This window comes from Parvimonas parva (assembly GCF_045866535.1).
Taxonomy (GTDB): Bacteria; Bacillota; Clostridia; order Tissierellales; family Peptoniphilaceae; genus Parvimonas; species Parvimonas parva.
The window spans coordinates 1,268,771-1,447,534 of the sequence record NZ_AP038371.1 but is presented as its reverse complement, the minus strand read 5'-3'; the positions used below and the strand labels follow the sequence as shown (position 1 = coordinate 1,447,534).

Annotated in this window: 169 protein-coding genes, 4 tRNA genes, 3 pseudogenes and 1 riboswitch (1 of these 177 running past the window's edge); of the genes and pseudogenes, 123 read left to right on the top strand and 53 right to left on the bottom strand. The window is 29.4% G+C overall.

Translation table 11 applies throughout. From position 1 onward, the window contains the following. Positions 1–672: 672 nt before the first annotated feature. Positions 673–1,314, bottom strand: a complete 642-nt coding sequence (locus ACKTSI_RS07160) for a hypothetical protein (RefSeq protein ID WP_311525770.1) — start codon at positions 1,312–1,314, stop codon at positions 673–675. Positions 1,315–2,236: 922 nt separating this feature from the next. Further along, a pseudogene (locus ACKTSI_RS07155) lies at positions 2,237–3,218 on the bottom strand (DDE-type integrase/transposase/recombinase). Between the two features lie 210 nt (positions 3,219–3,428). Between ACKTSI_RS07155 and rpmH the strand changes: the two are divergent. From rpmH to ACKTSI_RS07120, 7 genes are all read left to right on the top strand, one after another. Beyond that, positions 3,429–3,563, top strand: a complete 135-nt coding sequence (gene rpmH, locus ACKTSI_RS07150) for a 50S ribosomal protein L34 (RefSeq protein ID WP_068473295.1) — start codon at positions 3,429–3,431, stop codon at positions 3,561–3,563. A 67-nt stretch (positions 3,564–3,630) separates the two neighbouring features. Next, positions 3,631–3,972 (top strand): ribonuclease P protein component, encoded by a 342-nt coding sequence (gene rnpA / locus ACKTSI_RS07145; RefSeq protein WP_068473299.1) that lies wholly within the window; start codon positions 3,631–3,633, stop codon positions 3,970–3,972. A gap of 8 nt (positions 3,973–3,980) precedes the next feature. Then, positions 3,981–4,181, top strand: a complete 201-nt coding sequence (yidD, locus tag ACKTSI_RS07140) for a membrane protein insertion efficiency factor YidD (protein WP_068473624.1) — start codon at positions 3,981–3,983, stop codon at positions 4,179–4,181. Positions 4,182–4,190: 9 nt separating this feature from the next. After that, complete coding sequence (locus ACKTSI_RS07135) at positions 4,191–4,889, top strand: YidC/Oxa1 family membrane protein insertase (RefSeq protein ID WP_407862814.1); 699 nt, start codon at positions 4,191–4,193, stop codon at positions 4,887–4,889. Positions 4,890–4,905: 16 nt separating this feature from the next. Then, entirely contained in the window at positions 4,906–5,583 is a 678-nt protein-coding gene (jag, locus tag ACKTSI_RS07130; protein WP_407862813.1) for an RNA-binding cell elongation regulator Jag/EloR, read from the top strand. Positions 5,584–5,668: 85 nt separating this feature from the next. Continuing rightward, a complete protein-coding gene (mnmE, locus tag ACKTSI_RS07125; protein ID WP_407862812.1) occupies positions 5,669–7,039 on the top strand; it encodes a tRNA uridine-5-carboxymethylaminomethyl(34) synthesis GTPase MnmE in 1,371 nt (456 codons plus the stop codon). A 306-nt stretch (positions 7,040–7,345) separates the two neighbouring features. Further along, positions 7,346–8,590 carry an MFS transporter gene (locus ACKTSI_RS07120; protein ID WP_407862811.1) on the top strand — a complete coding sequence of 415 codons (1,245 nt, stop codon included), beginning with the start codon at positions 7,346–7,348 and terminating at the stop codon, positions 8,588–8,590. Between the two features lie 51 nt (positions 8,591–8,641). Here ACKTSI_RS07120 and fni read toward each other — a convergent pair whose 3' ends face one another. From fni to ACKTSI_RS07105, 3 genes are read right to left on the bottom strand one after another with little or no spacing between them, the layout of a single operon-like run. Beyond that, complete coding sequence (gene fni, locus ACKTSI_RS07115) at positions 8,642–9,658, bottom strand: type 2 isopentenyl-diphosphate Delta-isomerase (RefSeq protein ID WP_407862810.1); 1,017 nt, start codon at positions 9,656–9,658, stop codon at positions 8,642–8,644. Positions 9,659–9,669: 11 nt separating this feature from the next. Next, positions 9,670–10,659 carry an LCP family protein gene (locus ACKTSI_RS07110; protein ID WP_201274877.1) on the bottom strand — a complete coding sequence of 330 codons (990 nt, stop codon included), beginning with the start codon at positions 10,657–10,659 and terminating at the stop codon, positions 9,670–9,672. A 12-nt stretch (positions 10,660–10,671) separates the two neighbouring features. Further along, on the bottom strand, positions 10,672–11,214 hold the full coding sequence (locus tag ACKTSI_RS07105; protein WP_407862809.1) for an isochorismatase family protein: 543 nt from the start codon (positions 11,212–11,214) through the stop codon (positions 10,672–10,674). 291 nt (positions 11,215–11,505) lie between these two features. Here ACKTSI_RS07105 and ACKTSI_RS07100 point away from each other — a divergent pair, with 291 nt between their 5' ends. From ACKTSI_RS07100 to ACKTSI_RS07085, 4 genes are all read left to right on the top strand, one after another. After that, the gene (locus ACKTSI_RS07100) at positions 11,506–13,257 is read left to right on the top strand and encodes an NTP transferase domain-containing protein (protein WP_407862808.1); all 1,752 of its coding nucleotides are present in this window, start codon (positions 11,506–11,508) and stop codon (positions 13,255–13,257) included. Between the two features lies 1 nt (position 13,258). After that, complete coding sequence (locus ACKTSI_RS07095; RefSeq protein WP_407862807.1) at positions 13,259–14,785, top strand: BCCT family transporter; 1,527 nt, start codon at positions 13,259–13,261, stop codon at positions 14,783–14,785. Between the two features lie 180 nt (positions 14,786–14,965). After that, a complete protein-coding gene (locus tag ACKTSI_RS07090; RefSeq protein ID WP_407862806.1) occupies positions 14,966–15,247 on the top strand; it encodes a BrnT family toxin in 282 nt (93 codons plus the stop codon). Positions 15,248–15,259: 12 nt separating this feature from the next. Then, the gene (locus ACKTSI_RS07085) at positions 15,260–15,475 is read left to right on the top strand and encodes a BrnA antitoxin family protein (RefSeq protein ID WP_057257280.1); all 216 of its coding nucleotides are present in this window, start codon (positions 15,260–15,262) and stop codon (positions 15,473–15,475) included. Positions 15,476–15,545: 70 nt separating this feature from the next. Here the strand turns inward: ACKTSI_RS07085 and ACKTSI_RS07080 are convergent, their stop codons facing one another. The 15 genes from ACKTSI_RS07080 to ACKTSI_RS07010 all read right to left on the bottom strand — a co-directional run bounded on the left by ACKTSI_RS07080 (position 15,546) and on the right by ACKTSI_RS07010 (position 31,963). After that, a complete protein-coding gene (locus ACKTSI_RS07080) occupies positions 15,546–17,624 on the bottom strand; it encodes an MBL fold metallo-hydrolase (RefSeq protein ID WP_407862805.1) in 2,079 nt (692 codons plus the stop codon). A 134-nt stretch (positions 17,625–17,758) separates the two neighbouring features. Next, entirely contained in the window at positions 17,759–19,756 is a 1,998-nt protein-coding gene (locus ACKTSI_RS07075; protein ID WP_407862804.1) for an ABC transporter permease, read from the bottom strand. Next, positions 19,746–20,510 (bottom strand): ABC transporter ATP-binding protein, encoded by a 765-nt coding sequence (locus ACKTSI_RS07070; protein ID WP_407862803.1) that lies wholly within the window; start codon positions 20,508–20,510, stop codon positions 19,746–19,748. Before ACKTSI_RS07070 ends, ACKTSI_RS07075 begins: the two co-directional genes overlap by 11 nt. Before the next feature lie 165 nt (positions 20,511–20,675). Next, positions 20,676–21,326, bottom strand: a complete 651-nt coding sequence (locus ACKTSI_RS07065) for an MmcQ/YjbR family DNA-binding protein (protein ID WP_407862802.1) — start codon at positions 21,324–21,326, stop codon at positions 20,676–20,678. Between the two features lie 520 nt (positions 21,327–21,846). Next, the gene (locus tag ACKTSI_RS07060; protein WP_201274885.1) at positions 21,847–22,125 is read right to left on the bottom strand and encodes a GIY-YIG nuclease family protein; all 279 of its coding nucleotides are present in this window, start codon (positions 22,123–22,125) and stop codon (positions 21,847–21,849) included. Between the two features lie 9 nt (positions 22,126–22,134). Beyond that, positions 22,135–22,740 (bottom strand): hypothetical protein, encoded by a 606-nt coding sequence (locus tag ACKTSI_RS07055; protein ID WP_201274886.1) that lies wholly within the window; start codon positions 22,738–22,740, stop codon positions 22,135–22,137. A 17-nt stretch (positions 22,741–22,757) separates the two neighbouring features. Beyond that, the gene (locus tag ACKTSI_RS07050; protein ID WP_201274887.1) at positions 22,758–23,660 is read right to left on the bottom strand and encodes a sensor histidine kinase; all 903 of its coding nucleotides are present in this window, start codon (positions 23,658–23,660) and stop codon (positions 22,758–22,760) included. A 3-nt stretch (positions 23,661–23,663) separates the two neighbouring features. Next, positions 23,664–24,341: a response regulator transcription factor gene (locus ACKTSI_RS07045; RefSeq protein WP_068473343.1), complete on the bottom strand. Its 678-nt coding sequence runs from the start codon at positions 24,339–24,341 to the stop codon at positions 23,664–23,666. Between the two features lie 197 nt (positions 24,342–24,538). Further along, positions 24,539–26,275: a Na+/H+ antiporter NhaC family protein gene (locus tag ACKTSI_RS07040; protein WP_407862801.1), complete on the bottom strand. Its 1,737-nt coding sequence runs from the start codon at positions 26,273–26,275 to the stop codon at positions 24,539–24,541. Between the two features lie 101 nt (positions 26,276–26,376). Next, positions 26,377–26,547: riboswitch (Lysine riboswitch) on the bottom strand. 282 nt (positions 26,548–26,829) lie between these two features. Beyond that, positions 26,830–27,801: a phosphate acetyltransferase gene (gene pta / locus ACKTSI_RS07035; protein ID WP_201274889.1), complete on the bottom strand. Its 972-nt coding sequence runs from the start codon at positions 27,799–27,801 to the stop codon at positions 26,830–26,832. Positions 27,802–27,810: 9 nt separating this feature from the next. Continuing rightward, positions 27,811–28,689 (bottom strand): diacylglycerol/lipid kinase family protein, encoded by an 879-nt coding sequence (locus ACKTSI_RS07030; protein ID WP_407862800.1) that lies wholly within the window; start codon positions 28,687–28,689, stop codon positions 27,811–27,813. After that, positions 28,686–29,186 carry a DUF4446 family protein gene (locus tag ACKTSI_RS07025; protein WP_407862799.1) on the bottom strand — a complete coding sequence of 167 codons (501 nt, stop codon included), beginning with the start codon at positions 29,184–29,186 and terminating at the stop codon, positions 28,686–28,688. Before ACKTSI_RS07025 ends, ACKTSI_RS07030 begins: the two co-directional genes overlap by 4 nt. After that, positions 29,186–30,334 (bottom strand): aminotransferase class V-fold PLP-dependent enzyme, encoded by a 1,149-nt coding sequence (locus ACKTSI_RS07020; protein WP_407862798.1) that lies wholly within the window; start codon positions 30,332–30,334, stop codon positions 29,186–29,188. Before ACKTSI_RS07020 ends, ACKTSI_RS07025 begins: the two co-directional genes overlap by 1 nt. Position 30,335: 1 nt before the next feature. Beyond that, on the bottom strand, positions 30,336–31,169 hold the full coding sequence (locus ACKTSI_RS07015; protein WP_201274893.1) for a ParB/RepB/Spo0J family partition protein: 834 nt from the start codon (positions 31,167–31,169) through the stop codon (positions 30,336–30,338). Then, positions 31,169–31,963 carry a ParA family protein gene (locus ACKTSI_RS07010; protein ID WP_407862797.1) on the bottom strand — a complete coding sequence of 265 codons (795 nt, stop codon included), beginning with the start codon at positions 31,961–31,963 and terminating at the stop codon, positions 31,169–31,171. The genes ACKTSI_RS07015 and ACKTSI_RS07010 overlap by 1 nt, the downstream gene beginning before the upstream one ends. A 357-nt stretch (positions 31,964–32,320) precedes the next feature. Here ACKTSI_RS07010 and ACKTSI_RS07005 point away from each other — a divergent pair, with 357 nt between their 5' ends. Continuing rightward, positions 32,321–33,550: an NlpC/P60 family protein gene (locus tag ACKTSI_RS07005; protein WP_407862796.1), complete on the top strand. Its 1,230-nt coding sequence runs from the start codon at positions 32,321–32,323 to the stop codon at positions 33,548–33,550. Between the two features lie 202 nt (positions 33,551–33,752). Here ACKTSI_RS07005 and ACKTSI_RS07000 read toward each other — a convergent pair whose 3' ends face one another. From ACKTSI_RS07000 to ACKTSI_RS06985, 4 genes are all read right to left on the bottom strand, one after another. Beyond that, the gene (locus ACKTSI_RS07000; RefSeq protein ID WP_068473372.1) at positions 33,753–34,670 is read right to left on the bottom strand and encodes a DMT family transporter; all 918 of its coding nucleotides are present in this window, start codon (positions 34,668–34,670) and stop codon (positions 33,753–33,755) included. Between the two features lie 10 nt (positions 34,671–34,680). Continuing rightward, entirely contained in the window at positions 34,681–35,394 is a 714-nt protein-coding gene (rsmG, locus tag ACKTSI_RS06995) for a 16S rRNA (guanine(527)-N(7))-methyltransferase RsmG (RefSeq protein WP_407862795.1), read from the bottom strand. Further along, a complete protein-coding gene (gene mnmG, locus ACKTSI_RS06990) occupies positions 35,387–37,273 on the bottom strand; it encodes a tRNA uridine-5-carboxymethylaminomethyl(34) synthesis enzyme MnmG (protein ID WP_407862794.1) in 1,887 nt (628 codons plus the stop codon). The genes rsmG and mnmG overlap by 8 nt, the downstream gene beginning before the upstream one ends. A gap of 114 nt (positions 37,274–37,387) precedes the next feature. Further along, positions 37,388–37,936, bottom strand: coding sequence for an RNA polymerase sigma factor (locus ACKTSI_RS06985; protein WP_407862793.1), 549 nt, complete (start codon positions 37,934–37,936; stop codon positions 37,388–37,390). Positions 37,937–38,146: 210 nt separating this feature from the next. Here ACKTSI_RS06985 and rpiB point away from each other — a divergent pair, with 210 nt between their 5' ends. Genes rpiB through ACKTSI_RS06970 form a run of 3 tightly spaced genes read left to right on the top strand, consistent with a single transcriptional unit; the run spans position 38,147 to position 39,973 of the window. After that, the gene (gene rpiB / locus ACKTSI_RS06980; RefSeq protein WP_201274901.1) at positions 38,147–38,578 is read left to right on the top strand and encodes a ribose 5-phosphate isomerase B; all 432 of its coding nucleotides are present in this window, start codon (positions 38,147–38,149) and stop codon (positions 38,576–38,578) included. Between the two features lie 8 nt (positions 38,579–38,586). Then, positions 38,587–39,546 (top strand): NAD(P)H-dependent glycerol-3-phosphate dehydrogenase, encoded by a 960-nt coding sequence (locus ACKTSI_RS06975; RefSeq protein WP_407862792.1) that lies wholly within the window; start codon positions 38,587–38,589, stop codon positions 39,544–39,546. Between the two features lies 1 nt (position 39,547). Continuing rightward, a complete protein-coding gene (locus ACKTSI_RS06970) occupies positions 39,548–39,973 on the top strand; it encodes a hypothetical protein (RefSeq protein WP_407862791.1) in 426 nt (141 codons plus the stop codon). A gap of 238 nt (positions 39,974–40,211) precedes the next feature. Here the strand turns inward: ACKTSI_RS06970 and ACKTSI_RS06965 are convergent, their stop codons facing one another. Together ACKTSI_RS06965 and ACKTSI_RS06960 are read right to left on the bottom strand one after the other, a co-directional pair. Continuing rightward, positions 40,212–41,372 (bottom strand): hypothetical protein, encoded by a 1,161-nt coding sequence (locus tag ACKTSI_RS06965; RefSeq protein WP_407862790.1) that lies wholly within the window; start codon positions 41,370–41,372, stop codon positions 40,212–40,214. Positions 41,373–41,668: 296 nt separating this feature from the next. After that, positions 41,669–42,355, bottom strand: a complete 687-nt coding sequence (locus ACKTSI_RS06960; RefSeq protein ID WP_407862789.1) for a lysoplasmalogenase family protein — start codon at positions 42,353–42,355, stop codon at positions 41,669–41,671. 246 nt (positions 42,356–42,601) lie between these two features. Here ACKTSI_RS06960 and ACKTSI_RS06955 point away from each other — a divergent pair, with 246 nt between their 5' ends. The 15 genes from ACKTSI_RS06955 to ACKTSI_RS06885 all read left to right on the top strand — a co-directional run bounded on the left by ACKTSI_RS06955 (position 42,602) and on the right by ACKTSI_RS06885 (position 55,460). Further along, entirely contained in the window at positions 42,602–42,787 is a 186-nt protein-coding gene (locus tag ACKTSI_RS06955) for a hypothetical protein (protein ID WP_407862788.1), read from the top strand. Positions 42,788–42,797: 10 nt separating this feature from the next. After that, positions 42,798–43,013, top strand: a complete 216-nt coding sequence (locus ACKTSI_RS06950; RefSeq protein WP_407862787.1) for a hypothetical protein — start codon at positions 42,798–42,800, stop codon at positions 43,011–43,013. A 48-nt stretch (positions 43,014–43,061) separates the two neighbouring features. Beyond that, positions 43,062–43,196 carry a YvrJ family protein gene (locus ACKTSI_RS06945; RefSeq protein ID WP_082713903.1) on the top strand — a complete coding sequence of 45 codons (135 nt, stop codon included), beginning with the start codon at positions 43,062–43,064 and terminating at the stop codon, positions 43,194–43,196. Between the two features lie 8 nt (positions 43,197–43,204). Beyond that, the gene (locus ACKTSI_RS06940) at positions 43,205–43,990 is read left to right on the top strand and encodes a peptidoglycan amidohydrolase family protein (protein WP_407862786.1); all 786 of its coding nucleotides are present in this window, start codon (positions 43,205–43,207) and stop codon (positions 43,988–43,990) included. A 148-nt stretch (positions 43,991–44,138) separates the two neighbouring features. After that, entirely contained in the window at positions 44,139–45,680 is a 1,542-nt protein-coding gene (locus ACKTSI_RS06935; protein ID WP_407862785.1) for a C69 family dipeptidase, read from the top strand. A gap of 145 nt (positions 45,681–45,825) precedes the next feature. Next, the gene (locus ACKTSI_RS06930; protein WP_407862784.1) at positions 45,826–47,373 is read left to right on the top strand and encodes an ABC-F family ATP-binding cassette domain-containing protein; all 1,548 of its coding nucleotides are present in this window, start codon (positions 45,826–45,828) and stop codon (positions 47,371–47,373) included. A gap of 162 nt (positions 47,374–47,535) precedes the next feature. Continuing rightward, positions 47,536–47,730: a hypothetical protein gene (locus ACKTSI_RS06925; protein ID WP_068473420.1), complete on the top strand. Its 195-nt coding sequence runs from the start codon at positions 47,536–47,538 to the stop codon at positions 47,728–47,730. A gap of 66 nt (positions 47,731–47,796) precedes the next feature. Beyond that, on the top strand, positions 47,797–48,717 hold the full coding sequence (gene pyrB / locus ACKTSI_RS06920) for an aspartate carbamoyltransferase (protein ID WP_407862783.1): 921 nt from the start codon (positions 47,797–47,799) through the stop codon (positions 48,715–48,717). Continuing rightward, on the top strand, positions 48,717–49,160 hold the full coding sequence (locus tag ACKTSI_RS06915; RefSeq protein WP_068473426.1) for an aspartate carbamoyltransferase regulatory subunit: 444 nt from the start codon (positions 48,717–48,719) through the stop codon (positions 49,158–49,160). Before pyrB ends, ACKTSI_RS06915 begins: the two co-directional genes overlap by 1 nt. Then, the gene (locus tag ACKTSI_RS06910; RefSeq protein ID WP_288981045.1) at positions 49,144–50,331 is read left to right on the top strand and encodes a dihydroorotase; all 1,188 of its coding nucleotides are present in this window, start codon (positions 49,144–49,146) and stop codon (positions 50,329–50,331) included. The genes ACKTSI_RS06915 and ACKTSI_RS06910 overlap by 17 nt, the downstream gene beginning before the upstream one ends. Continuing rightward, positions 50,331–51,185: an orotidine-5'-phosphate decarboxylase gene (pyrF, locus tag ACKTSI_RS06905; protein WP_407862782.1), complete on the top strand. Its 855-nt coding sequence runs from the start codon at positions 50,331–50,333 to the stop codon at positions 51,183–51,185. The genes ACKTSI_RS06910 and pyrF overlap by 1 nt, the downstream gene beginning before the upstream one ends. After that, on the top strand, positions 51,175–51,903 hold the full coding sequence (locus ACKTSI_RS06900) for a dihydroorotate dehydrogenase electron transfer subunit (RefSeq protein WP_407862781.1): 729 nt from the start codon (positions 51,175–51,177) through the stop codon (positions 51,901–51,903). Before pyrF ends, ACKTSI_RS06900 begins: the two co-directional genes overlap by 11 nt. Beyond that, positions 51,903–52,799 (top strand): dihydroorotate dehydrogenase, encoded by an 897-nt coding sequence (locus ACKTSI_RS06895; RefSeq protein ID WP_288981036.1) that lies wholly within the window; start codon positions 51,903–51,905, stop codon positions 52,797–52,799. Before ACKTSI_RS06900 ends, ACKTSI_RS06895 begins: the two co-directional genes overlap by 1 nt. A 21-nt stretch (positions 52,800–52,820) precedes the next feature. Beyond that, positions 52,821–53,402, top strand: coding sequence for an orotate phosphoribosyltransferase (gene pyrE, locus ACKTSI_RS06890; RefSeq protein WP_407862780.1), 582 nt, complete (start codon positions 52,821–52,823; stop codon positions 53,400–53,402). A gap of 204 nt (positions 53,403–53,606) precedes the next feature. Next, positions 53,607–55,460 carry an LPXTG cell wall anchor domain-containing protein gene (locus ACKTSI_RS06885; RefSeq protein WP_407862779.1) on the top strand — a complete coding sequence of 618 codons (1,854 nt, stop codon included), beginning with the start codon at positions 53,607–53,609 and terminating at the stop codon, positions 55,458–55,460. 175 nt (positions 55,461–55,635) lie between these two features. On the opposite strand, the pseudogene ACKTSI_RS06880 reads toward ACKTSI_RS06885, so the two are convergent. Then, a pseudogene (locus ACKTSI_RS06880) lies at positions 55,636–55,794 on the bottom strand (phage major capsid protein); the annotation flags it as partial. Positions 55,795–55,950: 156 nt separating this feature from the next. On the opposite strand from ACKTSI_RS06880, the gene ACKTSI_RS06875 reads away from it, so the two are divergent. Beyond that, on the top strand, positions 55,951–58,278 hold the full coding sequence (locus tag ACKTSI_RS06875) for a hypothetical protein (protein ID WP_407862778.1): 2,328 nt from the start codon (positions 55,951–55,953) through the stop codon (positions 58,276–58,278). Between the two features lie 266 nt (positions 58,279–58,544). Here ACKTSI_RS06875 and ACKTSI_RS06870 read toward each other — a convergent pair whose 3' ends face one another. From ACKTSI_RS06870 to ACKTSI_RS06855, 4 genes are all read right to left on the bottom strand, one after another. Continuing rightward, positions 58,545–59,759: an IS256 family transposase gene (locus tag ACKTSI_RS06870; protein WP_407862556.1), complete on the bottom strand. Its 1,215-nt coding sequence runs from the start codon at positions 59,757–59,759 to the stop codon at positions 58,545–58,547. Positions 59,760–60,307: 548 nt separating this feature from the next. Then, positions 60,308–64,732: an InlB B-repeat-containing protein gene (locus ACKTSI_RS06865; RefSeq protein WP_407862777.1), complete on the bottom strand. Its 4,425-nt coding sequence runs from the start codon at positions 64,730–64,732 to the stop codon at positions 60,308–60,310. A gap of 384 nt (positions 64,733–65,116) precedes the next feature. After that, a complete protein-coding gene (locus tag ACKTSI_RS06860) occupies positions 65,117–65,680 on the bottom strand; it encodes a hypothetical protein (protein ID WP_407862776.1) in 564 nt (187 codons plus the stop codon). A 64-nt stretch (positions 65,681–65,744) separates the two neighbouring features. Beyond that, entirely contained in the window at positions 65,745–66,647 is a 903-nt protein-coding gene (locus tag ACKTSI_RS06855) for a ribonuclease H-like domain-containing protein (protein ID WP_407862775.1), read from the bottom strand. 395 nt (positions 66,648–67,042) lie between these two features. Between ACKTSI_RS06855 and ACKTSI_RS06850 the strand changes: the two genes are divergently transcribed. Then, entirely contained in the window at positions 67,043–67,204 is a 162-nt protein-coding gene (locus tag ACKTSI_RS06850) for a hypothetical protein (protein ID WP_288980679.1), read from the top strand. Next, on the top strand, positions 67,191–67,790 hold the full coding sequence (locus tag ACKTSI_RS06845) for a GNAT family acetyltransferase (protein WP_407862774.1): 600 nt from the start codon (positions 67,191–67,193) through the stop codon (positions 67,788–67,790). The genes ACKTSI_RS06850 and ACKTSI_RS06845 overlap by 14 nt, the downstream gene beginning before the upstream one ends. Before the next feature lie 121 nt (positions 67,791–67,911). On the opposite strand, the gene ACKTSI_RS06840 is transcribed toward ACKTSI_RS06845, so the two are convergent. From ACKTSI_RS06840 to ACKTSI_RS06830, 3 genes are all read right to left on the bottom strand, one after another. Beyond that, a tRNA-Leu gene (locus ACKTSI_RS06840) sits at positions 67,912–67,995 on the bottom strand. Positions 67,996–68,000: 5 nt separating this feature from the next. Next, positions 68,001–68,077, bottom strand: a tRNA-His gene (locus tag ACKTSI_RS06835). Between the two features lie 81 nt (positions 68,078–68,158). Next, complete coding sequence (locus tag ACKTSI_RS06830) at positions 68,159–68,662, bottom strand: Fur family transcriptional regulator (protein WP_311526253.1); 504 nt, start codon at positions 68,660–68,662, stop codon at positions 68,159–68,161. A 114-nt stretch (positions 68,663–68,776) separates the two neighbouring features. Here ACKTSI_RS06830 and ACKTSI_RS06825 point away from each other — a divergent pair, with 114 nt between their 5' ends. The 6 genes from ACKTSI_RS06825 (at position 68,777) to ACKTSI_RS06800 (ending at position 74,372) form a co-directional block, all read left to right on the top strand. Then, complete coding sequence (locus tag ACKTSI_RS06825) at positions 68,777–69,850, top strand: metal ABC transporter solute-binding protein, Zn/Mn family (RefSeq protein ID WP_407862773.1); 1,074 nt, start codon at positions 68,777–68,779, stop codon at positions 69,848–69,850. Between the two features lie 9 nt (positions 69,851–69,859). After that, positions 69,860–70,531: a metal ABC transporter ATP-binding protein gene (locus tag ACKTSI_RS06820; protein WP_407862772.1), complete on the top strand. Its 672-nt coding sequence runs from the start codon at positions 69,860–69,862 to the stop codon at positions 70,529–70,531. Further along, the gene (locus tag ACKTSI_RS06815; RefSeq protein WP_308577207.1) at positions 70,531–71,334 is read left to right on the top strand and encodes a metal ABC transporter permease; all 804 of its coding nucleotides are present in this window, start codon (positions 70,531–70,533) and stop codon (positions 71,332–71,334) included. Before ACKTSI_RS06820 ends, ACKTSI_RS06815 begins: the two co-directional genes overlap by 1 nt. Before the next feature lie 103 nt (positions 71,335–71,437). Continuing rightward, complete coding sequence (locus ACKTSI_RS06810) at positions 71,438–72,424, top strand: lipoate--protein ligase (RefSeq protein WP_407862771.1); 987 nt, start codon at positions 71,438–71,440, stop codon at positions 72,422–72,424. Between the two features lie 10 nt (positions 72,425–72,434). Beyond that, entirely contained in the window at positions 72,435–73,289 is an 855-nt protein-coding gene (gene lipA / locus ACKTSI_RS06805) for a lipoyl synthase (protein ID WP_068474057.1), read from the top strand. A 162-nt stretch (positions 73,290–73,451) separates the two neighbouring features. Next, positions 73,452–74,372 (top strand): alpha/beta hydrolase, encoded by a 921-nt coding sequence (locus ACKTSI_RS06800; RefSeq protein WP_311526256.1) that lies wholly within the window; start codon positions 73,452–73,454, stop codon positions 74,370–74,372. A 37-nt stretch (positions 74,373–74,409) separates the two neighbouring features. Here the strand turns inward: ACKTSI_RS06800 and ACKTSI_RS06795 are convergent, their stop codons facing one another. The 4 genes from ACKTSI_RS06795 to ACKTSI_RS06780 form a co-directional block, all read right to left on the bottom strand. Further along, the gene (locus ACKTSI_RS06795; protein ID WP_407862770.1) at positions 74,410–74,628 is read right to left on the bottom strand and encodes a DUF1858 domain-containing protein; all 219 of its coding nucleotides are present in this window, start codon (positions 74,626–74,628) and stop codon (positions 74,410–74,412) included. A gap of 230 nt (positions 74,629–74,858) precedes the next feature. Further along, positions 74,859–74,935, bottom strand: a tRNA-Pro gene (locus tag ACKTSI_RS06790). A 106-nt stretch (positions 74,936–75,041) separates the two neighbouring features. Continuing rightward, positions 75,042–75,644 carry a YdcF family protein gene (locus ACKTSI_RS06785; RefSeq protein ID WP_068474068.1) on the bottom strand — a complete coding sequence of 201 codons (603 nt, stop codon included), beginning with the start codon at positions 75,642–75,644 and terminating at the stop codon, positions 75,042–75,044. Between the two features lie 10 nt (positions 75,645–75,654). Continuing rightward, entirely contained in the window at positions 75,655–76,140 is a 486-nt protein-coding gene (locus ACKTSI_RS06780; RefSeq protein WP_407862769.1) for a GAF domain-containing protein, read from the bottom strand. Positions 76,141–76,469: 329 nt separating this feature from the next. Here ACKTSI_RS06780 and ACKTSI_RS06775 point away from each other — a divergent pair, with 329 nt between their 5' ends. Further along, positions 76,470–77,780, top strand: coding sequence for an NCS2 family permease (locus ACKTSI_RS06775; protein WP_407862768.1), 1,311 nt, complete (start codon positions 76,470–76,472; stop codon positions 77,778–77,780). Positions 77,781–77,967: 187 nt separating this feature from the next. Beyond that, positions 77,968–79,560 (top strand): ABC-F family ATP-binding cassette domain-containing protein, encoded by a 1,593-nt coding sequence (locus tag ACKTSI_RS06770; RefSeq protein ID WP_068474119.1) that lies wholly within the window; start codon positions 77,968–77,970, stop codon positions 79,558–79,560. 40 nt (positions 79,561–79,600) lie between these two features. Here ACKTSI_RS06770 and purD read toward each other — a convergent pair whose 3' ends face one another. Then, a complete protein-coding gene (gene purD / locus ACKTSI_RS06765; protein ID WP_407862767.1) occupies positions 79,601–80,827 on the bottom strand; it encodes a phosphoribosylamine--glycine ligase in 1,227 nt (408 codons plus the stop codon). Positions 80,828–81,097: 270 nt separating this feature from the next. On the opposite strand from purD, the gene ACKTSI_RS06760 reads away from it, so the two are divergent. From ACKTSI_RS06760 to ACKTSI_RS06745, 4 genes are all read left to right on the top strand, one after another. Further along, on the top strand, positions 81,098–82,123 hold the full coding sequence (locus ACKTSI_RS06760; protein WP_308577190.1) for an aminotransferase class V-fold PLP-dependent enzyme: 1,026 nt from the start codon (positions 81,098–81,100) through the stop codon (positions 82,121–82,123). Between the two features lie 136 nt (positions 82,124–82,259). Beyond that, positions 82,260–82,571 carry a PadR family transcriptional regulator gene (locus ACKTSI_RS06755; RefSeq protein WP_407862766.1) on the top strand — a complete coding sequence of 104 codons (312 nt, stop codon included), beginning with the start codon at positions 82,260–82,262 and terminating at the stop codon, positions 82,569–82,571. Further along, positions 82,564–83,823: a DUF4097 family beta strand repeat-containing protein gene (locus ACKTSI_RS06750; protein WP_407862765.1), complete on the top strand. Its 1,260-nt coding sequence runs from the start codon at positions 82,564–82,566 to the stop codon at positions 83,821–83,823. The genes ACKTSI_RS06755 and ACKTSI_RS06750 overlap by 8 nt, the downstream gene beginning before the upstream one ends. 161 nt (positions 83,824–83,984) lie before the next feature. After that, positions 83,985–85,358: an aminopeptidase gene (locus tag ACKTSI_RS06745; protein ID WP_308577188.1), complete on the top strand. Its 1,374-nt coding sequence runs from the start codon at positions 83,985–83,987 to the stop codon at positions 85,356–85,358. 228 nt (positions 85,359–85,586) lie between these two features. Here the strand turns inward: ACKTSI_RS06745 and ACKTSI_RS06740 are convergent, their stop codons facing one another. Next, complete coding sequence (locus tag ACKTSI_RS06740) at positions 85,587–86,801, bottom strand: IS256 family transposase (protein ID WP_407862556.1); 1,215 nt, start codon at positions 86,799–86,801, stop codon at positions 85,587–85,589. Between the two features lie 786 nt (positions 86,802–87,587). On the opposite strand from ACKTSI_RS06740, the gene pflB reads away from it, so the two are divergent. The 5 genes from pflB to ACKTSI_RS06715 all read left to right on the top strand — a co-directional run bounded on the left by pflB (position 87,588) and on the right by ACKTSI_RS06715 (position 94,199). Continuing rightward, on the top strand, positions 87,588–89,834 hold the full coding sequence (gene pflB, locus ACKTSI_RS06735; RefSeq protein ID WP_407862764.1) for a formate C-acetyltransferase: 2,247 nt from the start codon (positions 87,588–87,590) through the stop codon (positions 89,832–89,834). A gap of 90 nt (positions 89,835–89,924) precedes the next feature. Next, positions 89,925–90,653 (top strand): pyruvate formate-lyase-activating protein, encoded by a 729-nt coding sequence (gene pflA, locus ACKTSI_RS06730; RefSeq protein WP_288979219.1) that lies wholly within the window; start codon positions 89,925–89,927, stop codon positions 90,651–90,653. Between the two features lie 106 nt (positions 90,654–90,759). Then, a complete protein-coding gene (locus ACKTSI_RS06725; protein ID WP_288867974.1) occupies positions 90,760–91,440 on the top strand; it encodes a response regulator transcription factor in 681 nt (226 codons plus the stop codon). Continuing rightward, positions 91,430–92,644 carry a sensor histidine kinase gene (locus ACKTSI_RS06720; protein WP_407862763.1) on the top strand — a complete coding sequence of 405 codons (1,215 nt, stop codon included), beginning with the start codon at positions 91,430–91,432 and terminating at the stop codon, positions 92,642–92,644. Before ACKTSI_RS06725 ends, ACKTSI_RS06720 begins: the two co-directional genes overlap by 11 nt. 130 nt (positions 92,645–92,774) lie before the next feature. Continuing rightward, entirely contained in the window at positions 92,775–94,199 is a 1,425-nt protein-coding gene (locus tag ACKTSI_RS06715; RefSeq protein ID WP_407862762.1) for a carbohydrate-binding domain-containing protein, read from the top strand. A gap of 127 nt (positions 94,200–94,326) precedes the next feature. On the opposite strand, the gene ACKTSI_RS06710 is transcribed toward ACKTSI_RS06715, so the two are convergent. After that, positions 94,327–94,731 carry a GNAT family N-acetyltransferase gene (locus ACKTSI_RS06710; RefSeq protein ID WP_068474162.1) on the bottom strand — a complete coding sequence of 135 codons (405 nt, stop codon included), beginning with the start codon at positions 94,729–94,731 and terminating at the stop codon, positions 94,327–94,329. An 8-nt stretch (positions 94,732–94,739) separates the two neighbouring features. Continuing rightward, positions 94,740–96,062: a PLP-dependent aminotransferase family protein gene (locus ACKTSI_RS06705; protein WP_407862761.1), complete on the bottom strand. Its 1,323-nt coding sequence runs from the start codon at positions 96,060–96,062 to the stop codon at positions 94,740–94,742. A gap of 87 nt (positions 96,063–96,149) precedes the next feature. On the opposite strand from ACKTSI_RS06705, the gene ACKTSI_RS06700 reads away from it, so the two are divergent. The 16 genes and pseudogenes from ACKTSI_RS06700 to ACKTSI_RS06625 all read left to right on the top strand — a co-directional run bounded on the left by ACKTSI_RS06700 (position 96,150) and on the right by ACKTSI_RS06625 (position 108,628). After that, on the top strand, positions 96,150–96,710 hold the full coding sequence (locus ACKTSI_RS06700) for an ECF transporter S component (RefSeq protein WP_353887915.1): 561 nt from the start codon (positions 96,150–96,152) through the stop codon (positions 96,708–96,710). Beyond that, entirely contained in the window at positions 96,710–97,492 is a 783-nt protein-coding gene (locus ACKTSI_RS06695; RefSeq protein WP_407862760.1) for a bifunctional hydroxymethylpyrimidine kinase/phosphomethylpyrimidine kinase, read from the top strand. Before ACKTSI_RS06700 ends, ACKTSI_RS06695 begins: the two co-directional genes overlap by 1 nt. A gap of 310 nt (positions 97,493–97,802) precedes the next feature. Further along, entirely contained in the window at positions 97,803–98,057 is a 255-nt protein-coding gene (locus ACKTSI_RS06690) for a hypothetical protein (protein ID WP_068474167.1), read from the top strand. 18 nt (positions 98,058–98,075) lie between these two features. Continuing rightward, positions 98,076–98,375 (top strand): annotated as a pseudogene (locus ACKTSI_RS06685) (thioredoxin domain-containing protein); the annotation flags it as partial. Beyond that, the gene (locus ACKTSI_RS06680; protein ID WP_308577176.1) at positions 98,365–99,057 is read left to right on the top strand and encodes a cytochrome c biogenesis protein CcdA; all 693 of its coding nucleotides are present in this window, start codon (positions 98,365–98,367) and stop codon (positions 99,055–99,057) included. The pseudogene ACKTSI_RS06685 and the gene ACKTSI_RS06680, both read left to right, overlap by 11 nt. A 174-nt stretch (positions 99,058–99,231) precedes the next feature. Then, complete coding sequence (locus tag ACKTSI_RS06675) at positions 99,232–99,597, top strand: GntR family transcriptional regulator (protein WP_068474177.1); 366 nt, start codon at positions 99,232–99,234, stop codon at positions 99,595–99,597. A 2-nt stretch (positions 99,598–99,599) separates the two neighbouring features. Continuing rightward, positions 99,600–100,430: an ABC transporter ATP-binding protein gene (locus ACKTSI_RS06670; protein ID WP_068474180.1), complete on the top strand. Its 831-nt coding sequence runs from the start codon at positions 99,600–99,602 to the stop codon at positions 100,428–100,430. Continuing rightward, complete coding sequence (locus tag ACKTSI_RS06665; protein WP_407862759.1) at positions 100,431–101,021, top strand: hypothetical protein; 591 nt, start codon at positions 100,431–100,433, stop codon at positions 101,019–101,021. It abuts the gene before it with no gap. Between the two features lie 5 nt (positions 101,022–101,026). Continuing rightward, entirely contained in the window at positions 101,027–101,638 is a 612-nt protein-coding gene (locus ACKTSI_RS06660) for an ABC-2 transporter permease (protein WP_407862758.1), read from the top strand. 9 nt (positions 101,639–101,647) lie between these two features. Beyond that, complete coding sequence (locus tag ACKTSI_RS06655; protein ID WP_407862757.1) at positions 101,648–102,250, top strand: ABC-2 transporter permease; 603 nt, start codon at positions 101,648–101,650, stop codon at positions 102,248–102,250. A 9-nt stretch (positions 102,251–102,259) separates the two neighbouring features. Then, positions 102,260–102,865, top strand: a complete 606-nt coding sequence (locus ACKTSI_RS06650) for an ABC-2 transporter permease (protein WP_407862756.1) — start codon at positions 102,260–102,262, stop codon at positions 102,863–102,865. A 317-nt stretch (positions 102,866–103,182) separates the two neighbouring features. After that, positions 103,183–104,469 carry an ABC transporter permease gene (locus ACKTSI_RS06645; RefSeq protein ID WP_407863128.1) on the top strand — a complete coding sequence of 429 codons (1,287 nt, stop codon included), beginning with the start codon at positions 103,183–103,185 and terminating at the stop codon, positions 104,467–104,469. A 10-nt stretch (positions 104,470–104,479) separates the two neighbouring features. Then, positions 104,480–105,124, top strand: a complete 645-nt coding sequence (locus ACKTSI_RS06640; protein WP_009447539.1) for an ABC transporter ATP-binding protein — start codon at positions 104,480–104,482, stop codon at positions 105,122–105,124. Positions 105,125–105,134: 10 nt separating this feature from the next. Continuing rightward, a complete protein-coding gene (locus ACKTSI_RS06635; protein ID WP_201275774.1) occupies positions 105,135–106,514 on the top strand; it encodes an ABC transporter permease in 1,380 nt (459 codons plus the stop codon). Positions 106,515–106,643: 129 nt separating this feature from the next. Next, positions 106,644–107,300, top strand: a complete 657-nt coding sequence (locus ACKTSI_RS06630; RefSeq protein ID WP_407862755.1) for a response regulator transcription factor — start codon at positions 106,644–106,646, stop codon at positions 107,298–107,300. After that, positions 107,297–108,628, top strand: a complete 1,332-nt coding sequence (locus tag ACKTSI_RS06625; RefSeq protein WP_407862754.1) for an ATP-binding protein — start codon at positions 107,297–107,299, stop codon at positions 108,626–108,628. Before ACKTSI_RS06630 ends, ACKTSI_RS06625 begins: the two co-directional genes overlap by 4 nt. Positions 108,629–108,805: 177 nt before the next feature. On the opposite strand, the gene ACKTSI_RS06620 is transcribed toward ACKTSI_RS06625, so the two are convergent. After that, the gene (locus ACKTSI_RS06620) at positions 108,806–110,173 is read right to left on the bottom strand and encodes an MATE family efflux transporter (RefSeq protein ID WP_407862753.1); all 1,368 of its coding nucleotides are present in this window, start codon (positions 110,171–110,173) and stop codon (positions 108,806–108,808) included. Positions 110,174–110,367: 194 nt separating this feature from the next. Here ACKTSI_RS06620 and ACKTSI_RS06615 point away from each other — a divergent pair, with 194 nt between their 5' ends. From ACKTSI_RS06615 to ACKTSI_RS06605, 3 genes are all read left to right on the top strand, one after another. Further along, on the top strand, positions 110,368–111,348 hold the full coding sequence (locus tag ACKTSI_RS06615) for a DDE-type integrase/transposase/recombinase (protein WP_407862668.1): 981 nt from the start codon (positions 110,368–110,370) through the stop codon (positions 111,346–111,348). Between the two features lie 408 nt (positions 111,349–111,756). Next, the gene (locus ACKTSI_RS06610) at positions 111,757–111,924 is read left to right on the top strand and encodes a GlsB/YeaQ/YmgE family stress response membrane protein (protein WP_197415929.1); all 168 of its coding nucleotides are present in this window, start codon (positions 111,757–111,759) and stop codon (positions 111,922–111,924) included. 59 nt (positions 111,925–111,983) lie between these two features. Beyond that, a complete protein-coding gene (locus tag ACKTSI_RS06605; protein WP_068474207.1) occupies positions 111,984–112,187 on the top strand; it encodes a CsbD family protein in 204 nt (67 codons plus the stop codon). A 106-nt stretch (positions 112,188–112,293) separates the two neighbouring features. Here the strand turns inward: ACKTSI_RS06605 and ACKTSI_RS06600 are convergent, their stop codons facing one another. The 5 genes from ACKTSI_RS06600 to dnaX form a co-directional block, all read right to left on the bottom strand. Next, a complete protein-coding gene (locus ACKTSI_RS06600) occupies positions 112,294–112,617 on the bottom strand; it encodes an AzlD domain-containing protein (protein ID WP_068474210.1) in 324 nt (107 codons plus the stop codon). A 10-nt stretch (positions 112,618–112,627) separates the two neighbouring features. Further along, on the bottom strand, positions 112,628–113,344 hold the full coding sequence (locus ACKTSI_RS06595; RefSeq protein WP_068474214.1) for an AzlC family ABC transporter permease: 717 nt from the start codon (positions 113,342–113,344) through the stop codon (positions 112,628–112,630). Between the two features lie 27 nt (positions 113,345–113,371). After that, positions 113,372–113,980 carry a recombination mediator RecR gene (recR, locus tag ACKTSI_RS06590; RefSeq protein ID WP_068474218.1) on the bottom strand — a complete coding sequence of 203 codons (609 nt, stop codon included), beginning with the start codon at positions 113,978–113,980 and terminating at the stop codon, positions 113,372–113,374. A gap of 1 nt (position 113,981) precedes the next feature. Then, positions 113,982–114,323 (bottom strand): YbaB/EbfC family nucleoid-associated protein, encoded by a 342-nt coding sequence (locus ACKTSI_RS06585; RefSeq protein ID WP_068474221.1) that lies wholly within the window; start codon positions 114,321–114,323, stop codon positions 113,982–113,984. 220 nt (positions 114,324–114,543) lie between these two features. Beyond that, positions 114,544–116,214 (bottom strand): DNA polymerase III subunit gamma/tau, encoded by a 1,671-nt coding sequence (gene dnaX, locus ACKTSI_RS06580; protein ID WP_407862752.1) that lies wholly within the window; start codon positions 116,212–116,214, stop codon positions 114,544–114,546. A gap of 207 nt (positions 116,215–116,421) precedes the next feature. Between dnaX and ACKTSI_RS06575 the strand changes: the two genes are divergently transcribed. Together ACKTSI_RS06575 and ACKTSI_RS06570 are read left to right on the top strand one after the other, a co-directional pair. After that, the gene (locus ACKTSI_RS06575) at positions 116,422–117,102 is read left to right on the top strand and encodes a YitT family protein (protein ID WP_068474227.1); all 681 of its coding nucleotides are present in this window, start codon (positions 116,422–116,424) and stop codon (positions 117,100–117,102) included. Between the two features lie 170 nt (positions 117,103–117,272). After that, on the top strand, positions 117,273–118,451 hold the full coding sequence (locus ACKTSI_RS06570) for a M20 family metallopeptidase (protein ID WP_407862751.1): 1,179 nt from the start codon (positions 117,273–117,275) through the stop codon (positions 118,449–118,451). 37 nt (positions 118,452–118,488) lie between these two features. On the opposite strand, the gene ACKTSI_RS06565 is transcribed toward ACKTSI_RS06570, so the two are convergent. The 3 genes from ACKTSI_RS06565 to ACKTSI_RS06555 all read right to left on the bottom strand — a co-directional run bounded on the left by ACKTSI_RS06565 (position 118,489) and on the right by ACKTSI_RS06555 (position 121,865). Continuing rightward, the gene (locus tag ACKTSI_RS06565) at positions 118,489–119,235 is read right to left on the bottom strand and encodes a hypothetical protein (protein ID WP_407862750.1); all 747 of its coding nucleotides are present in this window, start codon (positions 119,233–119,235) and stop codon (positions 118,489–118,491) included. 41 nt (positions 119,236–119,276) lie between these two features. After that, the gene (locus tag ACKTSI_RS06560; RefSeq protein ID WP_201275955.1) at positions 119,277–120,431 is read right to left on the bottom strand and encodes an NADP-dependent malic enzyme; all 1,155 of its coding nucleotides are present in this window, start codon (positions 120,429–120,431) and stop codon (positions 119,277–119,279) included. 141 nt (positions 120,432–120,572) lie between these two features. Continuing rightward, complete coding sequence (locus ACKTSI_RS06555; protein WP_407862749.1) at positions 120,573–121,865, bottom strand: 2-hydroxycarboxylate transporter family protein; 1,293 nt, start codon at positions 121,863–121,865, stop codon at positions 120,573–120,575. Between the two features lie 280 nt (positions 121,866–122,145). Here ACKTSI_RS06555 and radA point away from each other — a divergent pair, with 280 nt between their 5' ends. Then, entirely contained in the window at positions 122,146–123,504 is a 1,359-nt protein-coding gene (gene radA / locus ACKTSI_RS06550; RefSeq protein WP_407862748.1) for a DNA repair protein RadA, read from the top strand. 115 nt (positions 123,505–123,619) lie between these two features. On the opposite strand, the gene ACKTSI_RS06545 is transcribed toward radA, so the two are convergent. Continuing rightward, positions 123,620–124,165: a DUF6648 family protein gene (locus ACKTSI_RS06545; RefSeq protein ID WP_068474244.1), complete on the bottom strand. Its 546-nt coding sequence runs from the start codon at positions 124,163–124,165 to the stop codon at positions 123,620–123,622. Between the two features lie 40 nt (positions 124,166–124,205). After that, positions 124,206–124,631: a hypothetical protein gene (locus ACKTSI_RS06540; RefSeq protein WP_407862747.1), complete on the bottom strand. Its 426-nt coding sequence runs from the start codon at positions 124,629–124,631 to the stop codon at positions 124,206–124,208. Between the two features lie 319 nt (positions 124,632–124,950). Here ACKTSI_RS06540 and ACKTSI_RS06535 point away from each other — a divergent pair, with 319 nt between their 5' ends. The 51 genes from ACKTSI_RS06535 to fusA form a co-directional block, all read left to right on the top strand. Next, entirely contained in the window at positions 124,951–125,655 is a 705-nt protein-coding gene (locus ACKTSI_RS06535; RefSeq protein ID WP_068474250.1) for an ABC transporter ATP-binding protein, read from the top strand. Between the two features lies 1 nt (position 125,656). Beyond that, on the top strand, positions 125,657–128,878 hold the full coding sequence (locus tag ACKTSI_RS06530; protein WP_407862746.1) for an FtsX-like permease family protein: 3,222 nt from the start codon (positions 125,657–125,659) through the stop codon (positions 128,876–128,878). Positions 128,879–128,926: 48 nt separating this feature from the next. Continuing rightward, on the top strand, positions 128,927–129,919 hold the full coding sequence (locus ACKTSI_RS06525; RefSeq protein ID WP_068474255.1) for a Fic family protein: 993 nt from the start codon (positions 128,927–128,929) through the stop codon (positions 129,917–129,919). Between the two features lie 132 nt (positions 129,920–130,051). Beyond that, the gene (gene gltX, locus ACKTSI_RS06520) at positions 130,052–131,500 is read left to right on the top strand and encodes a glutamate--tRNA ligase (RefSeq protein ID WP_201275133.1); all 1,449 of its coding nucleotides are present in this window, start codon (positions 130,052–130,054) and stop codon (positions 131,498–131,500) included. 6 nt (positions 131,501–131,506) lie between these two features. Continuing rightward, positions 131,507–133,213 (top strand): DUF2207 family protein, encoded by a 1,707-nt coding sequence (locus ACKTSI_RS06515; protein ID WP_407862745.1) that lies wholly within the window; start codon positions 131,507–131,509, stop codon positions 133,211–133,213. A 20-nt stretch (positions 133,214–133,233) separates the two neighbouring features. Further along, entirely contained in the window at positions 133,234–133,779 is a 546-nt protein-coding gene (locus ACKTSI_RS06510) for a LemA family protein (protein ID WP_201275131.1), read from the top strand. Positions 133,780–134,230: 451 nt separating this feature from the next. Beyond that, complete coding sequence (locus ACKTSI_RS06505) at positions 134,231–135,193, top strand: metal ABC transporter solute-binding protein, Zn/Mn family (protein ID WP_407862744.1); 963 nt, start codon at positions 134,231–134,233, stop codon at positions 135,191–135,193. A 67-nt stretch (positions 135,194–135,260) separates the two neighbouring features. Next, a complete protein-coding gene (locus ACKTSI_RS06500) occupies positions 135,261–135,971 on the top strand; it encodes a metal ABC transporter ATP-binding protein (protein ID WP_288979266.1) in 711 nt (236 codons plus the stop codon). 2 nt (positions 135,972–135,973) lie between these two features. Then, positions 135,974–136,867 carry a metal ABC transporter permease gene (locus tag ACKTSI_RS06495; protein WP_201275128.1) on the top strand — a complete coding sequence of 298 codons (894 nt, stop codon included), beginning with the start codon at positions 135,974–135,976 and terminating at the stop codon, positions 136,865–136,867. Beyond that, a complete protein-coding gene (locus tag ACKTSI_RS06490; RefSeq protein ID WP_407862743.1) occupies positions 136,855–137,964 on the top strand; it encodes a metal ABC transporter permease in 1,110 nt (369 codons plus the stop codon). Before ACKTSI_RS06495 ends, ACKTSI_RS06490 begins: the two co-directional genes overlap by 13 nt. A 344-nt stretch (positions 137,965–138,308) precedes the next feature. Beyond that, positions 138,309–139,985 carry a hypothetical protein gene (locus ACKTSI_RS06485; protein ID WP_407862742.1) on the top strand — a complete coding sequence of 559 codons (1,677 nt, stop codon included), beginning with the start codon at positions 138,309–138,311 and terminating at the stop codon, positions 139,983–139,985. 244 nt (positions 139,986–140,229) lie between these two features. Then, the gene (locus ACKTSI_RS06480) at positions 140,230–141,288 is read left to right on the top strand and encodes an ABC transporter substrate-binding protein (protein WP_407862741.1); all 1,059 of its coding nucleotides are present in this window, start codon (positions 140,230–140,232) and stop codon (positions 141,286–141,288) included. Between the two features lie 89 nt (positions 141,289–141,377). Beyond that, complete coding sequence (locus tag ACKTSI_RS06475) at positions 141,378–143,063, top strand: ABC transporter permease (protein ID WP_407862740.1); 1,686 nt, start codon at positions 141,378–141,380, stop codon at positions 143,061–143,063. Between the two features lie 8 nt (positions 143,064–143,071). Continuing rightward, positions 143,072–144,142 carry an ABC transporter ATP-binding protein gene (locus ACKTSI_RS06470; RefSeq protein ID WP_407862739.1) on the top strand — a complete coding sequence of 357 codons (1,071 nt, stop codon included), beginning with the start codon at positions 143,072–143,074 and terminating at the stop codon, positions 144,140–144,142. A gap of 193 nt (positions 144,143–144,335) precedes the next feature. Further along, entirely contained in the window at positions 144,336–144,998 is a 663-nt protein-coding gene (locus tag ACKTSI_RS06465) for a hypothetical protein (RefSeq protein WP_407862738.1), read from the top strand. A 333-nt stretch (positions 144,999–145,331) separates the two neighbouring features. Then, on the top strand, positions 145,332–147,296 hold the full coding sequence (locus ACKTSI_RS06460) for a hypothetical protein (protein WP_407862737.1): 1,965 nt from the start codon (positions 145,332–145,334) through the stop codon (positions 147,294–147,296). 183 nt (positions 147,297–147,479) lie between these two features. After that, a complete protein-coding gene (locus ACKTSI_RS06455; RefSeq protein ID WP_407862736.1) occupies positions 147,480–147,932 on the top strand; it encodes a hypothetical protein in 453 nt (150 codons plus the stop codon). A gap of 214 nt (positions 147,933–148,146) precedes the next feature. After that, positions 148,147–149,130: a hypothetical protein gene (locus ACKTSI_RS06450; RefSeq protein ID WP_407862735.1), complete on the top strand. Its 984-nt coding sequence runs from the start codon at positions 148,147–148,149 to the stop codon at positions 149,128–149,130. A gap of 71 nt (positions 149,131–149,201) precedes the next feature. Beyond that, positions 149,202–149,450 carry a hypothetical protein gene (locus ACKTSI_RS06445; RefSeq protein ID WP_068474294.1) on the top strand — a complete coding sequence of 83 codons (249 nt, stop codon included), beginning with the start codon at positions 149,202–149,204 and terminating at the stop codon, positions 149,448–149,450. A 228-nt stretch (positions 149,451–149,678) separates the two neighbouring features. Next, positions 149,679–149,963 carry an Asp-tRNA(Asn)/Glu-tRNA(Gln) amidotransferase subunit GatC gene (gene gatC / locus ACKTSI_RS06440; RefSeq protein ID WP_068474297.1) on the top strand — a complete coding sequence of 95 codons (285 nt, stop codon included), beginning with the start codon at positions 149,679–149,681 and terminating at the stop codon, positions 149,961–149,963. Then, complete coding sequence (gene gatA, locus ACKTSI_RS06435) at positions 149,963–151,369, top strand: Asp-tRNA(Asn)/Glu-tRNA(Gln) amidotransferase subunit GatA (protein ID WP_308577714.1); 1,407 nt, start codon at positions 149,963–149,965, stop codon at positions 151,367–151,369. The genes gatC and gatA overlap by 1 nt, the downstream gene beginning before the upstream one ends. Position 151,370: 1 nt before the next feature. After that, the gene (gatB, locus tag ACKTSI_RS06430; RefSeq protein WP_407862734.1) at positions 151,371–152,798 is read left to right on the top strand and encodes an Asp-tRNA(Asn)/Glu-tRNA(Gln) amidotransferase subunit GatB; all 1,428 of its coding nucleotides are present in this window, start codon (positions 151,371–151,373) and stop codon (positions 152,796–152,798) included. Continuing rightward, positions 152,798–153,400 (top strand): RdgB/HAM1 family non-canonical purine NTP pyrophosphatase, encoded by a 603-nt coding sequence (rdgB, locus tag ACKTSI_RS06425; protein ID WP_068474307.1) that lies wholly within the window; start codon positions 152,798–152,800, stop codon positions 153,398–153,400. The genes gatB and rdgB overlap by 1 nt, the downstream gene beginning before the upstream one ends. Next, positions 153,381–153,851 carry a metallophosphoesterase gene (locus tag ACKTSI_RS06420; RefSeq protein WP_288979288.1) on the top strand — a complete coding sequence of 157 codons (471 nt, stop codon included), beginning with the start codon at positions 153,381–153,383 and terminating at the stop codon, positions 153,849–153,851. Before rdgB ends, ACKTSI_RS06420 begins: the two co-directional genes overlap by 20 nt. 169 nt (positions 153,852–154,020) lie before the next feature. Next, positions 154,021–154,338 carry a nitrous oxide-stimulated promoter family protein gene (locus ACKTSI_RS06415; RefSeq protein WP_407862733.1) on the top strand — a complete coding sequence of 106 codons (318 nt, stop codon included), beginning with the start codon at positions 154,021–154,023 and terminating at the stop codon, positions 154,336–154,338. Between the two features lie 451 nt (positions 154,339–154,789). Further along, positions 154,790–155,116 (top strand): ATP synthase subunit G, encoded by a 327-nt coding sequence (locus ACKTSI_RS06410; protein ID WP_068474317.1) that lies wholly within the window; start codon positions 154,790–154,792, stop codon positions 155,114–155,116. Beyond that, on the top strand, positions 155,103–157,022 hold the full coding sequence (locus ACKTSI_RS06405; protein WP_407862732.1) for a V-type ATP synthase subunit I: 1,920 nt from the start codon (positions 155,103–155,105) through the stop codon (positions 157,020–157,022). The genes ACKTSI_RS06410 and ACKTSI_RS06405 overlap by 14 nt, the downstream gene beginning before the upstream one ends. Positions 157,023–157,068: 46 nt before the next feature. Then, positions 157,069–157,554 (top strand): V-type ATP synthase subunit K, encoded by a 486-nt coding sequence (locus tag ACKTSI_RS06400; RefSeq protein ID WP_068474321.1) that lies wholly within the window; start codon positions 157,069–157,071, stop codon positions 157,552–157,554. Between the two features lie 33 nt (positions 157,555–157,587). Further along, positions 157,588–158,139, top strand: a complete 552-nt coding sequence (locus ACKTSI_RS06395; RefSeq protein ID WP_068474323.1) for a V-type ATP synthase subunit E — start codon at positions 157,588–157,590, stop codon at positions 158,137–158,139. A gap of 13 nt (positions 158,140–158,152) precedes the next feature. Then, positions 158,153–159,139: a V-type ATP synthase subunit C gene (locus ACKTSI_RS06390; protein WP_308578063.1), complete on the top strand. Its 987-nt coding sequence runs from the start codon at positions 158,153–158,155 to the stop codon at positions 159,137–159,139. Beyond that, positions 159,132–159,440, top strand: a complete 309-nt coding sequence (locus tag ACKTSI_RS06385) for a V-type ATP synthase subunit F (protein WP_068474327.1) — start codon at positions 159,132–159,134, stop codon at positions 159,438–159,440. Before ACKTSI_RS06390 ends, ACKTSI_RS06385 begins: the two co-directional genes overlap by 8 nt. 16 nt (positions 159,441–159,456) lie before the next feature. Next, positions 159,457–161,226, top strand: coding sequence for a V-type ATP synthase subunit A (locus tag ACKTSI_RS06380; RefSeq protein WP_288979524.1), 1,770 nt, complete (start codon positions 159,457–159,459; stop codon positions 161,224–161,226). Further along, entirely contained in the window at positions 161,219–162,595 is a 1,377-nt protein-coding gene (locus tag ACKTSI_RS06375) for a V-type ATP synthase subunit B (protein WP_068474331.1), read from the top strand. Before ACKTSI_RS06380 ends, ACKTSI_RS06375 begins: the two co-directional genes overlap by 8 nt. Positions 162,596–162,608: 13 nt before the next feature. Continuing rightward, positions 162,609–163,244, top strand: coding sequence for a V-type ATP synthase subunit D (locus tag ACKTSI_RS06370; protein ID WP_068474334.1), 636 nt, complete (start codon positions 162,609–162,611; stop codon positions 163,242–163,244). A gap of 158 nt (positions 163,245–163,402) precedes the next feature. After that, a complete protein-coding gene (locus ACKTSI_RS06365; protein WP_407862731.1) occupies positions 163,403–163,768 on the top strand; it encodes a hypothetical protein in 366 nt (121 codons plus the stop codon). A gap of 56 nt (positions 163,769–163,824) precedes the next feature. Further along, positions 163,825–165,573, top strand: coding sequence for a hypothetical protein (locus ACKTSI_RS06360; RefSeq protein ID WP_407862730.1), 1,749 nt, complete (start codon positions 163,825–163,827; stop codon positions 165,571–165,573). Positions 165,574–166,111: 538 nt separating this feature from the next. Beyond that, positions 166,112–166,414: a DUF1292 domain-containing protein gene (locus ACKTSI_RS06355; RefSeq protein ID WP_068474341.1), complete on the top strand. Its 303-nt coding sequence runs from the start codon at positions 166,112–166,114 to the stop codon at positions 166,412–166,414. Positions 166,415–166,469: 55 nt separating this feature from the next. After that, positions 166,470–167,318, top strand: coding sequence for a Cof-type HAD-IIB family hydrolase (locus ACKTSI_RS06350; protein ID WP_068474343.1), 849 nt, complete (start codon positions 166,470–166,472; stop codon positions 167,316–167,318). Between the two features lies 1 nt (position 167,319). Next, a complete protein-coding gene (locus tag ACKTSI_RS06345) occupies positions 167,320–167,760 on the top strand; it encodes a peroxiredoxin (RefSeq protein WP_407862729.1) in 441 nt (146 codons plus the stop codon). Continuing rightward, the gene (locus ACKTSI_RS06340; RefSeq protein ID WP_068474347.1) at positions 167,760–168,707 is read left to right on the top strand and encodes a TIGR01212 family radical SAM protein; all 948 of its coding nucleotides are present in this window, start codon (positions 167,760–167,762) and stop codon (positions 168,705–168,707) included. The genes ACKTSI_RS06345 and ACKTSI_RS06340 overlap by 1 nt, the downstream gene beginning before the upstream one ends. Then, positions 168,707–169,369, top strand: coding sequence for an L-serine ammonia-lyase, iron-sulfur-dependent subunit beta (gene sdaAB / locus ACKTSI_RS06335; protein WP_201275102.1), 663 nt, complete (start codon positions 168,707–168,709; stop codon positions 169,367–169,369). Before ACKTSI_RS06340 ends, sdaAB begins: the two co-directional genes overlap by 1 nt. An 8-nt stretch (positions 169,370–169,377) precedes the next feature. Next, a complete protein-coding gene (gene sdaAA / locus ACKTSI_RS06330; RefSeq protein ID WP_407862728.1) occupies positions 169,378–170,259 on the top strand; it encodes an L-serine ammonia-lyase, iron-sulfur-dependent, subunit alpha in 882 nt (293 codons plus the stop codon). Between the two features lie 33 nt (positions 170,260–170,292). Beyond that, positions 170,293–170,378 (top strand) — tRNA-Leu (locus ACKTSI_RS06325). A 335-nt stretch (positions 170,379–170,713) separates the two neighbouring features. Beyond that, on the top strand, positions 170,714–172,039 hold the full coding sequence (gene rsxC, locus ACKTSI_RS06320) for an electron transport complex subunit RsxC (RefSeq protein WP_288981516.1): 1,326 nt from the start codon (positions 170,714–170,716) through the stop codon (positions 172,037–172,039). Positions 172,040–172,049: 10 nt separating this feature from the next. After that, positions 172,050–173,612 carry an RnfABCDGE type electron transport complex subunit D gene (locus ACKTSI_RS06315; protein ID WP_407862727.1) on the top strand — a complete coding sequence of 521 codons (1,563 nt, stop codon included), beginning with the start codon at positions 172,050–172,052 and terminating at the stop codon, positions 173,610–173,612. Beyond that, positions 173,612–174,190 carry an RnfABCDGE type electron transport complex subunit G gene (locus ACKTSI_RS06310; RefSeq protein ID WP_407862726.1) on the top strand — a complete coding sequence of 193 codons (579 nt, stop codon included), beginning with the start codon at positions 173,612–173,614 and terminating at the stop codon, positions 174,188–174,190. The genes ACKTSI_RS06315 and ACKTSI_RS06310 overlap by 1 nt, the downstream gene beginning before the upstream one ends. 10 nt (positions 174,191–174,200) lie before the next feature. Continuing rightward, complete coding sequence (gene rsxE / locus ACKTSI_RS06305) at positions 174,201–174,815, top strand: electron transport complex subunit RsxE (protein ID WP_068474358.1); 615 nt, start codon at positions 174,201–174,203, stop codon at positions 174,813–174,815. Beyond that, positions 174,815–175,390, top strand: a complete 576-nt coding sequence (gene rsxA / locus ACKTSI_RS06300; protein WP_068474366.1) for an electron transport complex subunit RsxA — start codon at positions 174,815–174,817, stop codon at positions 175,388–175,390. The genes rsxE and rsxA overlap by 1 nt, the downstream gene beginning before the upstream one ends. A 10-nt stretch (positions 175,391–175,400) precedes the next feature. Then, complete coding sequence (locus ACKTSI_RS06295) at positions 175,401–176,234, top strand: RnfABCDGE type electron transport complex subunit B (protein ID WP_068474369.1); 834 nt, start codon at positions 175,401–175,403, stop codon at positions 176,232–176,234. A 157-nt stretch (positions 176,235–176,391) separates the two neighbouring features. Beyond that, complete coding sequence (locus ACKTSI_RS06290) at positions 176,392–176,556, top strand: hypothetical protein (RefSeq protein ID WP_308577859.1); 165 nt, start codon at positions 176,392–176,394, stop codon at positions 176,554–176,556. A 356-nt stretch (positions 176,557–176,912) separates the two neighbouring features. Next, positions 176,913–178,764: the 5' portion of an elongation factor G gene (gene fusA / locus ACKTSI_RS06285; RefSeq protein WP_308577860.1), read on the top strand. Its footprint extends 212 nt past the window's final position; only the first 1,852 of its 2,064 coding nucleotides appear in the window; its start codon is at positions 176,913–176,915; the stop codon falls past the right edge of the window.

Sequence of the window (178,764 nt, the reverse complement as noted above, 5' to 3'; positions counted from 1 at the left end):
TTATTTAAAGATTTTTAAAAGTTATCCACAAACATTTAAAAGTTATCCTGTTTATAAAAAAATGCTTAAAAATACAAATTTTAAAAAAATTTTTCAAAATTTATTAAAAAATAATAAACAATTTATCCACATTTTTATTCCACTTATCCACATATTACGATTTTGTAAAAAATAAAATCAAAAAAAATTAAAGCCCAAACGAACTTAAATTTCAAAAAAATTTTAAATATTTAAAGATTTTTATACAATTAAATTATACCAAAAATCTAAAAAAAACTCAAATTAATTACATTTAATGTGCAAATTATTGTAAATATATAAACAAAAATATTACGTTAAAAATTTTTTTGCATAAAAAATCCACTCACATTTTGCAAGTGGATTAAAAAATATTTATTATGAAATTTCACAGTCCAAAATAATACCAATGTATTTATCTGAAAATTTTATTTTTTAAATATATTTTCATAAAAAATATAAAGTATTAATAAAAAATTAAAAATACATATTAATATAATATTTATAGTTATAAATATTAAATATTTTTTATTACTTTTTTTTAATGTTTCATCCCTTATCAACTCAATAAAAGAATTAAAATTTATAAAAGTTAAAATAATAAACAGACTTCCTCCAACGTATTTTATTAGACTATATATTGAATTATACATTTTATTTTAAAATAAGTCCTCCCGTTATTATACTGTGTCCTGAAGTTTTCCAAGTTAATTTTACATACTTTATAGTAACTTCACGCTTCTTTGTATCTAAGGCTTTATATAACAAATCTCTTCCGTCCTTTAGCCATCTAGTCATGACACGTTTTTCGCTAATTCCAAGTAATTTTGGAGGTAATGTGGCAAGAATATAGATAATTGAAACTTTAGCTCCAAATGTTTTTTTTAGTATACTTAAGATAGAAGAACTTGCACCTTGTATAAGCGAAGAGATTAAAAATTTGCACTCTGTTTCTGTTATAGCATCTACATGTGCATCATATAAAGCTTGTTGAATATTATACATATATAATAATTCTTTCCAAGTAAAAGTAGTTGTCTCTATAGATTCAGATGGTATACCAATATGATCATCAAACATATATTGGTCATTTGAAAGAATTCTGTTAACAGCATCAATATCAATATTAGAAAATTCAACATCTGATGGGTCTACACCTAATTTTTTTGCTATATTTTCATCAATAGTAGTTTTGCTTTCTTTAGCAAAAGATGTAGATTTATTTATAGAAGTCAAAATTGGAGTAGTTCCCAAAGACAGTACTAATAATAAACAAAGTTTCCTTTTGATGTTCATAAAAATCCTCCTAAAATTTTAGTACAACATTTGTTGTAATCATAATTTTTATTTTTCAAATATTTTTGTCAAAACTGATTTTTTAAAAATATCAATTGCAGTTAAATTATAAAAGATTGAATTTAAATAATAAAACTACAGGCGTCTCCGTTTTTGTACCTTTGAAAATTTGTAAACATAGTAACCTCCAATATTATACACTTTATAAAATTATTGTATTATATTTGCACCTTTATTATAACATATTTAAAATTAACTGTAAATACTTATATTTTTTTGTAAAATATGATATACTAATAAGGTAAAGAAAACCCAATTACAAGACATAATGGCATAATATACAAATTTTAATCAACAATATTAATATATATTGATATTATCATATAAAAATTCTTATGTTTTATAAAAAGAATAGTTAAATATCTATTTTTTAGCAAAATTGATACAGTAAAACTTTTTATTTTAACTAAATTTAATATGCAAAGTAGAAATATTTTTAAAATTAATCAAAAAATTACCTTAAAAATATTTTTTTCCACAAAAAAATCCACTTGCAAAAAGCAAATGGATTGATTTTTTTTTATTGCATTATATGTAAACTATAAAATACAGTCAAAAATATAAATAGTAAAAAGAGTATTCTTATTAATTTTCTAAATGCATAATTATTTTTCATTTTTTTATCTCCTAAAAACTTTGTAAATATAATCTTTTATTTTCAATAAATTCCAATATCACTTTAAATTAATGATATCATCTTTTTTGTTAAATGTAAATACTTGTATTCTGAATTAAAAATTTTGCTTTGAATCTGTATAAAAATTTGTAATTTTTTTGTATTTTTACTTGATGTACATTTGTAAATGATGTGAGACCAAAAATTATAAAAAAACATAACCTGTATGTTAGAATTAAAGGAGAATTAATTCTCCTTTAATTCTAATAATTCTTTACGTTTTTCAATAGGTGAAAGCCAATTTAAAGTTTGCATAGGTAATCTATTAGATTTATAGAGATATTTTTTCATTTGTACAACCAAATCTTCATAAGAATAAAAAGATAAATTACTGTAAAATCTTTCATTGTCATTTCTATGACTTCTTTCAACCTTGCCATTGTGTCTAGGTGTTCTAGGTCTGATTAATTGATGTTTAATACCCAATTCATTACATAGTTTGTCAAAAGGATGAACTCTTTTAGTATCTTTAAAATGTGTAAATTCAAAGCCATTATCTGTTTGAATAATTTCAGGAGTATAACCAAAGTGTTTAATAGCCATTTTAACAAAAGTAACAGTACTATAAGAAGATTGTTCCTTAAAAGGATAAATAAACCTTTCACGAGTTGCCTCATCAATAATTGTATATTGGTAGAATTTGTCAGGATATTTACCAACATAACAAGAATTAGGAACATATTTAACATCAAGTTGCATTTTAACACCAATTTTAGTAGGAGTATGATAAGGTTTAGGAACATAGGGTTTGGAAGGTTGTTTAATATCTTTAAAAAAAGCCAAGTTTTCTAAGGAATCTAAAAAGGGAGCAAGGGTGTCTAGTATAACCTTTATTTAGTTTAAGTTTAGCATAAAGTTCAATCAAAGAAATATTAGGATTTCTTCTAATGAGATTTTTAATCCAATAAATTTCAGTATCAGTATGAGAATTAGGGTGTTTAGATAAAGGTCTATGAGATTTATCCCTAAGGGAGTCAATAGAGCCATCAAATCTTTTATTCCAACGCATAAGGGAGGCTTTAGATATTTTATATCTTCTACAAACAAAGCTAACAGAATTACCATTTCTGTAAGTTTTAACAGCATGGTATCTTGTTTGAAGTAAATGAGGGATATAACGTTGGTTGTGTTTTATATTTTCTTGATTTTGTGATATAATATTATTCATAAAAGAGAGTTCCTTTCTAGTTATTTTTTTTGTTATTTTAATTATACAGGATATTCTCTTTTTTTGTACCCTTGGTCTCACATCAATTGTATCATAACAGTAATTTTTTTGTATTTTTACTTGACAATTACACTCTAAATAGATTATAATTTATGGTAGTGTTTTATTAAATAACCTAAAGGTGATTATAACAAGGAGGTGTCATCTATAATGAAAAGAACTTATCAACCAAATAGAAGAAAAAGAAGTAAAATTCACGGTTTTAGAAAAAGAATGAGTACAAAAGCAGGTAGAACTGTATTAAAGAGAAGAAGACTTAAAAATAGAAAAGTTTTATCAGCATAGGCCAACATTAGTGTGGCCTTTTTCTAAACTTCACATTTGTGCTTTTTAATGTATAGAAAGATGATGTATGAAAAAGGAAATTAGATTAAGAAAAAATAGAGAATTTCAAACAGTTTATAGACGTGGTAAGAATTTTTGGAATAAGGAATTCACTATTTTTATTAGACCAACAAATAAAAAAAGAGCTAGGTTTGGGGTTTCCATTACTAAAAAGTTTGGAAAGGCAAACAAGCGTAATTTGATTAAGAGAAGAATAAAAGAGATTATTAGACTTAATGTGTGCGATTTAGGTTTAGGTTATGAAATGGTAATTTTACCGAAAAAAAACACTTTAGAGATTGATTACATTGAACTTGAGAAGTCTTTATTAAGACTTATAAATTGTGCTTTGAAGAAGGTTTTAAATTGAGAAGATTAATGATTTTACTTATAAAGTTTTATAGAAAATATATTTCAGGACTTTTGGGTTTTGGTAAGTGTAAATTTACTCCAACTTGTTCGGAATATGCGATTTTAGCATATCAAAAATATAATTTTTTCAAGGCGACTTTTTTAGTTATATGGAGAATTTTAAGATGTAATCCTTTTGGAAAAGGTGGGTATGATCCACTAAAATAGGAGGAATTAATGGCGTTTTTAAGAAATTTAATGGGGTCATTATTGAAATTTATTTATGAAGGGGTAGCGTCAATTTTACCTACTGAACCGGCTAGTATTTCATATTTAGCTATTAGTATTATTATAATTTCAATAATTTTTAAGGTTGTACTTTTCCCTGTATTTTTAAGTACTATAAAAAATCAAAAGATTCAAGCAAAATTTGCTAAAGAACAACAAAAGATAAGAGAAAAATATAAACATGACCAACAAGCTATGAATATGAAGCTTATGGAGTTCAATAAGGAGCATGGAATTAAACAATTAGGTGGTTGCCTACCTATGGTTTTCAACTTGATTCTAGTTTTAGCTATGTTCTCAGTAATGAGAGAACCTTTGTTATATATCTTTGGGAATGCAAATGCTGATGTTATGAAAAATTTCTTTTGGATAAAGGATTTATCTGCACCGGACCCACTTTTATATGGACTTCCTTTGATAAATGCTGTTACTCAATATATTTATCTTGATTTGAGCAATAGGGACCAACAAGATAACCCTGCTGCAAAATCTATGGATACTATGAAATACATATTTCCTTTGATAATATTTATTTCAGCTAGAAGTTTCTCAGCAGGTCTTGCTCTTTACTGGGCATGTACAAATGTTGTTGAAATTCTATTAAGATTAGCTTTAACTGCTTATGAAAACAGAAAAGAAAGTAATTAGTAGAAAGGGGCAAATGATGAGCGTTAAAAAATCAGCAAAAACTATTGATGAAGCTGTAAAACTTGCGTTAGATGAATTAAATGTTGACATTTCTTGTGTTGATGTTAATGTAATTGAAAAACCAAAGAGCGGTTTTCTTGGCTTTGGCTCAAGAGATGCTTTAGTTGAAGTTACATTAAAAGATGAAAAAATAGAAATGTCTAAAGAAACTTGTTGTAAAGAAGAAAACAATATAGATAAAAATGAAGATATAGAAAAAATAGAAGTTTTCTTAAAAGATTTAATTTCAAAAATGGGAACAGATTGCGAATTAATCTTTAGTGAAGATGAAGAAGCAATCAGTATAGATATTGAAAAATCTGAAGATTTCAAGATGTTAATCGGAAAATCAGGAGAAACTTTAGAAAGTATCCAATACATTTTAAATATTTTTGCCAGAAGAAATACTTCTTTAGAAAAAAGAGTTTATTTAGATGTAAATGGATATAAGAAAAGAAAAGAAGAATCTATAAGAGAAATGGCTATGACTTTTGCTAAAAAAGCTATTAAGTATAGAAAAGTTATGAGACTTAGACCTATGAATGCTTACGAAAGAAGAATTGTTCATGCAACTTTACACAATATGAAAGGTGTATTTACAGTTAGCGAAGGTGATGAACCTTATAGAAAGGTTGTAATAAAACCTAAATTTTAATATGCAACAAAAAAGAACGTTTAGGCGTTCTTTTGCTTTATTGTGAAACAATATTCCCGGGCACCCACCCGTTGAAGGAGAAAATATGGAAAATACTATTGTTGCTATTGCAACTGCTACCGGAGAGGCCGGTATTGGCATTGTAAGATTAAGTGGAGAAAATTCAATAGATATTGTAAAAAAGATTTTTATTCCTTTTGATAAAAAAGAAATAGATAAAAACTCCAACAGAATGATGAAATACGGACATATCTACGACCAAGAAGAACTTGTTGATGAAGTTATGACTTGTTTTATGTTTGCACCTCATACATACACTAGAGAAAATGTTGTTGAAATTTTCACTCATGGAGGGATTGTCTGTCTTAAAAGAGTTTTAAATCTATGTCTTGAAAATGGAGCGGTATTGGCTGAAAAGGGAGAATTTACAAAAAGAGCTTTTTTAAATGGTCGTCTCGATCTTTCTCAAGCTGAAGGTGTTATCGACTTAATAAAGGCAAAGACTGAATTTTCTCATAAGAGCGCTATCAATCAATTAGAGGGACATTTAAGTAAGAAAATTAAAGAATTTAGAGAAAAACTTCTTGATATTTTGAGTTTTGTAGAGTATTCTATAAATTTCACAGAAGATATGCAAGAGGAATTGCCACTTGATAATGTAATTTTAAAAACTGAAAACTTAATAAGCGATATGGAAAGTCTGCTTGGAGAGTCAAACAAGGGAAAAATCTTAAAAGAGGGGATAAATGTTTCAATAATCGGAAAGCCGAATGTTGGAAAGTCCTCCCTACTTAACAGAATCCTAAGACAAGAAAGAGCAATTGTAACAGATATTGCAGGAACTACAAGAGATTTAATTAAAGAGGATATTGAACTTGCCGGAATCAAATTAAATATAAATGATACTGCAGGTATCAGAGAAACTGCAGATGTAGTTGAGAAAATCGGTGTGCAAAAGTCAATTGAAGCGAGCGAAAATTCAGATTTGAATTTAGTTTTGTTCGACATTTCAAGAGAATTGGATGAAGAAGATGAAAAAATAATCGAACTTGCAAATCTGAATAAGTCAATTGGAATTTTAAATAAGGTTGATTTGGATAAAAATTTGAATGTAGAAAAATTAAAAGAAAAAATTAATTTTGAGCTTATAGAAATCTCTGCACTTAAAAATGAGGGCATTTCAAAACTTGAAAAATCAATCATAGATATGTTTTTCGATGGAAAAATAGAAATAAAAGATAAGGCATTAATCACAAATGTTAGACATGAAAACAGCCTTAAAACTTCATTGGAATTTTTAAAATCATTCTATGGAGATATTAAAAATATGGTACCAATCGACTGTTGCGAAGTTGATTTAAGACGTTCCTACGAATTGCTTGGAGAAATAATCGGAGAAAATATTTCAGAGAATATATTGGACAATATATTTTCAAATTTCTGTATTGGAAAATAAAGACGGTGCACCGTCTTTTTTTATGGGAAATTATTTATGTATCTGTGATACATTCACTTATGCTTGTGTGCAAGCATAAGTGTGAGATTTCCGCAGTCGATTGTACTCAAATCAAAGATTTGAACAATCTTTGCGTCAGACATACTATTGCTTGTGAACAAGCAATAGTATGTCCTGTAAAGGACTTAAATAATAATTACAATCCCCCAAACTAATCACCAACAAAAAAATTCTCAAAAAACTATTGACATATTATATTATATGTTTTATAATATAATCAAAATAAAGTGTTAAGAGGTAAAAGTTATGGATATTGTAAAAGAATCAAGAAAACAGATGATAAAATTAATTATGACAACTATAACGGGAAATTTTGGTAGTTCTATTTTGTCATTTATTATTGGACTTTTGATTTTAAAAAAGACTGAGTCTGCTTTAAATTTTGGTATTTCTCAAGTTATAGGACCTTTGGTTGCTCTTGTTTTAGTTCCTTTTGTTGGAGCTGTTGTAGATAAGTATAATAAGAAGATTGTAATTGTAATTGCTCAGCTTTTTAGTATTGTAAGTTTGCTTTTATATGCTTTAAGTTTAAATTCTAATGCCGAAACTAATTTAATTAATACCTATATGTTATTAATTTGTTTAAAAGTTGCAGATCAATTTTTAAATAATGCTTTTGCATCTTCTGTAAAAAAAGTTGTATGTGAAGAGTATATTCAAAAGGTAAAATCCTTTCAACAGATAGCATCTTCAGGAGTTTATATTATTTCTCCGGTTTTAGCAGTTTTTTTACTTACAAAATTAGAGTTAATCTATTTTGTGCTTTTGGAAGCGGTTATTGAGTTTATAACTATTTTAATTGTACTTTTTATTAATTTTAATCTTATTAAGACTGAAGTAACAGAGAATTATGAAGAAAAGAAAGTTTTAAAGATGTTCGTCGAAGGTATCAAATATATAAGAAACAAAGAAGTTTTAGTTTTTATTATCTTCTTTGCGATGTTTATAAATTTCATTTTTGCGTCTGTTTCGGTTGGACTGCCCTATGTTTTGATTAATGAGATTAAGATTTCTGATTATCTTTACGGTATTGTAAATGCGACATTTCCAGTAGCAATGATAGTTTCATCTATAATTTTGTCAATGATGAAAGATATAGAAAGTCCTTTGGAGTTTTCTTTTAAATGGATACGTGGAACTGCTGGAGTTTTATTATTTTTAGGAATTGCCCTTTTATTTAAACTTAGCACTTTTTCATATTTTATAGTATTTGTGATATTTGCATTTGGAGTTAATTTTGTTGGAAATTTTGTAAATACTCCGATGTTTGTATGGTTTACAAAGGCTGTTCCACATGAATATCAGGGTAGAGTTTTTAGTATTATTGAAACGGGTTGTCAGCTTTTAAATCCACTTTGGATATTATTCTATTCTATTTTATTTGATAATTTCAAAAGCTCATATATATTCATTTTTTCAGGATTAGTTTTATTGGTATTTGTATTTGTACCATATATTTTAAAAGTAGATTTAAAGACAAAGAGTTTTTAAGGTCTCCCTTTCTTAGTATAAAAAAATGAGAGTTATCAAAACTCTCATTTTTTAATATTCACATATATCTTTTAATTTTCCAAATGTTTTATATTCAACTTTTTTTAATTCTTCGATATTTTTTACTCCAAGTAGTAACATAATCATCTTTGTTTGATAGATTAAAGATTTTAAGTAATCTTCTGCGAATTTGTATCCTCCATGGATTAAATATCTTAATATTTCTCCTGCAATGGCAACCATATCGCTACCAAGCACGATTGCTTTTACAATATCCTCTCCGGTTTTTATTCCACCCGAGCCGATTAATGTAAAATCATCAGAAATTTTTCTGCAATCTATGATACATTTTGCAGTTGGTATTCCCCAACTGTAAATATTTGTAAAGTCCAAGTCTGTTCTTCTTAAATCTTCGATTTCAATAAAATTTGTTCCACCAAAACCGCTTACATCAATGTATTTTACTCCAACGCTAAGTAGTTTTTCACAAGTTTTCTTTGAAATGCCACAGCCCGTTTCTTTTACAATTACCGGTACATCAATATTTTTTACAATATTTTCAATATTTTCTAAAATACCGAAAAAATTTCTATCTCCTTCAAACTGAACGATCTCTTGAGCGGGATTTAGGTGAAGAGAAATTGCATCAGCATTAATCATTTCAATGCTTTTTTTGACATCATCAAAACTTGATAATGCAGAAAGATTTGAAATTAAAATATTTTTCTTGTCCAGTACATCATTTACCACCGTAAAGGTTTCAACAAGCTCCTCATCTTTTAGAGCTACCTTTTGGCTACCTACTTCAAATGCAAGATTGAAATTTTTACAAAGTCTTGAAAGATCCTCATTCACATCAAAAGAAGTTTCATCGCCCCCTGTCATTGCATTTACAAGAAGTGGAAAAGATAGTTTTTTTCCTAAAAATTCAATCGAAGTGTCGATTTCATCGAAGTTTAAGTCTGTTAATGCAAAGTGTTCGATATACACATTTTCAAACAAAGTATTCGATTTAAAATTACTCTTTAAAAAATTTTCTATATGTTCTTTTTTTCTTTCGTTTTCCATATCTAACCTAATTAATTGTTATTGTTGTTATTATTAGTATTGTTGTTTGTATTTTTGTTTTTATTAGTATTTATTTGTGAGCCGTTATTTTGATTAATTAAATAATCACCAAACATTTCTTTAACAATTGTATTTAATTTTGAACGGTTTGGAATAAAATAACTTATGTTATTTATATAAGCAGGTTCACCCGGAACAATTTGTGTATTCATCTTATCTACATTTAAATTACCTGCTTTTAAAGCTGATTTTGCTATTGTAGAGAAAGGAATATTTGTATTTACAGTTTTCTTTACAACATCTAAAATTTCCGGAATTTTCGCAAGATTTTTAGGTTTAGTCAATTCTTTTACAAGAGCTTTTATGATTAATTGTTGAGATTTAACACGACCCATATCTCCTTCAGCATATCCTGCTCTAAATCTTGCAAATTGTAGAGCTTGCTTTCCGTTTAAAACTTGTTTACCCGGTTTTAAATGAACATTATCTTCTGCTACGTCAACTTGAACGGGAACATCTACTTCAATACCGCCAAGTACATCTACAATATCTTTAACTGAGAAGAAATTAACTCTTACATAGTAGTCAATATCCAAGTTTAAGAAATCTCTTGTAGTTTTCATAGCAAGTTTAAGACCGCCAAAGTGATGAGCGTGGTTAATTTTGTCTAACTGTCCTCTAACCATAACTCTTGAATCACGAGGGATGGATAAAATATCTACCTTTCCCGTTTCAAAATTAACTTTTGCTAAAATCATCGTATCTGTTCTATTTTGCTCAGTAGTAGCACCACTAAAGTCATCGCTATCAAGTCCAAGAACTAAAAATAAAAGTTCATTATCAACAACTTGCTCAATAATGTTGCCTTCGCCTAAATCATGGCCTAAAAATTCTACCTTTGAAGTAACTTCCATAACATCTAAAACTTTATTAGCTACCCAAAATATTCCTGCAAATAAAGCTAAAGATATTACAAAAGTTATTATAAATTTCTTTTTCATATAACGCTCTCCCTATTTTATTAATTTACTAATTACCTTAAAACTACTATGCTCTGACGTTTTTATCAAATCAAAAAGGATAGTTTCAACATTAGTAACACTTGCACCCAATTCTTTAATTAAATCCAAGCCGTTTTTAAAATTTTCTTCACTTCTTGAGCCGACAGTTTCAAAAGGAACAAAAACTTCAAAATGCTCTTTTAAATCTCTAACTGTTTGATATACACAAATATGAGTTTCTACACCCGTAACGATTATAGAAGTTTTTCCGTTTTCTTTAAGTTTCAAAAGCTCATCTTCAATAATCGGATAAGCAGAGAAACAATTTTTAGAAAAATATTTTGCATTTGCATCTAACAAAGAGGATTTAATTTCTGTAACAGTTTCTCCAATCCCCTTAGGATATTGTTCGGTATAAATTATCGGGATGTTAAGCTCTTTACAAGCCTTAATCAAAATATCTGTGTATTTTATTATTCTTTCATTATTTTTTATTACCGGCATTAGCCTTTCTTGAATGTCCAACACCAATAAAATCATATTTTCTATTTTCATAAAATTCTCCATTCTAAATTTAAATATAAACCGTTGGTAACTATTTTATCATTTTATAGATATTTTTTCAACAGAAATGGGAAATTTTTTCATATTTTGTGAAAATGTTGGTAAAATTCTATTAAAAAAAGCTACTATTTTAATTAAGATATTGTAAATATTTGTTATTAGAATTTTAAAGCAAAAAAATTTTATAATTTTTTAAATTTATTATTCAATTTTAGATAAAATTTGTTGACTTTTAGTAATATTTAATATATAATGTTCATAAAGTAATATTAAGAGGTGTTTATGAACAGAATTGATTTAGATATACTAAAGCATATTTATAAAAATAAATATACTAATCAAAGAGAATTGTCAAAGTTAACAGGATATTCTCTAGGAGCTGTAAATAAGGCTATAAAAAATTTATTGGAAAATGAATATATTGATGAAAATATCAATTTGACAAATATTTCAAAAAAATTAATAAAAGATAACAGTCCAAAAAGTGCCATTATTTTGTCCGCAGGTTTCGGTATGAGAATGGTACCTATAAATTTAGAAATGCCAAAGGCTCTGCTTGAAGTTAATGGAGAGGTTTTAATAGAGAGAACTATAAGGCAATTAAAGGAAAAAGGAATAAATAAGATATTTGTTGTTGTAGGTTTTTTAAAGGAAAAATTTGAGTATTTAATAGATAAATTTGGTGTTGAACTTATTATTAATCCGGAGTATGCTACTAAAAATAATTTATTTTCATTAAATTTGGTTTTGGAAAATTTAGATAATTCATATATAATTCCTTGTGATATTTTGTGTAAGGAAAATCCATTTAATGAAGTTGAAACATATTCTTGGTATATGGTTACAGATGAGCTTGATGAAAATAGTACTGTAAAGGTAAATAAGAAAAACAATCTTGTTTCTGCAAGTGAAACGGAAAATGGAAATAAAATGATTGGGATTTCTTATCTTTGTGGAAAAGAGGCTGATTTTGTAAAGAAAAGAGTATCTGATTTAGTTAAATTTAATAAAAATAGAAATTTATTTTGGGAAAGTGCATTGATTAAGGATAATAAATTTTTAATTTATCCAAAACTTGTTAGTTCAAAAAAATATTTTGAAATAAATACTTACGAACAGCTAAGAGAAATTGACAGCGGTTCTAATAATTTGCAAACAGATGCGATAAATATAATATGTGATTGTTTAAATATTGGAATTGAAGATATTAAGGAAATTAAAGTTTTAAAAAAAGGAATGACAAATCGTTCATTTATTTTTACTGTTAAAGGTGAAAAATATATTATGAGAATTCCGGGAGAGGGAACTTCAGAACTTATAGATAGAAAGCAAGAGGCCCAAGTGTATTCTGTTATAAAAGATAAAGGAATTTGTGATGATTTAGTTTATATCAATCCCGAAAATGGCTATAAAATTACAAAGTTTATTGAAAATTCAAGGCCTTGTGATGATAAAAATAATGATGATTTAAAAAAATGTATGGAAAAAATAAAGCTATTGCATTCTTTGAATTTAAAAGTAAATCACGAATTTGATATTTTTGAAAAAATAAATTTTTATGAATCTTTATGGAAAAATAAAAAATCTATTTATTCTGATTACAAGGATACAAAGGAAAAAATTTTTTCTTTAAAAGATTTTATAGAAAAAAATGTAAAAACTAAATGTCTAGCTCATATTGATGCAAATTGTGATAACTTTTTGTTTTCAACAGACTCATCACTTCGTTTAATCGACTGGGAATATGCCTCTATGCAAGATCCGGATATAGATATTGCAATGTTTTGCATATACTCTCTTTACGATAAAAAACAGATTGATAATTTGATTGATATATACTTTGAAGGATCTGTTCTCAAAAATACTAAAATAAAAATTTATGCATATATTGCTTGTTGCGGATTACTTTGGAGTAATTGGTGTGAGTATAAGTTAGATTTTGGTGTCGAGTTTGGAGAGTATTCTCTTAAACAATACAGATATGCCAAAGATTATTATAAGATTGTAAAAGAATTATTAGGAGAGGATTTTTAATATGAAAAATAATTTAAAGAATCAAATAGACTGGATAGCTACGATTGTTCCATTGGTAGGAGTTGTAATAGTAAGTATATTATTTTTATTTCAATCTGAAAGTTCTACTTTTGTTTTGGAAAGTATAAGAACATTTTTAGGTGATGATTTTGGAATTTACTATGCAATTTTAGGTGTTGGAATACTTCTTTGCAGTTTGTATATTGCTTTTTCAAAATATGGAGAAATAAAACTTGGAAAAAAAGACGATAAGATAGAATTTTCATCTTTTACTTGGGGAGTTATGATTTTTACATCCACAATGGCAGCAGATATTCTATTTTATTCATTATGTGAATGGGCTTTATATTCAAATGAAGCACATATTAAAAATATGGGTGGAATTCAAAAATGGGCATCTACCTATCCCCTATTTCATTGGGGTCCAATAGCTTGGAGTTTTTACATAATCCTTGCAGTGGCTTTTGGTTTTATGTTACATGTTAGAGGAAGAGAAAAACAAAAATTCTCAGAAGGTTGTAGAGCAATTTTGGGAAATAGGGTTGACGGAATTGTTGGTAAGATTATAGATTTGATAGCAGTTTTTGCACTTATAGCAGGAACGGCGACTACTTTTTCACTTGCAACACCTTTATTATCTTCATCAATAGCAAAAGTTTTTCACATTCAAAACAGTACCATTTTAACCGTTTTAATTTTGCTTTTGATTGCCTTTGTATATACTTTTGCAGTTTTATTTGGAATGAAAGGAATCTCAACACTTGCAAATTTCTGTTCATATTTTTTCTTTGCACTACTATTTTACTTTTTGTTTTTAGGAGGAGAAACAAGATATATTCTAGAGACGGGTTTTAGTGCAGTTGGAAACTTGTTACAAAATTTTATCGGATTATCAACTTGGATGGACCCACTTAGAGAAAATTCATTTCCACAAAATTGGACAATTTATTATTGGGCTTATTGGATGGTTTGGTGTGTTGCAACTCCGTTTTTCATTGGGAAAATTTCAAAAGGAAGAACTATTAAACAGACAATTCTAGGTGGATATTCCTGGGGAATTTTAGGAACCTTTACGTCATTTATAATTCTTGGAAATTATGGAATGAGTGTCCAATTAAAAAAAGGAATTGATATATCAGGATTTATATCAAACGGAGGAAGTCATTCAGATGCTATCCTTAAAATTTTTGACACATTACCTTTTACCGAAATAGGACTTTTGTTGTTGGTTATAACTATGATAGCTTTTTATTCAACAACATTTGATGCATTAACAATGGTAATAGCATCATATTCATATAAAAAATTGCCAATAAACGAAGAACCTCATAGATTGGTAAAAGTATTTTGGTCAATAGTATTTATATTATTTCCAATTTCATTGATATTTATGGAAAAATCTATGTATAGTTTACAATCCATTGCTATTATTTCAGCATTTCCGATAGGAATAATAGTTTTATTAATAGTTTTTAGCTTTTTTAAAGATGCTAAGAATTACTTAAACGAGAACAAAAAATTCCAGTAAAAAAACATCAAAATTTTGTGGTTAAGAGTAGATTTAAGGTAGATAAATTTAAATTTTGAAAGAATAATTTCTTAAATATTTCCATATAAGATTGAAATCTATATGGATAAATGATTTAATTTGTAAATATATTATAATTATGATATAATTATAATACAATTATTGAAAGTTGGTGATTTAATGATTTTTGAATGGGATGAAACAAAAAATCAAATAAATAAAAATAAACATGGAATATCTTTTGAACAAGTACAATCAGTATTTGAAGATGATTTGGCCATTCTTTTTGATGACCCGGATCACTCACTTGACGAAGAAAGATTTTTAATAATTGGAATGAGTAATGAAAAAGGTGTTTGTATTGTTAGCCATTGTTATCGTGGAGCAGATGAAAAAATTAGAATAATTTCTGCAAGGAAAGCAACTAAAACAGAACAAGAAATTTACAAAAATGGAATTTAAGGAGTTGAGAGTATGAGAAAAGAATATGATATTAGAAAATTAAATCCTAGAAAAAATCCTTATTCAAAATTAATTAAAAAGCAAGTAACAATAAAACTTGATGAAGATACTATCATATATTTCAAAAATCAAGCTGAAAGTACAGGTATTCCATATCAAACCTTGATTAATTTATATTTAAGAGATTGTGTTAAAAATAAACGTAATTTAGAATGTTCTTGGATTTAAAAAACAAAAAATTTTTAAAGATGCTAAGAATTACTTAAACGAGAACAAAAAAAGGGGATAGCCCCCTTTTTTATTTTATCCATCTTCCGTTTTTATCAACTTTGTAACCGTCAGGAGTAGTAGTATTAGTTAGCATATAGCCACCCTTACCTAGATAGTAATATCCAATCCATTCATTCTCAGCCATAGCACCACTATCTTTAAGATAGAACCAATCATTTCCTAATAGTTTCCAACCTGTTACCATATAGCCTCCGGAATTGAAATAATACCAACTTCCACTAATATACTTCCATTCTTCTTTTAAATAACTTCCATCAGAGTATTCATACCACCAAATACCATTATATGATTTCCAAGCTCCTGTAATCCATCTTCCGTTTTTATCAACTTTATAACCGTCAGGAGTAGTAGTATTAGTTAGCATATAGCCACCCTTACCTAGATAGTAATATCCAATCCATTCATTCTCAGCCATAGCACCACTATCTTTAAGATAGAACCAATCATTTCCTAATAGTTTCCAACCTGTTACCATATATCCTCCGGAATTGAAATAATACCAACTTCCACTAATATACTTCCATTCTTCTTTTAAATAACTTCCATCAGAGTATTCATACCACCAAATACCATTATATGATTTCCAAGCTCCTGTAATCCATCTTCCGTTTTTATCAACTTTATAACCGTCAGGAGTAGTAGTATTAGTTAGCATATAGCCACCCTTACCTAAGTAATAGTAACCAATCCATTCATTCTCAGCCATAGCACCACTATCTTTAAGATAGAACCAATCATTTCCTAATAGTTTCCAACCTGTTTCCATATATCCTACGGAATTGAAATAATACCAACTTCCACTAATATACTTCCATTCTTCTTTTAAATAACTTCCATCAGAGTATTCATACCACCAACCTGTATCGTTCTTTTTCCACGTTGCTTGTCTTTCTTCTATCCACTTTCCGTTTTTATCAACTTTATAACCGTCAGGTGTAGTAGTATTAGTTAACATTTTTCCATCTTTACCTAAGTAATAGTAACCAATCCATTCATTAATAGCAACTAAACCATTTCTTATATAATACCAATTATCTTTAGAGAATTCCCAACCGTTTGTGTATTCACCTTTCCAATTTTTGAATTTTAATTTATTTCCGTCTTTATAAACACCATACTTTACTTTTGTTATATCGTTAATTCCGTTTCTAGTAATTTCAAAAGTTAAAGCTGTAACATCATTTCTTCCGGCATTTAAAACTTTAATTCCTTTAGCGTCTAAAAATTTAAGATAATTATCATCTACATTATAATTGGAAGTTTTAAGCATATATTTTGGATTTAATGTATTTATAAAGTTTTTTGAATTTGATTTAATTGTGTCTACATGATGATTAAATTTCATAAAATCTACTTTTCCGATTAATGGAGCATATTTATCTTCTAAACCATAAACATTATTTTGTAAATCTCCTCCAAAAAATAATCTTTTACCATTAACTTCTACTATAGAAAGAATGGAATTAAAATTATCATCATAAACTTTTTTTAAATTTTTATCTTCTTTTGGAAGATTAGGCTCATATTCATTTTCATAATTGAGCATAGAAATTTTCATATTTCCTAGATTAATTACAGAATCTTCTTTTGAAATATCTTGTATAACTTTAACATAATTTTCCTTTGCTGATTGTAAGGCTTTATCATATCCATATAAATTATCCCACAACCTAGCCTTATCAGTTATTCTTGAATCAGAATATCTTTTCAAATAAAGTTTTTCAGTAGGAATTTTTTTCATTACCTTATGACAAGCACCTATATGGTCGCTATGTGAATGTGTTACGATAATGAAATCAAATTTAGTAATGCCTAGCTCATTTATTTTATCAAATAATCTATCTTCAGTTATGTCATTAGGATTAGTAGTGATTCCTTTTCTAAAAGGATATTTTGGATTTGAACCGTCAGGATATTCATAATCCTCTCCGGTATCAATCATCGCAAAATGACCATCACTTTCTAAAATAATAGCATCTGAGCTAAGTGAAACAGTTATAACATGAATTCTATCTTGAGCAAAAATACTTTTTGGCAATATCATTAAACTAATAAAACATATAGTAAATAAAAAGAATTTTTTCAAAACAATCCCCCCGTATTAAAAATAAATTTCAAAAGCATTTTATCACAAATAAATTTATATTTCAAGTAAGCAAAAAAATCACTGGGAGTAACAGTGATTTTTGATTGTTTAAATAAATATATCCACATCGAGTATTATTTTACAATTTTGTAATAAATTCTTGAGGTTATTGTGTATATTATAAAGTATAAAACTGTAAAGGCTAATACGACTACTCCGAAGTTCATTGCAAATAGTTTTGAATTGTTTAATCCAAGTCCTCTTAGCATATTGTAAAGAATTGGAAATGCAAATGCTGAATGTGTCATTGCAACGATGAGTGGTAAGAAGAATATCCAAAGTATTTGTGTTTTAAGGCTATTTTTAATCATCTTGTCCGGAAGTCCTACATTTTTCATTATTTGGTAATTTTGTCTGTCCTCAAAGCCTTCTGAGATTTGTTTGTAGTAAGTTATTAAAATAGTTCCTGTTATGAAGATTAGAGAAATTATTGCTCCTAAGAATAAAAATCCTCCATTTATTTCATACATAATCTTTTTATTTATTTCTTTTGATGAAAAGCGTATTCTCATACCATCTTTTTTGTCTGTATCACGATAGTTAAAAAAATTGTTTTGTAATCTTTCAAAAAATTCACCTTTATCTTTTACATTTTCGGTATCAAAAGAGAATCTTAGGTAATAAAAATATCCAGCTCCTTTTTCATACGCTTTTTCCATTTTGGCAAAAGTTTCATCGTCTTTTACTATAATTTTAATTGAATCGGCAGCTATGTGTTTTGGAGTTTCATCAGGGATTTTTACTAATTTGTAGTTTTGACCTGCTAATTCTAAATTATCATGTTTGTAAAGACTTTTTAAATTTGATGAGTATAAAACTTCGTCATCTTTTAGAGTGTAATTTGTATTGTTTTTTTCGTTGTACTCATCTAGTATTTCAACGAATAAATATTGAGCTGTGGCTCTTTTTTTGCCTAGTGGAACAAGTTTTCCATTTTCATTTAAAACGGGTTGTAGGGAAATATGTTTGTAAATTTTCAAATCTTTAATTTTTTCGTCATTTTTTAGAATTGTATTTAGAAATTCAGTAACTTCTCTTTTTTTTCTATTTCCTATTTCAATCCAATCTTTATCTCTATCATCGTCAATTAAAAATTCTACAAAAAAATCTTGAGGGTCGATTGACTTTGCAACTTCTTTTATGCCTGAGTTTATAGTCAAAGTTGAGGATAATGTAACGATGATTGAAGTTGCAAGGAGTGCAATACTTGCAAGCGAAACTGCATTTGACTTCATTCTGTATAACATTCCTGAAATTGAAAGGAAATTTTTTGCTTTGTAATATAAATTTCTATTTCTCTTTAACAGTTTTAAAATTAAAATACTAAAAGCTATAAATAGAAGATATGTCCCGAATATTACAAGAATAACTGCAGGAAAAAATTTGTAAAAGCTTTCCAATCTTCCTTCTGAAGTTATTGAAATATAATATCCGTAGCACAAGATGATAAAGCCTAAAGTTCCAAGGATAAATTTGCTTTTTGGCTCTCCCTCCGCCTTTTTTTGACTTGAAAGCAATTCTATAGGAGTTGATTTTCCGATTTTAAATATTGTCAATAAATATATAAAAATGAATGTAATTCCCAAAAAAGCGAACGTTAAAATAGCTGAAGGGGTTGAAAAGCCATAATCTATTACTTTTGCAGTTATATTTTTTGTTACTCTGTTGAGTATAACAAAGGATAATTTTCCTAAGACGAAACCACCAATTACTGAAAAAATACTAATTACAAAAAAGTTTAATATATATTCGATAAATACAATTTTTGCAATATGTTTTTTCTCTAAACCTAAAATTCCGTAGAGGGCAAACTCTTTATTTCTCCTCTTAGTTAAAAATCCATTTGCATATAAGATGAATATAAAAGTAAAAATTCCGGCTAAAATATTTCCAAATCTTATAAGCATAAGAATGTATTCAAAATTTTCTTCAACATATTTATTTTGTCCAAGAGATGACATTATGAAAAATAACGCACTCATAATACTACTTGCAATTAAAAATGGAGTTAATAATAAAGAATTAGCTCTCATATTTTTAAAAGCAAATTTAAAAGCCATTTTATTGTTCATAATCGTTCACCCCGTTTAACATAATTTGAGATTGATTTATTTTTTCTAAGAAAGTTAAATTATCATCGTCGCCTTTGTAAATTTCGTGATAAACTCTACCGTCTTTTATAAAAATTACCCTTTTAGCAAAAGAGGCACATTTCACAGAGTGAGTAACCATTAAAACAGTTTGACCATTTTTATTTATATCGCAGAAAGTTTTCATAACCACATCGGCAGATTTTGAATCTAAAGCTCCAGTTGGCTCGTCAGCAAGCAACAAGTCCGGTTTAGTTATGATTGCCCTTGCGATAGCAACTCTTTGCTTTTGACCACCCGAAACTTGATAAGGAAATTTATCCAAAAATTCACTTATCTTTAAAATAGGAGCAATCTCTCCGACTCTTTCGTTCAATTCTCTAGGCTTAACACCTGACAGCACAAGAGGAAGATAGATATTATCTCTGTTTGAAAAAGAGTCTAACAAGTTAAAATCTTGAAAGACAAAACCCAGCTTTTCACGTCTAAAACTTGCGATTTGTGAATTGTTAAGAGAGCTGATATTCTTTCCTCCGATTAAAACAGTACCCTCTGTTGCCTTATCCAAAGTTGCGATTATATTTAAAAGAGTTGTTTTACCACTTCCGGACTCTCCCATAACAGCTATAAATTCTCCCTCCTCAACGGAAAAGTTTACATCTTTAAGAGCTTCAGTTTTAACACGACCCATTCCTCCATAAATCTTTTTTAAATTTTTAACATCTAATATATTCATAATTACCTCCAAAAAATATTATTTTCGTTTACAATAATATTTTAGCAAAAATTTTTACGCCTAACCTTTATCTAACATTACAAAAATAAAAATAACCTTACAATTTTGTAAGGTTATTGAAATGTTGGGGATAAAAACAGTTCTAACGACAAGGTTAGTATTAGACTATTTTTCAACTAAGTTAAAACTCTCGTCGATTAAGCTCTTGACTAAATTTAAATCCGTATCTGAATCCAAAACAATTGAAATCCAGTATTTTTTATTCATATGGTAGGCAGGGAAAAAATGCTTTTTATCAATTAGACTTTTTATAACTTCCGGATTAAGTTTTACATTCAAAACATCAATCTTTCCACTTTTATCAAGTCCCAAAGTCTTATAAGGAAGGTACATAAAAATTCCATACCATTTTTTACTATTTGAAGTCTTTATCGTCGCATGATTATTATCTTCCCAAGGCTCTTCAGGAATTGTTCCGTATTTTTCCTTTACATAGTTTAGTAATATTTTTCTATAATCCAAAGATGTAAAACAGCTTTTTACAATATCCTCAATAAGTTCATTAACTTTTTTTCTAATTTGTGAAACGAATTTACCCTTGCTGTCTAAAACATTGAATAAAATATATTCTTCATTAAAAGGTAATTCAATAACATTTACCTCAAAAGAGTCCTTGCCTATTTTAACAATCACATTAAAATTTTCTACATCAATATCTGATTGTAAAATATAATAATCTCCAACCTTTGAAAAACCATATGCAATTGCAAGTTTAGAATTAAAAATATTTTTATCGAATATTTCATTGTAAAACATAAAAATCTCCTAATTAGTAAATAAACTTCAAAAATTTTTTAAAATTGCATAGAAAACAAAAAATTCACGTCAAAGTTCTTTGCAAATAAATTCTCCCAACACGTCATTTCGACCGAAACGGAACATAGTGAAGTGAAGTGGAGAAATCTCAACTATTGCTTGTTTGCAATCAATAGTATTTATAAAAGAAATAAAAATTAAAATTTCTAAATGTATCTATGATACATTTACTTTTGCTAAAGCAAAAGTATGAGATTTCTCCACTCCGTTACACTCCGGTCGAAATGACGTATAAGGAGAAAACTTCGTTTAATATCTAGACGTTAAAAGTAAAGAAGTCTCAAATATTATTTAAAAGTTGCATTGAAAATTAAATATTTCACGTCATAGCACTTTGTAAAGAAATTTTCCTGACCACGTCATCTCGACCGAAATGAGTGAAACGAATGAAGCGGAGAGATCTCATTACAATTATTTGTTTACAAATAATTGTAAGTCCTGTAAAGGATTCGTATAAGAATCACCAATCTTCTGATAAATCTCTTAATTTAGGATTTACAGATTTAATCAAGACAAATTTTTTATCTCTATTCCACTTCTTCAACTGTTTTTCTCGAGCGATTGCATCTAAAGCATATTCTGTAGTTTCATAAAAAAGTAATACATTCAAATTATATTTTTTAGAAAAGCCATCAATTAATTTGTTTTTATGTTCATATAATCTTCTTTCAATATTTCTTGTGACACCAATATACAAAACATTTCTAAAATTATTAGAAATTATATATACATAAAACATAAAATTCTCCTAATCTATATTAAAATAGCTATCACAAAAATCAATCCACAATTTTTTATAATCACTATGAGATACAAGTTTTAAATCTTTTATTGTAAAAATATTTTTGTTTTTTGCTTGAGAAACAAAGTAGGCAGTATCCTTGTCAAAATCTGTTTCTATTGCATAAACATTTTTAAAATTTTTTAGCATAGCCATAAAAAGCCTTGTATGTCCGTCAACACATACATATTCGTCATTGTAATTCACGACTTGAATTACAATATCTTCCGACTTTTTTATAAAATTTTCAAGTGCATTGACTTTGTCTTTATCTACATAAAATTGAGATGGCTGAATTGTATTTATTTTCAATTTTAAAATATTTTCTTTTTCAAAGGAACAAATTTTTTTGTTTTCTTCATCAAAAAAATTAGTTATATGAGGTGAATAGTACCTAAATTCTTCAATAATTTTTTCAAAAAAATTACTATTTTTACCTCTAACAATAGCGCTATCATTTGAAATAATTTCTACCTCATAAGGCTTTTCATCAACTAAAAAAGCACCTCTCTGATTTAAAACAATTTGTGAGAATAATTCGTTTGTATAGTTATCAATCCTTTTGATTTTCATTTGTTTAAAATTTCCTCCTAATCCATATTGAAATAGACTTTTACAGTCGTTCCTTCGCCTATTTTTGATTCTAATAGTATTTTCTGTCCAAGTTTTTCCAAGATTTGTTTTACTAAAAACAGACCTATTCCGGTTGATTTTTGGTTTTGTCGTCCGTTAAAGCCTGAATATCCTTTGTCAAAAATTTTTGGAAGGTCGGATTCTTTTATCCCGATTCCGTTGTCCTTTATTTCAAGGTAATTTTCGTCTTTGTTAAAAGTTATTGAAACAACTCCGTTTTTACTGTATTTTATTGCGTTTGATATAAGTTGCTCGATTACCACCATACACCATTTGCTGTCTGTAATTACTCTTGTATTCAGCTTTTTGTATTCCAGCTTTATATTGTTTGAAATGAAAAGAATCGCATATTTTTTGATTAACGGACTTATTATATCGTCTAAATTTACAAAAGAAATATCCATATCCGTATTGTGATTCATCATTTTTAGATAGCTTAAAGCCATATTTGTATAATCCTCAATGTAGATTAATTCTTTTTTTACATTTTTAGCATTTTCGTTTTCTACGTCGCTATCACAAATGAGTTTCCCTGCAGTTATCGGAGTCTTTATCTGATGAATCCAGATTAAAAAATATTCCTGTAATTCTTTTTCTTTTGCTAAAAATTCATTTCTAAGGCTTAAATTTTTCTTTTCCAAATATTTTATTTGCTGTTTTAAATTTTCTTCTCGATTGTGTAAAAATACCATAAATATTAAGTAGATGAAATAGAAGAAAACAATAATGTCAAAGGCTAAAAAATAGCCTTGCAGGTCTATATTTAAAAGTAAAAAAACAATCAAAAAAATAGATAATATTAGGATTGTAGCAACAGTTACGGGTAAAACTTTTACAAAATATTTTTTCAATTTATCCATTTTTTACTCCTTAAAATTTAGATAATATCCACTTCCTTTTTTAGTTTGGATAAAATCTTTCAACTCAATATCAAAAAACTTCTTTCTAAGTCTTGTTATATTAACCGCCAAAGTGTTGTCGTCTATATAATCATCTCCATGCCAACATTTTTCCATAATGGACTCCCTCGATGCGATAGAGCCTTTGGCTTTAAAAAGAGTTTCCAAGATTAATTTTTCTGTATTTGTCAATGAAATTTCTTTTTCTTTAAATTTTATTTTGTTTTTGTCAAGATATAGATAAACTTCGCCAAAGTTTAAAAAATCAATGTCTTTTGTGAAGTCGTAACTTCTTCTAAGAATCGCCTTAATCTTTGCCAAAGTAACATTCAAGTCGATAGGTTTTGTGATATAGTCGTCAGCGCCGAATTGAATACCCATAACAATGTCGATATTCTCGCTCTTTGAAGAAATGAAAATAATCGGAACATTGGAAAGCTTACGAATTTCTTCGCACCAAAAATAGCCATTATTGTATGGCAACATAATGTCCATTAAAACTAAATGTGGCTGGCAGTCCAAAAATTCTTCAACTATTTTATTAAAATTTGAAATACCACAAACTTCATAATTCCAAAGCAAAAGTTCCCTTTTTAGCATTTCAAAAATATTCTCATCATCTTCAACAATTAAAATCTTCACAAAATCACTCCTTTGTAATATTATATCATATTTCCTCTTTAGATAATTTTTTAATGGTAAATATGATGAAATAAATATATTTTTGTAAAAAACACAAAACTACATTTATTATATCATATTTTCGTTTTAGATAATCTTTAAATAGTAAATATTATGAAACTTTAGCATCAAAAAAGGTGATAAGTTAAACTTACCACCTAAATTTCAAATCCTTCTTTTCTTAATTTTTCTTCAAATTTTGTATCATCTATGTCAGTTCTCTTTCCTATAATTCTAAGTCCTGCAACTACAACAAATATTGCAACGGGTAGTGTTACATAGAAAGGTAATCCGAAACCTGAAGGGATATATCCACATAAAATAGTTATTATTGCAATATAAATCGCATAAGGCATTTGTGTCTTTACGTGGTCGATATGATTGCAACTTGCTCCCATTGAGGATAAAATCGTAGTGTCGGATATTGGAGAACAGTGGTCGCCGAATATCGCTCCGGTTAAAACTGCTGAAGTTGAAACTATTATATAGTTCATATCAGGGGAAATTGAATGTGCAAGAGGTATTGCAAGTGGCATCAAAATTCCCATTGTACCAAAGGCAGTTCCTGTTGAAAAAGATATGATTGAGCCTAAAATAAATATTATGCTTGGCAATATAAATTTTGGTAAGGTTCCTGAAAGATAACTTATCAAGAATTTTGCCGTTCCAACTTCTTTTATTACAGAGCTTAAAGACCAAGCTAAAATAAGGATAACTCCTGTAATTATCAATGTTTTCATTCCATTTATCCACTCATCAATCGCCTCGGATAGAGTGTAAATATTTTTAACCTTAGCTAAGAAAATGGCAACTATTGATGAAAATACTGATGATTGGAAAAGAGCGTTTGAGGCGTCAGCTGATGAAAAACATTCTCTAATTGAGCTAAAAGAGAATGGATTTTTAGTTAAGTCCACGATTAATTCCTTATTTTCTCCAGATAAAATTGTTGAATATCCACTGTAATAAAAAGCCATAAGTGAGCTTATGATAAGCACCCCGATTGGGATAATAGCATTCCAGATGCTAAGTTTTATTCCGTCTTTAGGTTTTAAATCATTCATTTGCTCGCTGTTTGTAGTTGTTTTTTCATTGCCTTTTCTTCTTGCTATATATTCAACTTTTCTCATAGCACCAAACTCTCTAACCATTAAAGCGCTGGCAACGATAAAAATCAAAATTAAAATATTGTAAAATCTGTAAGGAATTGTGCTTAAAAATATACCAAAGGAATCCACTTCAATATTAAGACCATTAAAAGCATCGTGAATAAGCCCAACTTCAAGACCAATCCAAGTTGAAATGATTGCAAGACCTGCGATTGGAGCAGCGGTTGCATCGATAACAAAAGCAAGTTTTTCTCTTGAAATTTTCATTTTATCATAAACCGGTCGCATAATAGGACCTACGATTAGAGAGTTGGCATAGTCATCAAAGAAAACTAAAATTCCTAAAAGTATGGAAATGATTTGAGCTCCTTTTGAGGATTTTGCCTTTTTTGAAAGAGATTCGGCAACTGCTTTTGCACCACCCATTTTCCCAACCAAGTTTATAACTCCACCGATACATAAAACTTGCAAGATTATTCCTGCATTCCAAGGGTCAGCTAAAGAGTTTAAACAACGTGAGATTAAATCCATAAAAGCAAAAACAAGACTTGGCAAAAAGCTCATACCCGACCTGATTTGTAAAATTAATGAGCCGAATAAAATACCTAAAAATAGGGAAACGACTACATTCTTTGTGATAAAAGCTAAAACAATAGCTAAAAGTGGTGGAACTATCGTGATAATTCCATTTGCATTTACAAGCTCTCTAATTTGAGTTCCAAAAACACATACAAAAACAAAAATTAGAACAGCCGAAGAAATAAAAATTAAATTTTTTCTGTTCATATTGAACCCTCCTAAAAATATTTTGATAATTTGTTCATAGAGGATTCAATTCATAGGATAAAAAAACACCTCGAAGGACATTCGAGGTGTAAAATACATACTCCAATGATAGCCCAACACAATAAAAATCGTGACAGTCGAACACATATTTTGTGAACGCCCAGCAATATGACCCTAAAGCAAGTCATACACTTCGGCGAAAATTCCTTTCACTGTGGACGCTTTAATCCATTTAATCAGCTACTGATAAGTTTCGCTCCTCTATCTTCTATTAAATTATCTTAAAGCATTATACATCAAAAACAAAATAAAATCAAGTATTTTAAAAATAATATTTCACTTTGTAGTACTTTTAAAAACAAAAGCCTCAACACGACGAATAGGAACTTTAAATGTAAATCTTAAAACGTGAAACTTTCCTTAACTTTAGCTACAAAATTAGCTGTAGCTTTAAGTGATGTTTTGCATCAGTTATATACTAAGGAAACCTTGTTGTTTAACAATAAAATTTATTCTATAAAAAAAGTAGGAAATTTCCTACTTTTTTGTTTTTTCTATAAACTTTGAGCTGCTGTTATTATTGCAAGTTTGTAAACATCTTCTTCGTTACAGCCTCTTGAAAGGTCTGAGATTGGTTTGTTAAGTCCTTGTAAGATTGGGCCTATTGCCTCAAATCCACCAAGTCTTTGTGCAATTTTGTATCCTATGTTTCCTGATTGTAAATCCGGGAAGATAAATACATTTGCATATCCTGCAACTTTTGAACCTTTTGCTTTTTGTTCTGCAACTGATGGAACTATACTTGCATCAAATTGTAGTTCTCCGTCCAATGCTAATTCAGGAGCTAATTCTTTTGCTATTTTTGTAGCCTCCGCAACTTTTTCAGAGAATTCGTGTTTTGCAGAGCCTTTTGTTGAGAAACTAAGCATCGCAACTTTTGGGTCGATTCCAAAAATTTCGGCAGTTTTTGCAGTTTCAACAGCTATTTCAGCTAATTGTCTAGCCTCTAATGTAATATTTATCGCTATGTCGGCGAATACATATCTTTCTCCGTTTTTTCCAAGCATAACCATTGCTCCACTTGTTCTTGAAACATTTGGTTTAGTTTTTACGATTTGTAAAGCAGGTCTTACTGTATCTCCTGTTGAGTGAATTGCACCACTAACCATTCCGTCAGCTTTTCCAAGTTGTACTAACATTGTTCCGTAGTAATTTACGTCTTTTATAAATTCAACAGCTTGTTCTTTTGTGTTCTTTCCTTTTCTTAACTCTACGAATTTATCAACCATTTCGTCAAAATCACTTGCTTTTAATGGGTCGATAATTTCTATATCATCAATAGAAACATTTAATTTTTCGGCAGTTTTTTTAACTTCTTCAACATTTCCCAACACTATCGGAGTTATAAGTCCGTCTTTTTTTAATCTAACACAGGCTCCTAAAACTCTTGCATCTTCTCCTTCCGGAAAAACAATTTTTTTGTTTGTTCCTTCGATTTTTCCAACTAATTCTTTAAAAATATCCATAATTTCCTCCTACATTATAACTTCAATTTTTTTATCACTTATTGTAAATTCAACCTCATTAACTCCCGACATATACTCTCCGTCAAAGTTTATTTCAATATTTTCTGAGAAAATTTTGATTTTCTTAGCCTTGAAATATGAGGTAATATCCTCCTTAACATGAGTTGCATTTACAATTGTTTTTATCTTCTTTATTATATCAAATTTTGACTTATATTTGATAGCGCATATATCAAGAAGTCCGTCATACATATCGGCCAAAGGCAATATATTTATCTTTCCACCGTATTTGCTACCAATCCCAATAGCTATTAGAAAATAGTCATCTTCATATTCTACATCATCAACGATTATTCTGTATCTCTTTCTCTTGTGTTTGAAAAGAGCCAAAACTATTGCAATTTTGTAAGAAAGACCACTTTTTATAAATTTTTTGACTTTTAAAGCACAATCATTAACTTCTGCATCAAAACCGACAGATGCAATGTTGAAAAACGACTTGCCTAAAAATTCTCCATAATCGACAAATCTTGTTTCACCCTTTATGATTCTTTCCATACAGATTATAAAATTACAAGTTTCGCCTAAACTGTTCATATAGTCGTTTCCCGTACCTGCAGGGATTACACCAAGTTTAAGATTGTTTTTTACAACCACATCTCCAACTTCATTTATCGTTCCGTCGCCACCCACTGCAATTAATTCTGTAAAACCGTCTTTGACTGCATTTTCTGCTATTAAAACGGAATCTCCCTCTTTTGAAGTGCATTTGATTTCATATTCAAAATTTAATTTTTTACCCCTAAGATACTCTTCGATACCCTCTTTAAAATCAAATTTTTTAAAACCTGAGGCGTTCGGATTTAAAATAAACATTAACTTTCTCATTTTCTTTCTAAAGCCGTCCTTAGTGCTGTTTCTTCTTCTTTTGACAACTCTTGAGTAACAGAGCCAGCTTTTACTTCTTTTGCGTAAGTTATACAACTTTCTCTTCCGTAAATTGTAGTTAGCAACAGTCCATTATTAAAGCTGTCCAACATAGCTATTGAATAAGATAGTTTGTTTTTTAAATCATAAAAAGCATCATATTTTACAAATCCGATTTTTTGGATTGAAAAGGCTGATTTGTTCTTTGCAAGTTCAATTTCAGACTTGAACTCATCAACTTTTTTGCTAAGCTCAAAAATATCTGAAGAATGTGCTTGAACCAATTCTCCCATATTCAAATCACCACGTCCTCTTAAAAGCATATCGTATTTTTTCTTTTGCAAACTTAATTTTTTATTAATTTGGTTGAATGTATATGCTATAAATATAAGGACAAATAACACCAATATTAAAAATATTCCTGAATATGAATTTAAAAATTCTAATATTGCATTCACTATTTTTTATTCCTTTCTATTATACTAATTAAAGCATTTACACAAGTTTCAATTTCTTCAATGGTATTAAAATACCCAAAACTAAAACGGACTGCACCTAATTCTTCAGTTCCAAGGCTTTTATGTGCAAGTGGTGCACAATGAAAACCCGGTCTTGTATAAATGTCGAATTCATTATTTAAAATGTAGGAAACCTCAGAGCTGTCCATATCTTTTATATTTAAGCTGACAACGGCACCTTGTCTGTCGTCTAAAGTTCCATACAAAATAATATCCTCATTATCTTTTAACAATTCTATAAAATGATTTTTTAAACTTATCTCGTGATTTCTGATATTTTCAAGCCCAACTTCGTTTATAAAGTCAATTCCCTTGCCTAGAGCCACGATTCCAAGACCATTAGGAGTTCCACTTTCTAAGCTGTCAGGGTACAATTCAGGTTGGTCGATACTATGTGAATAGCTACCCGTTCCACCTTGTTTTAATGATCTTACTTTAATTCCTTCTTTTATATATAGAGCACCCGTTCCCATTGAACCGAATAAGGCTTTATGTCCCGGAAAAGCAAGCAAGTCTATATTCATATCTTGAACGTCAATATCCAAAACTCCGATAGATTGTGCAGAATCTACAAGATAAATTATATTTTTTTCTCTACAAAAAGCACCAATGCTCTTTATATCTACAATAGTTCCAAAAACATTGGACATATGAGTTGTTACGATTAATTTTGTATTTGGCTTAACGGCATCAAAGATTTTTTGTGTATCCACATAGCCATACTCATCTGCATATACAATGCTTAAATCGATTATACCGTCTTTTTTTAGCTGATTAAGAGGTCTTAAAACAGAATTATGCTCCATAGAAGTTGTAATCACATGGTCGCCCTTTTCTAAAACTCCCTTTATCGCCAAATTAAGACTGTCCGTACCGTTAAAAGTAAAGATTACATTAAGTGGCTCAGTTCCGTTTATAAGTTTACAAATTTTTTCTCTAGTTTCGTATATTTCTAAATCCATTTTCATAGCAAGTTTATGCCCACTACGACCGGGATTTCCTGCGTAATATAAAGAACATTCCATAATTTTGTCAGTTACTACTTTAGGCTTAGGAAAAGTAGTAGCTCCATTATCTACATAAATCATATTAATCCTCCAAATCGTAAATATTCATCAAACTGTCAATTATTCTTTGCAAATCTGCCTCATTTAGATAGTCAATTTCTATTTTTCCACCTTTTTTCTTAGCGTGAATTTTAACCTTCGCGTCCAAAACTTCAGTTAATCTCTCGCAAATATCTTTTACAAAAATATCTTCGCTTTTATTTCTAGTTTGTTTTGCCTTTTTCTCAACATCTCTAATATTTACTTCCTTAACTAATAATTTTTCAAGATATTTCTTTCTTTCATCTTCATTTTCTAAAGAAAGTAAAGTTCTTGCCTGGCTGGAGCTTAACTCTCCACGAATTAAATATTCTTTTATATAGTCGGATAGATTTAAAAGTCTTAAATTGTTTGCAATATATGACCTGCTCTTTCCAATTATTTCGGATAATTCTTGTTGAGTAAGTTTATATTCCTCCATTAGAGTTTTTAGGGAAATTGCCTCCTCAATAGGATTTAAGTCCTCTCTTTGTATATTTTCGACTAATGCAAGTTCTCTTGCCTTTCTATCATCAACATTTTTTACAACCACAGGTACTTTTTCAAGACCTGCAAGTTTTGAGGCTCTAAATCTACGTTCCCCTGCTATTATTTCGTATTTAGCTCCAACTTTTCTAACAACTATCGGTTGGATAACTCCGTCCGCTTTGATTGAGTCTGCCAACTCTTTTAAACTGTCGTCATCAAAGTTTTTTCTAGGCTGGTCTTCTCTTGCTACAAGTTTATCCAAATCAACAGTTAATAAATTTTCATCAGTAATAAAGTCTTCTTCTCTTAAAAGAGAGCCAAGACCTCTACCTAAACCTTTTTTCTTCATCACTTCCTCCTATTTTTAATTAATTCCTTAGCTAAAGATAGGTAACTTTCAGCCCCTTTAGAATTTTTATCATAATAGATTATACTTTCTCCAAAACTTGGCGCCTCAGCAAGACGAATATTTCTAGGAATAACAGTCTTAAATAATTTATCTTTGAAATAATTTTCCGTTTCGACCTTAACATCGTCAGATAGATTATTTCTTGAGTCGTACATTGTAAGGAGAACTCCCTCAATTTCAAGTTCAGGATTTAAACCTTTCCTTATTATATTAATAGTATTCATAAGCTGGCTAACTCCCTCAAGTGCATAATATTCACATTGAATTGGAATAAGCACACTTTGAGATGCAACTAAAGAATTTATACTTAAAATACTTAAAGACGGAGGACAATCTATCAGAACATAATCATAATTTTGAGGGATTTTTTCTAATTCGCTTTTTAATAAAAATTCTTTCTTATCAGCACTTAAAAGCTCAATTTCAAGACCACAAAGGTCTGAATTTGAAGGAATTAAGTCAACATTTTTAGATTTTGTCTTATAAATAGTTTCGTTTATGTCTTTTTCTCCAGTTAGAACGTCATAAACAGTAGCATTAACATCTTCAACACCTAAGCCTGAAGTTGAATTGCCTTGAGGGTCCATATCTATAACTAGAACTTTTTTCTTGTTAAAACCCAAAGCAGATGCTAAATTTACAACGGTTGTAGTTTTTCCTACACCGCCCTTTTGATTAAAGACAGAGATTATTCTCATTTCTTTTTTCTTTTTAAAAGCATCAAAAATTTTCATAATATCTTCCTTTTATAATTAATATACCTTTATATACTTAAAGCTATATTAATTATACCATATTTTCTTTTAAAAAGTTTAAATCCAAATAAAAATTTATAAAATGTTTCACGTGAAACATTCGGTTTTGTTTTTTATGAATAATATTCTCGTGATAGCACTTGATTAAAAACGTCATTAAATGATTGAATAAAAAATAGAAATTAAATTCTTTAAATTGTTTCACGTGAAACATTAAAAATAACAAAAAAAACAACTTTTGTAACCGATTTGTAACTTTTTGTAATTTTTTTGTAACTTTTTGTTGACTTTTTTCAATGCTTGTTGTAAAATAAGTCTATAAGTTAGGAGGTAATTATGAAACTAAAAAAAGTGTTAACAACATCTATGTTATGTGCATTAGTTTGTACTGCTTTACCGGTAGCAAATTCTTATGCAGATGAAATGGAAAAGGTTGAAGTTAAAATTCATAGTACAAGTATTGAAGAAATAAATAGTTCAATAAGTAATAAATCAGAAAATTTCGTTACGGCTCCTTCTGTTTTAGGATTACAAAAATTATCAAATAGAAATGATATATATTCATTAGTTACTGAAGAAGATACTATAATGCCGGAATTAGAAGAAAATTCTTTTTACATAAAAGAAGATGTTGAATTAAAACCTGTTTTAGCCGAAACAGAAACACCAATAGCAAAGATTGAAAAAGGTGCTGTTGTTAAGGTTGAAATGAGTGGGGATAAAAAGGCAACTGTTTCTGTTGATGGAAAAGTTGGGGTTATAGACGTTTCAGTATTAACTAAAGAAAAAGTTGAGCCTGAAAAGAAAGAAACTGAAGTAAAACCTGAAGAAAAGAAAGCGGAAGAAAAAGCTGAAACTCCAAAGGTGGAAGAAAAGAAAGCGGAAGAACCTAAACAAGCTCCTGTTAAAAAAGTAAGTCTTTATGCGACAGAAACTTTAAACGTTAGAGCTGAACAATCAGCAACTTCAAACAAACTTGGACTTTTATCAAAAGGTGAAAAAGTAAACGGTATTGATAAAGGGGACTGGGTAGAATTTGAATTTAACGGACAAACTGCTTATGTTATAAAATCATATCTTTCTGAAACTAAACCGGTTGTTGAACAACCAAAGGTAGAAGAAAAAGCTGAAACTCCAAAGGTAGAAGAAAATAAAACTCCAGCGCCAAAACAAGAAAATAAATCTTATAGCGCTGATATTGAAACAGTTGTAGATATTGCTTTAGCACAAGTTGGAAAGCCTTATGTTTGGGCAAGTGCTAATCCAAATGTTGGATTTGACTGTTCAGGTTTAGTATATTATGCTTACAAACAAGTTGGAATTAATTTAAGTAGAACATCATATACTCAAATTAATGACGGTACTAGAATTTCAGCATCAGAATTGAGAAAAGGTGATTTAGTATTCTTTAACAATGGTGGAGATAGTGTTGGACACGTTGGAATCTATATTGGAAACAATAAATTCGTTCACGCATCAAGTCCTGGAACAGGTGTTATCGTAAGTAATCTTTTTGGAAGTTACTTTGGAAATACATTCTGTGGAGCTACTAGAATTATAAAGTAATTAAAAAATAACTATGAATTGAAAGACGGTTTTTACACCGTCTTTTTCTATTGGAATTTGATAAGTAATTAAAAATAAAATTTTAATAAAAAATAAAATTACAAAAAAAACGAGGGCAAAAACACCCTCGTTTTTTAAATATTTTTCATCAATTCATATAATTACATCAAAAACATATAAAATTTAAAATAATGCTAATTTTTTACGATTTTAAACTATTACCCTTATTTCTTGCAAGATTGAATCCTATTGTACCAATTAGTACTGCAATTATTCCTATGTGATCATAAATTGTTAGCAAATCTCCAAAGATAAAAACTCCAACTAATATATTTACAACCGTTGTTACATTTTGAAATAGAGAAACTGTTGTTGACTCTAAATGTGAAAGAGAAAAAGCTACAAGTATCATAGTTAAAAAAGTAGTTATGACTGAAAGATAAAATAATGAAATCAAAAATTCTACATTTGTAAATCCGTTAAAAAATAAATGCAAATTTTTATTCATCATTCCATCTCCAACTGCAACTACATTAAAAAACACAAATCCACATAAATTAACTACATAAGCTATTTGAATAGGAGAGTATTTGCTTGCTATTTTTCTAACAAATACATTATATATCCCAAATGCCCCTGCTGAAATTAAAATTATAATATTTCCAAGTAAATTAAAATCCGCACTGTTTGAATCTTTCATTAAGTTTATAAAGGCTATTCCTAAAATAGAAAGAATCATAAATAAAAATTGTTTTAAATTGTTTCTTTCTTTTATGAATATTTTTGCAAATACAAATGTTAAAATCGGAGTAAGTGCATAGATTATTCCTGATTGTGATGAAGTAACCATTGTGTAACCGACTGTTTGGTTTAAGAAAAATATAATCGGAAACGCTAAGCTAAGAGGGGCAATGCGTTTAAAATCTTCCATTTTTATTTTCAAATTTTCTTTTTTAAAAAGCATAAATAATATCATACAGATTAATGTTACTGTAAATCTATGAGCCAATAAGTTTATGGTATTTGTACTTTTTAACGCTATATTTATGAATAAAAATGAAAAACCTATAGAAACAGATTGAATAAGCATTGCTAAATATGATTTTATTTCGTTACTCATAATACCTCCTTTATAAAGTTTTCTTCTTTATTTGTCCCATATTTCTTGGGAATTTTTCAGAAGTTTTTTCTATTTTTCTTATAATTAAAATATTTCTTTCAGAAGTTTCTCCATTTTGTGAAATTTTAAAATTCAAAACTTTTTCCAATTTGCAATTTAATTTTTTTAATGCGTTTTTTGAATTTTCAACTTCTTCAAGATATGACGGACCTTTCATCGCAAGGAAAAGTCCACCAACTTTTAAAAACGGGATTGTAAATTCTAAAAGTAAACAAAGAGATGCAACCGCTCTTGAGCTAACTATATCAAAATTTTCTCTATATCCTTCTTGTCTGCCAACTTCTTCTGCACGTCCATGAATTGCAGAAATGTTTTTTAAATTCAAATCACCAATTACAATATTTAAAAATTTTATTCTTTTATTTAAACTGTCAAGCATTGTTACATTTAATTTCTCGTTATAAAGTTTAAGTGGTATTGCGGGAAAACCGGCTCCTGTTCCAACGTCTAAAACTTTTTTATCATCTTCAAAAAATCCCGTTTTTGTAAGCAATAGGCAATCTAAGAAATGTTTTATATTCATCGATTCTTCGTCAGTTATTGCCGTTAAATTTATTTTTTCATTCCACTCAACGATTAATTTTCTGTAAGTTTCAAATTTTTCTAAAGCCTCATCACTTAAAATTATATCCTCTTTTTGGGTCAAAGTTTTTAAATTATCCATTTTTTCTCCTCATGGTTTCAAGATGTATAAGCAAAACATTTATATCTGCCGGGCTAACTCCTGAAATTCTACTTGCCTGTCCAACTGTTTCGGGTCTGAATTTTGAAAGTTTTTGAACAGCCTCGATTCTAAGACCTGATAGGGAATTGTAGTCGATATTTTCAAGTTTTTTGTTTTCAAGTTTTTTGAAAGCCTCAATTTGATGACTTTGTTTTTCGATATATCCCTCATATTTTATCATAGTTTGGACTTGCATTTTAATTTCTCTGTCCAAAGGCTCACGAGTTGTATCCAAGTCTTTTACCATTTCGTAGTCAAGCTCAGGTCTTTTGATTAAATCGTAAAGACTAACAGCTGTTTTTAGTTTCATACTTCCTAAGGATTCCAAAGTGTTATTGATATTTTCCTTTGGGGTTAGGATATTTTCTTTTAATCTTTTGATTTCATTTTCGATTAAATTCTTTTTATTTATACATTTTTCAAAACGTTCTTTAGTAGCAAGTCCTATGTTAAAACTCTTTTCTGTAAGTCTTAAATCTGCATTGTCTTGTCTTAAAGAAAGTCTGTATTCAGTTCGTGAAGTCATCATTCTGTAAGGCTCATCAGTTCCTTTTGTAATCAAATCGTCAATCAAAACCCCGATATATGCATCACTTCTTGTAAGAATAAAAGGCTCTTTTCCTAAAATATTCAAAGACGCATTTATTCCGGCAATGATACCTTGACTTCCTGCCTCTTCATATCCCGAGCTACCGTTGATTTGTCCGGCAAAGAAAAGATTTTTAATGTCTTTGTGTTCAAGTGTCGCTCTTAAGATAGTAGGGTCGATACAATCGTACTCAATCCCATAAGCAGGACGCATTATCTTAACATTTTCAAGACCTAAAATGCTCTTATACATTTGTTTTTGCACTTCAAGAGGTAGGGTACTGCTAACCCCTTGAACATACATTTCGGCCGTATCCAAGCCCTCAGGCTCAATAAAAACTTGATGCTCATCTTTTTCGTTAAAGCGAACAATTTTGTCCTCAATAGATGGACAATATCTAGGGCCTACACCCTTAACGATACCTGCATACATTGGACTTCTATGAAGATTATCCTCAATAATTTTTTTAGTTTCCAAAGTCGTATAAGTCAAAAAGCAATCTTCCTTATGATTTCCAATATCCTTTCCCTCATTCATAAAAGAAAAGGGAATTATATTTTCATCGCCTTTTTGAATATCCATTTTTGAATAGTCGATACTATCTCTATGCACTCGGGCAGGAGTTCCAGTTTTGAAACGTCTAAGAGGAATACCTAAATTCTTTAGACTTTCACTTAAAAAAGTCGAACATTTCCAGTTGTTTGGACCACTTTCATAACAATTTTCTCCCATTAAAATCATAGATTTTAAGTAAGTACCCGTACAAACTATAACAGCTTTTGCAGGGAAAATCTCGTTTGAAGTAGTCAAAACTCCTGTTATTTCATTGTTTTCAGTTAAGATTTCCTTAACCTCTGCTTGAATTAAGTCTATATTTTTTTCGCTTTCCAAAACTTTTTTCATCTCTGTGTGATACATTTTTTTGTCTGCCTGAACACGCAAACTGTGAACGGCAGGGCCTTTCGAAGTATTTAACATTCTGGATTGGATAAAAGTTTTGTCGATATTAATCGCCATTTCTCCACCAAGAGCGTCGATTTCACGAACTAAATGTCCCTTTCCTGTACCACCTATATTTGGATTGCAGGGCATATCTGCAACTGAATCCATACTTATTGTAAGAATCGCTGTTTTAAGACCAAGTCTGCCACTTGCAAGACCCGCCTCACAACCGGCATGTCCAGCACCGATTACAACAACATCATATTTTTCATCTATAAAATTTGTCATTTTTTCTCCTTAAAAATTTAAATAAATATACATATTATATTGTACCATATTTTTGTAAAAATTTCATAGAAAAATTATTCCACAAAAAAAGAACTCCGTTGAGCTCTTTAAAATTCACAAAACATTGACATCATTTTCTAAAAATTTTGTTTTTAGTTTTTTCTTTGCGATTTTGTAATATTCTTTGACTGTATCTTCTTTTATTTTCATTTTTTCTGCGATTTCCTTGTTTTTTAAGTTTTCATAAAATTTATATTCTATCACCTGTTTTTGCTTTTCGGGTAGGGTATTTACAATTTCTTTTACTTTTTCACTCATTTCATTTTCTGTTATTTCCTTTTCGGTATTGGCATTTTCATCTACAATTAGGTCTAAGACTTCGATTGTTTCATCGTCTTTTGTTTGATAGATTTTTGTGATTGTTTTTTCTGTTTCTCTTTTTCTTTTGGCAAATTTTTGCATATAAAAAAATTTTAATTGATATTTTAAATAACATTCAAGTGAAACTTTTCCACCACCAACATAGCTTTCTAAAAGCTCTAAAATTTTTACAACTCCGTCCTGATACGCATCTTCATAGCTTGTGTGATTTTTGAAATATTTTTTTATACTCGCTTTTATCAAAGGGCTAAAGTCTTTTACAATTTGTTCTTTATCGTACATTTTTCCTCCTAGATATGACGGCATACAGTAGTTGGGTTAAGTTTTGCTAATTCTATGACATAATTATACTCCTTTTTTTATATTAAGTCAATTATAAAGTTACTTAAATTTATATTTTTATATTTCAGTATCTTTATAAGTTACTACTTGACTATAACTTGGAAATATATTATTATAAGGTGAGTAAATAACATATTTAAGGAGAGTTTTATGAAGATAATAATAGGTAATGACCATTCAGCGGTTGAAATGAAAAATGAGCTTGTAAAATTTTTGGAAGAAATGGGCCATGATGTGATAAATGTAGGAACAGATGAAACTAAAAGCGTGGACTATCCACTTTTTGGACAAGCTGTTTGTAAAAAAGTTTTAGAAAACGAAAATTCTTTGGGTATTGCAATCTGTGGAACGGGTATTGGGATTTCTATTGCTTGTAATAAGGTTAAAGGTATTCGCGCAGGGCTTTGTAGCGAAAGTTTTTCTGCGAAAATGACTAGAAAGCACAACAACGCAAATGTTCTTTGCTTGGGTGCAAGAGTTACGGGGATTGAACTTGCAAAGGATATTGTCAAGACTTTCATTGAAGAGGACTTCGAGGGTGGTCGTCATCAAAGAAGAATTGATATGTTAGAAGAAGTTTAGGAGTTTTTATGAGAATAGGTGTTATAGGCTGTGGAAGATGGGGAAGTTTTATCGCTTGGTATTTGGATAAGATAGGCAACGATGTAACTTTATTTGGTAGAGAAAATTCAAAAAATATGCAAAATTTTTTAGAAAGTAGAAAAAATAATTTTCTTGAAATTCCAAAATCCATTGCTTTAACTACAAATATAAAAGATATTTTCGATAAAGATTTAATCATAATCTCTGTTGGAACTCAAGGCCTTAGAGATTTGCTTATCGAAAATGAAAAACTTTTTAAAGAAAAAAATATTCCAATCATTCTTTGTATGAAAGGAATTGAAATAAAGACGGGATTTACTCCTACAAAAATTGTAAGGGACATTTTGGGAGAAAATTTTTCTTGTGGTGTTTGGATTGGACCGGGACATGTTCAAGATTTTACAAATGGAATTCCAAACTGTATGGTAATAGATTCTGATGATAGGGAATTGGTTAAGAAATTAGTTGACGCTTTTTCAAGTGATTTAATCAGATTTTATTATGGTACAAATCTTTTGGGAAATGAGATTGGTGCAGGTGCTAAAAATGTCATCGGAATTGCTGCCGGAATGCTTGACGGAATGAATTTAAGCTCTTTAAAAGGTGCGCTTATGTCAAGGGGTACAAGAGAGATTGCAAGGCTTATCGGCAAAATGGGTGGCGATGAAACTTGTGCTTATGGACTTTGTCATCTTGGTGATTATGAGGCGACTGTTTTTTCTGAATTTAGCAATAATAGAAAATTTGGAGAAAAGTTTGTAAAGGGTGAAAAGTTTGAAAAACTTGCAGAGGGATATTTCACAACGAAGGCTTTAATGGATTTGTCTAAAAAGTACGATGTTGAATTGCCGATAACAAATGCAGTTTACGAAATAATATATAATGAAAAGAATCCAAAGGAAGTTTTGGAAAATCTTTTTAAAAGAAGTATAAAAATGGAGTTTTAGTATGTTACCGATAATTTTATTACCTTTGCTTTTGTGTGTTTTCAATATATATAGAAGACTAACTTGTGTAGTAAAGGCGAAATTTACAAAATTTACATTCTTTACCCTTTTAATCGTTTTGGTTGTAATGCTCTCTTTAGGTTACAAATTTAGAAACGACTTGAGTAGCTATGTCGTTATAATGTCTTGGTGGCTTGCGTTCTTCACAAGCATAATGAGTGCAGGAATAACTGAAAAAGGACTTGTTCACCCATGGCAATTAATCGCAAAGCTATATAAATGGGAAAAGATTAGAACTTTTTCGATTGAAAAAAGGGAAAATACAGTAATGGTAAATTTCAAAGCGATAAGAGATTTACGCCAAGAATACGACAAAAGCGATTTGGAAAAAATTAAAAAAATTGCAAAACAAAATAAATTGATTTAAAAGACTCATCGAAAGATGAGTTTTTTAGTATAACAATCACTTTAAAACGACTCATAGATTACAAGACTATTAATGTGGAAATAGTATTATTTTAAAGTATTGGCATTTATAATTAATTATTTATTGAATTTAATAAATGTTTAATTAGTAAATATAAAAATAAAGGATAATTTTATTAAATATAAATTAAGGCATAAAAAAGGTAGCATTTGAAATGCTACCAAAATTTTTTATTTATTTAGAATAAATTGAACAACATATATAGAATATGTGCGGCAACACCTGCAACAAGTCCGCCGATTGTATGACTGATTAATGCTTTTCCTGTTGCTTCTTTTGTTCCAAGAGCGTCCATCATTGCGATATGTGTTGAGATATATCCGCTCCAACACATACAGATTGCTGTGAATACTGCAATGTCGTTTCCACTAACTTTTCCAACTTCTGCCATTTTTGTAACGGTTCCGATTGCAGCACCTGTTGAGCCAAGTGCAGTTATAGGAACGGCAATGGCCTCCGGTGAACTGAAACCGAATAATGGAGTTAAAATGAAGGACAATTTTTTTCCTATCCAAGGAAGAACTTCGACGCCTTCATTAGCTGCTCCGGTATAAATACCGTTTGCCCCAGGTCCTTTTGTTAGGATAATAACTAAAGTACAGATTATTACAACACCCGGAATGATTGAAACTCCCATATCAACACCAACTTTTCCTCCGTCAAGGATAGATTGGATAAACCTTGAGCCGACACTTCCTTCTCTTACGATTCTTGAATTTTCAGGAATTTCAACTTTGCTATTTACTTCTACAAACTCAGTTGTTCCATACATTTTTTTACAAGAATGAATCATAAGTCTAACAGAAACGATACTACCAACAATGGCTCCTAAATTTCCGATTAATGCACTTGTAACAGCACCTTTAACATTCATTCCCATCATTGTAGTTGTAGTGATAAGTCCCATACCAAAAGCAGTTCCAAGATTTGTAAGAGCAGGCATTTGGTATTTTTTGAAATAACGTCTAAAGTTATCATCATGAGCTAATGTTAAGATAGCCGGGTTATCTGAAAGGTAGCAATTTAACATACCAAGAGATGATGCACCTGGTAAATCATAAATAGGTTTCATAATTTTTGACAGAAGTTTATTGACAAGAGCTATAACTCCAAATTCAGAAAACAAACCTGAAATTGCTCCAGCCAATACGGCAATCGCCATTAAATAAAGACATACATTAATAAGTAGGTCAAAACCTGTATTCATCATAGTTTTAACCATATTTATTCCACCCATTTTTCTACCGATCAAAATGAAAAATGTTAGAAATAAACCAAGACAAAGGAAGTTTTCCAAACCAATGTCCTTTTTAAATTTTCCGAAATTTTTTTCTTCCAATATAAATACCCCCAACAAATAATTTCAGTAATTATTTTATCATATTTCCATTTTAATAAATTTAAAGAGGTAAATATGATGAAATAAATATTCTTTTACACAAGAATTGTAAATTCATATTTATTTTAACATAAAAAAACTAAAAACACAACGAAAAAAATTTTTGTTGAAATTTACTTGTAATTATATATTGCGACATTTCGATTAAAAAACTATAAAGCACAAAAATTTTTAAAAAAAATTGAGTGTTAAATTGCAAGAATAACTTAGCCACAAAAAAACGACTATCTAGTCGTTTAAATTAAAAATATTCCAAATCCTATAATTATTAGTAATTGTGAGATTGAGTAAATTAATGTAGCACATATATTAAAAAATCTATTGTTTTTTATAAATATCGAGTAGGAAAAAGCTGAGTTTGAAAGTAAAAATAAATTACTTCCTAAAATCAAATACCATATTCCGTTTTGATAAGCAGAAATTGCTGTTAAAATTGTAAATATACATAGTATTGAGTTTAAACCTGCAAAAATGTATAAAAATATTATATCTCTTTTAAAGTATTTTTTAGCATATTCATAGGAAATTGCAAATTCAAAAAATACAAGTCCAGAGTACAAGATGATAATAAACAATGTCATCAAGTAGTTTAGGTTTGAAATTTTTATTAGAGTAGCGAGTTTTACTATGTAAAAAATTATTCCGATAAAAAATAAATTAAAACCTAAGATTATATTTTTTTTGATTTTTTTTGTGAAGAATATATCTCCAAGCCAAAAAGAAAAAATTGCCAAATATATAAAAATACTGTGGTTTTTAAATGCTAAAAAATAAAATAATGCCAATAATGGCATTAGAAAAACGTTGAAAAAACTTCTTTCTGTATCTTTTTTTTGTAATATCATATATAAATTAAAGGTTGTAAAAATCGTATAAATAAATAAAATTATGTAGGAAAAAATTCCAAGTAGTCCTTTGTTCATATTGCCTCCAAATCTCTTATTATCAACTATTTGAACATATTTCCTTTTTGATAAATTTAAAGGGGTAAATATGATGAAATAAATATTCTTTTACACAAGAATCGTAAATTCATATTTATTTTAACATATTTATACTAACCAAACAAGTTAAAGGAATAATATTTTTTTATTTATCCCCCCTTTTTTATTCTAAATTTTATTATATAAGTGTAAGGCTTACAACAAAATAAAAAAAGGAGAAAAGATATGGCTAAAAAGTATTTAAAGGTTAGTTTCAACCTTGCTAATTCTAAAAAAAGAAACATAACAGTAAAAGATGTTCAAAGTGAATGTTCTGATGAGAATTTAAAAAAATTAGGTGAATTTGTTGAAAAATTCATCGATGGAACAAAAACTGCAACAATCAAAGTTGTAGAAACAAATTTAGCTTAGGAGGTAGGATATGAGAAAGACATTGAGCTTAACTCTAACTTTAGAGGACGGAAAAAATGCAAATTTTTCAATTTCAAATATTAAAAATATTTCAGCTGATGAGGCTTCTGATATTATAAAGGCTTTTGATTTTAAGTCTGTTTTAGCAAAAGACGACTTAAAAGTTATTGGAATTAAAAAGGCAGATATAATTTCAACAAGCCACGAAGAAGTTACAGTGCTTTAGTAAAAAAGACCTTTTGGTCTTTTTTTACTATAAACGAAAGGGGTTAATATGGAAAATATAATTTCAAATATCTCAAATGTTGGTTTTCCGGTAGTTTTATCTGTATTTTTGTTACTCAGGTTTGAAAAGAAGATTGATGAGTTGACAAAGGCAATAAATGAATTGGTGGTTAAACTTAAATAGGAGATTTTATGATAGATATAGAAAAGACGATACAATGGTTTGAAAATAGAAAAGGCAAGATTTCGTACTCTATGCAAAACAGAAACGGACTTTACAGTTACGACTGTTCATCTTCGATTTACTATGCTCTTAGAAGTGGTGGAGCAAAAAGTAACGGCTGGACGATAGATACGGAGCGTGAACATTCTTGGCTTTTGCAAAACGGTTTTGAAAAAATTACGGACAATGTTCCTTGGAATGCTAAAAGAGGTGATATTTTTGTTTGGGGAAGAAAGGGAAATAGTAGTGGAAGTTTTGGTCATACGGGAATTTTTATTGATGAAAATAGAATTATCCACTGTAATTATTCTGCAAATGGAATTTCTGTGGATAACCACGATAGATTGTGGATAAATGCAGGAAAACCACATTTTTATGTGTATAGATTAAAGGAACAACAAGGAGAGGAATATATGGAGATTTTGAATGTAAAAAGCAAGGTAAAAGGAGTCTATTCGATAGATAGTCTGCCCTGGTTTTGTGAAGATAAAAGTATGATTGGAACGACTGAAAAACACCAAAATGAAGAAGTTACACTTACTAGAAAATGGGGAAGTTATTACTATGTTAAGGAGCTTAAAGGCTGGGTTGATTACAGAGCTTTCATAAACGAAAAAGCTATAAATGACATAGCAAAAGAGGTCATACAGGGAAACTGGGGCAACGGAGAACTAAGACGTGCAAAACTTGAAAATGCAGGTTACAACTATGGAGAAGTTCAAAAAGAAGTTAATAGATTATTAAAAAATAAATAGTTTTATATTATGAAAGACAATTAATGGAGAAACCGTTAATTGTTTTTTTTTGTGAAACAACAAAAATATTTTTACTTTTTTGTAAATTTGAGTTATAATATAAGTATGGTTAATAATTATTATTAACATAATTTTAAGGAGGTTTGTTATGTGTACTACAATTCTTATCGGAAAAAAAGCAAGTTATGATGGGTCAACTTTAGTTGCTCGTATTGAAGATTCTTCAGCAGGAATGTTTAAATCAAAAAAATTTATTGTTGTTGAACCTAAAGATCAACCAATTCATTACAAATCTGTTCGTACAGATTGTGAAATTGAATTACCTAAAAACCCTATGCGTTATACTTGTCTTCCAAATGTAAAAAAATGGCGTGGAGTTTGGGGAGCTTGTGGCGTTAATGAAAAAAATGTTTCAATGACTGCAACAGAAACTATTACTACTAATGAAAGGGTTTTAGGAGCGGATCCTCTAATAGAATTTGAACCGGGTATTATAAAAAAAGGTGGAATAGGGGAAGAAGACTTTGTTGTAATTACTCTACCATATATAAATAGTGCTAAAGAAGGCGTTGAAAGACTTGGCGCTCTAATAGAAAAATACGGAACTTATGAAAGTAACGGAATTGCTTTTCAAGATGTTGATTCTATTTGGTGGTTTGAAACAATAGGCGGTCATCATTGGATAGCAAGAAGAGTTCCTGACGATGTTTATGTTGTAATGCCGAACCAATTCGGACTTGATCATTTTGATTTTGAAGATGCTTATGGAGAAAAGAATGACTTTATGTGTTCATCAGACTTGATAGAATTTATTGAAGAAAATTTCCTTGACTTATCTCCTGAAATGTCTCTTGAAAAAATTCTTGATGATTTTGAAGAAGGTCTTGACTATGATGAAGATAAAGACTATAAAGATCCTTTCAATCCGAGAGTTGCTTTTGGAAGCCATTCCGATGCGGATCATACTTACAATACACCTCGTGCTTGGGTAATGCTTAGATATTTTAATCCGAATACTTTCGATTGGAGTGGAGCAAATCCTCGTTTTAGACCGGATAGTGATAATCTTCCTTGGTGTATGATTCCTGAAAAGAAGATTACAATAGAAGATGTTAAATATATTATGTCTAATCACTATCAAGGAACTCCTTACGACCCATATCTAAAGAGTGGAGACTTATCACAAAAAGGAAAATTTAGACCTATAGGTATAAATCGTAATGATGTTTTGGCTTTAGTTCAAATAAGACCATACATGCCTGAAGAAATCAGAAGTATTGAGTGGCTATCTTTTGGATCAAATGTATTTAACGCAATCGTTCCGTATTATGCAAATATTACAAAAACACCTGAATATTTAGAAAATACAACACTTACTCCAACAACAGATAATTTCTATTGGATAAATCGTATTATCGGAGTAATTTGTGATGCGCATTTCCCATCAACTGCATCTCATATTGAAAGATATCAAAATGCAGTTCAATCAAAATGTCGTACAATTTTAAATAAATATGATAAAGAATTTTTAAAGAAAAAATCAAAGATAAAGAATGTTCACGAATTTTTAGAAAAAGCAAATGATGAAATAACAGACTTTGTAAAAGACCAAACAAATGATTTACTTGATAAAACACTTTTCACAGCAAGTTGTGAAATGAAAAACGGATTTTCAAGATCAGATGCTTAAAAGACTTTAATTTAAAAAATTGCCGTCAGAAATGACGGCTTTTTTTGTTGGAATATACTTTCTTTTAAATCAGTCCTTAAAATTTTTACTAAATACAAAAAATATGGTAAAATATGTAGAGCTATAACATACAAAGGAGAAAAAAATGAGTATCTTAACTGTAAAGAATTTAAGCCACAGTTTTGGTGGGCGTCAAATACTTAAAGATGTAAATTTCAGATTATTAAAAGGTGAACATATCGGTTTTGTCGGTCCGAATGGAGAGGGAAAGAGTACCTTTTTAAATCTTGTTACGGGAAAACTTGAGGCTGAGGAAGGAACTATCGAATGGGCAAAGCGTGTTAGAATCGGTTATCTTGACCAACATTCTGTAATTTCTTCTGAAATGACTGTTCGTGATGTTTTAAAATCTGCTTTTTCATATCTTTTTGAAGTTGAAAGTGAGCTTAATGATATTTATATGAAGATGGGCGAATTAACCGGTAAAGAGCTTGACGATATAATGCTTGAGGCTTCCGAGCTTCAAGAACTTCTTGAAACAAATGACTTTTATATGATTGATTCAAAAGTTGATGAAATTGCTCATAATATGGGACTTAAAGACTGGCTTGAAAGACTTGCATCAGACCTTTCAGGTGGACAGCGTTCCAAAATTCTACTTGCAAAATTGCTTTTAGAAAAGCCTGATATTTTGCTTCTTGACGAACCTACAAACTATTTAGATGAAGAACATATAAATTGGCTTAGAAGATATTTACAAAACTATGAAAATGCCTTTATTTTGATTTCTCACGATATTTCATTTTTAAACTCAGTAATAAATTTAATATACCATGTTGAAAATTGTGAAGTAAATAGATATGTTGGGGATTATGACGAATTTTTAAGATTAAAAGAGTTAAAACAAAGACAATTGGAGTCTGCATATAAAAAGCAACAACAGGAAATTCAAGAGCTTGAGGACTTTGTTCAACGTAATAAGGCGAGAGTTGCTACAAGAAATATGGCGATGTCAAGACAAAAGAAACTTGATAAAATGGAAAAAATTGAACTTGTTAGAGAAAAACCAAAGCCTGAATTTTATTTTGAAACTGCTCCGTCAACGAGTAGGCTGATTTTTGAAACAGAGGACTTGGTAATCGGATATGATAAGGCGATAAGTAAACCGTTAAATCTTCGTATGGAAAGAGGCGACAGAATTGCAATTGTCGGCGCAAACGGACTTGGAAAAACAACTCTTATAAATACAATTTTAGGTAATATTAAAGCCATTTCAGGCTCTGTTCATTTCGGACAAAATTTATCTATCGGATATTTTAAACAAGAGGAAAATTATGATAACAACAAGACTCCAATCGATGAAATGTGGGAAAAATTTCCAAGCTGGGAGCAATTTAGAATTCGTGCCGCCCTTGCAAAATGTTCGTTGACAACTGTTCATATTGAATCACAAATGAGGGTACTAAGTGGTGGAGAACAGGCAAAGGTAAGACTTTGTAAAATATTAAATGAAAAGACAAATATATTAATGCTTGACGAGCCTACAAACCACCTTGACCCTGAATCAAAAGAGGAACTAAAAAGAGCTTTAAGAGAATATAAAGGAGGAATTTTCCTAATCTCACACGAAAAAGACTTTTACACAGACATAGCAACAGAAATTTGGAAAATGGAGGACTTTTCATTGCTTTAAATTGATTTGATTACAATCGAATGTAAGTGTTTGATTACTTAAATATAGAATGTTGGGAATAATTTTTTTCAGATTATTTTTTGAAAAACTGTCAAAAATGTATTGACAAAACAACTTCGTTGGTGTATAATAGTCAAAGAAAATTGAACGGAGGTAAAATTTATGTCAAATACAGTTAAAAAATTGGTTACTAATATCAATAAGACTTACTTAACCGACTTTTCTGTTTTTGGTTTTAAATTTTCTCATTTTAATAATTTTAATATATTAGCCGGAAATTCATTTTTTAAAAGTTGGATTACCGGCTTTTCTTTTAATTCAATATTTGTCTTTAATAATTTTAATTTTAGGAAATAACTTTTGTTATTTCCTTTTTTTATGTATGACAAAATATGATTAAATAAATTTAATAGGAGGAAATGTATGAAAGAATTTAGAAATTTGGTTAGTAGTGAAGATTTTTCATGTGAAGAGTTACTTGAGCTTATGAAGTTAGGGGCAGAAATTTTTAACAATCCTGAAAAATTTTCTGAAAAATGTAGAGGTAAAGTTTTAGCATCTCTATTCTTTGAACCGTCAACTAGAACAAGACTTAGTTTTGAGGCTGCTATGCTTAGACTTGGTGGAAGTTGTATAACAGTTCCTGACCCAAAGGTTTCATCAGCAACTAAGGGAGAAAGTCTGCAAGATACTATAAGAACTGTTGGGTCTTATTCAGACATAATTGCTATGCGTCATCCGCACGAGGGTTCTGCTGAACTTGCAAAGGAAGTAACTCCTGTTCCTTTCATCAACGCGGGGGACGGCGGTCATCAACACCCAACTCAAACTCTTACAGATTTACTTACAATCTCTCAAACTAAGAAAACTTTGGAAAATATGACTATCGGTCTTTGTGGGGATTTGAAATTTGGTAGAACTGTTCACTCTCTTGTAAAGACTCTTTCAAAGTTCAAGGGAAATAAATTCATCTTCATTTCACCTGTTGAGCTTGTTATTCCTGAATATATAAAAATGTACCTAAACGAAAAAAATGTTGAGTTTATAGAAGTTAGAACTATTGAAGAAGTTATGGATAAGCTTGATATTTTGTATATGACAAGAGTTCAAAGAGAAAGATTTTTCAATGAGGCTGATTATGTAAGACTTAAAGATACTTACATTTTAGATAATCAAAAGATGAAAAATGCAAAAGATGATATGATAATTCTTCACCCGCTACCAAGAGTAAATGAAATTGCAACTGAGGTTGATACTGACCCGAGAGCAAAGTATTTCAATCAAGTTAAATTTGGGATGATAATCAGAATGGCGCTAATCTTAAAATTATTGGAGGTAAAATAATGTTAAATATAAATAGTATTTCAAACGGAATTGTAATCGACCATATTAAACCGGGTCTTGGTTATGAAATTTTTAAACTTTTAGAATTGGATAAGGCTGATTACACAGTGGCACTTATAATGAATGCAGATTCTAAAAAATATGGAAAAAAAGATATGATAAAAATTGAAAATGTAATAGATGTTGACCTTGCGATTTTGGGATTAATCGACAGAACTTTAACTGTAAATATAATTGAAAATGAAAAAATTAAAGAAAAACTTTCAATGATTTTACCTGAAAAGGTTGAAGGTTTTTTAAAATGTAAAAACCCACGTTGTATAACTTGTCATGAAAATGTGCAAAATAAATTTGTGCTTGTAAATAGAGAAAAGGGAATTTACAGATGTAATTATTGTGATAACTTATATACTTGTGGAGGACATAGTGAAAAAAATAATTAAAAATGCTGTTTTAGTGGATAAGGATACAAATAAATTCGGAGAAATTAAAATTGAAAATGGAAAGATTATAGAAATTGGAGAAAATTTAAGTTTTGATGAAAGCTTTGAAGTTATAGACGCTAAGGGAAAAGTTGTTATGCCGGCTTTTGTAGATTTACATGTTCACTTTAGAGACCCTGGCTTTACTTACAAGGAAGATTTAAAGACGGGCTCACTTTCTGCACTAAGAGGTGGTTACACAACTGTAAACACAATGGCAAATACAAAGCCTATTTGCAGTGATTTAGAAACTTACAACGACATAATGAAAAGAGCTAAGGAGCTTGACTTAGTTGATATAAATCAAATAGTTGCAGTAACTCAAAACTTTGACGGAGAAAATTTAGTTGATTATTCAAAATTTGAAAATGCAAAATTTTTATCCGATGACGGTAAAGGTGTGCTTTCTGAAACTACAATGTATAGGGCGATTTTGGAGGCGAAAAAGTTTGATAAGGTGATTATGATTCACGCCGAAAGTGAACTTTCAAAGGTTGATTACAGAATTGCAGAGGACTTAATGACTTTAAGGGATATTTACCTTGCAAAAAGACTTGATGGAAGAATACACATGTGCCATGTAAGTACGGTTGATTCGTTAGAGGCTGTAAGACGTGGGAAAAAAGAGGGCGTCCGTGTTACTTGTGAAATAACTCCTCATCATATTGCACTTTGGGATAATTCATACAGAGTTAATCCACCGATAAGAGAAAAGGCTGATGTAGATGCTTTGATAGAGGGAATTTTAGACGGAACCGTTGATGCTATCGCAACAGACCATGCACCACATACAATGGAGGATAAGGCAAACGGAAGTCCGGGACTTGTTGGGCTTGAAACGGCATTTGCAATCTGTAATACAAAGCTTGTAAAAGAAAGAAATATCGATATGAGAGTGCTTTCAAAAGTTATGTCCTACGGTGGAGCAAATTTAATGGGAATTAAAAAAGGCTTAATCAAAGAGGGATATGACGCAGACTTGGTTATAGTTGATGAGAATAAAAAAATCGTAGTTGATGCAAGTAAATTTGCATCAAAGAGTAAAAATACACCATTTGATAAGATGGAACTTTACGGCGAAGTGCTTATGACAATAAAAGCCGGAGAAATAAAATATAAAGGAGAAATGTAATGATAATAGATAGATTATATGAGGCAGTAAAAGAAAAAGGTTTTGTTTGTGTTGGTCTTGATAGTCATTTGGACTACATTCCAAACTATATAAAACAAAAATATGAAAAAATTTCTGATATAATTTTTGAATACAACAAGGAAATAATTGATGCAACCTCAGATATTGTTGCAATCTACAAGCCACAAATTGCATACTATGAGGCAAACGGACTTGAGGGTCTTATCGCATATCAAAGAACTTTAAGATATCTTAAAGAAAAAGGACTTTTAAGTATCGGCGATGTTAAAAGGAGCGACATTGCAAGTACTGCAAAGGAATATGCAAGGGCGCATTTTAAAGGAGAGTTTGAGGCAGACTTCATCACTCTTAACCCATATATGGGAATGGATAGCATAACTCCGTATTTAGATTACTTAAAGACAGGAGAAAAGGGAGTTTTCGTTTTACTTAGAACTTCAAACGAGGGCGCAAAGGACATTGAATGTCTTGAATATCAAGATGAACCACTTTATTTTAAAGTTGGAGATGAGCTTAAAAAATTTGCTGATAGTTTAACTTCAGAATGTGGATATTCTCCACTTGGCTATGTTGTTGGAGCAACTCATAGTCAAGAGGCTAAAAAAATTAGAGAAAGATATAAAAATATTTTCTTCTTGTTACCTGGATATGGTGCGCAAGGAGCAAAGGCAGAGGACATTAGAACATATTTGAACGACTTTAATGGTGGAGTTGTAAACTCTTCAAGAGGTATCATAAAATATTACCAAAAATTTGAAGACGGCGAAAAAAGATTTGCTCACTACACTAGAGAGGCTGTTTTAAACATGAGAAAGGATATTTATGGAAAATAAATCATACGAAAAAGTTGAAATAATTTTAAACGAAAAAATTGCCACAGATATTTATAAAATGGTGGTTAAGGGAGAGTTTAAAGCTAGAGTTGGACAATTTTATATGGTTAAATGCTTTGAGGACGGGAACATGCTTCCTCGTCCTATAAGCATCTGCGATATGGAAGATGACAAGCTTACTTTTCTTTATGCAGTTGTCGGCAAGGGAACGAAGATTATGTCCGAAAAGAAAGCCCACGACTTTATAGAAATTTTAGGACCTTTAGGTAACGGATTTTCTATTGATGAGTTTAAGGGCAAAAAAGTTGCACTTGTTGCAGGAGGAATCGGAATTGCACCGATGTTGTATTTGGCGAAAAAATTAGATGCTAAAACTGATTTATACGCAGGTTTTAGAGATGAAACATATTTTACTGAAGAATTTAAAGAATTTACAGAAAATACATATATCGCAACAAATACAGGAAGTGTTGGACATAAAGGTTTCATAACAGAAATAATAAAAGAAGATTATGATGTAATTTATTGTTGTGGACCAAATCCGATGATGAATTCCGTTAAAAACTTAAGTCTTGACATACCGGTTTATGTTTCACTTGAGAGTAGAATGGGTTGTGGAGTAGGTGCTTGTTTGGCTTGTAGCTGTAAAACAAAAAACGGAATGAAAAGAATCTGTAAAGAGGGACCTGTTTTTGAAGTTAAGGAGGTGAATTTTTAATGTTAGAAGTGGATATTTGTGGAGTAAAGTTTAAAAATCCGGTTATCACAGCCTCAGGAACTTTTGGTTTTGGTAGAGAATATGCAGAGTATATCGATTTAAACAGAATCGGTGGAATTTCAACAAAAGGACTTACATTTGCAGGAAAAGACGGAAATACGGGAATTAGAATTTATGAAACACCTGCCGGGATAATGAACAGTATCGGACTTCAAAATCCGTCCGTACCGACTTTTATTGAAGAAGATTTACCTTTTATGGAAAGCTATGATACACAAATCTTGGCTAACATTGGAGGCTCACAGCTGGAAGATTATTTGAAATCTATTGAATTAATCAATAAGACAAATATAAAAATAATTGAGTTGAACATTTCTTGTCCGAATGTAAAATCAGGCGGAATGGCTTTTGGAATAAAATGCGATATAGCAGAGGGAATTGTTAGAAAAGTTAGAGAAAATACAGACAAAGTCCTTATGGTAAAGCTATCTCCAAACGCCGAAAATATAAAAGAAATGGCAAAAACTTGCGTTCAGGCGGGAGCTGATTGCCTTTCACTTGTAAATACATTCAATGCATTGGCGATTGATATTTATAAAAGAAAAGCAGTTTTCGACAATGTAACAGCAGGACTTTCAGGTGCTTGCATAAAACCGATAGCACTTAGAATGGTTAGAGATGTTGCCTCAGTTGTAGATGTTCCTGTAATTGGAATGGGTGGTATAATGGATTGGAAAGATGCAATAGAATTTATTATGGCAGGAGCAACAGCAGTGCAAGTCGGTACAGCGAACTTCATCAACCCGAAAGCTTGCATTGACATAATTGAGGGAATGGAAAAATTCTGTAAAGAACAAAACATAAAAAACTTACAAGAAATAAGAGGAATTATTTAATTTTAGTATAGGAGGAAAATTATGGAACAAAGAGTATTAGAATTATTAAAAGAAAGCGAAGCGTTATTAGAAGGACATTTTTTATTATCATCAGGAAAACACAGCGACAAATATGTTCAATGTGCAAAACTTTTGATGTATCCAAAAAAAGCAGAAGAAGTTTGTAAAGTAATTAAGAAAAAAATAGAAGATGCGAAAGTAAAAGTTGACGCAGTAGTTGGACCTGCAATGGGTGGAATCGTAATTGCTTACGAATTAGGAAGAGCATTAGGCGTTAGAGCCATGTTTACCGAAAGAGAAAATGATGTAATGACATTAAGAAGAGGATTTTTCATCAACGAGGGAGAAAATGTACTTGTGGTTGAGGACGTAGTTACAACTGGAAAATCTTCACTAGAAACAATCAAAGTATTAAAAGAACATGGAGCCAATGTTGTAGGAATCGCATCAATCGTAGATAGAACAAACGGAAAATCAAATATCGAATATCCACTTTTTCCCGCAATCGCATTGAATGTACAAGCTTTTGAAAAAGAAGAATGTCCACTTTGTAAAGAAGGAAAAATCGAACTTGTAAAACCTGGTAGCAGAAAGAAATTTTAGTAAAATTTATTTGAGCATCTAGTTTTAGATGCTCTTTTTTTGCGAAAAAACATAACAGCACTTTTTACGATAATTATCCAAGCAAGATTAAAAAAATTTTTTTCATTTCATAAACATTTCATTTTTTATTGTTAAAATAATATCACAAATAAAAAATAAAAATAAAATTAAAAAAATAAAATTAAAAATTAATGAGATTAATTTATGAAAAAACAAAAAATAGAAAAATGCGCAATGATTGCAGTACTATCAACAAGCATACTTTTGTCAAAAGTAGATTTGGCAATGGCTAAAGAAAATGTTGAGCTAAATCCTACAAAAATTGACTACAAGGCTGAGATTAAAAATAAAATTGAGATTATAAAAAAAGAAATAGCGAAAATGGAAAAAGAATTATCAGAAAAAATAAATGAAAGAGAAAGATTACTTGAAGAAAAATCTGAAATTTCTGATAAATTATCCAAGGGAAATGACAAATTATCCAAGGGAAATAATAAATCAACTAAGAAAATTGATGAATTAAAAAATAAAATCAAAGAACTTGAAAGTAAACAAGAAGAAAACAAAAAAATGCTTGAGTCTTTAAAAGAAAAACTTCAAAAAGCTAATGAAGAAAAAGAAACTTTAGCAAAAGATCTAAAGGCAAAAGACCAAATGATAGATGAAATAAAAAAACTTGATCCGGCAAGTAAAAAATCTATTGAAGAAACTTTAGTAACAGAGAAACAAAAAGAAAATGAAAGTTTAAAAAGTGTAGCAGAATTAAAGACAAAACTTGAGTCTGCAAAAAAGGTTTTAGAGAAAAAAGAAGCTGATTATGTAAAAGAAAATGCTCTTGTTGAAAGAGATAAGACCGATTTAGAAAGGTGTAAAAAAGAAATAGCTAAAGCAAGGGACAAAAAGCAAGTTATAGAACAAACTATAAACGATATAAATGCAATTAAAGATAAGCTTACTAATGAAAATAAAGACCTTGAAAGAAAGTTAGAAATAAATAAAAAAAACACAGAAAATATAAAAACACTGCAGGAACAAATTAAGGAAAAAGTAAAAACAAAAAAAGCTGAATTAGAAAAATTAAAAAAGCAAAATTCATCAACGAATGCTGTAGCTCAAATTAAGCAACTGGAAAAAGAAATAGAAGAAGAAGAAAATAAGATTAAAAATGGAGAAACTCTTCTTTTAAATTGGCAAAGAGAAAAAGACAACTTTGAAAAACAATTAAAAGAAAATCAAGAAAAATTGGAAAAACTTAAAAATTTATTGACTGAAAAAGCTAACCTTGAAAAAGACATTCAACGCCTAGAAAAAGAAATTTTAGATATAAATAATAATAAAGAGCAATTAAATCAAAAAGTAGAAAAAGCTAAAAACGAAAGAGATATTCAACAAGAACTTGTAAATAAATTAAGTACAGATTTATCTGAAGAAGAAGAAAAACTTGAACAAATAAAGAAAAGCATAAAAGATACAGAAATGAAATTAGAGGCTTTGAAAAACAAAGCTCAAACTCTAAAAAATCTTGAGTTAGAAAAAGAGGTTATTAAAAAGAAAATTGAGAGTAACAAAAATGACTTGGAAAGATTGAATCAAGAAAACAAAAAAGCACAAGAAATGTACCAAAATGCTGAAGCTTCTATAAAAATTCTAAAAGAAAAACTTTCAAAACTAGAAGGAAAAACGGGACTTGAAAGTACTATGCCAATGGCAGTATCACTAGAACAAGTGAAATTAGATAGAAAAGCTCTCGAAGATAGAATAAAAGAGATAGATGAACAAATCAAAAAGTTAGATATAGAAATTAAAAATCTAAGAGAAAAAGTTGCAAAGAAAAAATTACTATTGGCTAGTTTAGAACAAGAAGAAAGGGAAAAACAAAGAAAAGAACAAGAAGAAAAGGCAAAACAAAGAAAAGAACAAGAAGAAAGGGAAAAACAAAGAAAAGAACAAGAAAAAAAGGCAAAACTTCCAAAAACGGGAATAGAAAGCCAAGGTTCGATTATATTAAGTTTAATCGCATCAGCTGTTGGCGCATTTGCTCTTAAAAAGAGAAAATAATTTAACAAAAAAAGAGGAGAAACCCTCTCATAGCGTAGATAAAGTCTAATTATTAAGGATCATTAGTAATTTAGAATTAAATAAATTTGACCATAGGAAATAAGATCTCTTAGGGGCTGTAAACTAGGGATTTAATTTCTTAAAAAATTATCGGCATGATTAGTAGAAATACTAGTTATGCCGATTTTTCTATATTTTTATTGCCATTGGAATCCTTTAGCTTGTGCAGGAAAAGTGCCGTCTTACCATTCATAAGCCACACAGCATCTTTCCTATAGTCAGCATCTAAAGTAAAGAAGAACTCCAAAAGACTATCAAAGGTAATTTCAGAGACTTCTTTTTCAGCTGTAGTACCTTAATTTTTATGCAAGATTTAAAAAATTTTTTTCATTTCATAAATATTTCATATTTTATTGTTAAAATAATATCGCTAATGAAAAAATGAAAATAAAATTTAAAAAATAAAATTAAAAATTAAGGAGAGTAATTTATGAAAACTAGAAAAATTATAGGATTATCACTAACAGCTGCAGTTTTAGTAACACAAAGTGTACATGCACAAAAACTTACAAATAACGAACAATTAAACAATTTAAAAAAAGATTTAGAACAAAAAAACAAAGACTTAGAAGCAAAAACTAAAAAACTTAATGAAAATAAACTTTCTAATTTACAAAATGAACTTAAATCTTTGCAACAAGAAAAAGCAAATATAGAAAGTAAATATAATAACGAACTAAAAAACTATGGAGCTTTATCTTCAGATAAAGAAAAGAAAGAGTCAGAAAAAGAAAATTTACAACAACAACAAAATACATTAAAGAAAAAGTTAGAAGAAACAAATAGAAACTTACAAGAAAAAGAAACAAAAATAAAAGAATCTAAAACAAAAATCGATAATTTTAATAAGGAAAATGACAAACAATTTAAGATACAACAACAAAAAGATTTAGAAATAAATAAAAAAAATGACGAAATTGGTAAAAAAGATAAAGAAATAAAAGAAAAAGAAGAACAATTAAATGCTAAGAACGACGAAATTGGTAAAAAAGATAAAGAAATAAAAGAAAAAGAAAAAGAAATACAAACTTTAAATCAAGAAAAAGCCAAAAAAGATGAAGAATTAAAAGATATAAACAATAAATTAGAAGCTCATAAAAATAAAAAAAATGAAATAGAACAAAAGTCTAAAGAAATAGTAAAAAATATAGAAAAAGAAATAGATTCTAAAGAAAAAGAAATAAACTCTGAAATAGAAAAATTAAAACAACAAAAACAACAAAAAGATACAGAAATCCAACAAATCGTTGAACAAATAAAAGAATTAGAAAGTACAATAAATAATCTTGAGCAACAAAAAAAACAAAATGAAACTAAAAAACAAGAACTTGAAAAAAAAGAAAAGAGTTTGTTAGGAAAAGCTGATAAGTTAGAAGAGTATCAAAAAGTAGAACAACAAATAGTAACAGTAAATAAGGAAATAGAAGCACTTACTAAACAAATACAATCTAAAAAAGCTGAAAAACAACAAAAAGAAGAAGAAAAATCTCAAAAAGAAGGACAAAATAAATCAAATACACAAGATATTGATAGACAAATAGAAGAAAAAAACAAAGAACTTGAAAGCTTTATAAAAACTAAAAATGCTGAAAAAGAACAAAAACTAAAAGAAATAAACGAACCATATGAAAATGAAGAAAAGGAACTAGAAGGTCAAAAAAACACTTTAGAGAGATCTATAAAGGAATTAACTAGTCAATTAGAACAAAAATCATCTGAAAAAACTGCTTTAAGTGAGGCTTTAAAAACTTTACAAGATAATAGAGCAACTTTAGATGGAGAAAAAAGTAATTTAGAAAAAGAAAAAGTTAATTTAGAACAAGAAAAATCAAAAGCCGAAAAAGAAAAGACTACTGCTTTACTTGAATCAAAAAGACTTGAAAGCGAAAGAGATGAAGAAATTAAAAATAATCAAAATATTGAAAAAGAAAAGAAAGATTTGGTTAAAACTAAAGAAGAAACTACAAAGGATATAACTGAAAATGATACAAAGATTGGTAATTTAGAAAAAGAAATTTCAGATCTTACTAACAGATTTAATTCTTCTTTAGCTGAACAAAAAGAGTTACAAGCTAAAAAAGAAAAGTTAGAAAAAGATATAAATACTAAAGAGGAAGCAGTTAAGTTAGCAAAAAGCGAAATGGAAAGTTTAACAAAAGAAATTTCATCTTTAAGAGAAGAAATACAAAAAGTTAAAGCTCAAATCATGGCGCTTAATGCACAAATAGAACAAGAAGAAAAAGAAAAACAAAGAAAAGAACAAGAAGAAAGAGAAAATACAGAAAACAAAGATATTAAAGTGTTAAACGGAAAAAATCAAGTTTTTGATAAATCAAAACAAAAGAGAATTTCTTTTAGAATTTCAACAGATGTAGTTGATTTTAAAGGAGCTTATCTAGATGGAAAGCTTATTTCTCCTTCAAATTACACTTTAAAAAGAGGAAGTACAATTATAAGTTTTAATGAAGATTTTTCTAAGAATTTAAAAGAAGGTTCTCATGAATTTAAGTTTAAGTTTAATAAAGGTTTTACAAAAACTACAATAGTTGTTCAAAATAGCAAAAATAATAACAACAACAATAACAACAATAATAACAATAATAACAATAAAAACAATAATAAAGATGGCAATAAAAACAATAATAAAGATGGCAATAAAAACAAAGTGCCAAAAACAAATGTACAAGCTACTTCTTCTTTATTTTCACTTCTTACTTTAGCACTATCTGCAGTATCTTTTAAGAAAAGAAGAAAATAATTTAATAATTGCCTTTAATAATAAGTAATAAAGTGCTGAAAATCAAAAAAATAAGCTGTGAGAAATTTATCTCATAGCGGGTCTGTAAATAATTTTGTGTATCAACCTAAATCCTGACACAAGGGTAAGGGTTGATACATTTTTATATGTATCAATGTTTGTCCATTCCTATAGGAATGGAGCTTGTCTTAATTTAACACAACTTTAATAAACTGTCAAATTTTTTAAAAATTTGCAGCTAATTTTATACTCTATTTTTAACTTATCTAAAACCTCCCCTCAAAAAATATTGATAATTGCGATAAGATTTGATCCCAACCACGAATTCTACTTGTCCACTTGCTTGAGGCATCTACCATTGCCAAATACAGACTTTTTTGTAGGGCATAGTCATTTGGAAATATGGTTTTATTTTTCGTTACTTTTCTTAGTTGCCTATTGAAGTTTTCCATGGCGTTTGTTGTGTATATTAGCTTTCTTATTCCTTCTGGATACTTGAAATATGTTGATAATTCTGTCCAGTTGTTTTTCCAAGAACTTACACACATTGGGTATTTTTTACCCCATTTTTCTTCAAAGATTCCTAGATTTGTTAATGCTAAGTCTTCGGTTGGTGCTTTGTATACTGCTTTTAGGTCTTTCATCAGCTCTTTGATGTCTTTGTATGACACATATTTAGTTGAGTTTCTTATTTGGTGGATTATACATTTTTGAATTTCTGCTTTTGGGTATACTGCTTCTATAGCCTGGCTAAATCCTGGTAGGTTATCTGTTGAAACTATTAGGATATCTTCAAGACCTCTTTCTTTTAGTTGATTTAATACTAAGAGCCAGTATTTGCTTGATTCATTTTCTCCTACCCACATTCCTAGTATTTCTTTAAAGCCTTCTAGATTGTAGCCTAGGGCAATGTATACTGCCTTTTTGACTACTATGTTGTTTTCTCTTACATGATAGTGTATAGCGTCTAAGAACACCATAGGATAGACTTTTTCTAATGGTCTATTTTGCCACTCTTCTATTGTTGGTAGAATTTTATTTGTTATTTTTGACACCATTGTTTCTGATATCCCAAAACCATAAATATCTTTTATGTGACTTGATATATCTCTTGTTGTCATACCTTTTCCATACATTGATATTATTTGATTTTCTATGTTTGATATGTCTTTTTCGTATTTTTTTAATGCCTGAGGCTCAAAGGATCCTTCTCTATCTCTAGGAATATTTAAATCTATATTTCCATATGATGATTTAACTGTTTTTTTACTTGAACCATTTCTAGTATTTAATGATAGTGGTTTTTCTCCATATTCATAATCTAAATGCTCATCTAATTCTGCTTTTAATAATTGCTCCATTGTATCACCTAAAAGGTCTTTTAAAGCATCTTGTAGATCTTGAACTGTTTCCGGTTGATATTCTTCGATTAACATCTTAGAAATTTTGTTTAATTTTGTTTCTGATCTCTTTCTTGGCATAAAAATTCCTCCTGATTAGTTTTTCTTTACCCTAATCAGGAGGTTTCTATACACAAAATTTTACACAGTCTCCTCATAGCTTATTTTTTATTTTAATTTAATTCTCTTTTTAAACATAGCTTTTGCCTTAATAGTGAAAATACTAAACATACAACCATTGGGATAACCCATCCGTTTTGCTTGCCTTAATCAGTTAGTTTACTATTTAATTTAAATTTATTTACTAGTTTTTCATATTTTTTATCTATATTCTCATTTTTTGTCTCTAAAAATATATAAAAATATTTTTAATTCATTCAAAAATATCACTTGCCTTATATTATTTTAATATAAAATAATATACAATACAACCAAACAAACTTGTTATATTACTAAAATTTTTTATATAAAATAGATAAAATTAAAAGGATTAACTAATATTTTACTACAAGTTAATCCTTAATAATTTTTAATTTAAAGAAAAAATTTATAAATTTAATTTTATAATTATTTACCAAAATTTAAATTATAAAAAAGTAAATAATATAACATTGTTAATTATATGAAAATTATTTTTTCTTTTTCTTTACAAATGATACTAAAACTCCACTTGCCAAAACTAATAATATTGAAGATTGTGAAATATTAGTTTTTACAAGTTTTTGTTTTTTATTAACTGAAGGTTTATCTTTCGGATTTTCATCCGGCTTTTTATCCGGTTTTTCATCCGGTTTTTTACCTGGATTTTCACCCGGTTTTTCATCCGGTTTTTCATCCGGTTTTTTACCTGGATTTTCACCCGGTCTTGTTTCTTCTTTTACAATTACTGTATATTGAATTGTTTTATTATCTTTTTGATCTTTAATTAAAAAGTCTTTTCCATCTTCAGTTTGCTCTGCAGTCCAAAAATAATTATAACTTTCTTTTTTACCAGATTGCAAAGTTGCCTTTCCTTTAAAATTACCATGAACCTTACCTACAACAGTTAACTTGCTTCTATCAGCTACACTATCATTCACTTTAATTCCGGGCACTTTTAAATCTAAGGTATCTGGGACAGATATTACATCATTATATAAGTCAGTAAATTTAGTATAATTTGCATTTTTTAAAGTCATTTTTACAATGATTTTATTTCCATCACTCTTAACATCTCCAGCTTTAACTTCAAAAAGTTTATTTTCTGTTAATGTTGCTTTTAAATCAGCTGGTATTTCTAAACCTTTAGGAAATTCTAGGGTAGCTGTAAATTCACTTTTAATATCTTTTGTTGTTATAGTGTCAGAATTTCCTTTATAATTATCTTTTAAAAGTTTTATTTGGTTTTTAATACTGCTTACGTCAAGTCTTCCAGTATATTCAAGAACATCTCCTCGTTTAACTTCATGTAAAGCATTATGTTCAGTATCGTCACCTATTAAAATATCTCCAGCTAAAGTAAGTTCTTGTGGAAGCTTAACTGTAAGATTAATTGAGTCATTATCATCTTTACTCTGAGTGAAATCTTTCCCGTCTGGTGTTTGTTTTCCAGTCCATTTATAATTAAATACTTTTGTATTTAAATCTTTTTTTGTTGCAACACCTATAAATGTACCTGATACTTCTCCTTTTACTGTTAAATTGCCTTTAGCTGTATCTTTTACTTTAATATTTGGAATTTCTAAATCTAATTTATCATTTACACTTATTACATCTGTATATAAGTCGATAAATTTAGTGTAGTCTTTTTTTAGCGTCATTTTAACAATGATTTTATTTCCATCAATTTTGACATCGCCATTTTTTATTTCAAATAAATTGTTATTTGTTAAAGTAGTTTTTAAGTCTTTTGGTATTTCTAAACCTTCAGGAAATTCTATACTTGCTACAAATTCACTTTTTACATTCTTTGTTGTTATTTCATTTGAAGAATTATTATTGTTTTTATCAAAGTCATCTTTTAAAGATTGTATTTGACCTTTAATTGAAGAAACATCAAGTTTTCCATCAAATGTTAAAAGGTCTCCATTGTTTACTGGATAAACCATGTCATGTTCTGTGTTATATGCTTCTTCTCCTTTTTTAACAAGCAAATCTCCACCAAGAGTTAATTGAACGGGTTTTGATACCATTATTGTATATTGGATAGCAGAATCATCTTTTGATTCAACATCTTTTCCTTCTTTTGATTGGTTGCCAGTCCACTTAAAGTCGAATTTTTTAATTGTATCGCCATCTTTTGCTACTGCAGAAAAATCCCCTTTAACTTCTCCTTTAATCGTGAATTTTTGACCGTCTTTTATTTTATCAAAATCTTTTAATTTTAGCCCATTAACTGTTACTGAAAGTGTATTATCTTTATCACCTGTAGATAAGACTGCTTCTTTTAATTTTTTATAATCAGTCATTCCGTCTTTAAGTTTAAATGTTACAGTTATTTTTTGCCCATTTACTTTTGTTTCACTAACTTCAAAACAATCTCCAAGTCCCTTAGCTTCTACTTGTAAATTTTTAGGAGCTTCTACTTCTTTAGGTAAAGTTAAAGTAGCAGTAAAAGTTGATGTTGCTCCAGTTAGGGAAATTTTATCAAAATCTTTTTCTTCTTTATTAAACATTCCCTCAATTGCTTTCATTTTATCTTTTATAGAAGAAACATTTACTTCTCCTGTCAAAGAAAATTCTTTATTTTCAGAAATGATTTTTATATCTTTACTTGTTTGTTTACTGCCTGACCAAATATCAGAGTCAATTGTTTCTTGTGAAGAAATTTTATTTTCATTAGGAATAGCAGGATCATCTTTCCAACTTAAATAGTAAGTTGTGTCAGCAGTTATTTGTGGATTTTCACCTTTCTTATCTAAAAAGCCAAATAATTTATGATCATCAAATCTTATTGCTTTTCCGCCAGCTTCTGCACTATCTGAAAAATACTCCAGATTTGAAATAACAAAGCCAGTTTTTGTTGCATTTGTATCTGGTTTTAAACTGTTATGGTCAAAGTTAAGAGCATTTAACAAATCAAATAACTTATCATTGTATTTTGCAGTTTTCTTAAGTACTGCAACATCACCACCATTTGCATCTTTTTCTATAGTAAAGACATCTGTTTTAGTTTTAAAGATTGAACCCGCACTAAAAGTTCCGCCATTTGCTGAAAAAGAAACTTTATATTCATCATCAGTGTATTTTGCGTATAAATCTATTTGACTTTGACCTTCAGTAAAGTTTATCTTTTCTTTTGCATTATAAACTTTTCCACTTCCATCAGAAGCTGTTGTCCAGCCTACAAATTTTTTACCTTCTACTTTAAAATCATCTTTTTCTTTTAAGATATCATCAAAAGATAAAACTTCTATATTTTTTGCATCTTTGCTTACAGAAGATATATAGTCTTTACCAGCTCCGTTATGATAAATAGCTGTTTTTCTTTCCCATTTTGCGTAAACTTCTGTGTCAGTCGTTAGTTTTCCATTCCAATCAAATGCTTTTTCTTCGCCTTTATCTGTCTTGTAGTACCAGCCTAAAAATTTAACCCCATTTTTGTCTGTTGGATCACCAGGATTAACATTTCCTACAACATCATCAAGTTTATAACCTCTTATTGTTTTAAATTCTTTATCATCATTAGTTTTATCACTAAAACTTGCGTCATTATTATTTAATTTAAAAGTAGCTTTAGCTGCTGGAGTCCAGACATATTTATTGCCATCATCGGATGGATTTTTTACAGAATAATCATAAGTTTTTCCATTTTTATTTATTGGAGTAAGCTTTTCTATACTTTTATCTTTTAATTGAAACCAAGTAAGTTTTTCATTACCATTTTCTTCTCCATTAACTGGAATAGCAAGTCCTCCTTGATAATTAGGAGAGTACTTAACTTTATGTGAACCCCCTATTACAATGTAGTTTGTTCCACTTTGACCAAGTCCATTATCAGAATCAGATTTCATCGGTGTATTTACAACTGAATCTGCTCCAAAAACTATCTTAGTATTTGCTTTATATTGTGCGCCAAATAATGAACCGCTATGTCCTTCTCCTTCAAGATAGCCACCATTAAAGGTTGCTATACCTTGATTTGCATTAAAACCACCGTTTTTATTATTTTTAACAACTATTTTAGCTCCATTATCTACAAGCACTTTATTATCATAACCAAAAGTTATGCCTTTGCCTCTCCAATTTGTATTAAAGTTTTTTACCTCAAAAATAGATTTATTTGTAAAATGAAATACTCCTACTTCCCAAGAGTTTTCAAAATATGCTCCTGTTTGATAGTTAACACCTGTTCCGTCTATTACAAATTTTGTGTTGTCAAGGTATAAAGGACCTTTAAAATAAACTGGTAGTCTATATAAATTGATTTCTGAATTAAAAGCTTTAAAACCGTTCCATTCATAAAGTTGCCACTTATCTCCCTCATATCTCTGATTAATAGTAGCATTTCTTAATTCATTATCTTTACTATGAAACATAAAATATCCATTTGTTATGTCCATTTTAAGCTTGTCTTTGCTTGTTCCTACAATATTTCCGCTTGTTTCAAAAGCAAAACCATTATCAGGAAATTTAAAAACATAATTTCCGTCGTTTATCTCTGCTCCTTTTTTAACATTAATTGCTGTTTTATAGCCTGTCATTGTTAATGTTTTTCCATTAGATACAGTTAAATGACTTCCTTCTGGAAGGTCAATCCCAGTTCCAGTTCCTTGCATAGTTACATCAGAGATAAATTTTAATGTTATTTTTTTATTAACTGTTATATTTGTTTCAGTAAGGCTTATAACATTAAGCGTATCTCCGTCTTTTGCCTTTTCAATTGCCTTAGCAAAAGTTTTCACCGGCTTTTCTTTTGTACCGTCACTATTATCATCACCCTTAGCACTATCAAGATAAATTTCATTTACCTTTACATCAGCATTAGAAATGTGTTTAAACGGTAAAAATCCAACAATCATGATAATTGCTAATAAAAATGATAAAAATCTTTTTTTAAAAAATTGATTTTGCACTTTTTTTCTCCTTTCAATAAATGCTAAAAATAAACATCTCTTTATTAATTATATATACATTATATATATATATATATATATAATTGTCAAGTTTTTTATAGCACTTTTTAAAATAAAAAAATATGGACTAAAATTTCTTAAATTGCAAGAATAAATTAGCCACATATCATTTTGATACTTGATATAATTAAACACAAGAAAACGACCACACAGGAGCATTTTTACTCTTGTATGGTCATTATTTTTTTACCGCTTAAAGGTCATCAGTTAAACTTTGATTTCCATAAATCCATAACTGAACGCTCCTAAAGCGCTCTTTTTTATTTTTTAAAAAATATAATTTAGAAACAAAAAACCACCGAGTGGTGGCTTTTAGCTTTCGATTTAATTATCTTCTTCTACCATTTCTAAACATTCATCTAAATCAAATTTTTCTGTGAATTCCGGATCCATATGGGTTAAGAAGTGCCAATCTTCTGAATCTTTTTTTCTAAATAGGATTGCTTCTCCGTCTTCTGATCCGAAGTAGGCTCTTTCTACTTGGTAGCCTTTCTTTTCTAGATTTTTCTTTACTTCTAAATAATTATTTTCTCTCGCTTCGATATATTCTCTTAAATCTGAATTCGCTACTGTGTAGGCATCCACTCTAGTTGCACCTTCTACGATTCCTTTTCCTTTTTTAGATAGGTTTGGAATTTCTTTCCAATATACTTCTACATTGCCATCTTCTGTAAACATAAACTTAGTTAGTGGTACTATGTTGCCATTTATTTCTAGTTCCATGTAGTCTGAGATTGAATCTAGCTTTATAGTTTCGTATTCAAATCCGCCTATCTCTTCAAATTTGTATCCTTTAAGTTGAGATACAAATTTTCTTCCTTCTTCTATGGTGTCAAATAGTCCTAGCTCTGTGCTAATTCCATCTTGGTATAGTTCTAATATAAACATTTTTTCTCCTTATCTATTTAACTCTATTTCCATAAATCCCTAACTGAATGCTCCTAAAGCTCTCTTAAATTAAATTTAGTAGAAAAAGTAAGTTTTCTTTTATTATTTTTTTGTCTTTTATGATTAGAATGAAATTTTCGTTTAGGTTTTTGGAGTCTTTAAAGAGTTTGTTGTCGTACTTTGATTTAAAGACTTTTGCTTTTGTATTGTTTTCGATTATTCCGTTTTCTAATTCCAATTCGACTTTTATTTCATCAGAATTGCTTGTTATATTGTAGCTTTTTTGATGAAAATTTATGTTTTTCTTTTCTGTATTTGTAAGCCTTGTAACAAGATTGTTCTTTTGAAGATAAATTGTTTTTATCGTTCCTGTAAAGTTTTTGTTTTTTATCGTCAAAATTTTATCCAAAATATTTTTTTTGTATTCATAAATGTAGCTTAAAACTTTAAGGTCGATATAATTATGGTAAATCAACTTTGATAGCATTTCTTTGTCTTTAAGCTCCTGATACATTTGAAAAATTTTCGGCATTTCCTCTTGGTTTACATGGTCGTGAACGTCAAGACCCAATCTTTTTCCTAAATTTATCGCTTTAAGACTTGGTTCATCAAGAAAAAAGTTTAATTTTTGAAATTGTCTATAAATATCCACATTTTCAAAACTATTTTGAGCAATATTGTATTTTTCCATTTTTTTTCTAATAAAAGGAAAATCAAACCTATCTCCATTATATGAAATAACTTTTTTAGAATTTAAAACTTCAGTAACTTTTAAAATAAGCTCTTTTTCTTCGCTCTCATCTTCGATATAATATTGGGAATAAATTAGCTCATTACCTTTTTTTTCACAAATTCCAAACATATACATAAAATCTTTAGTTCTGCTAAGACCTGTCGTTTCTATATCAAATAAAATATAATCTTTAAAATCAGAATCTGTCTTTTCAATGTTCCGGACTTTTTTCATAATTACTCCTTTACTAAAATAATTATATCATATTTCCATTTTGATAAATTTAAAGAGGTAAATATGATGAAATAAATATTCTTTTACACAAGAATCGTAAACTCATATTTATTTTAGCATAAAAGTAAGCGAAAAGGAATAAATTTTTCAAAAGTTTTAACCGAAAGTATATTAAAAATGTAATAAGCCTTATTAGTTAAGGATAGTAACACAAAAAGCAATTATCAAAAATGATAGTTGCTTTTTTAATGCGAGAGTGATTAAAAATATTACACAAAAAGTGCAAAATATACTATAAAATGTGTTGAAAGCTTTCTAATTATAGGGTATAATATAAGTACATTAGATAGCTTATTTGTGTAAAAAAAATAAAAACGTAGGGTTAGGAGGTTAATATGGCTACAAAGAGTTTTACAAGTGAATTGAAATTTAATAGAAAATCAGTAGATAATCTTTTAAAAGCATTAGACAAGGATAGTAAGGCAAATGTTGTAAATGTTAAATCTTCTAATGTTAGTAGTAATGAAGATATAAGAAAGATGTTTGTTAAAAAGTAGTATGGAATTTAAAATAATTTTACTACAAGACCTTTTAGATAGTTTAGGAGATTCAGAAACTGAAAAGATATTAAAAACATTTAAAAGCATTCCATCAGATAAAATAAATGATGTTGAATGCTTTTTACATGATAAAGCTATACAATTTGAAAAATCGTCAATTTCTACAACTCATTTAGTATTTAAAAATTCAAACCTTGTTGGATATTTTTCTTTAGCTAATAAAAAGCTAATTATTGGAGATAGAAATTATAGAAAATTATCAAATAGTCAAAAAAGAAAATTATGTAAAAAGGGTGAAAAGTTGGAGAATGGATCTTATTATATAAATAGCTATTTAATCGGACAATTAGGAAAAAATTACTCAAATGTTTTAAATGGAAATGCTATAAGTGGGAATGAATTGTTAACTTTAGCTTATAATACTTTGTTAAAAGTTAAGAGTTTAATCAGTGCAAGATATGTATGGCTTGAATGTGAAGATAATCCTAAATTAATTAATTTTTATGAAAATTTTGGATTCTCTTTAATTCCAGAGTTTGAATCGACTAACGGATTAAAAGTTCTTATTATGAAATTAAAATAAATATAAAAATTAAGCAATTATCAAAAAATGATAGTTGCTTTTTTAATGCGAGAAAGGAAAAAATGAAATTAGTTTTTTTCTTTTTTATTTAAGCACAAAAAAAGCTCGATTTCTCGAGCTTTGGTGCAGGAAAGAGGACTTGAACCCCCACGTCAATGACACTAGATCCTAAGTCTAGCGCGTCTGCCAGTTCCGCCATTCCTGCATAAATGGGGTGGATGATGGGATTCGAACCCATGACCTTCAGAGCCACAATCTGACGCCCTAACCAGCTAGGCCACACCCACCAAACTTTATCATTTTTCAATGCTTGTATATTATACCAGTTTATAAAATTTTTGTCAATACTTTTTTAAAAAAATTTTTATTTATATGCAATGTTCGTCTTTACAAGTGTGTGTATGATGTTTTTCTTCTTCTTTTGAATGTTTTATTTCTTCAAGTTCTTCTTCTGACAGTTTTTCCCTACAATTTTTGCAAAGTCCTTTTATTTCTAGGTGATGACTTGTTACGATAAATTCTGTTTTGCTTTCAATGTCGTCTATCAAGCTATGTATCGGGCAATGATTTATCGGAATTATTTTTTTGCATTTTTCACAAATCAAGCTATGTATATGTCCGTTGTTTAATTGGAAATATGTTGTTCCGTCAATTTCTGCGGTCTTTTTTGCAATATTTTTTTCGCAAAATTGATTTAATGCTCTGTAAACACTTGATATGCTATATTTTTCGTCTTTTGTTGAGATTGCGTTGTAAATGTCTTCGGCTGTTGTCGGAACTTCTCTTTTTTGTAATTCTTTTAGTATAGCTAATCTGTTTTTTGTGATTTTTAAATCATTATCTTTTAAAATTTTCAAAAAAACTTTTTTCATAAATAAACTCCTTTGCTTGATTTTTGTTTAAAATAGTTATATAATAATGTTTATGTAAATGCGTTTTATTTGCAAATGCAAATATTCACAAAATAAAATTTAAAGGAGTAGATTATGAAAAAAATCTTATCAAAAATCATTTCCTTTGCCCTTATTATATCACTTTTTACAGCTTGTGGCAAAGATAATGTAAAAAATAAGCAAAAAGAGGAAAAACAAACAATATATACTTCATTTTATGCTTTGCAAAGTGTAACAAAAGAAATTGTTGGAGATAAAATGGAAGTTAAAAATTTAATTCCAAATGGGCAAGGTGTTCATCATTGGGAGCCGACCGCTAAGGATATGAAAGACTTATACAAAGGTAGTGTTATTTTAGTCAACGGTTTAAACTTGGAAACTTGGACTGAAAAATTCAAATCAGCACTTACGGATTTAAAATTGGTTGAGGTTTCAAAGGGTGTTAATTTGTTAGAAACAGAGCATCATCATGAAGAAGGTGAGGATCATGAGCACGAACATAAGCACGAACACGAACATGAACACGAACATGAACATGAACACGAACATGAACATGAACACGAACATAAAGGCGAAAATAAAGGCGAAAATAAAGACGTTGTAAAACCGATGACTGAAAAGGAAGAAAAGCATCATAGTCATGGGAAATATGACCCACATATCTGGTTAAGTCTTAGAAATATGAAGGTTGTTGCAAAGAATATTTGCGAGCAAGTTATTTCTATGGATAAGGCTAATGAAAGTTACTATAAAGAAAATTTAAAAAAGGTTGAAAATAGACTTGATGAGTTAGATAAAAAATATTCTGATGAATTGAAAAATTCAAGAACAAAGTCAATCATAACTTCTCACGAGGCTTTTGCATATCTTTTCAATGATTATGGTTTAAAACAAATTGCAATCGAAGGTTTGAATTCAGAATCAGAACCGGATTTAGCAAAGATGAAATCAATCGTTGAACAAGCTAAAAAAGAGGGCTTAAAATATGTTTTCTATGAAGAACTTAGTGAAAGTAAAGTTGAAGAAACTATTGCAAAGGAAATTGGTGGACAAGTTAAGATGCTTTATACAATAGAAGGTCAAACTGAAGAACAAGCTAAGGAAAATAAAGACTATTTTAAAATGATGGAAGAAAATTTAAAGGCTTTAGTTGAAGCTACAAAATAGGAGAATGGTTTGGAGAGTATTATTTCTATAAAAGATTTAACTTTTTCTTATAATGGAGGCGTAAACATTTTAGAAAATCTCTCTTTTGATATTCAAAAGAGGGATTTTATAGCTATAATCGGGGCAAATGGTAGTGGAAAATCTACTTTGTTAAAACTGATTTTAAAAGAGCTTACCCCTTCAAGCGGAGAAATTGTTATTTCAAATACAAATATTAAAAATTTTAAAGATTGGAACAAAATCGGTTATGTTCCACAGATAAATGCAAGTAGCATACCTAATTTCCCGATAACGGCTTTGGAGATTGTAACCTTAAATCTTTATGATAAAATGGGATTTTTAAAATTTTCAAGAAAAAAACATATTGAACTTGCAAAGAGGGCTTTGGCTCAGGTTAATATGCTTGATTTTGCACATACGCCGATAAATAAAATGAGTGGTGGGCAACAACAGAGGATTATGATTGCAAAGTCTTTGATAAACAATCCGAAGATTTTGATTTTTGACGAGCCTACGACAGGAATAGATAAAGAGAGTAAAGAACAACTTTTTAAGATTTTAAATCATCTTAACAACGCACATGGAATTACAATTTTACTTGTAACTCACGAGCTTGAGATTATGAAGGACAATGTTACAAAAGTTGTGGAAATAAAAGATAAGAAAGTAGTGGTGAGATAATGTTTCAACTTGAATTTATGAGAAGAGCTTTTTTAGTTGGAATTATGTTATCCATTGTTATACCTTGCATTGGGGTTGTTATGGTAAATAAGAGAAATTCTATGATAGGAGATGCTCTATCTCACGTTTCTCTTGCAGGGGTTACAATCGGACTTATCTTTAGAGTTAATCCAATTATAACGGCGATAATATCTTGTGCGGTTGCAAGTTTTTCCATAGAAATTATGAGAAGATATTTTCCAAAAAATTCGGACATATCAACTGCTATAATTATGAGTTTGGGGATTGGACTTGCAGCAGTGCTTTCTGATTTTGTAAAGGGTGCTGCCAATTTCAACAGCTTTTTATTTGGTAGTATTGTTGCGATAAGCGACTTTGAAGTCATTCTTGTTACACTTGTATTTTTAGTTGTTATGGTGGCTTTTGTAGTTTTATACAAGGCGCTTTTATATGTTTCGTTTGATGAAGTTGGAGCAAGACTTGCAGGAATTAAAGTTCAAGCTGTTAATATAGTTTTTACATTTTTAATTTCTTTAACAATTTCTATTGCATCAAGAACTGTTGGGGTTTTAATGGTTTCATCACTTATGGTTGTGCCTGTTGCTTGTGCTTTAAGGCTTTCAAAATCTTATCTTCAAACAGTTATTTACTCTGTTTTGTTTGGAACGATATTTACAATTTCAGGAATTACAATTTCATTTTATAGAGGTTTAAAACCTGGTGGAACAATGGTTTTAACCGGTATTGTAGTTTTGGTTGCGATAGTAATTTTACAAAATTTAAAAAAGTTTTTAAAAATTTAGGAAAATCAAAATGATTTTCCTTTTTGCTTTAGGACTATTTTTATATTCTAATTTGTGGTAAAATATATTTGATTTAAAAAATTTAATTTTATGGAGAGATGATATGATTTTTGTTGAAAATAACAATTTTGACCCTGCGTTAAATCACGCTATAGAGCTTTATCTAATGGAAAATTATGATGAAGATATTTTTATGCTTTGGAGAAATAGACCTTGTATTTTGATTGGAAGGTATCAAAATATTGACTTGGAAGTTAATTTGGACTTTACAAACGAAAACAATATGGATGTAATTAGAAGATTATCAGGCGGTGGTGCGATATATTGCGATAAGGAAAATATGCAATATAGTTTTATCACTAAAAAAACAGGAGAAGATGTAGATTCTTCTTTTAAAAAATTTGCAAAGCCTGTTGTTGACTTTTTAAATTCTCTAGGACTTAATGCTGAATTTACTGGAAGAAATGATATTCAGATAGACGGAGCAAAGGTAAGTGGAAATGCTCAATATCAAAATAAAGAAAAAATATTACATCACGGAACATTTTTATTTAAAGCAAATTTATATAATTTGACAAATTCATTAAAATCAAGAGATATAAAATTTAAAGGAAAAGCCGTTCAATCAGTTAGGTCAAGGGTTGGATTTATCGGAGATATGGTTGATATGGACGTTGAAACTTTTATGGATAAAGCTATCGAATACATAAAAGGGGAATATGAAATTACAAATACTACAATTTTAACCGAAGAAGAGATGAAAAAAATTTACGAAATTCGTGATTCTCTTTTTGCAACAAAGGAATGGAACTACGGAAACGGCTCGCTAAAGAAGAATAGAAAAGCTGAAAAATATTCTTGCGGTGTTGTTGAGATAGGGCTTGATGTTGAAGATGATAAAATTAAAGATATTTCTATTGAGGGAGATTTTTTTAGTGAATTGGGTATAGATGAATTATGTAGTATATTAAGAGGTGTTCAATGTTCTAAAGAGTCGGTTGCAGAGGCACTTAAAGATATTGAAATTGATAGATATATTAAGTCAATGGATAAAGAAATTTTTATTGGCGACATAATTAAATTATTTTAAGAGGTGCTATATGCTAAGAAAAAAAGCAGAAATAATGAGAAAGCCTGAATGGTTAAAATTAAAAATTCAGGGAGATAAAAATACATCAGATGTTGAAAGTATGGTTGAAGGACTGAAATTACATACTGTTTGTCACGAAGCAAATTGTCCAAACAAAATGGAATGTTATTCAAGAAGAACTGCAACTTTTATGATTCTTGGAAGAAACTGTACAAGAAATTGTACATTTTGTAACGTAACAAGACATACGCCTGACCCGATTGATTTAAACGAACCGGAAAATTTGGCAAAAGCAGTTCAAATCCTACAATTAAAACATGCTGTTGTAACGTCAGTTACCAGAGATGATCTTCCAGACGAAGGTGCGCATCAATTCGCCGAAGTTGTAAGACAAGTTAGAAAATATAATCCAAAAACGACAATAGAACTTTTAATACCGGATATGTCAGGAAGAAAAGAACTTTTGGATATAATTTATGAAACAAGACCTGACGTGTTAAACCACAATGTTGAAACAATTCCAGCGTTTTATCCAAAAGTAAGACCTGCTGCAAACTTCCAAAGAAGTTTAGAAGTTTTAAAATATGCAAAAGAATGTGGACTTAAAACAAAATCAGGACTTATGGTTGGCTTTGGAGAAACAGAAGAACAAGTTGTGGAAGTATTCCAAGCACTTAGAGATGTTGACTGTGATATGGTAACAGTTGGACAATATTTACAACCTACAAAATTCCATATCGCTGTTAAAGAGTATGTTCACCCACAACAATTTGACAGATATAGAGATATAGCTTTTAAAATGGGATTTTTAAGAGTAAATTCAGGACCATTAGTAAGAAGTTCATATCACGCAGAAGCGCTTTAGTTTTTAAACTCATTTTTAGTTTACTAGAAATGAGTTTTTTTTATGTGTTATCTTAAAGCGTGGTACTCTATTTAACTATTTGTTTTAAATAAATTTTTATAAAACTGTATTTTTCAAAGGTTTTGTGGTAAAATAAAGGTATCATATGGTTAGAGGTGTTTTATGAAGAAGTTTTACATATATTCTAGTATTGATGAAAAGAGATTGCATTGTGTTGACTTTGCTGAAAATTTAAAGAATCCTAAAATGATTTTACAGATTTGTCACGGAATGGCTGAGCATATAAAGAGATATAAAGACTTTGCTTTATTTTTAGAAAAGCAAGGAATAAAAACTTTTGGAATGGATAATAGAGGACATGGAGAAAGTGTAGAATATGATGAAATTCAAGGGCATATTGCTGATGAAAAAGGGAATATAAAACTCGTTGAAGATGTCTATGCACTTAATAAGTATATAAAAAATGAATTTCCCGGTAGGCAAATTGTAATTTTTGGTCATAGTATGGGCTCTATAATCGTTAGAAATTTTTTAAATGAATACTCTGACCAAGTTGACGGAGCAATCATTTGTGGGACTACCGGAATTTATGGAATGAAACATAGAATAGCTATGTTGTTAGCTAGAATATTCAGTTCAAGAGGGGCAACTAAAAAGAGTGAATTTGTAAATAAACTTGCTTTTAAGGGATATAATTCCAAAATAAAGGATAAAAATACTGATTTTGATTGGCTTTCAAGAGATGAAAAAGTTGTTGAGGACTATATTTTGGATAAAAATTGCGGTTTTCTTTGTACGAATAAATTTTATTTGGATTTAATGACTTTGATAAAAGAAATGTCTGATAAAAATAATGTTCAAAAGGTGAGAAAAGACTTACCCATACTTTTTATTTCAGGCAAAGCTGACCCTGTTGGAGAATATGGGAAAGGCGTTTTAAAGAGTTACAGAATGTATAAAGAGCTTGGCATAAAGAATGTAAAATTAAAACTTTACGCTAAAATGCGCCACGAAATATTAAACGAAATCGATAAAGAGAAAGTATATATAGATATTTGTAAATTTTTAGAGAGTATAAACTAAAAGAGAAATGATTTTTTTCATTTCTCTTTTTTAGTGCTTAGGCATTAATAAAATTTTCTATTTTTTCTTTTAAATCTTCAAACTCAAAGCTACCTTTTATGGCAATCATTTCAAGTGTTGTAATGTCTTTTATCATTTCAAAAAGTTCTTCATTATCAAGGTTTTTATATTCTTCACTTAAAGATTTTAAAAAGTTTTTAACTTTTGGATATTTTTGAGTTAATTCTCCGATTTTTGTAGTTTTTTCTAAATTCATTTTATATCTCCTTTATATTTTTGTTATACTAAACACATTAAAATTACTTTTTTTATAAAATAAAATTGACTAAAGGTAACTAAAGTAGCATGAATGAAGATACTTCGACACATTTGCTACGCTAACCCTACGCTCAATATGACCCTACGGCTACACTATTGTTGACAAGTCAACGAAGTTGGGCTAGAAAATTTGCAAAAAAAAATTCCTATGAGAAAACTCATAAGAATTGGTCGGGGTGAGAAGATTCGAACTCCCGGCCCCATGGTCCCAAACCACGTGCGCTACCAAACTGCGCTACACCCCGTTACGATTACCTGTATATTATACAACTTTTATTTTGCTTTGTCAACACTTTTTTAAAAAATTTTTCAAAAAAATTTTCAATATACAAGTCGTAGTTTTAACGGGGATTATCTGTTTTTTTGATGCAGTTTTTCTATATCTTCATTTGTAGGTTTATCAAACAAAAATGTCTTTATAACGGCAAGAGTTTCTCTTGTATATGATATAAGAATTGAATTTGTTGGAGTTTTTGCAGGAACTGTCTTTGCTAAAATTCCAAATCTATGAAAAATCAGTTTAGCTCTAAACAAATGATAACTTGAAGAAATTACCATAATTTCATTTGGCTTTTTATCCAACATTTCAAGCCCGAATTTTATATTTTCAAAAGTATTTTTGCTATTTGGTTCTACGATTAGTCTTTCTTTTTCGATTTCTTTTTGTAGCAAATATTTTTGCATATATTCAGCTTGAGAAAATTCATTTCCTTTTTCTGTGCCACCACATAAAACTGCTTTGGCTTTTTTGTGTTTGTTTAAGTATTCAACGGTTGTATCAAGTCTTGAAATTAAAGTTTTTGAAAGTTTTCCGTTGTTTGCTTTTGCTCCGAGAACAAAAACATAATTTTCAAAAGTATCCATATTATTTTTTTGTGAATGAAAAATTAAAGATTGAATTAAAACAATTATACATAGTCCTAAAAATATGATAAGTTTTAAAAATTTTTTCAAAACAACCTCCTTAAATATGAGTTTCTAGTTGCTTAACAAATGCCTCAAGGTAAGTTTCTTCTTCTTTTGAAAATCTGTTAAAAATAGGGGAGTCAATATCTAAAACTCCAAAAAGTTTTTCATCTTTAAAAATCGGAATTACAATTTCAGAATTACTTTTTTTGTCGCAAGCAATATGTCCTTCAAAATTATGAACATTTTCGATATTCAAAGTCTTTTTTAGACTTGCACTTGTTCCACAAACTCCATTTCCTACTTTGATTCTAACACAAGCAGGAAGTCCTTGAAAAGGTGCAAGCACTAAATTATCGCTTTCTTCTTCTAAAATGTAAAAACCTACCCAATTTATATCTTCTAAGAAAAAATTTAGAAGTGCAACTGCATTTGATAAATTTGCAATTGTATTTGTTTCTTGATTACATAATTCATATAAATCTCTTATTAAATAGGAATATTGTTCTCCTAAAGTTCCTTCGTATTTTATCGGATTAAACATAAAAATCTCCTTAACTATTTATTAACTATTATATTAACATAAAATCTTTTAAAATACCAGATTTATATAAATAATGTATTGACAAAATATCTATTTATTGTTATCATATTAGAGTAATATTGATAACTCAAAAGAGAAAGTGCACATAGGGTTCCGAAGATTTTTCTTGCTGGACCAAGCTGTGCAGGTGCTTTGCACTACACCTAAGGGAGAAAAGCCCAGAAGGTAGGTTTCGCTTGAAGCCTACTTTCTGGGCATTTGTTTTTTGGATTTTAATTTCTTTAAGAGTTATTTTTGTTTTTATGAAAAAAATTTATTTAGGAGGACTTATGAGTACATTTTTGGAAAAGTTTTTTAAACTTAAAGAACACAAAACAAGCGTTAGAACAGAAATTTTAGCAGGTATTACTACTTTTATGACTATGGCTTATATATTAGTTGTAAACCCTACAATTTTATCTGAGGCAGGAATGGATAAGGGAGCAGTTTTCACAACTACCGCTATCGCATCATTCATCGGAACTGTTATAATGGGTCTTTGTGCAAATTATCCTTTTGCATTGGCTCCTGGCATGGGCTTGAACGCATACTTTGCATATACAATCGTAATTGGTAGAGGATATAGCTGGCAATTTGCTTTAACAGCTGTTTTATTAGAAGGTATTATATTTTTAGTTTTAACATTTACAAAGGTTAGAGAAATGATTGTAAATTCTATGCCTTATTCACTTAAACAAGCAGTTAGTGCAGGTATTGGTATTTTCATCGCGTTTTTAGGTTTATATCAAGCAGGACTCGTTAAACAAGGAAAGGGAATACCACTAGATTTAGGAGTTATTACAAGTGCAACTTCATTAATCACAATTTTTGGTATTTTATTTACAATTTTATTACTTGTAAAAAAAGTTCCCGGAGCTATTTTATTTGGTATGCTTGCTACAACTGTTGTATCAATCATCTGTGGAGTTTCTGAACTTCCAAAAGCAGTTGTTGGAACGCCTTCAAGCATAGCACCAATTTTTATGAAATTTGATTTTAGTAAAATTTTTTCAACAGAAATGTTTGTAGCGCTTTTTGCATTCTTATTCGTTGACTTATTCGATACAGTTGGAACTCTTGTAGGAGTTGCATCAAAAGCTGATATGCTAGACAAAGACGGAAATCTTCCAAAAGCAAGACAAGCACTTTTCGCCGACTCAATCGGAACAACAGTTGGGGCAATACTTGGAACATCAACAGTAACTACATTTGTTGAAAGTGCATCAGGGGTTGCTGAAGGTGGTAGAACAGGACTTACAGCTATCGTTACAGCTTGTCTTTTCTTACTAGCTTTAATCTTCCAACCAATTTTTGCAGTTATTCCAACTTATGCAACATCTTCTGCTTTAATCGTAGTAGGATTATTTATGATTACAGGAATTAAGAAAATTAACTTTGAAGATTATACAGAAGCATTACCCGCTTTCTTAACAATTATTATGATGCCATTATCATACTCAATCGCAAACGGAATTGTTTTTGGTATAGTTTCTTATGCCATATTAAAATTAGTTTCAGGAAGAAGAAAAGAGGCCTCACCCGTTGTTTATATCTTAGCTTTATTATTCATACTAAAATTTGTTGCAGAATCAGTTATGTAGATAAAATGAGCCTTAAAGGCTCGTTTTTTTTGTGGGAAATTATAAAGTCAAAGTTTAAAAAAAATTTAACTTTATCCTATTTGTTTTTTTAAAATTAATATCAAATTATTTGCTTATTTACACGAAATATGTTACAATTAGCCTTGTGTTAATTTAACAAAATGAATATTTTTATGAGGTGAATGAATTGATAAATGTAATAGATTTAAGTTTAAGTTTTCAAGGTCAAAAGCTTTTTGATGATGTAAATTTATCTTTTACTCCGGGTAACTGCTACGGAGTAATTGGAGCAAATGGAGCAGGAAAATCTACTTTTTTAAAAATTTTAGAAGGTAGGCTTGAGCCTGATACAGGTTCTGTTTCCATAAAACCGAATACTAGAATGAGTTTCTTAGAACAAGACCACTTTAAGTTTGAAGATGAAAAAGTTATTGACGTTGTAATTATGGGAAATGCACGTTTAATGGAAATCATAAAACAAAAAGAGGCTATCTATGCAAAAGAGGATTTTTCAGATGAGGACGGAATTTTAGCGTCTGAACTTGAGGCTGAGTTTGCAGATATGGACGGTTGGAGTGCAGAGGCTAATGCCTCATCATTACTTCAAGGACTTGGAATCGGAACAAATTTACATGAAAGCAAGATGAGTGAGCTTTCCGGTAAGGAAAAAGTTAAAGTTTTACTTGCAAAGGCACTTTTTGGAAATCCTGAAATTTTAATCCTTGACGAACCTACAAACGACTTAGATATTAAGAGTATTTTATGGCTTGAAAACTTTCTTATGGATTATGAAGGAACTGTTATCGTGGTTAGCCACGATAGATATTTTTTAAATAATATTTGTACTCATATGGTGGATATTGATTTTAGAAAAATTAAAATTTTCGTTGGAAATTACGATTTTTGGTATGAATCAAGTCAGCTTATGGCACAAATGATAAAAGACCAAAACAAGAAAAAAGAAGATAAGATTAAGGAATTACAAAACTTTATCGCAAGATTCTCTGCTAACAAGAGTAAATCAAAACAAGCTACAAGCCGTAAAAAATTACTTGATAAAATTCAAATTGAGGATATACAACCATCAACAAGACGTTATCCATTCGTTGGTTTTGAAATGGAAAGAGAAGTTGGAAACCAAATTTTAGAGGTAAATGAAATTTCAAAGACCATTGAAGGAAGACTTGTCCTAGACAAAGTTTCGTTTATGGTTAATAAAAATGATAAAATCGGTTTTATCGGTGATGAATTAGCTATATCAACACTTTTTAAAATTTTATCAGGAGAAATGGAAGCTGATAGTGGAAACTTTAAATGGGGTGTTACGACTTCAAGGTCATATTTTCCAAAGGATAATACGGAATTTTTCAAAGATACTCCTTATAATTTAATTGATTGGTTAAGACAATATTCAACAGAACAATCTGAAATATATATCAGAGGATTTTTAGGAAGAATGTTATTCTCAGGAGATGATGCCTTAAAACCGGCACAAAAACTTTCCGGGGGAGAAAAGGTTAGAATGATGCTATCATATATGATGCTTAAAAATTCAAATGTTCTAATTCTTGACCAACCGACAAATCACTTAGACCTTGAAAGCATCATTAGTTTGAATAACGGACTTAAAGCATTTAAGGGAAATATCTTATTTGCAAGTCATGATACTGAATTTATGAATACAATCGCAAACAGAATTATACACATCGAAGAAAATGTATTTGAAGATAGACTTATGACTTACCAAGAATACATCGAAAGATTTGTAGAAAATCAATAAAACAAAAAGGTACGCAAAATTTTTAGCGTACCTTTGTTTTTTAAAATTTACCAATATCTTCTCTGTAAAAGAATGAATCTGTTTTTAGTTTTTCTATGTCTTTATATGCAAGCTCTCTTGCTGTTTCAAAGTCTTTTGCCATTGCAGTTACGATTAAATTTCTTCCGCCTTTAGCAAAAACTTCTCCTTCTTTTTCTTCAATTCCCATAAAACAAATGTCATTATCGACAGGAACAAGATTCATTTTATCTTGACATTTTTCTTTTGAAGGATAACCGTTTGATGCAAGTACAACTCCGATGCAAACATCATCGCTCCAAACTATTTCAGGTTCTTTGTCATTCATTACGTCAAGAATATTTTGAACGAAGTCGGATTTTAATCTAGGAAGTAAAACTTCTGCCTCAGGATCGCCAAGTCTTGCATTAAAGCTTAAAACTTTTATTCCGTCTTGTGCGATTACAATTTCTCCATATAAAAATCCTTCGAAACCGTAACCGTCCTCGTACATTGACTTAGCCATCGGTTTTAAAATTTTTTCAACAACTTGTTCTATTTCATTATCCGTAACTTTAGCAACCGGGCTACAAGCACCCATACCGCCAGTATGCTCTCCGTCCTCGCTGTCTGAAGTTCTCTTATAGTCTTTAACTATTTGTAAAGGATAAATTTTTTCGTTTTTAACTAATGCAAAAATTGAAAATTCTTTACCCATAACAAATTCTTCAACTAAAATCTTTGAATTTTCATTTTCGTCAAATATTTCATTTACTATATCATTTGCCATTTTATTACTTCTTGCAATAAAAATGCCCAAATTTTTTGATAAAGAGTCGATTTTTATGGTTACAGGGAATTTTTCAAGAGTTGAAACAAATTTCAATGCTTGTTCTCTGTCTGTGAATACAACATATTTAGTTGTAGGAATTTTTAATTTTTCCATAAGTTGTTTAGTAAAATACCTGCTTGATTCGATTCTTGTAGCAGATTTAGTCGGAGCAAAAATGTTTAAACCTACTTTATCAAATTCATCTTTTATTCCAAGAGCCAATACATCGGAAGGGCCTACCAAAGTTAAATCAATCTTTTCTTTTATTGCAAAATCTTTTATTGCCTCAATATCATACATATCAATATCTACTCTTGTCGCATCTTCCATTTTACAATTTCCCGGTAGAACATAAATTTTTTCAACCAAATTGCTTTTTTTGCAAGCCTTTAACATTGCGTGTTCACGACCACCTTTACCTACAATAAGTACCTTCATAAAATCACCTCGTTTATATTTTTTTATTATATTTTTCTTTTTGATAACTGAATTAATGTAACTATAATGAAATATAATAACTCTATTTCATAAAGTTATTCATATTATATCACTCTAATAAAGTTTTTTCAACTTTAAAAGTATAAAGCAAAGTTTTTGGATTTTCTAATAAAAATTGATAAAAAAACAGCATTGTTATTTACAATTTTTATATTTTGTTTTATAATATTAATGCTGTGTATTTTACAATTATTTATTAGGGGGAAAGATATGTTATTCTTTGAAAACGATTATTCAACGGCAACGCATCCGGAAATTTTAAAGAGAATTGGGGAGCTTAATTTGGAAAAATTATCCGGTTATGGTTGTGATAAAGTTAGTGAGAGTGCTAGAGAAAAGATAAGAAAAGTTTGTGAAAGAGATGATTTGGAAATTTTCTTTTTAGTTGGTGGAACTCAAACTAATGCTGTTATGATAAATTCTATTTTAAGAGCTTATGAGGGTGTTGTAGCTGTTACTACTGGACATATAAGTACTCACGAGGCAGGAGCGATAGAACATACCGGACATAAGGTTTTAACAATTCCTCAACATCAAGGTAAGATGAATCCAGATGAATTAAAAGATTATTTAGTAAGTTTTTATAATGATGATTTACAAACTCATTCTGTTTATCCGGGAGCTGTTTATGTTTCTCACCCAACAGAATATGGAACATTATATACAAAAGCTGAACTTGAAAAAATTTCTTCTATTTGTAAAGAATATGAAATTCCTTTTATCCTAGACGGAGCAAGACTTGGTTATGGAGTTTCAGCAAGAGAAACAGATGTTACAATGGCTGATATAGCAAGATTATGCGACGTGTTTTACATAGGTGGAACAAAACTTGGTGCATTGTTTGGAGAGGCTCTTGTTTATAAAAAAGAAAATTGTCAAAAACATTTTTCAACTTTTATAAAAACTCATGGAGCATTACTTGCAAAAGGTTATGTAACAGGAGCACAATTTGATGAATTTTTTACAAATGATTTGTATTTTAAAGCAGGTAAACATGCAATTGATATGGCTGAAAAGCTAAAAGCTGGTCTTAAAGCAAAGGGATACAAATTCTACTTTGAATCTCCGACAAATTTACAATTTCCTATTTTAGAAAATGAAAAAGTTGAAGAGCTTTTGAAAGAGGTTGTATTTAGCTTTAGAGAAAAATATGATGACAATCATACAATCATTAGACTTGTTACTGACTGGTCAACAAAAGAAGAAGATGTTGATAAATTGTTAGAATTATTTTAATTTTAATTTAAATTTTAAAACTGTTACCCTTGGTAGCAGTTTTTTTGTGCAAAATTTTAAAAAATATATTGACTTTATATATTATACACTATATAATATAGATAAGTTAATAATAGATTTTTAGAAAGGAGCAATTATGTTTTCGATACAAGGGCAAATTTTAGATTTTTGTGTTCTTGCGATAGTTAATCGAAGAGATACTTATGGTTATGAAATCACTCAAAAACTTATGGCGACTATTGAAATTTCAGAGTCAACTTTGTATCCTGTCTTGAGAAGGCTTTTAAAGGGTGGACTTTTGGAGAGTTATGATGTTTCTTTTGACGGTCGTAATAGAAGATACTATCGTATAACTAGAGTGGGACGAGATGTTTTGATTTTTAATAAAGAAAAATGGGATTTATATGTTGAACAGGTAAATCAGATTATTGGAGGTAGTGATGAATAGACGAACTTTTATGAAAAAACTTATGTCTTATTTAAAAAACATTTCAAAAGATGAAAGAGAAAATGTAGAAAATTTTTACAATGAAATGTTTGATGAGCAAGGTATAGGATTTGATGACGAGGTGCCAAGCAGTTTTGGAAATCCAAGAAAAATTGCAATGGAAATTTTAGCTGATGATATTGAAATGGAGGAAAAGAAGAGTAAGAACAACGGCAAAAAGAAAAGTAGTTTTTGGAAAAAGTTGTCTTTGGTTGGTCTTGGGATTTTCTCATTCCCTGTTTTAGTTCCAATTTTTGTTATTGCTATTGTTTGTTTTGCGTTATGGGTTACTTTTTCGATTATAGGTTTACTTATTTCGCTGTTCACTCTACCGTTTTCTATAGTTTTTAATATTACTTCCGTATTTAACTGGGGCTTTAGAGTTTTATGCTTTATAATTTTGCTTTACGCCTTTATATGGCTTATAAAGTTTTTATATAGAACTTTGGTAAGAGATATTTCAAATAATCCGGGAAAATATGCTAAAAAATATGTTAGAGTTAAATATCAACCTAGTGAAGATGATTATGAAATTTATGATGAGGATGAAATGGACTATTCAAATGAAAATATGGATACCTTTTTTGAGGGTATTGATTATATAGATATTGACTTAAATACATTAAATGTAAAATTTGAGAGAAGCGATGATGAGCTTGTCAGAGTAAAGGCAAAAAATGTAAAGAGAACAAAACTTTTCTGCGAAAAGAAAGGAGATAAGTTAAAGATTTACAATAAAGGCTTGGTTGGAAAAGTTAATAAAAACGGAATTAAAATAGATGATGAGTTCATTAAAGATTCTACTCTTGTGATTTGTGTGCCTGATGATATTACAATTAGTGGAGAAATCAATGCAAGTAATATCAAGATGAATGAATTGGAGCTTGAAAATTTCAAATTGGAAATAAATGCCGGAAATGTTACTTTAAATGATATGGAAGTTGAATATTTTGATGTTGTTGTAAATGCAGGGAATATTAAAGGAAGTCTTGAATATGATGAAATGTTTAAGCTGTCAGTTCATGCAGGAAATGCAACTTTGGATGTAGATAAAATGAGTGGTGAAATTTATTACGATTATAGAGTTGAAATGGGAAAGGTTAAAATGTTTGGCGACTCATTTACAGGAATGCAAAGTAGTGGCGGAAATTATCATGGAGAAGAGCCGAATATGAAGATAATTTGCGAAGTGGGAAAAGTTACGATAAATTAGAAATAAAAATGCTTTTTATGGCACTATAAATATGTTAAAATAAATATGAATTTACGATTCTTGTGTAAAAGAATATTTATTTCATCATATTTACCTTTTTAAATTTATTAAAATGGAAATATGATATAATAAATAAGCAAATAATTTTTAGGAGGAAGAATATGACTAACAAGAGTGCATGGTTACAAATTGAAGATGCAGAAAAAAATTTAGTTTTTGATTTCTGTGAAGACTATAAAAAGTTTTTGACAGTTGCAAAGACAGAAAGACTTGCTTGTACAGAAATTATTCGTCAAGCGAAAGAAAAAGGCTTTAGAGATTTAGAAGAACTTTACAAAACAGGGGAAAAATTCAAAGCCGGAGATAAATTTTATCTAAATCATAAAAATAAGTCAGTTGCTCTTTTTGTAATGGGAACTGAACCTTTAGAAAATGGACTAAATATCGTTGGGGCGCATATAGACAGTCCACGTTTAGATGTTAAACAAAATCCTTTGTATGAAGCGAATAATTTAACAAAAATGAAAACTCATTATTATGGTGGAGTTAAATTATATCAATATGCAACAATTCCTCTAGCAATTCATGGGGTTGTTTACAATTCTGCCGGAGAAAAAATTGATATACATATCGGAGAAGATAAAGACGATCCAGTATTTTGTGTAACAGATTTATTGATTCACTTGTCAAAAAATCAATTAGCTAAAACAGCTCGTGAGGCTCTTGTTGGAGAACAAATGAATATCTTAATGGGCAATATGCCTTTAAAGGATACTGAAAAAGATGCTGTTAAAGAAAATGTTCTAAAATTGATAAAAGAAAAATATAATTTTGAAGAAGAAGATTTTAGAGTTGCAGAATTGGAAATTGTACCGGCAGGAGAAGCAAGAGATTTAGGACTTGATAGATCAATGGTTTTAAGCTATGGTCAAGATGATAGAGTATGTGCTTTTACAACAATGCGTGCTATTTTTGAAATTGAAAATCCAAAGAGAACAGCTTGTGGATTATTCATGGATAAAGAAGAAATAGGTTCAATGGGTAATACAGGAATGGCATCATATTTCTGGGAAAATACAATGACTGAACTTGTAAATCTTGAAGGAGAATTTTGCCAATTAAAAGTTAATCGTTCATTAAAGAATTCTAAAGTATTATCTGCAGACGTTGCAGCAGGTTTTGATCCTGACTTTGCGGATGTTAGTGAACAAATGAACTCTGCATTTATCGGTTCAGGTATTTCAATTTGCAAATATACTGGAAGCGGTGGAAAATTCGGTTCAAGTGATGCAAATGCTGAATTTTTAGCAGAAGTTAGAAAAGTATTCAAAGAAAATAAAGTTATATGGCAAACTGCAGAACTTGGTAAAGTTGACCAAGGTGGTGGCGGAACAATCGCTCTACTACTTGCAAAATATGGCGCTGAAGTTTTAGATGCAGGCCCTGCTACATTAAGTATGCACTCACCTTACGAAGTTACAAGTAAAATAGACGTTTATATGAGTTACAAAGCATACAAAGCATTTATGCTGTAAAAAAATTAAAGAGTGTTAGTTTTAACTAGCGCTCTTTTTTGGGTCTGTAAATAATTTTGTGTATCAACCTAAATCCTGACACAAGGGTAAGGGTTGATACATTTTTATATGTATCAATGTTTGTCCATTCCTATAGGAATGGAGCTTGTCTTAATTTAACACAACTTTAATAAACTGTCAAATTTTTTAAAAATTTGCAGCTAATTTTATACTCTATTTTTAACTTATCTAAAACCTCCCCTCAAAAAATATTGATAATTGCGATAAGATTTGATCCCAACCACGAATTCTACTTGTCCACTTGCTTGAGGCATCTACCATTGCCAAATACAGACTTTTTTGTAGGGCATAGTCATTTGGAAATATGGTTTTATTTTTCGTTACTTTTCTTAGTTGCCTATTGAAGTTTTCCATGGCGTTTGTTGTGTATATTAGCTTTCTTATTCCTTCTGGATACTTGAAATATGTTGATAATTCTGTCCAGTTGTTTTTCCAAGAACTTACACACATTGGGTATTTTTTACCCCATTTTTCTTCAAAGATTCCTAGATTTGTTAATGCTAAGTCTTCGGTTGGTGCTTTGTATACTGCTTTTAGGTCTTTCATCAGCTCTTTGATGTCTTTGTATGACACATATTTAGTTGAGTTTCTTATTTGGTGGATTATACATTTTTGAATTTCTGCTTTTGGGTATACTGCTTCTATAGCCTGGCTAAATCCTGGTAGGTTATCTGTTGAAACTATTAGGATATCTTCAAGACCTCTTTCTTTTAGTTGATTTAATACTAAGAGCCAGTATTTGCTTGATTCATTTTCTCCTACCCACATTCCTAGTATTTCTTTAAAGCCTTCTAGATTGTAGCCTAGGGCAATGTATACTGCCTTTTTGACTACTATGTTGTTTTCTCTTACATGATAGTGTATAGCGTCTAAGAACACCATAGGATAGACTTTTTCTAATGGTCTATTTTGCCACTCTTCTATTGTTGGTAGAATTTTATTTGTTATTTTTGACACCATTGTTTCTGATATCCCAAAACCATAAATATCTTTTATGTGACTTGATATATCTCTTGTTGTCATACCTTTTCCATACATTGATATTATTTGATTTTCTATGTTTGATATGTCTTTTTCGTATTTTTTTAATGCCTGAGGCTCAAAGGATCCTTCTCTATCTCTAGGAATATTTAAATCTATATTTCCATATGATGATTTAACTGTTTTTTTACTTGAACCATTTCTAGTATTTAATGATAGTGGTTTTTCTCCATATTCATAATCTAAATGCTCATCTAATTCTGCTTTTAATAATTGCTCCATTGTATCACCTAAAAGGTCTTTTAAAGCATCTTGTAGATCTTGAACTGTTTCCGGTTGATATTCTTCGATTAACATCTTAGAAATTTTGTTTAATTTTGTTTCTGATCTCTTTCTTGGCATAAAAATTCCTCCTGATTAGTTTTTCTTTACCCTAATCAGGAGGTTTCTATACACAAAATTTTACACAGTCTCTCTTTTTTTATCTTTTTTTTGTAAAATTGTAATATTTTTTTCTACTTATATTCTTCAACAGTGTTTTTTCTATATTAAATACTTTTAAAGCTGATTTTCTAAGTTTATCTTTTTATTCAGCAGATGTTTGGTACCAAGTAACAGCCATCATACCTTGAGTAGGTAATTTAACTCTATCTTTTTTTCTTGAGTTTTAACTTGTTTCTTAGGAGCCTCAGCCTCTTTTTTTGCCGATGCAGAACAAGTGCTTAATAATAGCATAGATAATGCTAAACAAGATTTTTTCTTTAATATAATATCCTCCTAAATTTATTACAATCCTACGCAGGTGTATATCATAATTTTTATCGTTTTTTGAATGTTAAAAAGTGTATTTTTCATTAAAAATTTGAAAAATATCGTTTAATATGTTAAAATAAATATGAGTTTACGATTCTTGTGTAAAAGAATATTTATTTCAATATATTTACATCATTAAATTTATCGAAACGGAAATATGTTCAAATAAAATTAAGTTAATATAAAATTTTGTAAGCATTAATTTTAAAATTGACTTTTTGTGTGATTTTTTTAAAAATAAAAACGTTTTTTGCTGTTTTTGTGATTGCAATCACTGATAAATGTAAAAAAATATTGTAAAATATATATACAAAGAAAAATAAATTACATATTTAGATAAATCTAAAAAATGAATGATTAATAGGAGATGATTTTATGGACGCATGGAGAGGTTTTAAAACTGGTAATTGGACTGAAAATATTGATACAAGAGATTTCATTCAATTAAACTATACTCCTTATGAAGGAGATGAAAGTTTCTTAGCAGAGCCAACTGAAAGAACAAAAAATTTATGGAAAAAAGCTGAAGATTTAATTTTAGAAGAAGTTAGAACAAAAACTGTTAAAGTTGATACTACAAGAGTTTCTGGAATTAATAACTTCCCGGCAGGATATTTAGATAAAGAAAATGAATTAATCGTAGGTTTCCAAACTGACGAACCAATGAAGAGAATTGTAAATCCTTATGGTGGATATAGAATGGTAACAAATTCTTTAGATGCTTACGGATTAAAAATGGATCCAACTATTGAAAAGTATTTCAATGAATTTAGAAAAACTCACAATCAAGGAACATTCGATGCTTACACTTCTCAAATGAGAAAAGCTAGAACTGTTGGTCTTTTAACAGGTCTTCCTGATGCTTACGGACGTGGAAGAATTATCGGAGATTACAGAAGAGTTGCTCTTTATGGTATCGACAGATTAAGAGAAGATAAATTAAATGAATACAAAAAATTAGAAAGTGAATTAGCTTCTGAAGATATAATAAGACTTAGAGAAGAACTTTCTGAACAATACAGAGCTTTAGATGAAATGAAGAAAATGGCTATGGAATATGGATGTGATATTTCTGTTCCTGCTAAAAATGCTAAAGAAGCTATTCAATGGTTATACTTCGGTTACTTAGCAGCCGTTAAAGAAAACAACGGAGCTGCAATGAGTCTTGGTAGAAATGGCGGTTTCTTAGATATCTACATCAAGAGAGATATTGATGAAGGAACTTTAACAGAAAGCGAAGCTCAAGAATTAATCGATCAATTCGTTATGAAACTTAGAATGATGAGACATTTAAGAACTCCTGAATATGATGATTTATTCGCTGGAGATCCTACTTGGGTTACTGAATCTCTAGGTGGTATGGGTCTTGATGGAAGAACATTAGTTACAAAGACAGCTTTTAGAATTTTACACACTTTAACTAATTTAGATTCTTCACCAGAACCAAATATGACTGTTCTTTGGAGTTTAGATTTACCGGAAGGCTGGAAAAATTATTGTTCAAAGATGAGTATTCAAACAGGTTCATTACAATATGAAAATGATGATGCAATGAGACCGGTTCATGGAGATGACTATGCAATTGCTTGTTGTGTATCTTCAATGGTAATTGGTAAACAAATGCAATTCTTCGGAGCAAGAGCAAATCTTGCAAAATCACTTCTTTACGCTATTAACGGTGGCGTTGACGAAATGAAAAAAGCAAAAGACGGTTCTTTAATCAAAGTTTTAGATGGTATTGAACCAATTAAAGATGAAGTTTTAGATTTTGATAAAGTTTATGCTAACTACAAATTAGTTTTAGAAAAAGTTGCAAAACTTTATGTAAATACAATGAATACAATTCACTATATGCATGATAAATATGCTTACGAAGCAGGACAAATGGCTCTACACGATACTTTTGTTCACAGATACATGGCTTTTGGTGTAGCAGGTATCTCAATCGTAGCAGACTCACTAAGTGCGATTAAATATGCAAAAGTTAAACCAATAAGAGATGAAAACGGATTAGCTATTGACTTTGAAATAGAAGGAGATTTCCCAACATACGGAAACGATGATGACAGAGTTGACTCATTAGCAGTAGAAGTTATCGAAGGCTTTATGAATGAACTTAGAAAAACTCCAACTTATAGAAATTCTGAACATACACTTTCAATCTTAACTATAACTTCAAACGTAGTTTATGGTAAGAAAACTGGAACAACTCCAGACGGAAGAAAGAAAGGCGAACCATTTGGACCGGGAGCAAACCCAATGCATGGAAGAGATAAGACAGGTGCGATTGCATCACTTAACTCAGTTGCGAAAATTCCTTTTGCAGGATGTTGTCAAGACGGTATTTCAAATACATTCTCAATAGTTCCAACAGCATTAGGAAATAGTGAAGATGAAAGAAAAGTTAATTTAACAAACTTAATGGACGGTTATTTTGAACAATTAGCATTCCATTTGAATGTTAATGTACTTGACAGAGCAACTTTATTAGATGCTTACGATCATCCGGAAAAATATCCAAACCTTACAATTCGTGTTTCTGGATATGCAGTTAGATTTAACAGACTTACAAAAGAACAACAAATGGAAGTAATTCATAGAACTTTCCACGAAAGTCGTTAAGAAGTTGCAAAGTAAATGATAAAATAAACAAAGCAGGCTGTCCTGCTTTGTTTTTTCTACATTTTTTTAAAATAATTAAAAGGTGATTTTATGGTAATAGGCAGACTACATTCAATCGAAACGATGGGTCTTGTTGACGGACCGGGCATAAGGACAATTTTCTTTTTACAAGGTTGCCCTCTTAGATGCCTTTACTGTCACAATCCTGATACTCAAGCATTACAAGGTGGTACGGAGATAACACCTGATTTTGTGCTGTCTAAAGCTAAGAGATACAAAACCTATTACAGAGGAAACGGGGGAATAACTTTTTCCGGAGGAGAACCTCTTTTACAAGGAGAATTTTTAGCTGAAACCCTAAAATTACTAAAAGAAAACGGATATAATACTTGCATAGATACAAGTGGTTACGGAAATGAAAAATATTTTAAAGACATTTTAGAAAATACGGATACAATTCTTTTGGACGTAAAAAGTTTTTCAAACCAAGGCTATATTGAAATGGTAAAACAAAAAATAGACGGATTTTTTACATTTTTAGAATATATTGAAAAATATTTTAAAGGAAAAATTTGGTTCAGACATGTAATGGTGCCCGGCTTTACAGATAATAGAGAATCAATGGATAAATTTATCGAAATCATAAAACCATATAGAGATAAAATCGAAAGAGTTGAAATCTTACCATATCACATAATGGGCGTTGCAAAGTATAAAGAAATCGGAAAAGATTACAAACTAAAAGACGTTCCAGCGATGAATAAAGAAAAAGCTGTTATGTTCGAAAGTTATGTAAGAAGCAAATTAAATCTAAATTAATGATTATATTTAAAATCACTCGCTTGAGTGATTTTTTAATACTTGATTTTAAGTTGTTTTAAGGTTATACTTGTATCATATATTTGAGAAAGTACGGGGTGATTTTATGAGAATTTTAATTTGTGAAGATGAAATTGATTTAGCTGATGGTCTTTGTGCGATTTTGAAAGGCAATAAGTATTCTGTTGATGTTGTTTATGACGGAGAGGAGGCTCTTACTTATCTTGGTGCAGAGAATTATGATGCTGTTATTTTAGATATTATGATGCCGAAGGTTGATGGAATAACTGTTTTGAAAACTATAAGAGAAGAGGGAAATAGTATTCCGGTTATTATGCTTACTGCAAAGTCTGAACTGGATGATAAGATTGTTGGACTTGATAGTGGAGCAGATGATTATCTTACTAAGCCTTTTGAAGTTAAAGAACTTCTTGCAAGACTTAGAGCTATAACTAGAAGAAAAGAAAATATTACGGATAATGTTTTGACTTTTGGAAATATTACTTTGAATAGGACTAACTTTGAGTTATCTTCTAAAAAAGGAAATTATAAACTTGCAAGCAAGGAGTTTCAAATGCTTGAAATGTTTATGTCTGCTCCTTCTACTATAATTTCTGCAGATACTTTTATGGATAAGATATGGGGTTATGACACAGATTCTGATATAAGTGTTGTTTGGGTTTATATTTCATATATTAGAAAAAAACTTGCAAAGTTGGAGGCTAATGTTGAGATAAAGGTTACTAGAAATGTTGGTTATTCTTTGGAGGAATTAAATGGAAAATAAACTTCGAAAAAAGTTTGTATATTTTTCTGTTGGCATTATAACTATTGTGCTTTTATCTATAACTGCGTTTGTGAATATTACAAATTTTTATAATATTAAGTACAGTTCGGACAATTTGCTTAATATTCTTGTTTTAAATGACGGAGAGATGCCGAAATTTACAATGTTTGAGGATTCTTTAGAGGAGGATAAGGCTTCGTATGCTAAGAGTTTTTCAAATAGATTTTTTACTGTTAAGACTGATGTTAAGAAAAATATTGTAACGGTTAATACTGATGATGTTTTTTTGACAAGTTCTTCTGAGGCTGTTGATTATGCTAAAGCCGTATTGTCAAAAGGGGATAAGACGGGTTATTATAAGGGATTTAAGTATGTTGTGTCGTCAGCTGAAAATGGCATTTTGATTGCATTTGTAGATGTTGTAAAGGATTATGACGTTTTTTATTCAACTTTGAAAAATAGTATAATTATTAGCTTTTTTGTATTAGGACTTGTTACATTCTTTTCAATTATTTTATCTAAAAAAGCTGTTTCTCCTATGGTTCAGGCTTATGAAAAACAAAATGCTTTTATTACAGATGCGAGCCATGAGTTAAAGACGCCACTTGCTATAATAAATACAAGTGCCGATGTGCTTGAAATGGAAAGTGGACAGAGCAAGTGGACGGACAATATTCATAAGCAAGTAAGCAGATTAAACGGTCTTATTGGAAATTTAATTTCACTTACAAAGTTAGAGGAATTGAATTCTTTGGAAATGTTGGATTTTTCACTTTCTGATATTGTAGAAGAATCGACAAATGAAGTTAAAGACTTGGCTTTAAGCTTGGATAAAAATATTCTGGTTGATGTTGAAAAGGACATTTCGTTTAAAGGCGATGAAAAACTGATTAGACAACTTGTAAATATTCTTCTTGACAATGCAATTAAGTATGCAAGAGAAAAAACTGATATAAAAGTAAAACTTTCAAGACAAAATAGAAAAATTACATTGACTGTCGAAAATGAAGCAGATAATTTAGAAGTTAAAAATTATAATGTTTTATTTGAAAGATTTTACAGAGCGGATTCGTCAAGAAATAGTAAAACAGGTGGCTATGGAATAGGGCTTTCCATTGCTCAGTCGATTGTTCAAAAACATAAGGGGAAAATTTCTGCTGATAGTTTTGACGGAGAAAGAATTGTTTTTACAGTTAAATTTTAAAAGTAGCGAAAGCTACTTTTTTTGTATAAAAATTCATTTAAGGTTTGTTAAAGGTTTGGGTTGTAAAATATTAGCATAAGGATAATTAATTGGGAGATTTTATAGTGTCAAGAATATTAAGGAGGGCAATATGAGGGCTAATAGATTGGTAGTTGAACTATTTAGTTTGGCTATATTGTCTGGTTGTTTGGTTGCTTGTAGCAAGCCTACAAAAAAGGTAAATATGCAGACATTACAAGCTATGAAGTTAAATAAAGAAAATAAGGCAAATCTTTTTGAAGACGATGATTATGATGCCATGATTGACGAAAAAAAAGGAATAAAAATAGATTTAAGTGATATTTCAAATGTTAAAGGGAAAAATGTTAGTGTTTCTGGAAATGTTTTAACAATTTCTTCCGGTGGAACTTACATTTTGACCGGCAGACTTGAAGAGGGACAAATTGTAGTAAATGCAAAAAATAGTGATAAAGTTAGAATTGTTTTAAATGGTGTAAATTTATCTTCTTCTACAAATACACCGATTTTTATAAAAAATTCTAAAAAAACTATCATAACTCTTGCATCGGAAAGCGAAAATGTATTGGCTTTAAAAGGCTCAATAGATGAAACAGAGAACAACAAGAATTCAGTTATTTTTTCAAAAAGCGATTTAAGTTTTAACGGTACCGGAGTTTTAAATCTTTCTTCTCTTTATGGTAGAGGGATTATATCTCAAGATAAAATTGTTTTTGTTGATGGAAAATATGCAATAGATACTGCTACGGATTCTGTAAATTCAAATAGTTCAGTAGCCATTGCAGGTGGGAAATATAAAATAAAAGCCGGAGAAAAAGGAAATGGATTAAAGGTAAGTCACAACACAGATAAGGATAAAGGTTGTGTTTATATTTCAAGTGGGAAATTTGATATTTCAGCTGGAGAGGACGGAATTAAATCAAATTCAAGCGTAACAATAGCAAGTGGCGAACTTGATATAAAAAGTGGAGATGACGGCATCGAAAGCAAACGCATAGACATAAAAGGTGGAAACACACAGGTTGTTTCAAAAAGTGATGGGATAAAAGCGAAGAGCAAAAAAGGTGCCAACGCTGACTTATATATCAAAATCAGTGGCGGAAATGTAAATATTTTAGCAGATAAAAAAGGTTTAGATTCTGAGGGAGATATTTTTATCGCCGGAGGAGAAACTTTTGTTGAGGGTTCACAAAATAGTGAAAGCCTCGCAATGGGCTACGACGGTACAGCCAGTATAACAGGTGGAAAGTTTATTGCAACAGGAAATGACTTGATGGTTAAAAGTTTTGGGGAACTTTCAACACAAGGAAGTGTTTTGATGAGCTTTTCAAAAGAAACTAAAGAAGAACTGAAAGTTTTAGATAAGATGAGAAAAGTTATAGCAAAATACAAGCCAAAGAGAGCTTATAAGAATGTAATAGTGAGTGTTAATGATATGAAATTAGGACAAACATATAAATTAATGGCAGGAAGTGAAGTTTTAAACATAACATTGGATAAAATTAATTACGGAAGTGCCAAACTTGTTGAAAAATAATTGAAATAAATAGAAAAAATAACTGAAGATTATATAAAGATAGCTGTGATAAAATCACAGCTATTTCTTTTTTAAAAAGAGCAGTGGAGAAATCTTCAAATATGGTACTTTCTTTAACTTCAGCCACTTATCTGATATAAGAAACCATATTTTTTTCTTCTATTTTTACCATTCCAACCGATTTGTAAAACTCATTATCCCTTATATCCTCAATATCTGTAAAAAGGCAAAATGCTCTAGCATCTTTAAATTTTTCAGAAGTCAAATTAAATAGCTTTGTTCCAATTTTTTGCCTATAAAATTCTTTATCCACAATCAAATCTTGGACAATAACTATATGTTCTCCATCTCCTACACAACGGATAAAGCCAACTAATTTATCTTCTTTAAAAGCACCTAAAAAACACAGAGAATTTTCAAAAGCTCTTTTCAATTTTTCATCATCATTTAGATAGGTAAGCCAATCTGTTGATTTATAAATTCTTTTTATATCTTCAAAATATTCATTAAAATTAAATTCTTTAAATTTCATAAAACCTCCTAAATTTCTAAAAACAACTTAATTCCCTCTTTTAATTTTTCTTCGCTAAGCGTTGCAAAGCCTAATAAAATTGATGGTATTTCTCTTTTTGTTCCATAAGAGCTAAGTCCATAGACTTTGATTTTTTTCATCTTTGCCCTTTCTACGATTAATTCCTCTGAATAGCTTTTAGGATATTCCAAAACTATATGAAGTCCGGCGTCTGCACCTCTTATTGTAATATCTTTTCTTTCACTTAACATATCCATAAGTAATTGTCTTTTTTTAGAATAAATTTTTCTCATTCTGTTTAAATGTTTTTCAAACTCACCTGATTCAATAAAGCTGGTCAACATTTTTTGTACCATAATTGAAACGGGGCAGATAAAAAATTTAAAAATTTTATTATATTTTTCAACCAAATTGAAAGGTAAAACCATAAAACTAACTCTAAAACTTGGAGAAATGGACTTTGAAAAAGAGCCGATATAAATTACCTTGTCATTTATGTCAATTGATTTTAAAGCAGGTACGGGTCTTTTTGAATATTTGAATTCGCTGTCGTAGTCGTCTTCGATTACATACTTTATCTTTTTCATATTCAAAAGCTCAACACGTCTTTGCATATTCATTATAACGCCGGTAGGGAATTGATGAGCCGGAGTTATAACGCAAAAGTCGGATTTTGAACTTTTAAGCGCCTTCAAATTCATTCCGTTTTCATCGACAGGGATAAATTCATACTTTATATCATTTGTATCCATTATATTATGTAGCATTTTATATCCAGGGTCTTCGATGCCAAATTTTCCAGAAATTAATTTAAAAATTATTTGGAAAAGATATTCTGAACCACTTGAAATAATAATTTGAGACGGGTCGGCTTTAAAACCTCTCGACTTATTTAGATACTCTGCGATTTGTACTCTAAGAGGCATATAGCCTTGATAGTCAACTTTTTCTAAAATGTCTTTGTTGTCAAAAATAGTTGCAGAAATTTTTTTAAATGCTTTGTATGGAAATTCCGCGCTTACTCCATTGTATGAAAAGTCGTATTCGATATTTTCTTCTTCCTTTTTTATATGTATAGGCTTGTTATCCAAGACATAGAGCTCTCCAACGTCTGCAACAAAAAATCCCTGTCTTTCTTTCGAGTAGATAAAACCCTCCTCTAAAAGTTTTGAGTAGGCATTGTCAACTGTGTTGAGCGAGATTTTGTATTCCTTTGCAAGATTTCTCTTGCTCGGAAGTTTTGTATTTGCCTTGTATGTTCCATTTATTATTTCATTTTTGAAATATTCATAAATTTGTAGGTAAATTACACCATTATTGATTACTAACATTCTGACCCCATAAAAAAATACAATTTTGACACTACAAATAGTATCAATAAATGTATTATACTATATTTGACCAAATTAATCAAAGGAGTGTTTTATATGGAAAGCAAACTAAATATAAAAAAAATAACATTAATAGGAGTGATGGCAGCAGTTGTTTTTGTAGCTTCACAAATTCAAATCCAAATACCGCTTGGAGCGAGTATGACAAGAGTACATATCGGAAACGGATTTTGTCTTTTATGCGGATTATTGTTGGGACCTATTGCAGGGGGACTTGCATCAGGTTTGGGATCAGCAATTTTTGACCTTATAAATCCTATTTATTTACCTTCTGCCCCATTCACATTTACATTTAAGTTTTTAATGGCTTTTATCTGTGGAACAATTGCTTATTCTAATGGAGCAAATGCCGAAAACTTTAAGAAAAACTTAATCGGTTCAATTACAGGAGCAGTAACTTATGTGATTTTGTACCTATCAAAAAGCTACATTACAGATATATATGTAAAAGGCCTACCACAAGCCGGAGCAATAGCAAAAGGTATTCAAAGACTATGGGCTTCATCAACTAATGCAGTAGTTGGAGTTATAATCGCTGTGATCTTGGTTAAGGCTTTAAAACCAATCGTAAAGAAAACTATCAGATAATGAAAATTTTAGTTTTTAACGATTATTGTTGTGTTGGAAATTGTGCCTTAAAGGTCAATATTTCCATATTAACACAAAATGGGAATGAAGTTTTTGGTATTCCAACAAAAATATTTTCTTCACATATGGCTTATAAAGACTTTTTAAGTTTTGAAATGCCGAATTTTTCAGAAATATTTGAAAAAATCAAAAAAATTCAAAAATTTGATGCAATTTATATAGGCTTTGTGGATAGCAGAGAACAGTTTGAAGTAATAAAAAACTTTTTGAAAGAATTTAAAGGAAAAGTTATTTTAGATCCAATACTTGGCGATAATGGAACAAAATATTCAGGAGCAACAGAAGAACAAATCGAATTTTACAAGGAATTTGTTAAGTTTGCAGATATTGTAACTCCAAACTTAACGGAGAGCATTTTACTTACAGATTACAAAAAAGATTTTTCAGAAATAAAAAAAGAAGATGTAGAAAAAATTGCAGAAAAACTTTTTGAAATGGGAGCGAAGCAAGTTCTAATCAAAAGTTTTGAAGAGGATAATAAACTAAATACTTTGTATTTCTCAAAAAATTCAAAAAAATGGTTTGAAACAGAAAAAATCGACATAAAAATCTGTGGAACAGGCGATACATTTTCTTCCCTTGTTACAAGTGAATTGCTAAAAGGAGAAAATTTAGAAAATTCCATTGATAAAATTCAAAAATTATTGCTTGAAAACATTCAAAAACAAGAAAAAATTGACGGACTAAACGAAATAAATTTACAAAATTTTAAAATAGGCTAAGGCCTATTTTTTTATGAAACTTATAGTATCTTAAATATAAAAATGGCAGTTGAATTAGTATTTTAATAATATTTATTTAGAAAATCCATCTAGTAGGTGGATTTTTTTGTTGGTAATATTAATCGTTATGAGGTATTAAAGTGTGCAACTTAAGATTAATTAATAGTCCATACTTGAAGATTTTTAAATATGGAACTTTTTTTACTTTAGCCATAAATTAATTGAACTTGTATAATTTCTTCGGTTAATTATGATTATTCATTTCTCTTGGTGGGTATATTTGTATCAAATTTTATCAAGGAGAGAGAATATGAAAAAGAAAATTACATTGATAGTTTCGGTGTTGGTATTAGTTCTTGGAATTTTTGTTTTTAAAAAATTGTCTATGAACAATAAAATGGATAAAAATGAAAATTTAAGTAGTAACACTATTACTGAAAAAAAATCTTCAAATGGAAATAAAGAAGATACAAAAAAAGAATCTAATTCAAAAGAGGAGTTGACTTTAGAAAATCTAAAAAGTCAAAAGAAACCAATCATTTTGGATTTTAGTCAAAACGGATGACATGCTTGTGCTGTTCAGCACCCGGTTTTGGAAAAACTGAGAGAAGAATATAAAGATAAAGTCATCATAAAAACAGTAGATATTAGAAAAGAACAGAAGTTTGCTTCAGAGTTCCCTATAAGAGTAACACCTACATTGTTCTACTACAATGCAGATGGTACACCTTTTAAGGCATCAGAAGATTTAGCTAAAAAAATAAATTACGTTGCTTACCAAGATAAGAAAACTGATGAATTAAAATTTGGTGGTTCTGAGAGTGTTGTTGAGTATGAGGGCTTAAAAGAAGTCATTGAGGAGATGTTAAAAAATGTTAAATAATTTAGAAAGCATTATTGGGGAAGGCTTAAAATCATTTAGTATTTTTGCACCAATTCTTGCATTGCTTGGTGGTATATTAACTTCAATTTCACCTTGCTCATTGGCATCAATTCCTTTAGTTATCGGTTTTATGACCGGAACAAAAGAGAATGATACAAAGAGAGCTTTCAAGATTTCTGTCGTATTTGCAATCGGGATGGCGATAACTTATACGACACTTGGAGTTTTGGCAGCACTTCTTAGCAAGATTTTTAACCAATCAGGACAACTTTGGAATATATTTTTAGGTATTGTAATGATTTTAATGGCATTACAAACTTGGGAAGTAGTAAATGTTGTTCCAAGCAAAGTTTTGACAAACAAGAGTGGAAGAACGGGTTATGTCGGAGCTTTAGTTGTAGGAATAATGGCAGGACTTTTTTCAAGTCCTTGTTCAACGCCAATCTTAGTTGCATTACTTGCCATAGTTGCAGGAAAAGGCAGTTTAGTTTGGGGCGTGTTACTATTTTTACTATACTCAATTGGAAATAGTATTCTGGTTGTAGTTGCAGGAACAAGTACAGGATTTGTTGGAAAAGTTATGTCAAACAAATCATACGGGAAAATTTCGGATATTGTAAAAATTGTATTTGGAATAATAATTTTATTAATAGGATTGTATTTCTTATACTTAGGATTTTAAGATAAAAGTCGTTACGAAAGTAACGGCTTTTTTTTGTAACATTATTAAAATTCAATATTTAATAAAAAAATACTTAGTTAAATAAAAAATAAACAAGAAAATTTTAAAAAAACTGTTGACAAATTATTTTTAAGTGTATATAATGTATATATACAGTAGAAGAAGGAGGGTTATATGTTAATTAATTTATACAAAGACGACAAAGACCCAATTTATTTGCAGATTGTAAAACAGATAAAAAAAGAGATTATGAATAAAAACTTACAGCAAGGCGATTTACTTCCTTCGATTCGTGCTTTGGCAACCGACTTAAAGGTTAGTGTTATTACGACCAAGAGGGCGTATATGGAGCTTGAAAAGGACGGTTTTATTCAAACTGTTACGGGAAAGGGAACTTATGTTACGAATAAGACTGTGAATGTAATTGAGGACGAGTATTACAGATTGCTGGAAGAATCAATTAAAAATGTTTATTCTTATGCAGATGCTTTGGGTCTTTCAAAAGAAGAAATTAGAGAAATTTTTGAAAATTGGAGGTAACTATGTTAAGGGTTAAAAATCTTGAAAAAAATTATAAAAAATTTAATTTGAATATGACTTTTGATTTGGAAGAGGGTTGTATTATGGGTTTAATTGGGAAAAACGGCTCAGGTAAGACAACTTTAATTTCTACAATTTTAAACATAGCAGTAAAAGACGGAGGAAGTTGTACGATTTTCGGTGTTGAAAATAATAAATTAACTCCGCTTCAAAGAGAGGATATCGGAATTGTATTTGATGAAATTCATTTTCCTAATAATTTTAAAATTTATGAAATTGAAAAGTTTTGTAGTTTAGTTTATAAACATTGGGATGCAAATCTTTTTAGAAAATTACTTGCCGATTATGAAATAGAAATTGTAAAGGAAGTAAGTGAACTTTCAAAGGGAATGAAGATGAAATTACAATTAGCCGTTGCATTTTCACATAATCCGAAATTGTTAATTTTAGACGAGGCAACTTCCGGACTTGATCCAATCGTTCGTGATGAACTCTTGGATTCACTTTTTGAATTTGTTAGAGATGGAAAACATTCAGTTTTAATGTCCTCACATATTCTATCAGATATTGAAAAAATTTCAGATGTAATAACTTATATTGATAACGGAAAATTACTTTTTTCAGAGTATAAAGATGATTTACTTGAAAAATATTGCATAATAAAAGGTGATGAAAGTATTTTAAACGGAATTGCAAAATGTGATATTTTAGGAGTTAAACAAGGTCATTATGGCATAGAGGCTTGTGTAATTAGAAATGCCTTTAGAGGAGAAAATTTTGACAAACCTACAGTAGAGGATATAATGATATTTTTAAACAAAGGAGTGATTTAGATGAAAGAGCTACTTTATAACGACTTTTTAAGAATTAAAAAATTTTCGATAAATATTTTAATTGATATTTTAATCACATTGATATCTGTATATTCTAAAAATATTCCGATATTGTTATTAGGACTTTTTGCACTTACTGGAGATTTAATCTATATAAGTGTTAAAGAAAAGAATATCGGCTTTACAAGAGCTAAGATAAGAGATTTAAAACAAATTTATTCTGTTAAAGACATAGTATCAGAAAAATATGCTTTGGTATATATTTCAACAGCTTTATTATTTGTAATTGATTATATTTTAATTCATCTATTTGGAAGAACGGAATTTATTTCGGCTTTTCAAGTACAAATTATAATTTTCTATTTGTTTTTACCAATTTTACTTCCGATTTTACTTAATACAAGTGAAGTTGTATCAACTGTGTCTGTATTGTTAATCGCTTTAATTGATGCAGGATTTTTCTTTAGAATGGAGGAAGAATTACTTCGATATTTTACAAGTACAAATGTTTTAATTTGTGTGATTTTAAGTTTCATTTTTGCAAGTTTATCTTTTTTAGCCAGTTTAAAGATGTTAGACAAAAAGGAGTGATTTAGATGAAAGCGCTACTTTATAAGGATATGTTGAATTTAAAAGGGGACATTTCAATTTTTGTTCTTTTAATATTTTTAGCAACATTGATTGGAAGTGTTATGACTGACGTGAATTATTTGATTGTACTTGCCTATATTTTTCCAATAATACTTCTTATAAAAAGTTTTAATTCCGATAAAAATGCAAATTTTGAAAAATTTTTAATCTCCGGTGGAATTGAAAGAAAAAATATAGTATTTTCCAAATATTTGTTAGTTATTGGTATGGAAGTTATAAGCTTGTTTTTCACATTTTTAGCTGTTTATTTAAGTGGAAATCTTACTTTTTTACGAACTATAAGTATTTTGTTTTTGATTATGTTTATATCTTTTATAATCATTCCTATTTATTACAGATTTGGTTATAAACGTATATTCATTTCAATGGTTATTGCTTATTTAGGAATAGTAATGTTTTTTGCTTTATTTCCTGAAGAATGGAAAGAGTTTGAAATTGTAAAAATTTGGCTAAATAATGAATTTTTAATATACTCATCTTTTGCTTTAGTTACTTTATTAACATTTGGCATTTCAATATTTTGTTCACTTAGGATTGTTGAGAAGAGAGATTTTTAGGAGGTTGTTATGAAAGCATTGTTTTATAAAGATATCATAGCTTTAAAGGGAAATTTAAAAGCTCTTTTGATTGTATTGGTATTCGACTTTGTTGTAATAAAAGCAGGATTTCCTGATATGGCTTATTTAATATCAACTTTTTGGCTTATAGATTTTGTTTCTAGAACTTTTGATACAGAGAATAAAAATAATTTTTATAAATATGTAATTTCAAATGCAGTTGATGAAAAAATTATAGTGATATATAAGTACATTTTGGTATTTTTAGCGATTATTTTAATATTCCTGATTGATTTTTCATTTGCTTTTCTTACAGGAGTTGACAAAACTATTTACAGATTTTTAATTTTTTCAAACTTAAATATTTTGCTTTATGAGATCTTAATTCCGATATTTTTTAGATTCGGAAAAATTGCAAGAGAAGTGATTAGAATTTTAGTTGGAATTGTATATGTTTTAGGAATATTTTATATGGTAAAAGATGGAAGACTTTTTAGTTTTGATATTTTTACTAATATGAATATATTTTTAATAGGATGGCTGATTGCTTTAGTTTTGTTTGTATTTTCTTTTGGATTGAGTTTGAAATTTATAAAAAAGAAAGTAGAGTAGGAGGTTGTTATGAACGGTTTATTATATTTAGAATACCTTGAAATAAAGAAAAAGTGGTACATTTATTTCATATCATTGATATTACTTTGTTTTGGCGTTTATTTTGAATTTTGGTTTGCCTATATGTTTATATTCGCTCTTTTAGGAACGAGAAATATGGTAACTTCCTTTGAAAGAGAAAATAAAATAAACAGACATATCTTGACAACCGGGGCCTCAAGAAAGGACTTAGTATATACAAAGTTTTTTGTTTCAACTTTAAAGATTTTGTTCTGTTTTGCCTTATTGCTGGTAATTACTCTAATTTTTAATTATAACTTTTTGTTGACACTGTTATTCTATTTCTTGAGCGCATTAATTATAAATCCGATAATACAGTCAATGTTCTTTAAGTTTAGAGAAGAATCCGACGTTCCTGCAATGTGGATTGTAATTGGGTTTTTAGTTTTATTTTGTATGCTACCTTTAAAATATATTTTTGGGGTTGACGGAATTTATAAAAGCATAAATGTTACGACAATTTCTTATACAATTATATTTTTTGCAAGTATATTTTGGAATATTTATATCTGCAAATTAACAGCAAAGAAAATAGAAAACAGAGATTTTAAATAAGAGGGAAACTTGTTGTACGATAAAAAAGCCATTTAATTAAAGCCATTTTTAATTAAGTGGCTTTTTGTTTAAATAATTTTTTTAATTTTGTTCCACTCATTATTGATATTTTTTCAAGAGTTTTTTGATGAGTATTTATGTGAATGTTGCACTTGAATTGACAAATTATCGTTAAGAAAAATTTTTAAAAATTTTTCGTTTCATAAGTATTTCATTTTCATTTCATAAATATTTCATAAATCGGGTTTAAAATAGCTACTGTAAAGAAAATACTTTGAAATTAAAATAAATTTGAGAGAGGGGAGTTGAATAAGACAGTGGTAAAAAATGCGATAGCATATGTTTTAAGAAAAAAGAATAGAACGCTGATAGTTTTTATTATTTTAGCAGTAGTTCTTTCATGTTTATACGCTTGTCTGAATATTTTGAAATCAGGAGCCAGTTTGGAGAAGTCTTTGTATAAGTCATCAAATTCATCTTCAACCATAGCCAGAAAAGATAGTCAGGGATATTTTGACAAAAATGAGTTAAAAGGTATAAATGATATAAAGGAAATTGAAGAGATAATTACTCAATATGATGGCTTGGCAAGATTGTCAAATACTAATGCAGTTGACAGCGGACAACAAATAACAAGAGATGATATTCCAAGTTACTTAAAAAATATTGTATCAATACAAGCTACAAGCAATGTAAAAAGAAATGTTTTGTTTAATAGTGGAGTTTTTACAATAAAAGAGGGCAGAAATATTGAAAAAAATGACAAAAACAAGATATTAGTTCATGAGGAGTTTGCTGAAAAGAATAAATTAAAATTAGGAGATAAAATCAGTTTAGAGTTTATAAATCCAAATCAAAATGATAAAAGTAATAAGCAAACTGAATTTGAAATTGTTGGAATTTTTTCAGGAAAGAAACAGGAGACACAAACAGGATTGTCTTCAGACTTGAGTGAAAATATGATGTTTACTGATTATGATTCAGCACAAAAGGCTTTGAATCTTGAAGGAAACAAAGAACTTGTAAATAAGATGACATTTTTTACAAGTACTCCTGAAAAGATGGACGAGGCAATAAATAAAGTTAAAAAGCTTAATGTAGATTGGGAAAAAACTTATACTGTTGATAAGGATTCAAACTCATTTAAAGAAGCTTTAGAGTCATTGAGCGGTGTTAAACATATAATAAAAATAATGACTTTTGCAATTATGATTGGTGGTTCTGTAGTTCTTTCATTAATATTGATATTATGGTTAAGAGAAAGAATTTATGAAATCGGAATTTTGTTATCCATTGGGGTAAGTAAATTAAAAATTATAGGTCAATTCATAATGGAATTAATATTTATATCAATTCCGGCAATTTTCGTATCGTTGATATTTGGAAATTTGGTAGTAAATCAAATTATTGGAGGATTGATTAGTTCTGAGGATACTACATCAATTACATCTAATTTTGTAAGTAGTGGATATAATATGAACAGTTTAATAACTTTTGCACAAAGCTATGGAGTTTTATTACTAATTATTGTATTATCAGTAGTTTTTGCATCAGGATTGATTTTAATAAAGAAACCGAAAGAAATTTTATCACAAATTAGCTAGGAGGAAATAAATGAACACATTAGAAATTAAAAACGTAACATATAGTTATGCGAATTCAAAAGAAAAAGTTTTATCATTAATAAATCAAGGATTTGAACTTGGAAAATTTTATGCGATTATCGGTAAATCAGGAACAGGAAAGTCAACATTACTTTCATTGTTGGCAGGATTGGATAAGCCGAATAGCGGAGAAATTTTGTTCAATAACGAAAATATAGAAAAAGCAGGTTATAGTAATCACAGAAAGAATAATATATCTTTAGTATTCCAAAACTATAATCTTATAGATTATCTATCACCATTAGAAAATATCAGATTGGTAAATAGTAAAGCCTCTGAGGATATTTTACTTGAATTGGGACTTGATAGAACTCAAGTTAGAAGAAATGTAATGAAATTATCAGGTGGACAACAACAAAGAGTTGCTATTGCAAGAGCTTTAGTATCAGAAGCACCAGTTATTTTGGCAGACGAACCTACAGGTAACTTGGATGAAACTACTGCAGGAGAAATAATAGAAGTATTGAAAAAACTTGCAAAAGAGAGAAATAAATGTGTAATAGTAGTAACTCATAGTAAAGAAGTTGCAAGTGCAGCTGATACAATACTTGAGCTTAATAATAAGAGATTAAAAGAAGTAACAAAAAGTAATTAGGAGGTAAGCAATGTTTAAAAATGCTTTTGCATACGTAACCAGAAAGAGTTTAAAATCATTAATTATATTATTAATTATCTTATCAATGTCAGCGCTTAGCTTGATAAGTTTATCTATAAAAGATGCTACAAATAAGGCGTCAGAAGAAACTTTTGGAAATATTACAAACAGTTTTACAATGGAAATAAATAGAAGAGTAAATCAAGGTACTGCCAGAGGTGGTGGTAATGTAAGAGGTCAAGATATCAAGAAAATTGTTGATTCAGGACATGTAGATAATTTTGTTAAAAGAATCAACAGTGTTGCCAATCTTGATGACAATTTAGATATAGTTCAAGCACCGGGAGCTGGTCAAAACGAATCAGCAGAAAGAGCTAAAAACTTCAAAAGAGCAGTTATGTTAACAGGTGTAAACAGTTCTCAAAAAGAAACAAAATTTGTTTCCGGAGCATATAAATTAGTTGAAGGTGAACATTTAAACAGCGAAGATAAAAACAAAATTTTAATGCATAAAGATTTAGCTGCAAAAAATAATTTAAAAGTTGGGGATAAGATTAAATTAAAATCCAATTTATATGATGCAGATAATGAAAAGGGAGCAAATGAAACTGTAGAGGTAGAAATTAAGGGTCTTTTTGACGGACATGGTAAAGGTGGAGTAACTTATTCACAAGAACTTTATGAAAATACTTTAATTACAGATGTTCATACAGCTGCCAAAGTTTATGGAAATACTGAAGATACAGCAACTTACCAAGATGCAACATTTTTTGTAAAAGGGAATAGAAATTTAGATCAAGTAATAAAAGATCTAAAAAAATTGGATATTAACTGGAGATCATATAATTTAATTAAGAGTTCTTCAAACTTCCCTGCATTACAAAAATCAATTTCAGGTATATATTCAATTGCAAATCAATTATTTGCAGGTTCTCTAATATTTGCAGGTTTAGTAGTTACATTACTATTATTCTTGTGGATGAACGCCAGAAAGAAAGAAATTGCAGTATTGTTATCAATAGGAATTTCTAAAACTAAGATATTCGGACAATTTGCTATTGAATTACTTTTCGTTGCGATACCGGCATTCATAGGTTCATATTTCCTAGCAGGATATACAGGAAAAATGCTTGGAAATAGTATATTAAAGAAAGTAACAGGAAGTATTGCAAAACAAATTGCTAGACAGTCAGCATCAACTAAATTAGGAGGCGGTGCAGAAGTTGACGGATTTAATAAGACATTAACAAGTTTAGATGTTAGCATTAACCCAAAAACACTTCTTTATGTAGTAATATTCATGTCAATTGTACTTGCAATTGCATTGGTAATATCTTCTTCAAATATTTTAAGAAAGAAACCAAAAGAATTATTAATTGATACAAAATAGTTTTTATCATAGAGAGTACTTCGTAATATTCTAATGCGATAGCAAAAATTATCGGTGTATATACATCGATAATTTTTGTTTTTTATGGTAAAATAATATTAGTAAATTTTTTATATAAAAGGAGGGTTTATGAGAATATTAGTTGTCGAAGACGATGAAATTATCAGAGAGGGAATTTCTGAATATTTATCTGAATTCGGTTATGACATCATTCAAGCAAAAGACGGGCAGGAAGCCTTAATAAAATTTAATAACAATGAGATTAATTTAGTAATGTTAGATATACAAATTCCTTTCCTAAACGGGTTGGAAGTATTAAAAGAAATCAGAAAAAAAAGTAATTTGCCTGTGTTGATGCTTACAGCATTTAATGATGAGGAATATAAGATAAATGCTTTTTCAAGTTTGGCGGACGGTTATATGGAAAAGCCGTTTTCACTCCCTGTCTTAAAAGCCAGGATAGATTCTTTAATTAAAAGGCATTATGGAAGTCGTGAGAAATTTGAATATAATAATGCTGAAGTTAATTTCACAAGTTATACAGCCAAGTACAACGGTGAAGAAGTGGATATAAACGCAAAAGAACTTGAGATATTGAAATATTTATTGGAAAACGAAGGACATGCTTTGACCAGAGTACAGATAATAGATAATGTGTGGAAAGAAACGGACGAAATTCCTTTTGACAGGGTTATAGATGTCTATATAAAAGAGTTGAGAAAAAAACTTGGTTTGGATTGTATTGTAACAATCAGAAATGTTGGTTATAAATTGGAGAGAAAATGAAGAATTTAAAAATATTTCCAAAAATGTTTTTGCGGACATTTAGAATTCTAGCAACTGTAATTGTATTAATACATTTATTGGTGTTTTTTATTTTTCCGAGAACTTATTTAGAGACGAGAAAGCAGGAACTTTATGCAAAAGCTGATGAAATCTCAAATAATATTAAGGGAAAAGATTTAAAATTTGTAGAACGGTCTTTGGAGTTTTTTTCTAAAAGTAGCGATATAAAGGTTGTAATAAAAGGAGAAAACGGAGAGGATGAAGTACAAATAGGTGATAACATCAATGTAAATTTAAAGAGTAAAGATAATTCTTTAATCATTGAAGAAAGAGAAGTAGAACTAAAGAACGGTAAAAAAATCTTCGTACAATTTATCTCTACTGCAGACATGAAAAAGGATGCCAAAGAACTCAGCTTTAAATTCTTGCCATATTCATTGGCTATATCTTTTGTTTTTTCAATCATAGTTTCGCTTATTTATGCAAAGGAGATAACTAATAATATAAAAGAAATAAAAAATGTTACTAAAAAAATGATGAATTTGGATAGAACTGCCTATTTAAAAATTGATTCTACAAATGAAGTTGGAGAATTAAAGGAACATATTAATGATTTGTATAGTACTCTACTAAAGTTGATAGACGATTTAGAGCTTAAAAACGAAGAAATAGTAAAATTAGAAAAATTAAAATATGATTTCTTTAGAGGAACATCTCATGAATTAAAAACTCCTCTTGCAAGTTTAAAAATAATATTGGAAAATATGAAATACAATATCGGAAAATATAAAAATAGAGATTTATATATCGAAAATTGTATTGACATAGTCGATCATTTAACTAGAAGTATTTCACAGATGCTGTCAGTTTCTTCCTTTGAACATTTGAAAAATGATGAAGAAATAATAGTTGTTAATGATATATTAGATGATGTCTTGAAGCAATATATGTTACTTGCAAATCATAGAAATATAAAAGTCAACAATAATCTGAAAAATGAAAAAATCTATATAGGAATGACGGCACTTAAAATTGTACTGTCCAATTTAATAAACAATGCAGTTAAATATTCCGATGAAAATGGTGTAATAAACATCGGAACAAAAGATGATTGGCTTTATATCGAAAATTCATATAAAGATAATGAAAATTTGGATGTAAATAAAATATTTGAAATTAGTTTCAGCTTAAATAAAGAAAACAGTAATGGTCTGGGTTTATATATTGTTAAAAATATTTTATTGAACTATGGAATAAAATACAAAGTAGAAAAAAGTAAAACGGGAATTATATTTTTGATTGAGCTGTCAAGTAATATGGATAAATAAATGTATCGAAGATACATCCACTAATAAAACAGTAAATTGGATTTGCAAAATATTATAGATTTAAATTCACAATAAGAACCCCACCCTTCCACGATGCTTTGCATCGGGTGGGTACCCGGGAACCTTGTTGCTTCGCAATAAAAAAAGCAGACATTTTTGTCTGCGTTTTAAGGAGCGTTAAGCTCCTTTTTTAATTTCATCATTTTGTTTTAGTAATTTTTTTCTTATTACTAAGTAGCAACAGATATGTGCGATTGTTGTCAATATCCAAGAGATTGGATATGAAATGTAAAGAGATTCTTGTGTTTTGTAAATTTGAAATATTGTAAATATCCAAATTACTCTAAAAAGACAAGCTCCGGTTAGTGAAACAATCATTGGGAGAATTGAGTAGCCCATTCCTCTTAGAGAGCCTACTGTTACGTCCATTAGTCCACATAGTAAGTATGTTGCAGAAACGATCTTCATTCTGTTAAGTCCAAAAGTTATTACTTTGGGGTCGTTTGTAAAAATTCCAAGTAAAAAATCTCCACATATATATGCACCGATTCCAAGCACAAGTCCTACGACTGAAACAATGGCAAGTCCTTGTAATAAAATTTTATCTATTCTATGATATTTTTTTGCTCCCATATTTTGACTTGTAAAACTTAGAGTTGATTGGTAAATTGAATTCATTGACATATATACAAATCCTTCGATATTTATTGCAGCTGTATTTCCTGCTATAACAAGTTGCCCAAAGGTATTTATTGAAGATTGAATTAATACATTTGAAATACTAAATACGATGCCTTGAACACCTGCCGGTAGTCCGATTCTTAAAATAGTTTTAACTTTTTCTTTTTGTAATTTTATTTTTTTAATATCCAAGTGCATATATCCTGTACTTTTTTTCAAAAATAATATCATCATAATTGCTGAAATATATTGTGCGATTATTGTTGCTATCGCAACTCCTTCAACACTCATCTTTAAAACTATAACAAAAAATAAATTTAGGACAACATTTACTATTCCTGAGGTGATTAAAAAGTATAGCGGTCTTTTAGTATCTCCGATTGAACGTAAAAGTGCTGCTCCAAAATTGTATAAAGCTGCAGCGGGACTTCCTAAGAAAAATATTTTCATATAAAGTACAGATAGGTCGATTATTTCATTTGGCGTTCCCATAAGTTCAAGCATAGGTCTTGAGGCGATAATTCCTACAAAAAGCAAAATTGTTCCAGCAATTATTGCAAGTCCAATTGCATTGTGAACAGTATCTGATGCGTTTTTGTAATCTCTTGCTCCACAATATTTTCCCATTGTAACGCTTATTCCCATAGAAATTCCAATCAGCAAACTGATTAATAAATTTATTAAAGAAGAAGTAGCACCAACTCCTGCAAGAGCAGTGCTACCTGAAAAACGCCCAATTACTATTATATCTACTGTATTAAAAAGTAATTGAAAAACACTTGTAAAAATAATTGGAATTGAAAAAAATATCATTTTTTTCAAGGTCTTTCCATTTATCATATCTATTTCATTGCTTTTAACCATTATATCCTCCGTAAAAAGTCTAAAATCATTCTAAATATAATATCATATATTCACACTTTTTGCAATGATAAAAGAGAAACAAAATTTATTTTTTTGTTATGATACAATTGATGTGAGACCAAGGGTACAAAAAAAAGAGAATATCCTGTATAATTATTAAAACAAAAAAATTAACTAGAAAGGAACTCTCTTTTATGAATAATATTATATCACAAAATCAAGAAAATATAAAACACAACCAACGTTATATCCCTCATTTACTTCAAACAAGATACCACGCTGTTAAAACTTACAGAAACGGCAATTCTGTTAGCTTTGTTTGTAGAAGATATAAAATATCCAAAGCCTCTCTTATGCGTTGGAATAAAAGATTTGATGGCTCTATTGAATCCCTTAAGGATAAATCTCATAGACCTTTATCTAAACACCCTAATTCTCATACCGATACTGAAATTTATTGGATTAAAAATCTCATTAGAAGAAATCCTAATATTTCTTTGATTGAACTTTACGCTAAACTTAAACTAAATAAAGGTTATACTAGACACCCTTGCTCTCTTTTTAGGTTTCTTAGAAAACTTGGATTTTTTAAAGACGTTAAACAGCCTTCCAAACCCTATGTTCCTAAACCTTATCATACTCCTACTAAAATTGGTGTTAAAATGCAACTTGATGTTAAATATGTTCCTAATTCTTGTTATGTTGGTAAATATCCCGATAAATTCTACCAATATACGATTATTGACGAAGCTACTCGCGAAAGGTTTATTTATCCTTTTAAGGAACAATCTTCTTATAGTACTGTTACTTTTGTTAAAATGGCTATTAAATACTTTGGTTATATTCCTGAAATTATTCAAACCGATAATGGCTTTGAATTTACACATTTTAAAGATACTAAAAGAGTTCATCCTTTTGACAAACTATGTAACGAATTGGGTATTAAACATCAATTAATCAGACCTAGAACGCCTAGACACAATGGAAAGGTTGAAAGAAGTCATAGAAATGACAATGAAAGATTTTATAGTAATCTATCTTTTTATTCTTATGAAGATTTGATTGTACAAATGAAAAAATATCTCTATAAATCTAATAGATTACCTATGCAAACTTTAAATTGGCTCTCACCTATTGAAAAACGTAAAGAATTATTAGAATTAAAGGAGAATTAATTCTCCTTTAATTCTAACATACAGGTTATATTTTTTTATAATTTTTGGTCTCACATCATTTACAAATGTACAAAAAGAGAAACAAAATTTATTTTTTAGTTTATTTGTTGAAATATATGAGCATATAATTATTTTAAAATTAAAGATATTAAGAGAATAATTTAATTTACTAATTCAAATTGTTTTAATTTTCGGTCAAAATAATTAGTAATAATATAAGATATAGTTTATTTTAAATAAAATAGGGTATTAATATAGTGAATAGATATAATTAAAAAAATTAGTTTGTTTAGTATTTTAATTTATTTATAAATATAATTTAAAAGAGAAAAATTTATGATTTAGTCACTTATTATTGGAGGGTTAATAGGTTTTATAGCTGGTGGAATAACTAAAAAAGGTGGAGCAATGGGAATAATCGCTAATATAATAGCAGGATTGTTAGGTTCATCTGTTGGTCAAGCGTTGTTTGGAACATGGGGTCCTAAATTAGCTGGTATGGCAATAGTTCCATCTGTATTAGGAGCAGTAATTGTTATTGCTGTAGTATCATTTTTCTTTGGTAAAAAAGAATAATTTAATTTATAGAATATTTATTAAAATAGAATAATATATAAAATGAAAGGGGAATAATTATGTCAGTTAAAGAAAAATTAGATCAAGTTAAAGGTTCAGTAAAAGAAAGCGTTGGAAAGCTAACTGGAGATAAAAAAACAGAAAAAGAAGGAGCTACTGAAAAAGTAATTTCAAAAGTTAAAGAAGTAGCTGAAGATGTTAAAGACGCTGTAGAAGGAACAATCGAAGGTGTTAAGAATATGGTAGATAAAGATAAAAAATAGTCAATAAAAAAGAAGCGAATATTCGCTTCTTTCAGACTGATGACAAAGGTGCCAATGATTGCTCATTGACACCTTTGTCATCAGTCTGAAGGAACCTGTGGGTTCCTTAAAAAATACTTAAACAATATAAGTAAATAAATGTTGTAAATATTGATGCGAAAACTGTTAATACCATATTTTCAGTTATATATGAAACAATCGCTGAAATTGCGATTGTTACTATAATCATCAATCTGTTATATGGGTCAATAGTTAAAACTTCTTTTAAGATTAGTACCGTCATTGACGTGAAAGGTACAATTTTAAAGAAAATCATCAATCTTTTATTAAAAGTTTTTCCTCTAAGAAAGAATAATGGAAGAACTTTTGGAATTATTGTTATCGCAGCTGCAACTAATGTAGCTACAACATAGTAAGCATATCTATCCATAAATTTCTCCTTATCCTTTTATTTCTTCTTTATCTTCTAAAGTTTCATCACCAATTAAGAATATACCAACTATTGAAGAAAGGATTATTGAGACGACAATATCCCAACCCATAGGGAATAAATTTGTATAGTAAATAATGGAATATATAATCCCTGTTGCAATGACAACTCTAATTGTTACCATATGTTTTTTTACATTTGGAACGAGTATGGCAACAAATAGTCCAAGTAATCCCATACTAAATGAGGCTTTTAAATACATCGGTAAAAAATCACCTATATAATAACCTACGATTGTAAAAATTCCCCAAACAAAATATGGAGGAATTTGCACTCCTAATGCAAATTTTGTGTTTACTTTATCTTTGTTAAATGAAAGTATTGAAAAACTTTCATCTGTTAATAACCAACCCACGATCGGAAATGCTAAATGATTCACTTTATCTACTGTCGCTCCAAGTGATGCAGACATTAAAAACAGTCTTGAATTTAGTAAGAATACAGAAATTGCAATTCCAAGAATCGGAACTCCCGACATTATAAATCCGACCAACATAAATTGTGCTGCTCCTGAATACAAGACAAATGAACTTAAAAAAGCATGTACTAAACCTGCTGTACTTGTATTACATAGAATACCAAAAGTAATAGCAGACGGTATATAACCTATCAATATAGGAATTGAGTGTCTAACACCCAACATATAATCATTTTGTTTTGATTTCATATCTTCCCCCGTAAAACAATAAGAAATCTAATACTCTATCTCTCTTCTATCTTCTAATGCTTTTAAAAATGTAAGCTCATCATAGCTATCTACACTTCTACCTATCGGAATACCATTTGCAATTTTAGAAATTTTCAAATTTTCAAATTTTTTCAACAAATCTACTATATAAAGCTCTGTCAATTCACCGTCAATAGTTTGACTTATGGCAAAGACAATCTCTTTTACATTGCCATTTTCGATACGGTCTAAAAGAGATGCTACATTTAAATCATCTAAAGTTATTCCCTCTCTTGGAGTAACAAGACCGTTTAAAATGTGGTAAGTGCCTTTATAAACCTTCGTTTTTTCCAAACTAACAACACCTTGAATATCCTCAACAACAGTTATAATCGACTTATCACGCTTTTCATCTGCACAAATATTACAAATTTCATCTTCAGTTAAATTTCCACAAATTTTACAATGATGAGTATTTTTTTTCATATTTATAAGACTTTTTGCAAATTCAATCGTATAGTCATCGTCCATTTCTAAAATTTTTAAAGCCATTTTAGTGGCTGATTTTCTTCCGATAGTAGGAAGTTTTGACAAGTAATGAATAACTTCATCTATCGATTTTGTATAATTATTCATTTTATAATCCTGGGATATTTATTCCGCCAGTTATTTTATTTATTTCTGAATCATGTTTTTCTTGAGCTTTTCTATTAGCCTCATTAACAGCTGTTATGATTAAATCTTGTAACATTTCTATATCATCCGGGTCAACAACCTCAGGAGAAAGCTTTATACTTAAAACTTCCTTTTTGCCATTAACAGTTACTTCAACAGCTCCACCACCGGAAGTAGCTGATACCTCTTCTTCATCTAAAAGCTTTTGAGTATTTTCTAATTCTCTTTGCATCTTTTGCATTTGTTTCATCATATTACCCATATTCATTCCGCCACCGAATTTAGGGAAACCACCTTTAGCCATAAAATACCTCCTAAAATAAAAAATATTTAAAAATTATTTATTCAAAATTTTGCAATTAAACTCATTTTTAGAAATCTAATAACAAAATAATTATACCATTTTTTTTATTTAAAATCAAATTTTTACAATACTTAGATAAAATATAAGCAAAGTTTTTGCAAAATTAAAAGTAAAAGCTATTGTGAAATTACACAATAGCTTTATATGTTTTTATTAAATTTTAAGCTACAAAGTTAGCATAAATTGTTAATGAATTTCTTGTAGGCAAATTAACTCTTGTAAAAAACTCATCAAGAATTGCTTTTTCTTTTAATACAAAAGCGTTGTTTTCATCAAGTTTGTAAGAACCAAATTTAAATAAATAGGCTTTACAGTCAATATATAAGAAGTTTTCCTTTGTTACATAGTGAATTTCCTTTACACTTTCGTCAAAAAGTTTTGATACAGTTTTTTTGAAGATAGTTTCTTTAAGAACGTCTTTAAAAGGAGTTAAGTCTATATTTTCATCAACAATTTCATTTTGTTCTTCAACTTGTGGCTCTTGCTTGGCTGAAATTTTTTCTTCTTTTTCAATATTTTCAGTATTTTTTTCGCTTATGTTTTCTTTTGTTTCAAAAGGATTTTCGTTTTGCAAAATTTCATTGTATATGTCAAAAGTTTCATCAGAATTGAAGTCGTCTATTTCATCAGTTTTTTCAGACTTTTCTTCTTTTTTTTCTTCTACTTTGTTTTCTACAACTTCTACTTTTAAATTTCCACTTTTGATAATTTTTTCAAGAGTTTCAATTCGTTTTTCAAGCTCTGATTTTTCTTTTTTAAATGAATTTATTTTTATGATTAAAAGTTCAGCTAATGCGTTTTGCATATCACTTTTTTTCATTTTGTCCTCAGTTTCTAAAAGATTTTCTAAAATGAAAATAAGCTCTTCAATAGTAAATTTATTTGCATGTTCTAAATATCTTTTATATTCGACATCATTTAAAGAAGTTAAGCTTTTTTCGATGCTTTTTACCAAAATTATATTTCTAAAATGCTTAACTAAATCTACTATTATGTTATAAGGAGTCTTTCCATTTTTAACTAAGTTTCTAAAAATTTCTATGGTTTCATTCTTTGAAGAATTTAAAATTGACTTTGAAAATTCAAATAACATATTTAAATTTACAAGACCCAAACATTCATTAATATCCTCAACAGTTATTTTTTCCTTTCCTGTTGCAACTACTTGGTCTAAAAGACTAAGAGCATCTCTCATCGCTCCGGAGGAAAGCTCTGAAATTAAATTAACCCCCTCAGATTCTATTTCGACATTTAGATTTTTTAAAATGTAATTTATATTTTGGACTATATTTAAATTGTCAATTCTTTTAAATTCAAACCTTTGGCATCTTGAAATAATAGTGTCCGGAAGTTTGTCGATTTCAGTTGTAGCAAGAATAAAGATTAAATGCTTTGGAGGTTCCTCCAAGATTTTTAAAAGAGCATTAAAACCCTCATTTGTAATCATATGAGCCTCATCGATTATATATACTTTGTATTTTACAAGTTGTGGAGGATAGATTACTTTTTCTTTTAATTCCCTTATATCATCTATACGTCTATTACTTGCTGCGTCCATTTCTACAACTTCAAGAGCTTTGTCATTTAGAATCATTTTACAATTTTCACATTCATTACAAGGATTACCGTCGATTGGATTTAGACAATTTACTGCACGAGCAAAAATCTTTGCACAACTTGTCTTTCCCGTACCTCTAATACCTGAAAAAAGATAAGCATGACCTAAGTTTCCTGTTTTTATTTGATTTTTTAAAATTTCAACAATATGATTTTGACCAACAACTCTTGTAAAGTCCTTTGGTCTAAATTCTCTATAAATAGCTTGTTTCAAAATCTCACCTCTAAGTTTATGTTATTAATATTGTTTGTTTTTTATATAATTCTAGGGCAAATTTTATTATACCACACTTCTTTTTATATTGCCACTAATAGAAATTTAACAAAGTTATTTATAAATAAATCACTTTAAAAACATAGTTTTTAACATTGACAGTTGTTTTTATTTTTTATAAAATATTTATAGAGGGAGAGGGATAAAATGAAAAAAGATAAATTATTTACTAGAATTATTATGACCTTAGTAGGTATGATTATACTTGGAATAGGTGTTTTTTTTACAATACAAGCAAACTTGGGGGTTGACCCTGCAAGTACAGTAGAACTTGGAATGGTGAAACATTTGGGAATTAGTTATGGAACTTGTGCAGGAATTTTTAATATAGTATTTTTAACTATAATATTTTTTGTGGATAAAAAATATATAAATATAGCATCAATCTTGGCTATTTTTAGTATAGGCTATACAGTTGAAGCAATGAATTACTTTTTCGGTTGGCTTAATTTAAGTTCTTTAAATTATATTTATAGAATCATAATTTGCCTTATCGGAGCTTTTATTGTTGCTATCGGTGTTACCGTTTATATTTTTGCTGATTTGGGTGTTGGAGCGACAGATGGAATTTCTGAGCTTATAAGCGATAAGACAAAATATTCTTACAGAAATGTTAGAGTTATTTCTGATTTTCTGCTTGTTGTAACAGGATATTTACTTGGAGGAGTTGTAGGACTTGGAACTTTAATTATAACTTTTTCAGTTGGACCATTTATTCAATTTATAAGAAAAGTTATTTCACCATTTTTGAAGAAAATTTTAGGTGAAGAAATGGTTGATAATGTAAATTCTGATGAAAAAAATTTTGAAAAAGAAATAGTTGCTTAAAATAGGGGGGGGAACCCTATTTTTTTATTATGAAATAACAAGGTTCTCGGGCACCTACCCGATGCAAAGCATCGTGGAAGGGTGAGGTTCTTATTATGAAATAACAAGGTTCTTATTGGGAAAAGTGGTATTATATAAAATAAAGATTGCATTTTATCAAGGAGGTTTTTATGGATATTTTAAAATTAGTTAAAGAAAAAGAAGAAGAAGTTATAAAGATAAGACGTGATTTGCATCAAATTCCAGAGTTGGAATTGGAACTTCCACAAGCTATGGAATATATCTCAAAAGTTTTAGATAAAATTGGAGTTAATTATAAAAAGTTATTAAATGGAAATGCAATAGTCGTTCAAATTGACGGAGCACAAAGTGGGAAATGTATTGCTATAAGGGCAGACAGTGATGCTCTGCCTGTTGTTGAAGAAACGGGACTTCCTTTTGCATCTACAAATGGAAATATGCATGCTTGTGGGCATGACGGACATACTGCAATGGCACTAGGAGCTTGTATGATTTTAAATGAAAATAGGGATAAGTTAAAGGGAAGTGTAAAAATATTTTTCCAACCGGGAGAAGAAACACCCGGAGGTGCTTTACCTATGATTGAAGAGGGTTGTATGGAAAATCCGAAGGTCGATGCAGTTATAGGACTTCACGAAGGTTGTTTAATTCCTATTGAATATGGAAAAATCGGCGTAAAGAGTGGTGCTATTATGGCATCAGCAGATATTTTTGAACTTTATGTAAGAGGTAAGTCATCTCATGCAGCGACTCCTCATCTTTCAGCTGACCCGATTGTAGTTGCATCAGAAATTGTTCTTGGACTTCAAAAAATAACTTCAAGGGAAATAAATCCACTTTCAAATGCAGTTTTAACTATTGGAATAATAAATGGAGGAACTGCTCATAATGTAATTCCTGAAACGGTTTATATAAAGGGAACGGTCAGAACTTTAGATGAAAATGTTAGAAAATTTATAGCAAAGAGGATTGAAGAGATTGCAAGTGGAATCGCAGGAGCATATAATTGTGAGGCTGAAACAATTTACCACTTTATGTATCCGGTTGTTATGAATGATGAAAAATTTACAGAATTTTTTATAGAAAATACAAAAGAAATTTTAGGAGAGGACTCCGTTGAAATCATAGAAAACCCAAGTATGGGTGGTGAGGACGTTGCGTATTTCTTGCAAAGAGCAAAGGGAACATATTTTATGTTATCAAATCCAAAAATTTATGAGGATAATAAAATATATCCACACCATAATAGCAAATTCGACGTGGAGGAAAGTTTATTCTACAAAGGAATGTGTGCAGTTTTAGGAACTGTTTTTAAATATTTAAGTTAAAAAAACGGATTGCGTATTTGCAATCCGTTTTAAATTTCTATTCATATATTAATTCATCTAATTCAGCATTGAACATAGGTTCTATTGTAATTATCACTGTTGATGTTAACAAAATGATGACAAAAGAAATAAGCATATACAAACTAATTCCACCAAATATAGCTTCATCTGTAAGCATAGCCACTCCTATACCCCAAACAACAAATATCATTGTTGGAATAACTAAAAGTATAAAAGGAATAACTCCGGCTAAAAACTCCCAGCCGAATAAACTTAATTTTTTTCCATCCATCTCATCTTTAGCCCCTATGAAACACTCACCGTTACTAATAGTTGGGTCTGATACTTTTATATAAATGGCTCTTTGATATTCTAAAGCTTTTATGATTCCCGGAATTACAAATAGTAAAGTCCAAAGGAATGTTTTAAATAATATCATTAATATTAATGTAAACATATCAAAACCAAAGTTAAATATATTCTTAAATGCACTAATTACTGAAGGAGATCTGTCCTCTTTTATTGCACTATAAATTTCAATATTTATATATTTATAAAGAATTGATGAAAGTATAGTCAATAAAAGTGATATAGGAAAAATAAGTTTTACCTTAAATAAAACTTTAAAAGGCGCAGGCAAAACATTGCCGTCTTTTAGAGTTTCTTTGATTAAAATTACAGGGTTTCCATCATTTGCTACCATAGTTGAAACAAATGTAATCAAAAGCATACTCCAAAAGTGTCTTTTTACAAAATCAATACTTTTAACAAAAATGTTTGACATAAAATCCCCCCCTTAAATTTTAAATTTGTAGTTTTTAAATATTATTTAACTTTATCTGCAACTGCTTTTGCAACTGTATCAGCTACATTTTCTTCAAATGCAGATACTATTATATAATCTTCTCTAATCTTGTCGTCCGGAATCATACTTGCAAGTCCGTAAGATGCAGCAAGTTTCATTTCTTCAGTGATTTTTTTAGCTTTTGCTTGTAATGCACCTTTGAAAATTCCAGGGAAAGCAACTACATTATTAATTTGGTTAGGCATATCTGATCTACCTGTTGCAGCAACTCTTGCTCCAGCCTCTTTTGCATCTGCATAAAGAATTTCAGGTTGTGGATTTGCCATTGCAAATACGATTGCGTCTTTATTCATTGAGGCTACCATTTCTTTAGTAACTAAGTCTTTTTGACTAACTCCGATGAATACATCAGCTCCAACGAAAGCTTCTTTCATTGTCATATCTTTTTGTTCTTTATTTGTAATTTCTGCTAATTCTTTTTTTACAAAATTGTAGTTTTCACTGTGTTTTTTATTTATTGCACCTTTTGAGTCGAATGCAATTACATTTTCAACACCCAACATCATAATTAATTTGATGATTGAGTAACCGGCAGCACCAGCTCCTGAAACTACAACTTTAATATCTTTAGCATCTTTTTTAACTAATTTTAAAGCATTGATTAAAGCTGCTGTAACAACTATTGCAGTACCGTGTTGGTCATCGTGGAATACTGGAATATCAAGTTCATCGATTAATGTTCTTTCGATTTCAACGCATCTTGGGGAAGAAATATCTTCAAGATTGATTCCACCAAATGTTGGGGCAAGAGCCTTTACGATAGAAATAATTTCTTTAGGGTCTTTTGTATCTAATACGATAGGAACAGCATTTACTCCACCGAATTTTTTAAACAAACAACATTTTCCTTCCATAACCGGCATAGCAGCTTCAGGGCCTATATCTCCAAGACCTAAAACAGCAGTTCCGTCTGAAATAACAGCGATAGTATTTGCTTTACTTGTGTATTTATAAGCTAAAGAAGTATCTTTGCTTATTTCCATACAAGGTCTTGCAACCCCCGGAGTATAAGCATAAGTTAAATCTTCTGCATTTTCTAATTTTGCTTTTAATTCTGTTGACAATTTTCCTTGCCATTGTTCGTGAAGCGCTAAGGCTTTTTCGTAAACGTCCATTTTTTTCTCTCTCCTTTTAATAAAACATTTATTTGATTTTAATATACTACAAAGACTTTAAAAAGTCAATAATTATAGTCAAATTTTAACCTAAAAATTCCAAGACTTAATCATCTTGGAATTTTTAATTGTGAAATTTATCTATCCAAAAAATATTGGGACTAAGAATGATGCTAATAAAATTATGAAAGCACCACCAAGTCTTGATGAAATTTGTGCAAAAGGCATAAGTTCCATTCTATCTGATGCAGTTAAAACTGCAACGTCTCCTGTTCCACCCATATTTGCCATACAAAGTCCAGCTGTAATTGCTGATTCTACAAAGTAGAAACCTACAAGATGTCCGATAACTCCGGCTCCAATGATTGCTCCAAGTACAACTAATGCACAAAGAATTAAGTATTGGAATGAGAATGAGCTAATGATTTGACCTAAGTTTGTATAAGCAATACCGATTCCAAGCATAAGTGCGCTTGTAAAGTTCTTAGCAACGAATGAATACCAAATTTCTGCCGGTTTAACAACTTCTTTAGGAAGTAAATTCAACATTTTTACTATTGCAACAGAAATAATCATCCAAGCATAAGTGTGAATATTTACTCCTAACATTTTCATTCCAAGTGCAATTAAAGAACCTAGAGTATAGAAAGAAGTTGCAACTATAATTCCGGCACCGTAGTCAATAACAGTAGCTTGTGAATTATCTTCTTCTTTTTCAACTTTGAAATCATCTCCTGTATTTCTAACTAACATACCATTTCCAGTTAATTTAGGGAATGATTTACCTAATCTATTTAAAAGTCCACCAGATACTATTGCAAGTGCATTTCCAAGTGCAACAGCAGGGACTAATTTAGCCAAAATAACTTCAGTTTTAACACCTAGAGTAGGGGCAAAAACTTTTGAAATAGGAACAGCGCCTGCACCCATTCCACCACCCATAATAGGAATACCTATATAAGCAGTAGTTTCTTTAAAGTTCATTCCAAAGAGCATTCCGCCGATTGCAACAAAAAGTAGTGAAAGAAAAACAGCACCTAAGATACAAGGCAAATATCTTAAACAAGCCTTGATTAAAAGTTTTCTATTCATTCCTAGAATAGAACCTGTGATTAATGCTGCGATATAAAAATCTAGGAAACCACCTGATTTCATAAATGTTGAAGTATTCTTTATAACGCTCTCAGGAGCAACTTTAAAATAAACAATAGCAGCTCCACCAAAAATACAAATAATTGCTCCACCACCAAAAAATGTATTAATTATCGGAGTGTGATTTCCTACTAAATTGAATAATTCTCCAAAAATCATTAATACAAGAAATGCTCCAATCATACCTGATGGTAATGTGTTTGTGTAGATTGAAACTATACTTAGGACTAAAGCTATCGCATAAAATGGAAGTTTTAATCCTGAAATTTTTAAATCTTTCATAAAAGACCCCTTTCTAAAAAAATTTGATATAAAATTAAAATCTAATAATGTGATTTCAATCAGGTTTTAATTATATAACCATTCTACCCGAAAGTCAATAAATATTATCGTAAAATATGAACTTTTTTCACAAAAGATTTGTTCGAATAAAAGGAAATGGCTATTTTAGTTAATATTTAAAAATTAAATTATATTTAAACGAGGTACTCTACTTAACTTTAGCCACATATCCCTATTGCTTTTTAAAATTTTTTACATTACAATATAATTGGTGATTAAAATGAAAACAAAGAAAAAATATATATGTTCAAACTGTAATAAAGAATCTTTAGGTTGGCAAGGTAAATGTAGTTTTTGTGGTAGTTGGGGAACTATCGAAGAAGTTGAAGTTTCAGTTGTAAAAACTGCAACGAATAAAATTGTTGCTAAGGGAAAAGTTGAAAAGTTAAAAAATGTAAATGTTAATGAAAATGATAGATTTGTTACTGGAATGTCTGAACTCAATCGTGTATTAGGTGGAGGAATTGTTCGTGATAGCGTAAATATTTTAACTGCAAGGCCGGGTTGTGGTAAGAGTACATTGCTTTTACAACTTGCACTTGACTTTGCAAGTAAAAATATAAAAACTATCTACATTTCTGCAGAGGAAAGTTCATCTCAGATAAAATCCAGAGCAAATAGAATTATAAAAGAAATTCCTGAAAATATTTGGATACAATCAACACAAAGTATGGACGAGGCTTTAAGTTCCATTGAAGAGGTTGACGCAGAAATTGTAATTTTAGACAGTATTCAAACTGTAATGTTAAGTTCAATTTCATCAAGAGCCGGTTCTCCAACGCAAACCGTTGAATGTATAAACGAATTGGTTAGGGTTGCAAAAAATGATAAAAAACCTAGAGCAATTTTCATTGTTTGCCATATGACAAAGCAAGATGAAATGGCAGGACTTAGAACTCTTGAGCATATGGTAGATTCCGTTTTGCTCTTAGAGGGAGAATCAGATGAGAGTTTAAGAACATTAACAAGTACAAAAAATAGATTTGGAAGAACCGGAGAAATCGGACTTTTTAAAATGGAAGAGTACGGACTTTTAGAAATAAAAAATCCTTCTGAGTTTTTTGTAACACAAAGAGAAAAGGACGTTTGTGGAAGTGTGTTGTCGGTTGTAAAAGAGGGAAGTAGAATGTTGGTCGTTGAGGTTGAAAGTCTGGTTTCACAATCTTTTACTAACTATCCTGCAAGAATTGGAGATAGTTTAAAGAAAGACCAGTTAAATACATTGCTTTCAATCTTAGAAGAAAGAGCCGGTTTTAATTTGTATAATAAAAATGTAATCTTAAAGACGACAGGAGGACTAAAAATTTCAGAGCAATCTGTAAATTTAGCTGTAATAATTTCAGTTGCCTCATCAGTTTTAAATAAAGCAGTTCCAAGAGATAATGTTTTTATCGCAGAAGTTGGACTTACAGGAGAGCTTAAAAAAGTTCCAAACTTAACTGAAAGACTTGTTGAGCTTGATAGAATGGGTTACAAGAAAGCCTATATTTCAAATGAAACGGTGGATATAAAAAATTTAAAAACATTAAAAATAGAAAAGTCAAAGACTTTAAAAGAAGTAATACAAAAAGTTTTTTAGAAAAGAAAATATTAAGCTAATCCTTATATTTCATTATTTCTTCGCAACGGTTTGAAATCTAAGAAACCAGTTATTCCACAAGAATATTAAAAGCTGATGAATCGTCATCAGCTTTTTAAATATTTGTATTAACATATTCATTTATTTTTGAAATTCTAATTTCGTCTATAAAAATATTTTTTTCTTTTAATTTTTTTAAAATTTCTTCATTCATAGAATGAAATATTGCAAATTCTACATTTTTTACAACAATTTCAAAAAGTGAGTTGTTAAGTCTTTTTGAGTGCATATCTATAAAATAACTTTCTGTAAAATTTTCGTCTAAAAAATCTATCATTTTTAGAAGATGTTTGTCTTTTTCGGCATAGTAGTTATTTGATTTTTGGATATTTTCAGTATATTTTTTTAATTTTTTTTTATTGTTCGAGTACAATGTAGATTTTTGTTTAAAAAATTTTGCTAGAATATTGTAATATTGGTAATTATACATTCCTTCTTCTAGCGAGGATATATTTAAAAGTGGTTTCATATTTAGATTTTGTACTAATTCATAATTTTTTTCTAAAAAAGTAATTTTATCTATTTTTTTATCCGAAAGTTCTTGTATTAATTCATTTCTTTTTTTGAAAAAAATTTCAAGTTGTCTTTTTGGTATATTCATATTCACACAAAAAAAAGCATCATTACGATGCTTTTTAAATTTAGTCTAATTTTAGCTCTACACAATTTGCTTTAGCATGATCGCAAAGTTCTTCTTTTTGAATATCAATTCCCATAAAAACTTCAAGATTGTGCTTTTCACAAAATGCCTCTACGTCCTTTTTAAATTCGCAAAGCATATCGCAATCCATTTTGATTATTGAATAAATTCCGTCGATGTAAATTTTTTCCACATCATAGTCTCTTGAAACAATTCCAAAGATAAATCCGAAAAGTTTATCAAGACTTTCTATTCCGTATTCTTTAGCGTTTGTCAATCTAACGCTGTGGTCCAAGCTAAAGATATGAGAATCATCCGTATCAATGAAAATTATATTTCCATTTCCATTTCTCACTTCTTCGTTAGCGTTGTCTATTAACCATTTAGTTTTTCCAGACCCTGATGGACCAAGTACAAAATTTAACATATAAACCACCCCTTAAATTCTTTTTCTTATTATACCATTTTGAAAAAATTAATACAAGTGTTTTTGGATAAAAAAGATTAATAAAAAATATTGAAAAATAAGTATTTTTTATTAATATTATGAAATATTTTTGAAAACGATATTAAACTTAGAGAATATACAAGTTTTTTATAAAGATACCGGCAAAGATATAACTCATTTTATAAAATTTATAAATCTTGATTTTTTTTCAGTTTTGTGATAAAGTACAATTAGATAATTGTATATAATTTTATGAAATGAAAATAAACTTAAGGAGTATCTGATAAGGAGGCTTGTTATGGCTTTTGTTGAATTTAAAAATGTTTATAAAAAATATAATGAGGGGAAAAGCTCGGAAATTGTTGCAAATCGTGATGTTTCATTTGAAATTGAACATGGTGAATTTTGTGTGATTGTTGGCCCTTCGGGAGCAGGTAAGTCCACGATTTTAAATATTTTAGGTGGAATGGACGATGCGACAAGTGGAGAAATTTTTATAGACGGTAAAGATATTTGCAAGTTTAATAAAAGACAATTAAATGATTATAGAAGATTTGATGTGGGTTTTGTTTTTCAGTTTTACAATTTAATTCCGAATCTAACAGTTCTTGAAAATGTTGAGCTTGCAGGACAAATCGTTAAGGAAAGTTTGAGTCCAACGGGAGTTTTAGAGTCTGTTGAATTATCTCATAGGCTTAAAAACTTTCCAAGTCAATTATCAGGTGGAGAGCAACAAAGGGTTGCGATAGCTAGAGCTTTATGCAAAAATCCAAAATTACTTTTGTGTGATGAGCCTACTGGAGCTTTGGACTATCATACAGGGAAGAAAATTTTAGGTCTTTTACACCAAAGATGTAAAAGTACGAATACAACAGTAATTTTAATTACTCATAACAAGGCGATAGCACCGATGGCTGATAGAGTTATCGAAGTTAATGATAGTACAGTTAAAAATGTTATATTAAATAAAAATCCTAAGGATATAAAAGAAATCGAGTGGTAATATGAAAAAATCATTGTTTAAAAATTTTTACAGAACAATTTTTAGGTCGTTTCCAAAGTTTTTATCAATTATGTTTATGATTGGACTGGGAGTTATGGTTTTTGTTGGGCTTAAGATAACTCCATATATAATGAGAAGAAGTGTTGATAAGAGTATAAATGATGGAAATTTATATGATTTTAAAATTTCTTCAAGTTTTGGTTTGTTAAAAGAAGATGAAAATATAATTTCAGGTTTGAAAAATTTAAAAACTCTTGAATATGGATACAGTATCGACCTTAAAGATGAGGATAGAAAAGTTGACTTCGTCATTGAAAATAAATCTGAAAAAATCAGTACTGTTAAAATAATTGCAGGAAAAGATATTTCGAATGAAACGGATATTTTATTGGACGAAAGACTACAATCCACTTACAAAATTGGAGATGAAATAAATTTTAAAAATGTTGAAAAGTTTGGTATTTTTAAAGATGAAGTAAAAAAATTAAAACATAATAAATTTAAAGTTGTGGGCTTTGTTAAAAGTCCGGAAGTTCTAACTTCATTGTTAAGAGGAACTACTGAAAATGGATATTTAGGTATAATTTCTAAAAAAACTTTTGACTTTAGTCATTTTTCGCATGCCAAAATTATTTTTTCAGATTTGAATGATTTAAACAAAAATACAAAAAAATTTGATAAAATGAAGAACACTAAGAGGCTCGAATTACAAGAAAGTTTTAAAAACAGACCTCTTGAAGTTTATGAGCTGATTTATTCTCAAAAGAGGGAAACTTTGGATAAGAGCAAGGAAGAAGTTTCAAAAAATAAGATTGACGTTGAAGAAAATGAAAAAAAATTAAAACAAAATTTTGAAAAATTACAAAATGGACAAAATGATATAAGACGTGCTTTTGCAGATTTGAATTATCAAAAAAATCAATTTGTTCTGCAAATAGATGAAAATAGGAAAAAAATATTGGATTCTATTAATGACTTATATAAAAAAGAAAGTACTATTAAAGAAAAAAAGGCAGAATTACTTGAAAAAAATAATTCTTTGATAAAAAGTAAAAATGAATTGGAAAAGCAAAAAGATGAAATACTTTCAAAGATAATTTCTCTAAAAGAGAATTTACGATTACTTGAAGAAAATTTCAAGTCAAAATTCATTGGAGAAAAAGAATATAAAACAAAAAAAGAGGCAATAGAAAAGAATTTATCTTTACTTAATGAAAATTTTTCTAAACTTCAAAAAGGTTTAGAGGAAGTTGAAAAAAATTTGGGAAATCTATCTTCAGGACTAAAAGAGCTGGAAGAAAATGCTAAAAAAATATCTTCCGGAATTTCTGATTTAGAAAAAGCAAAAAAAGATTTACAAGAAAAATCTGAAGAGGGTTTAAAAAAATTTGATGAATACTATTTACAATTAGTTCAGAAAAAAGAAGAAATACAAAAGAATAATTTAAAATTAAAAGAGGGCAAAGAAAAAATTGAAGATGCTAAAGATAAAATATCAGATGCAGACTCAAAAATTTCTGACGGAGATGAAATTTTATCCAAACTCATAGAGCCTACCTATAATATTGAGGACGGTTTTAGCAGTTCCGGAACTTCAAATGTATATTTTGCAAGTAATGGAATTTATGGTGTTTCAAATGTTTTTTCTCTATTTTTCTATTTCATTGCACTTTTAGTTTCACTTACTACAATGACCAGAATGGTTGACGAAAATAGGGTACAGATAGGAACTTTAAAGGCTTTGGGTTATAGTAATGTGGATATTGCAAAGCAATATTTTTACTATGGATTTTTGGCAAGTGTAATCGGTGGAGGAATAGGTTCGGTTTTAGGATTTAAAATAATTTCTCCACTTGTTTACGGAACATATCTAAAAGCCTTTATATTTCCAAAAGTGTTTGACAGCTATTATTTAGACATTGTATTTTTGGGAATTTTAATCGCAGTATTTTGTACGGCTTTTGTTTCTTATATAACTTGTATAAAAACTTTGAAAGAAAAAATTTCATCTCTTATGAGAGCCAAGGCTCCAAAGAGTGGGAATACTGTTTTTCTTGAAAGAGTGCCTTATATATGGAAAGAACTTTCTTTCTTGCAAAAGGCAACTTTGAGAAATGTTTTTAGATATAAACTCAGATTGTCAATGACAATTATAGGAGTAATGGGTTGTATGGGACTTTTGGTTCTAGGCTTTGGAATCAAAGACAGCTTGGACGGAGTTTCCGATTTGCAATATGAAAAATATACGAAGTATCATAGTTCTGTTGTTTATAATCCAATGGCACTTTCAAAAGATTTGGATAAATTTAACGAGAATATAAAGTCAAACAAAGATATAAAGGAAAGTTTAGATGTTTCAATGGGTGTTGTAAATATAAAATCCGATAAAAAATTTGATGAAAAGATAGGAGTTTTTACAACAGATAATTTGACAGAGTTTTCAAAATTCTTTGGACTGCATAATGGAAATGAAAAAATTGAAAAGTTAGATGACGGAATTTATATAAATAAAAAATTGTCCGAAAAATTTTCTCTTGTCGTTGGAGATGAAATCTCGTTTATAAGTAATAATAAGGAATATAAAGGAGTAGTTGCAGGAGTTTTTGAAAATCACGTTGGTAATTTCTTTGTGATGAATGAAAATACTTATGAAAAAACTTTTTTCAAAAGACCTATAAAAAATACTAAATTGTTGATATTGAATGATGGAAGTAAAGAAAATATCGAAAAAGTTATCAATGAAGTTGAAAAGGACTCTGTCGTTATAAAAGCTACTGATATAAATGTATTAAAGAAAATAATTGATGATGCCTCATACAGTGTAAACTCAATCATCTTAGTAATTGTAATCTGCTCAGGCTTTTTGTCAATAGTTGTCTTGTATAACCTTAGCAATATAAATATTTCTGAAAGGAAAAGAGAAATTGCAACACTAAAAGTTTTAGGATTCTATCCGATAGAAATCGACAAATACATTTACAAAGAAACTTTAATACTAACTGTAATAGGAATTTTTATAGGAATATTTGTTGGACATAGCTTGCATATAAATATAATGGAGCAACTTGCAATGGACTCAATCAGATTTTTCAACAAAGTGAAACTTGTAAGCTACATTTATGCAAGTGTCGTAACATTGTTATTTACATTTGTTGTATATTTTATAGTAAAAATAATCTTAAAGAAAGTTCCGATGATTGAATCACTAAAAGATATTGAGTAGAATATTGGAAGATAATAAGCAAGATAATAAGCAAGATGGAGTGATAATATGAGTGAATATAAACCACCTTACTATTTAACTGAAAATATGTTAAGTTTTGTGGCATCTATTTCAGAAAAATTAGGGAAATTGAATGTGTATAATGGATTGGAATCAAAACCACATTTGAGACGTAATAATAGAATAAAGTCAATACATTCTTCTTTGAAAATAGAGGCAAATTCTTTGTCTATTGGAGAAGTTAAGGATGTGTTAGATGGTAAAATTGTTCTTGGACCTGAAAGAGAAGTTCAAGAAGTGAAAAATGCTTATGATGCTTACGATTTAATATCAGAAATTAGCCCATATAGTATAGATGATTTAAAAAAAGTTCATGGAGTTATGACTAGAAATTTAGAGCTACAAGCTGGAGAATTTAGAAGTAGTGGAGTTGGCGTTTTTAATGGAGATAGTTGTATTTTTATGGCGCCACCATTTAAACAAGTCCCAAATCTTATAAGTGATTTATTTTTATGGATGGATGAAAATAAATTTAAAATTCATCCTCTAATAATGGGAGCTGTTTTTCATTATGAATTTGTTTTTATTCATCCATTTACAGATGGAAATGGACGTATGGCAAGATTGTGGCACACTTTGATTTTATCAAAGTGGAATCAATTATTTGAGTTTGTGCCGATAGAAAGTCAAATTGAAAAATTTCAATCTGGATACTATAAAGCTATATCTGATAGTCATAGTAATGGAAATTCAAATATTTTTATTGAATTTATCTTAGAGCAAATAGACTTTGTATTAGAACTATTATCTAATCAGGTACAAAGAGTTGATTATAATTTATCAGAATATTTAAAAAAGATGTTAGATGTTATGGAGTTTGGAATTCCTTATTCAACTACAAGTATTATGGAAATGTTAGGGCTTAAATCAAGAGAAACTTTTAGAAAAAATTATTTAAATCCGGCAATAAAATTAGGATTGGTAGTTCGTACAATACCTAATAAACCAAACAGTAAAAATCAAATGTATGTAAAAATATAAAAACATTAAAGCAACCAAATTGAAGTGGTTGCTTTTTTTATAGCTTTTCAATTCATATAATTCTTTACAAAAAAAGGTAATTGATATATAATTATCTTGAGATTATATTCATTATTTTAGGAGGAAAAGAAAATGGTTAGATTACGTTTTGCACCAAGTCCAACAGGATATTTACATATAGGAGGACTTAGAACTGCACTTTATAATTATTTATATGCTAAACAAAAAGGTGGAAAATTTTTACTTAGAATTGAAGATACAGACAGAACAAGATATGTTGAAGGAGCTATTGAAAATTTAATTCATGAGCTTAAGTGGTCAGGCGTTGAGGCTGACGAAGGAGTTTGCTTAGACGAAAACGATAAGATTACTGAAGTTGGAGAATGTGGTCCTTACATTCAATCTGACAGAGTTGAAAAAGGAATTTATAATAAATATGCAGAAGAACTTATAGAAAAAGGATATGCTTATTATTGTTTCTGTAGTAAGGAAAGACTTGACGATATAAAGAATCAACAAAAAGCTGACGGAAAGATTCCAAGATATGACGGACTTTGCAAGGGAATTAGCATTGAAGATGCTAAAAAGAGAATTGCAAATGGAGAAAGTTATGTAATTAGATTAAAGTTACCTGAAAATAGAGATATAGTTTTTGAAGATGTTATCAAAGGAAAAATCACAATAAATACAAATGATATGGACGACCAAGTTTTAATCAAAGCTGACGGTTTTCCAACTTATCATTTTGCAGTTGTTATTGATGACCATTTAATGGGAATTACTCATATTGTTAGAGGAGATGAATGGATTTCATCAACTCCTAAACATATTTATCTATATGAGGCATTAGGTTTTGAAAAACCGACTTTCGTTCATTTACCAACAGTTTTAAATAAGAGTGGTAAAAAATTATCTAAGAGAAATGACGATGCATCTGTTGAAGATTTCAGATTAAAGGGTTATTTACCTGAGGCACTTATAAATTATCTTGCGCTTGTTGGTTGGAGTCCTGAAAGTAATGAAGAAATTTTATCTTTAGAAGAAATGGTTGAACAATTCTCTTTTGAAAGAGTTTCAAAATCCGGTGGAGTTTTCGATGTTGACAAACTTGATTGGGTTAACGCTCAATACATTAGAAAAATGGAAATTTCAGAACTTGCTAAACTTGTTAAACCATATTTAGTTGATGCAGGTTTTGTTAAGGAAGATGTTTGTGAACAAAGACTTCTTCTTATCACAAAGACTTTCCAAGAATCTATTTCAAGACTTCCACAAATAGTTGAACAATCAAGATTTTTATTTGAAGATGTTGAAGTTGAACAAGATGCTGTGGAAATGAGAAATGTTGCTCATATAGAAATTTTGAAAGAAAAAATCAGAGAAGAATTATCTCAAATTGAAGAAATTGATGATGAAGTTGCTAAAGGCTTTATGAAAAAAATTCAAAAAGCATCAGGATTTAAAGGGAAAGATTTATATATGCCTGTTAGAGCATTGCTTACAGGTCAAGTTCATGGTCCTGAACTTTCAAATATTTTGGAAATTTTAGGTAAAGAAGAGGTTTTAAGAAGATTAGGGTAGGTTTTTATGAAAAATTTTAGAAATTTCGTAAAAAAGTTTTTTGTATTTTCTTTTATACTGATTAGTATCTTAGCGATACCACTTTCAAATGCTTTTGCAGATGATTTTTATGAAAATAAAATAAATGTAAAAATTAATAAAGACGGTAGTGCAGATATTGAAAGTATTATGGATTTCAAGCCAACTAAGGGAACTGAATACTATATTCCGATTGAAAATTTAGGAAAAAGTGAAATTAAAGATTTTAAAGTTTCAGAAATTTTAAATGGAAAAGAAATTCAGTATGAATCACTAGGGTTTGGTTGGAATACAAAAGCAAGTAGAGCACAAAAGGCGAAAAAGTCTGGAGTTGTTAAAACTTCAAATGGTTATGAACTTTGTTTCGGCTTTGGAGAATATAAAAGAAATACTTTTGTTTTAAGATATAAAGTTACAAATTTTGTAAAATTGTTAAATGATTCAGATATGATTTTCTGGAAATTTGTAAATGACAGCTTATCTGCTCCTCCACAAAAAGTTAGCGTTATTATTTCAAAGGAAGACGGAAAATTTGACAATACAAATTCTAAAATTTGGGCTTTTGGTAATAAAGGTAAAATTGAATTTATTGATGGTAAAATAGTTTTTAAAACTTTAGAAGGTCTTAGAAGTTCAAACTATGTAACTATTTTAACTCAGTTAAATAAAGGGGAAATAATTTCTGGAGAAAAAATAAATAAAGACTTTTCATATTATAAAGATATGGCTTTTAAAGGCTCACAATATAAAAAAACTACAAAACAAAGTGCCTTCAGTTTTAAGAAGTTATATAAATTGTTATATATTTTAGCAATTATACCACTTTTAAGAGGTTCTTTTAAAAGTAAAAGAATTAAAGGTGGATATAAAAAAGGCGATTTAAAGGGTGAATATTATAGAAGTTTGCCAACTAATGAATGGAAAAACTTATCAATGGTTTTGGATAGTGCAAAGTTTGATTCTGATAAGTCTATGATAAGGGCCTATTTCTTAAAATGGATACAAGATAAACTTTTGATTCCTATAACTGAAGAAACGGGATTTATATTTAAAAAAGAAACTATGTCTTTGAAGATAAATGACCATATAAAATATAATTTTGAAGATGAAAATGAAAAAAGTTTATTTGATATGGTTGAAGTTGCGTCAAGTGAGGACAGAATTTTACAACAAAATGAATTTAAAAAGTATTTATCTAAAGAGAAAAATAGAAGTGAATTTAAAAGAGTAACTGGAGTTTTTGACAAAAATTCTAAAGCCTTTTTAATACAAAATGGTTTTTTAAGTAAAAAAGATAACGGAAAAATTTTGTTGGAATATAACGAAAATGGTAAAGAGTTTACTAAAAATTTAGTTGGTTACTATAATTATTTGAAAGATTTTACTCTTTTAAGTGAAAGAGAAGTTTCAGAAATAAAAGTTTGGAAAGATTTATTAATTTATGCGACACTTTTTGATGTTGCAGAGGAAGTTCAAAAACAATTAAAGAAATTAGCACCGGAAGTTTTGGAAGAATATGATGTCGATGTAAATTCGTTACATACTGCGATGATATATTCATCAGTATTCTCAAATACATTTGTAGATGCTTATTCAACTGCTGTTGCAAGTTCATCAAGTGGTGGAGGAGGTTTCTCCAGCAGAGGTGGAGGTAGAGGCTCTTTTGGTGGAGGCTCCGGTGGTGGCACTAGATAATATAAAAGGAGGAATGTACAATGATATTGTATATAATTTTAGGGATTGTAGTTCTTTTAGTACTTTGGATTATAGCAGGATATAATAAACTTATAAGACTAAGAGAAATGGTTAAGAATGCAATGGGACAAATTGCAGCAAATGTTGAATCAAGATGGGACGCTTTAAAATCTTTGATTGATGCAACTAAAAAGTATTCTGAACATGAATCAGAAACATTGAAAAATGTAATTGCACAAAGAGGTGGCGTAAACAGTAACAGTACAGTAAAAGATATTGAGGCTGATAACAATATGTTTACACAAGCTCTTTCAAGACTTGCAGTAGTTGTTGAAAATTATCCGGAATTAAAAGCCAATACATTGTATTTAAATACAATGGATAAAATTGACTCTTATGAACAAGATGTTAAAAATTCAAGAATGGTTTACAATGATACTGTTACTAAATTTAACAGAACAATGTTAGTATTCCCATTAGTTTTAATTTCAAGAATGATGGGCTTTACTGAATACGAATATTTCAAAAATACAGAAACAAAAACAAATCCACCAAGTTGGGATTAGTAAAAGGCACTCGAAAGAGTGCTTTTTTATTATGAAATAACAAGGTTCTAAGTTATTCACTCGATGCAAAGCATCGTGTAAGGGTGTTTATTGTGTAAAAAATTGTAATGTGTTAAAATCTAATTTAGATAGAGTAAAGAGGTATTTATGAAAAATTTTAGAAAATTTGTATTTTTTATTTTTTGTATTTGTTGGGATTTTATTAATGCCACTTTCAAACAACTTTTTTTGTGGAAATTTTTATAATTGAAATAAATTTTCAAACTAAAAAGGAAATTTGTGTAAAAAATTATAATCTGTAATTATAAAATGTTGAAAAATTAATATTTTATCAAGTGAAAAATATTTTTATAAAAATAAGTAATAATAATTGATATTATTTAAAAAATATGGTAATATATATAAGGAGAGAAAAATAAATATTCTTCAAGAAAAATTTAGGAGGAAAAGTATGAAAAATAAATTTATTTTATTACTTGCGTTAGTGCTTTCAGTAGGAGTTTTGGGAGCTTGTACAAAGAAAGCTGACGATAAAATGAAAAAGGAAGAAAAGAAAACTGAGCAAAAGGCTGAAAAGAAAAAAGTTATTGCTACAAGTACAATGCTTACAGACTTGGTAAAGCAAATAGGTGGAGATAATTTTGAAGTTGAAGGAATGATGAAAGCGGGGGTTGACCCTCATTTATACAAACCGACTGCTGGAGATGTTGAAAAACTTGAAAAGGCTGATGTTGTTGTTGTAAACGGATTACATTTGGAAGGTCAAATGGGAGAAGTTTTACAAGGTCTGGAAAAACAAAATAAAAATGTTGTAACTGCCGCTAACAATATTCCAAAAGAAGATTTACTTCCTTGGGAAGAAGAAGGTGCAGGTCCAAACGACCCTCATATGTGGTTCAGTATTAAAAACTGGAAAGTTGCCGCAAAGAATGTTGCTGAAGGTTTAAAGAAAGCTGATAGCTCAAAATCTGCTGAGATTGATAAAAATCTTGCAAAATATGAAAAAGAACTTGATGAACTTTCTGCTTATATAAATAAAAAAGTTAAAGAGTTACCGGAAAATCAAAGAGTTTTAGTTACTGCTCATGACGCTTTTAACTATTTTGCAAAGGAATTCGGTTTTAGAGTAGAAGCAATTCAAGGAATTAGTACAGAATCAGAAGCAAGTGCAGCTGATATAAAGAAACTTTCAGATTTTTTAGTTAAAACAAAAATAAAAGCAGTTTTTGTTGAATCTTCAGTTCCTAAGAAAACAATTGAATCTTTAGTTGAATCTTGTAAAGCTAAAGGTCATAATGTAAAAATAGGTGGAGAATTATATTCTGACTCATTGGGAGATGATAATACAAAAGAAAATACTTATATCTCAATGTATAAATACAATATTGACACAATAGTTGACGCTTTAAAATAAACTTAAAAAAAAATCTCCTAACTATATACTTATTGTAGTGGGAGATTTTTGTATTTTGGAGGAAAAAATGAACGATATAGCTGTAAAGGTTGAAGATTTAACTATTGCCTATTATTCAAAGCCGGTTGTTTGGGACGTTGATTTGAATATTAAAAAAGGCAAACTTACTGCGATTTTAGGTCCGAATGGTGCCGGTAAATCGACTTTGTTAAAGGCGATGTTAAATTTGATTCCTATTTCATCAGGAAAAATTTTATTTTTTGATAAAACTTATAAGGAATTTAGAAAAAATATTTCCTATGTACCACAGAGTGAGTCTGTGGATTGGGACTTTCCAACTGATGTACTGGACGTTGTTATGATGGGAACTTATGGGAAACTCGGTTGGATAAAAAGAGCCGGAAAGAAAGAGAAAGAATTATCTTTAGAGGCTTTAAAAAAACTTGGTATGGAAGAATATGTTGACAGACAAATAAGCGACCTTTCAGGAGGACAACAACAAAGAGTTTTCTTGTCAAGAGCATTGGTTCAAGACAGCGAAATTTATTTTCTTGACGAGCCTTTAAAGGGTGTTGATGCCAAGACTGAAAAAGAAATTATGAGAATTTTAAAAGAGCTTAGAGATTCAGGAAAGACTATCGTAGTTGTTCATCACGATTTGCGAACAGTTGAAGAATATTTTGATGATGTTGTACTTTTAAATAAATTAGTTGTTGCATCAGGCTCAGTCAAGGACGTTTTTATAGAAGAAAATATAAATAAGGCTTACAGGGTGTAGATATGAATGGAATTTTAGATTTACTTACGGACTATACTTTTTTGATGATTACAATAGGCTCCGGACTTTTGGGACTTTTAAGTGGAGTTATGGGAGTTTATGTTACGGTAAAGAAACAAGGGCTTATTTGTGATGCAATTAGCCATTCAACACTTCCGGGAGTTTGTATTGCCTTTATGGTGCTTGGAATTAAAAATTTAGAATTTTTACTTTTAGGAGCATTTATTGCTGGAGTTGTATCGGCACTTCTCATTTTTGGAATAGATTTGAAGTCAAAAGTAAAGTTTGATAGTGCATTGGCAATAGTTTTGTCAACATTTTTTGGACTTGGTGTTGTACTGCTTGCACTTATTCAAAGAAAAGCAAATACAAATCAAGCAGGTCTCGATAAATTCATATTCGGTCAAGCCGCTGCATTTTTAAAAAAGGATATTTATTTTTTAATTGGAATAATTATTTTAGTTTTATTTGTAATTTTATTATTCTGGAAAGAGTTGAAGTTATATTCATTCGACCCTGAATTTGCACAAACAAAAGGATTTTCGATAAATATAATGACTGGAATTTTAATAGTTTTACTCGTTATTTCCATTGTAATGGGAATTCAATCAGTTGGAGTAATTCTTATGAGTACAATGCTTATTGCACCACCGGTTGCAGCAAGACAATGGACTGACAAATTTAATATTATGATGATTTTATCAGGAATTTTCGGTGCGTTTTCAGGAATAGTCGGTTCATTTATAAGTATGTACTACAAAGGCTTGTCAACCGGACCTGTCATAACGATAGTTGCAAGTATAATTGTATTTTTCAGTATATTATTTTCGCCGAAAAAAGGAATTTTGTTTGTTAAAAAGAGAACAATGCAAGGAGGGACTAAATGCGACAATTAGAAATTTTAATAGCTGTTAGTTTAGTTTCAGCTGCTTGCTCATTGCTTGGACCATTTTTGATTCTTAGAAAAATGTCAATGATGATAGATTCCATAACACATACAATTTTGCTTGGAATTGTAATTGCATTTTTCATTACAAAAGATTTAACAAGTCCTTTATTGATTGTTGGAGCAGGACTTGTTGGAATACTTACGGTATTTTTAACAGAACTCATAAACCAAAAGACAACTTTACACGAAGATGCATCAATCGGACTTGTATTTCCTTTTTTATTTAGTATTGCGATAATAATAATTTCAAAATTTTTAAGAGGAGTACATTTGTGTATTGACTCCGTTTTGGTCGGAGAAGTTGCTTTCTCTGTAATTCCAAGAATAGAATTTTTTGGATATGAGGGCTCAAAAGTTATTTTTGTTATGGCAGTAATATTTTTAATAGATTTAATTTTTATTGGAGTTTTCTTTAAAGAATTAAAAATTTCTACATTCGATAAAAATTTGAGTTTGATTTCAGACTTTGCGCCTGCTGTTATCTATTACGCTTTAATGAGTTTAGTTTCAATTACAACAGTTGGTGCTTTTAACGCCGTTGGTTCAATTCTTGTAATTTCATATATGGTTGTGCCGTCTGCTTGTGCATATCTTTTGACTCACGATTTAAAGAAGATGATAGTTATAAGTGTATTTGTTGGAGTTTTAAGTAGTGTGTTGGGATTTTATTGTGCATATATTTACGACCTTTCAATCGCTGGAACAATAGCAGTTGTAAACGGAATAATCTTTTTCTTGGTATTCATATTTGAGCCGAGAAACGGAATTATAAGAAAGATTGTAAATGAAAGTAGAAAAAGAACTGAATTTGCAGAGGTTACAATGCTATTGCATATTATAAATCACGAAAATACAGAGAATGAAAAAGTTGAATGTAATATTTCAAAAATAAATGAGCATTTGTGTTATGCAAAAAATAAATTTGAAAAAGTTTTAAAGAGTATTATAAATAAAAAACTTGCCTATATAGATAATAACATCATAAAAGTTACCGATATTGGCAGAGAAAAGACTTTGAATAAATTTGATGAATGGATGAAGTAAAATAGAGATAATCTTTTGATTATTTATCTTTATTTAAATTTACGAAGTAATTATTTTAAAAATTTAATAAAAAATTAAAAGAGAGACAATTTTTCATAAAAAATCTCTCTTTTTTTGTACTCTTGGTATCACATCATTTACAAATGTACAATTATAAATAATTTAAATGATTTTGCATTTATAGTATAATAAATATAATTTCGCTATTTCTGTGCGAAATAATATTTATTTCACCATATTCACCTTTGAAAAAATATCTAAACAGGAAATATGGTATAATAATGGTATAAAATTTTTATTTAATGAAATAAAAATTATTATAGCAAGAAAGTGTAGGAAACAAAGTGAAAGAGGAAGATATAGGTATTAAGTATTGTAGAAATTTTATTGAAAATAAAAACAATTATATTAAATATTTAGGTGTTTCAGAAAAAGGACAATACATTTTTATAGAAGAAAATAAATATGTATATAAAATAGATTATGATTATAATTTAGATATTGTAGAAATAAAAAAAATAAAAATTGATAATCAAGTTGATTATTATGTTGAGTCAAAAAATGGTGCATATTATTATTCTAAAAGCGATAATTCAATATATAAATATGAAGAACAATTAAAGAAAAGATGCTTAAGAAAAAGTTTTTATAGCTTAGAAAGTGATGAAAAGTTAATACATTTAAAAGTAGTAAATAATAATATTATATTTTCTACTACAAAATTAAGATTAGTTTTTTTGAGTTTAGAAACTTTTAATGTTGATAAAATAATATATCTTGATAAAAATTTTTTTATAGAACCTTTTTGGTTTGAAATTTTAGATGAAAGAATATTGATAGTTGATGCATCTGCGAATTGTGTACATGAAATTAGTTTTAATGGTGAAATTTTGTGGACATATGGTAAATATAATGATCCAGGATATGAAAATAATAGATTGTTTATACCTGTTTCTGCCATGAAATATAAAAACGAATATATAATTTCAGAACAAAGAGGTCATAGGATTATAAGTGTTTCTAAAAATAAAGAGATTTTAAAAATATATGGTAATACATCTAAAGTCGGTAATTTAAAATATGGCTTTTGGGCTCCGTCTATAATGGGATATTATGGAGATAAAATTTTAATTGCTCAATGTAAAGGTTCGAATCTTAATATTATTTTATTAAATACAAAAACTGGGAAAACTAAATCAGTTTATGGTAATTCCATAATAGAATCTTCTATTTTTAATTTTCCTAGAGTGATAGCATGGTCAAAAAAATATAAACTATTAGCTATAGCCGATAGTGGAAATAATGAGATAAAAATAATGAAAAATAATAAAGTATTAACAGTATTAACTAAATTTAATGGGAAGGGTCTTCAATTTCCAAGATATGTTAGTTGGAATGATGAAAAATTATTGATTACAGATAGTAAAAATCGTAGATTAATATATTATGATTACCAATTAAAAGAATATATTGAGTTTAGTTCTGAATTGTTTAATAATAATTTTGATAAAAAGGACTGGTTACAATCAGCTATTTTAAAAGATAATTATTTATTAGTATCATCTTCAAACAAATTTGTGGTATATTCAATTGAAAATTATAATTTAATATTTGATAGTTCTTTAGTAAATTATAAATTTAAGGATATACATAGTGTGAGTTTTTCTTCTTTAACTAAATTTTTAGTTGCTGATACCGGTAATAATTCTGTTGTTGAAGTAAATATAGATAAAAGTTTTAAAGTTATAAAAAATGTAAATTTAAATGGGCATCATATTAAGTTAAAAAAGCCTAGATATTTTTGTAAAGAATTTAATAAGTATCTAATTGTAGATAGCGGTAATTCTAAGATTTATATTATTGATAATATTAATGATATGAATGTATTATCTTGTATTGGTGAAAAAAGAGGTTTAGGTTATAAAAGATTTTCATTGCCAAGATGTGCTTGTTTTAAAGATGATAAAAATATATTTATATCCGATACTGATAATCATAGAATAGTTTTAAGAAATATATAGTTAATTTATTTGTTGTTTTAATTATACAGGATATTCTCTTTTTTGTTTGTATTCGTTTTTGTTATGTTTTAAATATTTAAACAATAGTTTATATTTTTACTTTTATATATATATCAATGTTGTTAAAAGGAAATTATTTTGTTAAAATATTAAAAAATTGTAGATTTTTTTATAAAAATTTAGTATAATCAGTTTAGATTGTTTATACAATTAAAAATATAATATTTTTCATTAGGAGGATTTTATGAGAAAAAAATTTTTAGCACTTATGCTATCTGCATTAATGATTGGTGCTACTGCTTGTGGAGCAAAGACAGAAAAAAAAGATGAAGTAAGTAACAATATGAAATCAAATGAAGAAGTTACAGGTAAGGTAAGAATCTATACTTCAATGTATGAAGATATAATAGATAATATGAAACCTGCTCTTAAAAAGAAATTCCCTAAGTGTGAAGTTGAATTTTTCCAAGGTGGAACAGGTACTTTACAAACAAAAGTTGCAGGGGAAATCGAAGCCGGAAAACTTGCTTGTGATATAATAATGGTTGCAGAACCATCTTATGCTTATGAGTTAAAGGAAAAGAAGATTTTACATAAATTTGAAATTGAAAACAAGGATAAATTAGCCTTTGAATATGATAAAGAAGGTTATTGGTATCCTGTTAGAATTTCTAATATGGTATTAGCTTATAATCCTGAAAAAACTAAGAAGGAAGATATTGCTCAAAGTTTTAAAGAATTTGCAGAAAAAGAAACATTGGCAGGAAAAATATCCATGTCAGACCCATTAAAATCAGGTACAGCTCTTGCAGCAGTTAGTGGTTTGAAGGACAAATATAATGAAGAATATTTTACAAAATTAGCTAATAAAAAAGTTGCTGTTGAGGCAGGAAGTGTAGCTTTAGCTAAACTTGAAACAGGAGAAATGGATGAACTTATGATTCTTGAAGAGTCAGTTCTTAAGAAGAGAGAAGAAGAAAAATCACCTCTTGAAGTTATTTATCCTAAAGACGGAACAATTGTAGTTCCTTCACCAATTATGGTTATAGATGAAAAATTAACTGAAAATAAAAATACAAAAGCAGCTGAGGCCATTTCAAAATGGTTCTTATCAGAAGAAGGTCAAAAATATATAGTTAAGGGATGGATGCATTCTGTACTAAAAGACTTCTCTGAAGTTCCTTTTGATGCAATTAAAACTTCTGAAATTACAGCAAATAGTATAAATGTTAAATGGGAACAATTAGTTAAAGATAGAGATTCTCTAAGAAAGATGTTTACAGATACAATTGGTAAGAAATAAATTCACAGAATAATTTGAAATTATTGTTTCAAAATAAAAAAATATAACGGGGGGGAGGAAACTCCCTCTTGTTAATGAAAGGTTATTTTATGCAAAAGACAGAAAGAAAATTTAAATTAGATATAAAGTGGATAATAATGTTGTCGATAGTTGCGTTTTTAATTGTTTTTGAAGTTTTTCCACTTTTGTATCTTTTTGTTAAGTCCGTATTTCCAAATGGAAGTTTTACTCTTGAAGCTTTCAAAAGAGTATATAGCTATGATGCAAACTTTATAGCTGTAAAAAATACTATTGTAACGGCAGTTGCAACAACTTTTTTTGGAATGTTAATAGCTTTTCCTCTTGCATTTTTAGTAGGAAGAACTAATTTATACGGAAAAAAAATATTTAGAACTATGTTTGTTATTACATATATGGTTCCTCCTTATGTAGGAGCAATGGCTTGGCTTAGACTTTTAAATCCAAGGGTTGGAACTTTGAATACGCTTATTCAAAAAGTATTTGGGCTTAGTCAACCAATTTTTAATATTTATAGTGTATGGGGAATGGTTTGGGTTCTTACTTGTTTTTATTATCCTTATGCCTTTATAACAATTTCTCGTGCAATGGAAAAGATGGATCCTTCTCTTGAAGAAGCTGCTAGAATTTCAGGTGCAAGTCCTTTAAAGACTTTATTTACAGTTACAATTCCAATGATGACACCAAGTTTAATCGCTGCAGGACTTTTAGTTTTTGTAACAGCTGCATCATGTTATGGTATTCCTTCAATAATAGGAGCTCCAGGACAGATTCATACTGTTACAACCAGAATAATTGAGTTTGTTCATATAGGAAACGAAGAAGGCATAATTGATGCTACAACTCTAGCGGTATTTTTGATGATAATTGCAAATGTAGTTTTGTATTTTTCAACATTTGTACTAGGAAAAAAACAATTTATAACTATGAGCGGAAAATCTACAAGACCTGTAATAGTTGATTTAGGAAAATGGAGAACTCCTCTTACAGTATTAGTTTCTATTTTTGCTTTTGTTGTAGTAATAGTTCCTTTTATAACCGTAGCTCTTACGTCTGTAACTGTTAATATGGGTAAATCATTGTCTTTATCAAATATTTCATTTAAGTTTTGGAAACAAATGCTTGCAAGAGATAGCATATTAAGTTCGACAATAAACAGTTTAGTTGCTGCTTGTGCTGCTGCATTTTTAGGAATAATAATTTCTTGTATGATGGCTTATTTGCTTGAAAGAACAAAAGTAAAGGGAAGAAAAATACCTGACTTTTTGATTACTGTAGGTTCAGGAACTCCAAGTATTGCAATAGCTCTTGCCCTTATAATGACAATGAGTGGTAAATTTGGAATAAATATTTATAATACAATTTATATTATGATAATCGCATATATGATTAAGTATATGTTAATGGGAATGAGGACTGTAGTTTCAGGAATGAGTCAAGTACATCCTTCTTTAGAAGAGGCATCTCAGATTTCAGGAGCCGGTTGGCTTAGAATGATTAAAGATGTTACAGCTCCTTTAATAATGCCGTCAATAGTTGCAGGTATATTCTTAATCTTTATGCCTTGTTTTTATGAACTTACTATGAGTACATTGTTGTATTCATCTCATACAAAGACTATCGGTTTTGAACTTTATAATTATCAAACTTATCACAGTCAACAGATAGCCAGTGTACTTGCTACTGCGATTTTGATTTTTGTATTATTAGTAAATTGGATTTTAAATAAACTTACAAAAGGTAAGTTTTCAATTTAGGAGGAAAAATGTCAACAATTACAATAAAAGAAATAAGTAAAGCTTTTGGAAATGTAGAAGTTTTAAAACCTTTTACAGAAACTTTCGAAGATGGTGAATTTATAACTCTATTAGGACCTTCAGGTTGCGGTAAAACAACAATGTTAAGACTTATAGCTGGATTTGAAAAACCTACAAGTGGAGAAATACTAATAGGAGATAATGTTGTTTCCGGAGGAAAAACTTTTGTTCCTCCTGAAAAAAGAGATATAGGAATGGTGTTTCAATCTTATGCTGTTTGGCCTCATATGAATGTTTTTGACAATGTTGCCTATCCTTTAAAAATATCAGGTGTTAAAAAACAAGAAATAAAAGAAAGAGTTGAAAAAGTTTTAGAGATAGTTCATTTATCTCAATATAAAGATAGAATACCGTCAGAGCTTTCAGGTGGACAACAACAAAGGGTTGCTCTTGGACGTGCTTTAATTGGAAAGCCTAAGTTGCTTTTACTTGATGAACCTCTTTCAAACTTAGATGCAAAACTTAGAGAAGAGATGCGTTTTGAAATAAAAGAGATACAAAAAAGACTTGGAATTACAGTTGTTTATGTAACTCACGACCAAATAGAGGCTATGACAATGAGCGACAGAATAATTTTGATAAATAAAGGAGTTGTTCAACAAATTGGAACTCCTGAAGAAATTTATAGAAATCCTGCAAATCCTTTTGTTGCAAATTTTGTCGGTCGTGTTAATTTTATTAAGGGAGTTGTAAAAGACGGATTTGTTGAAATTTCAAATACCGGAAAGAAATTACCTTATGACGGAGATAAAAAGGGCAATGTTATAATTGCAATAAGACCTGAGGCTTTAAGAATAGATGAAAAAGACGGAACAATTGATGCAAAACTTGTAAGTCAATTTTATCTTGGGGATGTGAATGACTGTAAAGTTGATTTGGGAAATGAAAATATAGTTAGAGTTATCGACCATGTTGAAACTTACGGAATGTTTGAAGAAAATTCAAATATAAAACTTAGAATTAAAAACTTCATGGTATTTGACGATGACGGAAAAGATTACACAAAGATAATAACATAAAAATTAATTTTAAAGCTATTGAATTTTTCAATAGCTTTTTTATGTTTTATAGTCATCTTTTTTTATTTAAAATTATCAAACAAGATATTTATTTGCTTTATCAACTATACTTGACTAGTTAATTAATATAATGTTAAAATTAATGTCGATATTGATTATTATATTAATATCAAAATTTTTTGAGGAGGGTTGTATGAATAATACAAAAAAATTATTTAAAACTTGTTTAGCTATGCTATTCGTCTTTAGTATGTTGCTTACAAGTTTTTCAAATTTATTTACTTATGCAGAGCGTAGTTCTGATAAGATTACAGAAGTTAATGTAAAGGATGTTTTCGGTTATTTTGTTGTAAATATAAAGCCGGCTGAATTGACTTCTAAAATAAAAGGTATTTCAATTAATGAAAAAAAAGCTGAATTAAGTAGTAAATATCAAGTTTGGGGAAGTAAAGATAAGTATTATATAGAAAACGAGGATATATATTTACCACAATTAGAAGATGAAACGATTTTAACTTTTAAAGGTGAAAATGATATTGAATTAGGAAAGTTTAAATACAGTAAATCATCTAAGAAATTTACAAAAGTTAAATCATCTTCAAGTGAAGAAGTTCCAACTGAACCGAAAAAAAAGAAAGACGAAAAGAAAGATGAAGAAACTCCTGTTGAAAGTAAAATTACATCAGTTATTGGAGATAAAGGAACAGGATTTGGTTCATACTATACTTTAACAGTTTTGCCAAAAGAAATTTTAAAAGAAATTGATGGCTTAGAAGTTGGAGTTAAACCTTTTGTAAAAACTGATTCTAAAATAGCTGTTTTTGGAAATAAATTTATGGTTGAAAAAGAAAGTTGAAAAATCTATCTAGGAAATACTCCAAATAATAATACTGTAATTGTTTTTAAAAAAGGTGATAAAGTTTTAGGAAAGTTTAAAAAGATTGATGATACAAAATATGAAGTTGTAAATTCTAAAGGGTTAACAGATAAGAAGTTACATGTTAAACTTGAGGGAACTTTTGAATCTGCTGTTGTTAATCAAAAGAAATATGATTCAGTTACTGCTGCAACAGGATCCTCTGTTGTAACTAAGAACAGCGATGTCGTTGTTAAAATTGCTGAAACTGAAAAAGGTCAAGAACCTAAAGAATCAGATTGGAAGTTGGTTAAAGATTCAGCAGAAATTAATTTGAGCAAAAGTACAATGAAAGTTAATGATGAAACTATGGGAATGGAACCGGTTTATCATGTTTCAGATAGTAGCGTAACTCTTAATGGTATTCCTAAAAAAGCGGGAACTTTCAATGTAATTGTTGAGGCAAAAGACGAATTAGGCAGAACTGCTACGTCAAACCCACTTACTTTTAAGGTTTATGACCTGAAAAAAGTAAAATTATCAGAGCAATTAAAGACAACAGATTTCAAAAAAGTTGAACATGGGGCTAAAATGGAATGGGATATGGAGCCTTGGTACATTGAACTTTTTGATAAAGATGTAAAAGAAACTCCAACAAGTATGACAGTTCCTAAAGAATTGGGAATTTGGCATGGTTCACATCAAAGCGGTGTTTATGGTGTTCTAGGTTATGCTGTTGAACAAGACAAAGAACCACATCAAAAACTTATTCTTGAAAATGGAACAGATTTAACTATAAAGAATATGAAAATTCTAAGTAGTGTTGAAATTGTAGTTAAAAATGGCGCAAAACTTAATTTCTATGATTCATCATTATATGGAAAAATTACTGTTGAAAATGGTGGAAAGTTCCAAATGAACTATGATAGCTATAACAACAAATTTTTAACAGGCTCATCAATCAATGGACAACTTGTATTAAAAGACGGTTCAACAGTTGAATCTTCATTAATTTATTCAAATGCAAATAATTTAACAGACGGTAAAAAAGCTCGTAGAATTGATACTCCTGTTGTTAAAGTTGAAGGACATGTAACTTTGAATGGAAAAGTTTATGTTCGTGGAGATGAATCAGCAACTGGTTCTAAGAAAGATGGAAAACTTTACAAAGGACAACCTGCTATGGAACTTGCAGAAGGGGCAAAATTAACAATTACTAAAGGCTCCGAACTTGGAGTTTTTGGTGGAGGTCGTAATGCGACAACTACATTCGGTGGAAGTGCTTTATGCTTAGGAAAAGGAAGTTCTGTTGAAGGTGAAGGAAAATTAATTGCCGTTGGTGGAGATGGACAACTTGCTGGAGATGGTGCAGATGCTGTCGTTGGAGAAGGAACTATCGCAACTGCTGAGGCTTATTTACAAGGTGGAAATGCCCTTAATAAAAATCATAAAGTTGGAAAGCCTTATGGGAAAAATGTAAAAATTTCTGAAAAAACTGTTGGTTATGCAAAAGACGGAATTATGAATCCAACTGAAGAACAAAAACTTAAATCTCCATATTGGACAGGAGTTAAAGCGCCGGAAGAAAAAGTATTGAAAAATGCTGATACAAAAGGAGCACCAACAATTATTAAAAAAGAAGATAAAGTTGTTGACCCTAAAGAAAAGAAAGAAGAACCGAAAGTTAAACCGGAAGAAAAAGATAATGGAGTAAAACCTGAAATCAAAGACAAAAATAAGGATAAAGAAAAAAATAACAAAGAAAAAGGTAAAGAAGTTAAACCTGAAGAAAATAATAACGAAGTGCCTGAAGTTAAAACAACAAATAAAATCGTAAATGAGGAATTTAAAGCAAGTGTTGAGTCAAAAGATATGAATTCCGATTTAAAATTAATGATTAAAAAATTGGATAAAAATACTGTTGATGCACTAAAAAATAAAGATGCTGATTTATATGATATTTCATTTACATTAGGAAATAAAAACTCAGTTAAGATGCCAAAGCAAGAATACAAAGTAACATTACCAAAAGAAAACGGTAAAGTTGTAAGTGCTGTTTATTTTGTAAATGAAGAAGGAAGTTTAGAAAAATTACAATTTACACAAGATGATAAAAATGTAACTTTCACAACAACTCATTTCTCAAAATATGCCGTTGAGTACAAGACTGAAAAGAAAGCCACTAAAGAAGTTGAAAAATCAAAATTAGTAAAGACTTCTATTGCAGGAGCAAGCGCTATATTACCAACATTACTTTTAGGTGTTATGTTTGTTGCAAATAAAAAAAGAAATAAATAAATATTTTATAAAAGAGTCGTTTAACGCGACTCTTTTATGTTTTAAACTATAATTTAATAAATATTTATTTAAAAGCTATTGACGTATTTTTATTTGTTTAGTATAATTTAGATAGTTAATAATATTTTTCAAAAATATATAAAGATTTATATAATTTACATAAAATTTTCAAGGAGGTAATTTATGAAAAAATTTTTTAAAAAGTTAATTTTGATTTTGCCTGTTTTCGTTGTTCTTTCAGGTTGCGCTAAGAGTTCTAATGTTAATGAAGACAATACAAAAGCACAAAAGCATATTGTTAGAAAAGCAAGTAAAGAAGTTCAAGAAGTTTGTGGATATTATTATGCTTCTGATTCGCAAATTGTTATAGATAATGGAGAATATTATGGAGTTCCTTGTTTGTATTACAAAGCTAAGCCGATAGACTTTGATAATTGTTCAAAAGAGTCCGTTAAAAAACTTCGTGGTGATTTTACGGATGACGGAAATTTTTTAGAACCGAAAGTTTTTGAAGAAGGTGGAAAAAAGTATTTAACAGCTGATTTCTTCCCTGAAAGAAAATTTTGGATAAAAGATGAAAAGACAATAGTCGATACTGAAACAAATACAGAATATATAAAAGGCGAGCCTAAATAAAAAAATTAAAAAGTTGAGAAATTTGGTTTATTACATCTTATAAATTGTGATAAAGTAAATTATTTCATTATATTAAATCTTTATATAAAAGGAGATTATGTTACTATGATATATGATTATTTAAGTAGGTATAAAAATGGAGATTTATATAGATTTATATAGTGATTAGTTAATATGTTTGTTATTTTAATTTTTCTTAGGAGGAAATATAAATATGAAAAAATTATCTAAAATTGCGATGTTTTTAATTGTAATTATGTTAATAAATTTTACAAATACTATTTTAGCACACGAAGAAGTTAATGGGTTAAATATTATATATTCTAACCATAGTGAGGATAGTTATCGTGAATTAATTGAGTATAAAAATTGTAAATATTATTTTGAGGACACGAAAAAGTACACTATTAGTATAACCTATAATAAAGATAATGGATTTATTATAGACTTAAAAGATAAGTTGGATAATACTATATCTAATACCAAAATTATTAAAAATTATTATAATGATGATGTTTTTTTGGAAATTCGTGATTCTGTTTTAAGTAAAAATATAGTTTTTATGGAAGTTGAAAAAATTAGAGATACAAATATAGGTGATAAATTATCTAAGGAGATGAAGAAAGTAACTTTTGATGATTCTATTTCTAAAAATAAATATTTAAGTGGTGGGTCTGACCCAATTGATGATGAAGAATATAAAGACTATATAAAAGCTTATAATGAACTTGTTGAAGAATACGGGACACCTTATAGGCAAAAATATTTATCATCGTTAATTTATAAAGGACATAAAGCAGAACTTTTTCAAAACAAAACTTTTCAGATATACCCCGAGACAACTGAAAGTAAATTATTTGCTGCTGGAACATTAATAGGTGTAGTTGCGTCGTTTCTTTCAGTTCCTGAATCTGTAATACTTATTATTTGTTCTGTGGTATCTAATGCGTTAGGCCTTTGGGCATTAGCTTTTGGCTATAAACCTAAAGTTATGACTGCAGACGTTAATTATGGAAAAGAAATAAAAGTTTATAATTATTGGCCTTATAGATCAGATAAAATTAATCATGGTAGAGTGCTTATAGGAGATAGAAATGGAGCTTATGTTTATAGAAATACTTGGAAAAATAACGATTATGAATATGATGAAAATTTGATGAAAAAAGCTATTGATAATTATCTAAGGATTGTGAATTGATTATGTTGTTATTGTATAGAATAATGCTTTTAATATGTGGTTTATATAATATAATTATGGGGGTTTTATACTTGAATAATAAATGTCAAAAAAAGATAATTCCTTACTATAAGATTGATGATATTTCAGAAGATTTAAAAAATGATTTAATGAAAAAATTTGGTAAATTGTGTTTGTTTTTTGGAATTATTTTATTGACGATACCATTACTATTGAATACTGTTAGAAAGATGATAGTTTTTTGTATTATTATGGTAACTGTATTATTAATTTTAAAGATTAAGTTATTAGATTATAGAAAATCCATATTAAAAGAATAAATATTAATTGTATTAAAAATTTTTAAATTATATGTATTAATGTTAAAAAGACTTGAAAATAAAAAAATTCAAGTTTTTTTTACATTTGGTTCTAAAAATGCTATAATTTTATATATAAGTTTATTGGCTAAGATTTTAACGGAAATTTCGTTGATTAAAATAAAGACGGAAATAATGTTCTAATCTCATTTACAAGGATAAATAATAAAATTTTAATAGGAGATTTTTATGGTTACTAAGGAAGAAGTAAAGAAAATTTATTATCTTGCAAACTTGAATGTAAAGGAAGAAGAACTTTCTAGCATTGCTAAAAAGTTTGATGATGTTCTTGTTTTTGCAAATGAAATTATGGAACTTGATACTTCAAGTTGTAGTGGTCTTGAAATAGTTGTTGAGCACAATAGTCCTTTGAGAGAAGATGTTGTGGAGGAAAGTATTTCTAGGGAAGATGCACTTTTAAATGCAAGTGATAAAGAGTATGGATATTTTAGATTGCAAAGGGTTGTGAAATAATGGATATTTTAAGTATAAGAGAAGATTTTATTAGTGGTAAGGTGGATTTAGTTTCATTTTACGATGATGTTATAAAGAGAATTGAAGATAAAAAAGATTTGAATATTTTTCTTGATTTTTCTAAAGAAAAAGTTATGGAAAGAGTTAATTTTTTAAATGAAAAATTAAAAAATGGCGAAAAATTAGGTTCACTTTTTGGTATTTCCATTTCAATTAAGGACAATATCTTAGTTAAGGGTTATAAAAATACTTGTGGCTCAAAAATTTTAGAAAATTTTTCTCCGATTTTTAATGCTACAATTATTGACCGACTTTTAGAAGAAGATGCTGTTATTTTAGGTAAAGTAAATATGGACGAATTTGCTATGGGTGGTTCAGGAGAAACTTCATATTTTGGGGCAACAAAAAATCCACTTGATGAAAGTTTAATTCCTGGAGGGTCATCTTCCGGCTCTGCAAGTAGTGTAAGTGCCGATCTTGCTATGATTAGTTTGGGTTCAGATACTGGTGGCTCTGTTAGAAATCCTGCATCTTTTTGCGCCTGTGTTGGATATAAACCAACTTATGGTATGATTTCAAGATATGGTGTTGTTTCTATGGCAAGTAGTTTAGACCAAGTTGGAATTTTATCAAATGATGTTAAGTCAATTTTACCTATTATAAATGTAATAGGCGGTTTTGATGAAATGGACGCTGTTACTATGAGAGATGCTGTAAATTTCAAAGAAGATAGTGAATTTTCATTAAATGGAATTAAGATTGCGACAGTTTCTAATTTGGAACAATACGAACTTGATGAAGTTGTTTTAAATGATTATAAAAAGGCGATTGAAAATTTAAAAAATCAAGGTGCGATAATCGAAGAAGTAGATTTTAAATATATTAAACATTCTACAAATGTATATAATGTTGTTATGAGTTCTGAAGTTTCAAGTAATATGTCAAGATTTGACGGTATTAGATATGGATACAGAACTGAAAATTATGAATCAACTAGAGAGCTTTTCACAAATACAAGAAGTGAAGGTTTTGGGGAAGAAGTTAAGAGAAGAATTGCAATGGGAACTTTCTACCTTGCAAGCTCAAACAATCAAGCACTTTACAAAAAAGGCTTGGAAGTTAGAGAGTTGATAAGTAAGGAAGTAAACGAAGTGCTTTCAAATTATGATTTTATCTTAACTCCGACTACAACTTGCCTTCCAAGAAAAATTGGAGATGAAAAGGAGAATGCTTTAAGTGCTTATGCAGGAGATACTTTTAATGTTCCTGTAAACTTTGCCGGACTTCCTGCTATTTCTGTGCCTTTAAATCTTAAAAAAATTGGTGGAAGTGTTCAATTTATAGGTAAGAGATTTGATGATGAAAAACTTTTAAATCTTGCAATGAATTTTGAAAGGGGGCTTTAATATGAGTTTAAAAACTATAATAGGACTTGAAATTCATGTTGAGTTACAAACTGAAACAAAAATGTTCTGTGGTTGTAAAAATGAATATGGTTGTCCTCCAAATACGAATGTTTGTCCAACTTGTTTAGGACATCCGGGAACTCTTCCGAGAATAAATAAAAGAGCGATTGAATATGCGATAATGGCAGGTAATGCTTTTAATTGTGAAATTTCAATGGATATGAAAATGGATAGAAAAAAATATTTTTATCCCGACTTGGTTAAGGGTTATCAAATTACTCAAGAGAGAACTCCGATTTGTAAAAATGGTTATATAGAAATTGAAACTGAAAATGGAGTAAAAAAAGTAAGATTACAAAGAATACACATAGAAGAAGATACGGGAAAATCAATCCACAACGAAAGTGGACATACTCTTATGGACTACAACAGAGCTGGTGTTCCACTAATAGAAATTGTATCTGAGCCTGATATGAATAGTCCTGAAGAAGCTATTGCATTTTTGACAAATCTAAAGGAAACTATAAAATACCTTGGAATTTCAGATGTAAAAATGGAAGAAGGCTCACTTCGTTGTGATGTAAACTTGAATGTTGTTGATGAAGAAACAGGTTTTAAAACAAAAATTACAGAAATTAAAAACCTAAACTCATTCAAAGCTGCACTTCGTGCAATGGAGCATGAACAAAAAAGACATATAGAAAATGTTAAAAATAATATTATTGGCGAAAAAGAAACTAGACGTTGGGATGAGGCAAAACTTGAAACTATAATTATGCGTCATAAAGAAGAGGGAAATGATTATAGATTTAGCGTTGAGCCTGATATTCCTTATATAACTCTTGAAGAAAGTTTTGTTGAAAGCATTAAGGAAAAGATGCCTGAACTTCCAAGAAATAAGAAAAATAGATTTTTAGCTGAATACAAACTTTCAGAATATGATGCAAATGTATTAACTCAAAATAAATATTTGTCTGAATATTTTGAAAAAGTTGTAAAAAAGGTTGATGATGCAACTCTTGTTTCAAATTGGCTTTTATCTGATGTTTTAAGAAGAGTTAAAGATTTGGAAATTGAATTTGAGGAAATTCCTTTGAATATAGAATCTTTTTCCAGTCTTTTGAAATTGGTTAAAGAAAATAAGATTAATGCAAATGTAGGTAAAAAACTTCTTAGAGAATTATTTGAAGAGGGAGATTTTGACCCACTTAAAGTTGTTGAAGAAAGAGGACTTATCCAAATTTCTGACGATAGTGCATTGATTAAAATCGTTGAAGAAGTTCTAAGCAACAATCCGTCATCAATTGAAGACTATAAAAATGGAAAAGACAGAGCTTTAGGATTTTTGATGGGACAATGTATGAAGGCGTCAAAAGGTAAAGGAAATCCACAAAAGTTTAATGAATTGATTTTAGAAAGGTTAGTTTAATGAAAAAAGTAGCTTTATCTACGGACAATAAAAACAAAGTTAAAGAGATATTTGCGATTTTAAGCAAATATGACTTTGAAATTGTAACAAAATCAGAACTTGGTGTAACAGAAGAATTTGAAGAAATTTATGATACACTTGAAGGAAATTCAAAATTAAAGGCTGAAAAGTTGAGAGAATATTGTTCCTTTGCTGTTTTAGCTGATGATACAGGACTTTTTGTAAATGCTTTAAATGGAGAGCCTGGAGTTTTATCTGCAAGATATGCAGGAGAACATGGAAATAGTGAAGCAAATAGAAAAAAACTTTTAAAAAATCTTGAAGGAAAGTCGGATAGAAGCGCATATTTTAAAACTGTTATCGTCTTTGTTGACGAAAATGGAGATGAATATGTAGCAAAAGGAATTTTAAAAGGAACTATTTCAACAGAAGAACGTGGCGAAAATGGTTTTGGATATGATAAAATTTTCATTCCTGAAAATATGGATAAAACTTTAGCAGAAATTGGAGCAGAAGAAAAAAACAAATTTAGCCACAGAAAAAGAGCCTTAGAAGATTTGAAAAATATTTTAGGTGATAGATATGATAGTAGCAGTTGTTAGTGATACTCATGGAATCGTACTTCCGGTTGCATACAGTTTACAAAGAAATAAAGTTGACATCGTCCTTCATCTTGGAGATGATGTAGATGATTCAAGAAAAATTGAACAAATTACAGGAATGGAAGTTTATGCAGTTCGTGGGAATAATGATATAAACGAAAATGACACGCCCGAAGATTTGGTTTTAGAAATTAGAAGAAAGAAATTCTTTTTAACTCATGGACACAATTATGATGTTGATAACGGAATAGAAAAAATAGTTGAAAAAGCTAAAGAATTAGGGGCTGACTATGCTCTTTTTGGACATACTCATGTTCATCTAAGAGAAAGAGTTGACGGAATAACAATTTTAAATCCAGGAAGTACAACACTTCCAAGACATGGAGATACAAAGGGATATTATATCGTAAACTTAATTGAAAAAAGTGTAAATAGAATAAATTTAAAATAATCGGCTTTATAACCGACCTTTTGGTCAGTTATTAGCTGATTTTTTTCTATGGAGGAATATATGAAGGTAAGAAAAATGGGTATCGTATCTTTAAGATGTATTATTCCTTTTGGAATAAACGCAAAAGCAGATATTGAAAGGCAAATAATAGAATTTAAAGAATAAAGATATGAAAAAAAGTGTTGAAAAGAAAAGAGATAGAGAGAAAAAAGTAATAACTGAAATGGTAAAACTCTATTGCAAGAAAAATCATAAAAATGGAGAATTATGTGATGAATGCAATGAGGTTTTAAATTATTCTATAAAAAGAATTGATCATTGTAAATTTATGGAGACAAAAACTTTTTGTTCAAATTGTAAATCTCCCTGCTATAGTCCAAAAATGAAAGAAAAAATAAAACAAATTATGAAATTTTCAGGACCTAGAATGTTATTCTATCATCCATTATTAGTTATTTATCATATAATAAGTGGATTAAAAAAATAAATAAAAAAATTAATTTTAAATAAAAAATTTTTATATAGAAAACAGTACTGAATTTTTGTCGTGAAATAGTTGATAAACACTGAAATTTGAATATTTATTTAACATATTTCTTTTAAGTTATTCATTGACTTTAATTTAATTTTGTAATATATTTAACTTGATGAATTATTGGGTAAAAGATAAAAAATAATAATTTTTATGAAAAAGATTTTTTTATAAAAATTATCAATTTTTTGTAAAAAGATACTTGAAAAAATATAAAAATAGGTTTATAATAGTTCTATGATTAAAATGGGGGAAAATTTTTGAATTTAAGAAAATATAAAGTCCTTTATTTTAATGGAATAAAAAACATAGTTTTTTAAATTTTGGAATTTTTGTGTACTTATTATGAAAATGTTATCTTAAAAATTTTAATTTAAAATACTATTTAATATTAGGAGGTGATGAAATGACTACTGATGCTATAAATAGAGTTAAAGAGGCAGAATTAAAAGCTAAAACTTTACTTGAGGATGCTAAACTTGAGGCGGGAACTTTGAGAAAAAATTCTGAAAAAGAGCGACATGAAATTTTTGACAGAATTGTTGATAACGCTAAAAAAGAGGCTGAAGAAATAAGAATTAGCTCTAAAAATGAAGGCGAAATGTTAGCAAGACCTGTAATTGAAAAGGCTAAAAAAGAAGTTGAGCTTATTAAATCTGTTGATGATGAAAAATTAGAGTCTGTGGTTAATTCGATAGTAGAGAGGATTGTGAGTGTAAATGGCAATAGTTAAAATGAAGGAATTCACTTTATTTGCTCTTGAAGGAAAAAGAAAGCGATTGCTTGAAGAACTCCAAAAGTTTGGTTATGTAAACTTTTCAAAGTTCGATTCTCTTGAACAGTTTGATTATCTAAAGGATATAGAAGTTTCAACAAAAGAAACTAATTATGTCGAAGAATCTGCGAAGATTAAATGGCTAATTGATTATGTCGGAAGATTTGTTGAAAAAGAAAAAGGTTTATCAGCCTTGAAAAAGGGACCTATTATTTATACTTTTGATGAACTTGAAAAAGAGGCAAAATCTTATGATTATGTTCCTGATTTTGAGGCTTTAACTGATATAAGTAAAAGTATAGATTCAAATAACCAAAGATTGAATGCGATAGATAATTCTATTAAGGAATTATTGCCTTGGATTTCTATTCAAGAGCCTATTAAAGATTTGAATTCATTCAAAAAATTAAAATTTATTATGGGTTATTTACCAACAAAGAATATTGAAAAATTTAGAAATGCTATTGTTGATTTGAAGTCAACATATTTTGAAGAAAGAGATATAGTTGGTAAAAATGCTTATTGTATCATTTTTACAAATGAGTTGGAGCTAGAAATGGTACTTGAAAATTTAAGATTAAATAGCTTTAGTGAAGTTAATCTTGAAATCAAAGGGGTAGTTAGTGAAGAGCTTGATGCTTTGAAAAATGAAAAGGAAGTTTTAGAAAAAGATAATTTAGAATTGACTGAAAAGATTAAAAAATTTACAGGAAATGTTCAAAAAATGCAAAGTGTTTATGAATATTATCAAAATTTATCTCTTAGAGATACAGTCGTTTCTAACTTTAAATCTACTGAAAAACTTGATGTTATTCAAGGGTATATTCCGGCAGATAAAGAAAGTGATTTTAAGGCTTTACTTGAAAAGGTTTCAGCGTCTAAAATTTATCTAGAAATTGAAGATGCAAAAAAAGATGACCCGAATGTTCCTATTATTTTAAAAAATAATAAAATATCATCTTTGTTTGAATCTGTAACTCAGATGTATGCACTTCCAAAATACAATGAAATAGATCCAACATTTTTACTATCAATTTTTTATTGGGTATTTTTTGGAATGATGGTTGCCGATTTTGCATATGGACTTATTTTGTTTATAGGTTCAGCAATTGCGTTAAAATTTTTTAAATTTGATGATGCTACAAAGAAGTTTTTAAAATTTTTCTTTGCACTTAGTATATCTACCATGATATGGGGATTGCTTTATGGTTCAGCGTTTGGTGATTTGATTAAACTTCCTACTCAAGTTTTAGATTCATCAAAAGATTTTATGACTGTTTTAACGCTTTCAATAGTTTTTGGAGCGGTTCATTTAGCAGTTGGACTTTTAGTTAAAGCATATATATTAATAAAAAATGGGAAACCATTGGATGCTTTTTATGATGTGTTTTTGTGGTTTTTAACATTGATTTCCGTAATAGTTTATATTTTAAATAAAAATACAATTTCATTTTACACTATGTTAATTGGAATGATTGGAATAGTATTATTTGGAGCAAGAGATGCAAAAAGTATTCCTGCAAGAATTGCAGGTGGACTTTATTCATTATACGGAATAACTTCATATATAGGTGATTTTGTTTCGTATCTTAGACTTATGGCTTTGGGCTTAGCAGGAGGATTTATAGCTATAGCCATAAATATAATCGTAAAGATGCTTGCAAATGCGGGAATTATTGGAATAATATTTGGAGTTATACTCTTTATATTTGCACAATCATTTAATATATTTTTAAGCTATTTATCAGCTTATGTACACACTTCAAGACTTATGTATGTAGAATTTTTTAGTAAGTTCTATGAAGGTGGAGGAAAAAAATTTAATACTTTTAGAAGTAAGAAAAAATATATAGAAGTAAAATAATTCTATTAAAAACTAAATAAAAAATTATTTTAAAGGAGATTTTATTATGAAAGAATTTATGAGCGTATTAGCAGAACACGGTGGTGTTGTATTTGGAATTTTAGGAGCAGCGTTAGCTGTATTATTAGCAGGTATAGGATCTGCAAGAGGAGTTGGTTTAGCAGGGGAAGCTGCAGCAGGCCTTGTTATAACTGAACCGGAAAAATTTGGTAAAGCAATGGTATTACAATTATTACCAGGTACTCAAGGACTTTATGGTTTTGTAATTGGACTTATGATAATGGGTAAACTTAATGTTTCTATGAGTTTACAAGAAGGTTTATATTTAACTATGGTAGCTCTTCCTGTTGGACTTGTAGGTTTAAGATCTGCACTATATCAAGGAAAAGTTGCTGTTGCAGGTATAAATATCTTGGCTAAAAATGAAGAACATCAAACAAAAGGTATTATCCTTGCAGTAATGGTTGAAACTTACGCCATTTTAGCATTTGCAATGTCATTCTTATTACTTTCAAAAGTTGTATTCAAATAGACAGCATAAATAAAATAAAAAGGATGTGATTGAATGTCTAACTTAGACAATATTATAGATGAAATCCTTCAAGATGCTGAAAATGAATCTAAAAAAGTAGTAGAAGATGCTAAAAGTGAAGTTGCAGTTCTTGTTGGAAAAACAGAAAGTGAAGCTCAAAAGAAAGCTGATAAAATAATTGAAAAAGCAAAAGTAGAGGCTACACAATCTAAAGAAAGAATAATTTCAAACTCAAGTTTAACAGCAAGAGATATGGTTCTAGTTGCAAAACAAGAAATGATTAATAAAGTTTTTGAATTGACAAAAGAAAAATTAAAAACATTAAATCATGATGATTATTTAAAATTCGTTGAAAATTCATTAAAAGCTTTAGAAGTTAGAGAAGATAGTGAAATTATTCTTACAGAAAATGAAAAGAAACTTGCAGGAGAAAAGCTATTTGGTATAAAAGTAGCTGATGAAACTGTTGAAAGTGGATTTTCACTTAAAAATGGAAAAATAATTTTAAATAATGAATTTTCAAGTTTAATAGACTTAGTAAAAGAAGACTTAGAACAAGAAGTAGCAGATAAGTTATTTAGTTAGTAGGAGGTGTATTATGGATAGAGAAAATTTTATCCAATCAAGTGTTAGAATTCGTCATCTGGAAAAAAGCTTACTTACTAAACAACAGTTTGAAAGACTTGCCGATTGTAAAGATTTACAAGAAGTTATTAGGTTTTTAAATGAAACTTCTTATTCAAGTGAAATTTCAAAATTAGACAGAATAGAAAATTATGAAACTATTTTATCTAATACATTAAATAAAACTTATAAAGAAGTTTTTGAAATATCAAGTGAAAAGTCTATAGTCGATTGCTTGCAATTTAAATATTTATATCATAATTTAAAAGTTTGTGTTAAAGAAAAATTACTAAATGAAGATTTTGACACAATGTATTCTCTATTTGACAGAAATGAAATATTAGATTTTAAACAAAAAATTTTGGATTCAAATATAGATATTTCTAAATATTATAAAATGGCTCTAGATATTTTTGAAAAGTCTAAAGATCCACAAGATATTGATATATTTTTAGATAGAGAATGTTTTAAAAACATTTTAGATCTTGTTAAAAAATTTAATTTAAATATGATAGAAAATTATTTTAAAGCTATGATTGATTTTACTAATATAAGAACTTTTATAAGATGTAAAAGGCAAAAACAATCTAAAGAAGTTTTAGAAAAATCTTTAATAGAAGGTGGAGAAATTCAAAAAGATGAAATTTTAGCACTATTCTTTAATGAAATAGAAACTTTAAATATCAAATTTAAATCATCTAGTATTTCTAAAGTTTTATCTTTAATAATTGAAGAGTATAAAAATACATCGTCTTTAAGTAATTTTGAAAAATATGTTGATGATTATTTAATGGATCTAATTAAAGAAACTAACTCTATAAATTATGGGGCTGAAGTTATTTTTGCATATTTGATTGCAAAAGAAGTAGAAATAAAAAATCTAAGACTTGTTTTAGTAGGAAAAGTTAATGATTTGTCTGCTGATTTTATAAAAGAAAGGTTGCGTGAAGTTTATGTATAAGATAGCTGTAATTGGCGATAAGGATTCTGTTCTTGCCTTTAGAGCTCTTGGAGTTCATGTTTTCACTGCAATCGAGGGAAATGATGCAAGAAGAATTATTGACAAATTAGCAAAAGAAGAATATGGAATTATCTTTGTTACTGAACAATTAGCAAAAGATATTCCAGAAACTATTCAAAGATACAACAATGAAGTTATTCCAGCAGTAATTTTAATACCTAGTAACAGAGGTAGTTTAAATATAGGCTTAGAAAATATCAACAAGAATGTTGAAAAAGCTGTTGGGTCAAATATATTATAGAAAGCGAGGGCTTATATTGAAAGTCGGTAAAGTTATTAAAGTTTCCGGACCTCTTGTAGTTGCAGAAGGAATGGAAGACGCAAACGTATATGATGTTGTTGAAGTTTCTGATAATAAGCTCATTGGAGAAATTATAGAAATGAGAGGCGACAAGGCCTCAATACAAGTTTATGAAGAAACTACTGGTATTGGACCTGGAGATGAAGTTGTTTCAACTGGTAGTCCACTTTCCATTGAACTTGGACCTGGTATGATAGAACAAATGTTTGATGGTATTCAAAGACCTCTTGAGGCATTACAAGCTAAAGCAGGAGATTTCCTTTTAAGAGGTGTTAGTGTAGCATCATTAAATAGAGAAAAGAAATGGGATTTTGTTCCAACTGTAAATGTTGGAGATGAAGTTTCAGAAGGAAATGTAATCGGAACTGTTCAAGAAACAACTGTTGTTTCACACAAGATTATGGTTCCTCCAACTGTAAATGGTAAAATTGTTGAAATTTTATCAGGAGAACATACAGTTGATGAAATTATTTGTAAAATAGAAACTGAAAATGGAATTAAAGAATTAAATATGATTCAAAAATGGCCGGTACGTCGTGGTCGTCCATATTCAAGAAAATTAGACCCTGTTAGACCACTTATAACAGGACAAAGAATTATCGATACATTCTTCCCTGTTGCAAAGGGTGGAGCTGCTGCAATTCCAGGACCTTTCGGTTCAGGTAAGACAGTTGTTCAACACCAACTTGCTAAATGGGCAGATGCAGAAATCGTAGTTTATGTTGGTTGTGGTGAACGTGGAAACGAAATGACAGATGTTCTTATGGAATTTCCTGAAATTATAGACCCTAAGACTGGACAATCACTTATGAAAAGAACAGTTCTTATCGCAAATACTTCAAATATGCCAGTAGCTGCTCGTGAGGCATCAATCTATACCGGTATTACTATTGGGGAATATTTTAGAGATATGGGATATTCAGTAGCGCTTATGGCTGACTCAACTTCACGTTGGGCAGAGGCACTTCGTGAAATGTCCGGTCGTCTTGAAGAAATGCCTGGTGATGAAGGTTATCCTGCATATCTTGCATCAAGAGTTGCAGACTTCTATGAAAGAGCTGGTTTTGTAAAATGTTTAGGCGAAGATAGAGAAGGTGCTTTAACAGTAATCGGTGCCGTTTCTCCTCCGGGTGGAGATATTTCAGAACCGGTATCACAAGCTACACTTAGAATTGTAAAAGTATTCTGGGGACTTGATTATGCGTTATCTTATAGAAGACATTTTCCGGCTATTAACTGGTTAAATTCATATTCATTATATCAAGATAAAATGGATAAATTTATGGATGCAAATATTGATAGAAAATTCTCTGAATACAGAATAAAATCAATGGCACTTTTACAAGAAGAATCAAATTTACAAGAAGTTGTACGTCTTGTTGGTAGAGATTCACTTTCAGAGGCAGACCAATTAAAACTTGAAGTTTCTAAGTCATTAAGAGAAGACTTTTTACAACAAAATGCATTCCATGAAGTAGATACTTATTGTTCACTTCCAAAACAATTCCAAATGTTAAAAGTTATTTTAGGTTTCTATGAAGAGGCTAAAAAAGCTTTAGATGCCGGAGTATATCTTGATGAAATCTTGAAGATTGAATCTCGTGAAGGTATAACAAGAAGTAAAAATATTTCAGAAAATGAATTAGAAAAATTCGATACATTATTTGAAACAGTTAAAAATGATATAGAAAAATTAATAAGCGAAGGAGGTAACTCTAATGCTTAAGGAATATAAGACAGTAAGAGAAGTAGTAGGACCTTTGATGGTTGTTGAAGGTGTTGAAGGAGTTAAGTACGAAGAGTTAGTTGAAGTTAGACTTCAAAATGGAGAAAAGAGAAGAGGAAAAGTTCTTGAAATTGACGGCGACAAAGCTATGGTTCAGTTGTTCGAAGGTTCAGCAGGAATTAACTTAAGAGATACAACTTGCAGATTCTTAGGACACCCACTTGAACTTGGAGTTTCTGAAGATATGATTGGAAGAATTTTTGACGGTCTTGGAAATCCTATAGATAAAGGACCAAAGATTATTCCTGAAATGAAAATTGACATTAACGGTTCTCCAATTAACCCTGTATCAAGAGATTATCCTTCAGAATTTATTCAAACAGGTATCTCTACAATAGATGGACTTAATACATTAGTTAGAGGACAAAAATTACCAATTTTCTCCGGTTCAGGTCTTCCACATAACAATGTAGCAGCACAAATTGCAAGACAAGCCAGAGTTCTTGGAGATGGAGAAAAATTCGCTGTAGTATTCGGAGCAATGGGTATCACTTTTGAAGAGGCTCAATTCTTTATTGATGACTTTACAAAAACAGGTGCGATAGATAGAGCAGTTTTATTTATGAACCTTGCAAATGACCCTGCAATCGAAAGAATTGCAACTCCTCGTATGGCACTTACTTGTGCAGAATATTTAGCATTTGAAAAAGGAATGCACGTTTTGGTAATCTTAACTGACCTTACAAACTATGCTGAGGCACTTCGTGAAGTTTCTGCAGCCAGAAAAGAAGTTCCGGGACGTCGTGGTTATCCAGGTTATTTATACACTGACCTTTCAACAATTTATGAAAGAGCGGGTAAATTAAAAGGCAGACCTGGTTCAATAACACAAATTCCTATTTTAACAATGCCTGAAGATGATATTACTCACCCAATTCCTGACCTTACAGGATATATCACAGAAGGACAAATCATTCTTTCAAGAGAATTATATAAACAAGGTATCCAACCACCAATCTTTGTAATTCCTTCATTATCAAGACTTAAAGATAAAGGTATCGGTAAAGGAAAGACAAGAGAAGACCATGCAGACACAATGAACCAAATCTACGCAGGATATGCATCAGGTAGAGAGGCTCGTGAACTTGCAGTAATCTTAGGGGAATCAGCATTGTCAGAGGCTGATAAAGCATTTGCAAAATTCGCAGACGCTTTTGATAGAAGATATGTTGACCAAGGATACGAAACAAATAGAACAATAGAAGAAACTTTAAACTTAGGTTGGGAATTATTAAGTATAGTTCCAAGAACAGAGCTTAAGAGAATTAGAGAGGAATATATTGACAAATATTTAGGAAAGACAGAATAAAGGGGAGATATAGATGGCAAAGCTAAATGTAAATCCTACGCGTATGGCTCTTTCTAATCTCAAAGGAAGACTTGTAACTGCTAAAAGGGGTCATAAACTTCTTAAAGATAAACAAGATGAACTTATGAGAAGATTTATAGAAATGATTAGAAAAAACAAAAAACTTCGTGTTGAAGTTGAAAAAGAACTTTCAAACTCATTCAAATCTTTTCTTTTAGCAAGCGCTGTTATGAGTCCAGAATTTTTGGAACAAGCTGTGGCCTTTCCGAAAGAACAAGTATCTGTTGCCATTGAAACAAAAAATGTTATGAGTGTAAATATTCCAAAAATGGAATTTAACAGAACAGAATCGAATGGAGCCATATTCCCTTACGGATATGCTCAAACTTCTTCTGAACTTGACGATGCTATTTTAGAATTACATTCAGTAATGGATATGCTTTTAGAACTTGCAGAAGTAGAAAAAGCGTGTCAGTTAATGGCAGATGAAATTGAAAAAACTCGTAGAAGAGTAAATGCTCTTGAGTATAGAACAATTCCGGACCTTGAAGAAACAATTAAATTCATTAGAATGAAATTAGATGAAAACGAAAGAGCTACTATTACAAGACTTATGAAAGTTAAGGATATAATAGCTAAACAAGCGTAAAAAAAGCTGTTGCGATAAGCAACAGCTTTTTTGTTGTCTATTTGTTTTTAACAAAGTTACTATTGTTTTGCATTGACATATTTAATTTTAAAGTATATAATTAATTTAAAGTAGAAAAAAATTAATTTTAAGTAGAAAAATCGTTTTAGGAGGTTATTATGAAAGCTAGTGAAGAATTTAGAAGTTTTTTGTTTGTTGTTTTATTTTTTATAACTGCTTTAATTAGTAGATATATACCTAGTCTAGGAGCATTAAATAAAATTACATTTTTAATTGCATTTACTATGTTGTTTTATATTATACTTTTTTTTACCCCTATAAAAAATTTAAAAATATGGGAACATAATTTATATACTAAGTATTTTAAAGACCATACAATAGCTAAAAGAGTTATTAATTCATCTATTTTTTGTTTTGCGCTTTTTTCACTTAATAAATTATATTATATGGCTGCACTTGGAATAGGATTTTTGGTAGTTGGACTGTTAATACCTTTGTTTTCAGATAGGTTGATTGAAAAGTAATTTTTTGTAAAGTTTATTATATAAATAGAAATTAATATTTTTAAGGAGGAGTCTTTATGGAAAATTTAAAGAAAGATAATATTGAGATTGATGATATTTTGGAAGAAATTTTAAGTGTCGAAGTTGAAGAAAAGGTTGAAGATACCGAAAAAGAAGAAGTTAAGCAAGAGAATACTATTGATGAAAAAACTGAAAGTATTGAGAAAAATGTTCCTAATAAACAAGGAGATTTTAAGGAAAGTTTTGATAAATTTATTACAAAGAAAAATTTATTAGAATACATTATGGGTGGAATTTCTGCTCTATTTATACTTAGTCTGGTATTTTTGTTCTTTAAGATGATAAGTTTATATAATTTTGTAAATAAAAGCACTAAAGCTAATGTTAATGATATGGATTTTGAAAGCGCCCTTTCGGGAGTAGAAAGTGTTATGTCCGGTTTGCGTTCTTTTGTTGCAGTTATAAATGTAAGAAATTTTATTGGATTTTTAATTTTTCTATCACTAATTTTGATGGGACTACTTTATTATAAATTAGTTTGCATAAAAAAAAGAAATGACTTTTTTAAACTGCCAACAAATTTGAGTTTTGTAGGTGGTATTTTAGCAATTTTTATTGGAAATTTAATTTCAAGAAAGTTTTTTTATTTGGCAAGTTTAGTAAAAAAATTAACTGAAAATCCTCTAAATGCTTTTAATGGAAAGTTAGGTTTTGGAGATTTTAAAGACCCTGATAGTATCGTCAGTGCATTTTCAATGTCTAAATTATATTTAACTATTTTATTTTATATTATTGGAATTATAGCTTTCGGTTTGACTATCTATATGTTGTATTTAGTTATATTTAAAAATCAAAATGTTTATAGTGCAAGTGAAAATATCAAAAAAGCTACAAATTCAGCTGTTAATAGTGGAGTTGCAGGAGCAGAAGCTGTTGCTGAAAAAGTTAAAACGGCAGATTATAGCGTTGTAACTGATAATGTTAAGAAAAATAAAAAATATATAATTTCAGGAATTTTAGGCTTTATAATTATAGTTGGTGGTATATTTGGTTACAAAACTATAAATTATATGTTAAAACCTGATGCTGTTATAAGTTTAGAAAATATGGATATGACTTTAAATATTTCAGGATATGATGGATATGGGGTTGTACAGTCTCATGTATCCGGGGTTCCAACAATAAAAGAAGTTAAAGATAAAAAGAAGTATAAGGAGATAAATAGTATTTTAAAAAACTATAAGGTTGAGTATAGTAAAGAAAAGGAAATTAAAAACGGAGATGAAATTACAGCTACTTTAAAATTTGAAGATACTAAGGGATTAAAATTAAAATTTGATAAAAAAGAGCTTTCTGTAACTGCTAAAGCAAATAATCTTGTAGAATTTGTCAGAGATTTTAAAGATGTTGAAAAGCATCTAAATAGAATGGAAGAAGAAGCTAAGAAAGTTTTTGCCAAATCAAGCAAATATTCAGATGCTAAAAACTTAAAGATAGAAAGAATTGCAATTTATGATATGCCATTAACAGAAGAAACTATAAATTCAGTTGTTATGTCAAAAAGAAGTTTAGATGATTACTATAAATTGTGCATAGTATATAAAATAACCGGAGAAAATAAAGAAATTTTAAGTGAAAAATTAAAACCTTTTGAAGACTTTAAATACTATGAATTCAAAGGCTTTAAAAAACGTGGAGAGGCAGTAACATATTCAACAAGTAACGAAGGATATTATGTTGATAAAACTCTTGATGATATAGAAAATGGATTACAAATAATCGGTTATAAAAAGGTAAAAAAATAAGATTGAAATAAATTATTTAAAAAAGTTTATTGAGTTATGCTTGATAAACTTTTTTTGTGTAAAAATTTTTTAATAAATTTATCACTTAATAATTTTATTCTAATGGCTTAAATGATAATAAAAAAAGTAAAGTCTTTTTTAAAAATTGTGGATAAGTTGAATAACTTGTGGATAAGTGTATATTTTAAGCTTTATTTTGTGGATAACTTTTTTAAAATATGGGATAACTTTTAAATTTTTAGGGAAAATTAAGGAAAATTTGTTTATTTTAACATTATCAATAGAAATTAATGTGAATAAAATTTTTTTAAAAAAATATTCAATTACAAAACGCCTAGAGAATTATTTTTATGTGGCTAATTTATTCTTGCAATTTAGGGAAAAAATATTATTATAAAAAATTTTTAAAAAAGGTATATTTTTTTTAAAAAATGTGGTATTATTATTGCAGATATATATTTTATCACTTAAGGTGTAAAATATATTTTTATTAGTTTAAATATTTTAAACTTTTAATAATTTAAGGAGGACATACACAATGGAAGAAAATAAAGGCTGTGGATGTGGCTGCGGTTGTGGCTGTGAAGAAGAAATGGAAGCTGAATTACTGGTTTTTGAAAATGAAGACGGAAAAGAAGAAACTTTTGAAGTTATCGGAGTTTTTGAGGTTGAAGAAAAAGATTATATCGCTCTTCAAAGTCAAGAAGACGGAAGTATCTTACTTTGCAAATATATAGAAAAAGAAGACGGAGAATACGAAGTTGAAGAAATCGAAAGTGATGAAGAATTCAATAAGGTTTCTGATGCGTTCGATGCTTTAGTTGAAGAAGACGAAGAATAATATGAGTCTATAAAGTGCCGTTATCGGCACTTTATTTTTTTGAAAAGAGGTGTTTATGTTAAGAGCAGTTTGTTTAGATTTAGATGGTACTTTATTAAATGATGAAAAGAAAATATCTCCTCGTAGTTTTGAGTTGTTGGACAATTTAATTGGAAATGGAGTTGAGGTTGTCATTGCAACCGGCAGGCATTTTTATATGGTTTCAGACTTTTTGAAACCTTTAAAAAGGGACATTATGATTTGTGCAAATAATGGAGCTATGAGCAGATTTAAAGAGTCAAATAAATTGGTTAATGTTGAATATGTTAAAAATTCTAAGTTTTTGGAGGTTTTTAATAAGGCTTTGGATTGTGGAATGAATCCTTATATTTATGTAGATTCTTTTGTTGACGGTTATCATCTTGCTATTGCGGACGGTCGTCCTAAGAAAAGTCATTTTGAAGAAAATATTGTAGATAAAAAAATTGCTACTGATAGTATTAGATATTTTAGTCAAATTGATATTAAATCTTTAGAAACTGTTTTATGTATTGCCTTTTTAGATGAGAAAGAAAAGATTGATGAGTTTTATAGATTATTTAATGATGAGCATAATCTGGTTAAGAATAGATATTTGATTCCTGACGGAAGAAAGGTGCTTGAATTTCAATCAGCAAATGCAGATAAGTGGATTGCTATAACTAATTATCTAAAGAGTAAAAATATCAGTCTTTCCGATGTTGTATCTTTTGGCGATGAATTTAATGATAAGTCGATGATTAAAAATTCCGGCATTGGTTTTGCAATGAAAAACGGAATTGATGAATTAAAATCTTTGACAAAAAATATTACTGAATTTACAAATAACGAAGATGGGGTATATTTTGAATTGAAAAAGTTATTTAAAGATGTTTTAGGAGGATAATATGGCTTGTAATTTAAAATTTAATGGAATGAACGGTGAATTTTCTTTAGATAAATATAAAGGAAAGAAGATAGTTTTATATTTTTACCCAAAGGATAATACTTCAGGTTGTACTTTGGAGGCAATTCAATTTAGTGAACTTAAAGATGAGTTTGAAAAGTTAAACGCCGTTGTCATCGGTGTTAGCAAGGACTCTCTTTTAAGTCATAAGAAATTTATCGAAAAGCACAATTTAAAAGTTGAGCTTGTTTCTGATGAGGATATTTCTATTCAAGAGCATTTTGATGTTTGGAAATTAAAAAAAATGTGTGGAAAAGAATATATGGGAACTGTTAGGTCAACTTTCATTTTGGACGATAAAGGGAATATTTTGAAGGAATTTAGAAATGTTAAGGCTAAAGACCACGCAGTTAAGGTTTTAGAGGCTCTAAAGGAATTATAATGTTAGAGGAAGATTTTTACAGAACATATTCAAAATATCTTAAAAATATTTATGGAGAAAAAGTTTATAAACTACCTGTTAAACTTAATTTAAGCTGTCCTAATAGAGATGGAAATATTGCAACGGGTGGTTGTATTTTTTGTGGGGAAGAAGGCGGTTCTTTTGAGAATTGCCATATTTCTATGTCTGTTCGCGAGCAGGTTTTAAGGAATAAAAATTATATTTCTAAAAAGTATAATGCAAAGAAATTTATTGTATATTTTCAAAATTTTACAAATACATATCTTGGAATAGATGATTTTAAAAAGATGATTGAAGATAGTGTTGTTGATGAGGATATAATTGGAATTTCACTATCTACAAGACCGGATTGTATTTTAGAGGAGCAATTATTATTTTTAAAAGAATTTCAAAAAAATAGAAATTTAGAAATTGATTTTGAACTTGGCTTACAAACGGTAAATTATAGAACTTTAGTAAAACTTAATAGAGGACATACATTAGCTGAATTTATCAATGCAGTTAATCTGATTCATAGTTTCGGTTTTAGGGTTTGTACTCATATAATCGTTGGACTTCCTTGGGACGATGAGCTTGATATGGTGGAGTCTGCAAAGATTCTGTCTGCTCTTAAAGTTGAGGAAGTAAAGCTACATTCTCTATATATCGTAAAAGGGACGGTTTTAGGAGAAATGTATCTGAATGGAGAAATAGAATTAATCAGCAAAGAAAAATTTGTCGATTTAGTTATTTCTTTTTTGAGAAATTTAGATGAAAAAATAGTTTTACAAAGATTGCTCGGTCGTGTTCCGGAAGAAAATAGTCTATTTTGTAATTGGAGTACGAGTTGGTGGAAGATTAGAGATGAAATTTTAGAAAAAATGGAGAAAAATAATTTTAAACAGGGAGATTTGTTTAATAATTTTAAAGGAGTAGAGAAAAAATAATGAAAAACTATGGTTTGTTTGATGTTATAGGTCCAATAATGATTGGTCCATCAAGCTCACATACAGCAGGAGCTTGTAGGCTTGGACGTATTTCAAAAATCATTTATGCAAGAGATATAAAAAAAGTAATTTTTCATTTACATGGAAGTTTTAAAAGTACATACCAAGGCCATGGAACTGACAGAGCGTTGGTTGGTGGTATTTTAGGTTATGATACTGATGATGATAGAATAAGAGATGCTTTAGATATTGCTACAAAAAGAGGAATAGAATTTTCTTTCGTTCCTATGGATTTGGTATTTGCACACCCAAATACTGTAAAAACTGAATTTATTGACCCTAATGGAGAAAGCTTTTATGTAATAGGTTCATCTATCGGTGGTGGTGCAATTGAAATTACAAATATCAATGGCGTTGAAGTTAAGTTTGGTGGCGTTTATAACACAATAATTCTTAAGTACAATGATAGGTACGGAATGATTGCACAAGTTAGTACGATTTTAGCTGAAAATAAAATTAATATAGGTAGTTTGGTTATGAATAGAGAAGAAGGTGTTGCATCTGCGATTATGGAAATTGACGGTGGAATTGATGAAATGGCTATTTATAGGATAAGTAAATTACCTGATATGTTAGAATGTATGATTTTAAAACCATTATAGGAGGTTATATGATTTCTTCAGGAGCACAATTATTACAATTATGTAAAGAAAAGAATAAAAAAATTAGTGAAATCGCATTAGAACACCAATTAGAAGAAATGGATATAACAAAAGAAGAACTTTTAAAGATGCTAAGAGAAACTTACGATGTAATGAAAGCATCAGCATCAGATGTTATAACAAATGATAAGATTAATCCATATAAAATAACTGGTGGAAATGCAAAGAAAATTTTAAGATATGCACAAAGTGGAAAAAGTATTCTAGGCGAGTCAATGGTAACTGCGATTGCAAGAGGCTTTTCAACTTCAGAAGTAAATGCAGGTATGGGAAAAATTGTAGCTGCACCAACTGCCGGAGGAGCTGGAATTTTACCGGGAAGTCTTTCCTGGATACAAGACAAATTTAATTTTACAGATGACGAAATGCTAATGGCACTTTTAGTTTCAGGAACTGTCGGACGAATCATAGCAACAAATGCAACAATTTCAGGGGCAGAGGGAGGTTGCCAAGCTGAATGTGGAGCAGCAACTGCCATGAGTGCAGCAGCTATTGTTGAATTGCATGGAGGAACTCCAGAACAATCCCTAATAGCAGCATCATTTGCAATGCTTATGGTTTTAGGTTTGGTTTGCGACCCTGTTGCAGGACTTGTAGAATTCCCTTGCGCACTTAGAAACGGTTCAGGAACAATTAACGCATTAGTTGCAAGTGATATTGCAATGGCAGGAGTTGAATGTATAGTACCATTTGATGAAGTTGTTGAGGCAATGTACGAAGTTGGAAACTCATTACCTGAAACCTTGAGAGAAACTGCGTTAGGTGGTTGCGCAGCATGTCCGTCTGCAAAAAAAATGGAATGTAAAGTATTTCCAAATAGATTAAGTTAATATTTGGACTTGAGAAATCGAGTCCTATAGTATGTAGAAATGGTGGAACTGGTAGACACGCTATCTTGAGGGGGTAGTAAGCATTGCTTGTGAGGGTTCGAGTCCCTTTTTCTGCACCAAACTCTGTTAGAAAAACTAGCAGAGTTTTTTTGTGAAGAAATCAATATTGATTCAAAATTAAGAATAAATTTCATACTATAATCAATAAATAATTATCAATAAAAAATATTTATAATTAAAGTTAAAAATCTAAGATGATTTGCTACTTTTTATCAATTCACTACTTAAGATTAAATTGACATTGAAGTAAAAATGGTGTAAAATAATTATGAATACAAGTTTTTAAAATTATTTTTTACATAACATAATTTTAATCTTAATTTAAGATTATGTATAGGATTTATTTATTGAAAAATTTTAAAAAAATTTGTGATATTAAAAAGAGGTGAATAAAGTGAGCGTGAACACTTTTAAAGGTGGAAAGCATATCCACGACTTTAAAGAGTTGACTAATTCTAAACCTGTTAATTTCGGTTTTGTACCAAAGACAGTAACGATACCTTTATCACAACATTCAGGTGCGCCTGCTACTTGTTTGGTTAGTAAGAATGATTTAGTAAAAGTTGGACAAAAGATTGGTGAGGCCTCAGCTTTTATTTCTGCTAATGTTCATTCAAGTGTTAGCGGGAAAGTTAAGTCTATTGATGAAATTATGACTGCAACCGGTGTTGTATGCCAAGGTGTAACTATTGAAAATGATGGTTTGGACGAATTAGGCTATGAAGAAAAGAATTTAACTATTGATGAAGTAAGCGCAACAGACATACTAGATGCCATAAAAGAAGCTGGAATTGTTGGACTTGGTGGTGCCGGGTTCCCAACTCATGTAAAATTGACAGCTAGAGAAGGACAGATTACAGACTACATAATAATAAACTGCGCTGAATGTGAGCCATATTTAACAAGTGACCAGCTTATGATGGAATTATATCCTGAAAAGGTTGTGATGGGGTGTTTGCTTGCTATGAAAGCTATGGGGGCTAAAAAAGGTATTTTAGGTATCGAAGATAATAAGCCTTTAGCTATTGAAAAATTGCAAGAGGCATCAAAATCTTATCCTGAGGTAACTGTTAGTGTTGTAAAGACTAAATATCCACAAGGCGACCAAAAAAGACTTATCCAAGCTACAACTGGAATTGTTGTACCATCTGGATCATCAACTTCTGCAGTTGGAATAAGAGTAATAAATGCGAATACTGCAATTGCTATTAATGATGCTGTTTTACATGGTAAACCTTTATATGAAAAATTAGTTACAATGACAGGCCATGCTCTTAAAGAACCACAAAATGTTATGGTTAGAGTTGGGTCAAAAATTTCTGATATTGTAGAATTTATCGGTGGATATGAAAGTGAGCCTGGAAAAATTATTTCCGGTGGACCTATGATGGGAGAAACTCAATACACTCCAAATGTTACGACTGGAAAAGCTATGGGTGGATTACTTTTTATGACTCAAGAGGAAAGCGCGCCTAAAGCTGTAAGTCCTTGCATTAGATGTGGTAAATGTGTTGATATTTGTCCTGTGTACTTACAGCCTTTGTATTTACAGCTATATACTTTGAAAAATAGAGTTGAAGTGGCTGAAAAATTACATTTAATGGATTGTATAGAATGTGGTTCTTGCTCATATATTTGTCCGTCAAATAGACCTTTAGTTGAAGCAATCAGACTTGGAAAAGCTGAAGTTAGAAAACAAGGTAAAGGAAAGAGAGCATAAGGAGGGTACTATGGACGAAAAAGATTTAAAAGTTGAAGTTCCTTCTGAATTAGAAAACGGAACGGACATTGAGGTAAAAGAAACTGAGGTCGTAACTGAAAGTGTTGAGGAAGTAAAGGAAGTTGAAACTGAAAAAGTTGAAGAAACTTCTACTACTGAAGAAAAAACAGAAAGACCGGTTAGGGAAAGAAGAGAAAGACCTGCAAGAGAGAGAAGACCTAGAGCGGCTGCAGAAGAAAATACAGAAACTTCTGAAGTAGTGGAAAATGCTGAAATTACTGAAGAAAAAACAGAAAGACCAGTTAGGGAAAGAAGAGAAAGACCTGCAAGAGAGCCTAGAGAAAGAACTCCAAGAGAGAGAAGACCTAGAGCAACTGCAGAAGAAAATACAGAAAATTCCAAAGTAGTGGAAAATGCTGAAACTACTGAAGAAAAAACAGAAAGACCGGTTAGGGAAAGACGTGAGAGAGCGCCTAGAGAACCTAGAGAAAGAGCTGAACGTCCTGCAAGAGAAAGACGTGAAAGAACAGCTACTACTGGAGAGGGTTCAGAAACTCCTGCTAGAGAAAGAAGAGAAAGACCTGCTAGAGGTGGACGTAATGAAGAACCACAAATCAAGTTATTTGTAGGCTCATCTCCTCACTTGAGAAGTAAAGAAACAGTTAGTACAGTTATGAGAGATGTTGTTATTGCACTTATTCCAACTTTACTTGCCGGAATTTATTTCTTTGGACTTAGAGCATTACTTGTTACATTAGTAGCAGTAGGATTTGCTGTTGGGTCAGAATATCTTTATGAAAAATTAACTCATAAACCTATTACAATAAATGATTTTTCAGCAGTTATTACAGGTATGCTTTTAGCATTTAACGTTCCTGTTACTATTCCATTCTGGATGGTAGCGCTTGGAAGTATGTTCGCCATTATAATCGTTAAGCAATTATATGGTGGACTTGGAATGAACTTTATGAACCCTGCACTTGCTGCAAGAGCTGCATTAATGGCATCATTCCCAACTGCTATGAGTAATTATGTTGCTCCAAATGCTGGAATTTCAAATTTATTAAATTCATCAACTTATTCATCATTAGATGCTACAACTTTTGCAACTCCGTTGTCAAAAGGAACTCCTGTTAACTTCTTGGAGGCATTTATCGGTGTTAGAGGTGGTTGTATTGGGGAAGTTTCTACAATATGCTTATTAATCGGTGCTGGATATTTGTTATACAGAGGAGTTATTCAAATTAGAATTCCAGCTGTGTTTATAGCAACAACAGCAGTTGTTTTAGCATTAACCGGAACACCAATAGCAGATTTGCCAATTCAACTTTTAATGGGTGGACTTGTATTAGGGGCATTCTTTATGGCTACTGATTATGTATCAGCTCCTGTAAATAGAAAAGCTCAAATATTTTTTGCAATAGGCTGTGGGGTAGTTACCGCCCTTATAAGAAATTTAGGTGCACTTCCTGAAGGGGTAAGTTATTCAATTCTATTTATGAATATATTTACACCACTTCTTGAAAAATATTGTATCCCTAAAGTTTTTGGAGAAGGGAGAGTTAAAAAATAATGAAAGAAACTATTAGATTAACAGTAAGATTGTTTTTAATTACAGCAATCGCAGGTTTAATTCTTGCCTTTGCAAATAGTTTTACTTCTCCAGTTATTCAACAAAGAGAAAAGCAAGAATATGAAAATGCTCTAAAAGAAGTCTTTGCTGATGCGGATAAATTTGAAACTTTAGAAGAAGGAAAACTTAATTCAATAAAAACAAAGATAAAAAATATAGAAAAGGTAGAAATTGCTAAAAAATCAGATAAAACAGTTGGTTATGTTTTTAAAACATTAGGAAAGAATGGTTACGGTGGAGATATTTCAATGCTTATGGCTATAAATACTGAAAGCCAAACTATCGTTGGATTTAAAGTTTTAAAACATAATGAAACACCAGGACTTGGAAGTAGAGTAACAACTCCTGAATATGCACAAAGCGTTGTTGGAAATAAAGTTACTGAACATTTAGTTAAAAACTTGCATCCGGATAAAGACAATGATATTCAAGCAATAACAGGAACAACAATAAGTGTTAATGCAGTTTTAAACGGTTTAAATGCTGCAATAGATGCTTTAGCAGATGTTGGAAAGTAGGAGGGATAATATGAAATTAAAAAAGATTTTCTTTGATGGTATATTTTCAAACAACCCCGTACTTGTTCAATTAGTTGGTATGTGTTCTGTATTAGCCGTAACAACTAGTGTTGTTAATGCGATTGGTATGGGTTTTTCAGTAGTATTCGTAGTAACTTGTTCAAATATAGTAATCTCAATGCTTAGAAAATTTATTCCTGATAAGGTTAGAATACCGGCTTATATAGTAATTATAGCGACATTCGTAACATTGGTACAAATGTTCTTGTCAGCTTACATACCGGCACTTAATGCAAGTCTTGGACTTTTCATACCACTTATAGTAGTAAACTGTTTGATTTTAGCAAGAGCAGAGTCTTTCGCATCAAAAAATTCAGTTTTCTCATCTATGATTGATGGTGTTGGACAAGGTATCGGTTTTACTTGTGCATTAGTTGTTTTAGCTAGTGTTCGTGAACTTTTAGGAAATGGAACTTGGTTTGGTTTTCCGATTCTTGGGAAAAATTATGTAAGTATAGGTGTTATTACACAAGCTCCGGGAGCATTTATAATTCTTGGACTTTTAGTAGCAGGATTTAATATTTTAAATAAAAAAGTTAATGCTAAAAAAGAAGGAGGTAACTAATGGCTACGATATTAAAAATTTTAGTTGCATCAATTTTAGTAAATAACTATGTATTGGGACAATTCTTAGGAATTTGTCCATTGATTGGTGTATCAAATAAAGTTGAAACAGCATTTGGTATGGGTATGGCAGTTACATTTGTAATCACAATTTCAAGTGCAGTAACTTGGTTTATCCAAAAGACAATATTGGATACTTTAGGACTTCAATATTTACAAACTATCGTGTTCATACTTGTAATAGCAACTTTAGTTCAATTTGTTGAAATGGTACTTAAAAAAATGAGTCCAAATCTTTATAATGCGCTGGGAGTTTTCCTACCACTTATAACAACAAACTGTGTAGTTTTAGGGGTTGCGATTACAAATATTCAAAAAGAATATAATTTGTTAGAAACAATATTTAATGGTTTAGGAGCATCACTTGGATTTTTATTAGCCATTGTTTGCTTAGCATCTTTAAGAGAAAAAATGGAATTAACAGCAGTTCCTAAAAACTTAGAAGGTGTACCTATTACTTTAATTACCATTGGACTTATGTCTTTAGCATTTTATGGATTTGCTGGCTTAGTATAGAGGTGAGATTATGAATGAAATAATGATACCAGTTTTGGTACTTAGTATTTTAGGTATTTTATTTGCATTGATACTTGCATTCGCATCAAAAGTATTTTTTGTAAAAGTTGATGAAAGAGTTGCACAAGTTAGAGGAGAATTACCAGGAGCAAACTGTGGTGCTTGTGGATTTCCAGGCTGTGATGGACTTGCAAAAGCTATTGCAGAAGGAAAAGCTGGAATAAATGCTTGTCCTGTTGGGGGTGCCGACTTAGTTGCAAGACTTGCAAGAATCTTAGGAACAGAGGCAGGAGAAGTTCAAAGAATGGTAGCTTGTGTAATGTGCCAAGGAGATAAAGAATTTGCAAAAGAAAAATACATATATACCGGCATTAGAGATTGTAGGGTAAACAACTCAATGCAAGGAGGAAGTAAGACTTGTGCTTATGGTTGCTTAGGCTGTGGTACTTGTCAAGATGTTTGTGGATTTAATGCAATAGATATGATAAATGGACTTGCAGTTGTAAATAAAGAAAATTGTACAGCTTGTAACAAATGTATAGATATTTGTCCAAAGAACTTAATTGATTTAGTTCCTTATGAACAAACAGTTATGGTTAAATGTAAGAGTTTTGCAGCAGGAAATGTTGTAAAGAATGCTTGTAAAGTTGGTTGTATCGGTTGTAAAATGTGTGCGAGAGTTTATCCTGAGGCATTTACTATCGAAAATAATCTAGCAGTTGTAAATTATACACAAGGCTTAGACGAAACATTACTTTTACAAGCTGCAGATAAATGTCCTACAAATGCAATTCATCCAGGATTGTTAAAGAAAATGGCTGAAAAAGTAAATGAAGTAGCATAGATAAGAGTGGGTTTAAACTCACTCTTTTTTTGTTTTAATTATATATATTATATATGGAGTTATTTTAAATTTAACATTGTTTTTGTTCTATTTCTATGTTACAATAAATATATCAAAAGCGTTTTTTAACTTAAGTTATAAAAATTGGAGGTTTGTTATGAAAATTAAGAAAAAAATTAGTATTTTGTTAGCTTTGGGAATTATATCTAGTCCTATTTTATCAGGTGTTAATTTTTCAAAATCATTTGCTCAAGAAGATACTTCTACTGGATGGATTCCTGTTTTAGCATCTAATATTTTGGCAATTTATTTTACAAAATAGAGATATTAATTATGGTAGTAAATAAATTTTTTAAAAAGTATTTGATTTCAGTTATAACGTTTTTGATAATTTTAATAGTATACAAACAAGATATCATAAAATTTATGGTATTGTATGTTTTGTTGTTGATTGTATTTGAATGTATATTACAATTAATTAAAAAAATTAAATAAATTCAATGAAAATTCCAGTTTTTAAAATTAAATACTGGAATTTTTTTATAAAAAAACTATTTGTAAGGGTGTTTTTATTTTAACTTTTTTACAAAAAAAACTTGACTTGAAAACATTTCCATATTATAATATCACTAAGGTATTAATTTATCTATATTTACGAAATGTTAGGGGGAATTAAATATGAAATCATATTCAACAGAAAAGATTAGAAATCTTGCGTTAGTTGGGCATAGTGCCAGTGGGAAGACTTCTCTTTGTGAGGCTTTACTTTATAAGACTGGCAATTTAAAAAGACTTGGCAAGGTTGAGGACGGAAATACCGTAACTGATTTTGATAAAGAAGAAATTTCAAGAGGAGTTTCTATTTCAACTGCTGTTGCACCGGTTGAGTGGAAAGACTTTAAGATAAATTTAATTGACACTCCGGGGTATTTTGATTTTAGTGGGGAAGTTTACAGTTCTCTTAGAGCATCTGAGGCTTGTTTGGTTGTTTTAGATGCGCAAAACGGTATAGAAGTTGGAGCTGAAAAAGTTTTAAAATATACTGAAAATATTGAATTACCAAGAATTATTTTTGTAAACAAGATGGATAAAGAAAATGTAAATTTTGCAAAAGTTGTTAGTGATTTACATATTGCTTTTGGTAAAAAGGTTATTCCTTTCACTCTTGCTCTAGGCGAAGGTGAAAATTTTAAAGGTATTATTGATGTTTTAAATAAAAAAGCTTATGAATATGATGGATTTGAAAGAAAAGAAGTTGAAATTCCTGAAATAAGAGTTGAAGAAGTAAATCACGTTTATGATACAATCGTAGAAGTTGTTGCAGAAACTGATGACGAACTTATGGAAAAATTCTTTGACGGTGAAGAGTTTAGCCACGAAGAATTTATGAAAGGTGTTACAAGTGCATTGTTAAACGGTTCAGCCGTTCCTTTGATTTGTGGTTCTGCTACAACAGGCGCTGGAATTGATATGTTACTTGATATCATCACAGATTATATGCCTGCTCCAAATGATGAGAGAGCGAAGAGGGGCTTTAGAAATGAAGATGAAAATGTTAGAAATATTTGTGTAAATGAGCCTTTCTCAGCAGTTGTATTTAAAACTATTGTTGACCCATTCGTTGGAAGAATTTCAATTTTTAAAGTTATGAGTGGTAAGATTAGTAAAGATACTGAAATTTTTAACTCTACAAAAGATGAAATGGATAAGTCAGCAGGATTATTCTTCTTGAGGGGTAAAACTCAGTTGGAAACTTCTGAAATAGTTGCAGGAGATATTGGTGCAGTTTCAAAACTTAATTTAACAGAAACAGGAGATACTCTTTGTGATAAACAAAATAAAACTCTTTACAAGAAGATTAAATATCCAAAACCAAATCTTTATTTTGCGATAGAACCAAAATCTAAAAATGATGAAGATAAGATTTCACAATCTCTTCATAAATTACATGAAGAAGACCCAAGTTTTGTATCTGAAAGAAATGTAGAAACTAAACAACATTTAATCGGTGGACAAGGAAATGTTCAACTTCAAGTTGTTTTAGATAAACTTAAAAATGTTTATGGTGTTGAAACCAATATCGTTCCTTTAAGAATTGCATACAGAGAAACTATTAAAGGTAAATCAGATGTTCAAGGTAAACATAAAAAACAATCCGGTGGTGCAGGTCAATATGGAGATGTATTTATGAGATTTGAACCATCAACAGAAGAATTTGAATTTGCTGAAGAAGTTTTCGGTGGAGCAGTTCCAAGAAATTACTTCCCTGCAGTTGAAAAAGGAATTAGAGATTGTCTTGAAAAAGGAATTTTAGCAGGATATCCAGTTGTAAATTTAAAAGCAACTCTTTATGACGGTTCATATCACCCTGTTGACTCAAACGAAATGGCATTTAAAATTGCAGCCTCAATAGCTTTCAAAAAAGGTATGGAACAAGCAAAACCTGTTTTACTTGAACCTATAATGAAAGTAGAAGTAAAAATTCCCGAAATTTATATGGGCGATGTAATGGGAGATTTGAACAAGAGGA

Bases quoted from the DNA above. Each gene is read 5' to 3' on its own strand.
- ACKTSI_RS07160 (WP_311525770.1), bottom strand. From the start codon at position 1,314: ATGAACATCAAAAGGAAACTTTGTTTATTATTAGTACTGTCTTTGGGA.
- rpmH (WP_068473295.1), top strand. From the start codon at position 3,429: ATGAAAAGAACTTATCAACCAAATAGAAGAAAAAGAAGTAAAATTCAC.
- rnpA (WP_068473299.1), top strand. From the start codon at position 3,631: ATGAAAAAGGAAATTAGATTAAGAAAAAATAGAGAATTTCAAACAGTT.
- yidD (WP_068473624.1), top strand. From the start codon at position 3,981: ATGATTTTACTTATAAAGTTTTATAGAAAATATATTTCAGGACTTTTG.
- ACKTSI_RS07135 (WP_407862814.1), top strand. From the start codon at position 4,191: ATGGCGTTTTTAAGAAATTTAATGGGGTCATTATTGAAATTTATTTAT.
- jag (WP_407862813.1), top strand. From the start codon at position 4,906: ATGAGCGTTAAAAAATCAGCAAAAACTATTGATGAAGCTGTAAAACTT.
- mnmE (WP_407862812.1), top strand. From the start codon at position 5,669: ATGGAAAATACTATTGTTGCTATTGCAACTGCTACCGGAGAGGCCGGT.
- ACKTSI_RS07120 (WP_407862811.1), top strand. From the start codon at position 7,346: ATGGATATTGTAAAAGAATCAAGAAAACAGATGATAAAATTAATTATG.
- fni (WP_407862810.1), bottom strand. From the start codon at position 9,658: ATGGAAAACGAAAGAAAAAAAGAACATATAGAAAATTTTTTAAAGAGT.
- ACKTSI_RS07110 (WP_201274877.1), bottom strand. From the start codon at position 10,659: ATGAAAAAGAAATTTATAATAACTTTTGTAATATCTTTAGCTTTATTT.
- ACKTSI_RS07105 (WP_407862809.1), bottom strand. From the start codon at position 11,214: ATGAAAATAGAAAATATGATTTTATTGGTGTTGGACATTCAAGAAAGG.
- ACKTSI_RS07100 (WP_407862808.1), top strand. From the start codon at position 11,506: ATGAACAGAATTGATTTAGATATACTAAAGCATATTTATAAAAATAAA.
- ACKTSI_RS07095 (WP_407862807.1), top strand. From the start codon at position 13,259: ATGAAAAATAATTTAAAGAATCAAATAGACTGGATAGCTACGATTGTT.
- ACKTSI_RS07090 (WP_407862806.1), top strand. From the start codon at position 14,966: ATGATTTTTGAATGGGATGAAACAAAAAATCAAATAAATAAAAATAAA.
- ACKTSI_RS07085 (WP_057257280.1), top strand. From the start codon at position 15,260: ATGAGAAAAGAATATGATATTAGAAAATTAAATCCTAGAAAAAATCCT.
- ACKTSI_RS07075 (WP_407862804.1), bottom strand. From the start codon at position 19,756: ATGAACAATAAAATGGCTTTTAAATTTGCTTTTAAAAATATGAGAGCT.
- ACKTSI_RS07070 (WP_407862803.1), bottom strand. From the start codon at position 20,510: ATGAATATATTAGATGTTAAAAATTTAAAAAAGATTTATGGAGGAATG.
- ACKTSI_RS07065 (WP_407862802.1), bottom strand. From the start codon at position 21,326: ATGTTTTACAATGAAATATTCGATAAAAATATTTTTAATTCTAAACTT.
- ACKTSI_RS07060 (WP_201274885.1), bottom strand. From the start codon at position 22,125: ATGTTTTATGTATATATAATTTCTAATAATTTTAGAAATGTTTTGTAT.
- ACKTSI_RS07055 (WP_201274886.1), bottom strand. From the start codon at position 22,740: ATGAAAATCAAAAGGATTGATAACTATACAAACGAATTATTCTCACAA.
- ACKTSI_RS07050 (WP_201274887.1), bottom strand. From the start codon at position 23,660: ATGGATAAATTGAAAAAATATTTTGTAAAAGTTTTACCCGTAACTGTT.
- ACKTSI_RS07040 (WP_407862801.1), bottom strand. From the start codon at position 26,275: ATGAACAGAAAAAATTTAATTTTTATTTCTTCGGCTGTTCTAATTTTT.
- pta (WP_201274889.1), bottom strand. From the start codon at position 27,801: ATGGATATTTTTAAAGAATTAGTTGGAAAAATCGAAGGAACAAACAAA.
- ACKTSI_RS07030 (WP_407862800.1), bottom strand. From the start codon at position 28,689: ATGAGAAAGTTAATGTTTATTTTAAATCCGAACGCCTCAGGTTTTAAA.
- ACKTSI_RS07020 (WP_407862798.1), bottom strand. From the start codon at position 30,334: ATGATTTATGTAGATAATGGAGCTACTACTTTTCCTAAGCCTAAAGTA.
- ACKTSI_RS07015 (WP_201274893.1), bottom strand. From the start codon at position 31,169: ATGAAGAAAAAAGGTTTAGGTAGAGGTCTTGGCTCTCTTTTAAGAGAA.
- ACKTSI_RS07010 (WP_407862797.1), bottom strand. From the start codon at position 31,963: ATGAAAATTTTTGATGCTTTTAAAAAGAAAAAAGAAATGAGAATAATC.
- ACKTSI_RS07005 (WP_407862796.1), top strand. From the start codon at position 32,321: ATGAAACTAAAAAAAGTGTTAACAACATCTATGTTATGTGCATTAGTT.
- ACKTSI_RS07000 (WP_068473372.1), bottom strand. From the start codon at position 34,670: ATGAGTAACGAAATAAAATCATATTTAGCAATGCTTATTCAATCTGTT.
- rsmG (WP_407862795.1), bottom strand. From the start codon at position 35,394: ATGGATAATTTAAAAACTTTGACCCAAAAAGAGGATATAATTTTAAGT.
- mnmG (WP_407862794.1), bottom strand. From the start codon at position 37,273: ATGACAAATTTTATAGATGAAAAATATGATGTTGTTGTAATCGGTGCT.
- ACKTSI_RS06985 (WP_407862793.1), bottom strand. From the start codon at position 37,936: ATGTACGATAAAGAACAAATTGTAAAAGACTTTAGCCCTTTGATAAAA.
- rpiB (WP_201274901.1), top strand. From the start codon at position 38,147: ATGAAGATAATAATAGGTAATGACCATTCAGCGGTTGAAATGAAAAAT.
- ACKTSI_RS06975 (WP_407862792.1), top strand. From the start codon at position 38,587: ATGAGAATAGGTGTTATAGGCTGTGGAAGATGGGGAAGTTTTATCGCT.
- ACKTSI_RS06970 (WP_407862791.1), top strand. From the start codon at position 39,548: ATGTTACCGATAATTTTATTACCTTTGCTTTTGTGTGTTTTCAATATA.
- ACKTSI_RS06960 (WP_407862789.1), bottom strand. From the start codon at position 42,355: ATGAACAAAGGACTACTTGGAATTTTTTCCTACATAATTTTATTTATT.
- ACKTSI_RS06955 (WP_407862788.1), top strand. From the start codon at position 42,602: ATGGCTAAAAAGTATTTAAAGGTTAGTTTCAACCTTGCTAATTCTAAA.
- ACKTSI_RS06950 (WP_407862787.1), top strand. From the start codon at position 42,798: ATGAGAAAGACATTGAGCTTAACTCTAACTTTAGAGGACGGAAAAAAT.
- ACKTSI_RS06945 (WP_082713903.1), top strand. From the start codon at position 43,062: ATGGAAAATATAATTTCAAATATCTCAAATGTTGGTTTTCCGGTAGTT.
- ACKTSI_RS06940 (WP_407862786.1), top strand. From the start codon at position 43,205: ATGATAGATATAGAAAAGACGATACAATGGTTTGAAAATAGAAAAGGC.
- ACKTSI_RS06935 (WP_407862785.1), top strand. From the start codon at position 44,139: ATGTGTACTACAATTCTTATCGGAAAAAAAGCAAGTTATGATGGGTCA.
- ACKTSI_RS06930 (WP_407862784.1), top strand. From the start codon at position 45,826: ATGAGTATCTTAACTGTAAAGAATTTAAGCCACAGTTTTGGTGGGCGT.
- ACKTSI_RS06925 (WP_068473420.1), top strand. From the start codon at position 47,536: ATGTCAAATACAGTTAAAAAATTGGTTACTAATATCAATAAGACTTAC.
- pyrB (WP_407862783.1), top strand. From the start codon at position 47,797: ATGAAAGAATTTAGAAATTTGGTTAGTAGTGAAGATTTTTCATGTGAA.
- ACKTSI_RS06915 (WP_068473426.1), top strand. From the start codon at position 48,717: ATGTTAAATATAAATAGTATTTCAAACGGAATTGTAATCGACCATATT.
- pyrF (WP_407862782.1), top strand. From the start codon at position 50,331: ATGATAATAGATAGATTATATGAGGCAGTAAAAGAAAAAGGTTTTGTT.
- ACKTSI_RS06900 (WP_407862781.1), top strand. From the start codon at position 51,175: ATGGAAAATAAATCATACGAAAAAGTTGAAATAATTTTAAACGAAAAA.
- ACKTSI_RS06895 (WP_288981036.1), top strand. From the start codon at position 51,903: ATGTTAGAAGTGGATATTTGTGGAGTAAAGTTTAAAAATCCGGTTATC.
- pyrE (WP_407862780.1), top strand. From the start codon at position 52,821: ATGGAACAAAGAGTATTAGAATTATTAAAAGAAAGCGAAGCGTTATTA.
- ACKTSI_RS06885 (WP_407862779.1), top strand. From the start codon at position 53,607: ATGAAAAAACAAAAAATAGAAAAATGCGCAATGATTGCAGTACTATCA.
- ACKTSI_RS06875 (WP_407862778.1), top strand. From the start codon at position 55,951: ATGAAAACTAGAAAAATTATAGGATTATCACTAACAGCTGCAGTTTTA.
- ACKTSI_RS06870 (WP_407862556.1), bottom strand. From the start codon at position 59,759: ATGCCAAGAAAGAGATCAGAAACAAAATTAAACAAAATTTCTAAGATG.
- ACKTSI_RS06860 (WP_407862776.1), bottom strand. From the start codon at position 65,680: ATGTTTATATTAGAACTATACCAAGATGGAATTAGCACAGAGCTAGGA.
- ACKTSI_RS06855 (WP_407862775.1), bottom strand. From the start codon at position 66,647: ATGAAAAAAGTCCGGAACATTGAAAAGACAGATTCTGATTTTAAAGAT.
- ACKTSI_RS06850 (WP_288980679.1), top strand. From the start codon at position 67,043: ATGGCTACAAAGAGTTTTACAAGTGAATTGAAATTTAATAGAAAATCA.
- ACKTSI_RS06830 (WP_311526253.1), bottom strand. From the start codon at position 68,662: ATGAAAAAAGTTTTTTTGAAAATTTTAAAAGATAATGATTTAAAAATC.
- ACKTSI_RS06825 (WP_407862773.1), top strand. From the start codon at position 68,777: ATGAAAAAAATCTTATCAAAAATCATTTCCTTTGCCCTTATTATATCA.
- ACKTSI_RS06815 (WP_308577207.1), top strand. From the start codon at position 70,531: ATGTTTCAACTTGAATTTATGAGAAGAGCTTTTTTAGTTGGAATTATG.
- ACKTSI_RS06810 (WP_407862771.1), top strand. From the start codon at position 71,438: ATGATTTTTGTTGAAAATAACAATTTTGACCCTGCGTTAAATCACGCT.
- lipA (WP_068474057.1), top strand. From the start codon at position 72,435: ATGCTAAGAAAAAAAGCAGAAATAATGAGAAAGCCTGAATGGTTAAAA.
- ACKTSI_RS06800 (WP_311526256.1), top strand. From the start codon at position 73,452: ATGAAGAAGTTTTACATATATTCTAGTATTGATGAAAAGAGATTGCAT.
- ACKTSI_RS06795 (WP_407862770.1), bottom strand. From the start codon at position 74,628: ATGAATTTAGAAAAAACTACAAAAATCGGAGAATTAACTCAAAAATAT.
- ACKTSI_RS06780 (WP_407862769.1), bottom strand. From the start codon at position 76,140: ATGTTTAATCCGATAAAATACGAAGGAACTTTAGGAGAACAATATTCC.
- ACKTSI_RS06775 (WP_407862768.1), top strand. From the start codon at position 76,470: ATGAGTACATTTTTGGAAAAGTTTTTTAAACTTAAAGAACACAAAACA.
- purD (WP_407862767.1), bottom strand. From the start codon at position 80,827: ATGAAGGTACTTATTGTAGGTAAAGGTGGTCGTGAACACGCAATGTTA.
- ACKTSI_RS06760 (WP_308577190.1), top strand. From the start codon at position 81,098: ATGTTATTCTTTGAAAACGATTATTCAACGGCAACGCATCCGGAAATT.
- ACKTSI_RS06755 (WP_407862766.1), top strand. From the start codon at position 82,260: ATGTTTTCGATACAAGGGCAAATTTTAGATTTTTGTGTTCTTGCGATA.
- ACKTSI_RS06750 (WP_407862765.1), top strand. From the start codon at position 82,564: ATGAATAGACGAACTTTTATGAAAAAACTTATGTCTTATTTAAAAAAC.
- ACKTSI_RS06745 (WP_308577188.1), top strand. From the start codon at position 83,985: ATGACTAACAAGAGTGCATGGTTACAAATTGAAGATGCAGAAAAAAAT.
- ACKTSI_RS06740 (WP_407862556.1), bottom strand. From the start codon at position 86,801: ATGCCAAGAAAGAGATCAGAAACAAAATTAAACAAAATTTCTAAGATG.
- pflB (WP_407862764.1), top strand. From the start codon at position 87,588: ATGGACGCATGGAGAGGTTTTAAAACTGGTAATTGGACTGAAAATATT.
- pflA (WP_288979219.1), top strand. From the start codon at position 89,925: ATGGTAATAGGCAGACTACATTCAATCGAAACGATGGGTCTTGTTGAC.
- ACKTSI_RS06725 (WP_288867974.1), top strand. From the start codon at position 90,760: ATGAGAATTTTAATTTGTGAAGATGAAATTGATTTAGCTGATGGTCTT.
- ACKTSI_RS06720 (WP_407862763.1), top strand. From the start codon at position 91,430: ATGGAAAATAAACTTCGAAAAAAGTTTGTATATTTTTCTGTTGGCATT.
- ACKTSI_RS06715 (WP_407862762.1), top strand. From the start codon at position 92,775: ATGAGGGCTAATAGATTGGTAGTTGAACTATTTAGTTTGGCTATATTG.
- ACKTSI_RS06710 (WP_068474162.1), bottom strand. From the start codon at position 94,731: ATGAAATTTAAAGAATTTAATTTTAATGAATATTTTGAAGATATAAAA.
- ACKTSI_RS06705 (WP_407862761.1), bottom strand. From the start codon at position 96,062: ATGTTAGTAATCAATAATGGTGTAATTTACCTACAAATTTATGAATAT.
- ACKTSI_RS06695 (WP_407862760.1), top strand. From the start codon at position 96,710: ATGAAAATTTTAGTTTTTAACGATTATTGTTGTGTTGGAAATTGTGCC.
- ACKTSI_RS06690 (WP_068474167.1), top strand. From the start codon at position 97,803: ATGAAAAAGAAAATTACATTGATAGTTTCGGTGTTGGTATTAGTTCTT.
- ACKTSI_RS06680 (WP_308577176.1), top strand. From the start codon at position 98,365: ATGTTAAATAATTTAGAAAGCATTATTGGGGAAGGCTTAAAATCATTT.
- ACKTSI_RS06675 (WP_068474177.1), top strand. From the start codon at position 99,232: ATGTTAATTAATTTATACAAAGACGACAAAGACCCAATTTATTTGCAG.
- ACKTSI_RS06670 (WP_068474180.1), top strand. From the start codon at position 99,600: ATGTTAAGGGTTAAAAATCTTGAAAAAAATTATAAAAAATTTAATTTG.
- ACKTSI_RS06665 (WP_407862759.1), top strand. From the start codon at position 100,431: ATGAAAGAGCTACTTTATAACGACTTTTTAAGAATTAAAAAATTTTCG.
- ACKTSI_RS06660 (WP_407862758.1), top strand. From the start codon at position 101,027: ATGAAAGCGCTACTTTATAAGGATATGTTGAATTTAAAAGGGGACATT.
- ACKTSI_RS06655 (WP_407862757.1), top strand. From the start codon at position 101,648: ATGAAAGCATTGTTTTATAAAGATATCATAGCTTTAAAGGGAAATTTA.
- ACKTSI_RS06650 (WP_407862756.1), top strand. From the start codon at position 102,260: ATGAACGGTTTATTATATTTAGAATACCTTGAAATAAAGAAAAAGTGG.
- ACKTSI_RS06640 (WP_009447539.1), top strand. From the start codon at position 104,480: ATGAACACATTAGAAATTAAAAACGTAACATATAGTTATGCGAATTCA.
- ACKTSI_RS06635 (WP_201275774.1), top strand. From the start codon at position 105,135: ATGTTTAAAAATGCTTTTGCATACGTAACCAGAAAGAGTTTAAAATCA.
- ACKTSI_RS06630 (WP_407862755.1), top strand. From the start codon at position 106,644: ATGAGAATATTAGTTGTCGAAGACGATGAAATTATCAGAGAGGGAATT.
- ACKTSI_RS06625 (WP_407862754.1), top strand. From the start codon at position 107,297: ATGAAGAATTTAAAAATATTTCCAAAAATGTTTTTGCGGACATTTAGA.
- ACKTSI_RS06620 (WP_407862753.1), bottom strand. From the start codon at position 110,173: ATGGTTAAAAGCAATGAAATAGATATGATAAATGGAAAGACCTTGAAA.
- ACKTSI_RS06615 (WP_407862668.1), top strand. From the start codon at position 110,368: ATGAATAATATTATATCACAAAATCAAGAAAATATAAAACACAACCAA.
- ACKTSI_RS06610 (WP_197415929.1), top strand. From the start codon at position 111,757: ATGGGAATAATCGCTAATATAATAGCAGGATTGTTAGGTTCATCTGTT.
- ACKTSI_RS06605 (WP_068474207.1), top strand. From the start codon at position 111,984: ATGTCAGTTAAAGAAAAATTAGATCAAGTTAAAGGTTCAGTAAAAGAA.
- ACKTSI_RS06600 (WP_068474210.1), bottom strand. From the start codon at position 112,617: ATGGATAGATATGCTTACTATGTTGTAGCTACATTAGTTGCAGCTGCG.
- ACKTSI_RS06595 (WP_068474214.1), bottom strand. From the start codon at position 113,344: ATGAAATCAAAACAAAATGATTATATGTTGGGTGTTAGACACTCAATT.
- recR (WP_068474218.1), bottom strand. From the start codon at position 113,980: ATGAATAATTATACAAAATCGATAGATGAAGTTATTCATTACTTGTCA.
- ACKTSI_RS06585 (WP_068474221.1), bottom strand. From the start codon at position 114,323: ATGGCTAAAGGTGGTTTCCCTAAATTCGGTGGCGGAATGAATATGGGT.
- ACKTSI_RS06575 (WP_068474227.1), top strand. From the start codon at position 116,422: ATGAAAAAAGATAAATTATTTACTAGAATTATTATGACCTTAGTAGGT.
- ACKTSI_RS06570 (WP_407862751.1), top strand. From the start codon at position 117,273: ATGGATATTTTAAAATTAGTTAAAGAAAAAGAAGAAGAAGTTATAAAG.
- ACKTSI_RS06565 (WP_407862750.1), bottom strand. From the start codon at position 119,235: ATGTCAAACATTTTTGTTAAAAGTATTGATTTTGTAAAAAGACACTTT.
- ACKTSI_RS06560 (WP_201275955.1), bottom strand. From the start codon at position 120,431: ATGGACGTTTACGAAAAAGCCTTAGCGCTTCACGAACAATGGCAAGGA.
- ACKTSI_RS06555 (WP_407862749.1), bottom strand. From the start codon at position 121,865: ATGAAAGATTTAAAAATTTCAGGATTAAAACTTCCATTTTATGCGATA.
- radA (WP_407862748.1), top strand. From the start codon at position 122,146: ATGAAAACAAAGAAAAAATATATATGTTCAAACTGTAATAAAGAATCT.
- ACKTSI_RS06545 (WP_068474244.1), bottom strand. From the start codon at position 124,165: ATGAATATACCAAAAAGACAACTTGAAATTTTTTTCAAAAAAAGAAAT.
- ACKTSI_RS06540 (WP_407862747.1), bottom strand. From the start codon at position 124,631: ATGTTAAATTTTGTACTTGGTCCATCAGGGTCTGGAAAAACTAAATGG.
- ACKTSI_RS06535 (WP_068474250.1), top strand. From the start codon at position 124,951: ATGGCTTTTGTTGAATTTAAAAATGTTTATAAAAAATATAATGAGGGG.
- ACKTSI_RS06530 (WP_407862746.1), top strand. From the start codon at position 125,657: ATGAAAAAATCATTGTTTAAAAATTTTTACAGAACAATTTTTAGGTCG.
- ACKTSI_RS06525 (WP_068474255.1), top strand. From the start codon at position 128,927: ATGAGTGAATATAAACCACCTTACTATTTAACTGAAAATATGTTAAGT.
- gltX (WP_201275133.1), top strand. From the start codon at position 130,052: ATGGTTAGATTACGTTTTGCACCAAGTCCAACAGGATATTTACATATA.
- ACKTSI_RS06515 (WP_407862745.1), top strand. From the start codon at position 131,507: ATGAAAAATTTTAGAAATTTCGTAAAAAAGTTTTTTGTATTTTCTTTT.
- ACKTSI_RS06510 (WP_201275131.1), top strand. From the start codon at position 133,234: ATGATATTGTATATAATTTTAGGGATTGTAGTTCTTTTAGTACTTTGG.
- ACKTSI_RS06505 (WP_407862744.1), top strand. From the start codon at position 134,231: ATGAAAAATAAATTTATTTTATTACTTGCGTTAGTGCTTTCAGTAGGA.
- ACKTSI_RS06500 (WP_288979266.1), top strand. From the start codon at position 135,261: ATGAACGATATAGCTGTAAAGGTTGAAGATTTAACTATTGCCTATTAT.
- ACKTSI_RS06495 (WP_201275128.1), top strand. From the start codon at position 135,974: ATGAATGGAATTTTAGATTTACTTACGGACTATACTTTTTTGATGATT.
- ACKTSI_RS06490 (WP_407862743.1), top strand. From the start codon at position 136,855: ATGCGACAATTAGAAATTTTAATAGCTGTTAGTTTAGTTTCAGCTGCT.
- ACKTSI_RS06480 (WP_407862741.1), top strand. From the start codon at position 140,230: ATGAGAAAAAAATTTTTAGCACTTATGCTATCTGCATTAATGATTGGT.
- ACKTSI_RS06475 (WP_407862740.1), top strand. From the start codon at position 141,378: ATGCAAAAGACAGAAAGAAAATTTAAATTAGATATAAAGTGGATAATA.
- ACKTSI_RS06470 (WP_407862739.1), top strand. From the start codon at position 143,072: ATGTCAACAATTACAATAAAAGAAATAAGTAAAGCTTTTGGAAATGTA.
- ACKTSI_RS06465 (WP_407862738.1), top strand. From the start codon at position 144,336: ATGAATAATACAAAAAAATTATTTAAAACTTGTTTAGCTATGCTATTC.
- ACKTSI_RS06455 (WP_407862736.1), top strand. From the start codon at position 147,480: ATGAAAAAATTTTTTAAAAAGTTAATTTTGATTTTGCCTGTTTTCGTT.
- ACKTSI_RS06450 (WP_407862735.1), top strand. From the start codon at position 148,147: ATGAAAAAATTATCTAAAATTGCGATGTTTTTAATTGTAATTATGTTA.
- gatC (WP_068474297.1), top strand. From the start codon at position 149,679: ATGGTTACTAAGGAAGAAGTAAAGAAAATTTATTATCTTGCAAACTTG.
- gatA (WP_308577714.1), top strand. From the start codon at position 149,963: ATGGATATTTTAAGTATAAGAGAAGATTTTATTAGTGGTAAGGTGGAT.
- gatB (WP_407862734.1), top strand. From the start codon at position 151,371: ATGAGTTTAAAAACTATAATAGGACTTGAAATTCATGTTGAGTTACAA.
- rdgB (WP_068474307.1), top strand. From the start codon at position 152,798: ATGAAAAAAGTAGCTTTATCTACGGACAATAAAAACAAAGTTAAAGAG.
- ACKTSI_RS06420 (WP_288979288.1), top strand. From the start codon at position 153,381: ATGATAGTAGCAGTTGTTAGTGATACTCATGGAATCGTACTTCCGGTT.
- ACKTSI_RS06415 (WP_407862733.1), top strand. From the start codon at position 154,021: ATGAAAAAAAGTGTTGAAAAGAAAAGAGATAGAGAGAAAAAAGTAATA.
- ACKTSI_RS06410 (WP_068474317.1), top strand. From the start codon at position 154,790: ATGACTACTGATGCTATAAATAGAGTTAAAGAGGCAGAATTAAAAGCT.
- ACKTSI_RS06405 (WP_407862732.1), top strand. From the start codon at position 155,103: ATGGCAATAGTTAAAATGAAGGAATTCACTTTATTTGCTCTTGAAGGA.
- ACKTSI_RS06400 (WP_068474321.1), top strand. From the start codon at position 157,069: ATGAAAGAATTTATGAGCGTATTAGCAGAACACGGTGGTGTTGTATTT.
- ACKTSI_RS06395 (WP_068474323.1), top strand. From the start codon at position 157,588: ATGTCTAACTTAGACAATATTATAGATGAAATCCTTCAAGATGCTGAA.
- ACKTSI_RS06390 (WP_308578063.1), top strand. From the start codon at position 158,153: ATGGATAGAGAAAATTTTATCCAATCAAGTGTTAGAATTCGTCATCTG.
- ACKTSI_RS06385 (WP_068474327.1), top strand. From the start codon at position 159,132: ATGTATAAGATAGCTGTAATTGGCGATAAGGATTCTGTTCTTGCCTTT.
- ACKTSI_RS06375 (WP_068474331.1), top strand. From the start codon at position 161,219: ATGCTTAAGGAATATAAGACAGTAAGAGAAGTAGTAGGACCTTTGATG.
- ACKTSI_RS06370 (WP_068474334.1), top strand. From the start codon at position 162,609: ATGGCAAAGCTAAATGTAAATCCTACGCGTATGGCTCTTTCTAATCTC.
- ACKTSI_RS06365 (WP_407862731.1), top strand. From the start codon at position 163,403: ATGAAAGCTAGTGAAGAATTTAGAAGTTTTTTGTTTGTTGTTTTATTT.
- ACKTSI_RS06360 (WP_407862730.1), top strand. From the start codon at position 163,825: ATGGAAAATTTAAAGAAAGATAATATTGAGATTGATGATATTTTGGAA.
- ACKTSI_RS06355 (WP_068474341.1), top strand. From the start codon at position 166,112: ATGGAAGAAAATAAAGGCTGTGGATGTGGCTGCGGTTGTGGCTGTGAA.
- ACKTSI_RS06350 (WP_068474343.1), top strand. From the start codon at position 166,470: ATGTTAAGAGCAGTTTGTTTAGATTTAGATGGTACTTTATTAAATGAT.
- ACKTSI_RS06345 (WP_407862729.1), top strand. From the start codon at position 167,320: ATGGCTTGTAATTTAAAATTTAATGGAATGAACGGTGAATTTTCTTTA.
- ACKTSI_RS06340 (WP_068474347.1), top strand. From the start codon at position 167,760: ATGTTAGAGGAAGATTTTTACAGAACATATTCAAAATATCTTAAAAAT.
- sdaAB (WP_201275102.1), top strand. From the start codon at position 168,707: ATGAAAAACTATGGTTTGTTTGATGTTATAGGTCCAATAATGATTGGT.
- sdaAA (WP_407862728.1), top strand. From the start codon at position 169,378: ATGATTTCTTCAGGAGCACAATTATTACAATTATGTAAAGAAAAGAAT.
- ACKTSI_RS06315 (WP_407862727.1), top strand. From the start codon at position 172,050: ATGGACGAAAAAGATTTAAAAGTTGAAGTTCCTTCTGAATTAGAAAAC.
- ACKTSI_RS06310 (WP_407862726.1), top strand. From the start codon at position 173,612: ATGAAAGAAACTATTAGATTAACAGTAAGATTGTTTTTAATTACAGCA.
- rsxE (WP_068474358.1), top strand. From the start codon at position 174,201: ATGAAATTAAAAAAGATTTTCTTTGATGGTATATTTTCAAACAACCCC.
- rsxA (WP_068474366.1), top strand. From the start codon at position 174,815: ATGGCTACGATATTAAAAATTTTAGTTGCATCAATTTTAGTAAATAAC.
- ACKTSI_RS06295 (WP_068474369.1), top strand. From the start codon at position 175,401: ATGAATGAAATAATGATACCAGTTTTGGTACTTAGTATTTTAGGTATT.
- ACKTSI_RS06290 (WP_308577859.1), top strand. From the start codon at position 176,392: ATGAAAATTAAGAAAAAAATTAGTATTTTGTTAGCTTTGGGAATTATA.